197 protein-coding genes, 5 tRNA genes, 9 pseudogenes and 1 riboswitch (1 of these 212 running past the window's edge) are annotated in these 228,389 nt (G+C 70.4%); of the genes and pseudogenes, 102 read left to right on the top strand and 109 right to left on the bottom strand.

The features are described 5' to 3' along the window. On the top strand, positions 1-19 hold the 3' end of the coding sequence (locus FDO69_RS12525) for a heavy-metal-associated domain-containing protein (RefSeq protein WP_104779853.1). The gene continues 221 nt to the left of window position 1, outside the view; only the last 19 of its 240 coding nucleotides appear in the window; its start codon lies beyond the left edge, outside the window; the stop codon is at positions 17-19. A 209-nt stretch (positions 20-228) separates the two neighbouring features. Next, complete coding sequence (locus FDO69_RS12520; RefSeq protein ID WP_104779852.1) at positions 229-2,466, top strand: heavy metal translocating P-type ATPase; 2,238 nt, start codon at positions 229-231, stop codon at positions 2,464-2,466. A 737-nt stretch (positions 2,467-3,203) separates the two neighbouring features. Here FDO69_RS12520 and FDO69_RS12515 read toward each other — a convergent pair. Together FDO69_RS12515 and recD2 are read right to left on the bottom strand one after the other, a co-directional pair. Beyond that, entirely contained in the window at positions 3,204-4,493 is a 1,290-nt protein-coding gene (locus tag FDO69_RS12515; RefSeq protein ID WP_104779851.1) for a citrate synthase, read from the bottom strand. A 179-nt stretch (positions 4,494-4,672) separates the two neighbouring features. Next, entirely contained in the window at positions 4,673-6,952 is a 2,280-nt protein-coding gene (gene recD2 / locus FDO69_RS12510) for an SF1B family DNA helicase RecD2 (protein WP_104779850.1), read from the bottom strand. Between the two features lie 545 nt (positions 6,953-7,497). On the opposite strand from recD2, the gene FDO69_RS41135 reads away from it, so the two are divergent. Further along, the gene (locus tag FDO69_RS41135) at positions 7,498-7,668 is read left to right on the top strand and encodes a hypothetical protein (protein WP_159030604.1); all 171 of its coding nucleotides are present in this window, start codon (positions 7,498-7,500) and stop codon (positions 7,666-7,668) included. 231 nt (positions 7,669-7,899) lie between these two features. Here the strand turns inward: FDO69_RS41135 and FDO69_RS12505 are convergent, their stop codons facing one another. The 7 genes from FDO69_RS12505 to FDO69_RS12470 form a co-directional block, all read right to left on the bottom strand. After that, complete coding sequence (locus FDO69_RS12505; protein ID WP_234387914.1) at positions 7,900-8,217, bottom strand: hypothetical protein; 318 nt, start codon at positions 8,215-8,217, stop codon at positions 7,900-7,902. Between the two features lie 201 nt (positions 8,218-8,418). Next, on the bottom strand, positions 8,419-10,602 hold the full coding sequence (locus tag FDO69_RS12500; protein WP_104779848.1) for a bifunctional polysaccharide deacetylase/glycosyltransferase family 2 protein: 2,184 nt from the start codon (positions 10,600-10,602) through the stop codon (positions 8,419-8,421). Between the two features lie 970 nt (positions 10,603-11,572). Then, on the bottom strand, positions 11,573-11,962 hold the full coding sequence (gene rbsD / locus FDO69_RS12490) for a D-ribose pyranase (RefSeq protein WP_104779847.1): 390 nt from the start codon (positions 11,960-11,962) through the stop codon (positions 11,573-11,575). Beyond that, entirely contained in the window at positions 11,959-12,861 is a 903-nt protein-coding gene (locus tag FDO69_RS12485; RefSeq protein ID WP_104779846.1) for a ribokinase, read from the bottom strand. Before FDO69_RS12485 ends, rbsD begins: the two co-directional genes overlap by 4 nt. Before the next feature lie 76 nt (positions 12,862-12,937). Then, complete coding sequence (locus tag FDO69_RS12480) at positions 12,938-14,887, bottom strand: ABC transporter permease/substrate-binding protein (protein WP_104779845.1); 1,950 nt, start codon at positions 14,885-14,887, stop codon at positions 12,938-12,940. Next, positions 14,877-16,436, bottom strand: coding sequence for a sugar ABC transporter ATP-binding protein (locus FDO69_RS12475; protein WP_104779844.1), 1,560 nt, complete (start codon positions 16,434-16,436; stop codon positions 14,877-14,879). The genes FDO69_RS12480 and FDO69_RS12475 overlap by 11 nt, the downstream gene beginning before the upstream one ends. Then, a complete protein-coding gene (locus tag FDO69_RS12470) occupies positions 16,433-17,452 on the bottom strand; it encodes a LacI family DNA-binding transcriptional regulator (protein WP_104779843.1) in 1,020 nt (339 codons plus the stop codon). The genes FDO69_RS12475 and FDO69_RS12470 overlap by 4 nt, the downstream gene beginning before the upstream one ends. Positions 17,453-17,682: 230 nt before the next feature. On the opposite strand from FDO69_RS12470, the gene FDO69_RS12465 reads away from it, so the two are divergent. Together FDO69_RS12465 and FDO69_RS12460 are read left to right on the top strand one after the other, a co-directional pair. Continuing rightward, positions 17,683-18,048, top strand: a complete 366-nt coding sequence (locus FDO69_RS12465; RefSeq protein ID WP_104779842.1) for a cupin domain-containing protein — start codon at positions 17,683-17,685, stop codon at positions 18,046-18,048. A gap of 248 nt (positions 18,049-18,296) precedes the next feature. After that, a complete protein-coding gene (locus FDO69_RS12460; protein WP_104779841.1) occupies positions 18,297-18,944 on the top strand; it encodes a dihydrofolate reductase family protein in 648 nt (215 codons plus the stop codon). 36 nt (positions 18,945-18,980) lie between these two features. Here FDO69_RS12460 and FDO69_RS12455 read toward each other — a convergent pair whose 3' ends face one another. Next, positions 18,981-19,781: an MBL fold metallo-hydrolase gene (locus tag FDO69_RS12455; RefSeq protein ID WP_104779840.1), complete on the bottom strand. Its 801-nt coding sequence runs from the start codon at positions 19,779-19,781 to the stop codon at positions 18,981-18,983. Between the two features lie 86 nt (positions 19,782-19,867). Between FDO69_RS12455 and FDO69_RS12450 the strand changes: the two genes are divergently transcribed. Next, positions 19,868-20,461: an ABATE domain-containing protein gene (locus tag FDO69_RS12450; protein WP_104779839.1), complete on the top strand. Its 594-nt coding sequence runs from the start codon at positions 19,868-19,870 to the stop codon at positions 20,459-20,461. 11 nt (positions 20,462-20,472) lie between these two features. Here the strand turns inward: FDO69_RS12450 and FDO69_RS12445 are convergent, their stop codons facing one another. Next, positions 20,473-20,784, bottom strand: coding sequence for a hypothetical protein (locus FDO69_RS12445; protein WP_104779838.1), 312 nt, complete (start codon positions 20,782-20,784; stop codon positions 20,473-20,475). A gap of 329 nt (positions 20,785-21,113) precedes the next feature. Between FDO69_RS12445 and FDO69_RS12440 the strand changes: the two genes are divergently transcribed. Continuing rightward, positions 21,114-21,938, top strand: coding sequence for a helix-turn-helix domain-containing protein (locus tag FDO69_RS12440; RefSeq protein ID WP_104780016.1), 825 nt, complete (start codon positions 21,114-21,116; stop codon positions 21,936-21,938). Further along, complete coding sequence (locus tag FDO69_RS12435; protein ID WP_104779837.1) at positions 21,925-22,134, top strand: DUF397 domain-containing protein; 210 nt, start codon at positions 21,925-21,927, stop codon at positions 22,132-22,134. Before FDO69_RS12440 ends, FDO69_RS12435 begins: the two co-directional genes overlap by 14 nt. On the opposite strand, the gene FDO69_RS12430 is transcribed toward FDO69_RS12435, so the two are convergent. Beyond that, complete coding sequence (locus tag FDO69_RS12430) at positions 22,131-22,526, bottom strand: MerR family transcriptional regulator (protein ID WP_104779836.1); 396 nt, start codon at positions 22,524-22,526, stop codon at positions 22,131-22,133. The genes FDO69_RS12435 and FDO69_RS12430 overlap by 4 nt on opposite strands. A 50-nt stretch (positions 22,527-22,576) precedes the next feature. On the opposite strand from FDO69_RS12430, the pseudogene FDO69_RS43025 reads away from it, so the two are divergent. The 3 genes and pseudogenes from FDO69_RS43025 to FDO69_RS12420 all read left to right on the top strand — a co-directional run. Continuing rightward, positions 22,577-22,756 (top strand): annotated as a pseudogene (locus tag FDO69_RS43025) (NAD(P)-binding domain-containing protein); the annotation flags it as partial. Positions 22,757-22,856: 100 nt separating this feature from the next. After that, complete coding sequence (locus FDO69_RS43020; protein WP_234387924.1) at positions 22,857-23,042, top strand: imine reductase family protein; 186 nt, start codon at positions 22,857-22,859, stop codon at positions 23,040-23,042. 144 nt (positions 23,043-23,186) lie between these two features. Beyond that, positions 23,187-24,383, top strand: coding sequence for an MFS transporter (locus FDO69_RS12420; protein ID WP_104779835.1), 1,197 nt, complete (start codon positions 23,187-23,189; stop codon positions 24,381-24,383). A 3-nt stretch (positions 24,384-24,386) separates the two neighbouring features. Here the strand turns inward: FDO69_RS12420 and FDO69_RS12415 are convergent, their stop codons facing one another. The 5 genes and pseudogenes from FDO69_RS12415 to FDO69_RS12395 form a co-directional block, all read right to left on the bottom strand. Further along, positions 24,387-25,190 carry a sugar phosphate isomerase/epimerase family protein gene (locus FDO69_RS12415; protein ID WP_104779834.1) on the bottom strand — a complete coding sequence of 268 codons (804 nt, stop codon included), beginning with the start codon at positions 25,188-25,190 and terminating at the stop codon, positions 24,387-24,389. Between the two features lie 44 nt (positions 25,191-25,234). Beyond that, positions 25,235-25,531: pseudogene (locus FDO69_RS12410) on the bottom strand (GNAT family N-acetyltransferase); the annotation flags it as partial. A gap of 6 nt (positions 25,532-25,537) precedes the next feature. Further along, positions 25,538-27,166, bottom strand: a complete 1,629-nt coding sequence (locus FDO69_RS12405) for an IS200/IS605 family element transposase accessory protein TnpB (protein ID WP_104779833.1) — start codon at positions 27,164-27,166, stop codon at positions 25,538-25,540. Between the two features lie 256 nt (positions 27,167-27,422). Beyond that, entirely contained in the window at positions 27,423-28,016 is a 594-nt protein-coding gene (locus FDO69_RS12400) for a dihydrofolate reductase family protein (protein ID WP_104779832.1), read from the bottom strand. A 518-nt stretch (positions 28,017-28,534) separates the two neighbouring features. Further along, positions 28,535-29,581 (bottom strand): LacI family DNA-binding transcriptional regulator, encoded by a 1,047-nt coding sequence (locus tag FDO69_RS12395; protein ID WP_104779831.1) that lies wholly within the window; start codon positions 29,579-29,581, stop codon positions 28,535-28,537. Between the two features lie 333 nt (positions 29,582-29,914). Between FDO69_RS12395 and FDO69_RS12390 the strand changes: the two genes are divergently transcribed. From FDO69_RS12390 to FDO69_RS12375, 4 genes are all read left to right on the top strand, one after another. Then, positions 29,915-31,066, top strand: coding sequence for a Gfo/Idh/MocA family protein (locus FDO69_RS12390; protein WP_104779830.1), 1,152 nt, complete (start codon positions 29,915-29,917; stop codon positions 31,064-31,066). Continuing rightward, complete coding sequence (locus tag FDO69_RS12385) at positions 31,063-32,214, top strand: dihydrodipicolinate synthase family protein (protein WP_104779829.1); 1,152 nt, start codon at positions 31,063-31,065, stop codon at positions 32,212-32,214. Before FDO69_RS12390 ends, FDO69_RS12385 begins: the two co-directional genes overlap by 4 nt. A 32-nt stretch (positions 32,215-32,246) precedes the next feature. After that, positions 32,247-33,044 (top strand): sugar phosphate isomerase/epimerase family protein, encoded by a 798-nt coding sequence (locus FDO69_RS12380; protein WP_104780015.1) that lies wholly within the window; start codon positions 32,247-32,249, stop codon positions 33,042-33,044. Between the two features lie 353 nt (positions 33,045-33,397). Then, complete coding sequence (locus FDO69_RS12375) at positions 33,398-34,582, top strand: hypothetical protein (RefSeq protein WP_104779828.1); 1,185 nt, start codon at positions 33,398-33,400, stop codon at positions 34,580-34,582. Here FDO69_RS12375 and FDO69_RS41895 read toward each other — a convergent pair. Then, a pseudogene (locus FDO69_RS41895) lies at positions 34,548-34,787 on the bottom strand (EamA family transporter); the annotation flags it as partial. The gene FDO69_RS12375 and the pseudogene FDO69_RS41895 sit on opposite strands and share 35 nt — an antisense overlap. Here FDO69_RS41895 and FDO69_RS12365 point away from each other — a divergent pair. The 3 genes and pseudogenes from FDO69_RS12365 to FDO69_RS12355 form a co-directional block, all read left to right on the top strand. After that, positions 34,775-35,274: pseudogene (locus tag FDO69_RS12365) on the top strand (LysR substrate-binding domain-containing protein); the annotation flags it as partial. The pseudogenes FDO69_RS41895 and FDO69_RS12365 overlap by 13 nt on opposite strands. A 333-nt stretch (positions 35,275-35,607) precedes the next feature. Next, a complete protein-coding gene (locus tag FDO69_RS12360) occupies positions 35,608-37,440 on the top strand; it encodes a glycoside hydrolase family 3 protein (protein WP_104779827.1) in 1,833 nt (610 codons plus the stop codon). Positions 37,441-37,553: 113 nt separating this feature from the next. Further along, positions 37,554-38,216 (top strand): hypothetical protein, encoded by a 663-nt coding sequence (locus tag FDO69_RS12355; RefSeq protein ID WP_104779826.1) that lies wholly within the window; start codon positions 37,554-37,556, stop codon positions 38,214-38,216. Between the two features lie 29 nt (positions 38,217-38,245). Here FDO69_RS12355 and FDO69_RS12350 read toward each other — a convergent pair whose 3' ends face one another. From FDO69_RS12350 to FDO69_RS12330, 5 genes are all read right to left on the bottom strand, one after another. Beyond that, positions 38,246-38,791, bottom strand: a complete 546-nt coding sequence (locus FDO69_RS12350) for a DUF4760 domain-containing protein (protein ID WP_104779825.1) — start codon at positions 38,789-38,791, stop codon at positions 38,246-38,248. Between the two features lie 97 nt (positions 38,792-38,888). Further along, complete coding sequence (locus FDO69_RS12345) at positions 38,889-40,325, bottom strand: S28 family serine protease (RefSeq protein WP_104779824.1); 1,437 nt, start codon at positions 40,323-40,325, stop codon at positions 38,889-38,891. Positions 40,326-40,436: 111 nt separating this feature from the next. After that, complete coding sequence (locus FDO69_RS12340; RefSeq protein ID WP_104779823.1) at positions 40,437-40,829, bottom strand: hypothetical protein; 393 nt, start codon at positions 40,827-40,829, stop codon at positions 40,437-40,439. A 109-nt stretch (positions 40,830-40,938) separates the two neighbouring features. Next, on the bottom strand, positions 40,939-44,658 hold the full coding sequence (locus tag FDO69_RS12335; protein ID WP_104779822.1) for an ABC transporter ATP-binding protein: 3,720 nt from the start codon (positions 44,656-44,658) through the stop codon (positions 40,939-40,941). Between the two features lie 134 nt (positions 44,659-44,792). Next, positions 44,793-45,644, bottom strand: a complete 852-nt coding sequence (locus FDO69_RS12330) for a serine hydrolase (RefSeq protein ID WP_104779821.1) — start codon at positions 45,642-45,644, stop codon at positions 44,793-44,795. Positions 45,645-45,786: 142 nt separating this feature from the next. On the opposite strand from FDO69_RS12330, the gene FDO69_RS12325 reads away from it, so the two are divergent. From FDO69_RS12325 to FDO69_RS12315, 3 genes are all read left to right on the top strand, one after another. Further along, positions 45,787-48,072 (top strand): mannosyltransferase YkcB-related protein, encoded by a 2,286-nt coding sequence (locus FDO69_RS12325; protein ID WP_104779820.1) that lies wholly within the window; start codon positions 45,787-45,789, stop codon positions 48,070-48,072. Between the two features lie 80 nt (positions 48,073-48,152). Next, positions 48,153-48,806 carry a DUF7691 family protein gene (locus FDO69_RS12320; RefSeq protein WP_234387913.1) on the top strand — a complete coding sequence of 218 codons (654 nt, stop codon included), beginning with the start codon at positions 48,153-48,155 and terminating at the stop codon, positions 48,804-48,806. Between the two features lie 180 nt (positions 48,807-48,986). After that, on the top strand, positions 48,987-49,631 hold the full coding sequence (locus FDO69_RS12315) for a hypothetical protein (protein ID WP_104779819.1): 645 nt from the start codon (positions 48,987-48,989) through the stop codon (positions 49,629-49,631). Between the two features lie 25 nt (positions 49,632-49,656). Here the strand turns inward: FDO69_RS12315 and FDO69_RS12310 are convergent. Next, positions 49,657-49,830 (bottom strand): annotated as a pseudogene (locus FDO69_RS12310) (thiamine pyrophosphate-dependent enzyme); the annotation flags it as partial. A 196-nt stretch (positions 49,831-50,026) separates the two neighbouring features. On the opposite strand from FDO69_RS12310, the gene FDO69_RS12305 reads away from it, so the two are divergent. Beyond that, positions 50,027-50,833, top strand: coding sequence for an endonuclease I family protein (locus tag FDO69_RS12305; protein ID WP_478131775.1), 807 nt, complete (start codon positions 50,027-50,029; stop codon positions 50,831-50,833). A 43-nt stretch (positions 50,834-50,876) separates the two neighbouring features. Here FDO69_RS12305 and FDO69_RS12300 read toward each other — a convergent pair whose 3' ends face one another. From FDO69_RS12300 to FDO69_RS12290, 3 genes are all read right to left on the bottom strand, one after another. Further along, positions 50,877-52,568: a thiamine pyrophosphate-binding protein gene (locus FDO69_RS12300; RefSeq protein WP_104779817.1), complete on the bottom strand. Its 1,692-nt coding sequence runs from the start codon at positions 52,566-52,568 to the stop codon at positions 50,877-50,879. Next, positions 52,565-53,545, bottom strand: coding sequence for an agmatinase (speB, locus tag FDO69_RS12295; protein ID WP_030838119.1), 981 nt, complete (start codon positions 53,543-53,545; stop codon positions 52,565-52,567). Before speB ends, FDO69_RS12300 begins: the two co-directional genes overlap by 4 nt. A gap of 66 nt (positions 53,546-53,611) precedes the next feature. Continuing rightward, the gene (locus FDO69_RS12290) at positions 53,612-55,075 is read right to left on the bottom strand and encodes a sodium:solute symporter family protein (protein ID WP_104779816.1); all 1,464 of its coding nucleotides are present in this window, start codon (positions 55,073-55,075) and stop codon (positions 53,612-53,614) included. A 123-nt stretch (positions 55,076-55,198) separates the two neighbouring features. Between FDO69_RS12290 and FDO69_RS12285 the strand changes: the two genes are divergently transcribed. Together FDO69_RS12285 and FDO69_RS12280 are read left to right on the top strand one after the other, a co-directional pair. Continuing rightward, complete coding sequence (locus FDO69_RS12285) at positions 55,199-56,686, top strand: helix-turn-helix domain-containing protein (protein WP_170320870.1); 1,488 nt, start codon at positions 55,199-55,201, stop codon at positions 56,684-56,686. 160 nt (positions 56,687-56,846) lie between these two features. Next, positions 56,847-57,635 carry a phosphatase gene (locus FDO69_RS12280; RefSeq protein ID WP_104779814.1) on the top strand — a complete coding sequence of 263 codons (789 nt, stop codon included), beginning with the start codon at positions 56,847-56,849 and terminating at the stop codon, positions 57,633-57,635. On the opposite strand, the gene FDO69_RS12275 is transcribed toward FDO69_RS12280, so the two are convergent. The 3 genes from FDO69_RS12275 to FDO69_RS12265 all read right to left on the bottom strand — a co-directional run bounded on the left by FDO69_RS12275 (position 57,628) and on the right by FDO69_RS12265 (position 60,660). Then, positions 57,628-58,509 (bottom strand): acyl-CoA thioesterase, encoded by an 882-nt coding sequence (locus tag FDO69_RS12275; RefSeq protein ID WP_104779813.1) that lies wholly within the window; start codon positions 58,507-58,509, stop codon positions 57,628-57,630. The genes FDO69_RS12280 and FDO69_RS12275 overlap by 8 nt on opposite strands. Positions 58,510-58,544: 35 nt before the next feature. After that, positions 58,545-59,702, bottom strand: coding sequence for an acyl-CoA dehydrogenase family protein (locus FDO69_RS12270; protein ID WP_104779812.1), 1,158 nt, complete (start codon positions 59,700-59,702; stop codon positions 58,545-58,547). Positions 59,703-60,057: 355 nt separating this feature from the next. Beyond that, positions 60,058-60,660: an SACE_7040 family transcriptional regulator gene (locus tag FDO69_RS12265; protein WP_104779811.1), complete on the bottom strand. Its 603-nt coding sequence runs from the start codon at positions 60,658-60,660 to the stop codon at positions 60,058-60,060. 87 nt (positions 60,661-60,747) lie between these two features. On the opposite strand from FDO69_RS12265, the gene FDO69_RS12260 reads away from it, so the two are divergent. The 4 genes from FDO69_RS12260 to FDO69_RS12245 are packed head-to-tail and all read left to right on the top strand — an operon-like array spanning position 60,748 to position 66,408. Next, entirely contained in the window at positions 60,748-62,364 is a 1,617-nt protein-coding gene (locus tag FDO69_RS12260) for a carboxyl transferase domain-containing protein (RefSeq protein ID WP_104779810.1), read from the top strand. 14 nt (positions 62,365-62,378) lie between these two features. Next, positions 62,379-64,295: an acetyl/propionyl/methylcrotonyl-CoA carboxylase subunit alpha gene (locus FDO69_RS12255; protein WP_104779809.1), complete on the top strand. Its 1,917-nt coding sequence runs from the start codon at positions 62,379-62,381 to the stop codon at positions 64,293-64,295. Beyond that, positions 64,292-65,242 (top strand): hydroxymethylglutaryl-CoA lyase, encoded by a 951-nt coding sequence (locus FDO69_RS12250; RefSeq protein WP_104779808.1) that lies wholly within the window; start codon positions 64,292-64,294, stop codon positions 65,240-65,242. The genes FDO69_RS12255 and FDO69_RS12250 overlap by 4 nt, the downstream gene beginning before the upstream one ends. Before the next feature lie 5 nt (positions 65,243-65,247). Then, positions 65,248-66,408 carry an acyl-CoA dehydrogenase family protein gene (locus FDO69_RS12245; protein WP_104779807.1) on the top strand — a complete coding sequence of 387 codons (1,161 nt, stop codon included), beginning with the start codon at positions 65,248-65,250 and terminating at the stop codon, positions 66,406-66,408. 77 nt (positions 66,409-66,485) lie between these two features. On the opposite strand, the gene FDO69_RS12240 is transcribed toward FDO69_RS12245, so the two are convergent. The 3 genes from FDO69_RS12240 to FDO69_RS12230 form a co-directional block, all read right to left on the bottom strand. Next, a complete protein-coding gene (locus FDO69_RS12240; RefSeq protein ID WP_104779806.1) occupies positions 66,486-66,950 on the bottom strand; it encodes a DUF6234 family protein in 465 nt (154 codons plus the stop codon). A gap of 72 nt (positions 66,951-67,022) precedes the next feature. Further along, positions 67,023-67,544 carry a hypothetical protein gene (locus FDO69_RS12235; RefSeq protein ID WP_104779805.1) on the bottom strand — a complete coding sequence of 174 codons (522 nt, stop codon included), beginning with the start codon at positions 67,542-67,544 and terminating at the stop codon, positions 67,023-67,025. Between the two features lie 70 nt (positions 67,545-67,614). Continuing rightward, positions 67,615-71,736 (bottom strand): SGNH/GDSL hydrolase family protein, encoded by a 4,122-nt coding sequence (locus FDO69_RS12230; protein ID WP_324826428.1) that lies wholly within the window; start codon positions 71,734-71,736, stop codon positions 67,615-67,617. Positions 71,737-72,350: 614 nt separating this feature from the next. On the opposite strand from FDO69_RS12230, the gene FDO69_RS12225 reads away from it, so the two are divergent. The 8 genes and pseudogenes from FDO69_RS12225 (at position 72,351) to FDO69_RS41130 (ending at position 80,177) form a co-directional block, all read left to right on the top strand. Beyond that, on the top strand, positions 72,351-73,394 hold the full coding sequence (locus FDO69_RS12225) for an ABC transporter substrate-binding protein (RefSeq protein ID WP_104779803.1): 1,044 nt from the start codon (positions 72,351-72,353) through the stop codon (positions 73,392-73,394). A gap of 144 nt (positions 73,395-73,538) precedes the next feature. Further along, positions 73,539-74,393 (top strand): siderophore-interacting protein, encoded by an 855-nt coding sequence (locus FDO69_RS12220; protein WP_104779802.1) that lies wholly within the window; start codon positions 73,539-73,541, stop codon positions 74,391-74,393. 158 nt (positions 74,394-74,551) lie between these two features. Further along, positions 74,552-75,994, top strand: coding sequence for a lysine decarboxylase DesA (gene desA / locus FDO69_RS12215; protein ID WP_104779801.1), 1,443 nt, complete (start codon positions 74,552-74,554; stop codon positions 75,992-75,994). Continuing rightward, a complete protein-coding gene (locus FDO69_RS12210) occupies positions 75,978-77,255 on the top strand; it encodes a lysine N(6)-hydroxylase/L-ornithine N(5)-oxygenase family protein (RefSeq protein WP_104779800.1) in 1,278 nt (425 codons plus the stop codon). Before desA ends, FDO69_RS12210 begins: the two co-directional genes overlap by 17 nt. Next, a complete protein-coding gene (locus FDO69_RS12205; protein WP_104779799.1) occupies positions 77,252-77,803 on the top strand; it encodes a GNAT family N-acetyltransferase in 552 nt (183 codons plus the stop codon). Before FDO69_RS12210 ends, FDO69_RS12205 begins: the two co-directional genes overlap by 4 nt. Beyond that, entirely contained in the window at positions 77,800-79,569 is a 1,770-nt protein-coding gene (locus FDO69_RS12200; RefSeq protein WP_104779798.1) for an IucA/IucC family protein, read from the top strand. The genes FDO69_RS12205 and FDO69_RS12200 overlap by 4 nt, the downstream gene beginning before the upstream one ends. A 152-nt stretch (positions 79,570-79,721) precedes the next feature. Further along, positions 79,722-79,835 (top strand): annotated as a pseudogene (locus tag FDO69_RS42680) (helix-turn-helix domain-containing protein); the annotation flags it as partial. Positions 79,836-80,027: 192 nt separating this feature from the next. Continuing rightward, positions 80,028-80,177: a hypothetical protein gene (locus FDO69_RS41130; RefSeq protein ID WP_167526572.1), complete on the top strand. Its 150-nt coding sequence runs from the start codon at positions 80,028-80,030 to the stop codon at positions 80,175-80,177. Here the strand turns inward: FDO69_RS41130 and FDO69_RS12190 are convergent. After that, entirely contained in the window at positions 80,174-81,475 is a 1,302-nt protein-coding gene (locus FDO69_RS12190) for an IS701 family transposase (protein ID WP_420878502.1), read from the bottom strand. The genes FDO69_RS41130 and FDO69_RS12190 overlap by 4 nt on opposite strands. 172 nt (positions 81,476-81,647) lie before the next feature. On the opposite strand from FDO69_RS12190, the gene FDO69_RS41885 reads away from it, so the two are divergent. The 4 genes from FDO69_RS41885 to FDO69_RS12170 all read left to right on the top strand — a co-directional run bounded on the left by FDO69_RS41885 (position 81,648) and on the right by FDO69_RS12170 (position 85,370). Next, the gene (locus FDO69_RS41885) at positions 81,648-82,103 is read left to right on the top strand and encodes a DUF5946 family protein (RefSeq protein ID WP_104779797.1); all 456 of its coding nucleotides are present in this window, start codon (positions 81,648-81,650) and stop codon (positions 82,101-82,103) included. 887 nt (positions 82,104-82,990) lie between these two features. Beyond that, positions 82,991-83,893 carry a hypothetical protein gene (locus FDO69_RS12180; protein ID WP_138430089.1) on the top strand — a complete coding sequence of 301 codons (903 nt, stop codon included), beginning with the start codon at positions 82,991-82,993 and terminating at the stop codon, positions 83,891-83,893. A gap of 136 nt (positions 83,894-84,029) precedes the next feature. Continuing rightward, a complete protein-coding gene (locus FDO69_RS12175; RefSeq protein ID WP_234387911.1) occupies positions 84,030-84,401 on the top strand; it encodes a transposase in 372 nt (123 codons plus the stop codon). An 87-nt stretch (positions 84,402-84,488) separates the two neighbouring features. After that, positions 84,489-85,370: a DUF4429 domain-containing protein gene (locus FDO69_RS12170; RefSeq protein WP_104779794.1), complete on the top strand. Its 882-nt coding sequence runs from the start codon at positions 84,489-84,491 to the stop codon at positions 85,368-85,370. Between the two features lie 9 nt (positions 85,371-85,379). Here FDO69_RS12170 and FDO69_RS12165 read toward each other — a convergent pair whose 3' ends face one another. Then, positions 85,380-86,945 (bottom strand): purple acid phosphatase family protein, encoded by a 1,566-nt coding sequence (locus FDO69_RS12165; protein ID WP_104779793.1) that lies wholly within the window; start codon positions 86,943-86,945, stop codon positions 85,380-85,382. A gap of 186 nt (positions 86,946-87,131) precedes the next feature. Here FDO69_RS12165 and FDO69_RS12160 point away from each other — a divergent pair, with 186 nt between their 5' ends. Next, positions 87,132-87,389 (top strand): hypothetical protein, encoded by a 258-nt coding sequence (locus FDO69_RS12160; RefSeq protein WP_104779792.1) that lies wholly within the window; start codon positions 87,132-87,134, stop codon positions 87,387-87,389. A 12-nt stretch (positions 87,390-87,401) separates the two neighbouring features. Next, positions 87,402-89,219 (top strand): glutamine--fructose-6-phosphate transaminase (isomerizing), encoded by a 1,818-nt coding sequence (gene glmS, locus FDO69_RS12155; RefSeq protein ID WP_104779791.1) that lies wholly within the window; start codon positions 87,402-87,404, stop codon positions 89,217-89,219. A 177-nt stretch (positions 89,220-89,396) separates the two neighbouring features. On the opposite strand, the gene FDO69_RS12150 is transcribed toward glmS, so the two are convergent. Together FDO69_RS12150 and FDO69_RS12145 are read right to left on the bottom strand one after the other, a co-directional pair. Then, positions 89,397-89,957 (bottom strand): GPR1/FUN34/YaaH family transporter, encoded by a 561-nt coding sequence (locus tag FDO69_RS12150; protein ID WP_104779790.1) that lies wholly within the window; start codon positions 89,955-89,957, stop codon positions 89,397-89,399. A 112-nt stretch (positions 89,958-90,069) separates the two neighbouring features. Then, positions 90,070-90,597, bottom strand: coding sequence for a universal stress protein (locus FDO69_RS12145; protein WP_104779789.1), 528 nt, complete (start codon positions 90,595-90,597; stop codon positions 90,070-90,072). 313 nt (positions 90,598-90,910) lie between these two features. Between FDO69_RS12145 and FDO69_RS12140 the strand changes: the two genes are divergently transcribed. From FDO69_RS12140 to FDO69_RS12115, 6 genes are all read left to right on the top strand, one after another. Then, positions 90,911-91,243, top strand: coding sequence for a hypothetical protein (locus FDO69_RS12140; protein WP_104779788.1), 333 nt, complete (start codon positions 90,911-90,913; stop codon positions 91,241-91,243). Positions 91,244-91,620: 377 nt separating this feature from the next. Next, positions 91,621-92,865: a helix-turn-helix domain-containing protein gene (locus FDO69_RS12135; protein ID WP_104779787.1), complete on the top strand. Its 1,245-nt coding sequence runs from the start codon at positions 91,621-91,623 to the stop codon at positions 92,863-92,865. A 103-nt stretch (positions 92,866-92,968) separates the two neighbouring features. Then, the gene (orn, locus tag FDO69_RS12130; protein WP_104779786.1) at positions 92,969-93,571 is read left to right on the top strand and encodes an oligoribonuclease; all 603 of its coding nucleotides are present in this window, start codon (positions 92,969-92,971) and stop codon (positions 93,569-93,571) included. 139 nt (positions 93,572-93,710) lie between these two features. Next, a tRNA-His gene (locus tag FDO69_RS12125) sits at positions 93,711-93,783 on the top strand. Between the two features lie 96 nt (positions 93,784-93,879). After that, positions 93,880-95,070, top strand: coding sequence for an MFS transporter (locus tag FDO69_RS12120; RefSeq protein WP_104779785.1), 1,191 nt, complete (start codon positions 93,880-93,882; stop codon positions 95,068-95,070). Positions 95,071-95,091: 21 nt separating this feature from the next. Continuing rightward, positions 95,092-95,619 carry an NUDIX hydrolase gene (locus FDO69_RS12115; RefSeq protein ID WP_104779784.1) on the top strand — a complete coding sequence of 176 codons (528 nt, stop codon included), beginning with the start codon at positions 95,092-95,094 and terminating at the stop codon, positions 95,617-95,619. Here FDO69_RS12115 and FDO69_RS12110 read toward each other — a convergent pair. Both FDO69_RS12110 and FDO69_RS12105 read right to left on the bottom strand, forming a co-directional pair. Continuing rightward, positions 95,576-96,388, bottom strand: a pseudogene (locus FDO69_RS12110) (serine/threonine protein kinase); the annotation flags it as partial. The gene FDO69_RS12115 and the pseudogene FDO69_RS12110 overlap by 44 nt on opposite strands. Next, positions 96,385-97,440: a LacI family DNA-binding transcriptional regulator gene (locus FDO69_RS12105; protein ID WP_104779783.1), complete on the bottom strand. Its 1,056-nt coding sequence runs from the start codon at positions 97,438-97,440 to the stop codon at positions 96,385-96,387. The pseudogene FDO69_RS12110 and the gene FDO69_RS12105, both read right to left, overlap by 4 nt. 407 nt (positions 97,441-97,847) lie before the next feature. Here FDO69_RS12105 and FDO69_RS12100 point away from each other — a divergent pair, with 407 nt between their 5' ends. From FDO69_RS12100 to FDO69_RS12085, 4 genes are all read left to right on the top strand, one after another. Continuing rightward, positions 97,848-99,176, top strand: a complete 1,329-nt coding sequence (locus FDO69_RS12100) for an ABC transporter substrate-binding protein (RefSeq protein ID WP_104779782.1) — start codon at positions 97,848-97,850, stop codon at positions 99,174-99,176. A 5-nt stretch (positions 99,177-99,181) separates the two neighbouring features. Beyond that, positions 99,182-100,192: a carbohydrate ABC transporter permease gene (locus tag FDO69_RS12095; RefSeq protein ID WP_104779781.1), complete on the top strand. Its 1,011-nt coding sequence runs from the start codon at positions 99,182-99,184 to the stop codon at positions 100,190-100,192. An 11-nt stretch (positions 100,193-100,203) separates the two neighbouring features. Continuing rightward, complete coding sequence (locus tag FDO69_RS12090) at positions 100,204-101,109, top strand: carbohydrate ABC transporter permease (protein ID WP_104779780.1); 906 nt, start codon at positions 100,204-100,206, stop codon at positions 101,107-101,109. A 96-nt stretch (positions 101,110-101,205) separates the two neighbouring features. Then, the gene (locus FDO69_RS12085; RefSeq protein ID WP_104779779.1) at positions 101,206-102,642 is read left to right on the top strand and encodes a GH1 family beta-glucosidase; all 1,437 of its coding nucleotides are present in this window, start codon (positions 101,206-101,208) and stop codon (positions 102,640-102,642) included. 108 nt (positions 102,643-102,750) lie between these two features. On the opposite strand, the gene FDO69_RS12080 is transcribed toward FDO69_RS12085, so the two are convergent. The 5 genes from FDO69_RS12080 to FDO69_RS12060 all read right to left on the bottom strand — a co-directional run bounded on the left by FDO69_RS12080 (position 102,751) and on the right by FDO69_RS12060 (position 108,243). Next, positions 102,751-103,638, bottom strand: coding sequence for a carbohydrate ABC transporter permease (locus tag FDO69_RS12080; RefSeq protein WP_104779778.1), 888 nt, complete (start codon positions 103,636-103,638; stop codon positions 102,751-102,753). Then, entirely contained in the window at positions 103,635-104,618 is a 984-nt protein-coding gene (locus FDO69_RS12075) for a carbohydrate ABC transporter permease (RefSeq protein ID WP_104779777.1), read from the bottom strand. Before FDO69_RS12075 ends, FDO69_RS12080 begins: the two co-directional genes overlap by 4 nt. A gap of 32 nt (positions 104,619-104,650) precedes the next feature. Then, entirely contained in the window at positions 104,651-105,964 is a 1,314-nt protein-coding gene (locus FDO69_RS12070; protein WP_104780012.1) for an ABC transporter substrate-binding protein, read from the bottom strand. Between the two features lie 186 nt (positions 105,965-106,150). Next, entirely contained in the window at positions 106,151-107,548 is a 1,398-nt protein-coding gene (locus tag FDO69_RS12065; RefSeq protein ID WP_104779776.1) for a sensor histidine kinase, read from the bottom strand. Continuing rightward, entirely contained in the window at positions 107,545-108,243 is a 699-nt protein-coding gene (locus FDO69_RS12060; RefSeq protein ID WP_104779775.1) for a response regulator transcription factor, read from the bottom strand. The genes FDO69_RS12065 and FDO69_RS12060 overlap by 4 nt, the downstream gene beginning before the upstream one ends. Positions 108,244-108,374: 131 nt before the next feature. Between FDO69_RS12060 and FDO69_RS41595 the strand changes: the two genes are divergently transcribed. Beyond that, on the top strand, positions 108,375-108,890 hold the full coding sequence (locus tag FDO69_RS41595; RefSeq protein WP_104779774.1) for a hypothetical protein: 516 nt from the start codon (positions 108,375-108,377) through the stop codon (positions 108,888-108,890). A gap of 57 nt (positions 108,891-108,947) precedes the next feature. Here the strand turns inward: FDO69_RS41595 and FDO69_RS12050 are convergent, their stop codons facing one another. Then, positions 108,948-109,817, bottom strand: coding sequence for a spermidine synthase (locus FDO69_RS12050; RefSeq protein ID WP_104779773.1), 870 nt, complete (start codon positions 109,815-109,817; stop codon positions 108,948-108,950). Between the two features lie 166 nt (positions 109,818-109,983). After that, positions 109,984-110,379: a hypothetical protein gene (locus tag FDO69_RS12045; protein WP_104779772.1), complete on the bottom strand. Its 396-nt coding sequence runs from the start codon at positions 110,377-110,379 to the stop codon at positions 109,984-109,986. A 297-nt stretch (positions 110,380-110,676) separates the two neighbouring features. Between FDO69_RS12045 and FDO69_RS12040 the strand changes: the two genes are divergently transcribed. Continuing rightward, entirely contained in the window at positions 110,677-112,152 is a 1,476-nt protein-coding gene (locus FDO69_RS12040; protein ID WP_104779771.1) for an NsdA family TPR-like regulatory protein, read from the top strand. A 183-nt stretch (positions 112,153-112,335) separates the two neighbouring features. Here the strand turns inward: FDO69_RS12040 and FDO69_RS12035 are convergent, their stop codons facing one another. Further along, positions 112,336-112,929: a histidine phosphatase family protein gene (locus FDO69_RS12035; RefSeq protein ID WP_104779770.1), complete on the bottom strand. Its 594-nt coding sequence runs from the start codon at positions 112,927-112,929 to the stop codon at positions 112,336-112,338. Positions 112,930-113,116: 187 nt separating this feature from the next. Between FDO69_RS12035 and FDO69_RS12030 the strand changes: the two genes are divergently transcribed. The 7 genes from FDO69_RS12030 (at position 113,117) to FDO69_RS12000 (ending at position 119,862) form a co-directional block, all read left to right on the top strand. After that, the gene (locus FDO69_RS12030; RefSeq protein WP_104779769.1) at positions 113,117-114,154 is read left to right on the top strand and encodes a phosphatase PAP2 family protein; all 1,038 of its coding nucleotides are present in this window, start codon (positions 113,117-113,119) and stop codon (positions 114,152-114,154) included. Then, positions 114,105-115,460 (top strand): hypothetical protein, encoded by a 1,356-nt coding sequence (locus FDO69_RS12025; RefSeq protein ID WP_104779768.1) that lies wholly within the window; start codon positions 114,105-114,107, stop codon positions 115,458-115,460. The genes FDO69_RS12030 and FDO69_RS12025 overlap by 50 nt, the downstream gene beginning before the upstream one ends. Further along, entirely contained in the window at positions 115,451-117,043 is a 1,593-nt protein-coding gene (locus tag FDO69_RS12020) for a hypothetical protein (RefSeq protein ID WP_104779767.1), read from the top strand. Before FDO69_RS12025 ends, FDO69_RS12020 begins: the two co-directional genes overlap by 10 nt. Continuing rightward, positions 117,040-118,374, top strand: a complete 1,335-nt coding sequence (locus FDO69_RS12015; RefSeq protein ID WP_104779766.1) for an AAA domain-containing protein — start codon at positions 117,040-117,042, stop codon at positions 118,372-118,374. The genes FDO69_RS12020 and FDO69_RS12015 overlap by 4 nt, the downstream gene beginning before the upstream one ends. A gap of 157 nt (positions 118,375-118,531) precedes the next feature. Further along, positions 118,532-118,900, top strand: a complete 369-nt coding sequence (locus FDO69_RS12010) for a hypothetical protein (RefSeq protein WP_104779765.1) — start codon at positions 118,532-118,534, stop codon at positions 118,898-118,900. 133 nt (positions 118,901-119,033) lie between these two features. Then, complete coding sequence (locus tag FDO69_RS12005) at positions 119,034-119,798, top strand: bifunctional DNA primase/polymerase (RefSeq protein WP_104779764.1); 765 nt, start codon at positions 119,034-119,036, stop codon at positions 119,796-119,798. After that, positions 119,789-119,862 (top strand) — tRNA-Lys (locus FDO69_RS12000). Before FDO69_RS12005 ends, FDO69_RS12000 begins: the two co-directional genes overlap by 10 nt. A 59-nt stretch (positions 119,863-119,921) precedes the next feature. On the opposite strand, the gene FDO69_RS11995 is transcribed toward FDO69_RS12000, so the two are convergent. Further along, positions 119,922-121,217 carry a M6 family metalloprotease domain-containing protein gene (locus FDO69_RS11995; RefSeq protein ID WP_234387909.1) on the bottom strand — a complete coding sequence of 432 codons (1,296 nt, stop codon included), beginning with the start codon at positions 121,215-121,217 and terminating at the stop codon, positions 119,922-119,924. 277 nt (positions 121,218-121,494) lie between these two features. On the opposite strand from FDO69_RS11995, the gene FDO69_RS11990 reads away from it, so the two are divergent. Beyond that, on the top strand, positions 121,495-123,360 hold the full coding sequence (locus FDO69_RS11990) for a putative bifunctional diguanylate cyclase/phosphodiesterase (RefSeq protein ID WP_104779763.1): 1,866 nt from the start codon (positions 121,495-121,497) through the stop codon (positions 123,358-123,360). Here FDO69_RS11990 and FDO69_RS11985 read toward each other — a convergent pair. From FDO69_RS11985 to FDO69_RS11970, 4 genes are all read right to left on the bottom strand, one after another. Further along, positions 123,330-124,448, bottom strand: coding sequence for an LLM class flavin-dependent oxidoreductase (locus tag FDO69_RS11985; protein WP_104779762.1), 1,119 nt, complete (start codon positions 124,446-124,448; stop codon positions 123,330-123,332). The genes FDO69_RS11990 and FDO69_RS11985 overlap by 31 nt on opposite strands. A gap of 91 nt (positions 124,449-124,539) precedes the next feature. Continuing rightward, positions 124,540-124,809, bottom strand: coding sequence for a hypothetical protein (locus FDO69_RS11980; RefSeq protein ID WP_104779761.1), 270 nt, complete (start codon positions 124,807-124,809; stop codon positions 124,540-124,542). Between the two features lie 478 nt (positions 124,810-125,287). After that, the gene (locus tag FDO69_RS11975) at positions 125,288-126,019 is read right to left on the bottom strand and encodes a maleate cis-trans isomerase family protein (protein WP_104779760.1); all 732 of its coding nucleotides are present in this window, start codon (positions 126,017-126,019) and stop codon (positions 125,288-125,290) included. Then, the gene (locus FDO69_RS11970; RefSeq protein ID WP_104779759.1) at positions 126,016-126,831 is read right to left on the bottom strand and encodes a maleate cis-trans isomerase family protein; all 816 of its coding nucleotides are present in this window, start codon (positions 126,829-126,831) and stop codon (positions 126,016-126,018) included. Before FDO69_RS11970 ends, FDO69_RS11975 begins: the two co-directional genes overlap by 4 nt. Positions 126,832-127,028: 197 nt before the next feature. On the opposite strand from FDO69_RS11970, the gene FDO69_RS11965 reads away from it, so the two are divergent. Together FDO69_RS11965 and FDO69_RS11960 are read left to right on the top strand one after the other, a co-directional pair. Next, positions 127,029-127,976 (top strand): D-2-hydroxyacid dehydrogenase, encoded by a 948-nt coding sequence (locus FDO69_RS11965; RefSeq protein WP_104779758.1) that lies wholly within the window; start codon positions 127,029-127,031, stop codon positions 127,974-127,976. Between the two features lie 17 nt (positions 127,977-127,993). Next, positions 127,994-129,409, top strand: coding sequence for an amidase (locus tag FDO69_RS11960; protein ID WP_104779757.1), 1,416 nt, complete (start codon positions 127,994-127,996; stop codon positions 129,407-129,409). Here FDO69_RS11960 and FDO69_RS11955 read toward each other — a convergent pair. Continuing rightward, entirely contained in the window at positions 129,390-129,884 is a 495-nt protein-coding gene (locus FDO69_RS11955) for a DUF3830 family protein (protein WP_167526573.1), read from the bottom strand. The two genes, FDO69_RS11960 and FDO69_RS11955, sit on opposite strands and share 20 nt — an antisense overlap. 107 nt (positions 129,885-129,991) lie before the next feature. Between FDO69_RS11955 and ehuB the strand changes: the two genes are divergently transcribed. The 6 genes from ehuB to FDO69_RS11925 all read left to right on the top strand — a co-directional run bounded on the left by ehuB (position 129,992) and on the right by FDO69_RS11925 (position 134,337). Beyond that, a complete protein-coding gene (gene ehuB / locus FDO69_RS11950) occupies positions 129,992-130,933 on the top strand; it encodes an ectoine/hydroxyectoine ABC transporter substrate-binding protein EhuB (RefSeq protein WP_420878501.1) in 942 nt (313 codons plus the stop codon). Beyond that, a complete protein-coding gene (gene ehuC, locus FDO69_RS11945; protein ID WP_031105691.1) occupies positions 130,930-131,646 on the top strand; it encodes an ectoine/hydroxyectoine ABC transporter permease subunit EhuC in 717 nt (238 codons plus the stop codon). Before ehuB ends, ehuC begins: the two co-directional genes overlap by 4 nt. Further along, a complete protein-coding gene (ehuD, locus tag FDO69_RS11940; RefSeq protein WP_104779755.1) occupies positions 131,643-132,293 on the top strand; it encodes an ectoine/hydroxyectoine ABC transporter permease subunit EhuD in 651 nt (216 codons plus the stop codon). Before ehuC ends, ehuD begins: the two co-directional genes overlap by 4 nt. Beyond that, positions 132,283-133,083 carry an ectoine/hydroxyectoine ABC transporter ATP-binding protein EhuA gene (gene ehuA / locus FDO69_RS11935; protein ID WP_104779754.1) on the top strand — a complete coding sequence of 267 codons (801 nt, stop codon included), beginning with the start codon at positions 132,283-132,285 and terminating at the stop codon, positions 133,081-133,083. Before ehuD ends, ehuA begins: the two co-directional genes overlap by 11 nt. Before the next feature lie 208 nt (positions 133,084-133,291). Continuing rightward, entirely contained in the window at positions 133,292-134,050 is a 759-nt protein-coding gene (locus FDO69_RS11930; protein WP_104779753.1) for an IclR family transcriptional regulator, read from the top strand. Positions 134,051-134,263: 213 nt separating this feature from the next. Beyond that, positions 134,264-134,337 (top strand) — tRNA-Lys (locus FDO69_RS11925). Here the strand turns inward: FDO69_RS11925 and FDO69_RS11920 are convergent. The 5 genes and pseudogenes from FDO69_RS11920 to FDO69_RS11900 form a co-directional block, all read right to left on the bottom strand. After that, positions 134,303-136,002: pseudogene (locus FDO69_RS11920) on the bottom strand (long-chain-fatty-acid--CoA ligase). The gene FDO69_RS11925 and the pseudogene FDO69_RS11920 overlap by 35 nt on opposite strands. 40 nt (positions 136,003-136,042) lie before the next feature. Then, complete coding sequence (locus FDO69_RS11915; protein ID WP_104779752.1) at positions 136,043-136,507, bottom strand: DUF3592 domain-containing protein; 465 nt, start codon at positions 136,505-136,507, stop codon at positions 136,043-136,045. Positions 136,508-136,613: 106 nt separating this feature from the next. After that, positions 136,614-137,219, bottom strand: a complete 606-nt coding sequence (locus tag FDO69_RS11910; protein ID WP_104779751.1) for a lytic polysaccharide monooxygenase auxiliary activity family 9 protein — start codon at positions 137,217-137,219, stop codon at positions 136,614-136,616. A gap of 101 nt (positions 137,220-137,320) precedes the next feature. Continuing rightward, positions 137,321-138,442, bottom strand: a complete 1,122-nt coding sequence (locus FDO69_RS11905; protein WP_104779750.1) for an SPFH domain-containing protein — start codon at positions 138,440-138,442, stop codon at positions 137,321-137,323. A gap of 120 nt (positions 138,443-138,562) precedes the next feature. Continuing rightward, positions 138,563-139,876 (bottom strand): peptidoglycan-binding protein, encoded by a 1,314-nt coding sequence (locus FDO69_RS11900; protein WP_104779749.1) that lies wholly within the window; start codon positions 139,874-139,876, stop codon positions 138,563-138,565. A gap of 196 nt (positions 139,877-140,072) precedes the next feature. Between FDO69_RS11900 and FDO69_RS11895 the strand changes: the two genes are divergently transcribed. From FDO69_RS11895 to glxA, 4 genes are all read left to right on the top strand, one after another. Further along, positions 140,073-140,146: transfer RNA gene (locus FDO69_RS11895), tRNA-Lys, on the top strand. 99 nt (positions 140,147-140,245) lie between these two features. Next, the gene (locus tag FDO69_RS11890) at positions 140,246-140,959 is read left to right on the top strand and encodes a FadR/GntR family transcriptional regulator (protein ID WP_104779748.1); all 714 of its coding nucleotides are present in this window, start codon (positions 140,246-140,248) and stop codon (positions 140,957-140,959) included. A 326-nt stretch (positions 140,960-141,285) separates the two neighbouring features. Further along, the gene (locus tag FDO69_RS11885) at positions 141,286-143,286 is read left to right on the top strand and encodes a glycosyltransferase family 2 protein (RefSeq protein WP_104779747.1); all 2,001 of its coding nucleotides are present in this window, start codon (positions 141,286-141,288) and stop codon (positions 143,284-143,286) included. Further along, complete coding sequence (gene glxA, locus FDO69_RS11880; RefSeq protein ID WP_104779746.1) at positions 143,283-145,223, top strand: radical copper oxidase GlxA; 1,941 nt, start codon at positions 143,283-143,285, stop codon at positions 145,221-145,223. The genes FDO69_RS11885 and glxA overlap by 4 nt, the downstream gene beginning before the upstream one ends. An 84-nt stretch (positions 145,224-145,307) precedes the next feature. Here glxA and FDO69_RS11875 read toward each other — a convergent pair whose 3' ends face one another. The 6 genes from FDO69_RS11875 to FDO69_RS11850 all read right to left on the bottom strand — a co-directional run bounded on the left by FDO69_RS11875 (position 145,308) and on the right by FDO69_RS11850 (position 151,660). Beyond that, the gene (locus tag FDO69_RS11875) at positions 145,308-146,345 is read right to left on the bottom strand and encodes a glycoside hydrolase family 6 protein (RefSeq protein ID WP_104779745.1); all 1,038 of its coding nucleotides are present in this window, start codon (positions 146,343-146,345) and stop codon (positions 145,308-145,310) included. A 406-nt stretch (positions 146,346-146,751) separates the two neighbouring features. Next, positions 146,752-147,429 (bottom strand): class F sortase, encoded by a 678-nt coding sequence (locus FDO69_RS11870; RefSeq protein ID WP_104779744.1) that lies wholly within the window; start codon positions 147,427-147,429, stop codon positions 146,752-146,754. Positions 147,430-147,435: 6 nt separating this feature from the next. Next, complete coding sequence (locus FDO69_RS11865) at positions 147,436-148,149, bottom strand: hypothetical protein (protein WP_104779743.1); 714 nt, start codon at positions 148,147-148,149, stop codon at positions 147,436-147,438. A 121-nt stretch (positions 148,150-148,270) separates the two neighbouring features. Next, the gene (locus tag FDO69_RS11860; RefSeq protein ID WP_104779742.1) at positions 148,271-149,050 is read right to left on the bottom strand and encodes an HAD-IIA family hydrolase; all 780 of its coding nucleotides are present in this window, start codon (positions 149,048-149,050) and stop codon (positions 148,271-148,273) included. 144 nt (positions 149,051-149,194) lie between these two features. Then, positions 149,195-150,031: a hypothetical protein gene (locus FDO69_RS11855; RefSeq protein WP_104779741.1), complete on the bottom strand. Its 837-nt coding sequence runs from the start codon at positions 150,029-150,031 to the stop codon at positions 149,195-149,197. A 444-nt stretch (positions 150,032-150,475) separates the two neighbouring features. Then, the gene (locus tag FDO69_RS11850) at positions 150,476-151,660 is read right to left on the bottom strand and encodes an ROK family transcriptional regulator (RefSeq protein ID WP_104779740.1); all 1,185 of its coding nucleotides are present in this window, start codon (positions 151,658-151,660) and stop codon (positions 150,476-150,478) included. A 95-nt stretch (positions 151,661-151,755) separates the two neighbouring features. Between FDO69_RS11850 and FDO69_RS11845 the strand changes: the two genes are divergently transcribed. The 4 genes from FDO69_RS11845 to FDO69_RS11830 all read left to right on the top strand — a co-directional run bounded on the left by FDO69_RS11845 (position 151,756) and on the right by FDO69_RS11830 (position 154,878). Continuing rightward, positions 151,756-152,847 carry a Gfo/Idh/MocA family protein gene (locus tag FDO69_RS11845; RefSeq protein WP_104779739.1) on the top strand — a complete coding sequence of 364 codons (1,092 nt, stop codon included), beginning with the start codon at positions 151,756-151,758 and terminating at the stop codon, positions 152,845-152,847. After that, on the top strand, positions 152,844-153,365 hold the full coding sequence (locus FDO69_RS11840; protein WP_104779738.1) for a heme-degrading domain-containing protein: 522 nt from the start codon (positions 152,844-152,846) through the stop codon (positions 153,363-153,365). Before FDO69_RS11845 ends, FDO69_RS11840 begins: the two co-directional genes overlap by 4 nt. A gap of 137 nt (positions 153,366-153,502) precedes the next feature. Further along, entirely contained in the window at positions 153,503-153,703 is a 201-nt protein-coding gene (locus tag FDO69_RS11835) for a hypothetical protein (RefSeq protein ID WP_104779737.1), read from the top strand. A 308-nt stretch (positions 153,704-154,011) separates the two neighbouring features. After that, complete coding sequence (locus FDO69_RS11830) at positions 154,012-154,878, top strand: LLM class F420-dependent oxidoreductase (RefSeq protein WP_104779736.1); 867 nt, start codon at positions 154,012-154,014, stop codon at positions 154,876-154,878. A 98-nt stretch (positions 154,879-154,976) separates the two neighbouring features. On the opposite strand, the gene FDO69_RS11825 is transcribed toward FDO69_RS11830, so the two are convergent. From FDO69_RS11825 to FDO69_RS11815, 3 genes are all read right to left on the bottom strand, one after another. Then, on the bottom strand, positions 154,977-155,834 hold the full coding sequence (locus tag FDO69_RS11825) for a fumarylacetoacetate hydrolase family protein (RefSeq protein ID WP_104779735.1): 858 nt from the start codon (positions 155,832-155,834) through the stop codon (positions 154,977-154,979). Between the two features lie 145 nt (positions 155,835-155,979). Continuing rightward, positions 155,980-156,690: a YidC/Oxa1 family membrane protein insertase gene (locus FDO69_RS11820; protein ID WP_104779734.1), complete on the bottom strand. Its 711-nt coding sequence runs from the start codon at positions 156,688-156,690 to the stop codon at positions 155,980-155,982. 88 nt (positions 156,691-156,778) lie between these two features. Next, positions 156,779-157,090 (bottom strand): DUF6412 domain-containing protein, encoded by a 312-nt coding sequence (locus FDO69_RS11815; RefSeq protein ID WP_104779733.1) that lies wholly within the window; start codon positions 157,088-157,090, stop codon positions 156,779-156,781. 234 nt (positions 157,091-157,324) lie between these two features. Between FDO69_RS11815 and FDO69_RS11810 the strand changes: the two genes are divergently transcribed. From FDO69_RS11810 to FDO69_RS11790, 5 genes are all read left to right on the top strand, one after another. Continuing rightward, a complete protein-coding gene (locus FDO69_RS11810; RefSeq protein WP_104779732.1) occupies positions 157,325-158,800 on the top strand; it encodes a glycoside hydrolase in 1,476 nt (491 codons plus the stop codon). Between the two features lie 147 nt (positions 158,801-158,947). Further along, complete coding sequence (locus FDO69_RS11805; RefSeq protein WP_104779731.1) at positions 158,948-159,967, top strand: SEC-C domain-containing protein; 1,020 nt, start codon at positions 158,948-158,950, stop codon at positions 159,965-159,967. A 471-nt stretch (positions 159,968-160,438) separates the two neighbouring features. Then, the gene (locus FDO69_RS11800) at positions 160,439-160,840 is read left to right on the top strand and encodes a very short patch repair endonuclease (RefSeq protein ID WP_104779730.1); all 402 of its coding nucleotides are present in this window, start codon (positions 160,439-160,441) and stop codon (positions 160,838-160,840) included. Then, on the top strand, positions 160,837-161,832 hold the full coding sequence (locus tag FDO69_RS11795; protein WP_104779729.1) for a DNA cytosine methyltransferase: 996 nt from the start codon (positions 160,837-160,839) through the stop codon (positions 161,830-161,832). Before FDO69_RS11800 ends, FDO69_RS11795 begins: the two co-directional genes overlap by 4 nt. 11 nt (positions 161,833-161,843) lie before the next feature. Next, complete coding sequence (locus FDO69_RS11790; RefSeq protein ID WP_104779728.1) at positions 161,844-163,205, top strand: DNA cytosine methyltransferase; 1,362 nt, start codon at positions 161,844-161,846, stop codon at positions 163,203-163,205. A 33-nt stretch (positions 163,206-163,238) separates the two neighbouring features. Here the strand turns inward: FDO69_RS11790 and FDO69_RS11785 are convergent, their stop codons facing one another. From FDO69_RS11785 to FDO69_RS11775, 3 genes are read right to left on the bottom strand one after another with little or no spacing between them, the layout of a single operon-like run. Further along, the gene (locus tag FDO69_RS11785) at positions 163,239-164,114 is read right to left on the bottom strand and encodes a DUF6339 family protein (protein ID WP_104779727.1); all 876 of its coding nucleotides are present in this window, start codon (positions 164,112-164,114) and stop codon (positions 163,239-163,241) included. Then, positions 164,111-165,106, bottom strand: coding sequence for a hypothetical protein (locus FDO69_RS11780; protein ID WP_104779726.1), 996 nt, complete (start codon positions 165,104-165,106; stop codon positions 164,111-164,113). Before FDO69_RS11780 ends, FDO69_RS11785 begins: the two co-directional genes overlap by 4 nt. A 2-nt stretch (positions 165,107-165,108) precedes the next feature. Next, complete coding sequence (locus tag FDO69_RS11775; protein WP_234387907.1) at positions 165,109-167,250, bottom strand: helix-turn-helix domain-containing protein; 2,142 nt, start codon at positions 167,248-167,250, stop codon at positions 165,109-165,111. A 529-nt stretch (positions 167,251-167,779) separates the two neighbouring features. On the opposite strand from FDO69_RS11775, the gene FDO69_RS11770 reads away from it, so the two are divergent. The 5 genes from FDO69_RS11770 to drmB all read left to right on the top strand — a co-directional run bounded on the left by FDO69_RS11770 (position 167,780) and on the right by drmB (position 179,862). After that, the gene (locus FDO69_RS11770; protein ID WP_030837923.1) at positions 167,780-167,986 is read left to right on the top strand and encodes a hypothetical protein; all 207 of its coding nucleotides are present in this window, start codon (positions 167,780-167,782) and stop codon (positions 167,984-167,986) included. A gap of 107 nt (positions 167,987-168,093) precedes the next feature. Continuing rightward, positions 168,094-172,857, top strand: a complete 4,764-nt coding sequence (locus FDO69_RS11765; protein ID WP_104779724.1) for a DEAD/DEAH box helicase — start codon at positions 168,094-168,096, stop codon at positions 172,855-172,857. After that, positions 172,854-174,749 (top strand): UvrD-helicase domain-containing protein, encoded by a 1,896-nt coding sequence (locus tag FDO69_RS11760; protein ID WP_170320868.1) that lies wholly within the window; start codon positions 172,854-172,856, stop codon positions 174,747-174,749. The genes FDO69_RS11765 and FDO69_RS11760 overlap by 4 nt, the downstream gene beginning before the upstream one ends. Then, positions 174,746-178,003 (top strand): helicase-related protein, encoded by a 3,258-nt coding sequence (locus tag FDO69_RS11755; RefSeq protein ID WP_104779722.1) that lies wholly within the window; start codon positions 174,746-174,748, stop codon positions 178,001-178,003. The genes FDO69_RS11760 and FDO69_RS11755 overlap by 4 nt, the downstream gene beginning before the upstream one ends. Then, positions 178,000-179,862 carry a DUF1998 domain-containing protein gene (drmB, locus tag FDO69_RS11750; RefSeq protein ID WP_104779721.1) on the top strand — a complete coding sequence of 621 codons (1,863 nt, stop codon included), beginning with the start codon at positions 178,000-178,002 and terminating at the stop codon, positions 179,860-179,862. The genes FDO69_RS11755 and drmB overlap by 4 nt, the downstream gene beginning before the upstream one ends. Positions 179,863-179,881: 19 nt before the next feature. Here drmB and FDO69_RS11745 read toward each other — a convergent pair whose 3' ends face one another. After that, positions 179,882-180,529, bottom strand: a complete 648-nt coding sequence (locus FDO69_RS11745) for an ATP-binding protein (RefSeq protein WP_104779720.1) — start codon at positions 180,527-180,529, stop codon at positions 179,882-179,884. A 216-nt stretch (positions 180,530-180,745) separates the two neighbouring features. On the opposite strand from FDO69_RS11745, the gene FDO69_RS11740 reads away from it, so the two are divergent. Both FDO69_RS11740 and FDO69_RS11735 read left to right on the top strand, forming a co-directional pair. Then, positions 180,746-181,591 (top strand): helix-turn-helix domain-containing protein, encoded by an 846-nt coding sequence (locus FDO69_RS11740; protein WP_104779719.1) that lies wholly within the window; start codon positions 180,746-180,748, stop codon positions 181,589-181,591. After that, positions 181,591-181,821, top strand: a complete 231-nt coding sequence (locus FDO69_RS11735; RefSeq protein ID WP_324826427.1) for a DUF397 domain-containing protein — start codon at positions 181,591-181,593, stop codon at positions 181,819-181,821. Before FDO69_RS11740 ends, FDO69_RS11735 begins: the two co-directional genes overlap by 1 nt. Here the strand turns inward: FDO69_RS11735 and FDO69_RS11730 are convergent. The 9 genes from FDO69_RS11730 to FDO69_RS11690 form a co-directional block, all read right to left on the bottom strand. Continuing rightward, positions 181,818-182,162, bottom strand: coding sequence for a hypothetical protein (locus FDO69_RS11730; protein WP_138430087.1), 345 nt, complete (start codon positions 182,160-182,162; stop codon positions 181,818-181,820). The two genes, FDO69_RS11735 and FDO69_RS11730, sit on opposite strands and share 4 nt — an antisense overlap. Before the next feature lie 49 nt (positions 182,163-182,211). After that, on the bottom strand, positions 182,212-182,604 hold the full coding sequence (locus FDO69_RS11725) for a VOC family protein (RefSeq protein WP_104779717.1): 393 nt from the start codon (positions 182,602-182,604) through the stop codon (positions 182,212-182,214). A gap of 94 nt (positions 182,605-182,698) precedes the next feature. Further along, positions 182,699-185,428 (bottom strand): beta-galactosidase, encoded by a 2,730-nt coding sequence (locus FDO69_RS11720; protein WP_234387906.1) that lies wholly within the window; start codon positions 185,426-185,428, stop codon positions 182,699-182,701. Next, positions 185,425-186,342: a carbohydrate ABC transporter permease gene (locus FDO69_RS11715; RefSeq protein ID WP_104779716.1), complete on the bottom strand. Its 918-nt coding sequence runs from the start codon at positions 186,340-186,342 to the stop codon at positions 185,425-185,427. Before FDO69_RS11715 ends, FDO69_RS11720 begins: the two co-directional genes overlap by 4 nt. Beyond that, on the bottom strand, positions 186,342-187,313 hold the full coding sequence (locus tag FDO69_RS11710) for a carbohydrate ABC transporter permease (protein ID WP_104779715.1): 972 nt from the start codon (positions 187,311-187,313) through the stop codon (positions 186,342-186,344). The genes FDO69_RS11715 and FDO69_RS11710 overlap by 1 nt, the downstream gene beginning before the upstream one ends. A gap of 6 nt (positions 187,314-187,319) precedes the next feature. After that, positions 187,320-188,606, bottom strand: coding sequence for an ABC transporter substrate-binding protein (locus FDO69_RS11705; protein ID WP_104779714.1), 1,287 nt, complete (start codon positions 188,604-188,606; stop codon positions 187,320-187,322). Positions 188,607-188,873: 267 nt separating this feature from the next. Further along, the gene (locus FDO69_RS11700) at positions 188,874-189,680 is read right to left on the bottom strand and encodes an alpha/beta fold hydrolase (RefSeq protein WP_234387905.1); all 807 of its coding nucleotides are present in this window, start codon (positions 189,678-189,680) and stop codon (positions 188,874-188,876) included. Positions 189,681-189,778: 98 nt separating this feature from the next. Next, positions 189,779-190,240, bottom strand: a complete 462-nt coding sequence (locus FDO69_RS11695) for a DUF2267 domain-containing protein (RefSeq protein WP_104779712.1) — start codon at positions 190,238-190,240, stop codon at positions 189,779-189,781. A 172-nt stretch (positions 190,241-190,412) separates the two neighbouring features. Continuing rightward, on the bottom strand, positions 190,413-190,841 hold the full coding sequence (locus tag FDO69_RS11690; RefSeq protein ID WP_104779711.1) for an Hsp20/alpha crystallin family protein: 429 nt from the start codon (positions 190,839-190,841) through the stop codon (positions 190,413-190,415). A 171-nt stretch (positions 190,842-191,012) separates the two neighbouring features. Here FDO69_RS11690 and FDO69_RS11685 point away from each other — a divergent pair, with 171 nt between their 5' ends. Further along, a complete protein-coding gene (locus FDO69_RS11685) occupies positions 191,013-191,315 on the top strand; it encodes a hypothetical protein (RefSeq protein ID WP_104779710.1) in 303 nt (100 codons plus the stop codon). Between the two features lie 367 nt (positions 191,316-191,682). Continuing rightward, positions 191,683-192,702 (top strand): annotated as a pseudogene (locus tag FDO69_RS11680) (alginate lyase family protein); the annotation flags it as partial. A gap of 66 nt (positions 192,703-192,768) precedes the next feature. Here FDO69_RS11680 and FDO69_RS43015 read toward each other — a convergent pair. From FDO69_RS43015 to FDO69_RS11650, 6 genes are all read right to left on the bottom strand, one after another. Next, a complete protein-coding gene (locus FDO69_RS43015) occupies positions 192,769-193,080 on the bottom strand; it encodes a DUF2752 domain-containing protein (RefSeq protein WP_199838283.1) in 312 nt (103 codons plus the stop codon). Positions 193,081-193,193: 113 nt separating this feature from the next. Then, a complete protein-coding gene (locus FDO69_RS11670) occupies positions 193,194-193,619 on the bottom strand; it encodes a CD225/dispanin family protein (protein ID WP_104779709.1) in 426 nt (141 codons plus the stop codon). Between the two features lie 29 nt (positions 193,620-193,648). Further along, on the bottom strand, positions 193,649-194,080 hold the full coding sequence (locus FDO69_RS11665; protein ID WP_104779708.1) for a hypothetical protein: 432 nt from the start codon (positions 194,078-194,080) through the stop codon (positions 193,649-193,651). Beyond that, positions 194,077-196,179, bottom strand: coding sequence for a CHAT domain-containing protein (locus FDO69_RS11660; protein WP_104779707.1), 2,103 nt, complete (start codon positions 196,177-196,179; stop codon positions 194,077-194,079). Before FDO69_RS11660 ends, FDO69_RS11665 begins: the two co-directional genes overlap by 4 nt. Positions 196,180-196,449: 270 nt before the next feature. Continuing rightward, positions 196,450-197,958 carry an MFS transporter gene (locus FDO69_RS11655; protein WP_104779706.1) on the bottom strand — a complete coding sequence of 503 codons (1,509 nt, stop codon included), beginning with the start codon at positions 197,956-197,958 and terminating at the stop codon, positions 196,450-196,452. 70 nt (positions 197,959-198,028) lie between these two features. Continuing rightward, the gene (locus tag FDO69_RS11650) at positions 198,029-199,402 is read right to left on the bottom strand and encodes a DUF445 domain-containing protein (protein WP_104779705.1); all 1,374 of its coding nucleotides are present in this window, start codon (positions 199,400-199,402) and stop codon (positions 198,029-198,031) included. Positions 199,403-199,567: 165 nt separating this feature from the next. Here FDO69_RS11650 and FDO69_RS11645 point away from each other — a divergent pair, with 165 nt between their 5' ends. Beyond that, entirely contained in the window at positions 199,568-200,902 is a 1,335-nt protein-coding gene (locus FDO69_RS11645; protein WP_104779704.1) for an SGNH/GDSL hydrolase family protein, read from the top strand. Positions 200,903-201,020: 118 nt separating this feature from the next. On the opposite strand, the gene FDO69_RS11640 is transcribed toward FDO69_RS11645, so the two are convergent. From FDO69_RS11640 to FDO69_RS11625, 4 genes are read right to left on the bottom strand one after another with little or no spacing between them, the layout of a single operon-like run. Then, the gene (locus tag FDO69_RS11640) at positions 201,021-201,746 is read right to left on the bottom strand and encodes a DUF1707 SHOCT-like domain-containing protein (RefSeq protein ID WP_104779703.1); all 726 of its coding nucleotides are present in this window, start codon (positions 201,744-201,746) and stop codon (positions 201,021-201,023) included. A 33-nt stretch (positions 201,747-201,779) separates the two neighbouring features. Continuing rightward, positions 201,780-202,763, bottom strand: coding sequence for an ABC transporter ATP-binding protein (locus FDO69_RS11635; protein WP_104780006.1), 984 nt, complete (start codon positions 202,761-202,763; stop codon positions 201,780-201,782). A gap of 46 nt (positions 202,764-202,809) precedes the next feature. Continuing rightward, on the bottom strand, positions 202,810-203,631 hold the full coding sequence (locus tag FDO69_RS11630; RefSeq protein ID WP_104779702.1) for an ABC transporter permease: 822 nt from the start codon (positions 203,629-203,631) through the stop codon (positions 202,810-202,812). Next, positions 203,624-204,424: an ABC transporter permease gene (locus FDO69_RS11625; RefSeq protein ID WP_104779701.1), complete on the bottom strand. Its 801-nt coding sequence runs from the start codon at positions 204,422-204,424 to the stop codon at positions 203,624-203,626. Before FDO69_RS11625 ends, FDO69_RS11630 begins: the two co-directional genes overlap by 8 nt. A 478-nt stretch (positions 204,425-204,902) precedes the next feature. Between FDO69_RS11625 and FDO69_RS11620 the strand changes: the two genes are divergently transcribed. Beyond that, a complete protein-coding gene (locus FDO69_RS11620; RefSeq protein WP_104779700.1) occupies positions 204,903-207,326 on the top strand; it encodes a transglycosylase domain-containing protein in 2,424 nt (807 codons plus the stop codon). 12 nt (positions 207,327-207,338) lie between these two features. Here FDO69_RS11620 and FDO69_RS11615 read toward each other — a convergent pair whose 3' ends face one another. The 3 genes from FDO69_RS11615 to FDO69_RS11605 form a co-directional block, all read right to left on the bottom strand. Next, positions 207,339-207,659 (bottom strand): DMT family transporter, encoded by a 321-nt coding sequence (locus FDO69_RS11615; RefSeq protein ID WP_053669887.1) that lies wholly within the window; start codon positions 207,657-207,659, stop codon positions 207,339-207,341. A gap of 34 nt (positions 207,660-207,693) precedes the next feature. Next, a riboswitch (guanidine-III (ykkC-III) riboswitch) is annotated at positions 207,694-207,761 on the bottom strand. 99 nt (positions 207,762-207,860) lie between these two features. Further along, positions 207,861-208,217 (bottom strand): GroES family chaperonin, encoded by a 357-nt coding sequence (locus FDO69_RS11610; protein ID WP_104779699.1) that lies wholly within the window; start codon positions 208,215-208,217, stop codon positions 207,861-207,863. Positions 208,218-208,261: 44 nt separating this feature from the next. Then, positions 208,262-208,591, bottom strand: coding sequence for a DUF3618 domain-containing protein (locus tag FDO69_RS11605; protein ID WP_104779698.1), 330 nt, complete (start codon positions 208,589-208,591; stop codon positions 208,262-208,264). A gap of 95 nt (positions 208,592-208,686) precedes the next feature. Between FDO69_RS11605 and bcp the strand changes: the two genes are divergently transcribed. From bcp to FDO69_RS11590, 3 genes are all read left to right on the top strand, one after another. Then, on the top strand, positions 208,687-209,154 hold the full coding sequence (bcp, locus tag FDO69_RS11600) for a thioredoxin-dependent thiol peroxidase (RefSeq protein WP_104779697.1): 468 nt from the start codon (positions 208,687-208,689) through the stop codon (positions 209,152-209,154). Positions 209,155-209,313: 159 nt separating this feature from the next. Then, entirely contained in the window at positions 209,314-210,321 is a 1,008-nt protein-coding gene (locus FDO69_RS11595) for an HNH endonuclease signature motif containing protein (RefSeq protein WP_234387904.1), read from the top strand. 54 nt (positions 210,322-210,375) lie between these two features. Next, positions 210,376-210,460, top strand: a tRNA-Leu gene (locus FDO69_RS11590). 46 nt (positions 210,461-210,506) lie between these two features. On the opposite strand, the gene rdgB is transcribed toward FDO69_RS11590, so the two are convergent. From rdgB to FDO69_RS11570, 4 genes are all read right to left on the bottom strand, one after another. After that, entirely contained in the window at positions 210,507-211,109 is a 603-nt protein-coding gene (gene rdgB, locus FDO69_RS11585; protein WP_104779696.1) for an RdgB/HAM1 family non-canonical purine NTP pyrophosphatase, read from the bottom strand. Between the two features lie 121 nt (positions 211,110-211,230). Further along, positions 211,231-211,629, bottom strand: coding sequence for a hypothetical protein (locus tag FDO69_RS11580; RefSeq protein ID WP_104779695.1), 399 nt, complete (start codon positions 211,627-211,629; stop codon positions 211,231-211,233). Positions 211,630-211,805: 176 nt separating this feature from the next. Beyond that, positions 211,806-212,543 carry a ribonuclease PH gene (rph, locus tag FDO69_RS11575; protein WP_104779694.1) on the bottom strand — a complete coding sequence of 246 codons (738 nt, stop codon included), beginning with the start codon at positions 212,541-212,543 and terminating at the stop codon, positions 211,806-211,808. A 105-nt stretch (positions 212,544-212,648) separates the two neighbouring features. After that, on the bottom strand, positions 212,649-212,882 hold the full coding sequence (locus tag FDO69_RS11570; RefSeq protein WP_086602225.1) for a PTS sugar transporter subunit IIB: 234 nt from the start codon (positions 212,880-212,882) through the stop codon (positions 212,649-212,651). Positions 212,883-213,245: 363 nt separating this feature from the next. Between FDO69_RS11570 and FDO69_RS11565 the strand changes: the two genes are divergently transcribed. Next, positions 213,246-214,508, top strand: a complete 1,263-nt coding sequence (locus FDO69_RS11565) for a PTS transporter subunit EIIC (RefSeq protein WP_104779693.1) — start codon at positions 213,246-213,248, stop codon at positions 214,506-214,508. Between the two features lie 68 nt (positions 214,509-214,576). On the opposite strand, the gene FDO69_RS11560 is transcribed toward FDO69_RS11565, so the two are convergent. Then, positions 214,577-215,329 carry an MBL fold metallo-hydrolase gene (locus tag FDO69_RS11560; RefSeq protein WP_104779692.1) on the bottom strand — a complete coding sequence of 251 codons (753 nt, stop codon included), beginning with the start codon at positions 215,327-215,329 and terminating at the stop codon, positions 214,577-214,579. 214 nt (positions 215,330-215,543) lie between these two features. Here FDO69_RS11560 and FDO69_RS11555 point away from each other — a divergent pair, with 214 nt between their 5' ends. Continuing rightward, positions 215,544-215,990, top strand: coding sequence for a type II toxin-antitoxin system PemK/MazF family toxin (locus FDO69_RS11555; RefSeq protein ID WP_104779691.1), 447 nt, complete (start codon positions 215,544-215,546; stop codon positions 215,988-215,990). A 126-nt stretch (positions 215,991-216,116) separates the two neighbouring features. On the opposite strand, the gene FDO69_RS11550 is transcribed toward FDO69_RS11555, so the two are convergent. The 7 genes from FDO69_RS11550 to clpS form a co-directional block, all read right to left on the bottom strand. Continuing rightward, on the bottom strand, positions 216,117-217,067 hold the full coding sequence (locus FDO69_RS11550) for a PLP-dependent cysteine synthase family protein (RefSeq protein ID WP_104779690.1): 951 nt from the start codon (positions 217,065-217,067) through the stop codon (positions 216,117-216,119). Positions 217,068-217,073: 6 nt separating this feature from the next. Next, the gene (locus FDO69_RS11545; protein WP_104779689.1) at positions 217,074-217,352 is read right to left on the bottom strand and encodes a MoaD/ThiS family protein; all 279 of its coding nucleotides are present in this window, start codon (positions 217,350-217,352) and stop codon (positions 217,074-217,076) included. A 115-nt stretch (positions 217,353-217,467) separates the two neighbouring features. Next, positions 217,468-217,563, bottom strand: a complete 96-nt coding sequence (locus FDO69_RS42875; protein WP_311688247.1) for a putative leader peptide — start codon at positions 217,561-217,563, stop codon at positions 217,468-217,470. A 98-nt stretch (positions 217,564-217,661) separates the two neighbouring features. Further along, complete coding sequence (locus FDO69_RS11535; RefSeq protein WP_031140077.1) at positions 217,662-218,084, bottom strand: M67 family metallopeptidase; 423 nt, start codon at positions 218,082-218,084, stop codon at positions 217,662-217,664. Between the two features lie 133 nt (positions 218,085-218,217). After that, positions 218,218-219,645, bottom strand: coding sequence for an amino acid permease (locus FDO69_RS11530; protein WP_104779687.1), 1,428 nt, complete (start codon positions 219,643-219,645; stop codon positions 218,218-218,220). 364 nt (positions 219,646-220,009) lie between these two features. Beyond that, positions 220,010-220,618, bottom strand: coding sequence for a DUF2017 domain-containing protein (locus FDO69_RS11525; protein WP_104779686.1), 609 nt, complete (start codon positions 220,616-220,618; stop codon positions 220,010-220,012). A 32-nt stretch (positions 220,619-220,650) separates the two neighbouring features. Continuing rightward, entirely contained in the window at positions 220,651-220,968 is a 318-nt protein-coding gene (clpS, locus tag FDO69_RS11520) for an ATP-dependent Clp protease adapter ClpS (RefSeq protein ID WP_104779685.1), read from the bottom strand. 183 nt (positions 220,969-221,151) lie between these two features. Between clpS and FDO69_RS11515 the strand changes: the two genes are divergently transcribed. Next, positions 221,152-222,498, top strand: a complete 1,347-nt coding sequence (locus FDO69_RS11515) for a nicotinate phosphoribosyltransferase (RefSeq protein WP_104779684.1) — start codon at positions 221,152-221,154, stop codon at positions 222,496-222,498. Between the two features lie 124 nt (positions 222,499-222,622). Beyond that, positions 222,623-223,213 carry a nicotinamidase gene (locus FDO69_RS11510; RefSeq protein WP_104779683.1) on the top strand — a complete coding sequence of 197 codons (591 nt, stop codon included), beginning with the start codon at positions 222,623-222,625 and terminating at the stop codon, positions 223,211-223,213. A gap of 28 nt (positions 223,214-223,241) precedes the next feature. Here FDO69_RS11510 and FDO69_RS11505 read toward each other — a convergent pair whose 3' ends face one another. Continuing rightward, positions 223,242-223,586 (bottom strand): hypothetical protein, encoded by a 345-nt coding sequence (locus FDO69_RS11505; protein ID WP_104779682.1) that lies wholly within the window; start codon positions 223,584-223,586, stop codon positions 223,242-223,244. 122 nt (positions 223,587-223,708) lie between these two features. Beyond that, the gene (locus FDO69_RS11500) at positions 223,709-226,057 is read right to left on the bottom strand and encodes an immune inhibitor A domain-containing protein (protein ID WP_104779681.1); all 2,349 of its coding nucleotides are present in this window, start codon (positions 226,055-226,057) and stop codon (positions 223,709-223,711) included. Positions 226,058-226,470: 413 nt separating this feature from the next. Here FDO69_RS11500 and FDO69_RS11495 point away from each other — a divergent pair, with 413 nt between their 5' ends. Continuing rightward, complete coding sequence (locus tag FDO69_RS11495) at positions 226,471-226,749, top strand: hypothetical protein (RefSeq protein ID WP_104780004.1); 279 nt, start codon at positions 226,471-226,473, stop codon at positions 226,747-226,749. A gap of 44 nt (positions 226,750-226,793) precedes the next feature. Here the strand turns inward: FDO69_RS11495 and FDO69_RS11490 are convergent, their stop codons facing one another. Together FDO69_RS11490 and FDO69_RS11485 are read right to left on the bottom strand one after the other, a co-directional pair. After that, a complete protein-coding gene (locus FDO69_RS11490; RefSeq protein ID WP_104779680.1) occupies positions 226,794-227,522 on the bottom strand; it encodes an RDD family protein in 729 nt (242 codons plus the stop codon). A 60-nt stretch (positions 227,523-227,582) separates the two neighbouring features. Further along, positions 227,583-228,389: RDD family protein (locus FDO69_RS11485; protein WP_138430085.1), on the bottom strand; the 807-nt coding region annotated here is incomplete at its 5' end.

Genomic DNA, 228,389 nt, shown 5'->3' with positions numbered 1-228,389 from the left:
ACTGGCCGGCCGGGCCTGAGCCACCCCGGGTCCGGCGGCCGGCAGCTCTGAGACGCCCCGACCCCGGCACCGGCCGGCAGGTCTCAGACGCGCCGACCAGGCACCGGGCGGCAGGTCTGAGGCGTGCCGGCCCTGGCACTCGTACCCGTGTACGGGCCGTACGCCGCCCCCCCGGCCCGTACGGCCCATTCCGCTTTCCGGGCGCCCCGCATCTCCAGGAGTGAGGACATGACCAGCACCACCGCCAAGGCGCCGACCGGCCGGGAGCCCGCGCTCGCCGAGGTCGAGCTGCTCATCGGCGGGATGACCTGCGCCTCCTGCGCGGCCCGCGTCGAGAAGAAGCTCAACCGCATGGACGGCGTCACGGCCACGGTCAACTACGCGACGGAGAAGGCACGGGTCGCCTATCCCGAGGGCACCGAGGTCGCCGATCTGATCGCCACCGTGGTGAAGACCGGCTACACCGCCGAGGAGCCCGCGCCCCCGCGGGAGGAGACCTCTGACGCCGAGGAGGACCCCGAGCTCTCGGCCCTCCGCCGGCGCCTCACCATCTCCGCCGCCCTCGCCCTGCCCGTCATCCTGCTGGCGATGGTCCCGGCCCTGCAGTTCGACAACTGGCAGTGGCTCTCGCTCACCCTCGCCGCGCCGGTCGTCGTCTGGGGCGGACTCCCCTTCCACCGGGCCGCCTGGACCAACGCCCGGCACGGCGCCGCCACCATGGACACGCTGGTCTGCCTGGGCACGCTCGCCGCGTTCGGCTGGTCCCTGTGGGCGCTGTTCCTCGGTGATGCGGGCATGCCGGGCATGCGGCACCCGTTCGAGTTCACGGTCTCGCGCGGGGACGGCGCCTCCTCGATCTACCTGGAGGTCGCCTCCGGCGTCACCGCCTTCATCCTGCTGGGCCGCTGGCTGGAGGCCCGTTCCAAGCGCCGCGCGGGAGCCGCGCTCAGGGCGCTGATGGAACTGGGCGCCAGGGACGTGGCCGTGCTGCGGGACGGCCGCGAGGTGCGGATCCCGGCGCAGCGGCTGGCCGTCGGCGACCGGTTCGTCGTACGGCCCGGGGAGAAGATCGCCACCGACGGCACGGTCGTCGAGGGGACCTCCGCGGTCGACGCCTCGATGCTGACCGGCGAGTCCGTGCCGGTGGACGTGACGGCCGGGGACACGGTCACCGGCGCGACGGTCAACGCGGGCGGCCGGCTGGTCGTCGAGGCCACCCGGGTCGGCGCCGACACCCGGCTCGCGCGGATGGCGAAGCTGGTGGAGGACGCCCAGAACGGCAAGGCCGAGGTGCAGCGGCTCGCCGACCGGGTCTCCGGGATCTTCGTGCCGGTGGTCCTGCTGATCGCCGTCGCGACGGCCGGGGCCTGGCTGGGGCTGACCGGCGACGGCGTCGCCGCGTTCACGGCCGCCGTCGCGGTCCTGATCATCGCCTGTCCGTGCGCGCTGGGCCTGGCGACCCCGACCGCGCTGATGGTCGGCACGGGCCGGGGCGCGCAGCTCGGCGTCCTCATCAAGGGCCCGGAGGTCCTGGAGTCCACGCGCCGGGTGGACACCGTCGTGCTGGACAAGACCGGCACGGTCACCACCGGCCGGATGACCCTGCAGGAGGTGCACGTCGCCGAGGACACCGACGAGAAGGAGGTGCTGCGGCTCGCGGGCGCCGTCGAGCACGCCTCCGAGCACCCGGTGGCCGGGGCGATCGCGCGGGGTGCCGAGGAGAGCGCCGGGCCGCTCCCGGGCGTCGAGGGGTTCGAGAACGTCCCCGGGCGGGGCGCGCGCGGGCGCGTGGAGGGCCGTGACGTCGCCGTCGGGCGGCTCTTCGACGACGTCCCGCCGGAGCTGGCCCGCGCGCGGGACGAGGCCGAGCGGGCCGGGCGTACGGCCGTCCTGGCCGGCTGGGACGGGACGGCACGGGCCGTGCTGGCCGTGGCGGACGCGATCAAGGAGACCAGCGCCGAAGCCGTGCGGGACCTGCGCGCGCTGGGGCTCACCCCGGTGCTGCTGACCGGGGACAACCGGACGGTGGCCGCGACGGTGGCAACGGCCGTGGGGATCGAGCAGGTGGTGGCCGAGGTCCTGCCCGAGGACAAGGTCGCCGCGGTACGGCGGCTGCAGGCCGAGGGGCGGGTCGTCGCCATGGTGGGCGACGGCGTCAACGACGCGGCCGCGCTCGCCGCCGCCGATCTGGGGCTGGCGATGGGCACCGGCACGGACGCGGCGATCGAGGCGGGCGATCTGACGCTGGTCCGCGGCGATCTGCGGGTGGCGGCGGACGCGATCCGGCTGGCCCGCCGCACCCTGGCCACGATCAAGGGCAACCTGGTGTGGGCCTTCGGCTACAACGTGGCCGCGCTGCCGTTGGCCGCCGCGGGGCTGCTGAACCCGATGATCGCGGGGGCCGCAATGGCCTTCTCGTCGGTCTTCGTCGTCACGAACAGCCTGCGACTGCGGACATTTCGGTGAAGTCGCCCGAATTCCACCTAAGTTCACGGCGAACGTGATTTGAGCCCCTCTGGAGTCCCGGGCCCGGCTCACATAAGCTCTTCACAAGGCTCGCGCATCATCCTTACGCTTGGGTCTCGGACGGGACATCCGGGCTCTTGCGTATCTAACGGACATATGCAAGAGACGCAGATCACAGTGATGTGAACGTAACCATCTGAGGGGTTCGAAGGTCTAAGTTGACGATGTCGGGGAGCGTCTTGGGGGGCGCCACCTGGCAACTGGGGATGTCTTGGGGGACTTCCTCAGGTGGGGGTACCTCCCTGCTCGAACGGAGTTGAGAGCTCGGGGGAGCGTTGCCGGGGCACGTACACCGGGAAGCTTTGAGCGGCCCTCCCGGGCGTGCGCTGTCCCGGCAGATCGCACCTCACAGAAGTACGGCGAGTTCTGCTCGTTCTGCTCAACAGCGATTCAGGCGCTGTCCTCACAGACGCCCGGCCGGATCCCGTGGGGGGAATCCGTACCGGGACTGGGAAGGCGCCCTGGTCGTCGGCCCGTGGGGGGACCGACGCCGGGGCGCCTTCTTCATTGCGTAAGAAATCCCGTGAGAGATCACGCGAGAACCCTCATCACCTCACCGCCCGCGCCCGCGCCAGCTACCCGCACCCGCACCCGCACCCGCACCCGCACCCGGCAACGCAAAAGCCCCCGCACCCGGCAAGCGGATACGGGGACCTGACGCGCTACTGCTCCTGCGCTCAGCGCTCCTCGACGGGAACGAAGTCGCGCTCGACCACGCCCGTGTAGATCTGGCGCGGGCGGCCGATGCGGGAGCCCGGCTCCTTGATCATCTCGTGCCACTGGGCGATCCAGCCCGGCAGCCGACCGAGGGCGAACAGGACCGTGAACATCTCGGTCGGGAAGCCCATGGCCCGGTAGATCAGACCCGTGTAGAAGTCGACGTTCGGGTAGAGGCTGCGCGAGACGAAGTAGTCGTCGGAGAGCGCGTGCTCCTCCAGCTTCAGCGCGATGTCCAGCAGCTCGTCGGACTTGCCGAGAGCGGACAGCACGTCGTGCGCGGCGGCCTTGATGATCTTGGCGCGCGGGTCGAAGTTCTTGTAGACCCGGTGGCCGAAGCCCATCAGGCGGACGCCGTCCTCCTTGTTCTTCACCTTGCGGATGAAGGTGTCGACGTCGCCGCCGGAGTCGCGGATGCCCTCCAGCATCTCCAGCACGGACTGGTTGGCGCCGCCGTGCAGCGGGCCCCACAGCGCGTTGATGCCGGCGGAGATCGAGGCGAACATGTTCGCCTGCGAGGAGCCGACGAGGCGGACCGTGGAGGTCGAACAGTTCTGCTCGTGGTCCGCGTGCAGGATCAGCAGCTTGTCGAGCGCGGAGACCACGGTCGGGTCGAGCTCGTACTCCTGCGCCGGGACCGAGAAGGTCATGCGGAGGAAGTTCTCGACGTACCCGAGGTCGTTGCGCGGGTAGACGAACGGGTGACCGATCGACTTCTTGTACGCGTACGCGGCGATCGTCGGGAGCTTGGCGAGCAGGCGGATCGTGGAGAGGTTGCGCTGGCGCTCGTCGAACGGGTTGTGGCTGTCCTGGTAGAACGTGGACAGCGCCGAGACGACCGAGGAGAGCATCGCCATCGGGTGGGCGTCGCGCGGGAAGCCCTTGTAGAAGTTCTTGACGTCCTCGTGCAGCAGGGTGTGCTGCGTGATGTCGTTCTGGAACACCGAGAGTTCGTCGACGGTCGGCAGCTCGCCGTTGATCAGCAGGTAGGCGACCTCCAGGAAGGTGGAGCGCTCGGCCAGCTGCTCGATCGGGTAGCCGCGGTACCGCAGGATGCCCGCTTCACCGTCCAGGTACGTGACGGCGGATTTATACGCGGCCGTGTTGCCGTAACCGCTGTCCAGCGTCACCAGACCGGTCTGGGCGCGGAGCTTTCCGATGTCGAAGCCCTTGTCACCGACGGTGCTGTCGATCACCGGGTAGGTGTACTCGCCGTCGCCGTACCGCAGTACTACAGAGTTGTCGCTCACGTCTTCCCTCACCGACGTTGTGCCTCATCTTCGAGGTTGCCCTGACTGTCTCTACCATCCCCCACTTGGCTCAGGAGAGTGCACTCGGGGTCGACCATCGGGCCTATTGACGGCACTGAGTGCCGTCAACTTGCTCATCCTGCCCCCTGTGTTCCCCTTCCGGAAGTGTCTTGTGACCTTCACGACTCATTTGATCGATCATTTTTTGCTGGACCGAGCCGGAAGTCGAGTGCCGTGCACCGCCGGCCTGCCGAAACGGTGCGCACCGCCTGGCCGATCGCCTTGCGCGAACCGACGAGGACGACCAGCTGCCTGGCCCGGGTGACCGCCGTGTAGAGCAGATTGCGCTGGAGCATCATCCAGGCGCCCGTGGTGACCGGGATGACGACCGCCGGGTACTCACTGCCCTGGGAGCGGTGGATCGTCACGGCGTACGCGTGGGTCAGCTCGTCGAGCTCGTCGAACTCGTACGGCACCTCCTCGTCCTCGTCGGTGAGCACCGTCAGGCGCTGCTCGACCGGGTCGAGCGAGGTGACCACTCCGACGGTGCCGTTGAAGACGCCGTTCTTGCCCTTCTCGTAATTGTTGCGAATCTGGGTGACCTTGTCGCCGACGCGGAACACCCGTCCGCCGAATCTCTTCTCGGGCAGGTCGGGGCGGCCCGGGGTGACGGCCTGCTGGAGCAGGCCGTTGAGGGTGCCGGCGCCGGCCGGGCCGCGGTGCATGGGGGCGAGGACCTGGACGTCGCGGCGCGGGTCCAGGCCGAACTTGGCCGGGATGCGGCGGGCGGCCACGTCGACGGTGAGCCGGCCGGCCTCCTCGGTGTCGTCCTCGACGAAGAGGAAAAAGTCCTTCATGCCGTCCGTGACCGGGTGTTGGCCGGCGTTGATCCGGTGCGCGTTGGTCACCACACCGGACTGCTGGGCCTGCCGGAACACGCGGGTGAGCCGGACCGCGGGGATCGGGCCGCCGTCGGCCAGGAGGTCCCTCAGGACCTCGCCCGCGCCGACGCTGGGCAGCTGGTCGACGTCACCGACGAACAGCAGATGCGCCCCCGGCGGGACGGCCTTGACGAGCTTGTTGGCCAGGAGCAGGTCCAGCATGGACGCCTCGTCGACCACCACCAGGTCGGCGTCCAGCGGGCGGTCCCGGTCGTAGGCCGCGTCACCGCCGGGCTTGAGCTCCAGCAGGCGGTGGACGGTGGAGGCCTCGGCGCCGGTGAGCTCGGACAGGCGTTTGGCGGCCCGGCCCGTGGGGGCGGCCAGCACGACCTTCGCCTTCCGGGCGCGGGCCAGCTCCACGATCGAGCGGACCGTGAAGGACTTGCCGCAGCCGGGGCCGCCGGTGAGGACGGCGACCTTCTCGGTCAGCGCCAGCCTGACGGCGGCCTCCTGCTCGGGCGCGAGCTCGGTGCCCGTGCGCCCCTTCAGCCAGCCCAGCGCCTTGTCCCACGCCACGGTCCGGAAGCCCGGCATGCGGTCCTCGTCGGTGCGCAGGAGGCGCAGCAGCTGGGCGGAGAGGGAGAGTTCGGCGCGGTGGAACGGGACGAGGTAGATCGCGGTGACGGGCTCGCCGCCGTCCGGGCCCGGCACCTTCTCCCGTACGACGCCCGGGTCCTCGCCGTCCTCCTGCGGCTCGGCCAGCTCGGCCAGGCACTCGATGACCAGGCCCGTGTCGACCTGGAGGAGCTTCACGGCGTCCTTGATCAGCTGCTCCTCCGGGAGGAAGCAGTGGCCCTGGTCGGTGGACTGGGACAGCGCGTACTGCAGGCCCGCCTTGACGCGCTCCGGGCTGTCGTGCGGGATGCCGACCGACTGGGCGATCCTGTCGGCGGTGAGGAAGCCGATGCCCCACACGTCGGAGGCGAGCCGGTACGGCTGGTTCTTCACGACGGAGATGGAGGCGTCGCCGTACTTCTTGTAGATGCGCACCGCGATGGAGGTGGACACCTCGACGGTCTGGAGGAAGAGCATGACCTCCTTGATGGCCTTCTGCTCCTCCCAGGCGTCGGCGATCTTCTTCGTCCGCTTGGGGCCGAGGCCGGGGACCTCGATGAGGCGCTTGGGCTCCTCCTCGATGATCTGGAGGGTGTCCATGCCGAAGTGCTGGGTGATGCGGTCGGCGAAGACCGGGCCGATGCCCTTGACCAGGCCGGAGCCGAGGTAGCGGCGGATGCCCTGGACGGTGGCGGGCAGGACGGTCGTGTAGTTCTCCACGTGGAACTGCTTGCCGTACTGCGGATGGGAGCCCCAGCGGCCCTCCATGCGCAGGGATTCTCCGACCTGCGCGCCGAGCAGGGCACCGACGACCGTGAGCAGGTCCCCGGCGCCTCTTCCGGTGTCGACCCGGGCGACCGTGTAGCCGTTGTCCTCGTTGGCGTACGTGATGCGTTCGAGTACGCCCTCCAGCGTGGCCAGTCGCCGCTCGCCCGCCTGGGCGGCCCCCGCCTGATCGGTCATGATCCGACCGTACCGCCCGGGTACGACACTGTGGCGGGGCCGGACCTCCGGAGCGACCCTTCGCATCAAAGCGACCGATCAGTATGCGGCCGGAGGCTCACCTTTCACGCTGAATCCACAAGAGAGCCGGAAGCTTTACAGTTCAAGCATCCAGGCTGCCCTTTTTGTGATTCCGTCACATGGAAGAATTCAGGGGTCCGTGAAAAAGGGGGCGGACTCGATCCCGGAGCGACCGTGATGCCGATGCGTCCCCCAGGCCCGAGCGCCCCCGGGCGCGCGTACAAGGCGGGCACCCTGCTCGTCGGCCTGTGCGCCGTCAGCACGTTGACCCTGCTCGTGACGGCTCCGATGTCCGGGCACCGCGCGATCGTGGCCCCGGGGGCTTCCGCATCGAACGGGAGCACACCCGGCCCTCCCCCGTCGAATGTGGCGCCGCTGCGGCAATTCCCGCCCCTCCCCGATCCGGGACCGGATTGATTCCGCCTCGGCCGCCCCCTTTTCTCCGGCCCCGAATGACGACGAACGACGAACGACGACGAGGAACGATGTCACCTCAGGCCCAGAGCGTCGCTCTGTGGATCATGTCCCTGGCCATCAACATCACGGCGGCGTGCGCGGGGATCGTCTGGGGCTGGGAAGCCTTCGCGCAGTTCCTGCTGCCCGCGTTCGGGTCGGCGGTGGGGGCGTCGATGGTGAGCTACAGCCTGCGGCGGTGACGACGCTCCCGGCGCGCTTCGGTCGCGTGCGGGTACGGCGTCGCCCGGCGGCTCTCCGCGTTCTACCGCGCCTTCGGCGCCGACCGCGTTCCTCCGCAACTTTCCGCATCGAGAAGGCGGATGCGGAGGCCGGTACAGGAGGGAGCCCAGGGCTCCCTCGCCGTACCCTGAACCGCCGGGGAGGGGCGCCGGGGCGCCCGCACCGCTTCAGCTGCACAGCGCGCCAGCAGGTCAGGGGGCCAAGATGGGCCGCAGAGGGTCTTTGGTCTCTTCCTGCTTGCCCTCCCCCGCACTCTCGTCGCACCGGGTCTCCTGCGTCTGCAGGCCCTGGGGCCCGAACAACACGGTCCAGACGATGCTTTCGAAGCCCTGGCTCTGCACGCGGGTGGTCTGGCACGAAATGATCTGGATTTCGCCGCGCTCGGGCGACGCTGCGGCGTGGGCCGCGACGGGGGCGGCGGAGGTCAGGACCGCCGCGAGGAGGACGACGGTCGCGCCGGCCGTGTGGGCGAGCGAACGGTGCACGGAGTGCAGTCGGGAAGTTTTCATGATCACACCATGAGCGCAAAAACAGCCTGGAGAAAGGCTGACGGCCCCGAGGGCGGGCAACTCAACCCGATCGTGCGATGCGCTGAGGGAGATTGAGCGAGCGGCTGCAAGGAATGGCCTGGTCAGAGCGTGTCGGTGCCCTCGGCGGACCGGGTGAGCCATCCGGCGTAGGGGTCCGGCACCACCCGCCCCGATGCCGGATCACATCCGGCGGGTGGAGGGCTGAGGCGGCAGCATCACGTCGCCGCTGCGGCTGAGCCGCTGCCAGGGCAGTCGGTAGCCGTTGATCGCGGTCAGGCAGGCCTGGACGAGGACCAGGTACATCACCTGGCGGTAGACGATCTGCTGGAGCGGGAGCGCCCAGAGGGGCCGGAGCGGTTCGCCGTCGAGGTGGAAGGCGTACGCGGCGCAGACGGCCTGCACGGCCAGCACGCCGCTCCAGGCCAGCACCGTGGTGAGCGGGTTCCCGAACACCAGGCCGTACAGGGCCAGTATGTCGATCAGCGGGGCGAGCAGCGGGGTGAAGATCTGGAAGACGGCGAGCAAGGGCAGACCGAGACGGCCGAAGCGGCCCGCGGGGCCACGCTCGACCAGTGCGTGCCGGTGCTTCCACGCCGCCTGCATCGTGCCGTAGCTCCACCGGTAGCGCTGGCGCCACAGTTGCCGCAGCGAGATCGGCGCCTCGGTCCAGGCGAGGGCGTCCGGCACGTAGCGGATCTCCCACCCGGCCCGGTGCAGGGCCATGGTGATGTCGGTGTCCTCGGCGAGGGTGTCCGCACTCACCATCCCGGCGTCCCGCAGGGCCTCGACGCGAAACGCGCCCACGGCACCGGGAATGGTGGGCAGGCAGTGCAGCAGGTCGTACATGCGGCGGTCGAGGTTGAAGCCCATGACGTACTCGATGTGCTGCCACCGGCCGAGCAGGCGCCGACGGTTGCCGACCTTGGCGTTGCCCGCCACGGCGCCGACGCGCGGGTCGGCGAACGGCTGGACGAGGCGGCCGACGGTCGAGGGGGCGAAGACGGTGTCGGCGTCCAGCATGACGACGAGATCGTGCGAGGCCCGCAGGACGCCGTTGTTGAGGGCGGACGGTTTGCCGCCGTTGGGCTGCCGGACGACGGTGACGTTCTCCAGGGCGAGGGACTCCGCGAGGTCGGCGGTGCCGTCGTGGGACCCGTCGTCCACGACGATGATCTCGACGGGGTGGTCGCTCGCGGCGAGCGACCGGAGTGTCTTGGTGATGCACAGCTCCTCGTCGTAGGCGGGTACGACGACACTGACAGGCCGGGTGACGGGCCGGTGGGCGCCGGTGTGCCGGCGCCGGTACCGACGGGCGTGGTGGCGGGCCAGCACGAGCAGGAGCAGGCACCGTGCGAGGACGAGCGAGCCGACGACCAGCAGCAGCACGCTGACGGCCGACACCGCCGTCCCCGACACGGTGACAGCGGCCACGAAGATGCGGCCCTGCCACAACTCCACCGTGCCGACGGGGCTGGTGAAACTGTCGGTGCCGACGAGGTCGGCGAGGGTGGTGAAGCGATAGCCCTGGGCCTTCAGCCGGGGGATCAGACGGTCGAGGGCTTCGACGGTCTGTGACCTGTCTCCTCCCGCGTCGTGCAGGAGGACGACCCCGCCGGCCGGCGCGTCGGGCAGGGCCGCGTCGACGATGGCCCGGGCGCCCGGCCGCCGCCAGTCGTCGGTGTCATGGTCGATGAACGCCAGGACGTAACCCTTCTCGCCCAGACGCCGGGAGACGGTCCACGCCCGGTTGTCGAGGGCCGAGGTGGTGGAGGAGTAGGGCATCCGCATCAGCGACGTGTTGACGCCCGCGGCCCCGGCGAGGGCGAGTTGGGTCAGCGCGAGCTCACGGTCGACGCTGCTCGCGGACTGGGTGGCCAGGTCCGGGTGGGAGAAGGTGTGCACCCCGACCTCGTTGCCGGAACGGATCACGCGACGCAGGACTTGCGGGTGCCGGACGGTCTGTTGCCCGGTGACGAAGAAGGTGCCGGGCGTGCCGTAGTGGTCGAGCACCGCCAGTACGCGGGGCGTCCAGGTGGGGTCGGGGCCGTCGTCGAAGGTCAGCACGACGGTCTTGGCCGGTGGGTGGTAGGTCCGCAGGTGGTCGTGGGTGGTGTCGACGACCGGGCCGCCGCCGGCGATCACGCGGGGGACGCCGGTGGTGGGGCGCCCGGCGCGGGCCTCCTGGTCCCCGGTGAAGCCCCGCGTGGTGTACCCCTCGATCAGGAGGACCGAGACGACGAAGGCCAGCAGGACGACGGGAACGGCGATGCGGAACCGGTGCCGCGGCGACAGGGGCGCTCGCGTCCGCCGCGGGCCGGGCGACCTCGGTGGGCGGCCGGGTGACCGGTGAGGGCGCCGTCGCATCAGGAGGCCTCGGCCACCGAGGGCTCGGAGGGCAGGAGGGTGGCCGTGGAACCGGACGGCGCCACGGGGCTGGGGGCCGGCGCCGGCGGCTGGGAGCCGGACGGCGGCGTCTGCGCCGGGGGCTGGGGGGCCGGTGGGGCGGTGGTCGGCGGAGCGGGCGGGGGCGATGCGGGGGTGGTGCCCGTGCCGGGCGCGGGGGTGGTTCCTGTGCCGGGCGCGGGGGCGGTGCCCGTGCCGGGCGTGGGAGTGGGAGCAGCGGGATCACCGGGGGCCGCGGGCTGCCCCGGTGTGGTTGTCGGTGCTTGCGGTTCTGATGTGTCAGGGCGGGCCGGTGAGCCGGTCGATGGGTCCCCGGGCACCCGGGGCGGAGCGACGGGAGCGCCGGATCGGGCGGCTTGCGGAATGAGCAGGGTGCTCGGGGAGCCGGGGCCCACGGGGCCGGACGCGGGAAGCTCTCCGGGTGCCTGGGGCGTCCCGCCGGGTGTGTGGGGGGCCGGTGCGGCGGGCCCGGCGATGTCGCCGGGCAGGATGGCCCCCGGGGCGAAGGGAGTTGCTCCCATCAGGCTCAGGCCGAGAACCGCCATGTACGTGGCCGCGGCGGTGGCCAGTCCGTAGCCGGTGCGCCGCAGATACCGAGCACGCCTGCCTGTGGAGTCGACGAACACAGGGGTGCTCCGCTCGCCCGACGACCCCTGTCCTGTATGCCCCCTATTGGCCCGAAGAAGCACCATGAATTCAGCGTACGCCGCTGCGGCGCGGGAGAGTTGTCCGGGAAACCGGCAAGAATTTCTTACTCCGCCGTGCAACCCTTCCCGCCTCCTGGGGGTCGTACTTGGTGTCAGGACCCTTGGGGGTGGGATCTGGGGGGATCGTGGGGGTTCCTGGCGGGAGGGGAAAAGCCGAGGGGGCCCGGTCGACGGACCGGGCCTCCTCGAAACCGTTCAGAGCCTGCTGCGCCCCTTCGCGGGCGTCAGAAGAAGACCCCGCACCTCAGCAGGACGTTCGCGTATGGCCGTGCCTCGCCCGTGCGGACGACCAGCCGGGCCTCCGCCGACAGCTCCTTGAGCCGTTCGTGCGACACGAGGGCGAGCCCCGGGAAGTGCCCTTCCAGCAGCGACGACGCCTCCGGGTTGGCGTCCCGCAGCTCCTGCGCCGCCGTCGCCCCCTCGACCACCAGCTCGGCCAGCAGCCCGTCCAGCACCTCGGCGAACGACGGCACGCCCGCCCGGAAGGCCAGGTCCACCACCCTCGGGCCGTCGGGGATCGGCATGCCCACGTCGCACACCAGCACCCCGTCGCCGTGGCCGAGCTCGGCCAGCGCTCCGGCGAGGTGACGGTTCAGTATCCCGGCCTTCTTCATGACCCGGCGACCTCCGCCGCCGTCGGGAAGGACGCCTGCGCGCCCTCCTTCGTCACGGTCGCGGCACCCACCCGCACCGCGTACGACGCCGCCTGAGCCAGCGACTCGCCCGCGCCCAGCCGGTAGGCCAGCGCCGCGGTGAAGGAATCGCCCGCCCCTGTCGTGTCCACCGCGTCCACCTTCAGGGCCGGTACCCGCGAGACCCCCTCCGACGACGCCACCAGCGCGCCCTGCCCGCCCAGCGTCACCACCACCGACCTCGGGCCCTTGGCGAGCAGGATCCGCGCCCAGTCCTCGGGGGTGTCCCCCACGGCGGAGTCGCCCAGGATCACCTTGGCCTCGTGCTCGTTCACGATCAGCGGGTCGCAGGCCGCCAGCACCTCCGGAGGAAGGGGGCGCGGCGGCGAGGGGTTCAGCACGAAACGGCTCTCGGGAGCCAGGTTCCGTACGGCCTCCACCACCGTCTCCAGGGGGATCTCCAGCTGCACCGACACCACCTTGGAACCCTGGAAGAGGCACCCGGCGGCCCTGACGTCCTCAGGTGTGAGACGGCCGTTGGCGCCGGGTGAGACGACGATGCTGTTGTCCCCGGACGGGTCGACCGTGATCAGGGCGACGCCGGTCGGCGCGCCGCCCACCAGGACGCCCACCGTGTCGACGCCCGCCTCGCGCTGCGAGTCCAGCAGCAGCCGGCCGTGCGCGTCGTCGCCGACCCGGGCCAGCAGGGCCGTGCGGGCGCCGAGCCGGGCGGCGGCGACGGCCTGGTTCGCGCCCTTGCCGCCCGGGTGGACGGCCAGGTCGGAGCCGAGCACGGTCTCGCCGGCATCGGGCCGGCGCTCCACTCCGATCACCAGGTCGGCGTTGGCCGATCCCACGACCAGGAGGTCGTAGTCGTACATGAGTTGCTCCCCACGTGAGTGACATGGCCGGGTGGTCGCCACACGCTGTGGACCACCGCCCGGCCGTTCCCCGATGTCAGCCGCTGAAGCCGGCCACGTTCTCCTTCGTGACCACCTTCACCGGCACCTTGACCGTCTCCTCGACGTCCTTGCCCTGGAGTGCCTTCAAGGCGTTGTCCACGGCGATCTTCCCCAGGTGGGACGGCTGCTGCGCCACGGACGCGTACAGCGTGCCGCCCTCGACGGCCTTCAGTCCGTCCGGCGTGCCGTCGAAGCCGACGACCGAGACCGACGTGCCGGCCTTGGAGCCCAGGGCCTTGATCGCGCCGAGCGCCATCTCGTCGTTGGCGGCGATGACGCCCTGGACGTCCGGGTGGGCCTGGAGCAGGTTCGACATCACGTCGAGGCCCTTGGTGCGGTCGAAGTCGGCGGGCTGCTGGGCGACGACCTGGATGCCCGGGTAGGCCTTGAGGCCGTTCGCGAAGCCCTGCGCGCGCTCCCGGGCCGCGGAGGTGCCCGCCTGACCCTGGAGGATCACGATCTTGCCCTTGCCGCCCAGCTTGTCGGCGATGGTCTTGGCGGCGAGTTCACCGCCGGCGACGTTGTCGGAGGCGACCAGGGTGTCCACCGCGGCCTTGTTGACGGTCCGGTCGACGGCGATGACCGGGATGTCGGCCTTGTCCGCGGCCTTCACGGAGTTGCTCGCCGCGTCGGAGTCCACCGGGTTGACGATGATCGCGCCCAGGTTCGAACTCGTGAAGTTCTGCAACTGGTTGGCCTGCTGGGAGGCGTCGTTCTGGGCGTCCGTGACGGTCAGGTCGATGCCCAGCTTCTTCGCCTCGGCCTGGGCGCCCGCCCGGATCTGCACGAAGAACGGGTTGTTGAGGGTCGACAGCGACAGGCCCATGGTCGGCTTGTCCGCGGAGGCGGAGCCGTTGTGCAGGAAGGAGGTGGCGCCGACGATCGCGACGGTGACCACGGCCGCGAGTCCGTACGTCGCCGCCTGCTTGCCCTTGCCCCCTTGGGAGGCACCGGCCACCGGGGTCGCCCCCGCCTTGCGCCGCAGCGTGTCGAACAGCACCGCGAGCGCGATGACGACGCCGATGACGACCTGCTGCCAGAACGCCGAGACGTTCAGCAGGTTCAGCCCGTTGCGCAGCACGGCCAGGATCAGGGCGCCGATGAGCGTGCCGGAGGCCTTGCCCGTGCCGCCCGCGAGGGAGGCGCCGCCGATGACGACGGCGGCGATCGCGTCCAGCTCGTAGCCGTCGGCGGCCTGGGGCTGCGCGGAGGAGAGCCGGGCCGCGAGGACGACACCGGCGACGGCGGCGAACACGCCGGAGAAGGCGTAGATGGCGAGCTTCTGCTTCTTCACGCGCAGGCCGGACAGCCGCGCGGCCTCCTCGTTGCCGCCGATCGCGTACATGGAGCGCCCGATGTAGGTCCGGCCGAGTACGAAGGCCGCGATCAGGCCCATGACGATCATCACCAGGACCGGCACCGGCAGCCAGCCGCCGAGGGTGTCGCCGAGGTGGGAGACCGAGTCGGGGAGGGCGATCGGGGAGCCCTCGGAGATGACGAGGGACAGGCCGCGGGCCACGGACAGCATGGCCAGCGTGGCGATGAACGGCGGCAGCTTGCCGTAGGAGATCAGGATGCCGTTGACCAGGCCGCAGACGATGCCCGTCGCTATGGCCAGGAGAACGGCGAGGAAGACCGGGACGCCCGCCGAGGTGGCGCTCCAGGCGAGGACCGTGGCGGACAGCGCGGCGACCGAGCCGACCGACAGGTCGATGCCCGCGGAGACGATCACGAACGTCACACCGAAGGCGAGGATGGCCGTCACGGCCGCCTGCACGCCGACGTTGAGGAGGTTGTCCGTCGTCAGGAAGTCGCCGGACAGCGCCGACATCGCGATGACGAGGACGATGAGCGCGGTCAGTGCCCCGTTGTCGAGCAGGAGGCGGCGCAGGCCCCCCGAGGCGCCACCCGCGCCCGTCGTGCTCTTGAGCGTGTCAGTGGCCACGGGAGGCCTCCGTTCCGGTCGTGATCGTGTTCGTGGTCGTGCTCGTTGTGGTGCTCGTCGTCGGGGTGCTGACGGCGAGGGCCATCACGGCGTCCTGGGTCGCCTCGTCGGCGGAGAGTTCACCGGCGATCCGGCCCTGGGCCATCACCAGCACCCGGTCGCTCATGCCGAGCACTTCGGGAAGGTCGCTGGAGATCATCAGGACGGCCGCACCGGCTGCGGTGAGTTCGTTGATCAGCTGGTAGATCTCGACCTTGGCGCCGACGTCGATGCCACGCGTCGGCTCGTCGAGGATCAGCACCTTGGTGTCGGCGAGCAGCCACTTGCCGATGACGACCTTCTGCTGGTTGCCGCCGGAGAGCGTGCGCACGTGCTGGCCGAGTCCGGCCATCCGCACGCCGAGCTGCTTCGCGATCCGCTCGGCGGCCGCACGCTGCCCCTTGAGGTCGACGAGCCCGCCGCGGGTGGCCGACCGCAGCGTCACCAGGCCCAGGTTCTCCTCGACGGAGGCGTCCAGCACCAGGCCCTGACCCTTGCGGTCCTCGGGGACGAGTCCGATGCCGGCGGTCATGGCCGCGTTGACGTCGTACTTGGCGATCGGAGCGCCGGAGACCTTCACGGTGCCGCGGTCGTACGCGTCGGCCCCGAAGACCGCCCGCACGACCTCGGTACGGCCCGCACCGACCAGCCCCGCGATGCCGACGACCTCACCGGCGTGCACCTCGAAGCCGACGTCGTGGAAGACGCCGTCCCGGGTGAGTCCCTCGACGGACAGCAGCGCGGCACCCCGGTCGGCCCGCTCGCGCGGGTACTGCTGCTCGATGGAGCGCCCGACCATGAGCCGCACGAGCTCGTCCTCGGGCGTCGACGCGGGCACCTGCCCGACGCTCTTCCCGTCCCGGATGACCGTCACCCGGTCACCGAGCGCGGCGATCTCCTCCAGGTGGTGCGTGATGAAGACGATCCCGACGCCGTCCTCGCGCAGCGCGCGCACGATTCCGAAGAGCTTGTCGACCTCCTCGGAGGTGAGCACGGCGGTCGGCTCGTCCATGATGAGCACGCGCGCGTCCAGGCTGAGCGCCTTGGCGATCTCGACCATCTGCAGGCGCGCGATGCCGAGTTCACGGACCCGCGCGCGGGGCGACACGTCCACGCCGACCCGCTTCAGCAGGCCCTCGGCGTCGGCCTCCATCCTCTTCCGGTCGATCATCCCGAACCGGCGCGGCTGGCGGCCCAGGAAGATGTTCTCGGCGACCGTCAGATCCGGGACCAGGTTGAACTCCTGGTAGATGGTGGCGATCCCGAGCCGCTCGGAGTCCTGCGCACCCTGGATGCGCCTCTCCTCACCGCCGACCAGGATCCGCCCGGCGTCGGGCGTGTAGGCGCCGGAGAGCATCTTGATGAGGGTGCTCTTGCCGGCACCGTTCTCACCGAGCAGGACGTGCACCTCGCCCCGGCGCAGATCGAAGTCGACGCCGTCCAGCGCGACCACGCCCGGGAAGGTCTTCCGTATGCCCTCGATGCGCAGCAACTCGTCCGCGTTGCTCACGTCGTGCTCCTTTGCACTGGGGTGGGGTTCTCGCCGCACGAGCGGCGTACGACGAGCCGGGCGGGGAGGGTCACGGACTCGCCGGGACGTCCCTCGATCCGGTCGACCAGGGCCCGTACGGCGGCCCGGCCCAGCTCGCCCGTGGGCTGGGCGATCGCGGTGATCGGCGGATCGGTGTGCACGAACCACCGGACGTCGTCGAACGCGGCCAGCGCGAGGTCGTCCGGTACGCGCAGGCCACGCGCCCGTACGGCGTCCAGCGCGCCGAGCGCCATCAGGTTGTCGGCCGCGAAGACGACCTGGGGCGGTTCGGCCAGGTCGAGGAAGCCCTCGGTGACCAGCCGGCCGCTCTCGGCCTGGAAGTCGCCCTGCCCTATGTAGGCGTCGGGCAGTTCGAGCCCGTACGCGCCGAGCGCCTCCCGGAAGGCCTCGACGCGCTCCTGGCCGGTCGTGGTCGCCGCCGGTCCCGCGATGATCGCCAGTCGCCGGTGCCCGAGCCCGTGCAGATGCGCCACGAGGTCCCGCACGGCGGCCCGGCCGTCCGCCCGCACCACCGGCACGTCCACGCCCGGGATCCACCGGTCCACGAAGACCATGGGCGTCCCGGCCCGTACGGCGTCCAGCATCAGCGGCGAGCCGCCGTCCGTGGGGGAGACGAGCAGTCCGTCGATGCGGCGGTCCAGGAGGTTCCGCACGTGGTGGTCCTGGAGGTCCGGCCGCTCGTCGGCGTTGCCGATGATGACGCTGTAGCCGAGCGCGCGGGCCTCCTCCTCGACGGAGCGGGCCAGCTCGGTGAAGTAGGGGTTCATCACGTCGCTGATGACCAGGCCCAGGGTGTGGGTCTGGTCGGTGCGCAGAGAGCGGGCGACGGCGTTCGGGCGGTAGCCCAGGGTCTCGACGGCGGCCAGCACGCGGGCGCGTGCCTCGGCGCTGACCGACGGGTGGTCGTTCAGGACGCGCGAGACCGTGGCGACGGATACGCCGGCCTCGGCAGCGACGTCCTTGATGCTGGCCACCGCCGCTCCACCTCCTTGTGGATCAGTCGTGGAGCACCCGCGACGTAGGGCGCGTGTGCTCGTGGAATCGATTACACCGACGGAGGGATGGAATCGATTACACGGCGGTAAATCAAGCCCCCGCCGGCACCTCTTGACCGGATCGTGATGTCGCGGGAGGCTCCCCGGCGGTTCAGGGTGGAGGGAGGAGGTCCGTTTCCACGGCGGATTCCACGGCGAGCGGAGGAGCCATGACGGCAGCGACTCGCGACGACGTGCCCGTCGCGCTCGGAGGCGAAGGCGTAGAGGTGCGCAACATGCCGATCGGGGGTGGTATGTCGATCAGCTACATCACCCTGCCCCAGGGCACGGACATGGGCCCGGCCCTCAAGGGGCTGCCCGACGACGCGTGCCAGTGCCCGCACTGGGGTTATCTGCTGAAGGGCCGGATCCGGATGCGGACGGCCACCGGCGAGGAGGAGTACGAGGCGGGGCAGGCGTACTACTGGGGCCCCGGCCATGTGCCGCTCGCCCTGGCGGACACCGAGCTGGTGGAGTTCTCCCCGGACGCGGACTTCAAGCAGGTGATCGACCACGTGGTGGCGCAGGCCGGGTGAGCCGGGGCTTGTGCCGCGCCGGTCCCGCGCTCACGGGCATCGCCTGTCCGGTGGTCCGCCCGGCGGACGCCGATGAGCTTCGCCGGTCCGGTGATTCTCCGGTCCCGCACACGATGGGTCTCGCCGGTCCGCTGATTCTCCGGTCCCGCACACGATGGGTCTCGCCGGTCCGGTGATTCGCCGGTCCCGCGCCGATGAGTTTTGCCGGTCCGGGCGGTCTCACTTGCATCGACCACAGGAGGAGCCTCGTGTCCCAGCTGCTGCGCGTACAGAACTTCAACGTCTCGAGTGACGGATTCGGTGCCGGTGAGGGCCAGAGCCTGGAGCGGCCCTTCGGCCACGCCGATCCCGGCACGATGTTCGCCTGGGCCGGGGCGACCGCGAGCTGGCCGAACCGCACCGACCCGGGCGGGAGCCGCGGCCTCGACGACTACTTGGTACGCGACTTCCACCACGACATCGGCGCCGAGATCATGGGCCGCAACAAGTTCAGTCCGCAGCGCGGTCCTTGGGAGAACCACGAGTGGCAGGGCTGGTGGGGCGACGAACCCCCCTTCCACACGCCCGTGTTCGTGATGACCCACCACGACCGCCCCTCCTTCACCCTCTCCGACACGACGTTCCACTTCGTCGGCGGGGATCTCGCCGAGGCCCTCGCCCAGGCGCGCAAGGCGGCCGGGGGCAAGGACGTCCGGCTCGGCGGCGGGGCGACGGTCATCCGGCAGTTCCTGGAGGCCGACCTGGTCGACACGCTGCACGTGGCGGTCTCGCCCGATGTGGTGCTCGGGTCCGGCTCACGGCTGTGGGAGTCCCCCGAGGAACTGCTCGACCGCTTCCACTGCGATGTGGTGCCGAGCCCGAGCGGGGTCGTTCATCACCTGTTCTGGCGGAAGTGACGGAAGATCAGACGCCTTGGCTGAAGTGGAGGCAGGTCAGGCGCCCTTGCCCCAGTCCAGGCGGTCGGCGAGTCCGGCGGCGGCGAAGGCGGCCGCCAGCTCGTCGCCCCCTTCAGTGAAGTGGGCCCAGCTGTCGTAGTGGACGGGGACCACGCGGCGGGCGCCGAGGACCTGTGCGGCCTCGGCGGCCATGGCGCTGTCCAGGACGAGGACTCGGTTGTCGAAGAGGACGGGGAAGCGGGGGGCGCCGGCGAAGAGGACGGCGGTGTCGACAGGTCCGAAGCGGCCGGCGATCTCGCGGACGGCGTCGAGTGAGGCGTTGTCGCCGCTGACGTAGACGGTGGGCAGGCCCTCGCCGGTCAGGACGAAGCCGACGACCTGGCCGGTGAACGCCTCGACCTGCTCACGGGGACCGGGGCCGTGCAGGGCAGGGACGCCGGTCACGGTGACCGTGCCGCCGCCGGGGCGCTCCAGCTCGACGGACTCCCAGTCGGCCAGGCCCCTGACCCTGTCCCCCAGGCTCTCGCGCAGACGCTCGCCGCCGCCGGGCGTGGTCAAGGTCAGGGGTATGCCGGCGAGCAGGGCCCGGCCCGAGGTGTCGAGGTTGTCGGCGTGCTCGTCGTGAGAGAGCAGCACCACGTCGACGCTGCCGAGGTCGGCGGGCGTGGCGGCGGCGGGCGCGGTCTTGGTCAGGAGCGGGCCCCCGGGCCGGGCGTAGTCACCGGGGGCGTCGAACGTCGGGTCGGTCAGGAAGCGCAGGCCGCCGTATTCGAAGTGGGCGGTCGGGCCGCCGAGGACGCGGACGGGGAAGTCGGCCGTCACGGGAACAGAAGACATGCAGCACCTCACGGATAGACGCGATCGAACCGTGAGATGACCGTAGCCGCTTCTCACGGATACGGGCAACCCTTAACATGAGAAACATGGAGGAGCCCGTGACCGAACAGCCCGCCCCGCCGCCCGCCCAGGGCGAGGAGGAGCACCCCTCGCTGGCCCTCGCCAACACCGCGATCGCACTGCCCGGCGGGCGCACGCTCGATCTCCTGGGCACCCCCGCGCAGGCGAACCACTGGCTGACCCAGCGCGGCCTCGCACCCGTCGACGCCGGCATGCGGGAGATGTGCGCGGCCCAGCTGCGGTCGCTGCGTGAACAGATCAGGTCGCTGTTCGCCGCCCGCACCGACGGCGTGCCGGCCCTGCCCGCCGCGGTGGCGGCCGTCAACGACGCGATGACCAGGGTCCCGACGGCCCCGCTGCTGCGGTGGGACGACACGACCGGCCCCTACCGCACGGCCCCCCATCCCACCACCGCCATCGTCGACCTCGCCCTGGCGACCCTCGCCGCGGACGCCGCCGACCTGCTCACCTCCCCCGCGGCCGCGCGCCTGACCGCCTGCGGCTCCCCTCCCTGCAACCGCTACCTGCTCCGCCACGGCCGCCGCCACTGGTGCTCCACCCGCTGCGGCGACCGCGCCCGCGCGGCCCGCGCGTACGCCCGGCGCAGCGATCCGCGCTGACCTCGCCCCGGTCATGGCCGGGACCTGTGGGCGAGCCGCGCCCCTCTGCTCTCCGCGACCCTCGTGACGTCCCGCAGCGACTCGCTGAGCCGCAGGGCCAGGTAGTGCAGCTCCGCGCCGGTCACTCGGCGCTCCCTGAGGAGTTCGGCGGCATGCCCGAGCAGATGGTCCGCCATGTCGATCTGCACGTCCTCGATCTCGTCGGCGAGCCGTGAGACGTAGCCGGTTCCGTCGCCCACGAGGTAGCACGGCCTGCCGTCGGCGCCGGTCCACGGCAACAGCCGCCGCCCGGCCACCGCGCGGTCGCGTTCTCCGCCGGTCATGCGCCTGCCTCCGCCATCAGGTAGGGGCGCACCAGTCGGTTGTCCTCTCCCCGGAGCGGACGCGCGTCGGGACGGCAGCAGGCCACCGGGCATGTGTACGGACTCGGGGATGGTGCCGCCGATCGCCGTCGCCTCCCCCGGGGAGGGAAAAGAATGCGGAGGAACGGTTCCAGGAGCCGGGCGATGAGGTCTACCACGTCTGTCTGCCTGCCCTCTCACCTGCGGTGACTGCGTTCTGTTCTGGATCACTCACAGAGTGGGGTCGGCGCTCGCTACGCTGCCAGGGGGTGGAGCTTGACATCGGGCTTGTCAAGAAGAGGGGTTGGCCGATGGAGGAACGCCGCATGCTTCGGACGCCGCGTCAGAAGTACGGGGAGGAGATGCGGCTGAGGCGGACCGCCGCCCGCCTCACCCAGGAGGAGCTGGGCGAACAGGTGGTGTGCTCACCCACGCTGATCAGTCACTTCGAGGCAGGCAGACGCCTCCCCAAGCCGGATGACGCTCAGCGCATCGACCGGGCGCTGGGGACGGACGGGTTCTTCGCGCGGTGGTTGGAGGACCTGGAGTCGCGCTACACCGACCATTTCGCGGCGGTGGCCGAGCTGGAGCAACTGGCAGCCCAGATCCAGCAGTTCGCACTCTCTCTGGTTCCCGGAGTGCTTCAGACCGACGACTACGCACGCGCCCTGTTCGGGGCCTACCGTCCCAACCACACGCCCGAGGAACTTGACGAGCTCGTTGTCATTCGAACGCAACGCCGCCGAATCCTTGACGGGCCAGCTCAGCCCGTCGTCTGGACGCTGCTCGACGAGGCGGTCCTCCGCCGTCGCGTCGGCGGACCGCAGGTCATGGCAGAGCAGTTGCACAAGGTCGCTGACATGGCCGAGTCAGGGCGGCTGCGCCTGCACGTCCTTTCCTACGGCGTGGGGGCGCACGCACTCATGCAGAGTCTGCTCACACTCATGACCTTCGAGGACTCGGCCCCGGTGGCCTACGTCGAAGGCTTCCAGACCGGCAACTTGATGGACGATCCGGCTCTGGTGAGTGCCTGTCAGACCGCCTACGCTCTGGCGCTGAGCGACGCGTTGTCGCAGCAGGAGTCACTGGCCCTCGTCAGGGCGGCAGCGGAGGAACATACGCATGATCGACAGTGAGCACATCGCTCTCACCGGCTGGTACAAGTCCAGCTACAGCGGCGGCGATCAAGGCGAGTGCCTCGAAGTCGCCCCCGGCCGCCCCGACCTCCCGGTACGAGACAGCAAGACCGCCCACGGGCCCGCCCTGGTCTTCTCGCATCGTGGCTGGACCGCGTTCGTCGCCGCCGTCAAGGACGGGCACATAGAGGCCTAGGAAGACCGCGCGAGGCCGAGCGGCGGGTAGCTCTTGCCGCCGCCGCGTTCGGCCGCCTCGATGTAGTCGGCGAGGGCGTCACGGGACTGCGCGAGGCTCGCCAGCTGGTCGTCCAGCCGCCGCAGTCGTGCCCGCATCGCGGCCAGCAACTCGGGACACCCGACCAGCGTCGGTGCCTCCCCCGCCGCGCAGGGCAGCAGATAGGCGATGTCCTCCGAGGACAGGCCGGCCCCGAGCAGGTGGCGGATCTGTTTCACGCGCAGCAGGGCGCTCTCGTCGTACTCGCGGTAGCCGTTCGCTCCGCGGGCCGGTTCCAGCAGGCCCTGGGACTCGTAGTAGCGCAGCTGGTGGGTGTTGACGCCCGTCCGTCGGCTCAGTTCCCCGATCCGCATCGACAACCTCGCTTGACCTTCACACCGGTATCAACGTCGACGATGCCGCCATGGACGACAACACCACAACACCCGTGACTGTCCTCGGACTTGGCCTGATGGGTCGGGCACTCGCCGGGGCGTTCCTGAAGGCAGGGCACCCCACGACCGTGTGGAACCGTACTGCAGGCAAGGCCGACCGGCTGGTGGCCGAGGGCGCGCGGTCGGCGCCGACCGTCGGCGATGCAGTCGAGCCCGGTCGCGCCGTTCGCGCAGCAGATCGCCGCCGGGGTGGCCACCTGGCTGCCGGGGTACGCCGAGCAGATCGACCGGGGCTCGTTCCCGGCCTAGGTGTCGTCGCTGGAGACCGACGTGCGGGCGATGGCGCATCTGATCGAGGAGAGCGAGGCGGCGGGGGTCGGCACCGAGCTGCCGAGGCTGATCAAGGCGATGGCCGATCGTGCGATCGCGGCCGGGCACGGCAAGGAGCAGTACCCGGTGCTGATCGAGGAGTTCGGCAAGCCCGGCGCCCGCTGACCGGCCCCGGGCGCCGGTTCCTGACCGGCAGGTCTACGACAACACCCCTGACCGGCACGGGTGCTGTCGCAGACCTGCCAGCCGACCCCCAGGGACGCCTGCTGGAGTGAGCGGAACGCGCTGCCTCCCACAGGACGGATCGCCATGCCCACACCCACCGCCGCCTCGGTCCGCGACCGGCCCTCGTCCCCCCGGCCCTCGCGAGGAGGGTGGGCGGCCGTGGTGTCCGTGACCCTCGGGATCTTCGCCATCGTCACCACCGAGATCCTGCCGATCGGCCTGCTGACCTCCATCGGAGCCGACTTCACCGTCTCGGACGGGATGGCCGGGCTGATGATGACCATGCCCGGCTTCCTGGCGGCGATCGCCGCTCCGCTGGTCACCACGGCCACGGCACGCCTCGACCGCCGCCTGATGCTGTGCGTGTTCACGCTCCTGCTGGCCCTGGCGAACTTCCTCGCCGCGGCGGCCCCCGACTACTGGCTCGTACTGGTCTCCCGGGTCATGGTCGGCATCACGATCGGCGGCTTCTGGTCGATCGGAGCCGGGTTGGCGGAGCGTCTGGTGCCGCCGCGATCGGCCGACAGGGCGACGGCCGTGATCTTCTCCGCGGTGCCCCTGGGATCGGTACTGGGCGTCCCGGCGGGCACCCTCGTCGGCAACCTCGCCGGATGGCGGACGGCCTTCACCGTCATGGGGGTCCTCACGCTCGGCGTGCTGGTCATGCTGCTCCGGCTCGTGCCACCGCTCCCCCCGGTCCGGGCCACCCGCCCGAGCGTCCTCGGCGGCCTCCTGCGGACCACCGGCATCCGCCTCGCGCTCCTGCTGACGTTCCTCGTGGTGCTGGCCCACTTCGGCGCCTACACCTACGTGACCCCGTTTCTGGAGCGGGTCACCCACGCCGACGGCGGCACGGTCACCGCTCTCCTGCTGCTCTACGGGGCCGCGGGCATCCTCGGCAACGGACTGGGCGGAGCCTGGGTGGCCCGGCGCCCGCGCACCGTCTTCGGCATCGCCGCGGCCCTGATCGCCGCGGCGACCTTCCTGCTTCCGGTCCTCGGCCGCTGGGACGCGGGCGCGGTGGCGCTGCTGCTCGTGTGGGGCGCCGCGTACGGCGCCGTGCCGGTCGCCTCGCAGACCTGGTTCTCCAGGGCGGCCCCGGACGCCCCGGAGGCGGCTTCGGTCCTGTTCACGGCCTCCTTCCAGGCGACCATCTCGACCGGCGCGCTCCTCGGGGGCGTCGTCCTGGACCGCACCTCACCGGCCACGCTCATGCTGCTGTGCGGTGGCACCGCGTCGCTCATGGTCCTGGCCGTGGCGGTCCGGCCCGTCGGCGACTGACCCTCACGCCGAGTCGTTCAGCAACCTGCTCAGGTGCTCACGCCCGGCCTCCAGGAGGTCGGGCAACGGCGGCGCCGCCTCGTACCAGCGCTTCTCGTACTCCCAGCAGAGCCAGCCGTCCCAGTTGTGGCGGGAGAGGACCTCGACGCATTCGGCCAGGGGCAGCACGCCCGCGCCGAGCGGCAGGGGGGTGGTGTCCTCGACGGAGGCGATGTCCTTGACCTGGACGTAGCCGAGGTGGGGGGAGAGCGCCGCGTAGGTCTCGGAGGGCTGTTCGCCGCCGAGCCAGGTGTGCATCACGTCCCAGAGGGCGCCGACCTGGCGGTGGCCCACGAGGCCGAGGATCCGCATGGCGTCGGCGGCGGTGCGGTGGGAGTCGTGGGTTTCGAGGAGGATGCGCACGCCCAGGTCGCCCGCGTACTCGGCGGCCGTGCCCAGCCGCCGGGCGGCCGTCGCGTCGGCCTCCTCGGGGGTCTGGACGTCCAGGTCGCCGCCGGGGAACACCCGGACGTACGGGGCACCGAGGTCGCGGGCCAGGTCGAGGAGGGCGCGGATCTCGGCCAGGACGGGCTCGTCGTCGCCCGGCGCGGCGACCCGTGCGTAGCCCGCCAGGCCCAAAAGCTCTACGCCCGCTCCCTTGAACTCGGCCGCGACGTCCGCCCGTTCGGCGGGGCCGAGGCCGGTGTGGACCGGTTCCTCGGGATGGGTGCGCAGCTCCACGCCGTGATAGCCGTGGGCGGTCGCGAGCCGCAGGACGTCGGGCAGGGGCAGGCCGGGGACACCGAGGGTGGAGAACGCCAGCTTCATGTGGACGGACCCTACCCGGCACCCCCGCCCACGACTCCTCTCCGTCACTCCTGTGTTGCGTCAAGATCCAGCCGCCAGTCCTGGCCGGTCAGGTCCTGGCCGAAGGAGTGGTGCGGTTTCTCCGCCACCAGCACGAAACCGTGGCGCCGGTAGATGCGGCGGGCCGCGGTGAGGATGTCGTTGGTCCACAGCACGACCTCGCGGTAGCCGGCCTCGCGGGCGAAGTCCACGAGCGCACCGACCAGGCGGTCGCCGATGCCGAGTCCGCGCGCGTCCGGCTCGACGAGCAGCAGCCGCAGGCGGGCGGCGCCGGGTGCGTCGTCCCGTACGCACATCGCGCACCGTTCCTAAAGACTGAGCGGGAGTGAGTCCTGTTGCCAGGGCTCATGCTCAGCCGGACATCCCGAACGGTGTTGGGTGTCCTGGTTGCCCGCTTTCGCTCCGCGTCCGGCGTGCACGGATCGTGTCCGTGGTCCGGGAATGCGGGGGCGGGGTTCCTCACGCCCCGGGGCCACCGAGCCGGCCTGGACGGTCCGATGCCCCTGCTCATCACTCCGGTGAGCAGGGGGCGGTGCCGTCCGTCGCCGGACCGGGTGCCCCAGGGCGCGCCTGCCGATCGCCACGGCGGCCGCATCGTGGCGAGTGGTTTTACGCTTCTTGGTGGTGAGGGGTTTCTGCCAGTGCTGGGCGCCCCAGCGGCTGGTGTAGGCCGGGTCGACGGAGATGATGGTGATGCCGAGTTCGGCCGCCATCGACACCAGCCGTGCCCGCAGCCTGGAGGTGGGCATACCGGAGATCAGCTTGCGGAACGTCTTGCGGCGGCCGTGCTTCTCGCGCGTCTTCTCCGCGGTGAAGTCGAGATCCTCGACCGCGATCGCAAGGCCATGCCGCCTGGCGAAGTACAGCAGGCGGATCAGGGCGTGGCGGATCTGGGCGTCGCGATGGGCGGCGGTGCCGGACAGGTCGTAGCCGAAGCGGACAGGTCGGCCGATGGGGTTGCCGTGGGTGTCCAGGCGCCAGGCGGACAGGTGGTCGGCGTTGGTGTCGACACCGACCAGCCCGCCCGTGTGGGCCGTGGCCAGCGGCACGGTCTTGACCGGGGGGATCGTCCAGGACGCGGTCAGGTACCAGCGCCCACGTGTGGTGTCTTCATGGATGCGGTAGGCGACGGCCCGGTTGGTCTGGATGCGGTCGGCCCACTGCTCACCCCGGTGCGCGAACGCCACCGTCGCGGCGAGCACATACCGGCCGTGCGGGGCGTTCGCCAGATGCGCCAACGGCGCGGGGAGCTTGAGTGAGACCTCGCCGTCGGGCGTGACGCGGATCGTCTCGTTGCCGAACCGCTTGCCTGACTCGCCGTCCGCGGCAAGGAACCGGCGCCCGGCCCGCCACCGTGCGCGCCACTGTTCCTCGGTGAGACCGGCGGCCCGCAGATGGTGGCGGGTGTTCGACAGCCGCTTCCCGCCGCGCACCACGCCCACGCGTCCGGCTTCCCAGTCCGCCCGCGCCGCGTCGAGCCGGCCGGTCAGCACGTGCAGGCGACGCGTCTTGGAAAACCACTCCCGCTTGCTGCGGTAGCCGCCCGCAGCCCGCCTGCTGCCCGCCTCGCCGACCGGCAGGGACAGCCGATGCTCAATCGTGCGCACACTCGCCTGAAGATTCTGAATGTGCGCGAGCTGACCACGCCGGGCCAGCGCCCACTGATCATGAGAGGCCTTCGTGATGCTGCCCGCCCAACGGGAGGACGACTCCATCGTCAGGGCCCGCTTGCGCTCGGCCCACAGCTCGGCGTCGTGCTCCAAGCCGGCCACGCACCGCGCCTTCAGGTCCCGGGAGGCCAGCGTGCCCAGATGGTCACCTACCAGGCGCAGCAGGCGTTCGTCCTCGGCGGTCAGGTACTTGAGCCGGTCACGAACCGCGACCCCGGAAGGGCCGGGCACCACGAACGGCGCTCCGATCTTCCGCAGGCCGCTCAATCCCCTCACCCCCGCCCCGCGCCAGCTGCCCCATCCCTACAGCGCGCTCAACGACCCCCACGCGCAAAGGTCACACATTCGACAGGAGAACCTACGTTCACGCGCATGAGGCCGCACCTTCCACAGCCCGACCACTCACTCATATGCACCTCAACACGCCTATGCACAGTCAGCCGCCAGCAGCTCACAGCCCCCGGGTCTTTGACTCAGTCAGAGATACCGACGGGTCGAGCCTGGGCCGCCCAGGACCGCTGTACTAGGCCTCGGCGGCGCGGTACACGCACACCTGGGCGCCGGTCTTGGCGGTGGTGGTGGAGATCAGCTCCATCGGGCGCTTGGTGCCGTCCGTCGGGAAGATCGACTTGCCGCCGCCGAGGATCACCGGCATCACGACGAGCTGGAGTTCGTCGACCAGGCCCTCCGACAGCAGCGTCCGCACCAGGGTCGGGCTGCCCATCATGGCGATCTCGCCGCCCTCGGCCTCGTGCAGCTCCCGGATGCGGGCGACGGCCCGGTCGCCGGGGATGAGGGCGGAGTTGTTCCAGGTCAGGTCGCTCTCGCTGAGGGTGCTGGAGACGACGTACTTCTTCAGGGAGTTCATCCGGTCGGCGAAGGGGTCCCCGGCGCGCTCGGGCCAAGCCCCCGCCATCGTCTGGTACGTCCGCCGCCCGAACAGCAGCGCGTCGGCTCTGGCCAGCCCGGCGTCGAAGGCGCCGCCCAGCACCTCCTCGTCGAAGTAGGGGTGGGACCAGCCGCCGTGCGCGAAGCCGCCGTCCATGTCCTCCTGGGGCCCGCCCGGGGCCTGTACGACGCCGTCCAGGCTGATGAACTCGGTGATGACGATGCGCATGGGACTCACTCCGCTTTCTCGTTCGGGAGAGGTGGCCTCGGTGACGGCACTACAGACCGGTGTACGGCACGGAACTCATCGCAAAAGGCGAATAAGGCAAACAGTACGGCGGGTTGGTGTCGCCGACGGGTGGCTGTGAGTCGGTTTCTCCGCTGGATGGCGGCGACTGCATGTGCCGCGTCCACGCCACCCTCGGTGGCCTGCTGGGAACACCCGAGTGGCGAGCGGGACTGATGTCAGGGAGCCGAGTCGGATCCGCCGCCCCCGCCGACGGCACCGCCGGCCGACCGGATCAGTGCTCGGGCCTCGTCCTCCAGGCCGTCGGGGGACTCCCGCGGTGCGGCCGACAGCTTCGAGAGCCTCGGCGAGGACTGCAAGCGCTACTTCGGTCCGAACGACCGCCGGGCCCTGGACGCCTTCGACGCCATGGCCCGGTGGATCGCATCACCCTCTTGACCTACGGCTCGCTTCGTCCTCCCCGGCAGGAGAGACCTGGGCAGCCGCAGGCCAAGAGAACCTCAGGCCCGCGGCACCCCGGAGGACCCGCGCACCATCAACTCCCCCCGCACCGAGGCGATGCCCCCGGGCGGAGCCTCCTCTCGGCCCATCGCGATGCGCCCGGCTCGGGCCCCGGCTTCGGCCAGCGGCAGCCGCACGGTCGTCAGCGAAGGCACCGCGTCCATGCTGAACGGCAGGTCGTCGAAGCCCGCCACCGACACGTCCTCCGGGATCCGCAGCCCCGAGTCCCGCAGCGCGGCGCACGCGCCCAGCGCGACGGAGTCGTTCGCCGCGACGACCGCCGTCAGCGACGGGTCACGCCGCATCAGCTCCAGCGTCGCCTCGTAGCCGGACCGCCGGTCGTAGCGCCCGTGCACCGTCCATCGCGGGTCCTCCTCGATGCCGTGCGCGGCCAGCGCGTCCCGGTGGCCCTCCAGCCGGTGCCGGGTGGTCGTCCGCTCCTCCGGGCCCGCGATGTACCCGAGCCGCCGGTGCCCCAGCCCGATGAGGTGCTCGGTCAGCTCCTGCCCGCCGCCGCGGTTGTCGAAGGTCAGCGCGATCGCCCCGGTGTCCGGCGCCTGCGGCCGTCCGCACAGCACGACCCGCGTCCCGGCCTCGATCAGCTTCCGCACCTTCATGTCCATGGCCGCCTTGTGCGGCGCGTCCTCGATCGCCCCGCCGGTCAGCACCACGGCCGCCGCCCGCTGCCGCTGCAGCAGCGTGAGGTACGTCAGCTCCCGTTCGGGAGAGCCGCCGGTGTTGCAGACCACCGCGAGTCTCTCCCCGCCCGCGCGTCCGCCCGGCCCGCCGATCTCGCCCTGGATCGCGCTCGCCATGATCCCGAAGAACGGGTCGGCGATGTCGTTCACCAGGATTCCGACCAGGTCGGAGGTGGCGGCGGCCAGGGCGCTCGCGGGCCCGTTGAGCACATAGTCCAGCTCGTCCACGGCCTTCAGCACCCGCTCGCGGGTGGAGGCCGCCACGGGGTAGTTCCCGTTCAGCACGCGCGACACCGTCGCGGGTGAGACCTGTGCGCGGGCCGCCACATCCGCCAGGGTCACCGTCATCTCGTCGTCCTCCGGTCGCGCATCTCGTCTCCGCCCTCGTACACACTCAGACCACAGGCCATGGTTCCGAGCGGAACAGCAGGTAGACCGCCGCTGCCCTGACGAACCCATGGCCATGGTTCCGAGCAGACCTTAAGCCCCCGACCCCCTGTTGTTCGCCCCCTCGAACAACTCGTCCTGGTCACGGTCTTGTCCGGACCAGGGTTCAGAGGCTAGCTTCTTCGTATATAGAAAGCGCTTGCTGCAACGCTCACCAGTCCCACGGCCGGCCCACGGGCCGCCTGTGAGAGGTGGGGCGTACGCGGCGCGACGACCGCGTACGAAGGGAACGACGTGACACGCAAGACGGTGCGTATCGCCATGAACGGCGTGACCGGGCGCATGGGCTACCGCCAGCACCTGGTCCGCTCCATCCTCGCCCTCCGCGAGCAGGGCGGCCTCGACCTCGGCGACGGCACCGTGCTGTGGCCCGAGCCGATCCTGGTCGGCCGCCGCGAGCACGCGCTGAAGGCGCTGGCCGAGCAGCACGGGCTGGAGCACGTCTCGACGGACGTGGACGCGGTCCTCGCCGACGAGACGGTGGACATCTACTTCGACGCGCAGGTCACCTCCGCCCGCGAGGAGGCCCTGAAGAAGGCCATCGCGGCCGGCAAGCACATCTACACCGAGAAGCCCACCGCCACCGGTCTCGACGGCGCCCTGGAGCTCGCCCGGCTGGCCAACGAGGCCGGCATCAAGCACGGCGTCGTCCAGGACAAGCTCTTCCTCCCGGGCCTGCTGAAGCTGAAGCGCCTCATCGACGGCGGCTTCTTCGGACGGATCCTCTCGATCCGCGGCGAGTTCGGCTACTGGGTCTTCGAGGGCGACTGGCAGCAGGCCCAGCGCCCCTCCTGGAACTACCGGTCCGAGGACGGCGGCGGCATCGTCGTCGACATGTTCCCGCACTGGGAGTACGTGCTGCACGAGCTGTTCGGCCGGGTGAAGTCCGTCCAGGCGCTCACCGCCACGCACATCCCGCAGCGCTGGGACGAGAACGACAAGCCGTACGACGCGACCGCCGACGACGCCGCCTACGGCGTCTTCGAGCTGGAGGGCGGCGCGATCGCCCAGATCAACTCCTCCTGGGCCGTCCGCGTCAACCGCGACGAGCTGGTGGAGTTCCAGGTCGACGGCACCGAGGGCTCCGCGGTCGCGGGCCTGCGCAACTGCCGTGTCCAGCACCGCAGCGCCACCCCCAAGCCGGTCTGGAACCCGGACATCCCCGCCACGGAGGTCTTCCGCGACCAGTGGCAGGAGGTCCCGGACAACACCGAGTTCGACAACGGCTTCAAGGCCCAGTGGGAGCTGTTCCTCAAGCACGTCTACGCCGACGCCCCCTACCACTGGGACCTGCTGGCCGGTGCCCGCGGTGTGCAGCTGGCCGAGCTGGGCCTGAAGTCCTCGGCCGAGGGCCGCCGTCTCGACGTGCCGGAGATCGCGCTGTGACGATCCGACTCCCCGGCGCCGGCGGGGCGTTGCGGACCTACGAGCCCCGCACCGAGCCCCTGGCCGTGACCCCCGGCACGCCCTTCACCTCCCGCACGGTCTTCTCGGCGGCGCACGTCGTCGCCGACCCGTTCGCGGACGTCTCCCCCGACTCGCCCGCAGCGGTCGACTGGGACGCCACCCTCGCCTTCCGCCGCCACCTGTGGTCCCACGGGCTGGGCGTCGCCGAGGCCATGGACACCGCCCAGCGCGGCATGGGCCTGGACTGGGCGGGCGCGGCCGAACTGATCCGCCGGTCGGCGGCCGAGGCCAAGTCGGTCGGCGGCCGGATCGCCTGCGGCGTGGGCACCGACCAGATCACCTCCGGTTCGCTCGCGGAGGTCCGCGCGGCCTACGAGGAGCAGCTCGCGGTCGTCGAGGAGTCCGGCGCGCAGGCCATCCTGATGGCGTCCCGGGCACTCGCGGCGGCGGCCTCAGGCCCCGAGGACTACCTGGAGGTCTACGGCCATCTGCTGCGCCAGTCGGCCGAGCCGGTGGTCCTGCACTGGCTGGGCCCGATGTTCGACCCGGCCCTGGAGGGCTACTGGGGGTCGGCCGACCTGGACGCGGCGACGGACACCTTCCTGGAGGTCATCGCCGCCCACCCCGACAAGGTCGACGGCATCAAGGTCTCCCTGCTGGACGCCCAGCGCGAGATCGACATCCGCCGTCGGCTCCCCAAGGGCGTGCGCTGCTACACGGGCGACGACTTCAACTACCCCGAGCTGATCGCGGGCGACGAGCAGGGCTTCAGCCACGCGCTGCTCGGTATCTTCGACCCGCTGGGTCCGTTGGCGGCTCAGGCGGTCCGCGCCCTGGACACCGGCGATGTGCAGGGCTTCCGCGATCTGCTGGACCCCACGGTCGGGCTCTCCCGGCACCTGTTCCAGACCCCGACCCGCTTCTACAAGACGGGTGTGGTCTTCCTGGCCTGGCTGGCGGGCCACCAGTCGCACTTCACGATGGTCGGCGGCCTGCAGTCGGCCCGCTCGCTGCCGCACTTCGCGACGGCGTACGAACTGGCCGACGGGCTGGGGCTGTTCCCCGACCCGAAGCTGGCGGAGGAGCGGATGAAGACGCTGCTGAGCATGTACGGGGTGCACCAGTGAGCGAGTCGCTGGAGCGCTTCTCCATCAACCAGATGACGGTGAAGCAGCTCTCTTTGCCGGAACTGGCGGACGGCTGCGCCCGGTTGGGCATCCGCAACGTGGGGCTCTGGCGCGAGCCGGTGCAGGCGCACGGCCTGGAGGCCACCGCCAAGCTGGTCCGGGACGCCGGACTGACGGTGACGACGTTGTGCCGGGGCGGCTTCTTCACGGCGATCGACCCGGCGGAGCGCGCCGAGGCACTGGCGGACAACCGCCGTGCGATCGACGAGGCGGCCATCCTGGGCACGGACACGCTGGTCCTGGTCTCGGGCGGGCTGCCCGCGGGCTCCAAGGACCTGCACGGCGCCCGGGAGCGCATCGCTGACGCCCTCGCGGAACTCGGCCCCTACGCGGAGCGGCACGGCGTCCGCCTCGCCATCGAGCCGCTGCACCCCATGTACGCCTCGGACCGCTGTGTGGTGTCGACCCTGGCCCAGGCCCTGGACCTCGCCGAACGCTTCCCGGCGCAGCAGGTCGGCGTCACGGTCGACACGTACCACATCTGGTGGGACGACACCGCGCCCGCGCAGATCGCCCGGGCCGGTGCGGGCGGCCGCATCCACACCTTCCAGCTCGCCGACTGGACGACTCCCCTCCCGGAGGGCGTCCTCACCGGCCGCGGTCAGATCGGCGACGGGTCGATCGACATGCGCGAGTGGCAGGACCACGTGGAGGCGGCCGGTTACACCGGTGCCATCGAGGTGGAGCTGTTCAACGACGTCCTGTGGGCCCGGGACGGCCAGGAGGTCCTGGCGGAGACGGCGCAGAGGTTCACCGAACACACCCGTTGACCGGCCCCACACCGGGCCGCTGCCCCGCCCCGTCGACCAGGGGGGCGGGGCAGCGGCGTGTCGGGCCCGCGCCGAGGGGAACCGAGCGGCGGGTGACGAGGCACGCGCACCCGCGGAGCAAGGACAGACGCAGGGGCACGCGCACCGGAGAAGCAGAGCCAGACGCAGGAGCACGCGCACCGGAGGAGCAAGGACAGACGCAGGGGCACGCGCACCCGGAAGGCAGGCCGGCGTGTCCGGGCGGTCCGTGTCGCTCCGGATGCAGCCACCCCCCGGGCGTGACACGCTTTTCCCAAGGACTCGGCCGGTCGCAGTGCTCTCTCTTCACCTCGCCCCGATTCGAAAGAGCAGCCATGGCTGACTTCCTCGTCAACACCACCAAGTCCGGCGACCAGCTCCAGCCCGCCGTCGACGCCCTGTTCGGCACGCAGTTCCTGGAGCTGTGGTCGGACGAGAGCGACTTCGTCATCAAGGGCCGGTTCCTGGGGGACGACGGCGACAAGCTGGGGGACGAGTTCGCGGTCAGTACGCAGCCGGCGGACGGGCCGGGGGTGCGGCCGCTGTGGCCGTCCGTGCTGTCCGCCGGGATCAGCGGCCAGTTCGCCGTGTGGCTGGAGACCCCGTTCGACACGCCGGGCCCCAGCCCGTGCGTGAAGCTCCAACGGTTCACCGAGGGCCGGAAGTCCGGGCCCGGGACGCTGGTCACGGAGGATGCGGATCCGCAGGTCAGGCCGTGCCTCGCGTTCATGATCGACGGTGGCGTGCTGGTCACCTGGGCGAGCCGGCACCCCGACCGGCGCATCCGCGCGCGGCGCTTCCACGCGGACGGCGGCCCCGCGACACCGGAGTTCACGGTCAGCACCACCGAGGGCTTCCACGAGAAGCCCGCCGCATCCATCCTCACCAACGGCAACGTCGTCGTCGCGTGGTCGACGGACCCCTCGTCGATCGGCGGCGGCCGACTCACCCTGCGGTTCTTCGACTTCGAGGGCAACCCGCTGGGCGGGGAGATCCAGCCCGACGTCGGCGGCTTCACCGGGGTCAACGCGATCACCCTGCTCGACAGCGGACGCTTCGTCGTCGCGCACATCGAGGGCATCCAGCCCAGCGACCTGGGCAAACCGCAGACGACGGTGGCCGCGAGCATCTTCCAGCCGGACGGCACGGAGACCTTCGACATCACGGCCGGGAACCCCAGGGGCGTCACCCGGAGCTCCCCGGCCCTGTCCCGGCTGCCGAACGGACGCTTCCTGATGGCGTGGGTCGAGGAGAGCGCGGACACGCACGACACCGTGCCGACGGTGATGGCCAAGGTCTGCTCGGAGAGCCAGGGTTCACTCGGCGACCCGGTGCGGGTCAGCACGGCGGACCCCGGGCACCGGTCCCACACCTGCGCCGCGACGGCCTTCGGCAACGGCCCGGAGAGCGTGCTGATCACCTGGGACGACGACAGCCACCTGGACGGCGACACGGGCTTCGGCGTACGGGCCCGCACCTTCCACGTCAGCCCGCCGGGGATGCTGGTCGAGGCGTCCTGACAGCGGCCGTCGGGCCCTGGGACACCGCGGGTGCGGTGCCGCGCGGTGCGAGGGACGCCAGTCCCACCCCGCCCACCGGCAGCGCCGCCGCGCACCACCGCAGGGGGCTCACCGGTGCACCCAGGAACAGGAACGCCGACGGCATGCCGAAGACCGGGACCAGGAGGGAGAACGGGGCCACGGTGGAGGCGGAAGGGTGCCGCCGACCTCGCCGTCGCGCACGACTGGGACATCGCGCCGCTGCCCGCCCCGCCGGGCCTGGAGCAGGCGGTCATCGGCGACGACCTGTGCGACCTGCTCGTCCCCGAGGGGCACGCTTCGCCGGGCGGGCCGCCGTACGGCGGGAGGAGCTGGGCGGGGAGCGGTGGATCTGCCAGCCGCCGGGGCGCGTCTGCCACGACTGGCTGCTGCGGACGCTGCGCACGGCCGGGCACGAGCCGGACATCGTCCACCAGGCCGACGAGAATCCCACCCTCGTGGCCCTGGTCGCGGCCGGGCCGGGTGTCGCGCTCATCCCCCGGCTGGGGCGCGGGCCGCTGCCCGCCGGGGTGGTGGAGGTGCCGGACCCGATGCCGGTGCGGCGGCTGTACGCGCTGTGGCGGGCGGGGGCGGCCCGGCGTCCGGCCATCGTGGAAACCGTACGGGTGCTCGGCGAGCAGTGGCCGGAAGTGACGGCTCATCCGCCCCGTTGACCTCCTGGTGTCCCCTGCGTCCCGACTTGCGGAAATCCGGGCCGAGTCGGGAACCCGGGGCGGACCGGCCCCGTCCAATCGCAGGCCGTCGGAGAGTCACCACGGTGCGGTGTCGGCCCTCGCCACTGGCTGCGATCGCTGACCACCCTCTCCGCCGTACCGCGGCCGGCGGCACCCGCCGCCATCGGCGCGCCCCCCCTTCCATCGCGCCGGTGGCGGCCCCTTCGCGGTTGCTGCGCGTTCCCTTGACTGGCAGAAACTTCCCGGATATTCGTGACGTCTTGGAAGTTTCCTTCAGTGGATCCGAGCGGATCACCTCCGGAAGGAGCGCACGTGCAGGACACCGGCACGGGAAGCACGGGAAACACCGCACAGCCCTCCAGACGTACCGTCCTCGCCGCCACGGCCGGCGTCACCGCCGCCCTCGCGGCCGCCGGGCCCGCGCACGCCACCGCCCAGGACGACAGCCGGCTGCGCGCCCTCGTCTCCCGCATGACGCTTCAGGAGAAGGTCGGCCAGCTCTTCGTCATGCGGGTCTACGGCCACTCCGCCACCGCCCCCGACCAGGCCGACATCGACGCCAACCTCAAGGAGATCGGGGTCCGCACGGCCGCCGAGCTGGTGGCGAAGTACCGGGTCGGCGGCATCATCTACTTCACCTGGGCGCACAACACCCGCGAGCCGCACCAGATCGCCGAGCTGTCCAACGGCATCCAGAAGGCCTCCCTCGAACTGCCGCGCGGGCTGCCGGTGCTCATCTCCACCGACCAGGAGCACGGGATCGTCGCCCGGGTGGGCGAGCCCGCCACGCTGTTCCCCGGGGCCATGGCCGTCGGCGCGGGCGGGTCCCGGTCCGACGCGCGCACCCTCGGCCGGATCGCGGGCGCCGAGCTGCGGGCGATGGGCATCCGGCAGGACTACTCCCCCGTGGCCGACGTGAACGTCAACCCGGCCAACCCGGTCATCGGCGTACGGTCCTTCGGCGCCGACCCGCGGGCGGCGGCCGGGCTGGTGGCGGCCGAGGTCGCCGGGTACCAGGGGTCCGGGGTCGCCGCGACCGCCAAGCACTTCCCCGGCCACGGGGACACCAACGTGGACAGCCACACCGGCTTCCCCACCGTCACGCACAGCCGGGAGCTGTGGGAGAAGCTGGACGCACCGCCGTTCCGGGCGGCCATCGCCGCGGGCATCGACTCGATCATGACCGCGCACCTGATGGTCCCGGCCCTCGACGACTCCGGCGACCCGGCCACCCTCTCCCGCCCGATCGTCACCGGCATCCTGCGCGAACGCCTCGGCTACGACGGGGTCGTGGTCACCGACTCCCTCGGCATGGAGGGCGTACGGACCAAGTACGGCGACGCCCGGGTGCCGGTGCTCGCGCTGAAGGCGGGTGTGGACCAGCTCCTCAACCCGCCCGACCTGGACCTCGCGTGGAACGCCGTCCTGACGGCGGTGCGCGAGGGCGAGCTCACGCAGGCCCGGCTCGACGCGTCGATCCTGCGGGTGCTGCGGCTGAAGTCCAAGCTGGGGCTGTTCCGTTCGCCGTACGTCAGTCACGGCGGTGTGGACCGGGCCGTCGGGACCCGGGCGCACCGGGCGGCGGCGGGCCGGATCGCCGAGCGGACCACCACGCTGCTCGTCAACGAGGGGCGGCTGCTGCCCCTGTCGCGGCGCCGGCACCCCAGGGTGCTGGTGGTCGGCGCGGATCCGGCCTCGCCGTCGGGCACGACCGGCCCGCCCACGGGCGTACTCGCCGGCGCGCTGGGCGAACTGGGCTTCACCGCCACGGCCCTGTCGACCGGTACGGCCCCGTCCGCCGCGACCGTCGCCCAGGCGGTCGCGGCGGCGCGGGAGGCGGACGCGGTGGTCGCCGCCACGTACAACGTGACCGCGAACAGCGGCCAGAAGACGCTGGTGGAGCAGCTCGTGGCGACCGGCAGGCCGGTCGTGGCGGTGGCGATCCGCAATCCGTACGACGTGGCCCGGCTGCCGTCCGTGCGGGCCTGCCTGGCCGCCTACTCCTGGACCGACGTCGAACTGCGGGCCGTCGCACGGGTGATCGCCGGGCGGGTGAGGCCGCGCGGGAAGCTGCCTGTGCCGGTGCAACGGGCGGATGATCCGGAACAGGTGTTGTACCCCATCGGCTACGGGCTGTCGTACTAGACGTACGCCAAAGACCGTGCGCACCACCCCCAACGTGCGCAAACCGCCCTGTGTGCCTGGCGTGCGCCCGCTACGGCGGGTCACGCTGGGCGAGCACACTCGGGGGGTCGGCGATGCGTGAGCGAAGTCTTGTGGGGGTGGTCTGCGGGCTCCTGGTTCTGATCGGCGCGCTGCTGACCGGCTGCCAGAGTCCGTCGGGAGGCGTGGCGAAGGACGGCAGGCTGGGCGAGTCGGCGACCGGCAGGACCGGGACCGCCACGGTGTCGCCGGTGCCGACCCGGCCCTCCGGGTACGGGGCGGTGTTCCTCGCGGTCGGCGAGTGCTCCTCGTTCGGTACGACGAGCTTCACCGAGGTGCCGTGCACCGGTGAACGGGCGGCGGCCCGGGTCGCGGCGCGGCACGACGGCACGGTGCGGGACGGGCCGCGCTGCCCCTCGGCCACCGACTTCGTGCTGCACATCAGCGAGCAGCGGCCCGCGTTGGACGAGGACGGCGACGGGACGGTCCCGCAGGGCTATGCCTGTATGCGCAACCTCCAGCCGCCGCATCCCGGTGACCCGGGCGGCGGGGGCGGGCCCCGCACGATCGTCGGCGACTGCGTCTACGACTCCGGCGACGGGAAGGTCCACGAGACGGCCTGCGACGGCACGGGCGAGCGGCAGCCGCAGTACGAGGTGGTCCGGGCGGTCGCCGAGCGGTCCGACTGCCCCGGCCCGACCGCCCTGTACGTCCGGCTGGGCGGGAAGCGGCCCGTGGGGTGCGCCCGGCCGCTGTGAGCGGGGGCGGGCGTCCGCGATCGACCGCCTCAACCCATCAGCCCCCTGCGCGACAGCCGTCGCCGGGCCTCGGCCATCTGGTCGCGGACGTGCTCCGGGGGCAGGTCTGCCGCCAGCCGGGCCAGTTCCTCGAAGCTCGACAGATAGGTTCCGCCGCTGTCCTCGCCCCGCAACTCCCGCTCCCGCTCCACGAACGGCCGGACGGCCTTCCAGACCGAGACGATCCGGGTGCGCAGGACCGTGACCAGCAGTGTCTGGTCGAGCAGTCCGAAGACGGCGAGGTTGGCGAATGACTGGTAGTAGTACACGACGCTGCAGAAGGCCGCCTTGGCCTCGGCCGGTAACCCGCGTACTCCGTCCTGCGGGTCGTGCTCGGCTGCCAGGCGGGTGCAGACGTAGTCGTGCTGCTCGTGGAACTCCGCGGACCGGAACTCCCTGAGCAGGTCGATCAGCACCGATATGTGGTTGGCGTGCTTCGCGGTGCGGGCCTGCCGTGCGCTGAACACGATGGAGGTCACCACTGCGACGACGGCGATGGCCGTGGTCACGACGTTGAAGACGACAGAGCTGTCCATCCGGTCACCGTACGGAGCATTCACCGCGAGCGCAGGGACATGCGAACCGCCCCTCGGTCCGCAGGCCGAGGGGCGGTCGTGTGCGGGCAGCGGGCGGTTACGGGCGCAGCGTCATCTCACGCTGCACGTCCCGCTTGTCGAGCTTGGCGTCGAACTTCGCCAGCGGCTTCGCCGCCTGCGGGTCGGCCTGCACCGCACCGGGGGCGACGCCGGCCCAGTCGAGGATGCGGGCGGTGGCGAGGGCCTTCTGCGCCGGCACGAGGCCCGCGACGTTGGCGCCGTGGTTCATGCCGGGGGCGGTGAAGACGTAGGAGTCCTTCGCCCCCTTGCCGACGCGGAACGGCTCCGCGCCCCACGGGTCGTTCTGGCCGTAGACGAACAGCATGTGGCGGGCGTTGTGCCGGACCCAGGTGTCCACATCACGCATCGCCGACGGCTGGAACTTCATCGGGATGTCCCGGGGGACGAAGTTCCGGGGCGGCTGGTAGCCGTAGCGGATGTACCGCTTCTCGACGTGCGGGAACTGGATGGTCGGCGCGCCGAGCTGGGTGCCGGCCTGGTAGTAGTACGGCGTGTAGGTGGTGAGGCCCTGGTCGGCGTAGGCGGAGAAGCCGGAGATCGTGTCGACGGAGTCCCAGATCGCGTCGTCGGTGGCGTTCTTCGCGTCGGCCGGGATCTTGTCGCAGTCGGACAGCAGGCTGTACTGCCAAAAGCCCCACACGTAGTCGAGGACGGTGGCCTCGTAGGCCTTGTCCAGGCTGCCGATGGTGGTGAAGGTGAGGCCGTTCTCCTCGGCGTAGGCGGCGTACTTCTTCTCCAGCGGCTCGCGGCGCACCAGCGCCTCGCGCTGCACGGCGTTCAGCCGGTCGCGGCACTCCTCGGTGCCGACCCGGGCGAAGAAGCGGTCGTAGGCCGAGTCCTCCTTGTTCACCACGTCGTTGGGGGCGACGTAGGCGACGACGCCGTCCATGTCCCGGGGGTAGAAGCGCTCGTAGTAGGTGGCGGTCATGCCGCCCTTGGAGCCGCCCGTGGAGATCCACTTCTTGCCGTAGATGCCCTTCAGCGCCTTGAAGACGCGGTGCTGGTCGCTGGCGGCCTGCCAGATGTCCAGCTTGGACCAGTCGGCCGGGGCGGGCCGGGACGGGGTGAAGAAGCGGTACTCCAGGGAGACCTGGTTGCCGTCCACGATCTGGGTGGGCTCGCTGCGGCGGGGTGTCGTGGAGACGTTGTAGCCGCTGGTGAAGAACACCGTCGGGCGCGAGACGTCCTTGTGCAGCACGGTGATGCGCTGCTGGAACGTGCCCTTGGAGGGCTTGTGGTGGTCGACCGGCTGCGTGTAGTTCAGGACGAAGAAGCGGTAGCCGGTGTACGGCTTCTCCTCCACCAGGCTCATGCCCGGTATGGAGAGCAGTCTCTCCTTGATGTCGGTGGTGCTGTCGGTGCCGGCGGCGTCGGCGGCGGTGGCCGCTCCCGCCGTGCCCAGTGTGCCTATGAGCACCGTGAGCGCCAGCAGCCATCTGAGCGCCTTGCGCATGCGCACTCCCCTGTGAGACTGATGTGCGCCGGAAGCTAGCGGACCAACTCACCGGAGCACCAGGGGACATAGGGAAAACCCTGTGCGCGGGGGCGTGTCACCGGGCGGGTGTCAGCACATGATCCAGCCGGAGCTGAACTTCCCCCTGCCGACCTGGCCCTTGAGCCAGACGCAGCGGCGCCCGGCGTGCACGGTCACCGGGCCCGCGTGGTGGGCGTACTTGCCCTGGTCCACGACCGGTCGGTTGCCGCGCGCCTGCACGCTCACCGACATCGTGCGCTTGGCGCCGGGCTTCTTGGTGAGGGTGACGGCACAGACGTAACCGCCGCGCTTGTAGACGAGCACGGTCCCCGTGGAGAACGGCAGGGTGCGGACCTTGCGCCCGGGACAGAGCGCGAAGGTCGCGGCCTGCGCCTCGCCCGGGGCCGCGACGGCGAGCAGCCCGGAGGCGGTCAGCACGGCCAGCCCGAGCGCGAGCCGCCGGCGTATGGCTCCACTGTGCACTGTCGTCCTCCCGTACCGCGTCCTCCGCGACCATCGGCGTACGCATGTACGGACGCATGACGTATGTCGGATGGTTGCACGGGCGTTACGGAAGCGGTGTCGGGGGTGCTCAGCGGGACGCGCCGACCGGCTCCTCCGGCTCTGCGGCGCCGATGAAGGTCCGCCACAGCTCCGCGTACCGCCCGCCGCGCGCGAGGAGCTCCTCGTGCGTGCCGTCCTCGGCGACCCGGCCGTGATCCATGACGACGACCCGGTCGGCGCGGGCGGCGGTGGTGAGACGGTGGGCGACGACCAGGGTCGTGCGGCGGCCGGCGAGGCGGTCGGTGGCCTGGTTGACCTGAGCCTCCGTGGCCAGGTCCAGAGCGGCCGTGGCCTCGTCGAGCAGCAGCACGTCCGGGTCGACCAGCTCGGCGCGGGCCAGGGCGATCAGCTGGCGCTGCCCGGCGGACAGGTTGCGGCCGCGCTCGGCGACCTCGTGGAGGTAGCCGCCCTCCAGGGTGGCGATCATGTCGTGCGCGCCGACCGCGCGGGCCGCCGCCTCGACCTCGGCATCCGTGGCGTCGGGACGGCCGTAGGCGATGGCGTCGCGGACGGTGCCCTGGAAGAGGTACGCCTCCTGCGGGACGACCCCCAGACGGTGCCGGTACGAGGTGAGATCCAGGGCCCGCAGATCGGTGCCGTCGACGGCGACCCGGCCGCCGGTGGGGTCGTAGAAGCGGGCCACGAGCTTGACGAGGGTCGACTTGCCCGCGCCGGTCTCGCCGACGAAGGCGACGGTCTGCCCGGCCGGGATGCGCAGGTCGACCCCGCCGAGGGCCTCTTCGTCGGTCCCGTAGGCGAAGTGCACGTCCTCGAAGGCGATGTCGCCGCGCAGCGACAGGACCTCCAGGGGTTCGTCGGCGGACTTCGTCGACGTCGGCTCCCGGAGCAGCTCCTGGATGCGGCCCAGCGAGACGGTCGCCTGCTGGTAGCCGTCGAAGACCTGGGAGAGCTGCTGCACGGGCGCGAAGAACAGATCGATGTAGAGCAGGTACGCCACCAGCGAGCCGATCGCGAGGGTCCCGTCGTCGACCCGGGCCCCTCCCACCATCAACACGGCGGCGGCCGCCACCGACGACAGGAACTGCACGAACGGGAAGTACACCGAGATCAGCCACTGGCCCCGGATGCGGGCCTGACGGTAGCTGTGGCTGCGCTCGGCGAACCGCCGCCCGCCGTCCCCCTCGCGCCGGAACGCCTGGACGATCCGCAGCCCGGACACCGACTCCTGGAGGTCGGCGTTGACGACCGACACGCGTTCGCGGGCCAGCTCGTACGCCTTCACGCTCGCCCGGCGGAAGAAGAACGTGGCGATGATCAGCGGCGGCAGCGTCGCGAAGACGACCAGCGCGAGCTGCACGTCGATCACCAGCAGCGCGACCATGATCCCGAAGAAGGTGACGACCGAGACGAAGGCCGTGACCAGGCCCGTCTGCAGGAACGTCGACAGCGCGTCGACGTCGGTCGTCATCCGGGTCATGATCCGCCCGGTCAGCTCACGCTCGTAGTAGTCGAGGCCGAGGCGCTGCAGCTGGGAGAAGATCTTCAGCCGGAGCGAGTACAGGACCCGCTCGCCGGTACGCCCCGTCATCCGCATCTCGCCGATCTGGGCCGCCCACTGCACGACCACCGTCAGCAGCCCCAGCAGGGCCGCCGCCCACACGGCGCCGAGCGCGGCCTCGGTGACGCCCGAGTCGATGCCGTGCCGGATCAGCACCGGCAGCAGCAGGCCCATGCCCGCGTCGGTGGCGACCAGGGCGAGGCTGATCAGCAGCGGCGGTCCGAAGCCGCGCAGCAGCCGGCGCAGGCCGTAGGACTCCTCCGGCTGGACGGCCCTCGCCTCGTCGACGTCCGGGACGTCGGTGGCCGGGGGCAGCGCCTCGACCTGGGCCAGCAGCTCGGGGGTGGCGGGGCTCTCCGCGAGGGCGGTGTCCTTGCGCTCGCGGTCGCCGGTCCACAGCCTGGGGGTGACCCCGCGCTCGGCGTCGAACTCGGCGTCCAGCTCCTCCCGTACCGAGGTGTCCTCCTGGGGGCACGCCGGCGGGGTGTGCCCCGGGGAGACCGCGCCCAGCTCGTCGGGGTCGGTGAGCAGGCGCCGGTAGAGGGGGGACCGCTCCTGGAGCTCCTCGTGGGTGCCGATGTCGGCGAGACGGCCGCCGTCCAGGACGGCGATGCGGTCGGCGAGGTTCAAGGTGGAGCGGCGGTGGGCGATGAGCAGGGTGGTGCGGCCCCGCATGACGCCCTTCAGGGCCTCGTGGATCTCGTGCTCGACCCTCGCGTCCACGGCGGAGGTGGCGTCGTCCAGGACCAGCAGGCGCGGATCGCTGAGGATCGCCCGGGCGAGAGCGACGCGCTGGCGCTGACCGCCGGAGAGGGTGAGGCCGTGCTCGCCGACGGTGGTGTCGTAGCCCTCGGGCAGCTCGGTGATGAAACGGTCCGCCTGGGCGGCGCGGGCGGCCTTCTCGATCTCCTCGAGGGTCGCGTCCGGGCGGCCGTAGGCGATGTTGTTGCGGACCGTGTCGGAGAAGAGGAACGAGTCCTCCGGGACCAGTCCGATCGCCGCCCGCAGGGACGCCAGGGACAGCTCGCGCACGTCGTGGCCGCCGACCAGGACGGCTCCGCGGCTGACGTCGTAGAAGCGCGGCAGCAGGAGGGAGACCGTGGACTTGCCGGAGCCGGAGGAACCGACCACGGCGAGGGTCTCGCCCGGGCGGATCTCGAGGCTCAGCCCGTCGAGGACGGGGCGGTCGGCGTCGTAGCCGAAGGAGACGTCGTCGAACTCGACCGTCGCGGGGGCGTCGGCGGGCAGGTCCTTGTGGCCGTCCTCGATCGACGGCTCGGTGTCGATCAGCTCCAGGACGCGCTCGGTACCGGCCCGGGCCTGCTGGCCGACGGTGAGCACCACCGCGAGCATGCGGACCGGGCCGACCAGCTGGGCGAGGTAGCTGGAGAACGCGACGAACGTGCCGAGCGTGATGTGCCCGCGCACCGCCAGCCAGCCGCCGAGGGCCAGCATCGCGACCTGGCCGAGCGCGGGGACTGCCTGCAGGGCCGGGGTGTAGACGGAGTTCAGGCGGATGGTGCGCAGCCGCCCCGCGAACAGCCGGCGGCCGACCTCACGGAGCTTGCCGGTCTCCTGCTCCTCCTGCCCGAAGCCCTTCACCACGCGTACGCCGCTGACGGCGCCGTCGACCACGCCCGCGACGGCGGCGGCCTGGGCCTGGGCGTACCAGGTGGAGGGGTGCAGCCGGGTACGGCTGCGCTTGGCGATCCACCACAGGGCGGGCGCGACGGCCAGGGCGACCAGGGTGAGCGGCACGGACAGCCACCCCATGATCGCCAGGGAGATCAGGAAGAGCATGAAGTTCCCGATGGTCATCGGGAGCATGAAGAGCAGGCCCTGGATCAGCTGGAGGTCGCTGGTGGCGCGGCCGACGACCTGGCCGGTGGACAGCTCGTCCTGGCGGCGGCCGTCGAGCCGGGTGATCGTGCCGTACATCTCCGTCCGCAGGTCGTGCTGGACGTCGAGGGCGAGGCGGCCGCCGTAGTAGCGGCGGATGTAGGTGAGGACGTAGACGACCAGGGCGGCGGCGATCAGGAGGCCGGCCCAGGTGGTCATGTCCCTGGTGTGGTCGCTGATGACGTCGTCGATGATCACCTTGGTGATCAGGGGGACGAGGGCCATGACGGCCATGCCGACCAGTGAGGAGCCGAGGGCGAGTACGACGTCCTTCGGGTGGCGCCACGCGTAGGCCCACAGTCGTCGTGCCCATCCCCGTTTCGGTGTCACGCCGGTACCTTCCAGTCGTCCTGCTCTGCCGGAAGGCACCAACGCGATCGAAGGCCGTTTTCATCCCGCCGCAACAGTTTCGATTCCTGTTCGAGCGCGAGGGGGCGGCAGGGTGAGGGCCGGGCCGGACCCGGTCAGCTCGCCGCCAGGTCCTTGTGGATGACCTTGGCCACGGCCTGGATGGTGGCGATGCCGTAGTTCATCGTGCTGTTGCCGTGGGTCAGCACCGTCATCACGTAGTCGTGGCCGCCGCCCTTGAACGCGCCGACGCTGTGCACCCGCCACCCGTTGGAGGAGCGCTGCAGCCAGCCGTTCTTGACGGCCACGGTGACGCCCGAGGGCACTCCGTACGGGGTGCCCCAGCGCTGGGACGACACGACCTGGCCCATCAGCTTCACGATGTAGGCCCGGCTGTTGTCGCTGAGCACCGCGTTCTTGGCGGTGAGGAGCTTCAGCAGTTTCTGCTCGTCGGTGACGGTGATCTGGGTCAGGCCCCAGTAGCCGTCCGTTCCGGGCTTGGTCTGCGTCATGCCGGCGGCCGCGAGGAAGTTCTTGATCTTCGTCATGCCGAGCTGCTTCCACAGGGTGGAGGTCGCCGCGTTGTCGGACTTGGTGATCATCGCCTTGGCGAGGGTGTTCTCGCGGTCGGTGAGGTACCGGTTCGATTTCTTCGCGTCCCACAGCAGCGTGGCGAGGACGGTGACCTTGACGACGCTGGCCGAGTCGTAGGCCGAGCTCGCGCGCAGGGTGCAGGTGGTGTTGGTGCTGCGGTCGTAGAGGCCGACGGCGACCGTGCCCTTGCGGGTGGCCAGCGCGGCGGTGATGTCCTTCTTCAGCTTGGTGGCCAGCCCGGCCTTGGCCGACGTGCAGCTCACGGCCGGAGGGGCGGCGGAGGCGGGCGTGGCGGCGGCTACGAGCGGCACGAGCACGCCGGTACCCACGGCCGCTGCCAGCACTCGCGCGCGGCGGGATATCCCAGAAGTCATGCCCCCTTGACTCACGGACGTGGCCGAAAGGTTGCATCAACAACGAGAGCTTGTACGAGTCGTTATCGGGAGCCGCCCGATTCACAGGCGGCGGCCAGCTTCGGCACAGCGGCCTCCCACCGGAGCTCCCCACCATGCTGGGGTGACATCTGCCACCGAACCCCAGCTCCGGACCGCCGAGTCCCCGCCGCCCCCGCCGAAGGACGCCGCCCCCGCGCCGCGTTGGTCCCTCCCCGCGCTGCCGGCGATCCTCGCCCTGGCAGCGGTGCTCTATTCCTGGAACCTGTCCGGCGCCGGCCTCAACAGCTTCTACAGCGCCGCCGTACTCAGCGGCACCGAGAGCTGGAAGGCCTGGTTCTTCGGCTCGTTGGACGCCGGGAACTTCCTCACCGTCGACAAGCCGCCGCTCGCGCTGATGGTCATGGGCCTGTCCTGCCGGGTCTTCGGTTACGGCACCTGGCAGATGATGGCGCCGATGATCTCGGCCGCGCTGGCCACCGTCTGGATCCTGCACTCCAGTGTGAAGCGGGTGTTCGGGCACGCGGCGGCGGCAGTGGCGGCACTCGTCCTTGCCCTGACCCCGATCACGGTCGCCATCAACCGGGACAACAACCCCGACACCCTGCTGGTGTTCCTGATGGTGGCCGGCGCGGCCCTCGCGCTGCGTGCGACGCGCGACGGCCGGCTGCTGCCGCTGCTCGGCTCGGCGGCCTGCTTCGGGCTCGCCTTCAACACCAAGATGCTGCAGGGGTACATCGCGCTGCCCGCCGTGTTCGCGGTCTATCTGTACGCGGCGAGGCCGGCGGTGGTGAAGCGGGTCGTGAACCTGTGTCTCGCCACGGTGGTGCTGGCCGTCTCCAGCTTCTGGTGGGCCGCGGCCGTGTCGCTGGTCCCGGCCTCGGAGCGGCCGTACATCGGTGGCTCGACGGACGGCACCGCCTGGAACCTGATCATGGGCTACAACGGCCTCGGCCGGATCCTCGGCGGCGAGGGCAACGGCGGTGGCGGCGGGGGCGGAGGCGGCGGCGGGTTCTCCGGAACCGCGGGCCTCGGCAGGATGTTCAACGACATTCTCGGCGGTCAGATCTCCTGGCTGATCCCCTTCGCGGGCATCGCGCTCGTCGGCGGCATGGCGCTGTGCGGCCGCGCCCCGCGCACGGACCCCACCCGGGCCGCGCTCCTGCTCTGGGGCGGCTGGACCCTGCTGCACTACCTGACCTTCGCCCTGGCCGAGGGCACCATGCACCCGTACTACACGACCGCACTCGCGCCGGGCATCGCGGCGCTGTGCGGAGGCGGCGGGGCGCTGCTGCTGCGGGCGTTCCGGTCCGACCGGCGGTGGGTGTGGGTGCTGCCGCTCGCGCTGGGCGTCACGGCCGCCTGGGCGGCGGTGCTGCTGCGGCGGGCCTCCGGCTGGAACACCTGGCTGTGGCCGGCCGTCCTGGTCGTCATGGCGCTGGCCGTGGTGGGCCTGTTCGTGTTCCGCTCCGGCGCCTCGGTGCTGCGGCTGCGGCTGCTGACGGTGTCGGTGGCGGCCGCGGTCGTCGCGGCGGTGGCGGGCCCGGCCGCGTACGCCTGGTCGGTTCCCTCGTCGGGGGCGGGCGGCGGCATGGGCGGTACGAACCCCACGGCGGGGCCGACCACGGGCAGCGGCTTCGGCGGGCCCGGGGGCGGGGGCGGTGGTGGCCGGGGGATCCCGGGCGGGGGCTCGAGCGGTCCCGGTGAGGGCAGTCGGCAGGGCGGCAACGCTCAGGCCGGGGGCGGTTTCCCCGGGGGCGGGATGCCGTCCGGCGGGCAGAGCGGGCAGCGCGGGCAGGCTCCGGAAGGCACGCAGGGCGGGCAGGCTCCCGGCGGCACGCAGGGCGGCCCGGGCGGTGGTGGCATGGGCGGCGGTGGCGCGAGCAGCGAGCTGATCGCGTACCTGAAGAAGCACCAGGACGGCGCCAAGTGGCTGCTGGCCGTGTCGAGTTCGCAAGGTGCCGCCCAGCTCATCGTGAGCAGCGGGGAGCCCGTCATCTCGATGTGGGGCTGGTCCGGCAGCGACAAGGCGATGACGCTCGCCAAGCTCAAAGAACTGGTGAAGAAGGGCGAACTGCATTACATCCAGCTCGGCGGCGGCATGGGCGGCGGCCCGGGCGGCGGCTCCTCCGTCAGCTCCGAGGTCACGGCGTGGGTGCAGAAGCACGGCACGGCGGTGAAGGAGAGCGACTACAGCGACAGCACGAGCGGGGACTCGGGCTCCGGCTCCGACTCGGGGTCCACCTCCGGCTCCGGCTCCGGCTCAGCCGCGGGCGCAGGCTCCGACCCCAGCTCAGCCGCCGGCTCCGGCTCCGGCTCCGGCTCCGGCCCCAGCTCAGCCGCCGGCTCCGGCTCCTCGTCAGGGTCCGGTTCGGCCGTCTACCGTCTCGACCCGTCCGACGTCGGCTGATCCGCCATAACCCAGCATGATCGAACGGCCCCCGACTTCTCGGTCCGGGGCCGTTCCCGCGTCCCCGATCATGGACACCGGTGTCCGGCGAACGGGTGAAGGGAAACGCAGCGGTGGGCTACTGCCTGGAGATGAGCACCGGCGACATGAGAACGGTGGTGCGGCTGCTCACGGCGGTGGAGCGGACCGAGCAGCAGGAGCGCACGCTCGCCCGGGTGCGCACGGAGTGCGAGCGGACCGACGCCCGCTTCCGGGAACAGGGCATCGCCCTGGACGTCTCCATCAGCCGGGCCCTCGACGAGCTGATCGACGGCACCCCGAGTACCGACCGCTGTCCGGCGTACAGCTACGCCTTCTACCAGGTCGTCGCGGCGCACTTCTCCGATCCGGCCGACCTCGGCACCTGGCGCCGTCCGGCCTGGTTCCACGCCATGGACGACGAACTGGCCCGGCACGGCGTACCGTCCGACCTGCTCCCGGGCACGTTCCTGTTCAGCGGCCCGCCGCTGCGGCTGCCGCATCCCGGCGACGCGGTGCCCGCCATCGGCACCCTGCCGGCCCGGCGGGCCGCGGCCCTGGCCGATGCCTACGCGCGCGTGCTCGACCGCCTCGACCCCGAATTCCGTGGCCCGGCGCGCCGGTTCGCCGACGCTCTGCGCTTCGAGGCGGAGGAGTGGGAGGGGGCGCGGCGGCCCGGGACGAACCCCGACACCCTGCTCTTCTGGTTCCACTGACCTCTGCCGGAACTCTTGACGCCGTCTTTCCCGCCGGGATACTTGCGGTCGACAGCGCGCCAACTGCCGTGTCGTTCAAGGGCTTTGAGTGAAACGGCGGCGCCGCTTGTCCGAGATCCCGAACGTCGTGCGAAGTTTCGCAAGCTTCGTGACGGCCACCCCCCACAGGAGGATCCGCACATGAGACCACGCAAGGCAGCCGTGAGCCCGCACAAGGCGCTCGTGAGCCCGCGCAAGGCACTCGTCGCCGCCCTCACCGCGGCACTGCTGGCCGGCCCCGGTGTCGCCCGGGCCGCCACTCCCCAGGCTCCCCCCGCCCCCGCCCGGGATCGCGCCGCGGCGGCCACCATCACCTGGTCCCTCGTCCGCGCGAGCAACCCCACCGCGGACCAGCGCTCGGCCTACGACCTCATCACGAAGGCCATGAACGCGGCGGTGGCCCGCTACAACAACCTCAGCGACCTGGGCAAGACCCTCACCGTCCGCTACGAACCGGGCGTTCCCACCGCCGACGGCAACATCAACGGCACGATCCGCTTCGGCAGCAACCGCAGCTACATGAGCGAGCGGACGGCCCTGCACGAGATCGCCCACACCATCGGCGTGGGCACCAGCTCGGGCTGGTCCCGGCTCGGCGGCAGCGGCACCTGGACCGGCGGTCAGGCCACCGCGCTGGTCAAGCAGTACGACGGCTCGGGCGCCAAGATCTCCACCGGCGGCGGCCACTTCTGGCCCTACGGCCTGAACTTCGACAACGAGTGGTCGGGCACGGCGGCCGACCGCCACGTTCACATCGTCGCCGCGATGGTCCGCGACGGCCTGTAGACGACAAGGCGGGGCCGGCCGGCGCTCAGTCCAGGTGCGTCGGCACGAACATCCGCAGCACGGCCGGGAGCAGGACCACCGAGGGCCCGGGCGCCTGAAGCGCCTTCGCGAGGTCCTGCTCCAGCCTCTCCGGCGTCGTCCGCACCCCGGGGACACCGAAGAACTCCGCCAGGGCGACGCAGTCCGGCCGGGCCAGTTCCCCGCCACCAGGAGCGAACGGCCCCCCGGCAGGCCCGTCGGGGGCCATGCCGCTGCGTCAACTCGCGTAGAAGACGACCGACTTGCCGGTTTCCGTCACCTGATTGCCATGTCAGATTCATTTACACAGCCGCATGTCCATGTCACTCTCCCGTTTGCCGCCTCCGATCAACCCGCGTAGATGGGACCCCCACATGCTGGCGACAACACGGATACGCCGATGGAAGCCGGTGGCGCTGGCCACCTCCGCCGCCCTGGCCGGCCTCACCGCGTCCACCCTGACCGCTACCCCGGCCGCGGCCACGACGACCGCGTACGACACGACGTACTACAAGAACGCGGTCGGCAAGACGGGGACGAGCCTGAAGTCCTCCCTGCACACGATCATCAGCGCCAACGCCTCGAAGATCTCGTACTCCGCGGTCTGGAACGCCCTCAAGGTCACCGACCAGGACCCGAACAACACCAACAACGTGATCCTGCTGTACAGCGGTGTCTCGCGCAGCAAGTCCCTCAACGGCGGCGACCTCGGCGACTGGAACCGCGAGCACACATGGGCCAAGTCCCACGGCGACTTCGGCGAGGTGACCGGCCCCGGCACCGACCTGCACCACCTGCGCCCGGCGGACGTACAGGTCAACAGCATCCGCGGCAACAAGGACTTCGACAACGGCGGCAGCACGGTCAGCGGCGGGGGCGGCAGCCTCACGGACTCCGACTCCTTCGCGCCGCGCGACGCCGACAAGGGCGACGTGGCCCGCATGATCCTTTACATGGCCGTGCGCTACGACGGCGGCGACGGCTTCGCCGACCTGGAGCCCAACGAGAAGGTCAACAACGGCTCCAACCCCTACATGGGCAAGCTCTCCGTCCTGAAGGCCTGGAACGAGGCGGACCCGCCGAGCGCCTTCGAGGAGCGCCGCAACCAGGTCATCTACGACACCTACCAGCACAACCGCAACCCGTTCATCGACCACCCGGAGTGGGTCGAGGCCATCTGGTAGTCGCTTCTGCGGCTGAAGTCCCTCGAGGTCCGCCCGCCGTTCTTCAGTCCGAGTCCAGGTGCGTCGGCGCGAACATCCGCAGCACGGCCGGGAGCAGGACCACCGAGGGCCCGGGCGCCCGAAGCGCCTTCGCGAGGTCCTGCTCCAGGTTCTCCGGGGTCGTCCGGACCCCGGGGACGCCGAAGGACTCCGCCAGGGCGACATAGTCCGGCCGGGTCAGTTCCGTCGCCGTCGCCTCACCGAACGCGTCGGTCATGTACTCGCGCAGGATGCCGTAGCCGCCGTCGTCGACGATCAGCCAGGTGACGTTCAGGTCGTACTGGCGGGCCGTGGCCAGCTCGGCGATGGAGTACAGGGCCCCGCCGTCGCCGGAGACGGCGAGGACCGGGCGGGTCGGGTCGGCCGCCGCCGCGCCCAGGGCGGCGGGGAAGGCGTAGCCGAGGCCGCCGGCGCCCTGGGCGGAGTGCATGTGGTTGGGGCCCTGGGCGTCGAAGGCCGACCAGGCCCAGTAGGCGAGGATCGTCATGTCCCAGAAGGACGGGGAGTCGCCGGGCAAAGCCCTGCGGACGGAGGCCAGCAGCTCCTGTTCCAGGGTGAGTTCCTGGCCGGCGATGCGCTCGGCGACCTTCGCGAGCACCCCTTGGACCCGGTCCGCCGCCGTCGCGTCCTGGCGTTCTGGCACCGTCTCCAGCAGCGCCTGCAAGGCGAGGCGGGCGTCCGCGTGGATGCCCAGCGCCGGATGGTTGGACTCCAGCTTGCCGAGGTCCGCCTCGATCTGGATGATCCGGCCACGCGGCTTGAACGTGTGGTAGTTCGAGGAGAGTTCACCGAGTCCCGAGCCGACGACCAACAGGACGTCGGCGTCCTCCAGGAAGTCGGTGGTCTGCCGGTCCTCGATCCAGGACTGGAGCGACAGCGGGTGCTTCCAGGGGAACGCGCCCTTGCCGCCGGGCGTGGTGACGACCGGGGCACGGAGCCGCTCCGCCAGCTGCTTGAGCTTGCCGGAGGCGTCCGCCCGGACCACTCCCCCGCCCGCGATGATCGCCGGTCGGGCGGCCCTCGACAGCAGATCGGCGGCCACGGCGGTCAGTTCGGGGCGCGGCGGCAGCTCCTCTGGGAAGGCGTCCCCACCCGTCACGACGGGGATCGCCGTCTCGGCGAGCAGCACGTCCTGCGGGATCTCCACCCACACCGGGCCGTGCGGGGCGCTCAGCGCCGACGTCCAGGCCGCCTCGATCGCGGAGGGGATCTGCGACTGGGTGCGGACGGTGTGCACGGACTTGACCACGCCCCGGAACGAGGCGGCCTGGTCCGGCAGTTCGTGCAGGTAGCCGTGCCGGCCGCCGCCGAGGCCGGCCGTCGGGATCTGGCTGCTGATCGCCAGCACGGGCGCGGAGGCCGCCGCCGCCTCCTGGAGAGCGGCCAGGGAGGTCAGGGCGCCCGGCCCGGTCGACAGCAGCAGGGGCGCGGCCTCACCGGTGATCCGGCCGTACGCGTCCGCCGCGAACCCGGCGTTGTTCTCCACCCGCAGGCCGATGTACCTCAGGTCCGAGCGGCGCAGGGCGTCGAACATGCCGAGCGCGTGCTGGCCCGGCAGCCCGAAGACGGTCGTCGCGCCGAGCCCGGCCAGCGTCTCCACGACCAGGTCTCCGCCGTTGCGGCCGGGAGGAGGGTTGAGGGCGGCCTCCGTCTGGGCGGGCGTGGGGCGGAGCACCAGGTCGTGGTCGTGTGTCACTTGGCTTCCGAGTCCTTCCGGGCCGCGGCGATCTGGCGGGACATGATCGTGGTCAGTTCGTACGCCGTGTGGGACGCGGCCACCGACGTGATCTCCGCGTGATCGTACGCGGGGGCCACCTCGACCACGTCCGCGGAGACCAGGTTGCAGGAGGCCAGCCCGCGCAGGATCTCCAGCAGTTCGCGGGAGGTCATGCCGCCGGCCTCGGGGGTGCCGGTGCCGGGGGCGTGGGCCGGGTCGAGGCAGTCGATGTCGATGGAGATGTACAGCGGCCGGTCGCCGATGCGCTGGCGCAGCTGGTCGGCCACCTCGTCGGCGCCGCGCCGGTAGACGTCGGCCGAGGTGACGATGCCGAAGCCCATCTTCTCGTCGTCGGTGAGGTCCTGCTTGCCGTAGAGGGGGCCGCGGGTGCCGACGTGGGACAGCGCGGAGGTGTCGAGGATGCCCTCCTCGACCGCGCGGCGGAACGGGGTGCCGTGCGTGTACTCGGCGCCGAAGTAGGTGTCCCAGGTGTCGAGATGGGCGTCGAAGTGCAGCAGGGCGACCGGGCCGTGCTTCTTCGCGACCGAGCGCAGCAGGGGCAGCGCGATGGTGTGGTCACCGCCGAGGGTCATCAGTCGGGCGCCCGTGCCGAGCAGGTCGTCCGCGGCGGCCTCGACGGTCTCGACGGCCTCGTTGATGTTGAACGGGTTGACGGCGATGTCACCGCCGTCCGCGACCTGCGCGAGGGCGAACGGGGAGGCGTCCTGCGCCGGGTTGTACGGACGCAGCAGCCGGGACGCCTCGCGGATCGCGTTGCCGCCGAAGCGGGCGCCCGGCCGGTACGAGACGCCCGAGTCGAACGGCACGCCCACGACCGCGACATCGGCCCGGCCGACCTCGTCGAGCCGGGGCAGCCGGGCGAAGGTCGCCGGGCCCGCGTACCGGGGAACGCGGGAGGAGTCGACGGGCCCGCGCGGAGTCTCGTTGCTGCTCATGGAGAAATGCCTTCTTTCCTACGCTTCATCGCGTGTGTACTGCTATGCGCTGCTTGTACTACGACTCTACTGGGGAGCCGCGACCGGTTCGGACGCGAGTTCGGGTGACCGCCCGGCCAGCCGCTCGCGCCAGGCGGCCAGGACGGCGGCGTCGGTGGCGGGGGTGGCCAGGGAGACGGCCAGATAGGCGGCGAGGGAGGCGAGCAGGCCGTAGTAGACGGGCTCGTTGGCGAGGACGCCGTAGGTCGCCATCAGCACGATGACCGCCAGTCCGCCGGCCACGACCGAGGCGAGGGCGCCGTGGACCGTGCCGCGCCTCCACACCAGGCCGCCGAGGATCGGCACGAGCAGCCCTCCGACGAGGAGGTTGTAGGCGACGGTCAGGGCCTCCACGACGTCGTCGATCGCGATGGCCGTTGCGATGACGGCGAGACCCATGAGCAGGATGAAGGCGCGGTTGCCCTTCACCTCGTCGTGGTCCCCGGCCGGGGCCTCGCCGAGGCCCCGCAGCCGGGACCAGATGTCGTTGTTGGCGACGGTCGCGCAGGCGATCAGCGCGCCGGAGGACGTCGACATCACCGCGGCGAGGGCGGCGGCCAGCACCAGTCCGCGCACCCCGACGGGCAGTTCGTCCTTGACGATGGTCGCGAAGGCGTCGTCCGGGCTGCCGAGCTTCGGGTACAGCACCTTGGCCGCGGTGCCGATCACGGCACCGGCGAGGGCGTAGGCGAGGCAGTAGGTGCCGGCGACGGTCCCGCCCCACTTGGCGGTCCGGTCGCTGCGGGCGGTGAAGACGCGCTGCCAGATGTCCTGCCCGATGAGCATGCCGAAGGTGTAGATCAGCACGTAGGTGAAGATCGTCTCGCCGCCGATGCCCAGCGGGTCGAAGTACGCGGTGGGCAGCTGCGCCTTCATCTCGCCGAACCCGCCCGCCTTCACGACGGCGATGGGCAGCAGCAGGAGGAGCACGCCGATGGTCTTCACGACGAACTGCACCATGTCGGTGAGGGTGATCGACCACATGCCGCCGAGGGTGGAGTACGCGACGACGATCGAGCCGCCGAGGACGATCGCGACCGTGCGGTTCATGTCGAACAGGACGTCGAAGATCGTGGCGTACGCGATGGTCGAGGTGACCGCGAGCATCAGCGTGTACGCCCACATGACGACACCGGAGATGACCCCGGCGCGTCCGCCGCCGTAGCGCAGGTCGAGCATCTCGGAGACGGTGTAGACCTTCAGCCGGGCGATGCGGGCGGAGAAGAAGACGGACAGGGCGAGCAGGCCGAGGCCGATGGTGAAGACCATCCAGGCGCCGGACAGACCGTACTGGTAGCCGAGGCCCACTCCGCCGATGGTGGAGGCGCCGCCGAGGACGATGGCCGCCATGGTGCCGGAGTACAGGGACGGGCCGAGGCGGCGGCCCGCCACGAGGAACTCGCTCTTGGAGCGGGCGCGGCGCATGCCCCACCAGCCCATGGCCAGCATGCCGGCCAGGTACACGACGATGACGGCGTAGTCGACGGCCATGAGGGCCTCCTTCGATCGGTGTCGCCGGCGGGTGACGAGGACTGACCTTAGGTGGCCGGAAAGCGACTGCGAAGTGTACGTTTCATCCATTCGAGCCGGTGCCGGATGGAGGGAACGCACACCATGCCGGATCCGGCGGTTCCGCCCAGCCCGCCCGTCCCGCTGACCGCGCTGCTGGCCCGCGAGGACCTGGGCCTGCGGCAACTCGCGGGGCCGCCGGCCGAGGACGTCGTCGTCCACTGGGTGCACACCTCGGAGATGGCGGACCCGTACCCCTATCTGCTGGGCGGGGAGCTGCTGCTCAGCGCCGGGGTGCACATCCCGGACGGGGCGGCGGGACCGGGGACCTCCTACTTCGACGACTACGTCTCCCGGATCGTGGCGGCGGGCGGCGCGGCCCTCGGCTTCGGGGTGGCGCCCGTGCACGACACGGTGCCGGAGGGGCTGGTCGCGGCCTGCACCTCGCACGGACTGCCGCTGCTGGAGGTGCCGCCCCGGACCACCTTCTCGGGCGTGGCCCGCGCGGTCTGGCAGCTGATGGCACGGGCCCGCCTGGCCGAGCTCCGCCATGTCACCGAGGCCCAGCAGAGCCTCGCCGCCGCCGCGTCCCGCCCCGACCCGGTCCCGTCGGTGCTCCGGCAACTGGCCCAGCGACTGGGCGGGTGGGCGGTGCTGTACGGGCCGGAGGGGACGGAGATCGCGGGAGCCGGGCGGGAGCCGGGGGACGAGGCGCGGGGGGCGCTGACACGGCTGGGGGAGGTGGTGCGGCCCGCCGACGGCCCGGGGGAGCGCCCCGCCCCGGCCTCCGCCACCGACTCGGTCTCCGGGCTCCAGCTCGCCGCCTACAGCCTGGGGGCCGGGCACGGGTTCGTGCTCGGCGTCGCCACACCGCACCGGACCCCCGGCGACCACACCGTCGCCTCCGTCGCGGCCGTGCTGCTGTCGCTGCTCACCGGGGAGCAGCAGAGCGGCACCGGGGCCGCCCGGTCCTCCGCGCTGGTGCGGATGCTGCTGGGCGCGCCGCGCGAGGAGGTCGTGGCGTTGCTGGGCGACGGGCCGTGGCTCGTGGTGCACGCCCGGCCGGACGGGGACGGCACCCCCGACCCCGTCGCGGCCTCCGCCCTGGGCGCCGCGCTCGGGTCCGCCCTGGTCGACCCGGCAGGTGACGTCGTACGGATCCTGGTCCCGGCCGACCGGGCACCGGATCGCCCGCTGCCCGGCTGGACCCTGGGCGTCAGCGCCGCCGTCGCCCCGCGCGACTGGCCCACCGCGGACACGCAGGCCGCCCGCGCCCTGGCCCGGGCTCGCGCCACCCGCTGCCCGCTGCAGAGACACAGCGCGCGCCCCGCCCTCGCCGACCTGGTCCCGACCGGGGAGGCGGCGGTCCACGCCCGCGCCGTCCTCGCCCCCGTCACGGCCCACCCCGCGCTCACCGAGACCCTGCGCACCTGGCTGTCCCTGCACGGCAGCTGGGACCGCACGGCCGTCGCCCTGTCCGTGCACCGCAACACCGTGCGGCAGCGCGTCGCCCGCTGCGCGGCCCTGCTGGAGACGGACCTCGACGACCCGGACGTACGGATGGAACTCTGGTTCGCGCTGCGGCACGTGTGAGCGGCCACGGCGACAGCAGCAGCATCTGAACCGCTACGGCAGGTGCGAGTAGCCACGGCGTGTCTGAGTACGTGAGCGGGGTCCCGCTGAGTACGTGACGCACGTCCCAGCGCTCGATACGCCAGGGACGCCCCCGGTCGGCTGCCTCACAATGGATGCCATGCCGATATCCGGGACACCCAGCCGCGCCGAACTCGTCGAACACCTCGTCAGGACGCGCATCGCGGGCGACGTCGCCACCCCCCGCGAGAACAACCTCTCCCACTACCGCAAGCTGGCGAACAGCGACCGCCACTACTGGCTCGGACTGGAACTCGGCGACCGCTGGAACGACGAGCAGGACGTCCTCGCGGTGATGGCGGAGCGGGTCGGCGTGAACGACGACCCCGAATACCGGTACGGCCAGGACACCATCGACCCGGAGCTGACCGTCGACGGCCTGGAGCGGATGGCCGGACGGCTGCGCAAGGCCGCGGACGGGCAGCAGCGCGTCCTCTTCGCCACCGGCCACCCCGGCGGCCTCCTCGACGTGCACCGCGCGACGGCGTCGGCGCTGCGCGCGGCCGGCTGCGAGATCGTCGTCATCCCGGACGGGCTGACGACCGAGGAGGGCTACGTCATGCAGTTCGCGGACGTGGCGGTGCTGGAGCACGGCGCCACCCTGTGGCACACCCACTCGGGCGAACCGATGAAGGCGATCCTGACGGCCCTGGAGCGCGCGGGCCGCCCGCTGCCCGACCTGGTCGTGGCGGACCACGGCTGGGCCGGCTACGCGGGACAGCACGGCGTGGACTCCGTCGGCTACGCCGACTGCAACGACCCGGCCCTCTTCATCGCCGAGGCCGAGGGCACCGTGCAGGTGACGGTTCCCCTCGACGACCACGTGATCAGCCCCCGCCACTACGACCCGATGACGGCGTACCTGCTCGCGGAGGCGGGCCTCAGCTAGTGCCCCGCTCACGCGGGACGCGGACCACGCCCTCCTGGATCACGGTGATGGCGAGCCGCCCGTCCTGCGTGTAGATCCGGGCCTGCCCCAGTCCCCGGCCGCCGTGCGCGGACGGGGACTCCTGGTCGTACAGCAGCCACTCGTCGGCGCGGAACGGCCGGTGGAACCACATCGCGTGGTCGAGCGAGGCGCCGACGACATCCCCGACGGCCCAGCCACCGCGCCCGTGCGCGAGCAGCACGGAGTCGAGCAGCGTCATGTCGGAGACGTAGGTGGCGAGGACGACGTGCAGCAGCGGATCGTCCGCGAGCTTGCCGTTGGTGCGGAACCACACCTGCGAGTGCGGCTCGCGCGGCTCGCCGAACCGGCCGTAGGGCGGCTCGTCGACGTAGCGGAGATCGACCGCGGCCCGGGCCTCGATGAACTTCTCCACCACGACGGGGTCGAGATGCCCGTACCCGCGCAGCCGCTCTTCTCCGGTCGGGAGGGTCACGGGATCGGGCGAGGCCGGCATCGGCTCCTGGTGATCCAGCCCGTCCTCGTGCACCTGGAACGATGCCGAGAGGTGGAAGATCGGCTTGCCGTGCTGGACGGCGACCACCCGGCGGGTGGTGAAGGAGCGGCCGTCGCGGATCCGGTCGACCGTGTAGACGATGGGCGCGCCGGGGTCGCCGGGGCGCAGGAAGTACGCGTGCAGCGAGTGCGCGGGCCGGTCCTCGGGGACCGTGCGCCCGGCGGCGACGAGCGCCTGGGCCGCGACCTGCCCGCCGAAGACCCGGGGTACGACGGCGGACCGGGACCGGCCGCGGAAGATGTCCTCCTCGATCTGCTCGAGGTCGAGCAGATCGAGGAGGCTCTGGAGTGCATTGCTCATGGCAACTGTTGTACCGGCCACTGACTACGGTCGGCTTACAGGCCCATGTTCTTCGCGATGATCGACTTCATGATCTCGCTGGTGCCGCCGTAGATGCGGTTGACGCGGTTGTCCGCGTACAGGCGGGCGATGGGGTACTCGTTCATGAAGCCGTAGCCGCCGTGCAGCTGGAGGCAGCGGTCGATGACGCGGTGGGCGACCTCGGTGCAGAACAGCTTGGCGGAGGCGGCCTCGGCGGGGGTGAGCTCGCCGGCGTCGAGGGCCTCGGTCGCACGGTCGGCGACGGCCTCGGCGGCGTCCACCTCGGCCTGGCAGGCGGCCAGCTCGAACTTGGTGTTCTGGAAGGACGCGACCGTCTTGCCGAAGACGGTGCGGTCCTGGACGTACTGCTTGGCGAACCGCACGGCGGCCTTGGCCTGGGCGTAGGCGCCGAAGGCGATGCCCCAGCGCTCGGAGGCCAGGTTGTGGCCGAGGTAGTAGAAGCCCTTGTTCTCCTCGCCGAGGAGGTCCTCGACGGGAACCTTGACGTCGACGAAGGCCAGCTCGGCGGTGTCGGAGGTCTTCAGGCCGAGCTTGTCGAGCTTGCGGCCGACGGAGTAGCCCTCGGACTTGGTGTCCACGGCGAAGAGGGAGATGCCGTGGCGGCGGTCCTCGGCGGTCGGGGCGGCGGTGCGGGCGCAGACGATCATGCGGTCGGCGTGGACGCCGCCGGTGATGAAGGTCTTGGCGCCGTTGAGGACGTAGTGGGTGCCGTCCTCGCTCAGCTTGGCGGTGGACTTCATGCCCGCGAGGTCGGAACCGGTGCCCGGCTCCGTCATCGCGATGGCCCACATCTCCTCGCCGCTGACGAACTTAGGGAGGAAGCGCTTCTTCTGCTCGTCGGTGGCGAGCATCTTGATGTAGGGCAGGGCGAGCAGCACGTGCACGCCGGAGCCGCCGAACGCGACGCCCGCGCGAGCGGTCTCCTCGTACAGCACGGCCTCGAACTTGTGGCTTTCCAGGCCCGCGCCGCCGAACTCCTCGGGCACGTTGATGCCGAAGATGCCCAGCTCACCGAGCTTGTAGTAGAAGTCGCGGGGCGCCTGGCCCGCCGCGAACCACTCGTCGTACACGGGTACGACCTCGGCCTCGATGAAGGCGCGAAGGGTCTCCCGGAACGCCTCGTGATCCTCGTTGAACACCGTACGGCGCACGCCGCCACCTCCAGGACTTCGCATGTCTAAGCGCTTGCTCAGCCCAAGATACCGGCGAGTATCGACGAGCGTCCAGGGAGGGGGTGGGGAGACGCTCGTCACGCCGATGGGGTGGGGGCGAAGCCAAGGGGGCGTAGGGGGCGAAGCCAAGGGGGCGCAGGGGGCGAAGCCCCCGCCGGGGCATGGGCGGAGCCCCGAGGCGAGGTCGGCCTCCCGCCCGACAGTTACGGGTGGGCGAGTGGGGCACCCCCGGAGGTGCAGGGGGCGAAGCCCCCGCCGGGGTCCGGGGCGGAGCCCCGGGGGGGGGTCCGGTCTCCTGGCCGACAGCTCCGGGCGGGCGGGTGGGCAGAGGCCGCTAAACCCCCGCCGCGGCAAACGCCCCCCGAGCCATCCGATGCAACAACTCCGCCGTAGCCCCCCGCCCGGGCAACGACCCACCCCTCCCCAGATGCGGAGTCGAGTTCAGCAACCCGAACACCGAGTGCACGGCCGACCGAGCCGCCGGCTCCCCCAACCCCGGGTACACCTCCCGCACGACCCCCACCCACAACTCCACGTACTGCCGTTGCAGCTGCCGCACCATCTTCCGGTCGCTGTCCCGGAGGCGATCCAGCTCCCGGTCGTGCAGGGTGATCAGAGGCCGGTCGTCGAGCGCGAAGTCGATATGCCCCTCGATCAGCGAGTCGAGGACAGCCTCCGCCTTCGCACCCCCGTCCGCCTCCACCTCCGCCAGCCTCCGCTTCGCCCCCGTCAGCAACTGCCCACTGATCCCCACCAGCAGCTCCGCGAGCATCGCGTCCTTGCCCGCGAAGTGCCGGTACAGCCCGGGCCCGCTGATCCCGACCGCGGCACCTATCTCGTCGACTCCGACCCCGTGGAAGCCCCGCTCGGCGAACAGCCGCGCGGCCTCCTTGAGGATCTGCTCACGGCGGGTGGGGGCGTCGGTTCTGGTGGCCATGAAAACAATTCTAGACAGGGAGGTTAGCGGTCGTTAACCTGAAGGAAATGCGTTAACGCTCATTAACAAGGTGAGGGGACCCGCAGGATGCACGAGGCACCGGAGCTCACGAGCGCGGCAGACCCCGCGTCGGAGGCCTTTCGGGCCAACGAGGAGGCGCACCACGCCCTCGTCGAGGAGCTGCGCACCAAGCTCGCCGCCGCCGCACAGGGCGGTGGCGAGAAGGCCCGCGCGCGCCACACCGCGCGCGGCAAGCTGCTCCCCCGCGACCGCGTCGACACCCTCCTCGACCCGGGCTCGCCGTTCCTGGAGCTGGCCCCCCTCGCGGCCGACGGCATGTACGAGGGCCAGGCCCCGGCCGCCGGCGTCATCGCCGGCATCGGCAGGGTCAGCGGCCGCGAGACGGTGGTCATCGCCAACGACGCCACGGTCAAGGGCGGCACCTACTACCCGATGACCGTGAAGAAGCACCTCCGCGCCCAGGAGGTCGCCCTCGACAACCGCCTCCCCTGCGTCTACCTGGTGGACTCCGGCGGCGCCTTCCTCCCCATGCAGGACGAGGTCTTCCCCGACCGGGACCACTTCGGCCGCATCTTCTACAACCAGGCCCGCATGTCCGGCGCCGGCATCCCCCAGATCGCCGCCGTCCTCGGCTCGTGCACGGCCGGCGGGGCGTACGTCCCGGCGATGAGCGACGAGGCGGTGATCGTCCGTAACCAGGGCACGATCTTCCTGGGCGGCCCGCCCCTGGTGAAGGCCGCCACCGGCGAGGTCGTCACGGCGGAGGAGCTGGGCGGCGGCGAGGTCCACTCCCGGGTGTCGGGCGTCACGGACCACCTCGCGGAGAACGACGCGCACGCCCTGCGCATCGTCCGCACGATCGTCTCCACCCTCCCCGCGCGCGGAGCACTCCCCTGGGAGGTCACTGAGGCGACGGAGCCGAAGGTCGACCCGCACGGCCTCTACGGCGCGGTCCCGGTCGACTCCCGCACCCCCTACGACGTGCGCGAGATCATCGCCCGGGTCGTCGACGGTTCCCGCTTCGCCGAGTTCAAGTCCGAGTTCGGCCAGACCCTGGTCACGGGCTTCGCCCGGATCCACGGCCACCCGGTGGGCGTCATCGCCAACAACGGCATCCTGTTCTCCGAGTCCGCCCAGAAGGGCGCGCACTTCATCGAGCTGTGCGACCAGCGCGGCATCCCGCTGGTGTTCCTGCAGAACATCTCGGGCTTCATGGTGGGCAAGGACTACGAGGCGGGCGGCATCGCCAAGCACGGCGCCAAGATGGTCACGGCGGTGGCCTGCACGCGCGTGCCGAAGCTGACGGTCGTGGTCGGCGGCTCGTACGGCGCGGGCAACTACTCGATGTGCGGCAGGGCCTACTCCCCCCGCTTCCTGTGGATGTGGCCGAACGCCAAGATCTCGGTGATGGGAGGCGAGCAGGCCGCCTCGGTCCTCGCGACCGTCAAGCGGGACCAGCTGGAGGGCCGCGGCGAATCCTGGCCGGCAAAGGACGAGGACGCCTTCAAGGCCCCGATCCGCGCCCAGTACGAGCGCCAGGGCAACGCCTACTACGCGTCGGCCCGCCTCTGGGACGACGGTGTCATCGACCCGATGGACACCCGTCAGGTCCTGGGCCTGGCCCTGACCGCCTGCGCCAACGCGCCCCTGGGTGACCCCCAGTTCGGCGTCTTCCGGATGTGAGGGGACGGACGACGATGTTCGAGACAGTGCTGGTGGCCAACCGGGGCGAGATCGCCGTACGCGTCATCCGGACGCTGCGGTCGATGGGCGTGCGCTCGGTGGCCGTCTTCTCCGACGCGGACGCCGACGCGCGGCACGTCCGCGAGGCGGACACGGCGGTCCGGATCGGCCCGGCCCCCGCGTCCGAGAGCTACCTCTCGGTGGAGCGCCTCCTGGAAGCCGCCGCCCGCACGGGCGCCCAGGCCGTCCACCCCGGCTACGGCTTCCTCGCCGAGAACGCCGCCTTCGCGCGCGCCTGCGCCGAGGCCGGCCTGGTCTTCATCGGCCCTCCGGCCGACGCGATCGCCCTGATGGGCGACAAGATCCGCGCCAAGGAGACGGTCCAGGAGGCCGGGGTGCCGGTGGTGCCCGGCGGCCGAGACCCGGACCTGGCCGACGCGGCCCGCGAGCTGGGCGCGCCCGTCCTGCTGAAGCCCAGCGCGGGCGGCGGCGGCAAGGGCATGCGCCTGGTGCGGGACCTGACGCGGCTGGAGGACGAGATCGCCTCCGCCCGCCGCGAGGCCCGCGCCTCCTTCGGCGACGACACCCTCCTCGTGGAGCGCTGGATCGACCGACCCCGCCACATCGAGATCCAGGTCCTGGCGGACGGCCACGGGAACGTGGTCCACCTCGGGGAGCGCGAGTGCTCCCTCCAGCGCCGCCACCAGAAGATCATCGAGGAGGCGCCGAGCGTCCTCCTCGACGAGGAGACGCGCGCCGCGATGGGTGAGGCGGCGGTCCAGGCGGCCCGCTCCTGCGGTTACCGGGGCGCGGGCACGGTGGAGTTCATCGTCCCCGGCACCGACCCGTCGTCGTACTACTTCATGGAGATGAACACCCGCCTCCAGGTGGAACACCCGGTCACGGAGCTGATCACCGGCCTGGACCTGGTCGAGTGGCAGCTGCGCGTGGCGGCCGGCGAGCCCCTCGGCTTCACCCAGACGGACGTACGGCTGACCGGTCACGCGGTGGAGGCCCGCATCTGCGCCGAGGACCCGGCCCGCGGCTTCCTCCCCTCCGGCGGCACGGTGCTGCGGCTGCGTGAGCCACAGGGTGACGGCGTCCGCACCGACTCGGGCCTCACCGAGGGCACGGAGGTCGGCAGCCTCTACGACCCGATGCTCTCCAAGGTCATCGCGTACGGCCCGGACCGGGCGACGGCCCTGCGCAAGCTCCGCGCGGCCCTGGCCGAGACGGTCACGCTCGGCGTGCAGACCAACGCCGGTTTCCTGCGCCGCCTGCTGGCCCACCCGGCGGTGGTCTCCGGCGACATGGACACGGGTCTGGTCGAACGCGAGGTGGAGGACCTGGTCCCGGCGGACGTGCCGGAGGAGGTGTACGAGGCGGCGGCCGCCGTACGCCTGGAGGCCCTGAAGCCGCAGCCGGGCGGCTGGACGGACCCCTTCTCGGTGCCCAGCGGCTGGCGTCTGGGCGGCGCGCCGAAACCGCCGGTCTTCCCCTTGCGGGTGCAGGAGCCTCTGGAGCACACCCCGCGCGGCACGGCCACGGTCACCGCCGACCGGGTCTTCGTCACCCTGGACGGCGTCCGGCACACCTTCCACCGCGCCGCCGACTGGCTCGGCCGCGACGGCGACGCCTGGCACGTACGCGACCACGACCCGGTCGCCGCGTCCCTCACCCGCGCCGCCCACGGGGGCGCCGACTCGCTGACCGCGCCGATGCCCGGCACGGTGACGGTGGTGAAGGTCGCCGTCGGCGACGAGGTGAGCGCGGGGCAGAGCCTGCTGGTGGTGGAGGCGATGAAGATGGAGCACGTCATCTCCGCGCCGCACGCCGGCAAGGTCACCGAGCTGGACGTGGCCCCCGGCACCACGGTCGCCATGGACCAGGTGCTGGCGGTCATCGCACCACACGAGGAGGCGGCGCAATGACGGTCCCCGGACTTCCGATGGTCGTCCCGAGCAGGGACCTGCCCACCCGGGTCCGCATCCACGAGGTCGGCGCCCGGGACGGCCTGCAGAACGAGAAGGCGACGGTCCCCACGGAGGTCAAGGCCCGGTTCATCCACCGCCTGGCCGACGCCGGCCTGACGACGATCGAGGCGACCAGCTTCGTCCACCCCAAGTGGGTGCCCCAGCTGGCGGACGCGGAGCAGCTGTTCCCGATGGTCGCCGACCTGCCCGTCGCGCTCCCGGTCCTGGTCCCGAACGAGCGCGGCCTGGACCGCGCGCTGGCGCTGGGCGCCCGCCGGGTGGCGGTCTTCGCCAGCGCCACGGAGTCCTTCGCCAAGGCCAACCTCAACCGCACGGTGGACGAGGCGCTGGCGATGTTCGAGCCGGTGGTGGCCCGCGCGAAGACCGATGCGGTCCACGTCCGCGGCTACCTCTCGATGTGCTTCGGCGACCCCTGGGAGGGCGGGGTCCCGATCGCCCAGGTGGTGCGGGTCTGCCGCGCCCTGCTGGACATGGGCTGCGACGAGCTGAGCCTGGGCGACACGATCGGCGTGGCCACCCCTGGCCACGTGGTCGCACTCCTCGCAGCCCTGGACGAAGCGGGCGTCCCACCCGCCACTCTCGCGGTCCACTTCCACGACACCTACGGCCAGGCCCTCGCCAACACCCTCGCGGCGCTCCAGCAGGGCGTCACGACGATCGACGCCTCCGCGGGCGGCCTGGGCGGCTGCCCGTACGCGAAGTCGGCGACCGGCAACCTGGCCACCGAAGACCTCGTGTGGATGCTGCGGGGCCTCGGCATCGACACCGGTATCGACCTCGGCCGCCTCGTCGCCACGAGCGCGTGGATGGCCGCCCACCTGGGCCGACCCAGCCCGTCCCGCACCGTCCGAGCCCTGTCCCACGAGGACACCGAGGAGCACTGATCACCATGGACTACCGTCTCTCCCCCGAGCTGGAGGAACTCCGCCGCACCGTCGAGAAGTTCGCGCACGAGGTGGTGGCGCCGAAGATCGGCGACTTCTACGAGCGGCACGAGTTCCCGTACGAGATGGTCCGCGAGATGGGCCGCATGGGCCTGTTCGGCCTGCCGTTCCCCGAGGAGTACGGCGGCATGGGCGGTGACTACCTGGCCCTCGGCGTGGCCCTGGAGGAGCTGGCGCGGGTCGACTCCTCGATCGCCATCACCCTGGAGGCCGGTGTCTCGCTCGGCGCGATGCCGATCCACCGCTACGGCACCGAGGCGCAGAAGCGGGAGTGGCTCCCCCGCCTCTGCTCGGGCGAAGTCCTGGGCGCGTTCGGCCTGACGGAGCCGGACGGTGGCAGCGACGCGGGCGCGACCCGTACGACGGCCCGTCTGGACTCCTCCACGAACGAGTGGGTCATCAACGGCACGAAGTGCTTCATCACCAACTCGGGCACGGACATCACGGGCCTGGTGACGGTCACGGCGGTCACGGGCCGCAAGCCCGACGGCAAGCCGCAGATCTCCTCGATCATCGTCCCGTCCGGCACGCCGGGCTTCACGGTCGCGGCCCCGTACTCCAAGGTCGGCTGGAACGCCTCGGACACCCGCGAGTTGTCCTTCACGGACGTCCGGGTCCCGGCGGCGAACCTCCTGGGCGAGGAGGGCCGCGGCTACGCCCAGTTCCTGCGCATCCTCGACGAGGGCCGCATCGCCATCGCGGCCCTGGCGACGGGTCTGGCACAGGGCTGCGTCGACGAGTCGGTCAAGTACGCCAAGGAACGCCACGCCTTCGGCAAGCCGATCGCCGCCAACCAGGCCATTCAGTTCAAGATCGCCGAGATGGAGATGAAGGCCCACACGTCCCGCCTCGCCTGGCGCGACGCGGCGGCCCGCCTGGTCGCCGGCGAGCCCTTCAAGAAGGAAGCGGCCCTCGCCAAGCTCCACTCCTCCACGGTCGCGGTGGACAACGCCCGGGAGGCCACCCAGATCCACGGCGGCTACGGCTTCATGAACGAGTACCCGGTGGCCCGCATGTGGCGGGACTCCAAGATCCTCGAAATCGGCGAGGGCACGAGCGAGGTCCAGCGCATGCTGATCGCGCGGGAGTTGGGGCTGGTGGGCTGAGCGGCGCCGAAGGGCCGGTGCCGGCCGCGGCGCATGCCCTCCGGCTGGACGCGGGAGACAGTGGAGCCCGCCCCCGGTCACCTGGCCGTCGTCGAGACCGTCTCCCCGTGGGCGGACAGACCGGGCCCACTCGTCGCGGCCCGGGTACCGCGGTGTTCGTCGAACTGCGCGCCGCCCACTGCGGCGACCAGTACGGCGATGCCGACGAGCACCTGCAGGCAGGTGCTGACGATGGCGCGGAGCCGGTACAGCAGGGCTGCGGTCAACAGCATCACACCGCCGGCGATGCCCACGTACAGCCAGTTGGGGGTGAGGGCGATGTCGGAGTTGTCCGCACCCGGATCGAACGGCTTCCAGCCGCTGTAGTCGATGCCGAGCAGGAATGCAGCCACGGCCCCGATGCCGTCCAGGACGAGCAGCCCGACGGCCAGGGCGATGTCACCGGCGAGGGGCAGCCACCGGCGTCGGCCGCGCGGGGGCGGCACGTTGTCACCACGGAACTGCGGCAGGCCGGGAGACCTCGGAGAGGCGGGGTCGGTCATGGGCACGAGTCTCTCTCGAAGGCCGGGCCGGGCCCTGAGTACAGGTACTCAGGGCCCGGCGGTGTGCGGTGGTCAGCCGTGGATCAGAGGCGAACCGAGGAGTTCCTGGGTGATGGCACCCTTGCCGTCGCCCTCGATGTCGTAGACGATCGTCGCGTCGGTCGACCACCACAGCTCGCCGTCGTACACGGCGGAGGGCGCGACGCAGGTGTTCGCGGGCTCGATCTGGAACCACGAGTAGTTGTCGTTGACGAGCTTGGTCAGGTCGCACGTCTTCGACGTGTAGACGTGGTCCTCGCTGGTCTTGCTCAGACGCTCCTCGATCCGCGTCGTGATCTTGAAGCTGGTGAACCGCTTGGAGTTGTCGACGACCTGGTCGTCGATGATCTGCCAGCTCATGACCGACTTGCCGGTCAGGCTGCCGGACAGGGTCGCGGTGTTCTGGACGTAGTACGTGGTCTGCGGCTTGCTGCCGGGGAAGACCACGTCGAACTGCGAGTCGGCCGTGCCGGCCGCGGCCGGCGCCGCGGCCAGGGCGACGAGGGCAAGGGCGGCCGCGCCGCCCGCGACAGCGGTCGAAAGGTGCTTCCTCATACTGGTGTCCCTTCCGGGGTGAGATCGGTGGGGCCCCGCCCGTGCGGGGCCCCGGGGGACGGCGATGGGCTTACAGGCCCATGCCGGTGAGGGTGCGCTCCAGGGAGTCGGCGTACAGGCGGGCGCCGCCGATCTTCGGGTGGAACGACTGGGCCGACAGGCCGTAGCCGCTGATGATGGGGTAGTCCACGGCCGGCTGGTCGGAATCCACCAGCGTCTTGACGATGCCGTGGACGCTCTCGGGGTTACCGCAGACGGCCTTGCCCGCGAAGTTCTGCTTCGGGTCCGAGAACCAGGCCTTGATGCCCTTGGCCTTGGCATCGTTCACGGCCCCCTGCATCGAGGCCGCGAGCGAGTCGGCCACGCTGTTGAGCCAGTCCGTGGACGAGGCGGACAGACCGATCTGGCCGAGGCCCGGGACCGTGACGCTCAGGCACGCGCCCCTGTCCTCGATCAGCGGCGGGTAGCCCATCAGCACGATCTTGGCGTTGGGCGCCTTCTGGCTGATCTCCGTCAGAACCTTGGTGATGTCCGGCCGGACGACTTCGTTGATCACGCCGACCGCGGCCTTCTCCAGCGACTGCCCGATGAACTTGCGGTCGCGACCGCCGACGGACTGGTCGACGTCACCGTCCTCGAAGGTCTTGTCCTTGCAGTTGCCGCCGTTGAACGCGACCAGGCACTTCTGGATGACGGCGGCGAAGCGCGCGTCGTTGCCGCCGATGGAGATGGTGACCAGGGTGGTGTTCTGGTCCAGGTAGCCCTTGTCGATCTGCGTCACCTCACCACCGTTGGACTGCACGATCCCGTTGTGCACCACGTTGTAGGTGCGGGCGCCCGAGCAGGCGATCAGGTGGTAGTCCATGGAGGTGCCGTAGCTGTCGGCCAGGGCGCCGACGGACTGCGAACGGCCCGGGATCTTCGCCTGGCGCGACCACGCCTGGGTGGAGCGGTGGCAGGCGTTGCGGGTCTTCTTGTTCTGCTCGTCGAGGTAGTTGGTCTCCGGGTAGTAGTCCCGGTTGCCCTCGGACGCGCCCTCACCGGAGGAGTACGAGTCGCCCATGCCGACGACGAAGTCCTTCGGCTTGGCCGACAGCGGCTGGAAGGCCACCGAATCCCAGGCGATGTCCTCGTCTCCGGTGCCGTCCTCGGTGTCGGAGTCCAGGGTGACGGTCGGCGTGCCGGTGAAGTTGAACACGCCCAGGTCGACCCACTTGTTGGAGCCGATCCGCTGCGGGTGCACCCGGACCGGCGACGTGGAGTCGGTGCCGCCGACCCGGTAGGCGGCCTGCCGGGTGTGGGCGCCGTGGTCCGGCATGTGCACGAAGACACGCATCCAGCCGCGCTGGGTGCCGCCCAGCGTCCACTTGCCGGAGACGTTCAGCCGCTTTCCGTCCGCGGTCGCGAGCCAGCGGGTGTGTCCCATCCAGAAGTGGTTGTTGTTGCCCGCGCCGATCTGGTGCAGGTCCATCTTCGACGGGTACTTGCCGCCCTCGCCGGCGAAGGTGAACTGGAACGTGCCCCTCGACGCCACGGTGCAGGTACGCCCCGAGGAGCCCGCTGGGATGCTGCCGCTGGGCAGGTCGTCCACGACCAGCGCCCCGGCCGGCAGGCCGGTGTTGCAGCGGGGCGGGTAGGAGTTCTCGTCGGGCTGCTCGGGATAGGTGTCGTCGAACCGGTGGACCGGGTTGCCGCACCGGGCCTCGGTCGTGCAGCTCTTCCAGGAGACCCGCTCGTTCCACCAGCACTTCAGGTACATCGGGTTGTCGTCGTACGGGTCACCGGGCAGCGCGCACGGGCCCTTGCCGTCGTCGTTGGAGGCACCCTCGGTGATCTTCGTGGGCACGCACTGGTTCTGCGTGCCGCAGAAGCTGAAGATGGGCGGCTTGGCCGAGGTGCGGGCGTCGTTGGCGTTCCACCAGGCGGCGCGGTAGCCCGCCTGCATGTCACCCGGCTTGAACATGGCGGCGATCGGACGGGCGGCCCAGCCGATCACCTTCTCCTCGTACGGCCAGTCCTGCGGGTGCGAGGCGTGGCTGTAGTCGTCCTTGCCCGCGGAGTTCTCCAGGAACGGGGTCCGGTTCTCCTTCCACAGCGGGTTGGCCGGGTTGTTCGTCCAGCCCACGCCCCACTTGCCGTTCTCCGGCGAGGACTTCGGGTAGTACCCGGAGTTGTACGCCCACAGCGCGTAGAACCAGTTCTCGATGTACTTCGGATGGCCGTCGTTGATCTCCAGGCCGTCCTTGCGCGTGGTGTTCCACTTCTCGATGAGGATGTTGACACCCGACGCGATGTTCGCCGCGTAGTCCAGCGCGACGGCTTCCTGCTGCGCCGTCGTCTTGGGCGTCTCGTCCTTCTTCTCCTTGCCGTGCACCCGCATGCCGTCGGTGACCTGCGTGATGCCGTAACCGCAGTCGGCCTCGGCGAAGTCGATGGCCCACGGGTCCTGCTGCGTGCCGCTGGCCGCGTACTTGACGCCGTAGAAGTTGCCGATCAGCGAGTTGGCCGTGACACCGGGCACCGCGAGGCGAGTGGCCTGCCACATGTTGGACTCCTGCGCCGTGATGCCGAGCATCACCTGCGCGGGCACGTGCCAGTCCTCACCGGAGCCGCCTGTCAGCGGCGTCAGCGGGAAGAGCGTCTGCGGCGCGTAGGCCGCCATGCCGGTGTTCTTCCAGTTCGCCGGGCGGGTGGCGCCCTTGTTGAGCTTGCCGACCACGGTCTGGTCAACGGCCCACTCGACCTGGCGAGGGGTGGGCTGGAAGGCCTGCTTCTTGGGGTCGTTGCGCGGGACCGAGCAGTACCGGTCGGCTTCGACCGTGTCGTTGCCCGCGGCTCGTGCGCCGAACGACGTCTTCTTGCCCTGGACCTTCGCGCCCTGCGCGAGCAGGACCGGGCTCGTCTGGGTTCCCTGCGCGATCTCGCGCTGCCCGCCGACGGGCTCGGAGCCGGGGGGTGCGTCCAGGACGACGGTCTTGCGGGTGTCCAGGGTCTCCACCGTGGTGCGGACGGTGCGGGCTTCGAGGGCTTCCTGCGGGCGGATCCGGGAGTCCTTGCCGTCCGCCCAGCGGGCGGCGACCACGGCCTGGCCCCGGCTGGAGACACGGGCGTCCTTGACGAGGCCGCCGGGGTTGTTCAGCGCGCCGGACGCGGCGCGCGCGGTGGAGGCGGCCTTGCCGGTCACGTACACCCGGCCCGAGGGGGTGGCGGTGAGGTCGAACTCGTCGAGCTTGCCCTGCGCGAGCCCGGCGGCCCTGCTCCGGCCGTCGGCCTTCTTGATCTGCCCGGAGCTGACCCGGGAGACCGTGGCGGTGCTCTGGGCGGCCGCGGCGCTGCGCGCGTTCGACGGCTTGGGGGCCGGGTCGATGAAGGTCACACCGCCGTCGGCGTCGGCCTTGAGCTGGAACGGCCAGGCCTTCGTGGTGGCGACGTCGCGGGCCTGGCCGCCCTCGACCTTCACGATGTGGTTTCCGGCGGCTGCGACGATGCCCTGGTCGGTCGGCACGGCCGAGGTGACCTGCCCGGTGACCGTCTGTTTGGTGCCGACCTTCCCCGTGCGGGCGTCGACCGTGACCAGGCGGCTCTGGTTCTTCGCCGACCGGTCGTCGGTCAGTGCCGTGAACACCGCCTCCTCGCCCTGGCCGCAGCCCGGCGAGAAGTAGCCCAGCGTGGCCTGGAACGGCAGCTTGGTGACATGACCGTCGGTCAGGTCGACGACGGCGGTGAACGCTCCGCGCGTCATCAGCTCGGGCTTGTTGGTGAAGGTGCGGGGCGCGTAGGCGACGGCCGCGTACTTCCCGGACTCGGTCAGGCAGGCGTTGCCGATCCAGGAGTCGGTGTCGAAGCCGGGCTCGGACAGGGTGGCCGCCGTCTTCCAGGCGTACCCCTGCTTCTCGTCCGCGATGAGGACGTGGAAGCCGGTTCCGTCACCGGAGGTGGTGAAGGCCTGGTCGGACGACTTCTTGTAGTCCTCGCCCAGGACCTCCGGGCGCCGGTCGGTCGGGACGGCGGCGGGCTGGTCGCCGGGTTTGGTCCCCGGGTCGTGGGCGGCCGGTGTCGACCAGCCCTTGGCTTCCCCCTGCGGGTCGGCCGCAGCGTATGCCTGCGTCGTGGCGACACCGGCGGACAGAGCCAGGGTGAGGGCTGCCGTCAGCGGTATCTGCGCACGCCTCAGCATGGCGTTGCGTCTCAAGTGGGTCTCTTTCTACGGATGTGCTTTCCGTCTGCGACGGAACGCACGGCACCGTCAGCGAAGGAGGAGTTGCTGTCACGCAGAGCGAGAGATCACGTGGTCACCGGCCGCGGTGGTCAGGACGCGGCCGCGCCGGGCACATGAGTGCGACGGGCGGCAGGGTGACACGCAAGGCATCGCGAGACATAGCGCAGCATTCCCCCGTGAAAGCGCGCATTGGGAACCGATGTTCGGTTCTGTGGTCACCGGGAAAGTACCAGCCCGCCACGCTGGGTGTCACTCACAATTTTCACAGCGGCATCACATGTGACTCGAGCCACGCACCCCATACCCCCCCAACGACCCTCCGTCGGCCGCAGATTGAGCGACCACCCATCACCCTTGTGCAACTGCACACGATCCGGCGGGACTTCGCGCCCTCCGGGGAAGCCCCCCTGCCCTTGCGCCTCGTGATCCGGATCACCGCCCCGCCGGGCATTACCCCCACGCGCCCCGGGGCACGAATGAGGGGGCCTGGACACAAATGCAGGTTAGGCTAACCTAAGCTTGTTTCCAGCCAAGCGGCTGTCGGCCGTGCCCGCAGTGGCTCCGTACGCACGAAAGCAGACCCAGTCATGTCGAACGCCAGAACCGCCCGTTTCTCCCGCCGCGGCCTGCTCGCCGCCGGTGGTGCTCTCGGGCTCGGCGCCCTCGTGACCGCGTGTGGCAGTGAGGACTCCAAGGACGGCGGCTCGGACGCGAAGGGTGTCGCGAAGTCCGGCTCTTGGTCCTTCAAGGACGACCGTGGCAAGACCGTGAGCCTGGACCACGTCCCCACGAAGATCGTCGCCTTCACCGGCGTCGCCGCCGCCCTGTACGACTACGGCATCGAGGTCAAGGGCGTTTTCGGCCCGACCAAGACCAAGGACGGCAAGGCCGACGTCCAGGCCGGCGACATGGACGTCAGCAAGCTGACCGTCTTCGGCAACCGGTTCGACCAGTTCAACGTCGAGCAGTACGCGGCCTTCCAGCCCGAGGTGCTCATCACCACCACCTTCGACGCCGCCGGCTCCCTCTGGTACGTCCCGCTGGCCTCCAAGGACAAGATCGCCAAGCTCGCCCCGAGCGTGGCCGTCTCGGTCTTCGACCGGCAGATGCCGAAGCCGCTGCAGCGTATGGCCGAGCTCGCCGGGTCGCTCGGCGCCGACCTGAAGGCCGCGAAGGTCGTCGAGGCGAAGAAGCGTTTCGAGGCCGCCTCCGAGCGACTGCGCAAGGCCGCCAAGTCCCGCCCCGAGATCAAGGTGCTGGCCGGCTCCGCCTCGGACGCCATCTTCTACGTCTCGGGCTCCAACTTCTCCATCGACCTGGAGTACTTCAAGGCCCTCGGCGTGAACCTCGTCGAGCCCCCGGAGAAGGCCAAGAAGGCCAACGGCGGCTGGTTCGAGAACCTCAGCTGGGAGAACGTCGACAAGTACCCGGCCGACATCATCATGATGGACGACCGCGCCTCGACCATCCAACCGGCCGACATCACCGAGGCGACCTGGAAGAAGCTGCCCGCGGTCAAGGCCGGTCAGGTCATCTCGCGTTCGCCCGAGCCGATCCTGTCGTACGACAAGTGCACGCCTCTGGTCGAGAACCTCGCGAAGGCGATCGAGAGCGCGAAGAAGGTCTCCTGACGCGCCACCCGTGGGGCGCTCGAGGGGTGTCGCGGGCACGGGCCGGACGCGGCCGGTCGCGCCCGCGCGGCGGAGCCGCATGTCGACACCGTCCCGCGCCTCCGGGTGCCTCCACTCACCCCTGACGATCAATCAGGAGTCACCATGACCACCGCCGTAGCCGCCCCGTTCCGGTTCTTCTCCCTCCAGGTCCTGCGGACGAGGCGGCTCGGTCCGTCCCTGGTCCGTGTCACCTTCGGCGGGCCCGATCTGCACGCCTTCCACTCCGACGGACGCGACCAGTCCCTCTCGCTGTTCCTGCCGCACCCCGGGCAGCCCGAGCCGGTCGTCCCGCTCGAACTCGGGGACGGCTGGTGGCAGGGCTGGCGTGAACTCCCGGACGACGTACGAGCCGTGATGCGCTCCTACTCCCTGCGCGACCTGCGCCGGGACCCGGACGAGATCGACATCGACTTCGCCCTGCACGGCATCGGACCGGGCGCCTCCGTCCAGGCCGGCCCGGCCTCCCGCTGGGCCGCCCGCGCCCGCGCCGGGGACCGGGTCCTGCTGCTCGGCCCGGCCGTCGCCGACAACCGGGCGATCCGCTTCCGGCCGCCCGAGGACACCGACCTCGTCGTCGTCTGGGGCGACGAGACCGCCGTGCCGGCCGCCTCCGCCGTCGTCGAGTCGCTGCCGGCCGGCACCCGCGCCCGGGTCTGGCTGGAGGTCCCGCACGCCGGCGACATCCAGGACCTGGTGACCGAGGCCGACGCCGAGATCACCTGGCTGGTCAGGGAGGAGGGGAGCGCCGAGGGGTCCCCCATGGCCCTCGACGCCCTCCGCGAGGGCGGACTGCCGTCGGCCGAGCGGCCGTACGTCTGGATCGCCGGCGAGTCCGGGTGTGTGAAGGAGCTGCGCCGGCACGTCGTGCGCGAGCTCGGGATCGACCGCCGCAGGGTGACGTTCGTCGGCTACTGGCGGCGTGGCGTGAGCGAGGAGCAACTGCGGGCGGAGGCGTAGCCGCAGCTCATCGGCCTGAAGTGACACGAGTGACCACAGTCACGGCAGGGCCCGCCCACCCCTCTCGATCAAGCTAGGTTAGGCTTACCTAAGTTCTGGACGCCGGAGATCAGCCCGTCCCGTCCCACACCGGACTGTCCCCACCGGAGGACCCCCACATGCGCTCGCACCTGCTCAACGACACCACCGCGGAGCAGTACCGCCGCTCCGTGACCGACGGAGTCGAGCGGGTGGCCGCCAAACTCGCCGCCACCGACCGGCCGTTCACCGGCATCAGCGTCGACGCCCTCTCCCCCCGCATCGACGAGATCGACCTCGACCAGCCGCTGCACGACACCACGGCGGTGCTCGACGAACTGGAGGACGTCTACCTCCGGGACGCGATCTACTTCCACCACCCCCGCTACCTGGCCCACCTGAACTGCCCGGTCGTCATCCCGGCCGTGCTCGGTGAGGCCGTCCTGTCCGCCGTGAACTCCTCACTGGACACCTGGGACCAGTCGGCCGGCGGCACGCTCATCGAGCGGAAACTGATCGACTGGACGACCGAGCGGATCGGCCTCGGCCCGGCCGCCGACGGCGTGTTCACCTCCGGCGGCACCCAGTCCAACCTCCAGGCCCTGCTGCTGGCCCGCGAGGAGGCCAAGAGCAACGACCTTGCCGAACTGCGCATCTTCGCCTCCGAGGTCAGTCACTTCAGCGTGAAGAAGTCCGCGAAGCTGCTCGGGCTCGGCCCGGACGCCGTGGTCTCCATACCCGTCGACCACGACAAGCGCATGCAGACCGTCGCGCTCGCCCGTGAGCTGGAGCGCTGCGCGAAGGACGGCCTCGTCCCCATGGCCGTCGTCGCCACCGCCGGCTCCACCGACTTCGGCTCCATCGACCCGCTGCCCGAGATCGCCGAGCTGTGCGAGCAGTTCGGCACCTGGATGCACGTCGACGCCGCCTACGGCTGCGGTCTGCTGGCCTCCCTGAAGCACCGGGACCGCATCAACGGCATCGAGCGTGCCGACTCGGTCACCGTCGACTACCACAAGTCCTTCTTCCAGCCGGTGAGTTCCTCGGCCGTGCTCGTGCGGGACGCCGCCACGCTCCGCCACGCCACCTACCACGCCGAGTACCTCAACCCGCGGCGCATGGTGGAGGAGCGCATCCCCAACCAGGTCGACAAGTCCCTGCAGACCACCCGGCGCTTCGACGCCCTGAAGCTGTGGATGACCCTGCGGACCATGGGCGCCGACGGCATCGGCCAGCTCTTCGACGAGGTGTGCGAACTGGCCCGGGATGGCTGGCGCCTGCTCGCCGCCGACCCGCGCTTCGACGTCGTCGTGGAGCCGAGCCTGTCCACGCTGGTCTTCCGCTACATCCCGGCGGCCGTCACCGACCCCGCCGAGATCGACCGCGCCAACCTCTACGCCCGCAAGGCCCTGTTCGCCTCCGGTGACGCCATCGTCGCGGGCACCAAGGTCGGCGGCCGCCACTACCTGAAGTTCACCCTGCTCAACCCCGAGACGCAGGCGTCCGACATCGCCGCCGTCCTCGATCTGATCGCCGGCCACGCCGAGCAGTACCTGGGAGAGTCCCTTGACCGCGCGTCCTGAAAACCCGACCGGAACCCATGACTTCGTGGGCATCGGGCTCGGCCCCTTCAACCTCGGCCTGGCCTGCCTGACCGAGCCGATCGACGCACTCGACGGCGTCTTCCTGGAGTCGAAGCCCGACTTCGAGTGGCACGCCGGGATGTTCCTGGACGGCGCCCACCTCCAGACCCCGTTCATGTCGGACCTGGTCACCCTCGCCGACCCGACGTCCCCGTACTCCTTCCTGAACTACCTGAAGGAGAAGGGCCGGCTGTACTCGTTCTACATCCGCGAGAACTTCTACCCGCTGCGCGTCGAGTACGACGACTACTGCCGCTGGGCCGCGAACAGACTGCGCAGCATCCGCTTCGGCACCACGGTCGCCGAGGTGACGTACGAGAACGAGCTGTACGTCGTGAAGACCACCGCCGGGGACACCTACCGGGCCCGTCACCTGGTCCTCGGCACCGGCACCCCGCCCTACATACCCGAGGCCTGCCAGGGCCTGGGCGGCGACTTCCTGCACAACTCCCGCTACCTGGAGAGCAAGGCGGAGCTGCAGAAGAAGGACTCGATCACCCTGGTCGGCTCGGGCCAGTCGGCCGCCGAGATCTACTACGACCTGCTCAGCGAGATCGACGTCCACGGCTACCGGCTGAACTGGGTCACCCGCTCCCCGCGCTTCTTCCCGCTGGAGTACACCAAGCTCACGCTGGAGATGACGTCCCCGGAGTACGTCGACTACTTCCGCGAGCTGCCCGAGGCGACCCGCTACCGCCTCACGGCCGAGCAGAAGGGCCTGTTCAAGGGCATCGACGGCGACCTCATCAACGAGATCTTCGACCTGCTCTACCAGAAGAACCTCGGCGGGCCCGTCCCCACCCGGCTGCTCACCAACTCCGCGCTGCACAGCGCGCGGTACGAGAACGGCACGTACACCCTCGGCTTCCGTCAGGAGGAGCAGGGCAAGGACTTCGAGCTGGACTCACAGGGCCTGGTCCTGGCGACCGGCTACAAGTACGCCGAGCCCGAGTTCCTGGCCCCCGTCAAGGACCGGCTGGTCTACGACTCGCAGGGCAACTTCGACGTCGCCCGCAACTACGCGATCGACGTCACCGGCCGGGGGATCTTCCTGCAGAACGCCGGGGTCCACACGCACAGCATCACCAGCCCCGACCTCGGCATGGGCCCGTACCGGAACGCGTACATCATCCGCGAGCTGCTCGGCAGCGAGTACTACCCGGTGGAGAAGACGATCGCGTTCCAGGAGTTCGCCGTATGAGCGCCACCACCGGCATCGGAACGCTCACCGTCCGCCCGCTCGACCCCCTGAGGGACGCCGAGCTGCTGCACTCCTGGGTCACCCACCCCAAGGCGGCCTACTGGATGATGCAGGACGCCGCGCTCCAGGACGTCGAGCGCGAGTACATGCGCATCGCCGCGCACGAGCACCACGACGCCTACCTCGGTCTGCACGAGGGCCGGCCCGCGTTCCTGATGGAGAAGTACGACCCCCGATACGTCGAGCTGGTGGGGCTGTACGACCCGGAGCCCGGCGACGTCGGCATGCACTTCCTGGTCGCGCCGACCGACCGGCCGATCCACGGCTTCACCAGGGCCGTCATCACCACCGTGATGGACGAGCTGTTCGCCGACCCGCGTACCCGCCGGGTCGTGGTGGAGCCCGACGTGAGCAACAAGGCAGTCCACGCGCTCAACGAGGCCGTCGGCTTCGTGGCCGAGCGCGAGATCGACAAGCCGGAGAAGCGCGCGCTGCTCAGCTTCTGCACCCGCGCACAGTTCCTGGCCGCCCGAGGAGTAGCCGTATGACCCTGTCCGACGCCGTAGCGCACCTGTCCCCCCACCGCTGGGCGCGGGCCAACCGCCTCCTGATCCGCAAAGCGCTCGCCGAGTTCGCGCACGAGCGGCTGATCACCCCCGAACAGGACGGGGAGAGTTACGTCGTCCGCAGCGACGACGGCCTGACGAGCTACCGCTTCACCGCCACCCGCCGGGCCCTGGACCACTGGCAGGTCGACGCCGAGTCGATCACCCGCCACCGGGACGGCACCGAAGCCCCGCTCGCCGCGCTGGACTTCTTCATCGAACTGCAGAAGTCCCTGGGCCTGAGCGACGACATCCTGCCGGTCTATCTGGAGGAGATCTCCTCCACCCTCTCCGGCACCTGCTACAAGCTCACCAAGCCGAAAACCACGGCGGCCGAGCTGGCGCGCGGCGACTTCCAGGCCATCGAGACCGGTATGACCGAGGGCCACCCCTGCTTCGTCGCCAACAACGGCCGGCTCGGCTTCGGCATCCACGAGTACCTGTCCTACGCACCGGAGACGGCGAGCCCGGTCCGCCTGGTGTGGCTGGCCGCGCACAGGTCCCGTGCCGCGTTCACGGCCGGTGTCGGCATCGAGTACGAGTCGTTCCTGCGCGAGGAACTGGGCGCGGAGACCGTCGAGCGCTTCCACGGCGTCCTGCGCGACCAGGACCTGGACCCCGCCGACTATGTGCTGATCCCGGTCCACCCCTGGCAGTGGTGGAACAAGCTCAGCGTCACCTTCGCGGCCGAGGTGGCCCGCCGGCACCTGGTGTGCCTGGGCGAGGGCGACGACGAGTACCTGGCGCAGCAGTCCATCCGGACCTTCTTCAACCGGACCAGCCCCGAGAAGCACTACGTCAAAACAGCCTTGTCGGTCATCAACATGGGCTTCATGCGGGGCCTGTCGGCGGCCTACATGGAGGCCACGCCGGCGATCAACGACTGGCTGGCCCAGCTCATCGAGGGCGACCCGGTGCTCAGGTCCACCGGCCTGTCGATCATCCGGGAGCGGGCGGCCGTCGGCTACCGGCACCTGGAGTACGAGCAGGCGACGGACCGCTACTCGCCGTACCGCAAGATGCTCGCCGCGCTGTGGCGGGAGAGCCCGGTGCCGTCGCTGAACGAGGGCGAGTCCCTCGCCACCATGGCGTCCCTCGTCCACGTCGACCACGAGGGCGCGTCGGTCGCGGGCGCGCTGATCGAGCAGTCGGGTTTCGCCCCGAAGGAGTGGCTGCGCCGCTACCTCCAGGCCTACTTCACGCCCCTCCTGCACAGCTTCTACGCCTACGACCTGGTGTTCATGCCGCACGGCGAGAACGTCATCCTGGTGCTGAAGGACGGGGTCGTGCAGCGCGCGATCTACAAGGACATCGCCGAGGAGATCGCGGTCATGGACCCGGACGCGGTGCTGCCGCCGACGGTCGAGCGGCTGCGCGTGGAGGTCCCGGAGGACAAGAAACTCCTGTCGATCTTCACGGACGTCTTCGACTGCTTCTTCCGCTTCCTCGCGGCGAACCTCGCCTCGGAGGGGATCCTGGAGGAGGACGACTTCTGGCGCACGGTCGCCGAGGTCACCCGGGAGTACCAGGCCTCGGCACCCGAGCTGGCCGACAAGTTCCGCCAGTACGACATGTTCGCGCCCGAGTTCGCCCTGTCCTGCCTGAACCGCCTCCAACTCCGCAACAACGAACAGATGGTGGACCTGTCGGACCCGTCCGGTGCCCTCCAGCTGGTGGGCACCCTGGCGAACCCGATCGCGGAGTTCTGACCGACCCCCAAAGGGACGAGCACCCCGGAGGACCGTACTCCGGGGTGCTCGTCCCTTTGGGGGCGCAGGGCAACCGCTCCACCGGCCACCTCGAAGGGCGATGATGATCGAAGTCACGCGCGGGAGGGGAACGGAGTGGCTGGGTTCGTGACATGCCACGCTTCCGGATGTACCCGTCGCCCGTGCAGGCCGAGCGGATGCTCACGCACTGCGCGCACACCCGGTACGTCTGGAATCTTGCCGTTGAGCAGCACTCGCACCGGCGGCGGCGTAGGGGTCCCAGTAGTACTCGGCGAGAAAACAACGGAGTAGCCCGTGACCTGCCGGCACTCCCCTTCAGATGTCGCTGCGAGGGTGTCGACGCGGTTTGCGTACTCGCGGCGGGCCTTGCGCTGGGCTGGGACGGCCGGGGTGCTCTGGGTACCGTCGAGGGGCTGGCAGCGGGTGAGGAGTTGGCGGTGGACCGCGGAGGTGGTGCTGACCAGCAGGGTGTAGCCCTGGCCGCGTCGTACGGTGAGGAACCTCGGGCGCTGGAGGGGGTGGAGGCGGCTGGAGGTGCCCGGGCCCTCCTCGAAGACGACCGGGTCCTCGATGCCGGCCTCGGCTAGTACTCCAGCCGGAGATGTGATTTTCGTGGTTGCTGGGCGGCTTGTCTGCGGTAGTGGCTGCGGCAGGCTCGGGCCTGGTGGCGTCGGCGCCAGAGGGACCAGCGCAGTCGGTGCGCAAGGTCGTGGGCGAGCTGTGGGATCACGGCGGTGAACAGGCGCTGGATCTCGTTGCAGGTGAGCGGAGCCAGTTCGTCGGGACTGGTGCCGTCGTCGGTCAGGGCCTGGCCTCGGCGTTCGAGGGCGGCGGTGACGGCGAGGAAGGCGTGGGCGAGCAGGGACAGGGTGACCCATCGGTGCCAGGAGTTCCAGCGGCGGACTTGGTGCTCGTCCAGCCAGGCCAGGGTCTTTGAGCTCTGGAACGTTTCCTCCACGGTCCAGCGGCTTCCGGCGATCTTGACCAGGGTGGACAGCGGAACCGGTCGGGGTGCGTAGCACCGGTAGTAGGCGAGCTCTCCGGTGCGGCGGTTGCGGCGGATCAGCAAGTACTGATGGCCTGCCAGGCCGGGTGTGGCCAGGGCCAGGTGTGCCCAGTCGTACCAGCGGTGGCCCTTGGCGCCCTTTCCGGCGGACAGCTTGTGCCAGGCCCGCCGTGGGATGCGCCTGGCCAGGTGGTCGGCGCGCTGCGGCCCGGCCTGGGTGGGCAGGCGGTGGGTGCTGGAGACGGCCAGTACGTAGCCGAGCTGCCGTCGTTCCAGGGTGGCGCGCAGGTGGGGGTTGTCGCCGTAGACCTCGTCGCCGGCCGCCCACGCCGCGGGCGCTCCGGCGTCCAGTGCGCGTTCGATCATCTGCGCGGCGAGCTGTGGCTTGGTGGCGAAGCCGATGTCCTCGGGCACGCCGGCCTGGCGGCATCGCTGCGGATCGGATGTCCAGGACTTCGGCAGGTACAGCGCACGGTCGATGCCCGCGTGGCCGTGCCGGGAGGTGTAGGTGAGGTAGACGGCGACCTGGGCGTTCTCGATCCGCCCGGCGGTGCCGGTGTACTGGCGCTGCACGCCGACGGTGTGGGTGCCTTTCTTCAGGTCACCGGTCTCATCGACCACGAGCACGGCCTGATCGTCGCCAAGGTGGTCCAGCACGAACGCGCGCAGGTCGTCGCGCACCAGATCAGCGTCCCACTTCGCCCGGCCGAGTAGGTGCTGCAGCCCGTCCGGGCTGGTGTCCCCGGCGTGCTCGGCAATTGTCCAGCAGTTCTTGCGCGGCAGGTCAGCCAGCAGTCCCAGCATCAACTGCCGTACCCGCAGCCGGGGTTCGATGCGCCCGAAGCGGTCCGCCATCCGGCCCAGCAAGCCCTCGAACATCGCCTGCCAGCGGGCAGGCACTACGCTGTGGCCCGCGGCCACCGCTTCATCATCAGTCCACACACCTGACGATGATCACGGGTGGCCATACCCGTCTCCGCACCGGCCCCACCAGCAAGATCACGTCTCCGGCTAGAGTACTAGGCTGTGCTTCGAGGACCGAGGAGAAGGTATGGAACCTTGCGCGGAGTGCGGTGCGTCGATGAACCCGCGGTCCTGTGACGAGCTGTTCCACGCCTTGCTCGCATTGGACCATTCGCGGCAGGCACCGTGGGGGCCGCTGCACGGTGTCTCAGTCGCTTGCTTCCTGCTCCAACACCCCAGTCGGCTACCCACCGACGACGGCGCGATGGCTTGGACGCTCCTGCGCGCATACATCGATGGCGGCCTCGACGAAGTGAACCAGCTCGTTGGTCAAGCTCGTCGTGGCAACTCCCACCGTGTGAAGGGCAGGCCTTCCCGAGTCGCCCCGGACGCGGCGCCACCGCACTGGGACGCGCCACGATCTCATTTCTCCGTCACGATCGAAGACGTCGCCGTCGACGGGACATTCCCCTCCGCGGAGTTCACAGAACGCGTCGAGGCTTGGGCCGCCACAACGGTCGCCGCGTGGAGTGGCGGCACGTGATCGAAAAGGCTTCCTTGGGCCTGCCGAAGAGTGGCCTTCCTATCCGTTCGGCCTGTCCACGACGCCCGCGTAGACGACGCTGATCCGCCTGGCGCCAACGTCACCAAGCCCACGCTCGCCGCAGCCATAGCCATGAAGATCACATCTACGGCTGGAGTACTAGGACGAGGTTCTGCCGGGCGGTCTGTTGCTGGTCGTTCGAGACCCGCTTGCAGACCAGGTTCGCCACGGAGGGCCCCTTCCGTACGGAGGGTCGGACCCTATCTGTCGTCAAACCCTGTCAGCAATCACCATCGGATCTGATTGGATTCGAGCTACCGAGAACCCCTGGAATGCAGGGGTTCATTGGACGCGTCGGCCGCCTGTCGTCAAACGAACGTTTGACGAGACACCAAGGGCTCGTTGCTGTGTCAGGCTCCGCGGGCCATGATGACCACATGGGCCACACTCGGTTACCCGATCCCGACGCCGCACGCCAGGAGCTCAGGGACGCAGTCTCGGAACTTGGACCACAAATCGCCAAGCAGGCGCGCGCACACGCAGACGACGTATCCCAGCTCCTGGAACGGGGAAGACTGCGGAGCTCGACGGCGGAAGCGGCAGACCTCATATCCAGCCTTGCTCCACGCCACACCCTTGGCGGTTGGAGCCTAGACGCAGAGCGCATACTTCTAGGGTTCTTCCCCCTCAGTGGCCCTAGGAACTCTGTCGGCATTCTCAAGGCACTCCGACCCGCGATTGAGGCGCGAGAACGGTTCGAGGCGGCGAACGCGGGGAAAGGGAAGGGCTATACCGCTCTTGGGAGCCGGCGCACGAATAGGACATTGTGGGACGCATCTGAGCGCGAGTTAAGGCCAATTCTCAGTGAGATCCACAAAGATCTCCTCGTGCTGGCGGATCGTCTGACGACGTCAGTTCCACGCCCGGACCTGCTCCCCACTCAACATCCGCCCACGTTCGCCCGGATCCGCGATGATGTGGCGGCGGAGACCGTTGCCGAGCGGCTCACCACACTCATAGAGGAGGGCGTCAAGCAATACGAGGCCGCCCAGAACAACGGTGGCTGGCCCGGCTCGGTTCCGTTCCGTGGTGCTGGTCATTTCCCACGTGAGTGCGCGTTGAGTGACTCCTTCGCGGATTCCCTCAGCGGATTCTTGACAACCGACGTTCTCGCCCGATACAAAGCCACACTTTCAGGGCAAGGAGAGTCTGGGATCACGCATGCGGAATACTTGACCGGTGGAAAGGTCACCAACGCCTATGCTGGCAGTCCAGCGATGTATCGGGAGATTGCCGTCGGGATTCATCCGCGGATCTATGCGGCCTATATTGCGATCGCGGTCAACTACCTTGCGGAGGTGCTGGAGCTCATGCCCAAGTACGCGGAGGACTCCGGACAAGGGAAGCGACGCGACCCGATCACCATCAACGCACGCAACATCGGCGCGATCGGAGAGGTGAACAACAGCCACGTCTCCGTAGCCGACACGGTCAACAGCATCGGCGCGACCGTTCAGGCCGTCGCCGACCGCGGGCAGACCGACACCGCGGACGCCATCCGTGCCCTGGCTGAGGCCATCGAGCGGGATCCGGGGCTCGCTGAGGACCTGCGCGCCCAGCTCCTTGACAACGTCGCTGACGTCGCCGACGCGGCGGCCGCACCAGACGGGCCCCGCGCGCTCAGCCGCGGCAGAGCGGCCATGGCCGCGATCACGAGTGCCGCCGGCGCGTCGTCCCAACTCGCTCAGGCCGTCAGTACCTGGCAGGGGGTCCTCGGCCAGCTCTTTTAGCTGACCGGCCCGCGCGGTCCTGCGGGCTCGCTTTCGCTCTCCGACGTGCTCGCCGCCCAGAAGGCGGAGCCTACGAGTAGCCGAGCCATGAGCCACGGCAGGCGGTCCGGAGTCGTTTGCGGCTGACTCCGGTCCCTTGAATCCGGTTCGAGAAGCTGAATATCAAGAACATGACCCGCTCCGCGAAGGGAACCGTGGAACAGCCCGGCAGAACATCGCCCAGAAGTCCGGCCTGAACCGCGTGATCCTCGCCCAGGACTGGGGCCGGTTCCGCAAGCGCACCGAAGACAAAGCCCCCGACCGGGTCGAAGACGTGCCCGCCCTCTGTACCAGCCTGCGATGCAGTACCTGCGGATGGATTGACAAGAACTCGCGCAAGAGCCAAGCCGAGTTCGTCTGTTCCGCCTGCGGCTCCACCTGCGACGCGGACACCAACGCCGGTATCACGTCGCGGCAGGACAGGGCGGGATCCCCCGCCCCCGGCTCTCACCCGGTGCCGGAGGGGTGACAGCGGCCACCAGCCGTTCGAGCGCCCGTGAGCCTCAACCCGAATAGGTTGGAATCTCGCTCATTCAGAGGGGGAGGATGTCAACCCATGGCGGAAATCATCCAGAAGGACGGCACGTGGGCCTTCGACTCGGACGCGCTGCGGCTGACTCCCGGACGGGACAAGAACGTCAGTCTGTTGCGCAGGGAATTGGGTGAACTGGTCGTGCCGTTAGGGGCGTTGGCCGGTATCTCCCTGGAGCAGGGCAAGAAGTCGGGGCGGCTCAGGCTCCGGCTGCGGGACGGCGCCGACCCGCTGCTGCACGCCACCGGCGGCCGGCTCACCGAGCCCCACGACCCCTACCAGCTGATCGTGGAGCCCGACCGCTACGGCGTCGCCGAGTACTTCGTGGACGAGGTGCGCAGCGCCCTGCTCCTCGACCAGGTCCCCGCCGGGCCGGTCGACACCTATCTGCTGCCGGGGCCCTCCGTCCCGCTGTCGGTCTCCGCCGGGGACGGCACCGCCGGCTTCGACGGCGAGCGCATACGCCTGGAGTGGAACTGGAAGACGGAGGACGCCAAGGCCGCCGCCGGCGCCCGTACGCTCGCGCTCACCGACATCACGGGCGTGGAGTGGCACCCGGCGGCCGGTCTGGAGAACGGGCACCTGCGCTTCACCGTGCGGCACGCGCCCACCAAGACCCCGCCCAAGTACGACCCCAACGCCGTGGAGCTGTGGGGCTTCAAGAAGGACCCGCTGATGGCGTTGGTCGCCGCGGCGGTCCAGGCCAGGCTTCCGCACCCGGCCCGGGCCGCCGCGGACCCGGTGGACGCGCGACCGGAGCCGCCTTCTGCTCCGGTCGCGTCCGCCGAGGCCGACCACGACGCCCTGCTGCGCCGCCTGCGCGAGCTCGGGGAGCTGCACCGCGCGGGCGTGCTGACGGACGAGGAGTTCACCCTGGCCAAGCAGGCGATCCTCAAGCGGATGTAGCGCTCGCGGTCACTTCGCCCGGCGCGCCACGGTGAAGTGGTCGACCTGGTCACCGCTCTCGGCGATGCCGCGCACCGTCAGCGTGGCCAGGCGGCCCTTCGGCGCGGGGGTGACGTCCACGCGCAGGAACGAGTAGTCGAGGTAGCGCACCCGGGACCAGGCGACGGTCTCGTTCTGCTTGCCGCCCTTGACGTTGACGAACGAGGCCACGGAGTCCACGTCGTGCTCGTTGCCCTCGTACGACAGCGGGGCGCTGAACGCGTAGAGGCTGCGTCCGGCCGCACCGGCCGTCACGTAGACCACGCCGTCGGTCTCGGGGTAGGCCGTGCCGCCGATGGGGAGCTTCTTGGCGACCTTGTTGCCCTTGATCACGTCGGTGCGCTCGTACTGGTGGTTGTGGCCGTTGATGACCAGGTCCACGGTGTACTTCTCGAACAGCGGCACCCACTCCTGCCGCACCCCGCCCTCGGAGGCGTGGGAGGTGGAGGTGCAGTAGGCGCAGTGGTGGAAGAACACGACGATGAAGTCGACGTCGTGGGAGGCCCGGTACTTCTTCAGCTGGGCCTCCAGCCACGTCGTCTGGGTGCCGCCGGAGATGCCGAGGTTGGCCGGGATCTCGAAGGAGATGTCGTTGGCGTCGAGGGAGATGACGGCCGTGTTGCCGTGGACGAAGGAGTAGACGCCCGGCAGGTTCTTCTTGTCGGGGCCGTTGTCGGGCAGTGTCCAGCGGGCCTCCTCGCCGCCGTAGCCGTTGGGCGAGTACCAGGCCTCCATGTCGTGGTTGCCGTAGGCGGGCATCCAGGGGACGGACTTGGCGACGGATTCGGTCTGGGCGAGGAACTGGTCCCAGATCCGGGAGTCGAAGCCGGTGTCGGAGGTCTGGCCGGAGCCGGACGGGTCGGCGTAGGCGATGTCGCCGGCGTGCAGGTGGAAGGCCGGGTTCTGGCCGAGCAGCAGGCTGTTGTTGGCGAGGCCGTGGTAGCTGACGCCCTCGTCACCGAAGGCCGTGAAGGTGAACGGGGCCTTGTGCGCGGGGGCGGTGGTGAAGGTGCCGAGGGTGCCCAGGAGGTGGGCCTCGGCCGGGTCGAAGCCCTGGTGGCCGACGCCGTAGTAGTACGTCCGGCCCGGCTTCAGACGGCTCAGCTTGGCGTGGACGTAGTACTGGGTGTGGTTGCCGCTCGCGCCGACTCCGGCGGGCGTGAAGAGGGTGCGGACCTCGGCGTCGATCTTGCGGGAGAGGTCCGTGGGGTGGGCGCCGATGCGGATGAAGGGCTTCTTGACGGCGACCGGGACCTGCCAGGAGACGGTCATCTCCGTGCGCGGGTCGGTGCCGTAGGCGAGGTGGCGGCCGAAGGGGGCGACGAGAGCGCCGTCGACGGACGCGGTGGCCGGGGCGGTGCGGGCGGCCGGCACGGCGGCCTGTGCGGTGGCGCCGGGCACGAACGCGCCACCCGCGACGGCGCCGAGCGTGACGGCTCCGCCTCTGATCATCGTGCGCCGGGAGAATTTCGCGCGCAGGTACTCGTGCTGCTCGGCCATGCTCATGCGCTCGGCGAGCCGCTCGGGTACGCCCATACGAGGAGTGTCCATGGCGTCCAAAAATCGACGCCTCGGGCAACGGGACACCGGACGTCCGGTGGACGGGTCACGAACAGGCACTCATGACACGTTCAACGTTCCCCCAAAAGCTCCCCACAAGGGTCTGCCCGAAATCGGGCAGAATTCTTGCGAAAGTATCGCCGGTGCCGCAAGATCTAGCGAGTGCACGACGAACTCGTTGATCATCTGACGCGGTCCACCGCCCTCGGCCGGGGCGAGGCGCTGCGTGTGATCCAGGACGTGCTCGCCTACTTCGACGAGACGACCGAGGAGTACGTCCGTCGCCGCCACCGCGAGCTCCAGGCCCAGGGCCTGGTCAACGCGGAGATCTTCGAACGGATCGAGGCGGACCTCAAATACCGCGCGGTGGCCCCGCCGGAGCTCTCGCTCCGGCAGCTGCGGCGCATCGTCTACGGCTAGGAATACGTATACATGTGCGGAATCGTCGGTTACATCGGGAAGCGTGACGTCGCGCCCCTCCTCCTGGAGGGTCTGCAGCGCCTGGAGTACCGCGGCTACGACTCCGCGGGCATCGTCGTCACCACCCCGTCGAGCGGCCGCCTGAAGATGGTCAAGGCCAAGGGTCGGGTCCGCGACCTGGAGGCGAAGGTCCCGGCCCGCTTCAAGGGCACGACCGGCATCGCCCACACCCGCTGGGCCACCCACGGTGCCCCGTCCGACGTCAACGCCCACCCGCACCTGGACGCCGAGGGCAAGGTCGCCGTCGTCCACAACGGCATCATCGACAACGCCTCCGACCTGCGCCGCAAGCTGGAGGCGGACGGCGTCGAGTTCCTCTCCGAGACCGACACCGAGGTCCTGGTCCACCTCATCGCCCGCTCGCAGGCGACCAAGCTGGAGGACAAGGTCCGCGAGACCCTCCGGCTCATCGAGGGCACGTACGGCATCGCCGTCATGCACGCCGACTTCCCCGACCGGATCGTCGTCGCCCGCAACGGCTCCCCGGTCGTCCTCGGCATCGGCGAGAAGGAGATGTTCGTCGCCTCCGACATCGCCGCGCTGGTCTCCCACACCCGCCAGATCGTCACCCTCGACGACGGCGAGATGGCCACCCTCAAGGCCGACGACTTCCGCACCTACACCACCGAGGGCACCCGCACCACGGCGGAGCCCACCACCGTGGAGTGGGAGGCCGCCTCCTACGACATGGGCGGCCACGACACGTACATGCACAAGGAGATCCACGAGCAGGCCGACGCCGTGGACCGCGTGCTGCGCGGCCGCATCGACGACCGCTTCTCCACCGTGCACCTGGGCGGCCTGAACCTGGACGCCCGCGAGGCCCGCCGCATCCGCCGCGTGAAGATCCTCGGCTGCGGCACCTCGTACCACGCGGGCATGATCGGCGCCCAGATGATCGAGCAGCTGGCCCGTATCCCCGCCGACGCCGAGCCGGCCTCGGAGTTCCGCTACCGCAACGCGGTGGTCGACCCCGACACCCTCTACGTCGCCGTCTCCCAGTCCGGTGAGACCTACGACGTGCTGGCCGCCGTGCAGGAGCTCAAGCGCAAGGGCGCGCGCGTCCTGGGCGTGGTGAACGTGGTCGGCTCGGCCATCGCCCGTGAGGCGGACGGCGGCATCTACGTGCACGCCGGCCCCGAGGTCTGCGTCGTCTCCACCAAGTGCTTCACCAACACCACGGTGGCCTTCGCCCTCCTCGCCCTCCACCTCGGCCGCACCCGCGACCTGTCGGTCCGGGACGGCAAGCGGATCATCGAGGGCCTGCGCAAGCTGCCCGCGCAGATCGCCGAGATCATGGAGCTGGAGGAGGAGGTCAAGAAGCTGGCCCTGCAGTTCGCCGAGGCCCGCTCGATGCTCTTCATCGGCCGTGTCCGGGGTTACCCCGTGGCCCGCGAGGCCTCCCTGAAGCTCAAGGAGATCTCCTACATCCACGCCGAGGCCTACCCTGCCTCGGAGCTCAAGCACGGCCCGCTGGCCCTGATCGAGCCGGCCCTGCCGACGGTCGCGATCGTCCCCGACGACGACCTCCTGGAGAAGAACCGCGCCGCCATGGAGGAGATCAAGGCCCGCAGCGGCAAGATCCTCGCCGTGGCCCACCAGCCCCAGGAGAAGGCCGACGAGACGATCGTCGTCCCCAAGAACGAGGACGAGCTGGACCCGATCCTGATGGGCATCCCGCTCCAGCTCCTGGCGTACCACACGGCTTTGGTGCTCGGCCGCGACATCGACAAGCCGAGGAACCTGGCGAAGTCGGTGACGGTGGAGTAGAGGCCTTCCTTCAGGGGTGCGGGGCTGTATCGATGTGCGGCTCCGCCGCGTGGGCGCGACAAGCCCCCGCGCACCCGCACAGGCCAACGAGCGAAAACGGACCCCCACGTGCTGCCACCATGCACGGGGGGTCCGTTCTCATCGCCGGGAAGCCGCCCAACTCCCCAGCCGGCGCAGCTAACCGGTGGCCGTCACGCCCCGGCCCGCAGCGCGTCGCGGAAGAACAGTCGGCCAGTGCGCCAACGCGGCGGTCGCCGCATACCAGGCCACCGCCCCCGCGGCCACGGCGAACCACCCGCCCACCTCGGTGAGCCCGTCGCTGCCGGCGAACTTCGCGACCGCCATGAGCAACAGGGCGACGAAGAACAGCCCGTACACGCCCTGCCCGAGCTGATCCCCACCCGCGAGCGTCAAGGACAGCGCCACCAGGGCGAACAACAGCAGGAACAGCCCTGCCCCGTTGCCGGAGCCGCTCTCGGACACGGCCCACGTGAACCACAGCGCCCCGAGCACCGAGAACGCCGTACCACCGGCGGCGTCACCCTCGCGCAGGGCCACGAGCCCCGCGACGAAGAGCGCGATCCCGCCCACGTACTGGGCGATTGACGCGGCGTCAGCGGCTGACACACCGTCGATCACATCGGTATGCCCCAGCCCGAAGGCCAACAGGGTGATTCCCAGGGCGAGTCGACCGGCCACGGTCGTGATTCCGCTTCCCGCGGAGACGTCTTTGTCCACGGCGGGCTCCCTTCGTGCATGTGCAGTTGTGCGGTGTTCCGTATATGCCCTTCACAAAGGCACAAACACCTCTACGCGCGAATGGATTCGCGCGTGGCAAGGGAGTTGGAGCTCAGGGGATGACGATGACGGGCCGCTGCGCCCGCTTGGCGAGCCGCCCGGCGACGGAGCCGAAGATGCGCCCCACGAGACCGTGGGTGGAGCCGACGACGATCGCGTCGGCCTCGTACTCCCGGCCGACCTCTTCGAGTTCGTGGCAGATGTCACCGCCGCGCTCGACCAGGATCCAGGGCACCTCGGCGAGGTAGTCCGCACAGGCCAGCTCGAGCCCGAGCACCTCGGTGCGGTGGTCCGGCACGTCCACGAACACCGGCGGCTCGCAACCGGCCCACACCGTGGTCGGCAGCCGGTTGGCGACGTGGACGATGATCAGGCCCGACCCGGAACGATGGGCCATGCCGATGGCGTAGGCCAGGGCGCGCTCGCTGGAGGTGGAGCCGTCGAAGCCGACGACGACCCCGTGCTTGAAGGCGGGATCGCAGGAATGGCGTGGCTCTTTCGCCGCCAGGGGCTCGGCCGCCGTGGGATCGGCGACGGGCCGCTTGCGGTCCGCGGGTTCGAAGAATTCGTGACCGGCCATGGCTGTCTCGGCGTTGTGATCCTTGTATGGGAGGGACAACAGTGTGCGGCGGAGCTGTGTCCGGGAATGGTCTTCCCAACCCCATACCCTCAAGGGTACGGCGCCACGCCTCCTTAGCCCAGATCCCGCTCACGGTGCGTGCGGGTTCCAGGGAGCATGCACGAGGCACCGCCCGTAACGCAATGGTTGCTGCGCTGTACAGGCGGTTTGCGCGGGATTCACTTGCCCGTGGGCCCGTCGGGCGATCGGGGCAGCCAGTGACCGACGCCCCGGTCGCGCGTTGAACCCCGTGAGTCACGCCACAGGGAGCACCATGTCCGCACCACGCCCCGCCGCCGAGGCGGACCGCGCGGCCCCGCCGCCGCGGGACACCGCGACGGATGTGGTTCGCTGGGCTGCCTTCAGCTGCCTGCTCGTCCCGGTGGTGCTCCTCGGCTGCGGCGCCACTCTCGCCGGCGCCGTCGGGACGGCCCTCGGGCTCGCGGCCGTCACGGGCGCCTGCCGGGTCCTGCTGCGCCAGTCCGAGCGCGGCGCGGCCCGGCTCGCGGCCGAGGACCGGGCACCCCACCGGGGCCGGCGGCACCGCACCGGAACGGGGTCGCACCGTGGCGGACGGCACACCGGCGGAGATACACCGGTCAGCTGACCGGTTTCCGCGCACGCACACGGCGCTTTTCAGCCAAGTTCCGGTACCTGCACATCACCCCGCCCAACCACCCCCCAACCCCCGTTCGACCTGCACGGAAAGGGTCTCGGGGGGTCCGTGCACCCTACGTGGATTGGCCACTGCGACGAGGCGCACTTCCCTGCACGCCCCACGAGTGCAACGCTTCGTGATCGAATGCTTTACGCCAAGTTGCCAAGTCGACAATGTGCCGAGTGGTGAACCGGCCACTTCGGCACAACGACACACAGTAGATTCGATCTTGACTGTCTACGGCGGGGGACTCGTGCAGGACCGAGGGGAAACGTGCAGGAGCGACACAACCGAGGAGCCGCGACCACCGAGGGGGGCTTAGCAGTATGAGCCACGACTCCACTGCCGCGCCGGAAGCCGCGGCCCGGAAGCTTTCCGGGCGTCGCCGCAAGGAGATCGTCGCGGTGCTGCTGTTCAGCGGCGGCCCCATCTTCGAGAGTTCCATACCACTGTCGGTGTTCGGGGTTGACCGCCAGGACGCCGGCGTACCGCGCTACCGACTGTTGGTATGCGGGGGCGAGGAAGGTCCGCTACGGACCACGGGAGGACTCGAACTCACCGCACCACATGGCCTGGAAGCGATCTCGCGCGCGGGCACGGTCGTCGTACCGGCCTGGCGTTCGATCACCTCTCCGCCACCGGAGGAGGCGCTCGACGCGCTGCGCCGCGCCCACGAGGAGGGTGCCCGCATCGTCGGGCTGTGCACCGGCGCCTTCGTGCTCGCGGCGGCCGGCCTGCTGGACGGCCGTCCCGCGACGACGCACTGGATGTACGCACCGACGCTGGCCAAGCGCTATCCGTCGGTGCACGTGGACCCGCGTGAGCTGTTCGTCGACGACGGCGACGTGCTCACGTCGGCGGGCACCGCGGCGGGCATCGACCTGTGCCTGCACATCGTGCGCACGGACCACGGGAACGAGGCGGCCGGGGCCCTGGCCAGGCGGCTCGTCGTGCCGCCGCGCCGCAGCGGCGGGCAGGAGCGCTACCTCGACAGGTCTTTACCCGAGGAGATCGGCGCCGACCCGCTCGCCGAGGTCGTCGCCTGGGCGCTGGAGCACCTCCACGAACAGTTCGACGTGGAGACACTGGCGGCACGCGCGTACATGAGCCGGCGTACGTTCGACCGCCGCTTCCGCTCGCTGACCGGGAGCGCTCCACTGCAGTGGCTGATCACGCAGCGGGTCCTCCAGGCGCAGCGCCTGCTGGAGACGTCGGACTACTCGGTGGACGAGGTGGCGGGGCGCTGCGGCTTCCGGTCGCCGGTCGCCCTGCGCGGGCACTTCCGCCGCCAACTGGGTTCGTCCCCGGCCGCCTACCGGGCGGCGTACCGCGCCCGGCGTCCGCAGGGCGAGCGGCCCCAGGAGACCGAGAGCACACCGGGCGGCCCCGGGTCCGGCATGCCGGGCCATCCGGGCCACGCGGGGCACCCTGGCCAGCCCGGCCAGGCACCGGCCGCGCTGCACCCGGAGCACCCGGTGCCGCTGCAGTCCCGCCGTACGGCGGCGGCGAGCGCGGCCGGCCAGTCCCCGGCCCTGTCGGGGAGCCTGCCCGGGCAGCGCAGCGCGCCGTGAACCGGTGACCGCAGGGCCCGCGAGGAGCATGCCTCCCGCGGGCCCTGCGGCTTTCCCGGTACGGGCGGCCCGGCCGGGGGCGGCGGGCCGTAAGGTTAGACACATGAACGATCGCATGGTGTGGATCGACTGCGAGATGACCGGCCTCTCGCTGTCGGACGACGCGCTCATCGAGGTGGCCGCCCTCGTGACCGACTCCGAGCTGAACGTCCTCGGGGAAGGCGTGGACATCGTCATCCGGCCGCCGGACCAGGCGCTGGAGACGATGCCGGACGTGGTGCGCCAGATGCACACCGCCTCCGGGCTGCTCGAGGAGCTCGCCGCCGGGACCACCCTCAAGGACGCCGAGGACCAGGTCCTGACGTACGTGAGGAAGTTCGTCAAGGAGCCCGGCAAGGCCCCGCTGTGCGGGAACTCCGTCGGCACGGACCGCGGTTTCCTGCTGCGCGACATGCCGACGCTGGAGAGCTACCTCCACTACCGGATCGTCGACGTGTCGTCGGTCAAGGAGCTGGCGCGTCGCTGGTACCCGCGGGCGTACTTCAACAGCCCGCAGAAGAACGGCAACCACCGTGCGCTCGCCGACATCCGCGAGTCGATCGCGGAGCTGCGGTACTACCGCGAGGCCGTGTTCGTCCCGCAGCCCGGGCCCGACTCGGACACCGCGAAGACGATCGCGGCGAAGCACGTTCTGCCCGCTCAGTAGGCGGGGCGGGGGCCCGTCGGGGACGGCGCGGGGGCCCCGTCGGGGCGGCGCGGCGAAAGCCGTACGCGAGCACCCCTTCGGATCCTGTACACTTTTTCTCGGCCGGTCAGGGAAGTCACTGACCTCCAAGCCGGTCATGGTGGGTGTAGCTCAGCTGGTAGAGCACCTGGTTGTGGTCCAGGATGCCGCGGGTTCAAGTCCCGTCACTCACCCTGAGTAATCAGCCGGTGGCTTCGGAAGAAGCCACCGGCTGAAGCTTTTTGCGCGCCTCTCCGGAGTGCCGGGGCGGGCTGGCTACCGTCGGCGGCATGGACGGTCGACGCCCGGGATGGCGCGCGTGTGTGCTCAGCGGGGCGGTGTTCGCCGTCTGCATGGCCGGCACCACGCTGCCGACTCCCCTCTATCCCCTCTACCAGGACGAGTTCGGCTTCTCCGAGCTGACGGTCACGGTGGTGTACGCCCTGTACGCCTTCGCGGTGATCGGTGTGCTGCTGCTGGTCGGCAACGCCTCGGACGCCGTGGGCAGGCGGCCGGTGCTGCTGTGCGGCCTGGGGTTCGCGGCGTTGAGCGCCGTCTGTTTCCTGAGTGCCACCGGCCTCGGCTGGCTCTACGTGGGGCGGCTGCTGTCGGGGCTGTCCGCCGGGCTGTTCACCGGGGCCGCCACGGCGTACGTGATGGAGCTGGCGCCCGAGGGCGGTGCCTCCCGGGCCACGTTCGTGGCGACCGCCGCCAACATGGGCGGGCTGGGCTGCGGCCCCCTGCTCTCCGGGGTTCTCGCCGAGTACGCACCCTGGCCGCTGTATCTGCCGTTCGTCAGCCACCTCGCCCTGGTGGCCGCCTCGGCCGCCGTGCTGCTGTGGCTCACGGAGACGGTACGGGAACGGCAGCCGCTGCGCGCCGTACGCCCGCAGCGGCCCGCGCTGCCCCCGCAGGTGCGGGCGGTGTTCGGTCCCGCCGCCACCGCCTCCTTCGTCGGCTTCGCCCTGTTCGGGGTGTTCACCTCGGTCAGCCCGGCCTTCCTCGTGGAGTCCCTGGACGTGGACGACCACGCCGTGAGCGGGCTGATCGTCGCGCTGGCCTTCTTCTCGTCGACGGCCGGGCAACTCGCGGTCGGCCGGGTCGGCGTACGGCGCTCCCTGCCACTGGGGTGCGCCGGGCTCCTCGCCGGGCTGGCGCTGCTCGCCGGTGCGCTGCGGTGGGACCAGATGGTTCTGCTGATCGCCAGCGCGCTCATCGGCGGGATCGGCCAGGGCCTGGCGTTCCGCGGTGCCCTGTCCGACGTGGCCGAGGCCTCTCCCGCACACCAGCGCGCGGCGGTGATCTCGACCCTGTTCGTGGTGGCCTACGCGGGTATCTCCCTCCCGGTGATCGGCGTCGGCCTGCTGACCGGTCCGATCGGCCTGGAGGGGGCGGGGCTGGTGTTCATCGCGTGCATGGCGGTGCTGGTCGTGACCGCGGCGGTGTACCTGGTACGCCGACCGGCACCGGCCCGGGTGTGAGCGCGTGCGATCGTGAGGCCCATGGGCGAGCTGGTGGAACGGGTCGACGAGCAGGACCGGGTCGTCGGGGTGGTCGACCGGGACGAGGCGATCCGCAACGGTTGGCCGCACCGGGTCGCGACGACGGTCTGCCGGGACGCGCGGGGGCGTGTGCTGGTGCACCGCAGGCCGGAGCACGTGTCCCGCTTCCCGGGCCACCACGACTGGCTGATCGGCGGTGGCGTCGCGGTCGGCGAGTCGTACGAGGAGGCGGCGGCCCGGGAGCTGGCGGAGGAGCTGGGTGTCCGGGCGCGGGTGCGGTTCGTGTTCTCGTTCCTCTGCCGTGGGGCGATCAGCCCGTACTGGCTGGGGGTGCACGAGGCCGTGGTCCCGGAGCGCCTCGCCCCCGACCCGTCCGAGATCGCCTGGCACGGCTGGTTCAGCGAGGCGGAGTTTCGGCAGGTGATCCGGGAGCGGCTGTTCGTGCCCGACGGCCTGGACGCCCTGCGGCGCCACCCCGGCCTCGGCTCACCGCCTGCCACGCCGCCACCAACTCCGCGACCGTGGTGAACCGTTCACATGGGTCGAACCGCACGGCCCGTTCGACGACCGCCAGTTGCTCCGCCGTGCCACGCCAGGCGCACTCCTCGTCGCCCGCGTCCAGCAGCAGTCGGACGGCGCGCCCCAGGGCGTGGACCGTCGTGCGGGTGTCGATGCGGGAGCCGCGCCGCAACTCCTCCGGGGCCATGAAACGGCGCGAGCCCGGCAGCCGGTCGGCCTCCAGGGTGAACGGGCCCGGGCGGTACTCGTCGAGGTCGATCAGACGGAGCGCGCCGGTCTCGAAGTCGTACAGGAACGCCCCGTCGTAGAGGTCCACGGCGACGAAGCCGGCGGCCTCCACCGCCAGGTGGGCGTCGAGGAGGCGGTCGACGGCGTGCAGGACCGTCGCGACGGGCTGGGCGCGGAAGCGGGCCAGGGGATGGTCCGGGTGGGCGCGGCCGCCCCGGTGGCGGAGGGTGGGGTGGTAGAGGACCTCGCCGCAGTGCCAGGGCATCACCACGGCCGGACCGCCGGAGCCGACCCGGAAGCGGTGCAGCTGGGGGACGATCACCGGGTGGCGTACCGCGCGATGGAAGGCCCAGGCCCGGTCGAGCGAGTGCCGGGCCGCGGACGTCGTCGCCTCCTTCACGAACCAGCGCTCGCCGTCCGCCAGCCGGACCCCGTACGACACGCAGCCCGAGTCCTGGTCGCGGAAGGCGCGGAACACCTCCCCCACCGCCCGCAGGTACGGCTCGGTCCGGGCGGTCTCGGTGACAGCCAGGAGTGGATGGCCGGTCACGACGACGAGCGGGACACCAGTTCCGTGGCCAGGACCATCTGCCGGCGGTCCAGGCCCCGGGACGCGAGCGGGCGGCGGTCGGCGACCTCGGTGAGCAGGAGGTCTATCATCCGGCGGCCCATCTCCTCGATGGGCTGGCGGACGCTGGTCAGGGGCGGCTCCATGTGGCGGGCGATGGCGGAGTCGTCGTAGCCGACGAGCGCCACGTCCTCCGGGATGCGGCGGCCCGCCTCGCGCAGCGCCCGGCGGGCGCCGGCCGCGGTGACGTCGGAGGCGGCGAAGACCGCGTCGATGTCGGGGTGGCGCTCCAGCAGGACCTCCATGGCCCGGTGGCCGCCCTCCTCCGTGAAGTCCCCCGCCTCGATCAGCCCCTCGTCCACCCCGAGGCCGGCGTCGCTCATGGCCTCGCGGTAGCCGTCGACACGGCGCTGGGCACCGTAGACGTCGAGGCGGCCGGTGATGTGGGCCACCCGGCTGCGGCCCCGGGACAGCAGGTGCTCGACGGCCTGGCGGGCACCGCCGTAGTTGTCCGAGTCGACCGAGGGCAGGGTCTCCGCCGCCGAGCGCGGGCCGCTGATCACCGCCGGGATCTCCAGCTGGGCCAGCAGGTCGGGCAGGGGGTCGTCGGCGTGCACCGAGACCAGCAGGACGCCGTCCACGCGGTGGGCCGCCAGGTACTGGGCGAGCCGGGCGCGTTCACGGTCGCTGCCGGCGAAGATCAGCAGCAGCTGCATCTCCGTGTCGGACAGCGCCGCCCCGACACCTTTCAGCATGTCCGAGAAGTACGGCTCCGCGAAGAACCGGGTCTCCGGCTCGGGCACGACCAGCGCGATCGCGTCCGTACGGTTGGCGGCCAGGGCACGGGCAGCGGTGTTGGGGACGTAACCGAGCTCCGCGACCGCCGCCTCGACGGCAGCGCGCGTCGCGTCGCTGACCCGGGGCGAGCCGTTGATCACCCGCGAGACGGTGCCGCGGCCGACACCGGCGCGCGCCGCCACCTCTTCGAGGGTGGGCCGGCCACCACTTCGGCCCCGCGCTCCGTGGGTTGCCATGGGCTCCGCCTTCCCGTTCACACCCGCACTCTGCGACTGGCCTGGAATTTAACAGGCCCGCCCGCCGTGACGACCTTCGCCGAGGGCTCGCCGCCCCGGCCTTCCGCTTCTGCCGGACGAGCCGTGCGACCGGTGGCCGACTGGCTCGATTCAACCGGCCCGGCTCCCAACCGATGCCGCTCAGGGTCCAGTTAACGGGCCGATAACTGAACGCATCTCTCCCTGTCCGGTCCCTTGACACCCCCGCCGCGACCGGGGACTCTTCAACACATCACTGGTGGGAGCGCTCCCACGGTACCTGACACATACACAACCCGCACGTTCCCCGCCCGAGCCTTAAGCGCGTAAAACGGTCCGACACAGCAGTTGGCCGGGGGGTCGGCACGTCAGGGCAACAGGAGGACGACATGCGAGCACGCATCCGAACCGCCCGCAAGGCGATGGTCGTCGCGGCCGTCGCATCGCTGGGCGCCGGGCTGCTGGCCGGCTGTGCCGACGACGGCAAGGACGACGGCTCCGGTTCCTCGTCGGACGGCGACGGCGGCGGCAAGACCACGATCTCGGTGGGCCTCTTCGGCACCATGGGCTTCAAGGAAGCCGGTCTCTACGCCGAGTACGAGAAGCTCAACCCGAAGATCAAGATCGAGCAGAACGTCGTCGAGCGCAACGAGAACTACTACCCGGCGCTGCTGAACCACCTGACCACCAACAGCGGCCTGCTGGACGTCCAGGCCGTCGAAGTCGCCAACATCGCCGAGGTGACGGCCACCCAGGCCGACAAGCTCGAGGACATGTCCAAGGTGTCGGGCGTGGACAAGAGCAAGTGGCTGCCCTGGAAGTGGCAGCAGGCCACCACCAAGGACGGCAAGACGATCGGCCTCGGCACCGACGTCGGCCCGATGGCGATCTGCTACCGCACGGACCTCTTCAAGCAGGCCGGTCTGCCCACCGACCCGGCCGAGGTCGGCAAGCTGTGGTCCGGCGACTGGGCCAAGCTCGTCCAGGTGGGCGAGCGTTACAAGGCGAAGGCCCCCAAGGGCACCTTCTTCATGGACTCCCCCGGCGGCCTGATCAACGCGATTCTCGGCAGCGAGAAGGAGAAGTTCTACGACTCCTCCGGCGAGGTCATCTACAAGACGAACCCGGCCGTCAAGGCTGCCTTCGACCTGACCGCGGAGGCCGCCGAGAAGGGCCTCGTCCAGTCGCAGACCCAGTTCCAGCCGTCTTGGAACTCCACGATCGCCAACAACAAGTTCGCCGCGATCGCCTGCCCGCCGTGGATGCTGGGCACGATCAAGGGCAACGCCAAGCCCGACGCCGCCGGCAAGTGGGCCGTGGCCGTCGCGCCCAAGGGCGGCAACTGGGGCGGCACCTTCCTCACCGTGCCGAAGAGCGGCAAGCACGTGAAGGAGGCCCAGAAGTTCGTGACCTGGCTGACCGCGCCGGAGCAGCAGGCGAAGCTGTTCAAGGTGCAGGCCAGCTTCCCGAGCGCCCCGTCCGCCTACACCATGCCCGAAGTGACGGGCGCGACGAACGAGATGACCGGTGACCAGAAGATCGGTCCGATCTTCGCCGAGGCCGCCAAGGCCGCCCCGGTCCAGGTGATCGGCCCGAAGGACCAGATCATCATGCAGGGCCTGTCGGACAACGGCGTGATCCTGGTGACGAAGGGCAAGTCGGCCAAGGACGCCTGGGAGTCCGCGATCAAGACCATCGACAACAAGCTGGACCAGTGACCCGTATGGCCACCCGCAACGACACAGCCGCGCCCCCCATGGAGGGGGGCGCGGCCCCGGGCCGCCCGCCCGAGGACGCCGCCGTGGAGAAGGAGCGGCGGCGCCGGGACCGGCTGTCCCGGCGCTGGCAGCGGGACATCCGCTGGAGCCCGTACGCGTTCGTGTCCCCGTTCTTCCTGCTGTTCATCGCGTTCGGCCTGTTTCCGCTGATCTACACGGGCTGGGCCTCGCTGCACCAGGTGGAGCTGACCGCGCCGACCGACATGAACTGGGTCGGGCTGCGCAACTACACCCGGATCTTCGACGACGACTTCTTCTGGAACGCGGCGAAGAACACCCTGACCATCGGCATCATCTCCACCGTTCCGCAGTTGCTGATGGCGATGGGCATCGCCCACATCCTCAACTACAAGCTGCGCGCCTCGACGTTCTTCCGGGTCGCGATGCTCGCGCCGTACGCGACGTCGATCGCCGCCGCCTCGCTGGTGTTCGTGCTGCTCTTCGGCCGCGACTACGGCATGATCAACTGGGCCCTCGACGCGGTCGGCATCAACCCGGTCGACTGGCAGAACGACAAGTGGCCCTCGCAGATCGCCGTCTCGTCGATCATCATCTGGCGCTGGACCGGCTACAACGCGCTGATCTACCTGGCCGCGATGCAGGCCATCCCGCACGACCTGTACGAGTCGGCGGCCCTGGACGGGGCCAACCGCTGGCAGCAGTTCATCCATGTGACGCTGCCCGCGCTGCGCCCGACGATCCTGTTCACCTGTGTCGTCTCGACGATCGGGGCGAGCCAGGTCTTCGGCGAGCCGCTGCTGTTCGACGCCAACAAGGGCACGTCCGGTGGCGCGGAGCACCAGTTCCAGACGCTCGGTCTGTATCTGTACGAGCAGGGCTGGGTGGCCCAGCACCTGGGCCGTGCCTCGGCGATCGCCTGGACGATGTTCCTGATCCTGATCGTCATCGCCATCGTCAACTACGTCCTCTCGCGCCGGCTGCGCGCCAGTAGTTAAGGAGTGTGGCCGTGACGACGACTGTGACGCCCCCGGACACCAAGCCCGTCGAGACGCCCAAGCGCCCCCGGCTGCCGAAGTCCGCGCGGGCCGGCGGGCAGCTGCACGGCGGTCCGATCGCGTACGCGATCCTGATCGTGTTCACGCTGGTTTCGCTGTTCCCGCTGGTGTGGACGGCGATCGCCGCCTCGCGTGACAACCAGCGGCTGGCGCAGACGCCGCCGCCCTTCTGGTTCGGTTCGGGCCTGTTCGACAAGCTGGAGATCGCCTGGAAGGACGCCAACCTGGGTGAGGCGTTCTTCAACACCACGATCGTGGCGGGCACGTCGGCACTGACCATCGTCTTCCTGTCGACGATCGCCGGTTTCGCCTTCGCCAAGCTGCGGTTCAGGGGCCGCGGCGCGCTGATGCTGATCGTGATCGGCACGATGATGGTGCCGCCGCAGCTGAGTGTGATCCCGCTGTACATGATGGTCGCCAAGCTCGACTGGACGGACCAGCTGCAGGCGGTGATCCTGCCGTCGCTGGTGAGCGCGTTCGGTGTGTTCTTCATGCGGCAGTACCTGATCCAGGCGCTGCCGGACGAGATCATCGAGGCGGCCCGGGTGGACGGCGCGAGCAGCTGGCGTGTGGTGTGGCACGTGGTGTTCCCGGCGGCGCGGCCGGCGATGGCCGTGCTCGGGATGCTGACGTTCGTGCAGACCTGGAACGACTTCATGTGGCCCTTCCTGGTGCTGACCCAGATGGGCAACCCGACCGTGCAGGTCGCGGTCGCGGGTCTGGGCCGCGGCTACACCCCCGACCAGTCCCTGATCATGGCGGGCGCGCTGCTGGGCACGCTGCCGTTGCTGCTGGTCTTCGCGATCTTCGGCAAGCAGATCGTGGGCGGCATCATGCAGGGCGCCGTCAAGGGCTGAGTCCTGCTTCCCCCCGGGGGGCCGAGCCATTGCCGCCTCGGCCCCTTTCCCCCCATCCGCCCGTCGGTCCACACGACCCCTTTTGGGAGCGCTTCCATGCCTGACTCCGAGAACCCGGCCACCCCGGTGACCTTCCCGCCCGCCTTCCTGTGGGGCGCGGCGACGTCCGCGTACCAGATCGAGGGTGCGGTGCGGGAGGACGGCCGGACGCCGTCGATCTGGGACACCTTCAGCCACACGCCGGGCAAGACCGCCGGCGGCGACCACGGTGACATCGCTGTCGACCACTACCACCGCTACCGCGACGACGTGGCGCTGATGGCGGAGCTGGGCCTGGGCGCCTACCGCTTCTCCATGTCGTGGTCGCGGGTGCAGCCGACCGGCCGGGGCCCTGCCGTGCAGAAGGGTCTGGACTTCTACCGGCGGCTGGTGGACGAGCTGCTGGCCAAGAACATCAAGCCGGCCATCACGCTCTACCACTGGGATCTGCCGCAGGAACTGGAGGACGCGGGCGGCTGGCCGGAGCGCGACACGGCGTACCGGTTCGCGGAGTACGCGCAGATCGCCGGCGAGGCACTGGGCGACCGGGTGGAGCAGTGGATCACGATCAACGAGCCGTGGTGCAGCGCGTTCCTGGGCTACGCCTCCGGGGTGCACGCCCCGGGCCGTACGGACCCGGCGGCCTCGCTGCGTGCCGCGCACCATCTGAATCTGGCGCACGGACTGGGCGCGTCCGCGCTGCGCTCGGTGATGCCGGCTCGCAACACGGTCGCGGTGAGTCTCAACTCCTCGGTGGTCAGGCCGCTTTCGCAGGACCCGGCGGATCTGGACGCGGTCCGCAGGATCGACGACCTGGCCAACGGCGTGTTCCACGGACCGATGCTGCACGGCGCCTACCCGGAGTCGCTGTACGTGGCGACGGCGGGCCTGACGGACTGGGACCACGTCCTGGACGGCGACCTGGAGCTGATCAACCAGCCGCTGGACGCGCTGGGCCTCAACTACTACACGCCCGCGCTGGTCTCGGCGGCGGACGTGTCGGCGAAGGCCCCCCGTGCCGACGGTCACGGGGCGAGCGACCACTCGCCGTGGCCGGCCGCGGACGACGTCGCCTTCCACCAGACGCCGGGCGACCGCACGGAGATGGGCTGGACGATCGATCCGACCGGCCTGCACGAGCTGATCATGCGCTACACCCGGGAGGCGCCGGGCCTGCCGCTGTACATCACGGAGAACGGCGCGGCCTACGACGACAAGATCGACTCGGACGGCCGGGTGCACGACCCGGAGCGGGTCGCCTACCTGCACGGCCATCTCTCGGCGGTCCGCCGCGCGATCGCCGACGGCGCGGACGTCCGGGGCTACTACCTGTGGTCCCTGATGGACAACTTCGAGTGGGCGTACGGCTACGGCAAGCGCTTCGGCGCGGTGTACGTGGACTACGCGACGCTGGAACGCACGCCGAAGACGAGCGCCCGGTGGTACGGGCGGGCGGCACGGACGGGAACGCTGCCGGAGGTCGAGGCGGTCTGACCGACGGGGGGCGGGGCGCGGCACGATGAGGGGAGTGCCGCGCCCCGGCCGTGCCTCAGCGGTGGATGCTGAAGCGGTGGCGTACGGGCGTTCCCTTTGCGAGGGGCGTCAGCCCTTGTTGGCGCCCAGGGTCAGGCCGCTGACGAACTGGCGCTGGAGCGCGAAGTACACGATCAGGGTCGGGATCGCGGTGAGCAGGGCGCCCGCGGCGACCAGGTTGGGGTCGGTGAAGTACTGGCCGGAGAGGTTGTTCAGCGCCGAGGTGATCGGCATGTTCTCGCCGGTGGAGATCAGGACGATGGCCCAGAAGAAGTCGTTGTAGATCCAGATGGAGAGCAGGGTGGCGAGGGCGGCCATCGCGGGCTTGCACAGCGGCAGCACGATCTGCCAGTACAGCCGCCAGACGGAGGCGCCGTCGACCAGGGCGGCCTCGGTGAGCTCGTGCGGAAGCGAGCGCATGTAGTTGCTCAGCACGAACGCGCAGAAGCCGGACTGGAACGCCACGTGGATCAGTACCAGGCCGAGCGCGGAGTCGTACAGCTTGCCGCTCATGGTGATGCCGGGCAGGTCGATCAGCAGGTACAGCCGGTACAGCGGCGTGATGATGACCTGCTGGGGCAGCAGGTTGCCGGCGGTGAACACCAGCAGCAGGAACAGGTTGACCCGGAAGTCGAAGCGGCTGACGTAGAAGGCGACCATCGACGACAGCAGCAGCGTCAGCAGCACGGCCGGGACCGCGATCAGCAGCGTGTTGCCGAAGTAGTGCAGCATGTCCGACTGCTGGAAGGCGTTGGTGAAGTTGTCGAGGGTGAGCTTGTCGGGCCAGGAGACATAGCCCTTGGTGCTGGTCTCCGCGTACGGCCGCATCGCCGCGAGCAGGGCCCACAGCAGGGGCGCGAGCCAGGCCAGCGCCGTGACGACGAGGAAGGTGTGCAGCAGGATCCGGGCGGGGCGGATCGGGGTGCGCTGCTTGACCGGTGCGCTCAGGGTGCTCATGCGCGCCGCTCCTTCCGGAAGGTCGCGATCAGGTAGGGGATGATCACCGCGAGCGAGATCACCAGCAGGACGACGGCGATCGCGGAGCCGTATCCGATGCGGCTGGACTCTCCGATGATGTTGTTGGTCACCAGGATCGACAGCAGCTCGGTGCCCTGGGCGCCCTTGTTGAAGACGAAGACCAGGTCGAAGGCGCGCAGCGCCTCGATGATCGTGACGACCAGGACGACGGTGTTGGTCGGGCGCAGGGTCGGGAAGATGACGTTCTTGAACGTCTGCCACTCACTGGCGCCGTCCAGGGCGGAGGCCTCCCGCAGGGCCGGGTCGACGCTCTTCAGGCCGGCCAGGTAGAGGATCATCATGTAGCCGGCGTGCCGCCAGGACGCGGCGACGAGGATCGCCCAGAGGTTGAGGTCCGGGTCGCCGATCCAGTCGATGTAGTGGCCTGGCTTGTTGGCGCCGATGATGCTGTTGATCAGGCCCGTGTCCGGGTTGTAGATCAGCTGCCAGACGAAGCCGATGACGGCCAGCGACATCACGACCGGCAGGAAGAACGCGGTCTGGTAGACGCGGCTGAAGCGGATCTTCTTGTCCAGCTGCACGGCGAGGAACAGGCCGAAGGGCGTGGGCAGCAGGATGAGCACCACGAACCAGATGATGTTGTGCTCGACGGCCGGCCAGAACTGCGGGTTGCTGGTGAACAGCTCCTTGAAGTTCTGCAGGCCGACCCACTTGATGGAGCCGAAGCCGATGCCGTCCCAGGTGGTGAAGGCCAGCGCGATCGAGGCGAGGGCCGTCAGCCACACCAGGGCGACGTGCAGGACCGTGGGCACACCGGCCATCAGGCCGAGCGTGAGGCGGTCGCGGCGGGTGAGCAGACGCCGGTGTCCGTGGGGCGTCTTGGCGGGCGGGGACGTGGGGGCGGGCCCCGGAGCCGGCGGGGCGGCCGGCTCCGGAGCCTTCGCGGGGGTGGCAGTCATGTCTTGATCCGAGTCGTCGAGTCTCCGTTCGATCAGGAGGAGGCGAAGATCGTCTTCTTCTGGCGTTCGATCGACGAGAGGATGCTGTCGACGTTCTTGGGGTTGCGGATGAAGTTCTGCAGCGCCGGCTGCATCACCGTGGACGTGAAGTCCGGGCGGGAGTCGCGGTCCATGAACTGGGTGAGGCTCTTCGCGCCGGAGATCATCTCGAAGCTCTTCTTCTGCAGCGCGGTGTAGGAGGAGGTGTCGGCCTTGGTGGAGGCGGCCACCACGCTGGAGTCGGCCTTGAGGTAGATCTGCTCGGCCTCGGGCGTGCCCAGGTACTCCAGGAGCTTGGCGGCCCCGTCGCGGTTCTTCGGGGCCTTGGAGAGCATGAAGCCGTCGGTGGGCGCCTCGACGGTGTCCTGCCCGAACTGCGGGTCGATCTCCGGGAAGGCGAAGAAGTCCAGGTCGTCGAGGTCGGCCTTGTTGGTGAACTGCTGGCCCACGAAGGTGCCCAGCAGGTACATGCCGGCCTTCTTGGCCACCAGCGTCTGCGCCGCGTCCTGCCAGGTGCGGCCGACCGCGCCCTCCTGGTGGTAGGGCAGGAGCTCCGTCCAGTGGTCGAAGACCTTACGCACCTTGGGGTCGGTCCAGGAGGCCTTGCCGGCCATCAGCTCGACGTGGAAGTCGTAGCCGTTGGTGCGGAAGTTGATCTGGTCGAAGGTGCCCATCGCGGGCCAGGCGTCCTTGTCGCCGAAGGCGATCGGGACCAGCCCGTCCTTCTTCATCCGCTTGCACAGGGCGACGAAGTCGTCCCAGGTGGTGGGCACCTTGTAGCCGTGCTGCGCGAACACGCTCTTGCGGTAGAAGACCGCCCAGGGGTACGTGTACAGCGGCACGAAGTAGTACTTGCCGTCATCGCCCTTGCTGAGCTTCTGCATCGCCGCGGGGAAGTTGCCGCCGATCTTCTGCCACACGTCGTCGATCGGGGACGCGAGCTTCTTCGACGCGAAGAACTGCATGCGGTAGCCGGCGAACCAGGTGAACACGTCGTCGGGCGTGCCCTGCAGGTAGGAGTTGATCTGCTCCTGGAACGTGTTGTGGTCCTTGGTGTTCACGTCGACCTTGATGCCGGACTTCTTGGTGAAGGCGGCGTAGATCTCGGCGAACGCCTTCTTCGGCACGGCGTCGGACGAGTTGGAGCCGAGACTGACCGTCTTCGGGTCGGCGGCCGAGCCGCTGCCGCCGCAGGCGCTCAGCAGGGGTATCCCGGCGCCGAGCAGGGCCGCGCCGCCCATTCCGCGCAGCAGGGTGCGGCGGCTGGGAGCGGAGAGGGAGAGACCGGAGGGAGAGAGGTCGTGCATGAACTGCTCCTGAAGGCAGGGTTCGGCCATGAGGGTGTGGCGTGAAATCCAGTCGCAATCGACCAGAAACCAACTTGACCGAACACGGTGGCGCAATGACAGCCGTATGTCCGGTATCTCGTCAAGAGCCGTTGCCTCCATTTGTCGAAACGTGACCGTCCCGTGAAGACGCGGTGCCGGGAGTGCTCAGCGGGACCGGGAGCGGTTGTACACGGCAGCGAACCTGCCGGGGCGGCGCCGCCGCATCTGCCGGTGCCCGCCGCCGGCCGGGGCGCGGCCGGCCGGCTGGATCCAGATCCGCACCTCGGCCCCGCCGAGCACCGAGGAGCCGATCCGTACGTCCCCGCCGGTGGACTCCGCGAGCCGGCGCACGATGTCCAGGCCGAGCCCCGTCGAGCCGTCGCTCCCCGAGCCACGGCCCCGCGCCATCGCCGTCTCGGGGTCGGGTATGCCCGGGCCCGCGTCGGAGACGAGGACGATCACCGCGTCCTCGCCGTTGTGCACGTCGACCGCGAAGGCGGTGCCCTCCGCGGTGTGCCGGAAGACGTTCCCGAGCAGCGCGTCGAGCGCGGCGGCCAGGTCGGCGCGGGCCACGGGTATGCGCACCGGCCGGTCGGCCCCGGCCACCCGCCACTTACGGCCCTCGTCCTCCGCGAGCGCCGACCAGAACGCCATCCGCTCCCGGACCACCTCGGCGGCGTCGCATCCCGCGCCCGGACCGGCCGCGACCGTCTGCGGCTTGGCCTCCCGGGCCGTCCGGATGATGGTGTCGACCTCGCGCTCCAGCTGCTCGACCGCGGTCCGGGTCTGGTCGGCGGCCGGTCCCTCGCCGAGCGAGGCGGTGTTGAGCCGCAGCACGGTCAGGGGCGTGCGCAGCCGGTGGGACAGGTCGGCCGCCAGCTCCCGCTCGTTCGCCAGGAGCTGGACGACCTGGTCGGCCATCGAGTTGAACGCGACCGCCGCGAGCCGCAGCTCGCTCGGGCCCTCCTCGGGCACGCGGGCGCCGAGCCGGCCTTCTCCCAGGTCGTGCGCCCCCTCGACCAGGCGCTGCGCGGGCCGGACCATGCGCACGCCCAGCCGGTCGGCGACCGCGACCGAGCCGAGGATCAGCGCCACCCCGACCGCGGCGAGCACGGCCCAGGCCGTGCCCACGCCGTTGGTGACGTCGGACTCCGGCACGTACACCTCGACGACCGCGATCTTGCCGGTGCTGAGCGCGACGGGCTGGAGCAGCGTCGAGCCGCCGGGGACGCCGGTGGTGGAGGCTCGGCCCAGCTCGCGCACGGCCGCGATGTCCTCGTCGGCGGCGCGTCGCCGCCCCAGTTCGAGGGCCGCCTTGCCGTCGCCCGCCGGGAGGTGCACGGCCATCCCGGCGTCGGAACCGGCGGCGGCGACGACCCGTTCGAGCTGGTCACGGTCGGTGGTGATGGACAGGGCCGGGGCGACGGCGGCGGCCTCCCGCTCGGCGTTGGAGAACGCGCGGTCGCGGGCCATCTCGCGGATGACGAGTCCGAGCGGCACCGCGAAGGCGACCACGACCATGGTCGTCACGGCCAGCGACACCTTGACCAGGGCCCACCTCATCGCGGCGCCCCGGGTGGTTCGAGCTTCACTCCGACGCCCCGAAGGGTGTGCAGATAGCGCGGGTTGGCCGCCGTCTCGCCCAACTTCCTGCGCAGCCAGGACAGGTGGACGTCGATGGTCTGGTCGTCGCCGTAGGACTGCTGCCACACCTCGGCGAGCAGTTCCCTGCGGGGGACGACGACGCCGGGCCGGCGGGCCAGGAAGGCGAGCAGGTCGAACTCGCGGCGGGTGAGGTCGAGTCGCGCACCGTCCAGCTCGGCCTGGCGGCGCAGCGGGTCGACGGTCAGGCCGCCGACCCGGATCGCGGGGGACGGCTCCCCTTCCGCGGCGCCGGAGCGGGCACGGCGCAGCACGGCCGCCATGCGGGCCGAGAGGTGCTCGACCGAGAAGGGCTTGGTCAGGTAGTCGTCCGCCCCGGCGTTGAGCAGCCGGACGATCTCCGTCTCGTCGTCCCGGGCGGTGGCGACGATCACCGGTACGTCCGTGATCCCGCGCAGCATCTTCAGGGCCTCGGAACCGTCGAGGTCGGGCAGTCCGAGGTCCAGGATCACCACGTCGAAGCGGACGTGGGCGACCTCGCGCAGCGCCTCCAGTGCCGTCCCGACACTGCGCACGGTGTGCGAGGCGTCGGTCAGGTGCCGGATCAGCGCCGAGCGTACGAACTGGTCGTCCTCGACCACGAGCACACTTGCCATGCGCCGCACCGTACGCCATCTCGAACAGCCGGGTGCGGGGCTGTGGACAACTCCCCGGCTGGGGACAACGGGCCTCCGCAGGGCGCCGTTTGCGGGCCACACGTGGGGCGCGTGAGGCAGTATGGCCCGCGATGCGCAGAGGACTCGTACACGTGCTGGCCTGGCTGCTCGCCACGGGCGCGGCGGTCACGCTGTCGTGGTGGGGTGTCCACACGGTGATGGCGGGCACGGCCTACGACCCGCCGCGCGCCCTGCCCATCAAGGCCGCCGACGCGTCGTCCACGCGGGAGCCGAAGGCGTCGGCCACGCCGCCGGAGCGGACGCCCGCACCCGAGCGACGGCGGTCGAGCACGCCTCCCGCGGCCGCCGGCCCGAGCCCCTCCCCCACGCCGTCGGCCGGCACCGCCGCCCCCGCCGCCGCCTCCGGCCGGGTCAGGAGCTACGACACCGACGGCGGCCGGGCGGTCTTCGACCTCGGGAGGACGTCCGCCTCGCTGGTCTCGGCGACGCCCGGGGCGGGCTGGTCGATGCAGGTGTGGAAGACGGAGTCGTGGATCCGCGTGGAGTTCTCCTCGGGCGCGGACCGGGTGTCGGTGTTCTGCACCTGGCACGACGGGCCGCCGCGGGTGGAGATCGGGACCTACTGAGTCGGTACCCGATGACCGTCGCAGCCGGTCATCGGGTCTGCCGCGCGCCGAAGCCGGTCATCCGAACACCGACGGGGGCGGCGCCGGTGACGCCACCGCCGCGAGGTCCGTGACGGGCGCGGCCCCACCGGTGAAGTCGGTGAGGGTCCTGCCGTGTTCGACCCGGGCGGGCTGCGGGTCGGAGGCGGCGAGGCGGGTCAGCTCGGCGACGGGCAGCGGGTGGTCGGAGGCGACCAGGACGGCGTTGCCGAAGCGCTTGCCGCGCAGCACCGCCGGTTCCGCGACCAGCGCGAGCTGCTCGAAGCGGGCGGCGGCGGTGGCGATCTGGCCGCGCAGGTGGGCGAGCGGCGGTCCGTCGGCGAGGTTGGCGGCGTAGACACCGCCGGGCCTGAGCGCCCTGCGCACGTCGTCGAGGAACTCGGTCGAGGTCAGGTGGGCCGGTGTCCGGGCCCCGCTGAACACGTCGGTGATGACGAGGTCGGCCCAGCCGTCCGGCACCTTGGCGAGGCCCGCGCGGGCGTCGGCGGAGCGCACCCGTATGCGCGCGTTCGGGTCCAAGGGCAGCTCGCGGCGGACCAGTTGGACGAGGGGGCCGTCGCGTTCGACGACCTGCTGGGTGGAACGTGGCCGGGTGGCGGCGACGTAGCGGGCGAGGGTGAGGGCGCCGCCGCCGAGGTGCACGGCGTGCAGGGGCCGTCCGGGCGGGGCGACCAGGTCGATCACATGGCCGAGGCGGCGCTGGTACTCGAAGGACAGGTACGCCGGGTCGTCCAGGTCGACGTGCGACTGCGGGGCCCCGTCGATCACCAGCGTCCACGCCCGGGCCCGCTCGCGGTCCGGGATGAGCTCGGCGAGCCCGCCGTCGACGCTCTCGACGACGGCCTCCGCACCGGCCTGCCTGCGCCGGCCGCCCTTGGACTTTCCCATGGGGTCATTATCGGGGTGAGCTGTAGGGGGGCGTACGGTCCGGCGGGGCTGCTGAGCGGGGGTACGATCCACCGCCCGGGGCCGAAGGGGCCTCAACGGCAGCCGTCCGCCGCCCGGGACCGAGGTGCCTCAACGGCAGCCGTCCGCCGCCCGGGACCGAGGTGCCTCAACGGCAGCTGTCCGCCGCCCTGATCATCCGGGCGGCCTCCCCCAGGGCTTCGCGCAGCACCGCGGGGTCGGTCGCGAGGTCCGCCTCGCCGGGCGGCAGCAGCCAGTCCGAGCCCTCGACGGGAGACTCGGGCGCCAGGGCCGGTCCGCGTCCGCCGGTCCTGGTGCAGGTGCTCCCCGGCACGTCCCACGCGGCGGCCGTCCCCGGCGGCACGAGGAAGCCCAGGGTGTCACCGCCGTCGTCGTGCAGGACGGGGCCCACCGCGTCCGCCGGTCCCCGGCGCAGGATGTCGACCGCCTCCAGCCCCTGCCGGGCCGGCACCGTCACCACATCGCAGCCGGCCGCCGGTGTACCCGGCGGCGTACGAGGATCGCTGATCCGGCTGGTCTCCATCCGGCCTCCACCACGAAAACCCCTGCTTGGACGAGCGGTCGGGAGTCGGGGGCCTCCCGGTCCGCGAGGTTCAACGCGGCGGGGCGTCAACGGCTACGGCGGAAGTCAGCCGCAAAGGATGGCACTTCATGGCAGATCACGGATGAGATATCCGGTTTGTAGCTAAACCCAGCGTGGCGACTCCATCACAGCAGGTACGTTCTTGCTCGCCGGACACGGGGCAGACCGTGCGGACAACTCACCACAAGTCGCCCCGCATCCGGCATGGTTCGACGGTTCGCACGGGAGGACCCGGCCATGGCGTCGTCAACGGTGACCTCATCTCAACCCAACCGGCCGCCACGGCCGAATCTCGCCTTCCGGCGGCTGCGCGGACAGCGCTCGCCGGCCGAGTTCGCCGCGGCGATCCGCCGGGCCGGGCTCGAGATCGGCGAGCAGGTCAGCTGTGACGCGCGGTACATCGGCCGGGTCGAGGCGGGCGAGATCCGCTGCCCCAACTACGCGTACGAACGGGTGTTCCTGCACATGTTCCCAGGCCGCACACTCACCGACCTCGGGTTCGCGCCCCGCTCGTCGGTACGCGGACGCCGGGCGCGCGACACCGAGGACGCGCCTCTGCCGCACACCACGAACCGGGCGAACGCCACGAGTGAGACCAGCAGGGCGTGCGAACCGTATGCAACGCGGAACCCGTACGACCCGTACCACCCGCACGACACCTACGAGGAGAGCGACGTGCTACGTCGCGCGTTCATGACCGGCGGAGGCGCCACGGTGGCCGCCGCCTCACTGGGGCCTGTCGGCCTCGCCCGCGAGGCCGCGGCGGCACAGCGCCCGGTGCACCGCCCAGCGCCCCGCCCCGTGCACCGCGCCGGGGCGAGCGAGGCGGGTGCCCTGGAAGAAGCCGTCCGCCGGATCCGGCTGCTCGACGACCGGCACGGGGCCGACGGCCTCTACCGTCGCGCCGCCGCCCCGCTGCGTGCCGCCTACGCCCTCCTGGACGCCGGCGCGACCCGGCAGACCACGGCGGACCGGCTGTACTCGGGCGCCGGTGAACTGGCCATCTCCGTGGGCTGGCTGGCCCACGACTCGGGGCGCTTCGACGACGCCCGCTCGCACTACGCGGAGGCCCTGGCGACCGCCCGGATGACCGGGGATCCCGGACTGGAGGCGCACGCCTTCTGCAATACGGCGTTCCTCGCACGCGACGCCGGCCGGCCGCGCGAGGCGGTCCGGGCGGCCCAGGCCGCGCAGCGCGTCGCCCGGCCCGTGGGCTCGGCCCGGTTGATGTCGCTGCTCGCGCTGCGCGAGGCGGGTGGCTGGGCCGGACTCGCCGACCGCGTCGGCTGCGAGCAGGCACTGGCCAGGGCGCAGGCCTTCTTCGAACGGGGCCCCTCGGACGCCGACCCGGAGTGGATGAGCTTCTACGGGGAGGCCGAACTGGAGGGCCTGGAGGCGCAGTGCTGGTCCACGCTGGGCGACTGGCCCCGGGCGGCCCGGCACGCGCGCCGGGCGGCCGAGCTGCAGGATCCCCACTTCACCCGGAACATCGCCCTGTACACGGCGGAGCTTGCCGACGACCTCGCGCGCGGCGGCCGGCCGGACGAGGCTGCGGTGGCGGGGATGCGGGTGCTGGATCTGCTGGAGGAGGTCCAGTCGTCCCGCGTCCAGACCATGCTGGCGGCGACGGCCCGGGTACTTCGGCCGCATCGTCGCGCCACCGGGGTGACGGCGTTCCTGGAGAGGCACGCCTCGGCGCCGCGCATGGCATGAGGGTCGGCCGCGCATGGCATGAGAACCGGCCGCGCATGGCCGGGGAGCCGACCGCGCGGGCCTGGGGGCCAGTCGCGCGTGACCTGGGGACCCGTCGCGCGTGACCTGGGGACCAGCCGCGCGTGACCTGGAAGCCGGCCGCGCATGGCATGAGAGCCGACGGCCGCGCGCAGGGCGTGAGAGCTACGCGAGGTGTCCCACGTCGTTCCAGCTCTCGATCGCCGGTTCCCCGTAGGCCCAGCCCAGCACCGACAGCGACGTCGGGTTCAGCCGTATCCGGGCCGCGAAGTCGATCGGGAGACCGAGCCATCGCGCCCCGATGGAGCGCAGGATGTGCCCGTGGGCGAAGACCAGGACGTCGCGGTCCTCGGAGCGGGCCCAGGAGACCACCTCGTCGGCCCGGGCCGTGACCTCGGTCAGCGACTCCCCGCCCGGCACACCGTCGCGCCAGATCAGCCATCCGGGCCGGACGGCCTGGATGTCCGCGGGGGTCATGCCCTCGTAGGCTCCGTAGTCCCACTCCAGCAACGCGTCCCAGGTGCGCGCGCGGTCGCCGAAACCGGCCAGTTCGCAGGTCTCACGCGCGCGTGCCAGCGGGCTGGTGCGCACCTCGACGCCGGCCAGGCCCTCGAACGGCGCCCGGTGCAGGCGCTCGCCGAGCAGCTTGGCGCCGCGCCGGCCCTCCTCCAGAAGCGGCACGTCCGTCCTGCCCGTGTGCTTGCCGGACAGGGACCACTCGGTCTGTCCGTGGCGGGCCAACAGGATGCGCGCGGCCATGGGGCACCTTTCCGGGAGAACAACGCAAGGGGAACTCCACCATCATCGCGCACGTCCGCCGGGGGCAACCCGGGGGGCGATCTCTGCGTCTTCGAAGGCCGGAGGCGCACCCCGGGGCGTGCGCCCACGCCGTACAGTGGCACGGCCGAACGGGTTACGCGTGATGACGAAGGGGGAGGACGATCGGATGCCGCACACCGAGACACCGGGCACCGAGGCGGCCCCCGCGCCCAGGCTGCGCTGGTGGACCGAGCTGCCGCTGATCCTTCTGGTGTACGCGTGCTACTCGGCCGGCCGGCTCCTCGCCCGCGGCGACGTCTCCGGCGCCGTCGACAACGGTCTGACGATCCTGCGCTTCGAGAAGGCGCTGTACCTCAACTTCGAGCACCCGCTGAACCGTCTCTTCACGCGCGAGGCCTGGATAGGGGTACCCGCCGACTTCTGGTACGCGTCGCTGCACTACCTGGTCACACCGGCCGTCCTGGTGTGGCTCTTCCGCTCCCGGGCCGTGCGCTATCGCGCCGCACGCACCTGGCTGATGACGTCCACCCTCATCGGTCTGATCGGCTTCACGCTGCTGCCGACCTGCCCGCCCCGGCTCCTCGACGCCGGCCACGGCTTCGTCGACACGATGGCCCAGTACAGCTCGTACGGCTGGTGGGGAGGCGCGGCGAGCGCACCGCGCGGCATGGGGAACATGACCAACCAGTACGCGGCGATGCCGAGTCTGCACGTGGGCTGGGCCCTGTGGTGCGGAGTGATGCTGTGGCGCTACGGCGGCACGCGCGCGACGAAGGCGGCCGCTGTCGCCTACCCCCTGATCACGACGATCGTGGTCATGGGCACCGCCAACCACTACTTCCTCGACGCGGTCGCGGGCGCGGCCGTCATGGGCGCCGGGCTGCTGCTGGCACCGCTGGTGATGCGCACCGCGGACCGAGTCAAGGCGCGGTTCACGCGGCCGCTGGCACCGGTCGCGACGACCTCTCCGACCCGCTCCCCCGCCGCTTCTCCCACCGGGTCCCCAGCCGCCTCTCCCGCCGCGTCTCCCATCGGCTCCCCAGCCGCCTCTCCCGCCGCAGGTTCCTCGATTGTCAGTGGCGGATGCCAGACTTCCGCGGGTGAGCGAATTCCACGGCAGCGCGAGTCGCGGCTCGGAGCGGGAGCCGAGCCGGGTGCCTCCCCCAAGGACGCGGGGGACGGCGCTCCGGCACCGGCTCGCTGAGCTGCGCGGCCCCGACGTACCCGCGAAGGCACTGGACGCGCGCGCTCTGGCGGCGCTGGCCGCCAACCCCGGTTGTGCGCGGCGCGCGATCCTCGACGGCGCCGGGGTGAACAAGGCGGCGCTGGCGAGTGCGCTGGGCTCGCCGTCGGCCTTCGGGCAGTCGCAGTTCGCGCTCACCAGAGGCAACGCCTTCGAGGCGAAGGTCAAGGCCGACGGCGGCGCGGAGCTGCTGCGACTGGTGCACGAGAAGCTCGACCGGTCCGCCGAGCCGCCCGTCGAGGCGCGCGTGCCCGACCTGACGGCGACCGGTCCCCGGGGGCGTACGGCCCGTACGGAGCTGGAGCTGCGGGAGGCCACCGCGCACCCCGGCGCCTGGACGCTGCTCGACCATCCGATGCTCGCGCTGGACGTGGCGGGCTCCCCGGCGTTCCTGGAGCCGGACGCGGTGGTGGTGCACCCGGACGGCAGCTGGACGGTCGTGGAGATCAAGTCCTTCCCGCTGCTGGACGGTTCGGCGGACCCGGCGAAGGTCGGTGCGGCGGCCCGCCAGGCGGCGGTGTACGTGCTGGCACTGGAGGAGCTCGCCGCGCGGCTCGGCGCGGAGCCGGAGGGAGGTACCGCGCGGCTCGGCGCGGAGCCGGAAGGAGACGCCGCACCGCTCGGCGCGGAGCCGGAAGGAGGCACCGCGCGGCTCGGCGCGGAGCCGGAAGGAGGCGCCGCGCGGCTCGGCGTGGAGCCGGAAGGAGGCGCCGCGCGGCTCGGCGCGGAGCCGGAGGGAGGTACCGCACCGCTCGGCGAGGAGGGGGACGCCCGAGCCGATGGGACGGGCGTGCCCGTGCCGCGGGTGCGGCACCGGGTCCTGCTGGTCTGTCCCCGGGACTTCTCCAATCTGCCGGCCGCGTCCGCCGTCGACATCCGCAAGCAGCGGGCGGTGACGGCCCGCCAGCTGGCCCGGCTGACCCGCATCGAGGACGTCGCCGACGCGCTGCCCGAAGGCACCTGCTTCTCGCCCGAGCTGCCCGCCGAGGCGCTGGCGGCGGCCGTGGAGTCGGTCCCGGCGACCTACGCGCCCGAGTGTCTGTCCGCGTGCGAGCTGGCCTTCCACTGCCGGACCCGCTCCCGCCAGGAGGGCGCGGTGACCTCGCTCGGGCGGCCGGTACGGGCGGAGCTGGGCGGCCTCACCACCGTCGAGGACGTCCTCGCGGCCGCGCGCGGCGAGGCGGGCGATCCCGACGACCCGGCCGTGGCGGCCCTGCGGCGCGCGGCCGCCCTGCGTGCCGAGGCCCTGGAGGCGGCGTGTCGCTGATCTCCACCCTGGCCCGGCTCGAAGCCGTCAGCACGGGCCGTGCCCAGCCGGCCGCCACCGTCCGGCACCGGCATCTCGGCGACCGCCCGCTGGTGTTCGTGCCGCTGACCACAGCCGGTGAGGCCGGTGCCCCGCTCGGCGCGCTGGTCGGCACCGACCGGGACGCTCCGCGTCTGCTGGCCGTCCCACAGCCCCGCGACCGCGACCTGAGGTTCGCGTTCCTGGCCGAACTGGCCGACGTCGTGCTGCCGTACGTCGACTCCTACGCCGACGCCGTGGAGGCCGCCGAGCGCACCGAGACCGACCCGGAGACCGGCAAGCGCGTCAAGGTCGAGGTCGATCTGTGCGCGGACGCGCCCCAGCTGATCGTGCCGAGCCGGGCGGGCATCGACCTGGTGCGGCTGCTCGGGCGCTCGATGCGGTTCCGGCGGACCGCGGAGCAGGACCCGGAGGCTCCCTATCCGGCGCCGCCGCGGGTGCCGCTGCTCGGGCGGTGGCTGACGCACTTCGGGGAGCGGGCCCGGGTGCCCGGCTCCTCTCTGCTGCTGGCGATGACCGACGTCCTGGGCCGGCACTGGGTGACCGGGCAGTCCACCCTGGAGGACCAGCATCTGGGGGCGCTGCTCGCCTGGATCGACCCGCCGCAGGGCGTCACCGGTGCCGAGGCCGCGCTGCGCGCCGAGCTGGAGCGGGACGCGCAGGGGCAGCTGACCTGCCCGCCGGCCGGTCCGGCCACGGACCCGGCGTTCGACAACAAGCTGCTCGCCCCGGCCATCGAGCGCTACGACCGGGCCCGTACCGCCCTCTCCGCCGCCGAGGACGGACTGGAGGCCGACGACCGGCTGGGTGCGCTGAGCGCCGCCGAGCGGGAGATCCGCGACCTGGTGCTCAGCCGCACCCGGCCCACCTGGGACGCGGTCTGGCGGGGCCTCGACCTGCTGCGGGAGCTGCCCGAAGGGGCGCGGGTCGAGGAGCGGTGGACCCGCGACCGCTGGTCGTTCACCGGCCACCGCGACCGCGTCCTGGCCGGTGAGCCCCCGCAGCCGCGCCGCGACGACGCGGTCACCGCGGCCAACAAGCTCGCCACCCGCGAGCGCGAACAGGCTCGCCTTGAGGCGCAGGAGGCCCTCGACGACCCGCTGGTGATGGCGGGCCGGCGGCTGTCCGGGGAGGCGTTCGCAGGTGAGGTCACCGACGTCGTGATGGCGTACAGCGAGGGCAAGCGGCCGAGCCCCCGCCCCCTGGTCACGGTGCGCACGGACGACCGGCCCTACCTCGGCGAGCGCACGAAGGTGTACCGGTCGCTGGGCGGGAAGCCGCAGTCGGCCGAGTTCGTCGCGGACGAGGAGGACGGCGCGCTCGTCGTCCTGCGGATCCTCGACAAGATGGGCCGCGGCAAGGAGCCCGAACCGGGATCGGTGCCGGAGAAGGGCGACCGGATCTGCTTCACGCTCTTCGAGCACGAGCAGCGGGGCGGTGCGAAGCTGCCCGACCCGGAGGAGACGCCGTGGACGCACGGCGGGCCGCCCGGCGAGGCGGCCCTGGAAGCGGCCGACCCGGTGACCGAGGAGGATGTGCTGTGACCACGGTGTTCGACCCCTCGGCCGCCGCGGCCCGGGCCACCGACGCGATCCTGCACGACACGCTGCACGGCACCGCGCGCGGTGTCGTCGTGGACTCCCCGCCGGGCGCGGGCAAGTCCACGCTGGTGGTCCGCGCGGCCCTGGAACTGGCCGAGGCCGGTCACCCGCTGATGGTGGTCGCGCAGACCAACGCCCAGGTCGACGACCTCGTCCTGCGGCTCGCCGAGAAGAACCCCGACCTGCCGGTGGGCCGGCTGCACAGCAGCGACTCGGACCCGTACGACAAGGCGCTCGACGATCTGCCGAGCGTGCGCACATCGGCCAAGGCGGGTGACCTGGCCGGGCAGGCCGTGGTGCTCTCGACGGCGGCGAAGTGGGCGCACGTCAAGGTGGACGAGCCGTGGCGGCACGCGATCGTCGACGAGGCGTACCAGATGCGCTCGGACGCGCTGCTCGCCGTGGCCGGGCTGTTCGAGCGGGCGCTGTTCGTGGGTGACCCGGGGCAGCTGGACCCGTTCGCGATCGTGGGCAGCGAGCAGTGGGCGGGCTTGGCGTACGACCCGTCGGCCTCGGCGGTGACGACCCTGCTCGCGCACAACCCGGACCTGCCCCAGCACCGGCTGCCGGTGTCCTGGCGGCTCCCGGCCTCCGCGGCGCCCCTGGTCTCGGACGCGTTCTACCCGTACACGCCGTTCCGCAGCGGCACCGGCCCCGGCGACCGGACCCTGGCCTTCGGTGTGCCGTCGGACGGCTCGGGTCCCGACCGGGTGATCGACGAGGCGGCCGAGTCGGGCTGGGGCCTGCTGGAGCTGCCCGCCCGGCACACGCCGCGCACGGACCCGGAGGCGGTCCGGGCGGTGGCCACGGTCGTACGGCGCCTGCTGGACCGGGCGGGCGCTGCGACCTCGGAGCGCTCCGCGGCCTCCTCCCCCCTCACCGCGGACCGGATCGCCGTCGGCACGGCCCACCGGGACCAGGCGGCCGCGATCCGCTCGGCCCTGGCCGACCAGGGCGTCCCCGATGTGGTCGTGGACACGGCGAACCGGCTGCAGGGCCGCGAGTACGACGTGACGGTGGTCCTCCACCCCCTCTCCGGCCGCCCCGACGCGACCGCCTTCCACCTGGAGACGGGCCGCCTCTGCGTCCTGGCCTCCCGCCACCGCCACGCCTGCATCGTGGTCTGCCGGGCGGGCGTGACCGACCTCCTGGACGACTATCCGTCGACGGAGCCGGTCCAGCTGGGGACGGTGGTGAAGTTCCCGGACGGGTGGGAGGCGAACCACGCGGTGCTGGCGCACCTGGCGGAACACCGAGTCGTGTGGCAACCGTGATCTGACCGGAAAACGGCGCGCCTCCCAAGCCCTGGCGAACACCGGGTGGCGTGGCAGCCGTACCCACTACCGCGATGCCCACTTGCGCGCCCGCGAGACAATGGACGGTGGCCCACTCCACCGAGAGGGTCAGCGCGACGTACGAGGAGGAGAAGACATGGCGGAGCCCACGCCGCGTCGGAACGAACCGCGGCTACGCCCCGCGCCCCTGCTCTTCGAGCCCGCGGAGGCGGCCTCCGACCCTGAGCACTTCTTCGACCTCGAGTCGATCGACGACCCCCGGGCCCTGCTGTCCCGGGCGACGGAGCTGACGCTGGCGTTCCGGGCCGCGGCGGACCGGGCGGTGGAGTTCCAGGCGATGGCGGCGGCGCAGCTGGCCGATCCGCGCAGGTTCGACCGGCTGACGACGGCCGACATCGCCGAGCGGGCCGAGTGGACCGAGGACTACGCCAAGAAGATGGTCGAGTTCGGGCGGGATCTGATGCGGGGCGGCGTCGAGGGCCGAGGGCCCGGCGGCACCGTCTGACACGGCTCCGCAGCCGTCTTCCTGATCACCTGGCATATGCCAGGCGGGCAAGATACTCCCTCCCACCCCCTCCTGTCCCGATTTCCCACAACCCTGGGGAGCCGCACGCTCACGCCGGGTAGACCTGGGCACCATGAGCAGCGCATGGAACGCCTCCGATGTCACCCCCGACGGGGCCGCCTGGCTCGCCTCGGCAGGAACGTATCCGCGAAGCACGCTCGCCCTCTGGGAGGAGCGGCCGCACGCGCCGGTCGTGCTGCCCTGCGGCTCGGTCTTCGACGTGGTCAGCGCGCCGGCGATGTTCGGCCGGCGCATGCTCGACCGACTGTGGGACGACGGCCCGGGCTCGGGGCCGGTCGCGGAGTTCCGTGGGCGGATGCTGCTGTTCGCCGCCCCGGGCACGGCGCACCGGCTCCCCGTGCTGCTGGAGTGGGAGGAGTGGGGCACCCGCGACCGGGGCCGGGACGCCCCGGAGGCCCGCCGCACGAACGCCGTACCGCCACTGCTGTGCCACGGCACCGGCGACGCGGTGACCGTCCCGGCCCCGTCGGAGCGCACAGCCGACCCGGCGCCGTCGGAGCGCACCATCCCCACCGACGCGGCCCGCTCGGAGCGCACCACCCCCACCGACCCGGCCCGCTCGGAGCGCACCACCCCCGCCGACCCTGCCCCCTCGGAGGGCCCCGCTCGCACCGGTCCGGCACCCACCGGAACCACCGCCCCCGCCCGCTCCGCTTCCCGCTGGCTCGTCGCCCCCGACACCCGTCAGCCCTGGCTCCCCGGCCCCGAGGTACTGCTCTGGGCGGCCGTCCGGGCGGCCCGCTCAGCAGTGCGGATTTCGATTTTTCCTCCCGCCGACCAGGATGCTAAGGTCTACGACGTCAGCAGGCGCCGCTAGCTCAGTTGGTTAGAGCAGCTGACTCTTAATCAGCGGGTCCGGGGTTCGAGTCCCTGGCGGCGCACAGACAGTGAAAGGCCCCTCGTGAGAACGAGGGGCCTTCTCCATGCCCCGAAAGCATCCTCAGCGACCCACCCCGATCTTCACCGTCCACGCCCCCGAAGCCGTGCGCCCCTCCACCTTCACCCGCACCTCTTCCCCCGGCACCGTGAAGCTCTCCCCGACACCGATCGGGGCGTCCGCGAGCGGTGGATAGACGGAGTCCTCCCAGCACGCTTCGGTGTGCGGATGGGCGTCGATCACCTGGATGGGCCCACCCCCGGACTGCGCACCGCCCCGCACCCGGTACACCAGCACCCCCTGCCGGCACGCGGCCGCGTCGTTGCCCACCGGCCCCCGCGCCTCGAAGGCGAGCACGCTGTCGAGCCCCGTCCGCACCACCGCGAGCTTGGTGCCCCGCCCGAGTCCGAAGGCCTGCGCCCCCGCGGCCCCCGCCTCCGGCGCCCCCGGCCCCGCCGTCAGCGGCTCCAGGGTCAGCCGGGCGGACCCGGCGTCCTGCACGCACCGCACCTGCCGTGAGTCCAGCCAGCCCAGCTTCCACTTGTGCCAGGCGAAGAGGTCGGGCGCGAGTCCGAACTGGCTGCCCATCAGGTCCCAGTCGCCGACGTGCGTGTCCCAGTCGCCCTTGCCGTCGGCGGGACGGTGATACAGGTCGGGCAGGTCGAACACGTGCCCGGTCTCGTGGGCGAGGACGAGCCGGTCCGGCGGATGCTGCTCGAACACCGTGACGATCCGGCGCAGGTCGGTGCCGTCGGCCCGCAGCGGGCTCGTCAGGTTCACCACCTTGGTCGCGTCCGAGTCCACGCCGGGTGCGTCCGGGTCGGCGACGAAGTACACGACGTCGTAGCGCGAGAAGTCGACCCGGGGGTCGGCGGCGGAAAGGGCGTCGCGCAGGTAGGCGGCCCGGTGCGCGGGGCTCCAGTCGCGCTTTATGTCGTAGGCGGTGGAGGGCTTCGGCATCCGGATCCAGTGCCGCAGCGCGTGCGGGCGCAGGGTGAAGCGACCGTAGGAAGCCTGTTCGAAGAAGCGGGTGGTGGCCGGGAAGTGGTCGGCGGTCAGCTCCTGCGGGGTGGTCAGCGGGTGGGAGTCCGGGAAGGACAGGAAGACCATGACCGCGTCCAGGGACCGGGCCGGGCGAGGATAGGCGGCGTTCCAGGTGTCCAGGCCCTCCGAGTGGTGGGCGTCGGTCCGGGTCAGGGCGCAGGGCGCGGCCGAGTCGGGCCCGGCGGCCGAGGGGCCGGCGCCGAGGGAGGTGGCCGCGAGCGCCGACATGGTGGTGAACACGGCCGCGGTGCTGCGCAGTCGGGCGCGCGGAAACGGACGCGGCACGGGTACCTCCGGGTACGGTTCGCGGGACACCGCACCCAGCCTGTGATGATTTGTAGTACTGCGTCCTGTTTGCCTGCACCGGTCGGGTGAAGGGGCCGAAAAATCACGGAAGCCGACACCCCCGAAGCACTCACAGAACGTCACAACTGGTCGGGGGCCTGAAGAAGCCGTCCAGGTGTGCGCAGAAACGATCTGGCAGAAGGGCCGGTTGGCCGAGGAGACTGGACACCGGCTGGAAGGCCCTGGGGCCAGCCTCTATGATCGGCACACTTTCCTGACCTTTCCTGCACGGACAGAGATCGAATACATGCGGGAGCGAGCGGTGAGCGGAACCCCCGAAGGGCCGGCGCCCGCGGCAGACCTGGACCGGCCGGTCGTCACAGAGAGTGAGATCGATACGTCTCCCCGTACCGAGCCGCCGTCCCGGCAGCCCTACCGCTCGGTCTTCACGTCCGCCCCGCTCGCCATGGCGGTCGTGGACCGCGAGGGCACGGTCGTCAGCGCCAACGACGCGCTCGCCGCGCTGCTCGGCACCGGCCCGGACGGGCTCGCCGGGTCCGTCGCCGCCGACCTGGTCGACCTCACCTCCGACGCCCGCACCTGGCACGCGTACCGCGAGGTGCTGCGCGGTCGGCAGTCCCGCTTGCGCTGCACGCGCCGGCTCAAGCACCCCGACGGGCACTCGCTGTGGGTGCAGGTGACGGTCACCCCGCTGCCCGCCGAGGACAGCGGCGTACTGCTGTCCGTCGCCGACATCGGCGCCCGCCGGGAACTCCAGGCCCGGCTGCGGCACTTGCAGATGCACGACCCGGTGACCCGGCTGCCCAATCGCACGCTGTTCTTCGAACGGCTGTCGGCCGCACTGGAGGCGGAGTCCTACGAGCAGAGCGGCACGGGCCGGATCGGGCTGTGCTACCTGGACCTGGACGGCTTCAAGGCCATCAACGACACCCTCGGGCACCGCATCGGCGACCGGCTGCTGGCCGCCGTCGCCGAGCGCCTCATGCGCTGCGCGGACGAGGCGGGGCACTCACGGACCAGCATCCCGCTGGTGGCCCGGCTCGGCGGTGACGAGTTCGCGCTGCTCGTCGAGGACTCCACGGGCACCGAACAGCTGGCCGAACTGGCCGAGTCGGCGCTGCGCGCGGTTCAGGACCCGTTCGACATCGCCGGGCAGCGGCTGTCGGTATCGGCGTCGATCGGGGTCGTGGAGCGGCACGCCGCGGGCACCACCCCCACCGCGCTGATGCAAGCGGCCGACACCACGCTCTACTGGGCGAAGGCGGACGGCAAGGCCCGCTGGACGCTGTTCGACCCGGAGCGCAACGCCCACCGCATGACCCGCCAGGCCCTGGCCTCCACCCTCCGGCCGGCCATCGACCGGGGCGAGTTCCAGCTGGAGTACCAGCCGCTGGTGGGCATGGAGGACGACCGGCTGCACGGGGTCGAGGCGCTGATCCGCTGGAATCATCCTCAGTTCGGCATACTGACGCCGAATCGGTTCATCGGACTGGCGGAGGAGGACGGTTCGATCGTCCCGCTGGGCCGCTGGGTGCTGCGTACGGCCTGCCGGCAGGCCCGGCGGTGGCAGCTGGACCATCCGGACGAGCCGCCGATCTTCGTCAGCGTGAACGTGGCGGTGCGGCAGGTCTGGGACTCCGACCTGGTGGCCGACGTGGCGGAGACGCTGGCCGATACGGGCCTCGCCCCGCACCTGCTCCAGCTGGAGCTGACGGAGTCGGCGGTGATGGGCTCGGCGGGACGCCCGCTGCAGACCCTGAAGGCGCTCAGCGATATGGGGGTGCGGATCGCCATCGACGACTTCGGCACCGGCTACTCGAACCTCGCGTACCTGAGCCGGCTTCCGGTGTCGGTGCTGAAGCTGGACGGATCGTTCGTGCGCGGCTTCCAGTACGACGACCGGGAGGCGGCCGCCCGCGCGAACCCGGCCGACGCGGTCGTCGTCGAGGCGATGATCCAGCTCGCGCACCGGCTCGGGCTGACCGTCACGGCCGAGTGCGTGGAGACCTCGGCGCAGGCGACCCGGCTGCGCAGCATCGGCTGCGACACCGGGCAGGGCTGGCTCTACTCCCGCCCGGTGCCCCCGGACCGCATCTCCGAACTGCTGGGCACGCCGGACGTTCAGGCCGAGGCGGGCGTCGGCAACCCGTAGGCGTCGGCGATGAGTTCGTAGGAGCGGACGCGGACGGCGCCGCCGTGCGCGTTGGCCGTGATCATCAGCTCGTCGGCGCCGGTGCGCTTGGCGAGGTCGTCCAGGCCGGAGCGGACCTCGTCCGGGGTGCCGTGGATGACGTTGGCGTTCCAGGAGTCGACGAACTCGCGCTCCATGGGGCTGAACTCATAGGCCTCCGCCTCCTCCGGGGTGGGCACGAGGCCGGGGCGGCCGGTGCGCAGCCGGACCATGCTGAGGGCGGCGGACAGCACCTGCCGGCGGGCCTCCCGCTCCTCGTCGGCGGCGAACGCGGAGACACTGATGAGGGCGTACGGCTCGTCGAGCACGGCGGACGGCTGGAAGGACTCCCGGTACAGGTCCAGGGCCGGGATGGTGTTCTGCGCCGAGAAGTGGTGTGCGAAGGCGAACGGCAGGCCGAGCGCACCGGCCAGACGGGCGCTGAAGCCGGAGGAGCCGAGCAGCCAGAGCGGCGGGCGGTGCGGGGACTGGACGCCGCCGGGGGACGTGGCCTGGACCGGGCCGGGGACCGCGTGGATGCGGCGGTACGGATGGCCGTCGGGGAAGTCGTCGTCGAGGAAGCGGGTCAGCTCGGCGAGCTGCTGGGGGAAGTCGTCGGCGCCCTCGTTCAGCCGTTCCGTGCGGCGCAGGGCGGCGGCGGTGGAGCCGTCCGTGCCGGGGGCGCGGCCGAGGCCGAGGTCGATCCGGCCCGGGGCCATGGCCTCCAGCGTCCCGAACTGCTCGGCGATCACGAGCGGGGCGTGGTTGGGCAGCATCACGCCACCCGAGCCGAGCCGGATGCGGTCGGTGTGGGCGGCGAGGTGGGCCAGGATCACGGCCGGGGAGGAGGAGGCCACGCCCGGCATGGAGTGGTGCTCGGCGACCCAGTAGCGGTGGAAGCCGCGGTTCTCCGCGAGACGGACCAGGTCGACGCTGGTGCGCAGGGCGTCGGAGGCGGTGCGGCCGGCTCCCACGGTGACCAGGTCCAGTACGGACAGGGGGACGGGGGCGCTGCCCTGTACCGCGCCGCGTATGTCGTCTGCCGCGCCGCGTGTCTCGTCTGCCGCCACGGTGGGGTGCCTCCTGCTGTGGGCCGTGTGCTGTCGTTTCGGCTCTAACAGGGGACTGTCTCCGGTTATTCCCCGGTGGCGCGACCAGGGGTCAGGCGGCCCGCTCCCAATCGCTGCGCACGCTGTCCTGCGGAGGTGGGCGGTCGGCCTTCTCGCGGGCTCGCAGGACGGTCCACGCGAGAGCTGACGCGCAGACGAGCCACCAGGGCAGCGGCCACACGGCACCCCACCAGCGCAGAGGGGGATGGAGGGAGGCGTCCACGGCGGCGGAGGCCATGGCCGCGGCCAGGCTCCAGCACAGCAGGCGCCCTGCCAGCTGGACAGCGCTTGCAGAGGATCTGAACGGACCCGATTCGGCCATCGGAGAGTCCTTCACGGCACGACTGGCTGCGGACGTGGTCAGTGTGCCCGGAATGGACGGCAGAAAGGGAATGCGCTTTCGGTCAACCGAAGTTTCGTGCGATGTGACGGAATTGGGTGTTCCTCAGCAGCGGGTGGGGAGTTGGAGCGCTTCTGCCCCACTTCGCACCGAAGAAGGGGTGGGGCCGATTCCGGCCTGTGTGGAGGGCGTCTTCGCGGGCACGGCGCCCGCTTTCAGCCGCACCGGGGCACTCGGACTTCATGACGACCGATGCCTACCGGGTGGCGCGAGCGGCCACCCGGCTCAAGGCGGCGTTCGCGGTGGCCGTCGGCATGAATCTGGCCGAGGCCGCACGGGACCGGGCGGTATCGCCCACCGGAACAGCGGGAGTGAGCCGTGCCGGAAGCGGTCGCTCGGGCCGGGGCCTCCTCGCGGCCCGCGGCGATTGCCGCGGGCCGCGAGGAGGACGCCTGCGGTCTCACACCTGGACGATCGGCTCCCGTGCGAAGAGCGCTCCCAGCTCCGGCGCGTTCACCCGGCGGTCCGCCAGACGCAGGCCCTCCCAGACCGTGACCTGGTTGGCCGTGAGGATCGGCTTGCCGAGCTCCTTCTCCAGGGCCTGGATGTGGGCGGCCGTGTGGAGGGCCGTGTCGGGCAGGAGGAGCACCTCGGCGTCGGGGTGGTCGGAGTTGCGGGCCAGGGCGAGGAGTTCGGCCTCGCCCCATGTGCCGACCTCGGCGGCCGTGATGATGCCGGAGCTGTTGACCGACACCACCTCCACACCGGCCGCGCGCAGGAACTCCTCGAAGAGTCGCGCCACGTCCTCCGGGTACGTCGCCCCGATCGCGACCCGGCGCGCCCCCAGCTCCCGCACGGCGTGCGCGAACGCGAAGGACGTGGACGAGGCGGGCATGCCCGCCGTCTGGGCCAGGGCGCGGACCTGCTCCTGCGCGCCGTCCCAGCCGTAGACGAAGCTGCCGCTCGTACAGGCCCACACCACCGCGTCCGCACCGGCGTGCCGCAGTTCCTGGACACCCGCCGCGAGCCGCCCGGCGGAGCCCATCTCGAGCAGCGCGTCCACCCGGTGCGCGTCCTCACCGATGTCGGTGTGCACCAGGTCCACCCGGATGTCGCTGCCCAGCAACTGCTCGATGCGCGGATAGTCGTCCTCGGCGGAGTGGCCCGGGTAGAGAAATCCCAGTGCTGTCATGTCCAGCCTTCCTGCTGCTGCTCTTCTTCCGGCAGTACGGGACCGGGGTCCGCCCCCGGCGCTGCGGGACCGGAACGCGCCGCCGGATTGATCAGCGCTTGGTACGGCCCCACCGCACGGGTACCCAGTCGGCGCAGTGCCGCCCACATCGTCACTTGGTTGGCCGAGATCACGGGGATGCGCAGCTCGGCCTCCAACTGCGGGATCACGTCGTACGTGGGCAGGTTGGTGCAGCTGATGAACAGCGCGTCGGCGTCGCCGCGGACGGCCTGCCGCGCCATGTCGACCACCTCCCGGTAGGGGACCTTCCAGATGTGCCGGGTCAGCCCCATGAAGGCGCAGCCGGAGATCGTGACGCCGGCCTGGGCGACGTAGGCCTCCAGCGACTGCGTCACCGAGACCGTGTACGGCGTCACCAGCGCCACCCGGCGTACGTCCAGCTCCACCAGGGCCTCCAGCAGCGCGCCGGAGGTGGTGATCGCCGGTACGGCACCGGCCCGGCTCATCGCCTCGCACATCGCCCGCTCGCCCATCATGCCGCCGACGAAGCTGCCCGACGTGCAGGCGTAGGCCACGACCTCGGGGCCGATGGCGTTGAGCGTGCGGACCGCCTCGCCCAGCGTCTCGTGCTCACTGACCAGCCGTGCCAGATCGAGACTGACCTCGACCGGCACGAACGGTGTTCGGGTCATATGGAGCGAGACCTCACCCGGCACCCAGCGCCACAGTTCACGGTCGAGTGCGAAGTCGAAGGGGGCGACGACGCCGACCCCGCGCTGCGGGCTGGGCCCGCCGAGAAATGAGACGTCCATGGCAGGCACCGGCCTCACGCTGGGCAACTAGTGTGCAACGGATCGTGGGAACGCCCGTGTTGACGACGGTAGGTTCGGGTGCGAGCGTGGTCAATCCGCCCGGATCACTCCATGGTCAACACCGGGTTAACTCGTCGTCACCGGCGGCCGCACCAAGGTCGGCCGGCCCCGCCGCACGGCTGGAGAAACGGCTGCTCATGCCCACCCCCACGCTCCTCGTCCTGGACGCCGAACCCCTCCCCCGTCTCGGCCGCCTCACCGGCCGCGCCCGTATCGAACACACCGACGCGGCGCATCTGGCCGAGCGCCTCCCGCGTGCGGATGTACTTCTGGTGTGGGACTTCGCCTCGCACGCCGTGCGGGACGTGTGGCCGGGCGAGGGTCCACGGCCACGCTGGGTGCATACGGCGAGCGCCGGTGTGGACCATCTGATGTGTCCGGAACTCGCCGCTTCGGACACGGTGGTGACGAACGCGCGCGGCATCTTCGACCAGCCGATCGCGGAGTACGTCGCCGCGCTCGTCCTGGCGATGGCCAAGGATCTGCCCCGGACGCTGAACCTCCAGCGGGAGCGGACCTGGCGGCACCGCGAGTCGCACAGGATCGCCGGGAGCCGGGCCGTGGTGGTCGGCTCGGGGCCGATCGGCCGGGCGATCGCGCGCACGCTGGGGGCGCTGGACATCACCACCGCGCTCGTGGGCCGCGCCGCGCGCTCCGGCGTGCACGGCCCGGAGGACCTGGACCGGCTGCTGGCCCGCGCCGACTGGGTGATCGCGGCGGCACCGCTCACCGACGAGACGCACGGGATGTTCGACGCCCGCCGCTTCGGCCTGATGCAGCCCTCCACCCGGTTCGTCAACATCGGCCGCGGTCAGCTGGTCGTCGAGGACGCACTCGCCGAGGCCCTGACCAAGCGCTGGATCGCGGGCGCCGCCCTGGACGTCTTCGAGACCGAACCCCTGCCCGACGAGAGCCCGTTGTGGCAGGCACCGGACCTGATCGTGTCCCCGCACATGAGTGGCGACACCATCGGCTGGCGCGACGAACTCAGCGCCCAGTTCGTGGACCTGTACGAACAGTGGGCGTCCGGGGAGCCGTTGAAGAACGTGGTCGACAAGCAGCGTGGGTACGTACCTGGTCACTGACGTTCCTTGGAGGGTGAATGTCCGAGCTCACCGAGCTGACCGCCGTACGGCTTCTCGACGGGTACCGCAAGGGCGAGTGGAGTCCTGTGGAGGTGACGCGGGCGGTGCTGGAGCGGGCCGAGGCGATCCAGCCGGAGGTGAACGCCTTCGTCCGGCTGACCGCCGAGGACGCGCTGGAGCGGGCCGCGCAGTCGGAGGAGCGATGGCGGCGCGGTGAGCCACGCGGGCTGCTGGACGGGGTGCCGGTCACCGTCAAGGACATCCTGCTCCAGCGCGGGGCGCCGACCCTGCGCGGGTCGAGGGCCGTGGATCCGGCGGGGCGGTGGGACGAGGACGCCCCCTCCGTGGCCCGGCTGCGGGAGCACGGGGCGGTCTTCATCGGCAAGACGACGACCCCCGAGTTCGGCTGGAAGGGCGTGACGGACTCGCCGCTCAGCGGGATCACCCGCAATCCGTGCGACCCCTCGCGCACCGCGGGCGGGTCGAGCGGCGGCAGCGCTGCGGCGGTGGCGCTCGGCGCGGGACCGCTGTCGCTGGGCACGGACGGCGGCGGCAGTGTGCGCATCCCGGCGTCGTTCTGCGGGATCTTCGCGCTGAAGCCGACGTACGGGCGGGTGCCGCTCTACCCGGCGAGCGCGTTCGGCACGCTGGCGCACGTCGGGCCGATGACCCGGGACGCGGCGGACGCGGCGCTGCTGATGGACGTCATCGGCCATCCGGACTCGCGCGACTGGTCGGCGCTGTCCGCCCCGGCCGGTCCGTACACCGACGGTCTGGCGGGCGGGGCCGGGGTGCGCGGGCTGCGGGTGGCGTACTCGCCGTCGCTGGGCGGGCAGGTGTCGGTGCGGCCTGCGGTCGCGAGGGCGGTGCGACAGGCGGTGGAGCGGCTGGCGGAACTCGGCGCGTACGTCACGGAGACCGACCCGGACCTCACCGACCCGGTGGAGGCCTTCCACACCCTGTGGTTCAGCGGGGCGGCCCGGGTGACGCAGCATCTGGGCCCGCACCAGCGGGAGTTGCTGGACTCGGGGCTGCGGGAGATCTGCGCGCGGGGTGCCCGGTACTCGGCGCTGGACTATCTGGCCGCGGTGGACGTCCGGATGGACCTGGGCCGCCGGATGGGCCGCTTCCACGACACCTACGACCTGCTCGTCACGCCGACCATGCCGATCACGGCCTTCGAGGCGGGCCTCGAGGTACCGAAAGGATCCGGCCACCGGCGGTGGACGGGCTGGACCCCGTTCACCTACCCGTTCAACATGACCCAGCAGCCCGCGGCGAGCGTGCCGGTCGGCTCAGACGCGGACGGTCTGCCGGTCGGTCTGCAGCTCGTGGCCGCCCGGCACCGGGACGATCTGGTGCTGCGGGCGGCCCACGCGCTGTTCGAGGCGGGGGTGGTCTCCGGCGGCCGGCCTACGCCCTCCGGAAGCTGAGCGACTCCCCTGCCGCTCCGGACCTCCACAGGTCGTTGCACGCCTCGGCCATGGCCTCCAGGCCGTCGACGACCTGGCCCCAGACGATGCCGGGGACCCAGCCGACATCGCCGTTCAGCAGCAGGTTGTTGCGCTCGTAGAACAGGGCCAGGTCGACGAGCGTGGCTGCGCCGCGTACCTCACGGTCGTAGCCGTAGGCCTTGGTCCCCAACTCCGCCCCGGCGAAGGTGAAATAGCACAGATCGCCGGGGATGGGGGTGATGGTCGGGTTTTCCAGGGGTGGTTCGGATTCGGCGAAGGGTGGGAAAAGGGCGTAGATCTCGTTGCGTGCGTACTTCGCGTGGTAGACGTCGCCGGCCAGCGGAAGGGAATCCCAGACGGCCGCGCACGTGATCGGCGCGCGGTCGTCCAGCAGCCTGGCCGTGCAGGTCACGTCGCGCTTGACCAGCGAGACTTCGATGTAGCGATCAGCCATGCCCTCCATGGGAGTGCCCACCGCCGCTGCGGTCAAGGGCGCACCGGGAGAGTGCGGGGCTTGAAAAGATCGGCATAACCCGAGAGCGGTCGGGTAGCCGCGCGCCCATGGCTCCACCACAGAGAAGCCCACACAGAAGCACACTGCGAAGTCCCGCATCCATATCCGGGCCCGTCTTTGGGCCCACGCGCCGGTCGCTGCTCGCGGGGGTGGCGGCGCTCGGCGCGCTGGGCGCTGCCGGATGCAGCAGGGTCGCCACGGCGTCGGACGCCAAGGGCGGTGACCTGCTCGGCCGGCTCCGGGCGGCGGGCGTCGTCCGGCTCGGCATCGCCGGCGAGATCCCGTTCGGCTTCATCGACAAGAACGGCGAGCTGACCGGTGAGGCACCGGAACTGGCCAAGGTGATCTTCAAGCGGCTCGGCGTCGACCGGGTGCAGCCCGTGCCGACCGAGTTCGGCTCGCTCATCCCGGGCCTGAACTCCCAGCAGTTCGATGTCGTGGCCGCCGGGATGTACGTGAACCCCGAGCGCTGCGAGCAGGTCATCTTCGCCGACCCCGACTACCAGATGCTCGACGCGTTCATCGTGCGCAAGGGCAACCCGAAGGGGCTGCACAGCTACAAGGACGTCGTCGGGAAGAAGGCGAAGTTCGCCACCGGCACCGGCTACGCCGAGATCCAGTACGCCGTGGACGCCGGGTACAAGGAGAGCGACATCCTCATCGTCCCGGACCAGGTGGCGGGACTGAACGCCGTCGAGGCGGGGCGCGTGGACGTGTTCGCCGGTACGGCGCTCACCGTGCGCGAGGTGGTCAAGAAGTCCGCCAAGGCGGAGGCCACCGATCCGTTCAAGCCGATCGTCGACGGCAAGCCGCACGTCGACGGAGGCGCCTTCGCGTTCCGGCCGACCGAGACGAAGCTGCGGGACGCCTTCAACGTGGAGCTGCGGAGGCTCAAGAAGAGCGGCGAACTGCTCCGCATCCTCAAGCCGTTCGGTTTCACCGAGGCCGAGATGACGGATCTGACCGCGAAGGAGCTCTGCGGCGGATGACCTCGGGACTCTGGGAACTCGTGCTCAAGGGCGTCTGGGTCACGATCCAGCTGCTCGTCTGCAGTGCCCTGCTGGGCGCCGCGGTGTCCTTCGTCGTCGGCGTGGCGCGCACCCACCGGCTGTGGATCGTCCGCTTCCTGGCGGGCGTCTACACCGAGGTGTTCCGTGGCACGTCGGCGCTGGTGATGATCTTCTGGGTGTACTTCGTGCTGCCCATCGCCTTCGGCTGGCAGCTGGTGCCGCTGTGGGCGGGCACCCTGGCGCTCGGCCTGACCTACGGGGCGTACGGCTCCGAGATCGTGCGCGGCGCGCTGAACGCGGTCGACCCGGCGCAGAAAGAGGGCGGGATCGCGCTCAGCTTCACGCCCTGGCAGCGACTGCGGCTGATCCTGCTGCCGCAGGCCGTACCGGAGATGATCCCGCCGTTCTCCAACCTGCTGGTCGAACTGCTCAAGGGCACCGCCCTGGTGTCCATCATGGGCATGGGTGACCTGGCGTTCAGCGGCAACCTGGTGCGCCTCGCGCTCCAGGAGAGCGCGGAGATCTACACCATCGTGCTGCTGATCTACTTCGTGATCGCCTTCGTACTGACCCGCGGCATGCGCGGCCTGGAGCGCAAGCTCAAGGCCGGCACGGGCAAGCCGGTCGGGAGCACGCCCGACCAGGAGCTGGACCGTCCGCAGACCACCGGTGTGGGAGGTGCCGTCGCATGAAGTGGGACTGGAGCGCTGTCAGCGGCTTCATGCCGCACCTGTGGGACGGTCTGCTGGTCACCGTGCAGATCCTGGCCCTCGGTTCGCTGATCTCGTTCGCGCTGGGTCTGGTGTGGGCGCTGCTGATGCGGGTGCCCTCGCGCTGGGTGACCTGGCCGGTCGGCGTGGTCACGGAGTTCGTCCGCAACACCCCGCTGCTGGTGCAGCTGTTCTTCCTCTTCTACGTGCTGCCCGAGTGGGGCCTGACCTTCTCGGCACTGACCACCGGCGTCTTCGCGATCGGGCTGCACTACTCGACGTACACGATGCAGGTCTACCGGGCCGGTATCGAGGCCGTGCCGGTCGGCCAGTGGGAGGCGGCGACGGCACTGAACCTGCCGTTGCACCGGACGTGGACCGCGGTGATCCTGCCGCAGGCCGTGCGCCGGGTCGTCCCCGCGCTCGGAAACTACGTCATCTCCATGCTCAAGGACACGCCGATGGTCATGGCGATCACCGTGCTGGAGATGCTCGGCCAGGCGCGCCTGTACTCGCAGGAGCACTTCCAGTTCACCGAGCCGCTGACGGTGATCGGCGTGGCCTTCATCGTCATGTCCTACCTGGCCTCCCTTGCCCTGCGAGCCCTGGAGCGACGCCTTGCCCACTGACACTCTCCCCAATCCCGGGACCAACCCCGAGAAGAACCCCGCCGGCCACAGCACCGGCGAGCTGATCCGGCTGGAGCAGGTCACCAAGCGGTTCGGGGACAACACCGTCCTGGACCACCTGGACTTCTCGGTCGACGCCGGCAAGCACGTCACCCTGATCGGGCCGTCCGGATCGGGCAAGACGACGATCCTGCGGCTGCTGATGACCCTGCTCAAGCCCGACGAGGGCACGATCACGGTCGACGGGCAGCAGCTGTTCCCGGCCTCCGACAAACAGGTCCGCGAGGTCCGTAAGAAGATCGGGATGGTCTTCCAGCAGTTCAACCTGTTTCCGAACATGACGGTGCTGCGGAACATCACCGAGGCGCCGGTCACGGTCCTCGGCCTGTCGAAGGACGAGGCGGTGGAGCGGGCCAAGGGCCTGCTGGACATGGTGGGCCTGGCCGACAAGTGCGACGCGCACCCGGCCCAGCTCTCCGGCGGCCAGCAGCAGCGGGTGGCGATCGCCCGGGCCCTGGCGATGCGCCCGCAGGTGCTGCTGCTGGACGAGGTGACCTCCGCGCTCGACCCCGAGCTGGTCGCAGGCGTGCTCGACGTCCTCAGGGACATCGCCCGCTCCACGGACATCACGATGCTCTGTGTGACGCACGAGATGAATTTCGCCCGGGACATCTCCGACCAGGTACTGATGTTCGACCAGGGCCGGATCATCGAGTCGGGCACACCGGAAAAGATCTTCAGTGACCCGGAGCTGGACCGGACACGGGAGTTCCTCAGCGCAGTGCTGTGACTACAGCCGGTGAACAGGCAGAACACCCCGCCCTTCGACCGGGACCCGACTGGGGCATGCTTCTGGCACATGCCAGAGTGCCATTGCCCCAGTCCGGGGCCCCGGGAATCTTGTCAACCCCCGCTCCCCGCAAGCCCATTGCCGGTTAACCTGGAAAAGGTTCACTGACCGGATTACGGCCCTACAGCAAGCGCAGGGGGAGACCACCGTGGCGCTGAAGCACGAGCCGACCACCCCGTACCACTCGGCCCAGGAAGCCCTGCGCGTCCTGGAGACGGTGGCGCGCGGTACCAGCGGTGTCACCGACACCGAGATAGCGCTGCACACCGGTATCGCACCGCAGCGGCTGACCGCGCTCCTGCGCATGCTGCGCCGCGAGGGCTACGTCGAGCAGATCACCGACGGCTCGTACGTCACGGGCGAGACCCTGGCCCGCCTCGGCTCCGCCCACCACCGCGAGCAGGCCCTGCGCGACAAGCTCCAGCGCACCCTGGACCGGCTGCGGGACTCGGTCGGCGCCGCCGTCTACATGAGCCGGTACGTCGACGGCGAGATCAGCATCACCCAGTACGCCGACAGCCCGTCGGCGCCCGCGGTCAACGAGTGGGTCGACTTCCGCTCCTCGGCCCACGCCACCGCCATCGGCAAGAGCCTGCTCACCCAGCTCGACCACGCCGGCCGCCGCGACCACCTCGCCCGGCACAAGATGGCCCGCCTCACCTCGCGCACCATCACCAGCGACCGGCTCCTGCTCTCCCGCCTGGAGGCGCAACCGCCCACCGTGCCCGTCCTGGACCTCCAGGAGTACGCGATCGGCACGGTCTGCGCGGCCGTCCCGATCACGGCCGGCTCCTCCGTCGGCTGCCTGGCCCTGTCCCTCCCGATCGAGCACGCCCACCGTCTGCGCCAGGCCGCTGACACCCTCAACCGCCACGCGGCACCGGTGCTGCTCTCCATGGCGATCTGAGGCCACTCGTCCGGATCATGTCGGCACGGGGCGCCTGCCCCGTGCCGGGTGGTCAGGAGGCCGGGTGGCGAGGAGGCCGGGCGGTCCGAAGGCCGGGCGGTCCGAAGGCCGGGCGGTCCGGAGGCCGGGTGGTCCGGAGCACCCCCCGGCATTGGGTAGTATTTTCCCCGTCGCCCGCCGCGGAACACGATTCCGGTGGCAGGCGGGAGTCATGCGCCGCTAGCTCAGTTGGTTAGAGCAGCTGACTCTTAATCAGCGGGTCCGGGGTTCGAGTCCCTGGCGGCGCACGGATGAGGGGCCTCTCGTGGGAGCGAGGGCCCCTCAACGCGTCTTCGGTCCCCGTCGGTCAGCCGGCGGTACGCCCGCTCCCCGGGCGGCCGCCACCACACCGGGCCGGCGCACCGCACACCCTCCTTGCGCAGCTCCGCCCGGCGGATCTTGTTCGTCGCCGTCACCGGCATCCGCTCCACCACCCGTACGAACCGGGGCGCCATCTTCGTCCCGAGGTCGGGCTGAGCGGCGAGGAACGTCGCGAAGCCCTCCGGATCGAACGAACCGGCGATCGTGGCCATCACCTGGTCCCCGGTCACCGGGTCCGGCACGGCGTACACACAGACCGCCTCCGCCCCCTCGTACCGCGCGAGGATGTTCTCGATCACCGCCGCGGCCAGGTTCTCCCCGTCCACGCGGAGGCGGTCGTCGGTGCGCCCCGCGAAGTAGAGGTAGCCGTCGGTGTCTCGGTAGAAGAGGTCGCCCGTCCAGTACCAGCCTCCCCCACTCTCGGCTTCGCTCGAGCGGGGGGACGCCCACTTGCGGCGTTCCGCCTCCGCCGGAGGGTTGCGCCAGTACCCCTCGAAGGGGCTGGGCCCCTGGTTGACGAGTTCGCCGATCGCCTCGTCCCCGTTGAGCAGCCGCCCCGCCCCGTCGAAGACGGCCGCCTCGCACTCCGCACGGGTCTCCCGGTCGAGGACGACGAGCCCGGGTGCCGCCCGCCCCACCGCGCCCGGCGGTGTCCCCGGTGTCCAGGCGATCGCCGCCCCGCCCTCCGACGAGCCGTAGCCCTCCACCAGCCGCACCCCGAACCGCCGCTCGAAGGCGGCCGCGTCCACCGCCCCTGCCTCCGTGCCGAAGCCCAGGCGCAGGGAGTTGTCGCGGTCGTCCGGGCGCGGCCCGGTGGCCAGCACGTACTGGATCGCCCGGCCTACGTACGTGAAGTACGTCGCCCCGTACCGGCGTACGTCCGGCAGGAACCCGGACGCCGAGAAGCGGCGGCGCAGCGCCACCGCCGCGCCGGTCACCAGCGCGGGTGCCCAGTCGGCGATCACCGCGTTGCCGTGGAACAGGGGCATGCAGACGTAGTGGACGTCGTCCGGGGACAGGGAGAACTGGTCCGCCAGGGACCGGCCGGCGGCTGCCAGGCGGCCCTGGGAGCAGAGCGCGGCCTTGGGGGCGCCGGTCGAGCCGGAGGTGAAGTAGAGCAGGAAACGGTCACCCGGGGTGGCCCTGCGGGGGTCCGGGCGGGCGTCCGCGTACGGGGTGAGGAGCTCGGCGTACTCCGGGGTGTCCGTCACCAGCAGGCGGACTCCCGGCAGGTCCAGGCCTGCGAGCAGCGGCAGGTGGGCCCGCTCGGTGATCAGGACGCGGCACTCGGTGTGGAGGATGTCGCGGGCGAGTTCGGCGCCCCGCCGGGTGGGGTTGACCCCGGCGACGGCCGCCCCCGCCAGGGCCGCGGCACCCAGCCACAGCGGGAACTCGGGGGTGTTGTCGAGCAGCACCCCGAGGTGGGGTTCGGCGGCCGGCGGCAGGAGGTCCGCGAGGAGTGCCGCCCGGGCCGCGGCGCCCGCCGCCACCTCGTGGTGCGTCAGGGTCCGGTCCTCGCAGCGCAGACCGGGGCGGTGGTCGCCCCACCGGGCGGCGATGAGTTCCGCGACCGTGCTCGCCCTGGAGTCCATGGACGCGCACGGTAGTTGACATGGCGTCAGATGTGGAGCGCTACGGCTGCAGGAAGTCGCCCACTGCGGAGAACATCGCGTACGTCACCACCATGAAGCCGATGGCGAAGAGGATGAACGTGCCGAGGAAGGCGAGCAGACATCCCGTGCCCGCGGCGAGCTTCCCCCGCGCCGGGGGCCTGGCCGTGGCGTGCTCCGGGCGGTCCGCCGGGTAGTGCACGGTGACGATGTCGCCCTCGAGGGTCGTCCCCGGCCCGCCGTGCTCCTCGAAGCGGACGCCGCGGCCGTCGTACGTGGTGAACTCGTACACGTGGTGCAGAGTGGTGCGCACCGAGGTGTCGCCACCCCCACTCGTCGTGGTGTACGTCCGCAGACAGCGGGCCTCGGCGGTCAGTCCGCTGTTCCAGGCGCGGCTGACCCGCACGGAGCGCCGGATCACCACGACCACGGCACAGGAAGCGACCGCGATCATGAGCGTGGGCACGATGTAGAACAAGATCTCCATGAGCTCCCCCGAGGCCCTGGGCGGCCTTCGAGCGGCCGGTGTGGCAGGAACTTACCCACACCGGCCGCAGCCGTGACTCAAGAGAAGCTCAGAGGTTCGGAAGGGCTCAGAAGGTCACGTCCGAGCAGGCGTAGAACGCGTTGGCCGTGTCGGCGATCGTCCACACGGCGACGATGACGTGCCGGCCGCTGAGCCCGGTCGGCAGCCTGCCGCTGTGGGAGAGCGTGGACGGCGGGCGCTGCCCGTTGTACGGCACCGTGAGGAACGGGGTGAGGTTGAGGTCGGACCGGGCCAGGTTGTGGTTCTGGTTCCAGCCCGGCTTGGTGACGTAGTACGTGAAGTCGGTCGTGGCGTGCATGGCCGTGAACTGCCAGCGGAACGTGTAGTTCTGGCCGCCCGTCACCTTGGTGGCGGGCCAGGCGCCGCCGGACGGGGTCCGCGGTGCGCTGAGCTGGCCGAACTGGCCGAGGCCGGCGTTGCAGATCTGCCCGTCGGCGGGGCCGGAGGCCGGGAAGCCCTTCGGGCCCTCGACACTCTGCGGCTCCCACTGGATGGATCCGCAGTTGGTCACGGTGCCGTTCTGGCAGAGCTTCTGCCGGCTGATGGGGAGGTCGGTGTAGCCGTGGCCGCTGGCACCGCCGGAGGAGAGCACGAGAGCTCCGGTCGTGGCCAGTCCCACCGCGACTGCGGACAACTTGGTCCTGGTACGCATGCTGCCGCTCCTGGAGAACGTGGGGGATGTTCAGTGAGCCGTGCATGTAGGTCTAGACCAAGTTCGAGATTATGGGCGTGGGTTGAACATGTCCATACCAGTCACGGAGCTGCTTCTCCCCGGCCGGCGCAGAACGCCACCGTCAGGTCCTTCACCAGCACCTTCCGCTCGTAGTCGTCGAGTTCGACCAGCCCCCGCATGGTCAGCCGGGTCACCGTGTCCTCCACCGAGTCGACGACCGAGGTGAGCACGCTCGCCCGGTGCCGGGCATCCAGCTGCGCGATCCGGCGGCGGTGCATCGCCGCGGCGATCTCGGGGGCGTACTCCACGCGCACCGGCTGCACGGAGAACACCTCCAGGCCGACCGGGGCCGTGTCCGCCGCCACCAGCCGGGTCAGCGCCTCGGCCGCCGCGTCCGACGCGCCCCGCGGCCCGCCCGGCATCTCCACCGGCACCCGGGCCAGCGCCGCCTCGACGCACTCGCGCAGATACGTCTCGTGGTCCTCGACGCCCAGCATGGCCCGGGCGGTGTCACGCACCCGCCACACCACCAGCACGACCACCCGCAGGGCGGCCCCGCCCCCGTCGGCCGCGGGCACGGGCTCGCTGCGCCAGTGCCGCAGCCGTACGTCCACCCGGCGGCGCAGCAACAGCGGGTTGACCCACAGCAGGCCGGAGCGCCGGACGGTCCCCCGGTAGCGGCCGAACAGGTCCAGCACCCAGGCGCGCCCGGTGCGGCCCCGGGCCAGCCCGCCGAGCCCGAACAGTCCGAGCGCCCCGGCCCCGGCGTACGCGGCCCACTGCGCGGGGCCGAGCCCGGTCCCGGCGTACGCGGGCAGCCGCAGCGCCTCCAGCGCGAGCGGCGGCAGCACCCCGGCCCACCAGGAGGTGGCCACGCACCCGGCCGCACCACAGGCCCCGGCCAGGACGCCCGCCGTGCCGGGCAGCACCCGTGCGGGCCGCTCCACCAGGTCGGGTTCGACCTCCGGCACCGGGCGCTTCGGGGCGTCCGCCGGGCGCCTGAGCCGCGGCTGCTCCCCCGTGCCCTGCCTGCGGCCGACGACCGCCGGCTTCACCGGCACCGGCGCGGGGTCGGGATCGTCGCGGAACAGCAGGTGGACGGGGATCTCGGTGGTGGCCTCGTTCTGGATGAGCCGGGCGGGCCGGGCCGGTCCGTCGGCCGGCCCGTCGAACTCGGACGTGTGGGAAGTGGTCGTACTCATGCGTGCCTCCAGCCTCCGCGCCAGATGCGTCACAACGGTGGTCCCGGATGCGGGACCCTCGCGGGCCCGACCGGGATTCGGGGCCCACCCGCGGGGGGCCTGGGGACCATGGGGTCCGTCCTATGAGAAGAGGCGCCGCCAGGTTTCCGGGCCCGGGTAGCCGTCGGCCGCGCCGCCCCGCCAGCCCTGGGTGCGCTGGAAGGCCTCGACACCGCGCCGGTCCGCCTCGCCCCAGACCGGCCCCGGTCCGATCCGGTAGAACCTGCCGAACCCCTTCCGTACGAGCTGCTCACCCAGCCGGGTGACGTAGGTGTTGTTCGCTCCGGGGCGGAACATCGCCCGCCCCGGGTAGCCGGGGACCCCGTGGGAGGCGGGCGGCGGGCCGACCGCCCCGTCTTTCACATCCTCGCCCTGGGCCGTGACCAGCAGCTCCCAGGTGCGCGGATCGGGCAGCCCCTCGGCTTCCGTACCGGTCCAGCCCTGGGCCAGCTGGAACGCCCGGGTCGCCCGCCGGTCGGCATCGGTCCAGCGCGGCCCCGGGCCCGACGCGTACGCGCCGCCGGCCCCGCGTGCGACGAGCATGCGGCCGAGCTGCGTGACGTACTCGTTGTTCGCGCCGGGGCCGAAGTACACCGCTCCCGGGTACGGCGTGGCGGCCGGGGCGCCCGCCTGGCCGCCGTCCTTCCCGGGGACCGGCTCCTGCGCGGTGACGCCCTTGTAGCGGTAGGGCACGTACCGGTCGGAGTTGGTTCGATAGGCGTACGGGGTGGACTGCCGACGGGTGTGCGGGGGGGTCTGCTCGTACGCGGTGTAGGAGGTGTGGGTGCTGTCCGTCCAGCCGCCGAAAATGGTGACATGCGAGCCTTTCTCGGGGTCGGACGCATTGTGGAACAGCAGAATGTCGCCCGGCTGGAGTTCCTCCTTGGAAATCTTCTCCCCGTATGCCGCGAGGCTGCCCGTCCATTCGTTTCGGGGCAGCCGCCAGGCCATTGATACATAGCCGGAGCAGTCCTGCCGGTAACCGTCGGACCAGTAGGCGCTCATGCTGTACGGCACCTTCGCGGTGACCCAGGTCCTGGCCCTTTTGATGATCTCCGAGCGAGTGATGGCGGTGACCTCGGGGGCGACGGAGGACTCCGTCTGACGGCCTGGCGAACCGTGCAGCGGGGACGTGACACCCTGAGGGGTGTCGGGCTCGTCACCTGCGGGAATGCCCGGGCGGTGCGGGGCGTGCGACACCGCTGCGGCCGGTACGGTGTGGCCCGCGCCGAGGGCGGCGGAGGCCACGGCGGCCAGGGCGAGAGCCCGGTGCGCCGCCGGGTGGGCTCCGGCCCGGCCGGTCCAGGAATACGGGAGAGCGCGGCGCCAGTGGACGCAGCCCGGGCAGTCGCAGTCGCTCGCGGGGTCGATTTCCTCGAATACCGGCGACTCCATGCGATTCCCCTCACACTTCCGGCGGAAAATGCGGCGCCCGGGCACCGGAGGGCGCGCGTGGCCAGTCTCGCAACTGTCTTCCGTACGCGCCTGCTGACGGTCCGAATGATGTACGCGGCCGCCTTGCCGGGGCCCCCGCCCCCGGGCCGTGGTCAGGAGCACCTCTCGACGTCCTGTAGGGTTATGACGTCAGCAGGCGCCGCTAGCTCAGTTGGTTAGAGCAGCTGACTCTTAATCAGCGGGTCCGGGGTTCGAGTCCCTGGCGGCGCACCGACCGAAAGGCCTCTCGCGGAAGCGAGGGGCCTTTTGTATGCCCCGGTATGTCCTTTCGAGGGTCCCCGTCCGGGCCTGGCCGGATACCCTCTGGCCATGGCAGCGCGTGACCTTCAGGAGCGGATCAAGAAACTCATCATCGACCGCCGGCTGGCCTCCGGGGCCCCGCTGCCGACCGAGCCCGAGCTGATGGAGCACCTCGGTGCGAGCCGGAACTCGGTGCGGGAGGCCCTGAAGGCGCTCCAGGCGATGGGCATCGTGGAGATCCGGCACGGCTTCGGCACCTACGTCGGCCCGATGTCCCTGGCCCCGATGATCGAGGGTCTCGCCTTCCGCACGGTCGCCGGGCACTACCGGGGCGAGGACTCCCTGCTCCAGCTGCTGGAGCTGAGGGAGGCGGTGGAGACGGGGCTCGTGTCCCGCCTCGCCGGGCGGATGCCGGAAGCGGATCTCCTTGAACTGGACGCGCTCGTCGACCGTATGGATGAGCAGGCCGCGCGCGGAGCCGGCCTTGCCGAGACCGACCGGGCCTTTCACGCCACCCTCTACCGGGGGCTGGACAACGTGCTGCTGTGCGAGGTCCTGGAGGCGTTCTGGGACGCCTTCCACCGGGTCCGCACGGACCTGGGGGGCGAGCCGCAGGACCCGAAGGTGACCTGCCGGCAGCACCGGGAGATCCTCGACGCGGTGCGGTCCGGCGACTCGATGCGGGCGGAGGAGGCCATAAGAGAGCACTTCGGCAACATCCGCGCCCGCCTTTCGACAACACCTCCACAGGACCCCCACGCCCGCCACAATGAACGTGTATGACCGGTAACCACCGTGTTTCGCAGCTTGCGATCATGATGAGCGCCGTAGAACCTTGGTTTTCTGGTTTTTCAGGAGGCTGCGATTTCGCGGCAGTTGGGGGGGATTCGGAGCCGGTTGCGGGCTGGGCGGGGATAGGGGCCCCGTTCATGAACCGATGCCGTGGGGGGCATCATGCAACCGGAAGGTCGCGTTGCCGTGTCTATAGGGTGTGGATGACGTGGTGACTGCGACCCACCACTGATACGTCTGTGAAGGTCGAGGGGGACCAGCAGCAGGCGGTACGAAGCTACGAAACACGCGGCTTTCCGCGTGTGGGGGGATGACTCATGACGTCGAGGCCCACGGGTGCCCGGCAGGAAAACGACCCGTCCCAGACCACCCGGCTCAGAGTGCCGGCGCACCGGATGAGCACCACGGGGACGTTCCGGCGAATCAAGAAAACGCTGCCGAGATACGACTACGAGCACTACAGCCGGCTCGCCGGTCCCCTCACCCAACCGGATCCGAACAAGCCGTACAAGGTGCAGTACCGCTCGCTCATCTCGCAGGAGCCGCACCGCATCCGCGTCGCCCTGATGCTGGCCGCGGCCCCGGTGCTGTCCCTGGTGCTGCTGTTCTGGCTGCTCCAGCCCGAGCACTGGACCGAGCGCGATTACCCCGCCTTCGACTGGCTGCCCGCGCTCGACATGGTCATGCTCGTCTCGATCGGTCTGATCGAGTTCTTCCGCTGCATGAACGTGCTGTCGAACGCGCACGCCACGCTGGTGGCTCGCGATCCGATCCCGGTGGTGCCCGAGACCGGCACGAGAGTGGCCTTCCTCACCTCCTTCGTGCCCGGCAAGGAGCCGCTGGAGATGGTGACGAAGACCCTGGAGGCGGCCGTCAGGATCCGCCACCGCGGACTGATGCACGTGTGGCTGCTCGACGAGGGTGACGACCCCGACGTGAAGGCGGTCTGCGAGCGCCTCGGTGTGCACCACTTCTCCCGCAAGGGCGTCGCGAAGTGGAACCAGGCCAAGGGCCCGCACCGCGCCAAGACCAAGCACGGCAACTACAACGCCTGGCTCGAGGCGCACGGCGACGACTACGACTTCTTCGCCTCGGTCGACACCGACCACGTGCCGCTGCCCAACTACCTGGAGCGGATGCTCGGCTTCTTCCGCGACCCGGACGTCGGCTTCGTCATCGGCCCGCAGGTCTACGGCAACTACGACAACCCCATCACCAAGGCCGCCGAGTCGCAGCAGTTCCTCTTCCACGCGCTGATCCAGCGCGCCGGCAACCGCTACGGCTCCCCGATGTTCGTCGGCACGTCCAACGCGGTGCGCATCAGGGCCCTGAAGCAGATCGGCGGCCTGTACGACTCGATCACCGAGGACATGGCGACCGGCTTCGAGATGCACCGCCACAAGAACCCGGCCACGGGCCGCAAGTGGCGCTCGGTGTACACCCCGGACGTGCTCGCGGTCGGTGAGGGCCCGAGCGCCTGGACTGACTTCTTCACCCAGCAGATGCGCTGGTCGCGAGGGACGTACGAGACGATCATCGGGCAGTACTGGAAGGGCTGGTACTCGCTGCCGCCGAGCAAGCTCTTCAACTACACGATGATGATCATCTTCTACCCGATGTCGGCCCTCAACTGGATCCTGGCGGCGCTGAGTTGCTGCCTGTTCCTGGGCCTGGGCGCCTCGGGTGTGAACATCGACCCGGCTGTGTGGCTGATGCTCTACGGCAACGCCTCGGCCCTGCAGATCGGGCTGTACGTCTGGAACCGCCGGCACAACGTCTCGCCGCACGAGCCGGAGGGCTCCGGCGGTGTGGCCGGCATGGTGATGTCCGCGCTGTCGGCGCCGCTGTACGCGAAGGCGCTGATCGACGCCGTGCTGCGGCGCAAGAGCAAGTTCGTGGTGACGCCCAAGGGCGACTCGGCCAGCCCCGACCGCTGGTTCGGCACGTTCCGCTACCACTGGTACTTCGTCGCGATCTTCGGCGGGTCGATCACGGCCGGCTTCGTCTTCGGGCACTCCCACCCCGCGATGATCATCTGGGCGACCTTCGCGCTGCTGATCACCGCTTCGCCGGTGTTCGCCTGGCGCTGGCAGCTGCGGCAGGACGCGAAGAAGCCCGCCGCCCCTGCCGCGGAACAGCCGCAGGACTCTGCGGGGCCGCACCGGACGCAGCCGGGGCCCATCCCGCAGCAGCCGTCGGGGCACACCCCGCAGCACAAGCCCTCGTGGGCCGCCACCCCGGGCGCACACGGGGAGGTCGGGGGATCCGACCAGACCATGCAGATCGCCCTTGGTGGACTTGGGGGACGTAAGGAATGAACGACCGTGCAGGCCGCCGCCGGGCTCGTCGACTCGCGATCGGCACGGCGGTGGTACTCGCGCTGGCCGGGATGAACGGGCCGTGGCTCTACCGCTTCAGCACCGAGAAATACCACCAGTACACAATCGACAAGCCGGAGTACAAGGCCGCCAACGGCAAGTGGGAGATAGTCGATTTCCCCGAGGAGTACCGGCAGAACACCATCCACGCGGCGCTGCTGCGCACCGGCAAGGTGCTGCTCGTCGCGGGGTCGGGCAACAACCAGGACAACTTCGACGCGAAGAAGTTCGACACCCGGATCTGGGACCCGGTCAAGGGCACCATCAAGAAGGTGCCCACGCCGGCCGACCTGTTCTGCACCGGCCACACCCAGCTCGCCAACGGCAATCTGCTGATCGCGGGCGGCACCAAGCGCTACGAGAAGCTCCAGGGTGACGTCACCAAGGCCGGCGGCCTGATGATCGTCCACAACGAGAACCCGGACGCGCCGATCACCCTGCCCGCGGGCACCACGTTCACCGGCAAGAAGAACGGCAAGACCTTCGTCTCCAAGGACCCGGTGCTCGTGCCGCGCGCCAAGAAGGTCTTCGACAAGGCGACCGGCAGGTTCCTGCGCAACGACCCCGGCCTCGGCCGGATCTACGTCGAGGCGCAGAAGCGGGGCAAGAAGTACGAGACGGGTACGCAGGACAACTACCGCGTGCACGGCCTGAAGGGTTCCGACGCCAAGAACACCTACGGCATCGCGCAGAAGCTCGCCCTGGACAAGAAGGACTTCCAAGGGATCCGGGACGCCTTCGAGTTCGACCCGGTGGCCGAGAAGTACATCAAGGTCGACCCGATGAAGGAGGCCCGCTGGTACCCGACGCTCACCACCCTGAGCGACGGGAAGGTCCTCAGCGTCTCCGGGCTCGACGACATCGGCCAGCTGGTCCCGGGCAAGAACGAGGTCTTCGACCCGAAGACGAAGAAATGGGCCTACACCGGCAAGGTCCGGCAGTTCCCGACCTACCCGGCGCTGTTCCTCCTGCAGAACGGCAAGGTCTTCTACTCGGGGTCCAACGCGGGCTACGGGCCGGACAACGTGGGCCGTGAGCCGGGCGTCTGGGACGTCGACACCAACAAGTTCTCGAAGATCCCCGGTCTGAGCGACCCCACCCTGATGGAGACGTCCGGCACGGTGCTGCTGCCGCCGGCGCAGGACGAGAAGTACATGGTGGTCGGCGGCGGCGGTGTCGGCGAGTCCGAGAAGTCCAGCGAGAAGACCCGGATCGTCGACCTGAAGAAGGCCGACCCGCGGTTCGTGGACGGCCCGTCCCTGGACAAGGGCACCCGCTACCCGAACGTCTCGGTGCTGCCCGACGACAGCGTGCTGATCTCCGGCGGCTCGGAGGACTACCGCGGCCGCGGCGACTCCAACATCTTCGAGGCGCGGCTCTACGACACGGAGAAGAACGAGCTCAGGCGCGTCGCCGACCCGCTCGTGGGCCGCAACTACCACTCCGGGTCGATCCTGCTGCCCGACGGGCGCGTGATGGTCTTCGGCTCCGACTCGCTGTACGCCGACGCGGCCAACACCAAGCCGGGCGAGTTCGAGCAGCGCATCGAGATCTACACCCCGCCCTACCTGTACGGCGACGCGGACCGGCCCTCGCTGTCGGGCGGTCCGCAGACCATCGAGCGCGGCTCCACGGGGACGTTCACCTCGTCGGACGCGGCGAAGGTCAAGAAGGTCCGGCTGATCCGGCCGAGCGCCGCCACGCACGTCACGGACATCGACCAGCGGTCGATCGCCCTGGACTTCAAGGCGTCCGGGAACAAGCTGACGGTGACCGTGCCGGAGAACCGGAACCTGGTCCAGGCGGGCTGGTACATGCTGTTCGTGACGGACGCGGACGGCACGCCGAGCAAGGCGCAGTGGGTCAAGGTGCCCTGAGAATCGACGGCAAGGGGGCGCTCTCCGCGAGGAGAGCGCCCCCTTTCGTATGGGCCGGTGCGTCAGCCGCCCGGGCCGGCCGGGTCAGGCGGTGGCCTTCGCCAGCTTCAGCGCGTAGTCCGCCCACCACTGGCCCGCCTTCGGGCCGCCCTTGCACTCGCCGTCCGACTCGCCGGGCCGCTTCACCCACAGGTACGCGTCGACCAGCGGGTCGTCCGTCTTCGTCGTCGGGGTCTCGCCCAGGGAGCGGCCCGGCGGGTTGCACCAGCGCTCGTCGGGCTTGCCGTCGTTGTAAGGGCCCTTGCCGTTGCGGCTGGTGTCGATGACGAAGTGCTTGCCGCCGACCTTGGCGGAGAGCTTCTTGCCGTAGGCGATGGAGTCCTCGGTGGAGTAGAAGTTGGAGACGTTGACCGAGAAGCCGTCGGCCTGGGCGATGCCCGCGCGGTTCAGGGACTCGAAGATCTGGTCGGGGTCCTGCCAGCCGGCGTTGCCCGCGTCCAGGTAGACCTTCGTGTTCTTCAGCGACGTCAGCTTGGCGACGGCGCCCTTGAGGAGGTCGTAGCGCTCCTCGTGGAACTGCTCCGGGGTGCAGCCGTCGACCAGGTGCAGCAGGGCGTCCGGCTCGAGGACGACCGTGGCGGGCCGGTCACCGATGCCCGCGGCGACGCCGTCGATCCAGTCGCGGTAGGCGTTGCCGTCGGCGGCGCCGCCCTGCGAGTACTGGCCGCAGTCGCGGTGCGGGACGTTGTAGAGGACGAGCAGCGCCGTACGGCCGGCCTTGTCGGCGGCCTCGGTGAAACCCCGGACCTGCTTCTCGGGGTCGTCCGGGACGACCCACTCGGCGACCGGCTGCTCGGCGATCTTGCGGATCTGCTCGGCGTCCTGCTTCTTGCCGGACTTCTCCAGGGCGGCGACCTGCCGGGCCGCCGTCCCGTCCGGGTTGACCCAGAAGGGGGCCTTTTCCTTGGGCTGTTGGGTGATCCCGGCGCCCGCGTCGCCACGCTCGTCCGTTCCGTCTCCTCCGTCGGAGGAGGAACACCCCGTCACCAGCAGTGCCGCCCCCAGCACCACTGCGGACATCCGCCTCCCTGCGAACGCCCCGGCCCCCCTGCTGCCGTACATCCAACTCCCCCTTGGGTGCACCGTTCCAAGTCTCAATCCTGACATACGTCCCGCGACGCCCACGAGACGAACCCCGCCGGTGCGATGACGCAGCGCCACCGTATCGGGACTCGGTGTCATCCAACCTCTGGGCCGGGGTGGCCCCTTGGTTCTGAGACCTTCACAGCACGTGCCCGGCCTTCGGCCGGAGATTCACCCACCGTGGCCCCTCGTGGTCTCCCCGCGGCTCGCCGGGTCACTCCCGCAGCCCGTGCGCGCGGTCGAGGACCGGCCCGGTCGGCGGCTTCAGGGGGAGCGGCTCGTCGACCGGCTCGGGTGGCCGCACCGGGTCGGTCACGCGGGGGCTCTACGACCGGCTCGGGTGGCCGCACCGGGCCGGTCACGCGGGGGCACCAGGTCGATACATCTAGGGGCCGGTTCCCGTCAGGTACGCCGAGACGACCACGTTCGCCGTGTAGCTGCGGGTCGTACGGTCGAAGCTGCCGCCGCAGGTGACCAGCCGCAGTTCGGCCCGGCCCGACTCGTGGGGCCCGTAGGCCTGGTGGGCGTCGAAGTGGTCGCGGGTGAGGACCTGGACGGACTCGACGGTGAACTCGGCGATCTTCGCGTCGGCCCGGACCACCCGGATCGTCTGGCCCGGCCGCATGGCACTGACCTTGTAGAAGACCGCGGGCCGGGACTCGGTGTCGACATGACCGACCATCAGCGCGGTACCGGGCGCCCCGGGCGCGACCCCGCCGGCGTACCAGCCGACCACGCCGGGCTGGTCGTACGGCGGCGGGTCGGGGGCCCCGCGTGCGTCGAGACCACGTGCCAGGACGGGGGCCTGGACGCCGAGCCCGGGGATGTCGACACGCTGCGGCAGCGCGTCGCCCAGCGGGCGGTGCTCCGGCGGCAGCTTGATGTCCGGGGGCCGTCCGGCCGCCGCCATGTCACCCGTGGTGGGCGCCGAGATGCCGTGCCGCATCTCGGTGACCTCACGGCCCCACAGCCACAGCCCGAGCAGCAGCACGACCCAGGCCATGCCGGTCAGCAGGCGGCCGGTGCCCGAGAAGCGTCTCTGAACGTGATCGTGATCGCGCATGGTCGGTCAGTCCGTTCCGCGGCCCCGGCGGACCCCGCGCAGCGCGACGACCACCGCCGCGGCCGCCCCCGCGAGCAGGAGTCCGGTCACCCCCTGCGCCGCACCGGGACCGGCGCCGCGCTCCTCGGCGGCGAGGTGATCGGCGGCACCGCCGCCACCCGCCTGGACGGGGGCGACGGGCGAGGCGGGCGCGCCGGGCCGGTGGGAGGGGAACGCCTCCTCGCCGACGCCGGGCGCGGACGGCTGCCCACCCTTGCCGGGCACGGGTGGCTGTCCGCCCCTGCCGGGGGCGGGTGGCCGGCCACCGGCCCCGGGCTCGGCGGCCGGCGGGGCCCCTGGCACGGCAGCCCGCGGGGCCCCGGACTGTCCCGTCCCATGCCCCGCCTCGCCGCCCTGGACGGTGAACGTGCCGGTCCGCCGCGTGGTACCGCAGGTGACCCGCACGGCGTACGAACCCGCCTTGAGTGTGGAGCGGACGCGACTGTCGCCGACGAGCTCGTCGGCGCCGACGACGGTGAGCCGCGCGTCCGCGACGAACGCCGACGAGGCGGCCACGGCCGTTCGCTGGGCGCAGCCGGTCACGCGGAGCGTGATGTCACTGCCGGGGGCGGGGCGCGCCGGGGTCACCGAGACGCTCCCCGCGTCCACCGCGTGGGCCGCCGGTGCGAGGGCGACGACGACCAGGACACTCGTACAGACAGTGACTCTCAGGGAACCCATCGTGAACCTCCAGATGCCTGGAGCCTCCCCCGCCCGGTGGGCCGCCGCATCCTCAGGGACGCGGCGGCTGCTCCGTACGGGTGACCGAGGGTTTGAGCCCAGCCCCCGCCGGGCCCGGGGTTCAGACCCGGTCGACGAGGTCCGCGATCGAGTCCACGACCTGGGAGGGCCGGTAGGGGAAGTCCTCGACCTGCTCGGGCCGGGTCAGGCCGGTGAGCACCAGGAACGTCCGCATCCCGGCCTCGATGCCGGCCAGGACGTCGGTGTCCATCCGGTCGCCGATCATCGCGCTGGTCTCGGAGTGCGCCCCGATGGCGTTCAGCCCGGTCCGCATCATCAGCGGGTTCGGCTTGCCCGCGAAGTACGGCTTCCTGCCGGTCGCCTGGGTGATCAGCGCGGCCACGGCACCGGTCGCGGGCAGCGGGCCCTCGGTGGAGGGGCCGGTCTCGTCGGGGTTGGTGGCGATGAACCGCGCGCCGCCGAGGATCAGCCGGACCGCCTTCGTCATGGCCTCGAAGGAGTAGGTGCGGGTCTCGCCGAGGACCACGTAGTCCGGCTCGTGGTCGGTCAGGATGTAGCCGATGTCGTGCAGCGCGGTGGTCAGCCCGGCCTCGCCGATGACGTACGCCGACCCACCCGGCCGCTGGTCGTCCAGGAACTGTGCGGTGGCCAGGGCCGAGGTCCAGATGGACTCGATCGGCACTTCGAGGCCCATGCGGCGCAGCCGGGCGTGCAGGTCGCGCGGGGTGTACATCGAGTTGTTGGTGAGGACCAGGAAGGGCTTCCCGGACTCGCGGAGCTTCTTCAGGAAGGCGTCGGCGCCGGGGATCGGGACGCCCTCGTGGATGAGCACACCGTCCATGTCGGTGAGCCACGATTCGATGGGCTTGCGGTCTGCCATGTGCGGGATCTCCTGCCGTACGCGGTCCAGCGTGCGACCCAGCCTAGACAGTGGCGGGATCTTGCGGAACGGTCCGCGTACTGCGTCCCGACTGGCGGGACGGCCCGCCGCGGCGCCAGGGCCCTTCCGATGTATCTTCCGGCGCTAACGCCCTTCCGATGAATCTCCGCGGCGGCGGCGTGTGACGAGCAGTGCCGCGCCGCCGGCGAGCAGCAGGACCGCGGTGGCCGCGGCGACCCGGGTGCCGGTGCCGGTCCGGGCCAGTTCCTCGGCGAACGGGAACCGGTCCTCGCGGGGCGGGACGGAGGCCTCGGAGTCGGGGCGGGACTCCGTACCCGTGTCCGTGTCCGTGTCCGTGTCCGCGTCCGTGTCCGCGTCCGTGTCCGCGTCGGTGTCGGTGCCTGACTCGCTGTCGTCGATCCGGAACCGGTAGTCGTTCGACTGCCCGACCCAGTCGCCGTCGTCGCCGTGCCGCTGCACCACCGCGGCGTTGGCCGTGACCTCGTTGGGCACCGCGTCCGAGGTGAGCGTGAGCCGCACCTTCACGGTGACGGTTTCCCCCGGTCCGACGGTGAACCCGGCGAAGCCGTCCTGCTCGTCGGCGAACGCCCCGACGAGTTCGTCCTCGCCGGTCTTCTCGAACCGCACGGGGTGGGCGTGCGCCCCCTCGAAGAATTCGAGGCGGGGCTGGGACGGTTCCAGGGCCCGTTTGCCGTCGACGAGCACGACGACGGGGTGAATGCCTGCGCAGGTCCGGTCGGTCGTGTTGGTCAGGTCGACGGAGAAGGTCCCGAACCCGCCACCGGCCGTGTAGGAGTCGGGGCCGCCGTGGAGGCGGGTGGTGAGCGGGAAGGTGTGGTCGTCGGGCGCGGCACAGGCGGGCGCCGGGGCGTCCGCGTGGGCGGGATGCGCACCGGGCAGCAGGACGGCAGCCGCCGCTGCCGCCGCCAGGCAGAAGTGAGCGGGCGTGCAGAGTCGCATGATGATGTGACATTCCGAGCGGAGCGGCCCGCGAGACGCCGCCGCCGCGAACCGGCCCCGAACGGCGGCGCGAATCCGCCCGGTCGGCGGACACCCCGGCGGCGTTCCAGGGCCTCGACGGCCGACACCCCTGGCGACGTTCCAGGGCCTTGACGGCGGCAGGCCTCGACGGACACCCCTGGCGACGTTCCAGGGCCTCGACGGCCGACACCCCTGGCGACGTTCCAGGGCCTTGACGGCGGCAGGCCTCGACGGACACCCCTGGCGGCGTTCCAGGGTCTTGACGGCCGACACCCCTGGCGGCGTTCCAGGGCCTGACGGCGCCCAGTGGCTCGGCGAAGCCGCAAGGCCTGCGCGCGAGGACCGTATCTCTGTCTCCACTCGTCGCGGAGCTGCCGGAACCGGCGCCGCGCCTGGCTGGAGCTGCCTCGCCCGCCCCCCGTCTCAGCCTCCTCCCCGCCCGAACACCGGCCCCAGCACCAGCTGAGCCGCCCCCACCGCCACTGCCCCGTCTCCCCCGGCCGTGACGCGTACCGGTACGGCGTCCTGGCCCGTTCGCCGGGCCCGGGCCTCCAGCACCGCGCCCACCCCGCCCACGAAGGCGTCCGGCGCCGCCGCCACCGTACGGCCGCCGAGCAGGACGACGTCGATGTCGAGCAGCCCGACGAGGTTCGCCGCGCCGGCCCCCAGCACCCGCGCCGCCTGGTCCAGATCGCCGCGCGCCACGGCACCGAGGCACAGGGCCTCGACGCAGCCCCGGTCCCCGCAGGTGCAGGGCGGGCCGTCGAGCTGGATCACCTGGTGGCCGAACTCCCCGGCCCCGGTCCTGGCCCCCCGGTGCACGCTGCCGCCGATGACCAGCCCGGCCCCCAGCCCCGTGCCGAGGTGCAGGTAAGCGAAGGAGCCGCGCTCACCACCGGCGGCGAGACCCAGCGCCGCCGCGTTGGTGTCCTTGTCGACGACGACCGGCACCCCCAGCCGCTCGGCCAGCGCCTCACGCAGCGGGAAGCCGTCCCACTCGGGGAATCCGGTCACCCGGTGCAGCACGCCCCGGCCATGATCGAGCGGCCCGGGCAAGGCGACACCGACCCCGAGCAGGGACGGGTCGAGCCCGGAGAGCCCCTGCCGGGGGACCTCGTCCCGCTGGACCGGCAACACCCGCGCCACCGCCTGCCGCACCGCGGCCAGTACGGCCTCCGACCCCGCCCCCAGATCCAGCGCGGCCCGCCGCTCCCCCCTCACGGCCCCCAGCAGGTCCACGCGCACGACCCGCAGCTCGTCCCGGTCCAGATGGACCCCGACCGCGTGCCCGGCCTCCGGCACCAGCCGCAGCACCGTGCGCGGCTTGCCCCCGGTCGACGCCCGGCGTCCGGCCTCCGCCGCGAGCCCGTCCTCCCGCAGCCGGGCAGTGATCTTGCTGACGGCCTGCGGAGTGAGCCCGGTCCGCTCGGCGAGTTCGAGGCGGCTGATGCCCTCGCCCCCGGCCGTCCGCAGCAGGTCGAGCACCAGCGCGGCGTTGTGGCTGCGCAGGGAGAGCAGGTTCACCCCGCCGCCCCCCGCCCCGGCAGCACGGGCAGTTCCCGCTGTTCCCGCTGCTCCCGCAGCTCCCGCAGCTCCCGCCCCGCGCATGCCGCCCACTCCGCCCGTACGGTCGTCCGCCCTGTCCACGCCCCCATTGTCCCCGGCGCTTGCACTTTGGCAACAGCGTTGCGAAAGTGGGTGGCATGACTGGCACACCTCTCGGCACAGCCCCCGGCTCGCCCCTCCGCGTCGGCCTCGTCGGCTACGGCCTCGCCGGCTCCGTCTTCCACGCCCCGCTGATCGCCGCCACCGAGGGGCTCACCCTCGACACGGTGGTCACCTCCAGCCCGGAACGGCAGCAGCAGGCCCGCGCCGAGTTCCCCGACGTCCGTCTCGCGGCCACACCGGACGAGCTGTTCGACCGGGCCGCCGAGCTGGACCTGCTCGTCATCGCGTCCCCGAACAAGACGCACGTGCCGCTCGCGAGGACCGCGCTGGAGGCAGGCCTGCCGGTCGTGGTCGACAAGCCCGTCGCGGGCACGGCGGCCGAGGCCCGCGAGCTCGCCACCCTCGCCGAGGAGCGCGGACTGCTCCTCTCCGTCTTCCAGAACCGCCGCTGGGACAACGACTTCCTGACCCTGCGCAAGCTGCTGGACGAGGGCGAGTTGGGCGACGTGTGGCGGTTCGAGTCCCGCTTCGAGCGCTGGCGCCCGAAGCCGAAGGGCGGCTGGCGGGAGTCCGGCGACCCCGCAGAGATCGGAGGTCTGCTCTACGACCTCGGCAGCCACGTCGTCGACCAGGCGCTGGTCCTGTTCGGCCCGGCGGCCTCCGTGTACGCGGAGACGGACATCCGCCGCCCGGGCGCCGAGACCGACGACGACACCTTCATCGCGATCACGCACACCGGTGGCGTCCGCTCCCACCTCCACGTGTCCGCGACGACCGCCCAACTCGGCCCCCGCTTCCGCGTCCTGGGCTCTACCGCCGGCTACGTCAAGTACGGCCTCGACCCCCAGGAGGCGGCGCTCCGGGACGGCCTGCGCCCCGGCCCCGGCTGGGGTGTGGAGCCCGAGTCCTTGTGGGGACGCGTCGGTTCCGGCGAGTCCCCGGTCACCGGCGGCGGCCGCGCCGAACCCACCCTCCCCGGCGACTACCCCGCTTACTATGCGACCGTGGCGAAGGCCTTGCTGGAGGGCGCCCCGAACCCGGTGACCGCGCGGGAGGCGGCCGCCGCCCTGGACGTCCTGGAGGCCGCTCGTCGTTCGGCCCTCGAGAAGGTGACGGTGACCCTGTGACCCACAAGAGCAACCCCTCCCACAGCCAGGGGCTCACCCCGAAGTTCCACCCGGAGCTCACCCCGAGCCTGGAAGAGCTGGAGAAGCAGGAACGCGTCCTGGTGTTCCCCCGGTTCACGAACGACGACGCCTGGACGCTCGGCTCGCTCCTCGTCGAGATGGCCCGGGAGCGGCAGGCCCCGGTCGCGATCGACATCCACCGCTCCGGTCAGCAGCTCTTCCACGCGGCACTGCCCGGCTCCACGCCGGACAACGACGCCTGGATCGCGCGCAAGCGCCGGGTCGTCGAGCGCTACGGCTCCGCCTCCTACCTGGTCGGCGCCCGCTTCCGCGCCAAGGGCAGCACGTTCGAGGAGTCCTCCCTGCTGGACCCCGGCACCTACGCGGCCCACGGCGGCTCCTTCCCGATCACCGTCGAGGGCGTGGGCGTGATCGGCGCGGTGACGGTCTCCGGACTGCCGCAACTCGACGACCACCGGATGGTGGTGGAGGCGCTGGAGCGGTTCCTGGACCGCTAGAGCGTGTCCCCGACGGCCACGCCCTTTCGTTGCGCGGACGAGGACGTCTTCGGCCGGGAACCGGGTCGTGCAGGCCCCCTATGCGCCGATCGGGCGCACCGCCCGTGCCCTGCACCCGCAGGGCTCGTTTGCAGATCATGAAGAAGATCATTTCGGCCGCCGCACTCACCGCCGCCGCCCTCACCCTGGCCACCCCGGCCGCCCACGCCGCACCCGTCTCCACCCAGCACAACCCCGCCAGCTCGGCCACTCGCGCCGACGGCCCCCTCGGGCCCGGCCTCAGCGAGCTCGTGGCAATCGCGGAAGGCGTCCTGAAGAAGTACGGAATCACGCGCTGACATCCCGGGAGCCGTCCGAAGTGGATTGCCTGGCTCCGTCGACGCCCCGCTGCCGGCACGCGGCACCGGGGCGTCGGGTGTTGATGCGTCAGGTCTCGGGCAGCACTCCCGATGATCAAGGCGTCACCCAGCGGCACCGTGTGAACCGCACCGCCCTGACCACCCAAGGGTCAAAACGAGCGGGCCTCAGTAGCCCCTCTCCGAGAGACAGCCCCCGGGCCCTCATGGAATGAGCGGAGACTCTCTCCGGTTGGCACCCGTGCACGCGTGATCAAGCACGGCGCCACCAACCGGAGGGACCCCCACCGATGACCACCCCCCTGAAGGAGACGCTCGGCCGGTACGGCATCTGGAGCGTGGGCCTGCGCTCCGAGGACCCGGACCGCCGCGGCGAACTCGCCGAGGCCGCCGCCGAACTGGAGGAACTCGGCTACGGCGCCCTCTGGCTGGGCGGCAACAGCTCCGCCGCCAACGCCGCTCCGCTCATCGAGGCGACCTCGAAGGTCAAGGTCGGCACCAGCATCCAGAGCATCTGGCAGCACGAGCCGGACGCCTCCGCCTCGGCCTTCGCCGACCTGGAGTCGTCCCACCCCGGGCGTTTCCTGCTGGGCCTCGGCGTGAGCCACGCCAAGCGGGTGGAGCAGTACGCCCGCCCCTACTCGGCCCTGGTCGACCACCTCGACGGCCTGGACGCCGCCGGAGTCCCGGAGGACCGCCGACTGCTGGCCGCCCTGGGCCCGAAGTCGCTGCGGCTGGCCCGCGACCGGGCGGCGGGCTCGATCCCGTACCTGGTCACCCCGGAGCACACGGCGCACGCCCGCGAGATCCTGGGCGAGGGGCCGCTGCTGGCCCCGGAGCTGGGCGTCGTCCCGGAAAGGGACCCGGCCCGCGCCCGCGCCCTGGCCCGCGAGTTCCTGGAGATCTACCTCCCCCTGCCGAACTACACCAACAACTTCCTCCGCCACGGCTTCACCGAGGACGATCTGAAGGACGGCGGCAGCGACCGCCTGGTCGACGCACTGTTCGCCTGGGGCGACGACACGGCGATCCGCGCGAAGATCGACGCCTTCTTCGAGGCGGGCGCGGACCACGTCGCCCTCCAGATCGTGGACGGCGAACCGCGCGACGCCCTTCCGAGGAAGGCCTGGCGCGACCTTGCTTCCGCACTGGCGTGAGGGGAGCGCCCTGAGGGGCGCGGGGAACTGCGCGACCAGCCACAGACTGCCCGCAGCCTGGAAACGGACCGCAGTTCCCGGCCCTCCCAGCGGAGCGCCTACGCGTCCTTGAACTCCTGCCGCTGCCGCCCGAGTCCCTCGATCTCCAGCTCCACGACATCCCCGGCCCGCAGGAACGGCTTCGGCTCGGGCGCCCCAAGAGCCACCCCCGCCGGCGTCCCGGTGTTGATCACGTCGCCCGGGTACAGCGTCATGAACCGGCTGAGGTACCGCACGACCTCCCCGACCGGGAAGATCTGCTCAGCAGTCGTCCCGTCCTGCTTCAACTCCCCGTTGACCCACAGCTTGAGGGACAGATTCTGCGGATCCGGCACCTCGTCCGCCGTCACCAGCCACGGCCCGAGCGGATTGAACGTCTCGCAGTTCTTCCCCTTGTCCCAGGTCCCGCCCCGCTCGATCTGGAACTCCCGCTCGGACACGTCGTGCGCCACGGCGTACCCGGCGACATGCGCGAGCGCCTCCTCCACGGACTCCAGATACCTGGCCGTACGCCCGATGACGACGGCCAGCTCGACCTCCCAGTCGGTCTTGAGGGCCCGGCGCGGCACGAGGACGGTGTCGTGCGGTCCGACCACGGTGTCCGGCGCCTTCATGAAGACGACCGGCTCGGCGGGCGGCTCGGCGCCGGTCTCGCGCGCGTGGTCGTGGTAGTTCAGCCCGATGCAGACGATCTTGCCGATCCGCCCCAGCGGCGGCCCGACCCGCAGCCCGGTGGCGTCCAGTACGGGCAGGTCACCGGCGTCGACGGCGGCCCGGACCCGGCCGAGCGCCTCCTCGTCGGCGAGCAGCGCGCCGTCGATGTCCGCGACGACGCCCGACAGGTCCCGCAGGGACCCGTCGGCGTCGAGCAGCGCGGGCCGCTCCGCCCCGGCCGTACCGACTCGCAGCAGCTTCATGATCAGTCTCCCTCGATCGCGGGCGCCCGGCCGATGGACGCGACCCGGATGCGGCGGGGCAGAGCCATCGGAGGACTGGTCGATCCTCTAAGCCCGCAGTGCACTCCGCAATACCCCGTTCACGTACTGGACCCGCCCCGCCCGGTCACCGGTACAGCACGGCCCGCTCGACGGCACTCCACGTCGTGCTGGTGACGACGTACAGCGCGGCGGCCAGCGGTACGACGGCCACGGTGACCAGCGTGAAGAACGACATGAACGGCATCACCCTGCTCACCGCCCCCAGCCCGGGCAGCTGCTCCCCGTCACCGGCCCGGGCGGCCGGGTTCGCGGCCATCATGCGCTTGCTGAGCCGGTAGCTGAACGCGGCGACGCACCCGACGACCACGAACAGCCCGGCGTAGACCAGCCCCGCGCCACTCAGGAGACCGCCGTCGAGCGCGTCCGTCCACCGCTCCCCGAGCGGCGCGGCGAACAGCTGGTGGCCGAGCAGCCCGTTGGCCTCGCCGCCGATCGTGTCGCTGGAGAACAGGTGGTAGAGCAGGAAGAACGCGGGGATCTGGAGCATCCCCGGCAGGCAGCCGGCCAGTGGTGACACCTTCTCCTCGGCGTGCAGCTCCAGCACGGCCTTCTGAAGCCTCTCGGGGTTCTTGCCGTGCTTCTTCCGCAGCTCGGCGATCTTCGGCTGGAGCGCGGTGCGGGCCTTCTGGCCGCGTGCGGCGGCCCGGGACAGGGGGTGGACGAGGAGGCGTACGAGCGCGGTGAACAGGACGATCGCCGCGGCGGCGGCCGAGGCGCCGCACAGCGGCTGGAGCAGGTCGGCAAGGTGCTCGACCAGGCTGGCGAAGACGGACATGGGTGAGCCCTCCGGGGGTCTCGTCGTGCCGGAACAGGTCATGGCGGCATGACGACCCGCGCGGGGTCACTTCGGGTGTGGAGGTGCCCTACGCGACGGTCGCCCGGAGGGCGTGACCGGGTGCCCGGGGCCGGGTGCGTCCCCGGGCGTCGGGATCGCGTTGTGGCAGGAACGCCGTACGCCGGTCCCGGTCGCGGATGGCCGTACGCACCCGTGTGCGCGGCACGGCGGGCGCGCAGCGCGAGGCGACGAGGGCGCAGAGCGCGAGGGCGGCCGAGGCCGCGGTGGTCGCGGCGAGCGCGACGGTGGCGGTGAGGCTGCCGGTGTCGAGCAGCACCACCTCGACGAACAGGAAGAGCAGCGCGAGGACGGGACGCAGCGTCGCCCAGCTTCGGTTCATCGGCCGCCCCTCCCCTCGTACATGTGCATGCCCTGTCGTTCGTTATACAGGATCACCCTCCGCAGCGGATCCGGAGCGGACCGGCGACTTCGTAAACGGGTTTGAAGAAGGTTCGTCAGAACTCTCGACAACCCACACGCCACACCCGATGCTTCTCGTCACCCGACAACGGGCCACCTTCGCGCCGCCGGGCCGGGGACCGGCGTGCGCCCTCATCTCCCTTACGGAGGAGCCGTGATCCGACGCAGAAGCCTGCTGGCCGCAGCAGGCGGAACGTTCCTCGGCAGCGCCCTGGCGACGGGCACCGCGCACGCGGACGCCACGATCGCCGTCAACCCGTCGACGACGTACGGCACCTGGGAGGGCTGGGGCACCTCCCTCGCCTGGTGGGCCAACGTCTTCGGCGCCCGGGACGACTTCGCCGACCTGTTCTTCACCACCAAGTCCGTCACGTACAACGGCCGTTCCCTGCCCGGCCTGGGCCTCAACATCGCCCGCTACAACCTCGGCGCGTGCAGCTCGAACAGCGTCGGCGGCGAGACGATGGTGAAGTCGCCCAACATCCCCGCCTTCAAGCAGATCGAGGGCTTCTGGCAGGACTGGAACAACGAGGACCCCACCTCCTCGGCGTGGAAGTGGACGGCGGACGCCAACCAGCGCGCGATGCTGGTGAAGGCGACGCAGCGGGGCGCGATCACCGAACTGTTCGCCAACTCCCCGATGTGGTGGATGTGCAGCAACCACAACCCCTCGGGCGCCTCGGGCGGCGGCAACAACCTCCAGACCTGGAACTACCGCCAGCACGCGAGCCACTTGGCGGCGACAGCCCTGTACGCGAAGAACAACTGGGGCGTGAACTTCGCGACGGTCGACCCCTTCAACGAGCCGGCCTCCACCTGGTGGACCGCGACCGGCACTCAGGAGGGCTGCCACATGGACCCGGCGGTCCAGGCGGCCGTCCTCCCGTACATGCGCAGCGAGCTGGACAAGCGCGGCCTCACCGGCCTGCGCATCGCGGCCTCGGACGAGACGAACTACGACACGGCCCGCTCCACGTGGTCGTCCTTCAACGCGACGACGAAGGGCCTGGTCTCGCAGGTCAACGTGCACGGCTACCAGGGCTCGGGCGGCCGCCGCGACCTCCTCTACACGGACGTCGTGACCACCTCCCGCAAGAAGCTGTGGAACTCCGAGACGGGCGACAGCGACGGCACGGGCCTGACGATGGCCTCCAACCTCTGCCTCGACTTCCGCTGGCTGCACCCGACGGCCTGGTGCTACTGGCAGGTCATGGACCCGTCGACGGGCTGGGCGATGATCGCCTACGACGCCAACACCCTCCAGCCCACCACCGTCCAGACCAAGCACTACGTGATGGCCCAGTTCAGCCGCCACATCCGCCCCGGCATGACGATCCTGGACACGGGCGTGGACTACGCGGTGGCGGCGTACGACGCGACGGCCCGCCGCCTGGTGATCGTCGCGGTGAACACCTCCACCTCCGCCCAGACCCTCACCTTCGACCTCTCCCGCTTCTCGACGGTGACGGGCGGCTCCGGGGGCCTGGTGCCGCGCTGGAACACGGTCACGACGGGCGGCGGCGACCTCTACACGGCGCGCTCGGACATCCGCCTGAACGGCAAGTCGGTAAGCGTCCCATTCTCGGCAAAGGCGGTCCAAACCCTCCACATAGACAACGTGACGCTGTAGTCCGGTTGCAGTTCGCCTGCGGTCCGGCGGCGGCGGTTCGGGAAGAACCGTGAAGCCCGGGTGGCGAGCGAGGGGAAGTAGGGAGGCCGAGTGGTCTGGCCTGCGCATCTCTCACGCTCGTCACCTCCCGGCAGTACGGTGTCCCCCATGCGCCCCGACACGCCTGCCGAAAACGTCGACCACACCGCCGAGGCGGCACGCCTGGAGCGGACCGCCGGCCTGTATCCCGAGGACGCCGAGGCCCTGCTGCTGCGGGCGGCGGCCCACCTGGAGCTCTCCGGCGACCGCCCTACCGCGACCACCCTCTACGACCGCCTGCTGTCCTCCCCCGACGGCCTGGAGAACCCCCACCTGGTGCGGGCGCTCAAGGCCTCGAACCTCTGGGAGTACGGCCACGAGGCCGAGGCCCGGGCGATCATCGAGGGTGTCCGGGGAGCGTCCCCCAAGGACCCGGCCCCCTGGGTGATCGTCGCGGAGTCCCTGGAATCCCACGACGAACTGGAAGCGGCCCACGAGACGTTCACGGAGGCAGTGCACCGCCTCCTGACGGACGTCGAGGAGCCCCCCTACGCCACGCACCCCCTCCTCTTCGGCCGCCACCGCGTACGGCGCATGCTCGGCAAGTCCCACGACGAGTGGGACGCCCTGGCGGACTCGGTCCACTCCCTCCCGATCACCCTGGACGAACTCCACGACCCCAAGCGCGTGTGGTCCCTGGGCTCGGAGAACCCGGCGGAACTGGAGGCGGAGATCCTGCGCCTCCGAGCGGAACTGGGCGCGTACCGGGAGGCCCTCTCCCGCCCCTTCCCCGTCGCGATCCTGCACTGGCCGGCGGACGAGCTCACGGAACTCCTGGAGGCGTATCCGTCGCTGTCGACGGAATACCCGACCCACGAGGAACACCTCTCGACCATAGAGACGGCCCTCCGCGAACTGTCCGCCTCCGGCACCCCGAACCTGGGCATCGTCACCGGCACGGTCCCGTCCTACGAGGCGTTCGCAGCATCGGAACTCTCGTCCCCGAACGACGCGACGCTGCTCCCGCAGTACGCGACGACACTAGCGGCGAGGGGACGGGCGGTGGCTTGGCCGCCGCAGTCGGGGGCGAGCTGCTGGTGCGGCTCGGGCCGGACGTACGGCCAGTGCCACGGCCTGACACGGGGATAAGCCACCGGCAGGCAGCCGCTGAACCAACCCGGCGTGCGCGACCCCGCTGACGTGCCCGCCACGCCGGGCACCCACCCAGCAAACGGCGCCACCACCCACCCAGGCCCCCACTCCCCCGGGCCGCCCGCTCGCTTCTCCCCCGTGCCGGAGCGCCCCGGGTCAGGGGTGGCCCGCAGGGCCATCGGCGCAGCCGACGCGGAACGCAGCGCAGCGGAGTGGGAGCGCCCTTGATGCGGGGTGCGGAGGCACGATACTGGCAAAGAAGCGGGCGGCCCGACCCTCTGAAACGATCAGCTTGCGGCAAAAGCCCGTTGCATGTCAGTGGCTACTGCTAGAACTGACCGGGCTGGCATAAATCATCAAATAAATGCTGGCTCAGACCATGCAGCAATGATCGACCATGACGACATACAGGTGTGAGGCCCGACGGTGAACGGCATGACGCCTTCGTCTCCCGGTGTCTCGGCCCGCATGAGCAGACAGGCGAGCAAGGACACCGCTGTCGAGTTGGCGGTGCGGCGGCTGCTGCACGCTGCCGGCCTGCGTTATCGCGTGGAATACCCCGTGCCGGGTCTGCCCCGACGCCGTATCGACGTGGCATTCCCACGAGCGAAGGTGGCCGTCCTCATTGACGGGTGCTTCTGGCACGGCTGCCCTCAGCACGCCACGCACCCGAAGGCGAACGCGGACTGGTGGCGGGCCAAGCTCGAACGGAACATGGCCCGGGACAGGGAAACGACGGAGCATCTGGTCGCAGCGGGATGGGCTGTGCTGCGGTTCTGGGAGCACGAGGCTCCCGAGGACGTGGCGGTACGGGTGGCGGCAGCGGTGCAAGAACGTCGATCGGGACTGATCAGGGGGAAAGAACAGTGAGCGGACTCACCTTCGTGGATGTGTGCTCCGGGGCGGGCGGGCTTGCCCTCGGTCTTGAGCGGGCGGGCTTCGAACCGCGTCTCTTGTTGGACGACGACGATTCTTCCGTCGCAACTCTGCGGACCAACCGGCCGCAGTGGAACGTGCTGCACACCGATCTGCTGGACTTCGACCCGGCCGAGCACCCGGTGAGCCACGACGTGGATCTCCTGGCGGCGGGCCTGCCGCGAGTGAAGTCGAGTGCGACCGTCGGACGGGCCGACTCGGACAGGGAGGAGCGGCTGTTGGAAGCCGCCGTCTATCTCGTCCATGCGATCAGGCCTCGGGCAGTGCTCATCGAGAACGTCCCGGGCCTCGCCCACGCGGACGAGTACCAGCCGTTCCGCGACTTCGCCCGGGCCGAACTCGCCCACTTAGGGTATGAATTCAGCTGGTTCGTCATGAATGCTGTCAATTTTGGGGTACCGCAGAGTCGTAAGCAGGGCGTGCTGGTCGCCGTGGAGCGGAACCGCGCCCAGGCGTTCCGGCCCCCGACGCCGACCGTGCTGGAGCCGACGACGGTCGGCGCCGCCCTCGGCCAGTCCATGGCCGCTCGCGGTTGGCAGGACGCCATCCGCTGGGCCGCACAGGCCGACCAACCGGCTCCCACACTGGTCGGAGGGTCGAAGAACCGGGGCGGTGCCGACCTGGGCCCGACCGGAGCCAAGAACAAGTGGGCGACCATGGGTGTCAACGCGCACTCGCTGGGTGACACGGTTCCCGGCCCGGAGTTCGTCTGGAACCCCGAGCTCGGCAGGGACAACATGGTGAAGATCACGGTCGAACAGGCGGCCCTGCTGCAGGCGTTTCCCGAGTCGTGGCAAATCACCGGGCTCAAGACCGCCCGCTACCGCCAGATCGGACATGCCACCCCGCCGCCCGTTGCAGAGGCGTTGGGACGGGCCTTCGCGGAAGCGCTCGAGGGCGAGCCGGCAGTCCCCTCGGCCGGCTAGACTTCCGCCACATGACCAGCACGGCGCCACACCAGTCCGTCCTCGACAAGCCATTTGTCCTGGATCTCTTCGCGGGTCCTGGAGGACTGGACGTCGCCGGGCACGCACTCGACATCCCGAGCCTCGGCATCGAGTGGGACAGGAGCGCGTGCCTGACGAGATACGCGGCCGGGCTGGACACTCTCCACGCGGACGTGAGCGCGGTACGCCGGGATGCCTTCGAGTCGCTGCCGCCGGAGATCAACGTGCTCGCCGGGGGCCCCCCGTGCCAGACGTACTCGGTGGCCGGTAAGGGCGCCGGCCGCAAGGCCTTGGAAGAGGTCAAGGAGTACATCGAGCGACTGATGGCGGGACAATCCGACGAGGCGATCGACAAGAGCTTGAAGAAGCTCAGCGATCCGCGCACAGCGATGGTCCTGGAACCTCTCAGGTACGCGATCCAGGCCACCAGGAGCCCCAACAGGCAGAAGCGCCCCTACGACGTCATAGTCCTGGAACAGGTCCCCGCAGTCGAGGCTCTGTGGAAGCACTACGCCAAGGTGCTGGAGCAGACCGGCCTCCCCGACGGCACCAAGTACAAGGTCGTCGTCGACGTCCTCGACACCGAGACCTACGGGGTACCGCAGACGCGATCCCGCGCAGTGTTGATCGCTCGCCGTGAAGGACTCGGTCAGCCGTCGCTTCCCGCGCCGACGCACCGCGCGTACGAGGCGAAGGAATGGAATCGCAGGGCCGAACTGTCGGCGAGCGGAATCCATCAACCCACCCTCGACGACAAGGACACCGAGGAAGAGGCCGAGAAGTCCCGGGCAACCGACGACAGTGCCCTGAAGCCTTGGAAGTCGATGGGTGAGGTGCTCGCCCGTCCGGTGGGCACGCACCCGGGTCGGCGCACCCCCTTCCTGGTCCGCTCGAACTACGGCAGCTCCGGCGTCCCGGGGCGACGCGGGGTACGGACCGACCTGCAGCCCGCCGCCACCGTGACCGGTCGCATCTCCCGCTTCGTGGTCTTCGAGCACCTAGACGAGCAGGTCGTGCGCGAGGGCGCGCGATTCAGCATGAACGAGGCGGGCATGCTGCAGAGTTTCCCGCCGGACTATCCTTGGTCCGGTACGGCACAGGCCCAGCAGGTGGGCAACGCCGTGCCGCCCGTGTTCGGCGCCCACCTGCTGAGCGCCGCGCTCGGTCTTCCCGTTCCGAACCCGGATGTCCTCAGAAAGCCGTGGGTGCCGGCCACGGAGGAACAGCGGGCCAAGCTGCGCAGCCACGGCTGCGGAGCCGCGGACACCTGTACCGCCAGGTGCCCGCGTCCCGAAGATCAGGCTCCGGCCCGCTCCGCCGCACGCCCCCGGACCGAAATGTCGAAGAAGTAGTCGGCGGAGCCGGCAGCAGGTCACCGCGACGGGTCAGTCGACGCCCTTCCTACCTCTGACCGGCGCTGTCTCGAACAGCTCGGTGAAGTACTCGGTGAGCGCGGCCACAGAGTCCTCCGGAACGGGGTCCTCGTCGGGCCCCTCCGGGAGGTTGTGCCGCCCCACCGGCAGCGCCGATCCCGCCTCGGCGATCCAGTCCCGTAGACGAGTCGGGTCCTTGGGCGCGTCCGGGGCCAGGACGTCGTAGATCAGCGTCGCTCCTGCCGCGTTGATCGCGACACTGAGTCCGTTGACCTCTCGCCCGCCGGTGACTTGTCCGTTCTGCAGGAGACGGACCAGGGCCTGAGCGGTGGGGCGATGATCGACCAGGCCGCCCCTCAGAACTGTGTGGATGAGGTCCTGGTTCCCGCAGGCGACCTCGACGGGCGCGTAGTCCGGCCCGTTCCGAAAGAGCTCGGCCGCCCACCAAAGACGGGAGAAGCACTGGCGGTCCGCGGGACCCCGGAAGCGCTCCGGGGCGATTCGCCTCTCGGGCCTTTTCGCTGTCGGCTCCGACAAGTGACGCCAGGCGACGTAGTCGGGAGCCACCGCCAGGGCGACGTGGTTCCACAGCCTCTTGTCCGCCGCCTCCCGCCGTGTCAGGCGCAACGTGGCGTGAAGCCGCGGAGCGAGCCACGCGTCAGCTCTGGTCCGGTCCTCCCGGAACTCGAACATGGCGTCTTCCACCAGGCTTCGGATCGGCTCGACCGACCATCTGGCGTCGTCGGGAAGCGACTCGACGACCTTGGCGAGATCGATACCGCCGTGCACCTGTTCGCCTTTGAGCAACTCCTCGGTGAGGAACGGATCGACGGCCGAGGCGGAGAGCAGCGCGAGCCGCTCCGGTACGTGGTTCGGTTGCGTGATCACGTCTCGCTCTCCCGGTTCATCTGTTCCAGACTGCGGATGGCGTAGGCGAGCGCCTTGCCGGCATCGGCACGACGGGCCGCCGCGTAATGGATACGGGTCTGCAGCTCCACCCAGCCCGAGTCGCCCGTTCGCCTGCGATGGACCTGCCGTAGAGCCTCTTCGACGTGCACGCCGGGAACGACGTCCGGGAGCATCTCCCGCAGTACCTCGCCCTGCCAGTCGTCCGGGAAGACCGGTCCACCACCCGCTTCCACCTCCAGCTCGCCGATGGCACCGTGGAAGACCGCGGTCCAGACATCGGTGGCCATCTGAGCGACCAGGAGGTCACGCACTTTGCCCTCCACGCCGGAGCCGCTGCTGTCCAACAGCGCGATGATCCCGTCCACGTCGGTGTTCACGAACACGGTCGGGACTCTGGCCGAGACGTCCACGATCCAGGGCACGTCGGCGTAGGGGTGCAACCACTCCCTGGAGCTCTTGCTGAACGAGGCTTTCTGCACATCCAGTTGGAGGCCGCGTACCGGCTCTTCGGAGACCGTGTCGACGACCCAGCTCCGATCGGTCTCGGCGATCGACCGGCCCTCCACCCCGTCAACCGTCCCGACGGCGTGGACGGCGAGGGAGGCTCGACCCAGGTGATCGTCACGGAGCACCTCCAGCGAACCCGACCAGTCCCGACCGTCCTCGGCGTCACGAGTGAGCGCGGTGGAGGTGCGCACATTCGTCTCGCCGTCCGTCAGCACGGCGAGAACGCACAGGTCCGACCAGGCCGCGTCCGGCGCGTTCGCACCGGGTGGCAGTGTCGCCGAGAGGCCGATCGTGGCGCTCACCCAGTCGGTGTGCCCCGCGATGCCCAGCGCCACGGCATGCTGCTGGGTCGAATAGGCGGTGGTCTCCAACTGGTCCCTGGTGCCGTCGGAGAGCTTGAGGGAAACGGAGGTCACCCTGAGTGCGACCGGTCGGTTGAGTCGCTTGTACGGGTAGATCTTCAACGTCACTCCCCCTTGCCGGCACGGAGTTCGACCACGAGGCGGGTGAGTGTGGTCCTGACGGGGTGGCTGGTGACGTCGGTGGAACCGCGGAATTTCGCGCGACGCACGCCTGGTGTGAAGCGCAAGGTTCCGTTCTCCACCTCGCATCCCTCGACGGCCACGAGTTCCGCCCAGTCCAGCTTCGGGCGGCCGCCGGAGCGTACGTCCATCTGGGCGACCGGAACCATCGGCACGATTTCGTCGCCACGCGGGATGCTCACTTCCGCGGTGATCTGCCACTCCCCACCGTCGCCGATGGACGCGTCGAGCCCGTCCAGGACCGGGACCACGGGCCCGGAGGGCGCCTTGGCCTTGGGCCTCGACTTCACGGTCAATGCCTTGCGCAGCGCCTCACCACCTTCGCGGCTGCCGCGCTTGGGCCGTGCGACGAGTTCCCTCACCGCTGTGTTGACCTCGGTGGTCAACGCGTTGATCCGTCTGTACGCGGAGGGTGACCAGCGCAGGGTCAACTCCTCCGTCTGTCCCCAGCGGTCGTGCTCGGGCGGTTCCGCCGCCCGCAGGAACTCCTCCGCCTCCTTGGCGAAGGGGGCCGATTCTCCGGCAGCCTCCCCCACCAGAAGTACGGCCTGGAAAGGGTTGGTCCCGATCGGCAGGTTCGGAACACCCGCCCTTTTCACGGTCATGCGGTTGCCACGCAGCGAGTGCACCTGGTTCTTGGGGGTGTCCTTGTCGTTATCGGCGTCCGTCACCAACAGGACGGCCTGGTGCGTGCCGAGAGACCCGTGCGCTCCTCCGGAGAGCGGCAGCTTCAGCGGCACGCTCCGCGCGGCCACCTGCCCGGCCTCGGTGAGCCGATCCACGGTGGCTCCCTCGTAGTGCGCCCGCAACGCACGGGTTCGAGACGGTTGCTCGGCAGACGGGTCCACCTGCTCCTCCGCCACGACGACATCACCGTTGCGCAGGGTACGGACCGACACCTCCAGGAGCGGAAGCTTGTTGCCTCCTCCGGTCATCGCCGCCCAGAAGTCACGTCCCAGCGCCGTGACCAGACGACGGTGCATCTTGCGGATGTCGCGAGTGTCCCCGCCGTCCTCGTCCAGGTTCTCTTCGTCGGCGTCGGACGAATCGTCCTCGAGGCTGGCCACGTCGTGCGCGCCGACGATGAGGAAGGACGTACCGGGTTCGTCGCTGTCCCGGGTCAGGTGCAGACGAGCCACGGTCTCCTCGTCCGCCCACCAGGAGCGGGCGACCATGGCGCCGGGCGAGTCGGGATCCGGGCGCCCGAACCAGGCGGGTCCCGCGTAGGGCTCGCCGTCGACCTCACGCCACGGCAGTTCGAGACGGCCGATGACCCGTCGCTCGGTACGCCCTTCGTGGGGCTCGGACAGAGTGGAGTTGATGAGTACGAGGCCGAGCGCGCTGGTGGCCCACAACGTGGCCTTTCCCAGGCCGTACGAACCGCCCGCGCCATGACCGGACTTGAGGCTCTCCAACTGGCGCCTGACCACGGCCGCGAACTTGCCGTCCGCGTAGTCGTCTCCGATCAGCCCCGAAGCGTTGTAGTCGTCGACCCGGAGCAGGACCAAGCGGCCCTTCTCGTACATGTCACGGACTCCGGCGTCCACGACCCGGCCGACCTTCTGGTTCCCGGCGATCTCCGAGACGGCGGAGTAGTGCGGGAAGAGGTCGTTCCAGAGAATCGCCTCGCGGAAGGCCTCCAGTGCCTCACCGGTCAGCTCGTGCAGGGTGTAACGGACGCGGACCGGGCGACCGTTCTCCGTCTGTCGCTCGTCGAGGCTGTTCTGGCAGGTCTCGCGTGCGAGCACCTGAACGTCGGCATCGAACGCGAAGGCCGCGGCATTGCCCAGGTCACGGCCACCGTCGGGATAGCCGGGTCGGTGGTACCAGGTGACCGGCAGGCCGGCTTGGGTGTCGGTGGTGCGGGTGTGCACTGTGCCGAGGTCCGTGCCGAGCGCCTTGGCGATGTCCGACATGACCGTCGGGCGCGGAGTCGATCTGCCGGTGATCCATGCGGAGACGGCAGCTCTTGTCAGCTTCAACTCCTCGGCCAGTTCGGCCTGTGTCTTGCCCGCGAGTTTGAGCTGACGAGCCAGCCACGGCCCGAACTCCTCACCTGTCTCCACGCGCCACCTGCTCTTCCTCGAGTGTCGTAAGGAGAGGCTAATTTGACGAGACGGAGCCCGTCAACCAAAAGTTAACTACCCTGGATCACCTCAGGGTCATCAGATCAATGCCCGAACTGTCCGAATAGACCCATATTGCCCGGGTGTGCCTGCCCCCAGAGAACGGAACGACCAACTCCCCTTGAGGGAACGGAAGTTCGGGGTTGCACATTCGAGTGACCCTCGATAACTTCGGTGACGGTGGAGAATCCACCTCGCTCGAAGGACTGAAACGGGGTTTCGGGCGGCCGTGGAACCCGTATGCCAAGAACCAGCGTCACAAGGGGATCGAAAGCCTCCACAAAGGGGCCATCCCCTCGCCCGGAAGCAGTTTCTCCAAAAGTGCTGGCGAGGGGAAACGTTCAACCGCTAGCGTCATTCTCGGGGGGAGAAGCTATCCCTCGAGATGCAACTCGTTCCACGGGGACGTGTACCCAAATACACCCCTGTAGGACCATCAGGACACGACCTATCAGGGGTGTAGCACTCAATGGACGAGCAGGATTGTGGCGACTTCCTGGTTTCGAGCCGGGAATTAGCCTCGTTCGAGGCGACGATCAAGACGGCAAGAAGCAAGGTCGAGGTGGCGAGGGTTCTCCAGGCGCACGACCTGTCCGAGGACGACTTCACCCGCAGCTTCCCCTACCTGGCCAAGGCGGTTCGAGACCTGCCGGACATCGACGCTCCAGAGGCCTGACCACAGCACACCGTATGAATCACGGGCCGGCCACTTCGTCGAATCCGGAAGCCGGCCCGTCATTCACGATCCAGCCCGGCCATCGCTACCTCAGGAGCGCAGAAGCAATGCCGTCTTCGACCTCTCCCGTGATCCAAACAGTTCTCGAACAGTCCTCCCGCGTCCTGCAGACCTACGCCGTGGACCCCGGACTTGTGGCCGAACATGCCAACGGCGAGCGCCGCATCACCAAGGGCGGATATGGCGACCGTCAGCTTTTCGAACTCGTCCAGAATGCCGCCGACGAAATCGCCGACCAGCCCGGCGGTCGCATCCATGTCGTCCTCACGGAAAATCACCTGTACTGCGCGAACGAGGGGAATCCGGTCACCGCAGAAGGTGCCGAGACGATCCTCCGAATGAGCATGTCGAAGAAGCGCGGAGGCCAGATCGGTCGGTTCGGTGTCGGCGTCAAATCGGTGCTCGTGGTGACGGACGCTCCTGAATTCTTCAGCAGTACGGGAAGCTTCGGATTCGACCGCGCCTGGTCGTACGAGCAGATCAAGGCCGTTCCCGGCGTGGCGGCACGCTACGGCCCGGAGTTCGACGCCCCTGTGCTGCGCATGGCCCGTCCTCTCGACCTTCAGGCCGAGCGCGCGTCCGACCCCGTCCTGAACGAGTTGCTGACCTGGGCGACCACTGTCGTTCGACTCCCCTTGCTTCCGAAGGCCGATGACCGGCTGGGCCGGGACATGCACGGAGGCCGCGCCAAGGACCATGGCGAGCCCCGTGAAGAGTTCCCGTTGGGCTTTCAGCTCTTCTCCCCGCATGTCGCGAAGGTCGTGCTGGAGGACCGCCGGCCCCGGCCCGTGGCCCGACGCATACTCAGCGCCCAGCAGTCCGGCGACCTGCACACGGTGGCCGAGGAACGGACCGGAAGGGCCGTCGCCACCGAGCGGTGGCGGGTGTTCACGACCTCCCACGAACCCGGCCCCGCAGCCCGCGACGACGCCGGAGAACTGCACGACCGCGTCTCTCTCGAACTCGCCTGGGGCGTGCCCGCTCTGGAGAAGGACGCGGAGAGCGGTCTGCACATCAGCCCTCGGTCCCGTGGTCGTGGCAAGTTCTGGTCCTTCTTCCCCACCAAGTACGAGATGTCCCTGAGCGGCATCCTCAACGGCGCTTGGAAGACCAATGAGGACCGTCAGAACCTGCTCGATTCATCCCCGTTCAACCAGGAGATGATCAGGGTCTCGGCGCAGTTGGTGGTCAGCGCCCTGCCGGCCCTGTCCCCCGCCGAGGATCCGGCCGCCTACCTCCCCCTGCTTCCCGGACGCGTCAAGGAAGCGATCAGTTGGGCCGACGAGTACCTGACCCGAGAGATCTGGTCTCGCACCGTGGAGAGCCCCTCCCTGCCCGACCAGGACGGCGTCCTGCGCGTCCCGACGGAGCTGCGGATCCATCCTCGCCTCGACCGAGACCTGAAGAGGCTCTCCGGTTGGCTCCGCATGTGGCACGAATGCCCTGGTCGTCCCACCGACTGGCTGCACCCGAGCGTCGAGGCCGACTCCCTGCGCTCGGGAAAGGTCGAGCACGTTCTCGCGGCGGCCGGGCACGGACGGACCGATGTCCGTGAATGGCTGGAGGCGCTGGTCGAGAGCGGCAGCCCCGAGGCGTCGGCCGTGGCCATCCGCATCCTTGCGGACATGATCGAGGTCCGCTCCCCGTACGCCGACGAGGCGCGCAGGGCCCGTGTCGTACTGACGGAGGAGCACGGCCTCGTCGCCCCGGTCCACGGCAAGGTGTTCCGCCGGGCCGACCAGGGCGGACTGCGCGAGTCGCTGGTGTACGTCGTCGACCGGCTCGCCCAGGACCCGTCGCTGATGCACGCGCTCAACGTCCTGGGCATCCGGGAGGCCGATGTCGAGGGCCGGTTCTTCAGCGTTCTTGACCAGGGCTTCGACCACTACAGCGAGTCGGACTGGCAGCGGTTCTGGGAACTGTTCCGTCAGGCCGGGGCACATCGCGTGGCCCACAAGCTCTTGGAGCGGGTGCCCACGCCACGCTCGACGCTCCGCGTGCGGACCGCGGACGGACGGTTCCGGCCCATCGAGGACTGCATGCTGCCGGGTGTCGTGGTCGACGCGAAGCGTGATCCGAGCGTCGCCGTCGACATGGCGTTCCACTCCGACGACACTCCCTTCTTCTCACAGATCGGGCTGCGGGAACGACCGTCCGGCGGGGTGCAGCCCAGGGCGGACGAGGCCTGGTTCGAGGAGTACCGCGAAGCCGTTCATGCCGCCTACTTGCGCAGTCTGGACACCCGCGCCCCGCGCCCGGCACTGAACCGGATGAAGGTCGAGGGTGCCGCGATCGGTGGCCCGCTCCATCTCTTCCGCGCCCTGTCCGAGGAGTCGCGCGCGGCCTTTCTGAAAGTGCTGCCCGACGACGCCGTGGTGGACAACTGGACGCGCCAGATCGGCGCGCAGACCAGCACACGCCAGGCCGTGGCCTCGCCGATCCGGTGGATGGTGCGAAAGTACGGCACGGTCTCCACCTCCCAGGGGATCAAGCCCCTCAGGGAGGCCGTCGGCCCACAACTCGCCGCCTACCGCGACGTGCTGCCGGTCGCCGACATCACCCCCGAGAAGGCCCGCAAGCTACGCCTTCCGACCACCGTCGACGAGGTTCCCGCCGACCGCTGGGACGCGCTCCTCGACGAGGTGTCGCGCAGCGAGGACGACTCGTTCGTCGGCGCGACCTACGTGATGCTGACCCGCTTCGGTGCCGACTTCCCGGAGGACTCCCTGACCCGCTGCCGGGTCGGCGACACCTGGGACACCCGTCCCGACGACGAGATCACCCTCGCTGTCGGTGCGGCCGAGTACCGGGCCCTTCGCGCGGAGCAACTGCCTGCGCTGCTCGTCCAGACCGTCGACGATGCGGAACTGATGGTCGAGAAGTGGGGCATGCTCCGCTACGCCGACGTGATCAGCCGAGAGACCCGTGAAGTGCCGGAGGGCGATCCCGTTCCTCTGGTCGAGCTCTTTCCCGCTCTGCGCCAGCGTCTGAACAGCGGGAACCGGAACGCCATGGTGCAACGGTGCACCGAGCTGGAGGAGGTCGTTCGCAGCCCCAAGGGCACGAAGCCCTCAGTTCTGGACGCCGTTCGTCAGGACGGCATCGTCAAGGTCCGGGTGCCCTTGGAGCGGGAACCGATGCTGCGGTTGATCGACCGCGAACTCGGCCTCGGCCTGGGTGCCGCCGGTTGCCGTGCGGTGCTGGAGCACCAGGACCGCATGGCTCGGGACAGTGAACTGAAGGCGGCGCAGAAGGCGGTCCGCGAGGCCGAGGACGTCGTGTCCAAGATCGAGCTGCTGATCGGTGCGGACGCGCTCCGGAGCGGTCTGCCCGAAGGGCTGATGGAGGCCGAGTTGCAGGCGGCCGACGGCACGGAGCCCTCCGGGCGGCGCATCGCGCAGATGGCGTTCAACGCGCACGGGGACGGGGTGCTCCAGCAGCATGCTCGGGACATCCAGGCCCGCTTCCCCAACGCGCCTGTCTCCTACGGTGGGTCGGCGGCGGCCATCGCGTTCGTCTCGGAACTGAAGCTGCCTGTCGCGTTCGCCGGTTCGAGGACTCCGTCGCCGCCTCCGTTCGAGACCGTGGAGGGCCCTCAGGACTTTCCGAGCCTCCACGACTACCAGGAAGACCTGGTCCGGAACATCTCCACCATGCTCGACCGGCTGGCTCCGCAGCGCGGCATGCTCTCCCTGCCCACCGGCGCCGGCAAGACCCGCGTCACCGCCGAGGCGGTCATCCGCTGGGTGAAACGGGTCGAAGACCTCAAGGGCCCCCTCCTGTGGATCGCGCAGACCGAGGAGCTGTGCGAACAGGCGGTGCAGAGCTGGAAGTTCGTGTGGTCCAAGGTCGGCGCCGAGCGCCCGCTCACCATCAGCCGGCTGTGGAGCAGCAACGAGGTGGGGGACGTCGTCGATCACCCCCACCTGGTGGTCGCCACCGACGCCAAGCTGGAGCGCTGCCTAAGCACCGACCAGTACGCCTGGCTGCGACAGTCCGCGTTGGTGATCGTGGACGAGGCGCACACCGCGATCTCCAAGCGGTACACCGAGATCCTGGGGCAGTTGCAACTCACCCAGTACGAGACCGGTCGCCATCTGCTCGGCCTGACGGCGACTCCGTTCCGCAACACCAACGAGGAGGAGACCCGTCGCTTGGTCAACCGCTTCGGCAACCGCCGACTCGACGAGGGAGTGTTCCCGTCCGGGGACCCCTACCGGGACCTCCAGGAGTGGGGGATGCTCGCTCAGGTCGAGCATCGCACCCTCAGGGGCGGCAGGATCGAGCTGACCAGGGACGAGAGAACGCATGCGGACCGCATGTCGATGCTCTCCCGCTCCGCCGAGCAACGGCTCGCTGACGACCACGAGCGCAGCCGCCGGATCGTCGACGAGGTCGCCGGCCTGGCGGACGAAGGGCCGACGCTGCTCTTCGCCACCTCCGTGGACCACGCCAAGTATCTGGCGGCCATGCTCAACGATCGCGGCATCCGCTCGGCCGCGGTCGACTCGACCACCAGCACGCAGGACCGTCGCACCCGTATCGAGAACTTCCGAAACGGTCGCATTCGTGTGCTCACCAACTACGGTGTTCTCACCCAGGGCTTCGACGCTCCTGCCACCCGCGCCGTGGTCGTGGCCAGGCCGGTCTACAGCACCAACGTGTACCAGCAGATGATCGGTCGCGGCCTGCGCGGACCTCGGAACGGCGGCAAGGACTGCTGCCTGATCCTCAACGTCAGCGACAACATCGAGAACTTCGACACTCAGCTCGCCTTCACCCAGTTCGAGCACCTCTGGAGCCGTTCGTGACCGACGCCTACCTCGACAGTCCGCCGCTCACCGAGGAGCAGCGGACCGTCGTGGAACAGCCTTGGGACGCCCGCGTCCTGGTGACCGCCGGTGCGGGGGCCGGTAAGACCCACACCCTGGTGCGCCGACTGGACGCGCTGTGCGGGAACTCGGACTCAGAGGAGGCGCTGGAAGCCTCCGAGATTCTGGTGCTGACCTTCTCTCGGGCGGCCGCCCGGGAGCTGCGGGAGCGGATCAGCAGACATGGCGAGCGAGCCCGCCGGGTGCGGGCTCAGACCTTCGACGCCTGGGCGCTCGGGGTGCTGCGGCAGGCGTACCCGGACGAGGACTGGAGCGCGACCCCCTTCCTGGAACGGATCGAGGCGGCTGCCCGCGCGGTCGAGAAGGGGGCCATGGAAGCCGGGGACTCCGTGCCCCCGGCACACGTGGTCATCGACGAGGTCCAGGACCTGATGGGCGACCGCCGGGATCTCGTGGAAACCCTGCTCGACCGCTATCAGGACAGCTGCGGCTTCACCGTGGTGGGTGATGCCGCACAGTCCGTCTACGGCTTCCAGATCACGAACCCCACCGAGCGGGCCGACGAGACCGGCCGCTTCTTCGACTGGCTGCGAGCCTCGTACCCGGACGACCTCGTCGAACTCCGACTGACCGAGAACTTCCGGGCGACCACGCGGGAGGCCGAGTTGGCGCTGGCGCACGGGGAGCGCCTGCAGAACCTCACGGACGCGGACGAGGCCGAGGTTCTTTACGAAGAGATGCGCGAACTGCTCCTCGATCCGAGGAACGGCATGGGAGCCCTGACGGACTCGTTCACCCTCGAAGGGCTGCGGGACTTCCCCGACACCTGCGCGATCCTCACCCGCGACAACCACCAGGCCCTGGTGGTCTCGGAGCTGCTGCACGAGCATGGTGTGGAGCATCGGCTGAGGCGGCCTCTGGAGGACCGCCCGACCCCGTACTGGGTGGCCGAGTTGTTGCGTCGCACGGAGTCCGCGACGCTTTCCGAAGAGCGGTTCCGGTCGTTGCTGGCGGAGATGACCCTGCCGTACGAGCCGTCCCCCGAAACGATGTGGCCCGTGCTGCGCCGGGCGGCGCGCGGCCCGGGGCGAGGCGTACTCGACCTGGACCGGCTGCGTCGCCTGGTCGCCGACGGTCGCTTCCCGGACGAACTGGCCGATCCGGACACTGCGCGCGTCGTGATCTCGACGGTGCACCGGGCCAAGGGCCTGGAGTTCGACCGGGTGATCGTCCTGACTCCGCCGACCGTGGCGGAGTTGCGCCGGCGATACAAGGAAGAGCTGGACCTTCCGGCCGAAGCACGTGCCCTGTACGTGGCCCTGACCCGCGCCCGTCAGGACCTGTACCACCTGGACCCGCCGAAGCTGCCGATCATCAGGCGCGCCGGTGGCGGGAAGAACGGCCGCAGGTTCCTGGGGGGTTGGAAGGCGTACGACCGGTACGGGATCGTCGCCGAGCCCGGAGACGTGTGCGCGGACACCCCTCCCGGCCACGAGGCCGGCGCGACCCAGGCCTACCTCCTGGAGCACGTCGCCCCGGGCGACGAGGTCCTGCTTCGCAGGCTTCACTTCCTGCCGCCTGGTGAGTGGCAGAGCCCTCCGTACGTTCTGTTGCACGACGGGCGGGAGATCGGTGAGGTCTCGGAGCGGTTCCGACTCGATCTGTTCCAGGTGCAGAAGGTCAACCGTACGTGGGACCCCTGGTGGCCCGACGAGATTCACGGGCTGCGTGTGGACACCCTGGAGACGATGGCGGGCAGCACCGCCGCCGGTGCCAACGCCGGCCTCGGCGACCGGGGTGTGTGGATCGCGCCCCGGATCACCGGAATCGGAAGGTACCGACGGTCGGACGACAAGGAGCAGCGCGCATGAGCGACACGGACCACCGGCACGCCGAGCACTACCGGGTCCGGGACGAGGAACTGCTGGTGGGTCTCCGCCGCGAGCTTCTCGGGCCCGCCCCGGACGACGCTCCGACGGACCGAGAGGAAGTCCTGGCCCAGGACGCCCCGATCGACCGCTATCTCACCGGTGTGCTGTACCCGCGGTCGGCGGATGCGGAAGCCAAGCAGCGGATGCTCGAAGACGAGGCGGAACACGAAGGGCTGGACGACTCGCCCCTGCGGACCCGCGACAACCTGGAGGAGTCCGGGACGGCGCAGGAGGTCGGTGCCGCCGGCTCCCGCCGCCCCTCCTCCATGGGGCTCACCTTCGCGATCGACCCGGCCATAAGCGGCTCCGTCGTGGTCCGTGCGCGAGCCGCCGCGTACCGGCCCACGGACGCGGACGGCAGGCCTGTTCCCGCCCGCCGTGCCGAGGCACGCACCATCGCCGATCAGCACGAACAGTGGCGACGCGAGGAACTCGCGCTGCCCGACACCACGGTGGATGTCACCACACCCGCCCCAGACCTGAAGTTCGATCTGGCCGAAGGTGTCCGACTGCGCGTCAACGTCCGGCGTCCCGACCGGGCCATGGGCACGGTGACCGTCACCGTGACCCTGGTCAACACACACAAGGTCGGCGAGCGTGAACTGCAGGACGCGTTCTCCCTGTTCCAGTGCGGCCTCGTGATCCGCGCGACCGACGGGTCCAGCGCCTTCGTCGAGCGTCCCGCCCCCGACCTCGCGCACGACCCGGAGATCGCCACCAGCCGTCTGCTGCACCGCCATGCCCCGACCTTCGCCGTCGGGCACGGCTGCGCCGCCGAATGGGACTGGTCACCGCCACCGATCGGCATGACCGATTCGAGGCGGGCGGGTGTACCCGAGGTGCGCAGCGAGTTCGTGCCGAGCGTCGAGGTGTTGCTCACCGACTCCAATCCGGAGATCGACAGCTCCGCCCTGTCCATGCTCGGTCTCGCCTCGAACCCGGACGCAGAGGTTCTCTCCGCCCTCGAAGAGCTGGCCACGGGCTACGCACGATGGATCGACCGCAAGCAGGCCGAGGCCGATGCCCTGATCGGCAGCCCGCACGAGCAGGCCGCGCAGAAGCAGGTCGACGCGTGCCGCGAGGCACTGGGCCGGATCCGGGAGGGCATCGACCTCCTGCGCGACAAGCCCGACCTCATGACGGCGTTCAGGCTCGCCAACCAGGCCATGGCCGACCAGCGGGCCCGCAGCGCCTGGGTGCAGAACGGCCGCCAGGGCTCCCCGGAGCCCGGGAAGGGCCGTTGGCGGCCGTTTCAGATCGCCTTCGTCCTGCTCTGCATGGCCGGCATCGACGATCCCGAGCATGGGGACCGCGAGATCTCCGACCTCCTGTGGTTCCCCACCGGCGGTGGCAAGACAGAGGCGTACCTGGGCCTGATCGCGCTCACCTCCTTCCTGCGCCGGATCCGGCTCGGGGCGAACGGCGGTGGAGTCACCGTGCTCATGCGATACACCCTGCGCCTGCTGACCCTTCAGCAGTTCGAGCGCGCCACGATCCTGCTCTGCGCCATGGAGCGGATGCGTCGCGACAAGGTGTCCGAGCTGGGCGGCGAACCGTTCTCCCTCGGTATGTGGGTCGGCGAGTCGGCCACTCCCAACAGGCTCAAGGACGCGAGCGACCAACTGGCGCAGCTCCGCAAGGACCTCGACAAGCGACTGGCGACCAAGAACCCCGTCCAGCTGCACGCCTGCCCCTGGTGCGGCACGCGCCTGGACGCCCGCGCGTACGAGGTCGTCGAGGACGCCAAGCGCATGCACGTCCGCTGTCCCGGCGTGGACTGCGACTTCGCGGACGGTCTGCCCGTCCACCTGATCGACGAGGCGGTGTACGACGCCCGACCCACACTGGTCATCGCCACTGTCGACAAGTTCGCGTCGATGCCTTGGCGTCCGGCCACCGCGGCCCTCTTCAACCGGGACGACCCGAGCGACCGGACCCCGCCGCCCGAGCTGATCGTCCAGGACGAGCTGCACCTCATCTCGGGACCGTTGGGCACACTCACCGGCCTCTACGAGACAGCCGTCGACGAACTCGCCGGACGCCCCAAGGTGATCGCCTCGACGGCTACGATCCGCCGCGCCGCCGATCAGGGCCGCAGTCTCTTCGACCGCGAGGTCCGCCAGTTCCCGCCCGCGGGCCTGGACTCCCGGGACTCCTGGTTCGCCGTGGAGACGCCGCGCGAGGACAAGGCGAGCCGACGCTACGTCGGTCTCCTGGCACCCGGCACCAGCCAGTCGACCCTCCTCATCCGCACGTACGCGACCTTGCTGCACAGGGCGAAGCAGGCGCAGACCTCGGACCAGGTGCGCGACGCCTACTGGAGCCTGGTCGGCTACTTCAACAGCCTCCGGCTGCTGTCAGCGGCAGAACTCCAGGTCCACGACGACGTGGTGGCGTATCTGGAGCTGCTGGCCGCGCGTGAGGAATCCACCGTGCGTACCGTCGAGAACTATTCGGAGCTGACCAGCCGCGTCGACGCGAGCGAGATCCCGGCCCGCCTCAAGGGCATCGAGCGTGAGTACCCCGACCGGGATGTCGTGGACGTCCTCCTGGCCACCAACATGATCGCTGTCGGCGTCGACGTGAACCGGCTGGGTCTGATGGCGGTGATGGGTCAGCCGCAGACCACCGCCGAGTACATCCAGGCCACCAGCCGCGTCGGCCGCGCCCACCCCGGCCTGGTCACGGTGATGCTCAACGCGACCAGGTCGCGCGACCGCTCCCACTACGAGAACTTCCTGCACTTCCACTCCGCGCTGTATCGCGAGGTCGAGTCCACCTCCGTCACCCCCTTCTCGGCCCGCGCCCGCGAGCGGGGACTGCACGCCGTCATCGTCGCCCTGACCCGGATCCTGCTCCCGGAGGCTCGCCCCAACGAGGCTGCGGGCAAGGTGGATTCGTACGCCCACCGCATCCGCGACGAGATCAAGCCCGTCCTCCTGGACCGTGTTCGTGCCGTGACGCCTGCGGAAGCCGAAGCCGTCTCCCGGGCCTTCGACGAGTTCCTCGACTGGTGGTGCGACGAGGCCGACGTCCATGGCGGCCTGCTCTTCGAACCGAAGAAGGGTAGGCACACCCCCTCGCTTCTGCAGCCCTACGACGACGAGGCGGAGAACGCCGAGGCCTGGCCCACCCTCTGGAGCCTGCGTGACGTCGATGCCGAGTCCGCTCTGTTCATGGAGGCCACCCGATGACACCGCCCCCCGCCCGCAGGCGTCGTTCCGGCGCCGACGGTTCGTCGCCTGCCCACAACCTGCCTCGTCGCGGTGCCATCCGTCGCGCCCAAGCGATCACCACGTACGGCGTCGGCTCACTGATCGCGGTCGACCACGAGTCCTTCGTCGTGTCGGGCCTGGACGGGGCCGATGAGCAGTGGCGCATCGACGAGGCGCCACGCATCTATGAACGTCGACTCGCGCGCATCCTGGGGGTGGAGCACTTCCGGCTGCCACCGGCGTCCGACGAGAGCAGCAAGGACGGCCTCCGGGTCCGTCGCTTCCCGCTCATGCATTCCTGCCCCGACTGCAATGAGCTGCGCCGCCATCGGGACTTCAACCCGCCGCCCGGCAGGAGCGTCTGCGGTACCTGTGAGGCCGATCTGGTCCCCTCCCGCTTCGTGATCGCCTGTGAGGCGGGCCATCTCGACGAGTTCCCGTACTGGCAATGGGTCCATCGAGCCGCCGGCCGCGCCACGACGACCGCGGGTCAATGCGGCGGCACTCTCATGCTGCGCACCTCCGGACACAGCGCCTCGCTCCGTTCGATTCGCGTCTCGTGCAGCTGTGGAGTGCCCGAGGTGTCGATGGAAGGCTCCTTCCGCAAGCACGCGTTGAAGGATCTCGGTCTGCGCTGCCGGGGCACCCGACCGTGGCTCGGCACCTCGGTCCCGGCGGAGGGCTGCAGCCTCACGCCGCGAACCCTCCAGCGTGGTTCCTCAGCCGTGTGGCAGCCGGTGCTGAAGTCCGCGCTCTCCATCCCGCCGTGGAGCGACGGACGCGCGGATCCGTTGGCCCCGTACTGGGATCGACTGCGCGAACTCGAGAGCCGAGCAGAAGTGGAGGATCGCCTCAAGTTCGTCTTCGGAGACGACCTCCCCGTCCCCGTCGACGAGGTGATGGCGCTCCTCGCCGCGGAACGCGAGGAGGACCTCACGGGGGATGAGGCACCCTCCTTCGATCACCGCTACCGTGCCCTGCGCAACAAGGAGTACGAGCGCCTGCGCGCCGGCAACGACGAGCGTGAGCGCTCCCGCGAGGAACAGTTCATCTGCGAGACTCCGCTCGGCGACACGACCGTTCTCGACGGCATCGGAATCACCGGCCCCATGCTGGTCAAGAAGCTCCGCGAGGTCCGCGCGCTCAAGGCCTTCACCAGGGTCGCCGATCCCGACTCCGTCTCCGAGGCCAACGAAGCCGAGCTCTCCTCGACCGCCCTGAGTTGGCTGCCCGCCATGGAGGTTCGAGGCGAGGGCGTCTTCCTCCGGCTGGCCGAGGGCCGGCTCGCCGACTGGGAGAGCGTCACCGAGGTGGCCGAGCGGGCCAAGCGCATCCGTGCCGCACACCGCCGCGTGATGGAGCACAGGGCCTCCGATCCCACCCAGGTCCAGCCTTCTCCGGCCACCCCTCGCATGGTGTTGTTGCACACCCTGGCTCACGTACTGATCAACGAGTGGAGCCTGGATGCCGGCTATCCGGCAGCCGCCCTCCGCGAACGCCTGTACGCCGATGAGGAAATGGCGGGGCTGCTCGTCTACACCGCAACCACGGACTCCGCGGGCAGCCTCGGCGGGTTGGTCGCCCAGGGCGAGCCCGATCGGCTGGCGAGCACGATCCGCTCCGCGATCCGACGGGCCTCCTGGTGCTCCGCCGATCCCCTGTGCATCGAGGCCGAGGCGTCCGGCACCGGCGGCTCGAACATGGCCGCCTGCCACGCGTGCGTGATGCTCCCGGAGACCAGCTGCGAGCACAACAACACCCTGCTCGACCGCGCGCTGCTGGTCGGCACCCCGGAGAATCCCGAGCTCGGCTACTTCGCCGACATCCTGCGGCAATGACCGTCCGGCCGGTGAAGCTTCATCCCTGCCGGCCCAGGACACCGTTCTCGGCTTCGAAGCGCATCTGTGCTCGGTCGAGCATGTCGTCCGCGTCTCGGCCATGGGCTCGGAACCAGTGGAGGAAGTCGGTGATCGCCGCGATCACCGTCTCTTCCGCCACGGTCGAGGCCACTCTGTTCGCCCCCACCTTGTGCCGGGGCTGTGCAGCGGCAGCGTAGTGACGCAGCAAGGCCTCGGCGCGCATCACGCTGTTGGCTTGGACGTGCCCGTCGGCCGTGGCGAGCCGTGTCGCCAGCTCGCACCATGTGATCTTGCGATCTGGGCGTAGCAGCACGCCCCAGCGGTCGGCGACTGCGTCCACGAGAGCCATCCCGCGCCCCTCCTCGGCGTCCGTGTCCGCGTCGCGAAGAGTGGGAAGGGCACGCGTGTCGGGGTCGTGCACCTCGATGCGCAGGTGCTTGCTCTTCATGGAAACGGCCAGTGTTGCGGGGGTGCCGGGCCCCACGTGGGTGATGACGTTGGAGACCAGCTCGCTGACGCACAGTTGGGCTTCGTCGACCAGGTGCTGCAACCCCCAGACACCCAGGTGCAGCCGCATGATCCGGCGCAGGGCCGCCACTTCCGCGGGTTCGGCCGTGAAGGCGATGTCCCATGATTTGCGTGGCATGCAGGCTTCCTGACTCACGCGGACCCCTTTCATCGCGGTTGACACCGCATCGACAGCGCAACGTCACGGACGCTCACGATGAGTTGCGTCGGTGACCAGAGTGCGGGGAACGCATCCCGTTCTGCAATGTGCAGCAAGGGATTCCCACTTCCGAGTGATTGGCAGGCACACCCCTTGGCGCGAGACTGAACGCTCGCTATTTGAAAGAGGGTTGAGATGGCCGGATCACCCACGGCACGCCGACGGCGCCTCTCGATCGAACTGAAGAAGCTTCGAGAGAAGAGCGCCCTGACCTGCGCTCAGGTCGGCGAGGCCCTGGATTGGAGCGGCTCCAAGGTCAACCGGATGGAGACGGGCAGCGGACGCGTCCAGCCCTCGGACATCGACGCTCTGTGCCGCTTCTACGACACGAGCGACGAACTGCGCGAGTTCCTCAAGTCACTGGCTCGGCAGGCGAAAGTGCGCGGTTGGTGGCAGGTCCACGGCGCCGGCGTGCCCGAGTGGTTCAACATCTACATCGGCCTGGAACAGGAGGCTTCGACCTTCCGTCAGTACCAGTGCGAGGTGGTGCCCGGTCTCATGCAGACCGAGGTGTACGCGTCCGAGCTTCACAAGGCCGGGGCACATATGTCGGTCGAGGACATCGCGAAGGCGGTACGTGTGCGCATGGAACGCCAAGCCATGCTGCGACAGGCGGAAGCTCCGGACGCCTGGTTCATCGTGAACGAGGGCGCGCTGCGCCACGTCATCGGTGATCGTGCCTTGATGCGGGAACAGTTGGAACGAGTTCTGGAGACGGCGGAACTGCCGACCGTGACGTTGCAGGTGCTCCCCTTCGACTCAGGGACCCGTCCGACCACCGGTTCGTTCACCATGCTGGGCTTTCCGGCCCCCGAGGATCCGGACATCGTGTACCGGGACGGCATTACGGATGCTGTGTACCTGGAAGGCGAGCATCATGTACGTGAGTACACGAGGGCGTTCGACGGCCTGCGAGCGGCAGCCCTGAGTCCTCAGCGTTCGCCCCTGTTGATCGAGTCGATCTTGAAGGATTACACGTAGTGATATCGCCTGAGTCCGACGCCAGCAGCCGTCTCGTGTGGTTCCGGTCGTCCTACAGCAACGGTGCCGGAGGCGAGTGCGTGGAGTGCGCGCTCACGAGTCATGGCGCTCTTGTTCGAGACTCTAAGAGGGGGGAGGCGGATGTGATCGCTGTCAGTGACGACGCGTGGCGCTCCTTCATCCAGCCCATGAAGTACGTCAGCACGAGGCCCTGCATCGGCGAGATCTAGCCCATCCCCTTCTCCACCCGATACTGCTCGACCAGTTCCTCCCACTCACCGTCCTCGCCCTCGCTCACACCGACGGTCCGTGACGTTCCCACGAGCGTGCGCACCCGGTCCGCCACCTGTGTGGCCCGGCCGCTGGACGTATACACGCCCAGGACGAGGGCAGTGGAGGCGTCGTCGTCCCCGCCGGCGAGGGTGAAGCTCCAGGGGATCTCGCAGGGCGGGGCGTGGTCGGGGTCCGGGCACAGGAGGCGTTCGATCGGGGCCTGGAGTGCGAGAGCCTCTTGTGAGGTCGGGCAGCCTTGGATCCGGATCTCGTACACCCTTGGTTCGTCATCGTCCATCGGCATTCGCCCTTCCCGATTCCAGATTCCAGCTCAGCCGCGCTGCCGGTCAGCCCAGTTCCCCCCGCTCGATACAGAACTCGTTGCCCTCCGGGTCCGCCATCACGACCCAGCCTCGGCCGTTCGGGAGGGTGCGGTCGGTGAGGACGTGGGCGCCCAGGGACACGGCACGTTCGACCTCCTCGGCGCGGGTGCGGCCGGTGGGGCCCAAGTCGAAGTGGATGCGGTTCTTCGTCGTCTTGGCCTCCTCGACTCTGACGAAGAGGAGGCCGGGCGCGCCGTCCGGGAGTTCCACCAGGACCTCGTCATCCCCGGGCTTGTCGATGTCGGAGATGGGGTGGTCCATGAACTCGGCCCCGAAGTGGGCCAGTTCGTAGGGCTCACCCGTGCAGTCGAAGGTGATGTGGCGGATGGTGGGGCTGGGCTTGGGGTTTGGGTGCAACGGTGTCTCCCTCGCGTGGGCCGGCGCGCCGGTGGGCTTCGCAGGATGCGTGGGGAAACCGGGGCCTGTCGAACCATTTGGCGTTCTCGGGTGGTCAGTCGGAGGACTCCAGCCGCAGCACGCGAACCTCCGAATCCTTCGGCCCCGCGGCGCCCCGCACCAGCAGCGTCAGCCCGGACCAGCCCGGTGGGATCCACAGGACATCCGCGTCGCCGCCCGAGAAGTCCGGCCGGTCGCCGACCCACACCCTGCCCACGCACTCCCCGCCTGCCCATCCGGTCACCCGGATCTGTGTGCCGTCCGGGCGCAGGAGGAGGCCGTCGTGGGATGGGGGCAGGTCGACGTCGAGCCACGCCTCCTCCCCCGGTGTGAGGACCAGCGGCAGCTGGACCTCCTGCCCGGGTGCGGCTTCGGTGGCGAAGGCGGTCAGCAGGTCGTCGTCCTGCGCGGCGCACGTCCAGTCCGTCACCGGGTCCAAGGCGAGCAGTTCGGCGCGGAGACCGCCGCCGCTGGGGTGGTGCGGCAGCGTGACCGAGATGCGGTGCGTGCCCGCGGGCAACAGGACCCACGGATCCTCGGCGTGGACGGTTTGGACGCTATGGACGCTATGGACGGCATGCGGCTCGGGGGCGGTGTCGACGGTGTGCGTCTCACCGTCGGTCACAGTGACCCGCACCGGCTCGACCACCCCCTTGAGGTGCAGAGCCGCCGCGGTGGCCGTCCGGATCTCGCGGGTGTAGGTGACGGGGAGGCCGACGCGGGTGCTGCTCCAGCCGCCGAGCTCGCGCAGGGGTGCCGGGCGGCCCGCCCAGTGGCCGTGCACCTCCCACAGCGCCGACACGTCCGTCGTCTCCCCGAGCTTCCAGAGTGTGCCGAGGCCGCGCAGCGCGCCGAGGCGGAGGGCCGGCAGGCGTGCGTCGTCGAAGTTCGCGTGGCCCCAGATCTCCACGACGGCCTCGACGTCGACGGAACCGGTCGCTTCGCGGACGTCGATCCGTCGGGTGGCCCCGAAGTCGGCGATCGTCGGGCGCGCCCGGCCGGCCACCGACAGGTCGACGATGTCCGCCGCCCCGACGAGCAGCAGCTCGTCGACGTCCGTGAGATGTGTCGTGGTCCGGTAGGTGCCGCGCCCCCGGTACACGCCGAGCGACTCCAGCGTCGGCGGCAGCTCGTGCCGGCCCGCCGCCCGCTCGGGGACGGTGGTGTCCACTCGTCGGCGCGCGCGCCGCACCGCGACGGGTGCCGATGCGGGCCGTGCGGGTGCCGGTGTGTCGAGACGTACCGTGCCGTCGCGGTCCGTGGCGCGCAGGCGTACGGCGTCTGCCGGGGCCAGCGCTACGAGGGTCAGCCCTGCGGCCGTCGCCCGCTGCGGCGTTCCGGCCTCCGGCGCCGGTATCTCGACTCGGGTGTCCCCGACGACGACGGTGACCGGCACCTCTGAGGCGAACACCAGGACGCCCTCCCCCGCTGCCACCAGGTCCGCGGATGCCAGAGTGAGCGCCCCTTCGTGGCCCCACGGCCCCAGGGGCACGTCCACCAGCATCAACGGGCACGAGTCCGCCGCGACGGCGACCGGCACCCCGTTCACGAGCGCCGTTCCCGCCCCGGCCTCCGTCCCCGTTCCCGCCCGAGTCGCGAGATGCGGTACGGCGAGGAGCAGCCCGCCTCCGTCGAGTCGCAGGGCCGACGGTGACGAGCTGGTCGGGAAGTCGGTGGTGACCGGCGTGGGCGGGACGGTCGGGGTGGCCAGCGCCAGGCGCGGGCCCAGGGTGTCGATGACACGGGCGAGGATCTGGGCCTCGGCGTACTCGGGGCGTTCGGTGCCGGTGGAGGAGACGTAGCCGCCGAAGTCGTAGCCGTGGCTCATGAGGTTGCCGGGCCTGCCCCAGTTTCCCGCGGACGGGGTGTATCCGAAGTTCCAGCCGGAGGACTGGAGGTAGGGGGCGATCAGCGAGGCGCCGCTGGCCAGGAGCCGGCGCAGGGTGCGGTGGCGGCGGTTGGTCTCGGTGATCAGCAGGGGCAGGCCGCGCTCCGCCAGCAGCTGGGCGTAGCGCCGTACTTCGGGTTCGATGTGCGGGGAGTCGTCGTCCGGGTAGAAGTTGCACGCCGGTACGACACCGGGGACGTCGCCGGTGGCACCTGTGAGGTCGCCCTGTCCGGAGCAGGCGATCAGCGGCACGGTGATGCCGTGCCGGACGGCCTGGTCGCGCAGGGCGGTGAGGTAACCGGTCCGGTCCTCGCAGTCGAAGAAGTCGAGCTCGTTCTCCAACTGCACCATGATGACGGGGCCGCCTGCCGGGTACTGGCGCTCGGCGAGGAGCGGGAGCGCCTGGTCGAACCAGGCGGTGACCCGGTCGAGGAAGCGCGGCTCGTGCTGGCGGACCCTCAGCTGGGGATCCAGGCCCAGCCAGGCGGGCAGCGCGCCGCCGTCCCACTCGGAGCAGATGTAGGGGCCGGGCCGCGCGATGACGTACAGGCCCTCCTCCTGGGCGAGGTCGAGGAAGGCGGCGACGTCCCGCCGGCCCTCGAAAGACCAGCGGCCGGGGGCCGTCTCGTGGAAGTTCCACGGCAGGTAGACGTCCACACAGGTGTAGCCGGAGGCCCTGACCTGGGCGAGCCGGGCGCGCCACTGTTCCCGGGGCAGGCGGAAGTAGAACAGGGACGCGCACAGCACGAGTTGCGGTCCGCCCTCGAAGCGGATGCCGCGGGCGTCGAGCGCGATGCCCTGGTGCGGTGTGGTGGAGCGATCGACTGTGGTGGTGTGGCCGAGTGTGGTGGAGCGACCGGCTGTGGTGGTGTGGCCGTGTGTGGTGGGGTGGCTCACTTGACTCCCGCGCTTCCGCCGCTGATGTCCATTTCGTACAGGTACTTCTGGCCGAGGTAGTAGACGAGGATCATCGGCAGGGCGAGCAGGATCGAGCCGACCATCACCAGGTTCCAGGGCGGTGCCTGGCCCGCCTGCGAGGTGGCGGTGATGTACTGCACGCCCAGGGCGAGCGGCATCTTCGACTCGTCGTTGAGGTAGATCAGGGGGCCCATGAAGTCGCCCCAGGTGTGGGTGAGCGTGAAGATGCCGATGGCGATCAGGACGGGCCTGAGCATGGGGAACATGATCCGCCGGTAGATGCCGAAGAAGCTCAGGCCGTCCATCATGGCGGCCTCGTCGAGCTCGCTGGGCAGCCGGGAGACGAACTGCCGTACCAGGAAGACGTTGAAGGCGTTGGAGAAGAAGTTCGGCACGATCAGCGGCAGGAAGGTGTTCACCCAGCCCAGGTCCCGGAACAGGATGAACTGGGGGATCATCGTGATCTGCGTCGGGATCATCATCGTGGCGATGACGATGAGGAACATCGTGTTCTTGCCCGGCGCCCGCAGGCGGGCGAACGCGTAGCCGACCAGGCCGCTGGAGAGGACCTGCCCCGCCACCGAGAACAGCGAGATGAGCACCGAGTTGAGCAGGAAGGTGCCCACCGGCAGTTCGGTGCTGAAGACCCGGGCGAAATTGTCCCAGTGGAACTCGCGCGGGATGATCGTGAACGCGCCGTTGTTCACGGTGGCGTCGCTGGACAGGGCGATCGAACCGACGAAGACCAGCGGGGTGGTCAGGATCGCCGCGACGATCAGCAGGGTGCCGTAGGTGAACGGCGTCGCGCGGAACGCCCGTACGGCGGGGGCCTGCTCCTTCGCGGGCCGGTCCTCGTGTCCGCGCTTGCGGACAGGGGTCGCCAGGGTCGCCATCACTTCACCTCGGTCTCGTAGAACACCCAGCGCCGGGTGGTGCGGAAGGCGATCACCGTGAACACCAGGATCACCAGGAACAGCAGCCAGGAGATCGCCGAGGCGTAGCCCATGCGGTAGTAGCTGAACGCCTGGTCGAACAGGAGCGGCACCATGGTCTGGGCCGCGTCGTAGCCGGCGGGGTTCTTGCCCTTGGGGATGAGGATGTAGACCTGCGAGAAGATCTGGAACGCGTTGATCAGGCCCATGATCAGGTTGAAGAAGATGATGGGCGTCAGATGCGGCAGCGTGATGCTCCAGAACTGCCGCGTCGCGCTCGCGCCGTCGACCTCGGCCGCCTCGTACAGCTCACGCGGGATGCCCTTCATCGCGGCGAGCAGCAGCACGGTCGCGGCACCCGCGCCCCACGCCGACATCAGGATCAGGGCGGGCTTGACCCAGGGGCCGTCGAGCAGCCAGTTGGGGCCCGAGAGTCCGAACAGGCCGAGGAAGTCGTTGATCGGGCCGTTCGGCGCGAGCACCATCCGGAAGATCATCGCCGTGGCGACCAGCGGAATCAGCGTCGGCAGGTAGATCAGGGTGCGGAACAACTTGCGGGCCCTGACCTGCTTGTTGAGCAGGTTGGCCAGCCAGAGCCCGAGCACCAGGCCCAGCGGGACCGAGATCGCCGCGTAGTAGAAGGTGTTCCCCAGGGCCTTCCAGAACACCGGGTCGTCGGTGAGGGCCGTGACGTAGTTCTGGAAGCCGACCCACTTCGGCGGGTTGAAGGAGTCCCAGTCGGTCAGGGAGTAGTAGACCGACGCGATCATCGGCCCGAGCAGGAAGACCAGGAAGCCGATCACCCACGGCGAGATGAACAGGTAGAAGGAGAGCGCCTCACGGCGCCGGCGCTTGGAGAGCTTGGGCTTCCTGGGTGAGGGGGGCGTCTCCGCGGCCGTGGGGACGGCCTTCGGGGCGGTCGAGGTTGCCACAGCCGGTCATGCCCCGGACTTGATGAGGGACTCGAGGTCCTTCTGCACGGCGGTCAGCGCCTTCTTGGCGCTGCGCTCCTTGCCGAGCCAGAAGTCGGCGAGGCCGTTGGAGATCGTGTCGATCATCTGGTTCCACTCGGGGATGAACGGCGCCCGGAAGACGAACGCGCTCGACTCGGCGAACACGCCCATGTCGACGTCCGTCTTCATCCACGACGGCTTGAGGAAGGCCTGGCTCTTCTGCACCTCCAGGTCGGCCGGCACGTCCTGGCCGGAGGCGATGATCACCTTCTGGGCCTCGGCGGAGGTGAGGAAGTCGATCGCCTTGAAGGCGTTGTCGCGCTGCTTGGAGGTGCGGGAGATGGCCAGTCCGCTGCCGAACGCCGACACGGCCTGCTTCTTGCCGCGCCACATGGGCGCGATGTCCCAGCCGAACTTCACCTTCGTCAGGCCGGACATGACCCAGAAGCCGTTGGCGTGGGTGGCGACCTTCTGGTTGGGGAACGCCTGGTCGCCGCCGATGTCGGGGCCCATGTCGGCGTAGTCCGCCTTGCTCGGCACCACCTTGTGCTTGAAGACCAGGTCGCCCGCCCACTGGAGCGCCTCGACCACCTCGTCGCTGTCGACCGCGGGCCGGCCCTGGGCGTCGATGATGGTGCCGCCGTTCTGGTAGGCGAGACTCCACCACTGCGGAAACCATTCGGCACCGCTGTATCCCCACACCTTGCCGGGGACCGTCAGCTCCTTGAACGCGTCGAGGGCGTCGTCCCAGGTCCAGTCCGCCGTGGGGGCCTTGATGCCCTTCTTGTCGAACATGTCCTTGTTGTAGAACACGGTGACCGCGCCGGAGCGGTCCGGGATCGCATACAGCTTGTCCTGGTACGTGTAGAGCGAGCCCGCCGGACCGAACCGCTGCTCGGGGTCGAGCTTCGCCTGCTTGGCGAGGTCGTCGAGGGGCAGCAACTGGCCCTTGCTGGAGTACGTGTTGACGCTCTCGGCGACCTGCATGATGTCCGGCCCGGTGCCGCCGGCGATCATCGTCTGCACCTTCTGCGGGTAGGCGTCGCCCGGGATCAGCTGCAGCTTGACCTTCAGGTCCGGGTGCTTCTTGACCAGCAGGTCGATGCGGGCCTGATACGTCTTGCGGTCGGGGTCGCCGCCCCACACCGTCATCACCAGCGGGGCGTCGCTCGCACCGGCACCGGACCCGCACGCCGTCAGCGTGATGACCCCCGCCGCGACTCCCAGACCCAGAAAACCCCGACGAGAAAACCGCGCACTGTCAAGCGTCATGGCACTGCCCTTCCTTGAGACATGCACACGCCTTGAGGTCGCCCGGATGATCAGGCCGGACTTCGAATGGCGGTTAAAATAACCATCGTTTTAAGTCAGCGACAAGACCTTGTTTCGTGTGGGTTCAGTTGTGACCCGGAGCTCGATGCAGCACAAAAGCGGGCATCGGCGAGGTTGTTGCAGGTGAACCGGCAGGGCACGGAGCGGCCGGTTCCGCCGCGGGCGGGACATCGGCCGAGGTGCCGGCCGCAGAGGTGAGCGCGTCCTTCAGCCGAGCAGGAAGGCGGCGATCGCCTCGTGGAGGCGCGTCGGCTGGTCCAAGTGGACGTCGTGGGCCGCCCCGGGGATGCGCACCGTCACCGTGTCCGGGCGGTGGGCGAGCATCGTGGACGGTTCGTCGGGGCGCATCGTGCCCTGTTCGCCCTGAATGAGGAGCGTGGGACAGGTGATGCGGGACCACTCGTCCCAGTAGGCGGTGGTGGCCAGTTCGGCGATCGTGTCGATGATCGTGGTGCGGTCCCATGTGGGGTGCCAGCCGTCGGCTCGCTGCTCCAGCGTCCTCGTCCATGCCTCGTGGCCGAGGAAGGATTCCGCCTCCTCCAGGGACTTGAACGGGGTCGGCCAGCCGTCCAGCCAGGTCGCGATCTGAGCCGGGAGTTCGGGGGCCGGGCCCGCGGGACCCGCTTCGATCAGGATCAGGGACTTCACCAGGTGGGGGTGGGACGCCGCCGGCAGCATCGCCGTGTGGCCGCCGAGGGATTGGCCGAGGAGGGTTACGGGGGCCAGGTCCAGTCGCCGGACGAGGGCTGTGGCGTCCTGGACGTGGGCCTCGCGGGTCGTGGTCGCCGGTGTGCGGGTGCTGGCCCCGTGACCTCGTGCGTCGTACGTCACCACGCGGTGGCCGTCGGCGGACAGGTGCGCGGCGAGGGTGTCCCACTCGCCCTGGTGGCCCGCCAGGCCGTGCAGGAGCAGGAACCGAGTCGTCGGCGTGGGCTCGACGGCCGGGTGGTGGTCCCTGTGGGCGATGCGGGTGCCGTCGGGGGTGGTGAGGGTTCCCGTCGTCGTGCGGGTCAATGAGCCCCCCTTGTCGTCGGCTGGACCGGCATCCGCGTCGACGGCCACCCCTGTGTGTGCAGTGGTGGCCGTCGTACGTCTCGTCTCCCGTCAGGAGCCTACGACACCGGTGTCAGGTCCGCTCGGCCGAACAGGAGGGCGTAGCCCGTGGGGAGTTGGGCCAGGATGCGGGTGACCAGGTCGTCGCCGATGAAGGGCGGCAGAGCGCCCAGGACCGAGCTGACGTCCCAGCGGGCCGTGGCGGGCGTCGCTCCCGGAGTGCGTGAGGCGACCTCGTCGACGAACCGTGCGGCCGTGAGGCGGTGTGTGGCCGGGATCTGGGAAGCGATCAGCCTGGCGGCCTCCGCGGGCAGGGCCCGAGCCAGGTCGACCCGTTCGTCGCCGGTGACGTGGGTGCCGAGGGCGGCCAGGACCGTACGGGTGACCTGTTCCGCCTTCGCCCGGGTGGGGTACAGGCCCGACTCGCGGACCGCTTCGGCCAGCTGGGACCAGCCGTCGTCGGCGGCGGCGGCCTGAGGGGCGCGTCTCGTCGTCACACGGGGCACCGTCGTCGTGCTCATGTGTGGGGTTTTCCTCCGGGTGTGTGCGGGGGTGCGTGCGGGTGTCGCGCCGCCGGGCTCGGGCCGGCGTGCGTGCGGGTGTCGCGCCGCCGGGCTCGGGCCGGCGTGCGTGCGGGTGTCGCGCCGCCGGCTCGGGCCGACGGCGCGACCTGCCTGTGGGCGTGCGGTGAGGTCAGCTGCTGAGCTGCCTGCGTGTGTCGTCGCCGCCCGAGATCTGGATGCGGCGCGGCTTGGCCTGCTCGGCCACCGGGATGCGCAGGGTCAGGACGCCGGCCTCGTACGAGGCGTCGATGCGCTCCGTGTCGAGTGTGTCGCCGAGGAACAGCTGGCGCGTGAAGGTGCCGGTGGGGCGCTCGGCGACGAGCGGTTCCGCGCCGTCGGGGGCGGGGGACCTGCGCTCGGCTCGGACGTTCAGGACGTTGCGCTCGACGTCCAGCTCGATCGTCTCGGGGTCGATGCCGGGGAGGTCGAAGTGGACGAAGAAGTCGTCCCCGGAGCGGTAGGCGTCCATCGCCATCGCCGTCGGGCGGGCGGCGGCGGGGCCGAAGACCTGCTGGGTCAGTCGGTCGAGTTCACGGAAGGGGTCCGTGCGCATGAGCATCACTGGTCACTCCTCTCTTCAGGTGCAGTGGGTGCGATGCCCTACGAGTTCTGCGTCTTCTTATATAGCTCGGAGGAGGAAACTTGACAAGCCCAGGCTCAGGTTCGGGTTTCCGGAGCCTGAGGGCTAGCCTCAAGATCCCGATCAGGGTGTATGACGCAGGAGGCAGGTATGGCGAAGGTTCCCAGTGCGGTGGTCGCCGCGAGCGGGCTCGTGGGCGGGTACGGCGTGGCCCGCTGGACCCGGCAGCGGCCGCTCGGCGGGGTCGTGCTCGCCGTGGCCGGCGTGGCGGCCGCCCGGCAGTGGCGGCAGCAGGCCGGTGGGGTGGCCGCGGGGGCGTTGTCGGCCGCGTATGTCGCCGCCTTCGCGGGGTCTCATCCGCTGGCGAAGAAGGTGGGTGCCTGGCCTGCCGTGTTCGGCGTGGCGGGGGCCGTGGGGCTGGCGTCGTGGGCGGTCGCGGACCGGCGCGGCTGACTGGCCGATCTCGGGAAGCGATCCCGGGGAGCCGGCTTGGCTGACCGGCCGGCCTCGCTGAGTCGGTTCGGCCGACCGGCTCACCTCATCCGACGCGGCGAGCCGACACAGCGACCCCACGCGGCGATCCGACGCGGCGAAGCGACACAGCAAAGAACCCGGCCCTGAATCCCAGGGCCGGGTTCTCGTTGGAGCGCCGGGCAGGCCTTGCACCTGCATTTCCCCACAGGAAGTGGGGCGTCTTTCCTTGGACCACCAACGCATCGTCCGGTGACCGGAGTTCCGGCGACTGGACGCAGATCAACTATAGCGCAGTTTCTGTTATCGCCTCACCGCCCGGCCGTCTCCTCACCGTCCCCCGCAGATACGCGACCTGGCGGCGGGGTTGTACGGCTACCAGTTCGCGAACGCCGCCGAACTGGTGCGGGACCACGGGGACTTCGACCTCGGGCGGGCGCGGGAGCTGATGCTGCACGTCTTCCATCCACTCAGCGACGACTTCCTGAACCGTCACAACAACGCCGTCCTCACCAACTACTGGCCCAACTGGGACCTGACGGCCATCGCGTGCGTCCTCGCGACCGGGATCTTCTGCGACGAACGGGCCGTGGTGGAGCGGGCCGTGGAGTACTTCAAGCACGGGGACGGCATGGGGTCGGTCAGGCACGCGATCCCCGTCGTCCACGCGGACGGGCTCGGCGAGTGGGTCGAGGCCGGGCGGGACCAGGGGCATGCGCTGCTCGGGGTCGGGCTGATGGGCACGGTGTGCGAGATGGCGTGGAACCAGGGGATCGATCTGTACGGGTACGACGACAGCCGGTTCCTCAAGGGCGCGCAGTACGTGGCCAAGTGGAGCCTGGGCGGGAATGTGCCGTACACGGCGAACACGCGGCAGGAGGGGGCGATCGGCGGCTGGTCGGGAGCGGAGACCGCGGCGCGCGCCGCCCGTGCGGATCCGGGGATGACGCGGCCCATCTGGGCGATGATCGCCAACCACTACACCAAGCGGCGGGGGTTGCCGGCGTCGTACGTCACGCGGGCGGCCGCCAAGGCCGCGCCCGAGGGCGGGGGTGGGGACTACGGGCCCAACAGCGGTGGGTTCGACCAGCTGGGGTTCGGGACGCTCGCGTTCACCCGGGACAAGGTGACGGGCCCGGTGACCCCGGCGCCTGCGCCTGCGCCTGACTCGTCCGCCTCGGAGTCCGGTGCCCGGCCTCATACAGGTTTCACCGCCCCGGCTTCTCCCTCGCCGGCGTCGGGGCGGGACCTTGCTGCCACGGGTTCTGAAGAGGTCGTCGGGTGGGCCGCCGCTGCGGGAGTCACCGCCCTTGCGGGTGGGGTGCTCCTGCTACGGCGGCGGCATCGGGGGCGCCGCGAGGCCGGGTAGCACCGGAACGCATGCGGGGAGCGCTGGTGGGTGCTTGCGCGGGCCGGCTCACGCGCGCGGTGCTGTTCAAGCGCCCAGCACTCCTCCGAGCACGGGCAGATTGCGGATGACGGCCCAGACGACGAGCATGATGACCGTCACCGGTGCACTCCACTTGGGAAGAACCCTCGGTCGGGCTCTGCCCGTGACGGCGCGGAGCCACACCGCCGCAGCGCAGGGCAGGAATGCGACCAGGAGCAAGTTGTAGTCCGCTGCGGCTGCCAGGTGGCCGTGAACGAGCTCGTGAAGTGCGCGCAGGCTGCCGCACCCTGGACAGTCGAAGCCCGTGGTGGCCCGGAAGGGACAGGCGGGGAATCGACCGGGACGCGTGGGGTCCACGAGGGCTGTGACGACGCACAAGGTCGCAAAGAGCCCGGCACCTGCCCAGGCGTCGCGCACGGGACGCGGCGCCGGAGCCCACCCCGCCGGACGAGCCCGGGGACTCAGTGGATTCACGGTGTCGGCATCAGGGCCGTGGTGCTGGACGTGGACAGCGAGACAACCATCAAGATGATCCAGGCGAGCACGCCGGCCGCCAGGCTGACGATGATCCAGAGCCGGGCTTTCCGTGAGGCTTCAGCAGCTCCTGCAATGTCACCCGCAGTGGTCTTGGCTGAGACCTGCGAGGAGAAGACTATGGCGGCGATCCCGGTCGGGAAGAAGCAGAAGAGCGTGACGAGGATGGCCCCCACCATGTAGGTGGGCGGAGTCGTTCTCTGTCCTGGATACGAGCCTTGCCACGGCTGCTCGCCGAACGACTGGTGCCCTTCCGGCATTTGTGATTGCTGACCTTGCGCCGACGTGGACGACTCCTGCCAAGGACTCTCTGGTCCCCATGAACCGTCGTCGGATGACTGCGATGCGCGATTGTCTGCCATGGCCCGTTGTCTCCCTCCAGATTATTCGTTCAGACGGGGACCCACATGACGCGTTGCGCGTCCCAGGCCCACCGTCCGTCGCGGGCATCCAGGTCGACGGCCTGCTGATATGCCTGGTCCGGAAGATTCGTCGTGAACGTGATGCGACCGCCTTCGGACGCTTGAATGACCAGTTCTTCCGGCGCCTTTTGGCTTTTCGACGATCGTGCCAGCAGTCGGTCGACAAACGTCCTCAACCCTCTGTGAGCCTCCTCCGCCAGCCCCTGGAACAGAGTGCGGAGAAACGGTTCAAGGACAGCTGTGGTGACCAGCACGAGCACGACGTCGGCCGCCCCTCGCCGTGTCGGGCGCAACATGCAGGTGGTGTGGATTCCAGCCTCGTCCAGCAGGCCCTGCGCCTCCGTGGCCGGATCGGACGGGAGGGACGAAGGCCAGAAGATCTCAACCTCCGGGTCTGTCATGATGCGCCTCCCAAGTCCACGATCCAGTCGGGCAGCGCCCAGCGCTCGATCACACCGGTGCGTGTGCCGGTCACGAAACCCGTGCCGTTTGCGAGAAACGCCACTCCTGCGGGCTGACCCATCAGCTTCGCCGCAACGGACGATCTCCCACCGTTCACATCGCGGAAGGTGACGGTGCCTTCTTCATCGGCGACGGCGAGCACCGGGAAGTCGGTGGAGAACGCCAGATGCCGGGCGGGTTTTCCATATCCTGTTCGGCGGACGAGCCGGCCCTGCCAGGACCAGAAACGCACCTGCCCGTCCAAGCAGCCGGTAGCCACGAGGTCTTCCGTACAAGCAAGGGAGAGCACGGGTTGGTGGTGCGGCCAGGTCATGACGGATTGCCCGTGCCCGTTCAGCTGTCGCACCGAGTTGTCACCGCAGGCTGCGAGTACGTACCGGTCACCCGGTGTGAAAGTCACGGGCCCCGGTGTCGCTTTCTCGCCCGTGCGCAGCATTCCGCCCTTCTTCTCCGGCCAGGCTTGGAGGTCGCGGACTCGCGCTCCACGCGCGTCGTAGACATGCAGATGATTACCCACAGTCAGCGCCAGCCAGCGGCCGTCCGCACTGAAAGCGAGGGTGTCGCTCTGCCCTCCAGGGCTGATGACACATACCGCAGATTCGGTTTGCAGGTCCCAGACCACGACCGTGCCGTCCTCATGCCGACTGGCCACGTGCCGTCGCCAGGGACTCCAAGCCAGGGAAACGGGATTTTCGCGCTGCACGGGCTGGCATTGGGCAACCAGTTCCCCGTCCGTGGCCGTGAAGACCCGGATCAGGCCGTCCTCGCAGGCCGCTGCAAGCAGATTCGCAGGCCCGAGCGCCAGGCGAGAACACGGCCCGGCCTCTGCGAGTACACCGATCCTCTCGGGCGACTGCTCCTCGAGTTTCGGCTTGATCAGGGTGATCGGATCTGTCGTGATGCCCTGCCGTGAGGGCGGGGTGGTGGGGCGCTGCGGCGGCTCGTCGACCGAGGCGAACACCCGGGTCTGATCGGACGCGAGGAAAAGGACGGGGGTGGCCCACTCCAGACTGCCCTGGCGCATCTTGACTTCTTCGCGGGCACGCGTGACCGCCCGGTCGACTGGAAGCCCGTCAGCAATCCCCTCGTAGAACGAAGAAGCGAAGACGAGAGCGGCCTCGTCGGTGATTTCGTACTGCATCGCGACCACGGCCGGCACTCCGGCGAGCAAGAGGCTGGCAGCGGTACTCGTGAAGACGTCCTCGTCTCCGCTCACAGCGGAGTCGCAAGCGTTCAGAACAACGAGACGCAGATGCGGACTGTGGGCGATGAGCCGCTCGAAGTCGCCGGCGTGGAGACGCATTGCAGAACCGTCGTCACCCGAAAGCTGTATGTATCCCGCATTGAGATCCTCGTCGAAGCCGCCATGGCAGACGCAGTGGAGGACGTGCCACGTGCCGGATCTCAAAGCCTGCGCGAGATCCTGCCAGCGATCCCCGGGGAGCCAGTGAACGTCCACGTTGTCGGAACTGTTCCGCTGCAGAGCATGCGCTATCCGGTCACGTTCCCGTTTCTCTTCCAGAGGGGGGAGGTCGCTCGGACGCGCCGATATTCCTAGCACTCGGAGGGGAAGCGTGAGCGTCAGGGGCGGAACGGGGTCCATCAGGCGCAGGTCGCGCACGACGGGCACGCGAAGGGCCAGATAGTCCTTACGGGAGGGGTCGACGAGATATTCCCAAGGAATACGTCCCACATGCGGTCCGTCCGTGCGCACCAATATGCGCAACGGCCTCTCCTGCGTTTTGGCGCGATTTATGCACCGATCCAGCTGGAGGGATATAGCATCCCGGATGACCACCTCAGTGAGGCGTTTTCCGAATTCCCGAACCGACCTCTCGGGTGTAGCTGTACCGCGAGTTACCACCGGGCTGTACGACCTGGTCAGCGCTGTTTCCACGCGCGCCAGCGTAGTTTTGAGTTCACTCTCGGAATAAGGAGGGGCTACACGTATGCTCGCTTCGCCGCACTCGGATGAACACCGAACGATCCATTCGGTAGCGCCTTCAATTATTTCGAGTCGAAACGGTAGCCCTTTCATCCTTTTTCCACCTCCACCCCAGATATCCAGTCCACACCCGTTACCTGGTGACGTCCACTCGGAATCCTTGAAGTGGTGAGGTGGACCGGAAGGGGAAGAGGACCGGCCCGGGAGACGCCGTTCGGCGCCGCGGCCGGGGCGGTCGGGACGAAATTCAGTGGCAGGCAGCAGCTCCGGCAGCGCCCGGTCGATGCGGTGCCGGGCCGATGGCCGTCCAGGCTGTGGCAGGCGAACCCACGGCGGGCCCGGACGGCTTCGGCCGAGGCATCCTCAGCCCGTCGCCCGCCTCGGTTCCGAGCCGACGGAGGCGTCACCCTCAGCGCCGCCGTCCGCCGCCGTCAGCGGCTTGGCGATGTCCTCCAGGGAGCGGCGTTCCGCCTTCACCGCGAGGAGGGCTGCCACCAGGCCGGCCAGGCACATCAGGGTCGCGCCGATCGAGAAGGCGAGGACCGTGTCGCCGACGACGCCGGTTTCCGTGAGCTTGGAGAAGAGGAGCGGGCCGCTGATGCCGCCGGCCGCGGTGCCGAGGGCGTAGAAGAACGCGATCGACATCGCCCGGGTCTCCATGGGGAAGACCTCGGAGACCGTCAGGTAGGCGCTGGACGCGCCGGCCGAGGCGAAGAACAGGACCGCGCACCAGCAGGCCGTCATCGTGGTCGCGCTCAGGGAGCCCCGGTCGAAGAGCCAGGCCGTGCCGAAGAGGAGCAGGCCGGACAGGATGTACGTGCCGGAGATCATGATGCGGCGGCCGACCGTGTCGAAGAGCTTGCCCAGGAGCAGCGGGCCGACGAAGTTGCCGATGGCGATGACGGCGAAGTAGTAGCCGGTGTGGCCGCTCGGGACGTCGAAGAACTTGGTGAGGATCGCGCCGAAGCCGAAGGTGATCGCGTTGTAGAGGAAGGCCTGGCCGATGAACAGGGAGAAGCCGAGGACGGCCCGCTTGCGGTAGTCGGAGAAGACCGTGCGGGCGATCTCCACGAAGGAGACGCTGCGGCGCTGGTGGATGGTGATCTCGCCCTCGGCGCGGGGCAGCGGCTCGCCCCTCTCCTCCTCGATCTTTCGTTCGATGGAGGAGACGATGCGTTCCGCTTCGTCGTCGCGGCCGTGGATCAGCAGCCAGCGCGGGCTTTCGGGGACGTGCCGGCGGACCAGGAGGATGACCAGGGCGAGGACCGCACCGAGCGCGAAGGTGAGGCGCCAGCCGACGTTCGCCGCGAAGATGTCCGTGTCCAGCGCGACGATCGACAGCAGCGAGCCGAAGACCGCACCCAGCCAGAAGCTGCCGTTGATCATCAGGTCGGTGCGGCCGCGGTACTCCTTGGGGATCAGTTCGTCGATCGCGGAGTTGATGGCCGCGTACTCGCCGCCGATGCCGAAGCCGGTCAGGAACCGGAAGAGGAAGAACCACCAGGTGTCGAAGGAGATCGCGGTGAGGGCCGTGGCGGCCAGGTACACCGCCAGGGTGATCATGAAGAGCTTTTTACGCCCCCATTTGTCGGTCAGGCGGCCCCAGAACAACGCGCCCAGGCAGGCGCCCGCCACGTACAGGGCGGCTGCCATGCCGGTGACCTCGCCGGAGGTGATGGGCAGGCCGCTGCCCGGCTCCGACAGACGGCTGGCGATGTTGCCCACGACGGTGACTTCGAGTCCGTCGAGGATCCACACGGTGCCGAGACCGATGACGATCGTCCAGTGCCAGCGCGACCACGGGAGACGGTCGAGGCGGGCGGGGATGTCGGTGGTCACGGTGTGGCCGGTGTCGGCCTGGGCGGTGGTCATGGGCCCCCTCCTCCTCTTCGAGCGGAACCCGGATCGAGTGCCCTGACAGGCTTCTCTTACGCCCTAAGCCTCACGCGCCCAGTGCGTGCGACACCGTGTAGATGAGCAGGCCGGCCAGGGAGCCGACGACCGTGCCGTTGATGCGGATGAACTGCAGGTCGCGACCGATGTTCGCCTCGATCTTCTTCGTGGTGTGCTCGGCGTCCCAGCTCGCCACGGTGTCGGTGATCAGAGAGGTGATCTCCGTGCGGTAGGTGGTGACGACGTAGACGGCCGCGTCCTCCACCCACTGGTCGACCTTGTCCTGCACCTTGCGCTCGCCCGCCATCCGCGAACCCAGCGACAGCAGGGACGCCCGTACGCGCAGCCGCAACTCGCTGCGCTCGTCCTCGGCCGCCGAGACGATCATGGATCGTACGGCCGTCCAGGCGCTGGCGATGAGGTCCTGGACCTCGCCACGGCCCAGCACCTCGCCCTTGAGCCGCTCGACGCGGGCGCGGGTGTCGGTGTCGGACTGGAGGTCGGTCGCGAAGTCCGTGAGGAAGCGGTCCAGGGCGCTGCGCGCCGGGTGGCCGGGCATGTCGCGCATCTCGGTGGCGAAGCGCAGCAGTTCCCGGTAGACACGCTCGCCGACCTTGCGGTCGACGAACTTCGGCGTCCAGCCCGGGGCGCCGCCCTCCACGGCGTCCATCACCTCGTCGCGATGCAGCACCAGCCAGTCGTGCGCACGGGTGACGACGAGGTCGACGACCCGTTTGTGGCCGCCGTCGGCGACGACCTTGTCCAGCATCTTGCCGATGCCGGGCCCGATCTCCTGGGCGTTCGCACGGCGCGTGATGGCCTCGCCGACGACTGCCTGGACGTCGGAGTCGCGCAGGACCGTCAGGGCGCCGCGCAGGGCGGTGGACAGCTCGGCGGTGACCCGGTCGGCATGTTCGGGGACGGCGAGCCAGGCGCCGAGGCGGCTGCCGATGCCGACGGCGCGCAGCCGCTGCCGTACGACGTCCTCGGAGAGGAAGTTCTCACCGACGAACTCGCCCAGGGAGACGCCCAGCTGGTCCTTCTTGGTGGGGATGATCGCGGTGTGCGGGATGGGGATGCCGAGGGGGTGCCGGAAGAGGGCGGTGACGGCGAACCAGTCCGCGAGCGCGCCGACCATGCCCGCCTCGGAGGCGGCGGCGACATAGGCCGCCCAGGTCCCCGCGCCGGAGTTGTGCCCCCAGGTCGACAGGACGTAGACCAGCGCCACGAACACCAGGAGCCCGGTGGCGGTGAGCTTCATACGGCGTACGCCGCGCTGTTTCTCCTCGTCCGCAGGGCTGAACGTCGCCATCGCACGGTTCACCGCGACGCCGGGGCGGGCATGCTGCCCTCCGACACCGGCACCCTTTTCTGCTGCTTTCGTCCGTTCCATCCGCTCCACCCGCTCGGTGATCCCGCACACATTGTCCCTTCCTGACCGACTCCTGGAACGGAACAGGAGTTCCCGGCGTCTGTCGGAAGGGGGTAATTGCCACGGGGTGCTGTGAGCTTCCCCCGGCCCATGCCGCATCATGGGCACATCAGATCGGAGCCTTGGGCTCCCATCGCCCGAGGAGAACTGAACAGCATGACCCGAGGACGTGGTTACGCCCTCCTGGCCCTGGTCGTCGCAGCGATCGTGGCCCTTTCCACCGCCATATACGTCGGCGTGGGGTCCGACGACGGCACGCGCAACCGGAACGCCATCGGCGACGGCCGCGTCAATCACAACTCCGCCGCACCCGCCTCCACCGGCACCTGGGTCGGCACCTGGTCCGCGTCCCCCTCCGCCGCCGAACCCGGCACGGAGGCCACGGGCATGGCGGACCGTTCGGTCCGCAACGTCGTCCACACCAGTGTCGGCGGTACGAGTGCCCGCGTGACGCTGTCCAATCTCTACGGCCAGTCGCCGCTGAGCATCACGCGGGCGACGATCGCCGTCTCCGCCGGCAGCGGTACGGCGGCGGCACTCGCGGACACCATGCGCCAGCTGACCTTCGGCGGCGGCCCCGCGGTCGTCATCCCGCCCGGCCGGCAGGTCATGAGCGACGCCGTACGGGTGGTCGTCCCGCACGACTCCGACGTCCTGATCACCACCTACACGCCCACCAGCTCCGGCCCGGTGACCTACCACCGGCACGCCCGGCAGATCTCCTACGTCGCCCAGGGCGACCACGCGCAGGACGCCACGGGCACGCCGTACACCGAGCGGATCGGGTCCTGGCGGTATCTGACGGCGCTGGACGTGCTGAGCAACGAGTCCGACGGCACGATCGTCGTCCTCGGCGACTCCCTCACGGACGGCATCACCTCCACGCCGGACACCAACAGCCGCTGGACCGACGCGCTCTCCGACCGGCTACGCGCGGAGATCGCGGCCGGCCGGGACCTGCCCCGCTACAGCGTCGTCAACCAGGGCATCAGCGGCAACCAGGTCCTCGCCGACGGCCTGGGCCGCCCCGCGGACAACCCCAGCGGCCTCAACCGCTTCGGGCGGGACGTGCTGGAGCGGACGAACGTCAAGGTCGTCGTCATCGACCTCGGCGTCAACGACATCCTGCGCAACCCGCGCCTGGCCGACCCGAACGCGATCCTGACCGGGCTGCGCACGATGGTGGGACAGGCCCACGCGCGCGGCGTGAAGGTGATCGGGGCGACGCTGATGCCGTTCCAAGGACACCGCGGGTACACCGAGGCGCGTGAGCAGGTCCGCCAGACGATCAACGCGCAGATCCGCGCCGGGCGGGTGTACGACGCCGTGGCCGACTTCGACCAGGCGCTGCGTGACCCGTACGACCCGCGGCGGCTGCGGCCCGACTACGACTCGGGCGACCATCTGCACCCCAGCGACAAGGGGTACGCGCGGATGGCGGAGTCCTTCGACCTGCAGACGCTGAAGGGGTCGGCACCGGCGGAGCTGTGATCCGGCCCCGCACCGTCCCGTCCCGTCCCGTGCCCGTCGTCTGCCACAGACGGCGGGCACACCGCTGCCGGGGCAGCACTCACGCGCCCGCCGGCGGCGGCCATCCGGCCGCCGGGGCTCAGTGTCCGCCGTGACGGTGGTGACGGGGCGGCTCGTCCAGCTCCCGCCGCCCCGCCCTGCGCTCCAGCTTCTCCTGGCGGCGCTCCTCGCGGATCCGCAGCTTCTCCGCGCGGGTCGGTTTGCGCTGGACCCCGACGCCGCCCCACAGCGCGAACCCGCTCACGATCACCCTCGGTGCGCCCGGCTCGCCCGGCACGCCCTCCTCGCGGTGGTCGAAGCCGCCCATGACGCCGATGCCGCGGACGACGACCTCGACCCCGGGCGGCACGATCACATCCACCCCGCCCATGATCGCGATCGCGTTGATCTCGACCTCGCGGTCCGCGAAGTGCGCCTCGCGCAGGTCGATCTCCCCGCCGCCCCAGAAGGCGAGGCAGGTGAACCGGCGGGGCATCGTCCAGCGCCCCTTGCGCTGGAAGCCGGACATCACGGCGACGGCCCAGGAGGAGGACCCCTCGCCGCCGACGATCCGGCCGGACCAGTCCGGCCCGGCGGCCGGTCCTTTCGTCAGGGACACCGACGGCACCGCGACACCCGCGGCCGGCAGGTCCCGGGTGATCGGCGCCAACTCCCCGTAGGTGCGCGCCCTGTACGTCGCGTCCAGCCGCTCCTCGAACTCCTCCATGTCGAGGCGCCCCTCCGCGAGGGCGTCCCGCAAAATCTCGGCGACCTGTTCACGGTCGGCGTCGGAGGCGCGAAGGTCCGGGACGGCGTCGTCGGTCATACACAGCAGACTACGAGTCCACCCCGCCGGGGGCTATGAGATCGCCCGCTCGGTCTGCTCCGCGTACATCTTCGCGATCACCGCCTCGATGTCCGGCTCCCGCACCGACAGGTCCACCAGCGGGTACTCGGCAGCGATCCGCGCCACGAGCGGCGCCGCCGACTCCCCCGCCGGGAACGCCAGCCACTGCCGCGGACCGTCCACGCGCACGACCCGAGCCGGCGCAGGCGCCTCGATCGGCGGAAGTTCCCGCTCCAGGTCCACCACCAGGACCCGCTCGCTCTCCCCCGCCTCGTGCAACCCGGCAAGCGGACCGTCGTACATCAGGCGCCCGTGGTCGATGACCATCACCCGCTTGCACAACTGCTCGATGTCCTGCAGGTCGTGCGTGGTCAGCAGCACCGTCGTACCGCGCTCGGCGTTCACCTCCCGCAGGAACTCCCGCACCTTCGACTTGGAGACGACGTCAAGACCGATGGTCGGCTCGTCCAGGTACAGCACCTCCGGGTCGTGCAGCAGCGCCGCCGCGATGTCGCCGCGCATCCGCTGCCCGAGGGAGAGTTGACGCACCGGCACATCCAGCAGGTCGCCCAGGTCGAGGAGTTCGACCAGACGGTCGAGGTTCGCCCGGTAACGGGCGTCCGGGATCCGGTACATGCGGTGCATCAGCCGGTAGGAGTCCAGCAGCGGCAGGTCCCACCACAGCGTCGTACGCTGCCCGAACACCACGCCGATACGGTGCGCGAGGCGCCTCCGCTCCCGGGAGGGGTCGATGCCGGCCACCCGCAGCCGGCCCGCGCTGGGCGTGAGGATACCGGTCAGCATCTTGATCGTGGTGGACTTGCCGGCACCGTTCGGGCCGATGTAACCGACCATCTCGCCGCGTTCCACACGGAAGGAGATCGAGTCGACGGCCCGCACCTGCCGCCGCTCCCGCTTCATGAAGCCGGTCTTCTTGCGCACCTCGAAGACCTTCTCGACACCGTCGAGTTCGATGAACCCGCTCTCCGGTTCCATCAACCCGCTCTCCGGTTCGACGAACCCGCTTTCCGACCCGGTCAACTCAACTCCCTGTACTCCGGTACGAACGAAGCCCCGTCCGCCACGCCAGCCCGGCCAGCACACAGCACGCCACCGCCACCGGCGGCGAGGCGAACGCCGCCCACCCGGGCAGCCCGACCGGGTACGGCCGCCCCAGCACATAGACGGCGGGCACCCAGTTGACGAAGGCCAGCGGCAGCATGAAGGTCACGCCCCGCACCAGGTCCTTGCCGAACACCGACGGCGGGTACTGCAACAGCGTCGTCCCGCCGTAGGTGAAGGCGTTCTGCACCTCGGCGGCGTCCTGCGCGTAGATCTGGAAGGCCGCGCCCGCCACGAACACCGCCGAGAAGATCGCCGCGCCGCTGACCACCATCACCGGCACCAGAAGCACCTTCAACACGCTCCAGTCGACGTCCACCGACACCAGCGCCCAGCCCAGCACCACCGTGCCCTGGGTGATCCGGCCCAGCCGCCGCAGCGCGAACCGGTCGGCGCCGACCTGGGCCAGCACCGGCACCGGACGCACCAACAGCGTGTCGAACGAGCCGTCGCGCATCCGGGCACCCAGGACGTCCATCGAACCGAGCACCAGATCGGCGATCCCGAACGACGTCGCCGACAGCCCGTAGAGGAGGGCCACCTCGGGCAGCGACCAGCCGCCCAGCGAGTCGACCTGCGAGAACATCAGCAGGATCCCGACGAAGTCCAGGGCGGTCACCGTCAGGTTGCCGAACACCGTGACGACGAAGGAGGTCCGGTAGGCCATGCTGGAGCGCACCCACATCCCGGCGATCAGCCGGTAGGCCCGCACACCCTCCAGCAGGACACCGCGCTCAGCCACCCTGCACCACCACCCGCCGCGTCGCGGCCGACTGCAGCAGCCGCCCCGCCGCCAGCAGCGCCACGGCCCACGCCGCCTGGAAGGCGAACGCCCGCAGCGGGTCCGTCTCCCCCATCAGCACGTCCGCCGGCATCTGGATCTGCGCCGCCCACGGCAGCACCCGCACCACCTCGCCGAACACACCCGGGAAGGCGTTCAGCGGCAGCACCATGCCCGAGAAGAAGATCCCCGTGATCACCAGCACCTGGTTGACACCCATGCCGTCCAGCAGCCAGAACACGCTCAGCGCCGCCAGATAGCGGATCGCGAAGCTCACGACCGTCGCCAGCAGCAGCGTGACCACGAAGGCCGCCCAGGGGGTGAGCGTCGTCGGCAGCGCCATCGGGAAGAAGAGCGCACCGAACAGGAACGGGACCACGCCCCGCCCCAGCATCTGGAACATCGCCCGCCCCATGTCCCCCGCCAGCCACCACAGTTGAAGATCGGCCGGCCGGTACAGGTCGACGGCGATCTCACCGGTGCGAATGCGATCCATCAGGTCCTTCTCGGCACCCCCGCCCTGGATCGCCAGCGTCGCGTAGAGGCACTGCCCCAGCCAGACATAGGTCACGGCCTGCGCCTGGTCGTACCCCCCGAGGTGCGGCTTCTCGTCCCACAGCGCCAGATACGTGTAGACGAGGATGACGCCGAAGACCGTGTTGGTGAACACCCCGGCCACCGTCGCCGCCCGATACGTCGCGTACCGCCTGAAACCCCCCGCCGCGACGGCCGCGTACAACCGTCCCGAGCCCACATCCACAGCCCTCCTCGCCGCCCGGCACCGAAGCGCAGGAGCCTAGTCCTCCCGCGAACGGGCGTGCCACGCATTTTCGGGGAGCGACGGGAGCGCCGCGGGGCGAGTGCGCACCGGCCCAGACGGTACGATCCGTTGCGTCCGCGCGGGCCGAGGCGCCCGTGGCCAGGGCGAGCAGCGTGACGGCGGTGCCGGCCGGGCGGAGCGCGGGAGCCGTCGCGATCCACGGTCGGGTCCCCCTTCGGGCGAACGTCGCGCAGGCGAGATCACGATTCGGGCAGGAGCGCGGAGCAGCGCGTTTCACCCTGTGCCCGCCCGCGCACCCGTCCGCACACGGCCCGCCTCACCACACGGCTCACAGCCCGGCCCTCGATCAGGGAACTGATCAACGGATGGGACAGTCTTCATCACAGGGGCACAAGAGCGAGCAGAGACGTACGGAACGACGTACGACGCGAAACAGGAGTCCGTGCACGACATGAGTGACGAGCCTCAGCCGCAGCAGCCGAATCCGGGCTGGGCACCGAGAGAGCCGCAGGCGCACGCCGACGGCGCCCCGGGCACGCCCGAGGCCACGGCGGCCGGGAAGCCGAAGCGGACCGGCTGGCGCCGGCTCATCCCGACCTGGCGCATGACGCTCGGCGGCTTCATCATCGTCGTGCTGCTGCTGATCGGCGGATTCTTCCTGGGCTACTCGCTGGTGCAGATCCCACCGGCCAACGCGCTCGCCACCAAGCAGGCCAACGTCTACCTCTACGCGGACGGCTCCGTGATCGCCCGCGACGGCGAGGTCAACCGGGAGAACGTCACCCTCCCCCAGATCTCCAAGGACGCCCAGCACGCCATCCTGGCCGCCGAGGACCGCGACTTCTACACCGAGTCCGCCGTCGACCCCAAGGCCATGGTCCGCGCCGCCTGGAACACCGCCCTCGGCAAGGGCAAGCAGTCCGGCTCCACGATCACCCAGCAGTACGTGAAGAACTACTACCTGCGCCAGGACCAGACCGTCACGCGCAAGGCCAAGGAGTTCTTCATCGCGATCAAGCTGGACCGCGAGGTGAGCAAGGACCACATCCTCGAGGGGTACCTCAACACCAGCTACTTCGGCCGCAACGCCTACGGCGTCCAGGCCGCCGCCCAGGCCTACTACGGCAAGGACGCCAAGGACCTCGACCCGGCCCGCGCCGCCTACCTCGCCGCGCTCGTCAACGCGCCCAGCCAGTACGACGTCGTCGCCCACCCCGAGAACCGGGGGGCCGCCGAGTCCCGCTGGAACTACGTCCTGGACGGCATGGTCAAGAAGGGCTGGCTCAGCGCGTCGGAACGGACCGGCATGAAGTTCCCCGTGCCGAAGGAGTCCACCCTCTCCACCGGCATGTCCGGCCAGCGCGGCTACATCGTCCGGATCGTCAAGGACTACCTGGTCCAGAACAAGATCATCGAAGAGAGCAAGCTGGACGCCGGCGGCTACCGGATCACGACGACCCTGCAGAAGGGCAAGCAGGACGCGTTCGTGAAGGCCGTCAACGACAAGCTGATGTCCAAGCTCGACAAGAAGAACAAGGTCGACACCTACGTCCGCGCCGGCGGCGCCTCCGTCGACCCCAAGACCGGCAAGGTCGTGGCGATGTACAACGGCATCGACTACGTCAAGCAGTACACCCCCAACGCCACCCGCAGGGACTTCCAGGTCGGCTCCACCTTCAAGCCCTTCGTGTTCACCTCGGCCGTCGAGAACCACTCCGAAACCCAGGACGGCCGCGTCATCACCCCGAACACCATCTACGACGGCACCAACAAGCGCCCCGTCCGCGGCTGGACCGGCGACCCCTACGCCCCCGAGAACGAGGACCAGCACTCCTACGGCGACATCACCGTCACCGAGGCCACCGACAGCTCCGTGAACTCGGTGTACGCGCAGATGGCCGCCGACGTCGGCCCCGCCAAGGTCAAGCAGACCGCGATCGACCTCGGCGTGCCCGAGACCACCCCCGACCTCGCCGACGGCCCCGCCATCGCGCTCGGCACCGCCACCGCCAGCGTGCTCGACATGGCCGAGGCCTACGCCACCCTCGCCAACCACGGCCGGCACGGCACGTACACGATCGTCGACAAGGTCACCAAGGAGGGCAGGCCGATCGACCTGCCCGAGCGGCGCACCCGGCAGGCCGTCAGCCGCGAGGCCGCCGACACCACCACCTCCATGCTGCAGAGCGTCGTCCAGAACGGCACCGCCTCCGCCGCGCAGGCCGCGGGCCGCCCCGTCGCCGGCAAGACCGGCACCGCCGAGGAGGACACGGCGGCCTGGTTCGCGGGCTACACCCCCGACCTCGCCACCGTCGTCTCCGTCATGGGCCAGGACCCGGTCACCGCCGCCCACAAGTCGCTGTACCGCGCCATGGGCCTGCCCCGCATCAACGGCGGCGGCGCCCCCGCCGAGATCTGGACGCAGTACACCCAGGACGCCCTCAAGGGCAAGCCCGCCAAGGAGTTCGACCTCAGGCTCCAGCCCGGCGCCGACGTCTCGCAGGCCCCCAGCAGCGAGGCCCCGGCCGACCCGAGCGCCGGCGCCACCACCGACGGCGGCACGACCACCGGCGGCGAGGAAACCGGCACCCAGGAGCCCGAGGAGAGCCCCAGCGCCCCCGAGGGGCAGACCGAGGGCCAGACCGACGGCGGCACCACCGACGGCGGCACCGGCGGCGAGTCCCCCACCGGCGGCGGCACGGCGGACGGCGGCACGACCGACGGAGGGACGACCGACGGCGGCACGACCGACGGCGGCACGACCGACGGCGGCACGACGGAGGGCGGTGGCGGCGACGCGACCGACGGCGGCGCGACGGGCGGCCCGACCGGGCCCGGCTGGGGCGTGGTCCCCCAGGGCGCACGCCGCGAGTAGCGGTCCGACGGCTCAGTGACCGCTGGTCGCCTTCAGCCCCACCACGGCGACCAGCAGCAGGCACACGAAGAAGATCCGGGCGGCGGTCGCCGGCTCACCCAGCACCGCCATCCCGAACACCGCCGCCCCGGCCGCACCGATCCCCACCCACACGCCGTAGGCGGTGCCGATGGGCAGGGTCCTGGCCGCCTGGGACAGCAGCAGCATGCTCGCGACGATGCCGGCGCCCGTGAGCACACTGGGCAGCGGACGCGTGAACCCGTCGGTGTACTTCATGCCGACGGACCACCCCACCTCGAGCAGACCGGCGACGACGAGCAGAACCCAGGCCATGACGGGCACCTCCGGGAAACGGGCTGACGATGTCGGTGCGTCGTCTTTGCCTTGATCCCGGTACGGCGCGTCTCGTCGGGGGTTCCTCCAACGTAGCAAAGCTCATGGCGAAGGGGGCCGGTGACGGTTGTCACCGGCCCCCTTCGCACCACCTGGGCCCTACCTACAGGTACACCTGGGCCCTACAGGGACACCTGGGCCCTACAGGTACAGGCCCGTCGAGTCCTCGGCGCCCTCGAACCGGTCCGCGGCCACCGCGTGCAGATCACGCTCGCGCATGAGCACGTACGCGATCCCCCGCACCTCGACCTCGGCCCGATCCTCCGGGTCGAACAGCACCCGGTCGCCCGCCTCCACGGTCCGCACGTTCTGCCCCACCGCGACGACCTCCGCCCACGCCAGCCGCCGGCCGACCGCCGCCGTGGCGGGGATCAGAATGCCGCCGCCGGAACGCCGCTCGCCCTCGCTGGTGTCCTGCCGCACGAGTACGCGGTCGTGCAGCATCCGGATGGGCAGCTTGTCCGGATGGGTGCTCTGCTCGTTTCTCTTGGCGCTCACGCCCTGAAACCTACCTGTCTTCCGCGCACACGTACGCAGTCGGGTCAGCCCTTGCGCCGCCGTGTGCCGACCGCGAGCAGCCCGACCACTCCCACCACGACGAGCGCGACCGGCACCACCCGCTCCAGCCGGGGCGCGCCCTCCTCGTCCACGAACCGGGCACGCACATCGGTGACGGCCCGGTTCACCCCCACGTAGGCCCGCCCGAGGGTGTGATCGATGTTGGAAGCGACCTTGGCCTTGGCATCCCCGACGATCGTCTTCGGGTGCACCCGCACCCCGATCTCGTCGAGGGTCTCGGCCAGGGTCGCGCGGCGGCGCCTGATGTCCGCCTCGATCTGCGCCGGGGTCCTGGTGTCCGCCGTGTCCGCCACCGTGTCGCCTCCGAAGTCGGTGTGAAGCCTGTGCAGGACAGTCTGTCAGCTCCACGGCTCATCACACTGTCAGCACCCCCGGTTACCCTGGCCCGATGAGCGAGCGACTCCAGCCGGGGGACGTGGCCCCCGCCTTCACCCTGCCCGACGCCGACGGCACCGAGGTGTCCCTGTCGGACCACAAGGGCCGCAAGGTCATCGTGTACTTCTACCCGGCCGCCCTCACGCCCGGCTGCACGAAGCAGGCCTGCGACTTCACGGACAACCTGGAGCTGCTGGCGGGCGCGGGCTACGACGTCATCGGCATCTCCCCCGACAAGCCGGAGAAGCTGGCCAAGTTCCGCGAGAAGGAGTCGCTGAAGGTCACCCTGCTGGCCGACCCGGACAAGCAGGTCCTGGAGTCCTACGGCGCATTCGGCGAGAAGAAGCTGTACGGCAAGACGGTCGTCGGCGTCATCCGCTCCACGATCGTCGTGGACGAGGAGGGCAAGGTCGAACGCGCCCTGTACAACGTCAAGGCGACGGGCCACGTCGCCAAGATCATCAAGGACCTGGGGGTCTGAGACCCCGCTGATCGTTTCCCGAGCGGCTCGTACCGGCGGCAAAACCCCGGTACGAGCCGCTCCGTATTCCGCACGCATTCCGGGCGTGACTGTCTGATAAACGGTTCGTTACTCCGTGCGAGACCACGAACGGGTGGTCGTAAAGGGGGGACGAGCGACATGCGGAACACACCGAGCCCTTATGGCGATGAGCGACTGGCGTCGGCCGTAGTGGAGGCTCGCAACTGGACCGATCTGATGCGACGGCTCGGCCTGAGAGCAAGCGGAGGCCAGAGGCGCGTGCTGCAAGAAAGAGTGGCGGAGCGCGGACTCGACACGAGCCACTTCGCCAAGCGCAGCCCGTGGCGCAAGTACCCGGACTCCGCCATCGCCGAAGCGGCCGCTTCGTCGTCGTCACTGCGCGAAGTAGCACTGAAACTTGGCGCCGACCCGGCCAGCGGCACCCTGTCGCACATCCGTCGCCGCATCCACGCAGCCGGCATCGACGTCCGCCACTTTCCCGGTATCGACAGGCCCGACTTGGACCTCCCCTTCACGGTCGAAGAGCTCCAGGCAGCAACAGCGACGGCGACGAGCGTGCGGAGCGTGGCTCGTTCCCTGGGCGTACCGGACGACAGCCGTTCGCGGGCGACTCTGGTCCGCATGCTGCGAGGACATGGGATCGACACCTCACATTTCACCCACCGACGTGTGTCGATCCCCGAGAACAGACTCCGTGAACTCGTAGAGCGCTGCACGAGCTACGCCGACGTGATGCGCGGCCTCGGCTTGGATGTGGACGACACCAATCACCGACGCGTGAGGCGCGCGGTCTCTCGGCTCGGACTGGACACCGGCCATTTCAAGCGCAGAACGTGGGCGCGGCCGGAGCGCCCGGCTCCCGAGCCCGTCTCTCAACGTGTACTGGTCGTCCTGCCCTCGACTGCGGGGCGAACCAACAGATCTCAGCTCCACCGCGCCCTGGTCGAGATCGGAGTGCCATACGCATGCCAGACATGCGGCAACAAGGGCGAGTGGCTGGGGCAGCCGATCACGTTGCAGATCGACCACATCAACGGCAACTGGCGCGACAACCGCCGGGAGAACCTGCGGTATCTCTGCCCCAATTGTCACGCGCTCACTGAGACGTGGTGCCGCCAGAAGGCGAGGACGTCTCTCGTCGCGTAACTCGCTCAGCCCGTACACTGAACGCTGCCGGTCGAGCGCGATGACCGTTTTTGAGCGGCCGTGATGGAATTTGGCAGTCATGCTGGGTTTAGGTCCCAGTGGGTTCACACCCGTGTGGGTTCGAGTCCCACCGGCCGCACGTGCGCAGAGGGACCGCCCGGGCTGGGCGGCCCCTCTCACGCATTTCAGCCCAACAGCTCCCGCACCACCGGCACCAGCGCCCGGAACGCCTTGCCCCGGTGGCTGATCGCGTTCTTCTCCTGGGGGGTCAACTCCGCGCAGGTGCGCGTCTCGCCCTCCGGCTGGAGGATCGGGTCGTAGCCGAACCCGCCCGTGCCCGTCGGCTCGTGGCGGAGGGTGCCGGGGAGTTGGCCCTCGACCACCCTTTCCGTGCCGTCGGGCAGGGCCAGGGCCGCCGCGCAGGCGAAGTGGGCGCCGCGGTGTTCCTCGGCGATGTCGGAGAGCTGGGCGAGCAGGAGGTCCAGGTTGGCCTTGTCGTCGCCGTGGCGGCCGGACCAGCGGGCGGAGAAGATGCCGGGTGCGCCGTTGAGGACGTCGACGCAGAGGCCCGAGTCGTCGGCTACGGCCGGGAGGCCCGTGGCCTGGGCCAGCGCGTGGGCTTTGAGGAGGGCGTTCTCGGCGAACGTCACGCCCGTTTCCTTGACGTCGGGGATGTCCGGATAGGCGTCGGCGCCGACGAGTTCGTGGGGCAGTCCGGCTTCGGCGAGGATCGCGCGAAGTTCGGTGATCTTCCCGGCGTTACGGGTGGCGAGGATCAGGCGACTCATGGGCCCCAGGGTATTGCGCCCCGTCAGGGGCGCGGGGAACTGCGCGGGCCACCACGGCGAACCCGCGGCCGGCCGCCGGAGGAACCCGGCAGACCGGACGCCGGGCCCGTGCAGCGCAGCGCTACGGCGTGCACACCTTCGTCAGTTCGCCCGCCGCGTCCGTGACCGGGCTGATGTCGGGCGTCTCGTCGCCGTTCTTGATCGACGTGCGGACGTTGTCGACGGCCTTGTTCAGGTCGTCCACGGCCTTGCCGACGTCCGCGTTGTCGGTCTTGTCGCCGATCTCGCCGAGGTTCTTGTCGATGGAGTCGAGGGACTCGTCGAGCTGCGTCGGGTCGTTCGACGCGCTGTCGACGGCCTGCTGGAGTTCCGTGACGCTGTCGGCGATGGCGTCGGCGGTCTGGACGCAGTCCAGCGCCTTGTCGACGGCGGCGCAGCCGGTGGTGAGTCCGGCGGTCAGCGCGACGGCCGCCAGAGTGGCGGCGACGGCTGCGGTGCGGCGTCGGCGGCTCGCGGCCATGGAGCGGTCCCTCTCGTTCGGTCGGGCCGGTCGGGCCCGCGCGGCTGGCCGGGCGCACAGGGGTGAGCCGTGCGCCCGTACTCCTTCAGACGCGAGTGCGCTCGGCGCGGTTGCCCGCGCCGAGCACCCGTCTTGGCGTGCCTTTTACTTTTCGGGGTGCGGTTCGGCTCTCGCGGTCACTTCTCGAGGAGGGCGTCGAGCGCTGTGCGCTGGTGGGCGGCGAGTTCGTCGCAGCCGGCGACGGCGAGGTCGAGGAGGGCGTTGAGTTCGTCTCGGGCGAAGGGCTCGGCTTCGGCGGTGCCCTGGACCTCGACGAAGCGGCCGTCGCCGGTGCAGACGACGTTCATGTCGGTGTCGGCCCTGACGTCCTCTTCGTAGCAGAGGTCGAGGAGGGGGACGCCTGCGACGATGCCGACGGAGACGGCGGAGACGGTGCCGGTGAGGGGCTTGCGGCCGGCCTTGATGAGTTTCCTGCCCTGGGCCCATGCGACGGCGTCGGCGAGTGCGACGTAGGCGCCGGTGATGGCTGCCGTGCGGGTGCCGCCGTCGGCCTGGAGGACGTCGCAGTCGAGGACGATGGTGTTCTCGCCGAGGGCCTTGTAGTCGATGACGGCGCGCAGGGAGCGGCCGATGAGACGGCTGATCTCGTGGGTGCGGCCGCCGATCTTGCCGCGGACGGATTCGCGGTCGCCGCGGGTGTTGGTGGCGCGGGGGAGCATGGAGTATTCGGCGGTGACCCAGCCTTCGCCGCTGCCCTTGCGCCAGCGGGGGACGCCTTCGGTGACGGAGGCGGTGCAGAAGACCTTGGTGTCGCCGAAGGAGACGAGGACGGAGCCCTCGGCGTGCTTGCTCCAGCCGCGCTCGATGGTGATGGGGCGGAGCTGTTGGGGGGTGCGGCCGTCGATTCGAGACATGCGGCTGAGCCTATCCGTACCGCGGAAGGGGCCCTTCCCGAGGTGGGAGGGGCCCCGGTGAGGTGAGGGGTCTCAGGGGGTGAAGCCCGGGACGATCCCCGCCCTTCACATCATGTCTTCGATCTCCGCCGCGATGGGGTCGGCGTCGGTGCCGATGACGACCTGGATGGCGGTGCCCATCTTGACGACGCCGTGGGCGCCGGCGGCCTTCAGGGCGGTCTCGTCGACCTTGGCGGGGTCCACGACCTCGGTGCGGAGGCGGGTGATGCAGCCTTCGACTTCCTCGATGTTGTCGATGCCGCCGAGCCCGGCAACGATCTTCTCAGCCTTGGTGGCCATGTTCGTTCTCCCTGATCCGAACCGCTTTGTCGCAGTAACCCACAGTTGGCCCGCCTTCGCGAGTGGCCCTGTCGTGCGCACTGAAGGATGGCGCCGCGTTCGTGCGACCGTCGAACGCCTGGTCTACACCACGAGCCCGTCTCTCGACAAAAGGCACGCGATGTGGAGGGCGGCGACGGGGCCGTGATCGTCCGCGGCGGGCGGAATTGGCGGGTTCCACTCGTTCGGCCTACCGTGCTACAACTGGTCTACACCACTCACCGGTGGAGGTCGCGCGGTGGATACCGCGTTCCCCTTTCTTTGAGACGCCGCCGTCCCCCGCTGATTCTTCCTGGGCGGCGCCGTGCCCCCTGGAGGAAGCTCATGTCCACAGCCACAGCCGCGCCCGCGAGCCCGAAGAGGGGGTCGGCGGTGATGGCGGTGATGCAGCGCATCGGCCGCAGCCTGATGCTGCCCGTCGCCGTCCTGCCCGCCGCCGCACTGCTGGTCCGGCTCGGCAACCCCGACATGCTCGGCCGCGAGTCGTTCCCCGCGTTCATCACCAAGATCGCGAGCTTCATGGCGGCCGGTGGCAACGCGATCCTCGACAACATGGCGCTGCTGTTCGCCGTGGGCATCGCGATCGGCTTCGCCAAGAAGTCGGACGGCTCGACCGCCCTGGCAGCCGTGGTCGGTTACCTCGTCTTCAAGAACGTGCTGGCCACGTTCACCGACAAGAATCTGCCGAAGGTCGCCACGGCCGTCGACGGCAAGGTCGTCATGGTCGACGCTCCGGTGGACGCCAAGGTTCTGGGCGGTGTGGTCATGGGCATCGTCGTGGCGCTGCTCTACCAGCGGTTCTACCGCACCAGGCTGCCGGACTGGGCGGGCTTCTTCGGCGGCCGCCGCCTGGTGCCGATCCTTTCGGCCTTCGCGGGCCTGGTCATCGGCATCGTCTTCGGTTACGTCTGGCCGGTCCTCGGCACGGCCCTGCACAACTTCGGCGAGTGGCTGGTCGGCTCCGGGGCGGTCGGCGCCGGCATCTTCGGTGTGGCCAACCGTGCGCTGATCCCGATCGGCATGCACCACCTGCTGAACTCCTTCCCCTGGTTCCAGGCCGGCACCTACGAGGGCAAGAGCGGCGACATCGCCCGGTTCCTCGCGGGCGACCCGACCGCCGGGCAGTTCATGACCGGTTTCTTCCCGATCATGATGTTCGCCCTGCCCGCCGCGTGCCTGGCGATCGTGCACTGCGCCCGGCCCGAGCGCCGCAAGGTGGTCGGCGGCATGATGCTGTCGCTCGCGCTGACCAGCTTCTTCACGGGCGTGACCGAGCCGATCGAGTTCACGTTCATGTTCATCGCGCCGGTGCTGTACGCGATCCACGCGGTGCTCACCGGTGTCTCCATGGCGCTGACCTGGGCGCTGGGGATGAAGGACGGCTTCGGCTTCTCGGCGGGCGCGATCGACTTCGGGCTGAACCTGGGCATCGCGACCAACCCGTGGGGCCTGGTGCTGGTCGGCCTGTGCTTCGCGGCGGTCTACTACGTGGTCTTCCGCTTCGCGATCACCAAGTTCAACCTGCCGACGCCGGGCCGGGAGTCCGACGAGGAACTCGCCGAGCTGCGGAAGGCGGAGGCGAAGTAACCCTCTGACCCGCGAATGGGGCCCCGGAACCGAGCGGTTCCGGGGCCCCTTTCGTATGCGCCGCGCTGTCAGATCTCGTACGTCTGCCGGGGTGCGGCGAGGCCCACCCGGCCGTCGTACACCTCGCGGGCGTGGACCAGGTTGACCTGAGGGTCCGTCCACGGCGGGATGTGGGTGAGGACCAGGCGGCGGGCGCCGGCCCGGGCCGCCGTCTCCCCCGCCTCGCGGCCGTTGAGATGCAGGTCGGGGATGTCTTCCTTGCCGTGCGTGAACGCCGCCTCGCACAGGAACAGGTCTGCGTCCCGGGCGAGTTCGTCCAGCGCGGGGCTCACTCCGGTGTCGCCGGAGTACGTCAGCACCTTGCCGCCGTGCTCGATCCGGATGCCGTAGGCCTCCACGGGGTGGGCCACCCGCTCGGTGTGGACCGTGAAGGGGCCGATCTCGAACGTCGACGGCTTGACCGTGTGGAAGTCGAAGACCTCGCTCATGGAGGAGGCGGAGGGGGTGTCCGCGTAGGCGGTGGTCAACCGGTGTTCCGTGCCTTCGGGTCCGTAGACCGGGAGCGGATCGCAGCGGCCGCCGTCGTGGCGGTAGTAGCGCGCGACGAAGTACGCGCACATGTCGATGCAGTGGTCGGCGTGCAGATGGCTGAGGAAGATCGCGTCGAGGTCGTAGAGACCGCAGTGGCGCTGCAGCTCGCCCAGGGCACCGTTGCCCATGTCGAGAAGCAGCCGGAAGCCGTCGGCCTCGACGAGGTAGCTCGAGCAGGCCGATTCCGCGGACGGGAACGACCCCGAGCAGCCGACGACGGTGAGCTTCATGAAGCAGAAACCTCCGCTGGCGGGATAAGTCTGAGAGGGGCGTCGGGGGTCGTGCGGTCCGTCGAGCGTAAGGCGCAAAACCTCCGGTAGCTCCTCCGCCAAGGCCTGTTGTGGGCGAACTCACCTGTGGTGTCACCGGTTCGGCTGGCAGAGCCGGGGGTGATCCCTGTGAGGGGGGCGCGTGGCAGGGGCGGCGCCGGTAACGTCTTTCAGTATGGACACGTCCTGGTGGCTGGCGCTCGCCGCGGTGGTGCTGCTCGCGCTCATCGCCACGCTCGTCGACGGCTGGGGTCGGGGCCGGCGGCCGGCGGCCCGGCGCGGCCGCAGTGCGGGCCCCGTCCTGGCGGAGGGCAGGCCGCAGCCGGCGGAGATCTGGTGGGCCGATGTGCCTTATGAGGACGAGGCCCGTACGAAGGACCGGCCCTGTCTGGTGCTGGCGGTGCGCGGGGAGCGGGCGACGGTCGCGAAGATCACCACCCGGTTCCGTGGAGAGCGCAGCGGGGTGATCCCGCTGCCGCCGGGCTCGGTCGGCGATGTCCAGGGCCGCGCGAGTTTCCTGGAGACGGACGAGTTGCGGGAGGTCCCGGTGTGGGGCTTCCGGCGGCGGGTCGGTGTGGTGGATCCGACGTTGTGGGACCAGGTGCGGTACCTGGCGGGCTGAGCACCGGACAGGGGGCGCCCGAGCACTCGGTGGGGAAAGCGGCACGGAAAAGGGCTGGAGTCGTGGACTCCAGCCCTTCGTGTCGGTGCCGGCGGCCGTGCCGGCCGTCGGGCCGCTCGCCGTCGGCTACGCCCAGAGCTGGCCCTGGAGGGTGTCGATGGCTTCCTCGGTGGTGGCCGCCGTGTAGACGCCGGTCGAGAGGTACTTCCAGCCGCCGTCGGCGACGACGAAGACGATGTCGGCCGGCTCTGAGGCCTTGACGGCCTTCTTGCCGACGCCGATCGCGGCGTGCAGCGCGGCGCCCGTGGAGACACCGGCGAAGATGCCCTCCTGCTGGAGGAGCTCCCGGGTGCGGGTGACCGCGTCCGCGGAGCCGACCGAGAAGCGGCTGGTGAGGACCGAGGCGTCGTACAGCTCGGGGACGAAGCCCTCGTCGAGGTTGCGCAGGCCGTAGACCAGGTCGTCGTAGCGCGGTTCGGCGGCGACGATCTGGACGTCCGGCTTGTGCTCGCGCAGGAAGCGGCCGACGCCCATGAGGGTGCCGGTGGTGCCGAGGCCGGCCACGAAGTGGGTGACGGACGGCAGGTCGGCGAGGATCTCGGGGCCGGTCGTGGCGTAGTGGGCGCCCGCGTTGTCGGGGTTGCCGTACTGGTAGAGCATCACCCAGTCCGGGTGCTCGGCCGAGAGCTCCTTGGCGACGCGCACGGCGGTGTTGGAGCCGCCCGCGGCCGGGGAGGGAATGATCTCCGCGCCCCACATGCCCAGCAGGTCCCGGCGTTCCTGCGAGGTGTTCTCCGGCATCACGCAGACGATGCGGTAGCCCTTGAGCTTCGCCGCCATCGCCAGGGAGATGCCGGTGTTGCCCGACGTCGGCTCGAGGATGGTGCAGCCCGGGGTCAGGCGGCCGTCCTTCTCCGCCTGCTCGATCATGTGCAGGGCGGGGCGGTCCTTGACCGACCCCGTCGGGTTGCGGTCCTCCAGCTTCGCCCAGATGCGGACGTCGGCGGACGGCGACAGCCGCGGCAGGCGCACCAGGGGGGTGTTGCCGACCGCGGCCAGGGGGGAGTCGTAGCGCATGGTTGATCAGACCATGCCGCCGGCCACGGCCGGCAGGATCGTGACGTTGTCGCCGTCCGACAGCTTGGTGTTGATGCCGTCGAGGAAGCGGACGTCCTCGTCGTTCAGGTACACGTTGACGAAGCGGCGCAGCTGGTCGCCGTCCACGATGCGGGCCTGGATGCCGGCGTGCCGGGTCTCGAGGTCGGTGAAGAGCTCGGCGAGGGTGTCTCCCTTGCCCTCCACTGCCTTCTGACCGTCGGTGTAGGTGCGGAGGATGGTCGGGATGCGGACCTCGATGGCCATGGCTTCAGGGCTCCTGTCGGGAGTAGTCGATCGGGGCGCGCGGCAGCGCAGGAACAGCAGGTGGTGCGTGTGTGCAGCGCCGCGGCTCACGGCCGTACGGCGGCAGGGACGGGCGTCAACAGATGGCGCTGGCGAGCCTGCACAGGTCGACGTGCAGCCGCGCCACGAGCAGATCGCCCGGCGTCTTTTCGCTCACGTCGTGGAAAACCATGGGCTCATCGTATCGATTCCCGGTCCGGGTACTGGAATGTGGTCCCACATGGCGGACGTTTTCGGGCCGGGGAGTGAGACCGCCCTGTTCAGGCGTCCTCAGTAGGCCTCGACGACCTGGACCTCTTCCTCTGTGACCTCGCCCTCGACGATGCGGAAGGAGCGGAACTGGAACTCGCCGGCCCCGTCGGTGTCGGCGGTGGAGACCAGGACGTAGTGCGCGCCGGGCTCGTTGGCGTAGGAGATGTCGGTGCGCGAGGGGTAGGCCTCGGTCGCGGTGTGGGAGTGGTAGATGACCACCGGCTCCTCGTCGCGGTCGTCCATCTCCCGGTAGAGCTTGAGCAGGTCGCCGGAGTCGAACTCGTAGAACGTGGGCGACATGGCCGCGTTCAGCATGGGGATGAAGCGCTCGGGGCGGTCCGAGCCCGCCGGGCCGGCGACGACGCCGCACGCCTCGTCGGGGTGGTCCTTGCGCGCGTGGGCGACGATCTGGTCGACGAGGGCCTGGGTGATGGTCAGCATGCTCGCCAGGATAAGCAGAAGGGCCGTTCCGTACCGAGGGTTGGTACGGAACGGCCCATATGCCGGACGCCCTGAGCGGCAGCGGCGGGGAGTGCCACGAGTACTCCCCGCCGCTGGGCGTCCCGCGGGTTGGTCAGCCGACCTTCTCGAACTCCGTGTCACCACGGCGCTCGGTGAGCTGCGGGTTGCGGCGCTTGAGGAACGCCCAGCCGACGCCGAGGGCGACGGCCCAGCCGGCGGCGACGTACAGGCAGACCCGGGCGTCCTTGTCGTACGCGATCATGCAGGTCACGCCGATGAGGAAGAGGAGCGCGACCCAGCTGAAGAGGGCTCCGCCGGGGGCGGGGAAGGACGAGGCGCGCAGCCGGCCCGCGTCGACGGCGGCGCGGTAGCGGATGTGGCTGACGAGGATCATCATCCAGGTCCAGATGCCGGCCGCGGTGGCGACGGAGGTGACGTAGAGGAACGCCTTCTCCGGGACGACGTAGTTCAGGACGACGCCGATGCCCATGAGCGCCACGGAGACGGTGATGCCGACGGCGGGCGTCTTGCGGGCGTTGAGCTTGCCGAACGCCTGCGGGGCCTCGCTGTTGGCGGCCAGGTCGCGCAGCATGCGACCGGTGGAGTACATGCCCGAGTTGCAGGACGACAGGGCAGCGGTGAGCACGACGAAGTTGACGATGCCCGCGGCGAGCGGAATGCCGATCTCGCCGAAGGCGTGGACGAACGGGCTCTCGCCCGCGGAGAAGTCGGTCCACTTGACGACGGAGAGGATCACCAGCAGGGCGCCGACGTAGAAGACGATGATGCGCCAGGGCAGGGTGTTGATGGCCTTGGGCAGGGTCTTCTCGGGGTTCTCGGACTCGCCGGCGGTGACGCCGACGAGCTCGACGGCGAGGTAGGCGAACATGACGCCCTGGAGGGTCATCAGGCTGGAGCCGATGCCGTTGGGGAAGAAGCCGTCGTGCGCCCAGAGGTTGGAGACGGAGGCGGTGTCACCGGCGTCGGAGAAGCCGAGGGTGAGCACGCCGAGGCCGATGACGATCATGCCGATGATGGCCGTGACCTTGACCATCGAGAACCAGAACTCGACCTCGCCGAAGATCTTGACGGAGATCAGGTTGACGCCGAAGAGCACCACCAGGAACACCAGGGCGCTGACCCACTGCGGGATCTCGGGGAACCAGAAGTGGATGTAGATCGCGGCGGCGGTGAGTTCGGCCATGCCGGTGACCACCCACATGAGCCAGTACGTCCAGCCCGTGACGAACCCGAAGAACGGGCCGAGGAACTCGCGGGCGTACTCGGCGAAGGAGCCGGAGACCGGACGGTAGAGCAGCAGCTCGCCCAGCGCTCGCATGATGAAGAAGATGATGACGCCCGCGAGGGCGTACATGAGGATGATGCTGGGGCCGGCCTTGGCAATGTTCGCCCCGGCGCCCATGAACAGACCGACGCCGATGGCGCCGCCGATCGCGATCATCTGGACCTGACGGCTGCCGAGTCCGCGCTCGTAGCCCTCTTCAGGTGCTTTCTCCGTGTCGACCTGCGCAGAGGTCATGTGTGGTGCGCCTTTCTCCATGCCGACCCGGGCCCTCGTCGGCCTCGGATCGGGTTTCGATCCCCCCGGAATGATGGAGCTGAGCGGGCCCGGAAGCCCGCTCGTGCCTGGCCGGCGGTTGCCGGCTCGGTGGCGCACCCGGCCGAACATTCGGGTGGTGTTCTGCCGGGCGGTCGTGAAGATTTATCACGCCGGAAACACTGATCACAGGGGCGCGATGTGGCGCACGACACAGGGAAAAGCAGACAGAACGCACCCGAAGAGGTCATAGGAGACGGGTGCGGTGACGGGATCGTTATCCGGATTTGAGTGTCCTCTGAGCGAACACCGTTCGGTCACTCAGTGGTCACAGAATCTGCACCGATCAGGGCATAAGGGTTGCGACCAGCGTCTCCTGGAGTCCGCCGAGCCACAGGTAGGCCATCACCATCGGCTTGCGCGGGTCGTCGTCCGGGAGGCGGTAGAGGAGGTCGGTGTCCTCGTCCTCGGTGATCTCCAGCCGGGAGCCGATCGCGAGCCGCAGGTCGTTCAGGGCCCCCAGCCACTGCTGGGACTCCGCCGGCGACAGCTTCAGCACGGCACCGCCCTCACCGGCGGAGGCCGAGGAGAGCGCGTCGAGGGAGCGGATCACCGCGAGGGCGCTGTCCCGCTTGCCGGCCCGCAGGTCGTTCTCCGTGTAGCGGCGGAACTCCGCGGAGTGCGCCCGCTGCTCCTCGGCGTCCCGCGGGGAGGCGGGCTGCTCGGGATCGCTGTAGGCGTCCGGGAAGAGCCGCCTGAGCACCGGGTCGCCGGGCGGCTCGCTCGGGCCCTCGGCGAACAGCTCGGCGAGCGGGTCGTCGGAGGCGTCCTCGGCGGGGCCGGGGCCGATGAGCTCCAGGAGCTGGACGGCCAGCGACCGGATGATGGAGATCTCGACGTCGTCGAGGGCGACGGCCGCGCCGCCGCCGGGGAGCGGTTCGAAGGTTCCGGGCATGAACGCCTTTTCGCTGCTGGGCGGGGAGCTGGCTACTTGCGGTCCTGCTGGAGGGTGGCCCACAGGCCGTAGCCGTGCATGGCCTGCACGTCGCGTTCCATCTCCTCGCGGCTGCCGCTGGAGACGACCGCCCGGCCCTTGTGGTGGACGTCCATCATGAGTTTGGTGGCCTTGTCCTTGGAGTAGCCGAAGTACGACTGGAAGACGTACGTCACGTAGCTCATGAGGTTGACCGGGTCGTTGTGGACGATCGTGACCCACGGGACGTCCGGCTCGGGTACGGCGAAGACCTCCTCCGCCGACTCGGTGCGTTCGATCTCCAGGGGTGCGGGTGACGTCACACTGCCCATGCTGCCACCCGAGGGGGGTAGTCGCACAAACGGGCCTGGCCGTAAGGGGATCGCGTCTGCCGGGACTGCAATCGTCAGATTGACGAAATGGGGGTACGCTCCTCACCATACCGAGGACGCCGGGGACGATCCCCGGACCGACGGCCGAGGGGCGATCCGGTGAGAACGGCGAGGAGAGCGGAAGTGGACGTAGCGGACCTTGGGCTGCCGGTGGACGTTCCCTCGACGGCTCTGTTCACGGACCAGTACGAGCTGACGATGCTGCGGGCCGCCCTCGCGTCGGGTACGGCCGAGCGGCGGAGCGTGTTCGAGGTCTTCACCCGGCGGCTGCCGGACGGGCGCCGCTACGGCGTCGTGGGCGGCACCGGCCGGGTGCTGGACGCGGTGGAGAACTTCCGTTTCGACGCGGCCGTGCTGAACTTCCTGCGCGAGCGGGAGATCGTGGACGAGGAGACCCTGCAGTGGCTGGCGGGCTACCGGTTCAGCGGCGACATCTGGGGCTACCCCGAGGGAGAGGTGTACTTCCCGGGCTCGCCGATCATGCGGGTCGAGGGCACCTTCGCCGAGTGCGTGCTGCTGGAGACCGTGATCCTTTCGATCCTCAACCACGACTCGGCGATCGCGGCGGCCGCCTCGCGGATGTCGGCGGCCGCGGGTGACCGGCCGCTGATCGAGATGGGCGCCCGGCGCACGCACGAGCTGGCGGCGGTCGCGGCCTCCCGGGCCGCGTACGTCGGCGGTTTCGCGAGCACCTCCGACCTGGCGGCCGGCTTCCGATACGGCATCCCGACCGTCGGCACCTCCGCGCACGCCTTCACCCTGCTGCACGACCGCGAGCGGGACGCCTTCCAGGCCCAGGTGCACACGCTGGGGCGCGGCACCACCCTGCTGGTGGACACCTACGACGTCGCCGAGGCGGTCCGCACGGCCGTCGAGGTCGCCGGGACCGAGCTGGGCGCGGTGCGGATCGACTCCGGCGACCTGCTGCTGGTCGCGCACCGGGTGCGCCAGCAGCTCGACGAGCTGGGCGCGAGGGACACGAAGATCGTCGTGACCTCCGACCTGGACGAATACGCGATCGCCTCGCTCGCGGCGGCTCCGGTGGACGCCTACGGCGTCGGGACGCAGCTGGTGACCGGCTCCGGCCACCCCACCTCCTCGATGGTCTACAAGCTGGTCGCCCGGGCCGAGTCCACCGACCCCAAGGCACCGCTGGTGCCCGTGGCGAAGAAGTCCAGCGGCGGCAAGACGTCGGTGGGCGGGCGCAAGTGGGCCGCGCGGCGGCTGGACTCCTACGGGGTCGCCGAGGCCGAGGTGATCGGCACCGGACCGGTGCCGGCCGAGCTCGCGGACCGGCAGCTGCTGGTGGAGCTGGTCAAGGGCGGCGAGGTGGTGGCGCGCGAGCCCCTGGACGCGGCGCGCGAGCGGCACACGAGGGCGCGCGCGGGTCTCCCGATGTCGGCCACGCAGCTCTCGCGCGGGGAGCCCGTCCTTCCCACGGAGTACCTGCACGAGAGCTCGGGTAGCTAGGTGGGGTGTGCCGTGATGCGCCGAGTCGCGACCCCTCCCGCCCGCTCCCCCTTGTGCCTACGCTCGGTGGTTCACCGGCCGGGCTTGCCGACCCCATAGACCTCATAGCCGAAGGACACCGACCATGCGCCGCGCCTTGATCGTCGTCGATGTGCAGAACGACTTCTGTGAGGGGGGCAGCCTCGCGGTGTCCGGCGGTGCCGATGTGGCCGCCGCGGTCACGGAGCTGATCGGGCAGGCGGCCGGGTCCGGCTACCAGCACGTCGTGGCCACCCGCGACCACCACATCGCCCCCGGCGGCCACTTCTCCACCAACCCGGACTACGCCCGCTCCTGGCCCGCACACTGCGTGGCCGGCACGGAGGGCGTCGGCTTCCACCCCAATTTCGCACCCGCGGTCGCCTCCGGTTCGATCGACGCGGTGTTCGACAAGGGGGCCTACTCGGCGGCGTACAGCGGTTTCGAGGGCGCCGACGAGAACGGCACGCCCCTGGCCGACTGGCTGCGCTCCCGCGAGGTCACCGAGGTCGACGTGGTCGGCATCGCCACGGACCACTGCGTACGGGCCACGGCCCTGGACGCCGCCCGGGAGGGCTTCCGTACGCACGTGCTGCTCGACCTGACGGCCGGGGTGGCCGAGGAGAGCACCGAGCGGGCCATCGAGGAGCTGCGCGAGGCGGGCGTGGAGCTGTCGGGCAAGCCGGTCGTGCAGTAGCCCCGAGCCCCGGCGGGCCCGGCGCGGGTCAGGTGTGGGCCGTCGGGCGCCGCAGGAGGGCCCTGATCGGGCGCCACAGCTCCTGGACCAGCTCCGGGCTCGACGCGACACCGTTGTCGGGGGCCGTGCGCCATATCAGGCCGTCCGGGTGGTGCAGGACCGCCGTGATCTCGTCGGGGGTCGGCGGGGCGGCGTTCCCGCGCAGGTAGACCGACCGCAGACCGAGGTTGCGGAGCCTGGTCAGGGCCCGGGCGCGGTTCACGGAGTGGACGAGGACGCGGACGGCGCCAGGGCCGTCGGCGGCGGGACTGGGCAGGTTCAGCGCCACCACCACCGTGCCGTTCGGCAGCTTGCAGAAGCCTCCTGCGGCCATGCGCTCATCCCCCCGTGTCGGTCGGTGTCAATAAGAGAGCCACAGGACGCACCTAAACACGGATCGGCGGTGACCCGCCAGTGGGTCACCGCCGATCATGTTCTGACCTGCAAGGATGCGGATTACCTACCCGCGGCGCCGACCTCCAGCTCGATCGTCGAGCCGTCCTTGGCTTCCTTGAGGATCTTGATCTTCGTGTTGGTGTCAGTGATCTTGACACCCGCGGTCGGGTTCGACTCGTCGTAGTAGTCGTTCTTCCGGTCGTTGAAGACCGAGACGCCCTTCGAGCCCGGGATGTACTTCGCCACGTCCGCCTTGTGCAGCGTCATGCCGTCGGTGCGGTAGAGGCTGAACGGCGAGTCGTAGGCCTGGACGCGGTTGCGCATCAGCGTGCCGTCGGCCCACTTCAGCTGGTCCGGGTGCGAGTCGATCGGCAGGACCAGACCGGTGCCCTGGTGCTGGCTGGTGTTGTTGTCCGCCTGGGAGGTGTCCCACTTCCAGATCAGCAGGCCGTTCTGGTACGCGTAGTGCTCCACCCAGTCCGGGCGCGCCGTGAAGCCGAAGTTGTACGGGCCGACCTTCAGCGTCTTGTCGTACGAGACGTACTGCCGGTTCTCGGCGATGTAGTACTGCGCGTAGTCCTTGGTGAAGGACGCGCCGATGCGGGAGAAGCCGGTGGCCTTCCACGCGTCGTCCGCGGTCTCGGCGTTGTCGGTGAAGACGGGGGCGCCGTCTGCGGTCACCGTGATCGAGTCGGCCGCGAAGCCCTTCTGGGCCACGCCGCCGTCGGTCTGGTAGCGGAAGCGCAGGTCGATCTTCTTGCCGGCGTAGGCGTCGAGCGGGAAGGCGAGCTTCTTGTAGCCGTCGACCGTGCCGGTCAGGACCGGCTTGTCGCTGCCGTCGCGCGGGATCGGCTGACCGTCCACCGTGCCGTCGAGAGCGGTCCAGTTGGCGCCGCCGTCGGTCGAGACCTCGGTGTAGAGGTAGTCGTAGTTGGCCTCGATGTCGTACCAGCCGTCGAGGGTCAGCTGCGCCTTCGACTTGCCGGTCAGGTCGACCGAACGCGCCAGGGTGTTCTTCAGGTTGTCACCGCTGCCGCTCCACCACTGGGACTTGCCCTCGGCGGGAGCGACGATCTCGGTGGTGACCGCCTTCTTGGGGAGGTCGACGACCAGGGCCTGCTTGTGCTTGGTGTTGTACTCGGCCACGCCCAGCTTGTGCCAGGAGTTGACGCCGGCCTTGGCCTTGTCGTAGTTCAGCCAGCCGAGCTGCAGCTTGTCCCAGGCGGTCATGTCGCCGGGCAGGTCGCCGATCTCGTTCTTGCCGGTGCCGAGCCAGGAGCCGGACGACATCAGCGTCCAGAAGCCGGTGGAGTTCTCGCCGCCCGAGGTGTCGTAGTGGTCCGGCAGACCGAGGTCGTGGCCGTACTCGTGGGCGTAGACACCGAGTCCGCCGTTCTCCGGCTGGACGGTGTAGTCGCCGACCCAGATGCCGGTGTCGCCGATCTTCGCGCCACCGAGCTTGTTGTCGGCCGGGCCGGTGGCGCCGGCGTCGGTGCCGAAGGCGTACCAGCGGTGGGCCCAGATCGCGTCGGTGCTCTGCGCGCCGCCGCCCGCGGACTCGTCCTCGCCGGCGTGCACGATCTGGAAGTGGTCGATGTAGCCGTCGGGCTCGTTGAAGTCGCCGTCGCCGTCGAAGTCGTAGCGGTCCCACTCGTCGAACCGGGCGACGTCCGCCTTGATCTGGGCGTCGGTGCGACCCGCGGCCTTCTGCTGCGCGACCCAGGCGTTCAGACCGTCGCTGACGACGTTCCACACGCTGGGGCAGTTGGTGTCACCGCAGGCGTTGTTGCCGTAACGGGCCTCGTTGTAGGGGACCTTGACCCAGTCGGAGACCTCGCCGTCGACCGAGTAGCGGCCCGAGGACTGCTTCTCGTAGTAGGTCTTGACCGAGTCGACGCCCTTGCCGTGGCCGAAGTACAGGTCCTGGAAGTAGTCCTGGTCGTAGTCGGCCCTCCACGCCGTGGAGTTGTCCTTCTTGCGGTCGGGCTTGGGTATCGCGTTGTGCAGCGGGCCCGCGGTGCCGCCGTAGCGGCTGTCGACCTTGTCCCCGAACTCGACCAGGATCGTGAAGATCTTGTCGGTCTTCTCGCGGCCGAGCTCGACGTACTTGTCGTCGCCCTTCTTGCCCTTGAGCTGGACGACCTTCGAGCCCTCGCGGTTCTTGACCTTGTTCTTGCCGGATATGACCTGCTTCAGGGCTTCCTGGCGCTGAGCGTCCTGCGTCTTGCTCAGCGGGCCTTCGAGGTCGTGCTCGTCATGGTGACGATCCGCCGGGTCGTGCCGGTCCACGGTGGTGGACCGGGGGGCCGAGGCGTCGTCGGCCACCGCATACGTCGAGGCGGTGGCGGTGGCCGCTGCGAGCGCCACGCTTATGGCGGCCGCTCTGAACGTCCAGGTTCTACTGGTCACTTGAGATCCTCCCCCGCGTTCGGGCGCGCGGCAGGCGGGGTCCCGGTCGTGGAAGTCCGCGCGCGCGTGATCAACGCGTGTAGTCAAGTGACGACATTTGACTAGAGGTTTAGAAGAAAAGACAGACCTTGACTTGGACAGGTCAAGTGCACTATGCGGAGGCAAGGTTCGTTTTACGGACAACCAAACGGTTGTCCCACGACCCTCCCCGTCGGCCCTGTGGGCGCGTGCACATGTCCACTAGATGGACGTCATGACTCCGTGCGCCCCCTGTGCACCGCCCTTGTTGATTAGGTCACGCTTACCGCCGGTTCCGGTCGGGCACCCTGCCCGAGAGAATGTCGTTCGGCGGAACGCCCTCAAGCCGGCGGAATGCCCGGCGACACCCCGTGGACCCCACATTCGAGGACATGATGGCCATGCCCCGTCCGACTGCCGCACAGCTCGCCTACGGTTCGTGCACCGTGATCTTCTCGACGCTCGCCATGCTGCTGCTGTCCCAGACGAGTTCGGGCGCGGGGATCGCGGTGATCGCCCTCGCGGCGCTCGCCCTCGGGTTGCTCGTCGCCATGACCGTGCCGCTGCCCGGCAAGCGCCCGGCAGCGGTGGAACAGCCCGCGCCCCCCGAACCGCTGCGGGCCTCGGTCCCGGCACCGGCCCCGGAGCCGGTGCGCGAACGGGCGGCTTCCTGACCGCCCACTGACCTTTCTTCACCGCCTGCTGTTCCCCGGCTGCCTCATCTGGTGCTGACCACGACCGTTTTGGCCGCCTTGTCGTGCAGGCCCTGCTTGTAGGGCCGGTCGAAGTAGCTCCAGCCGCCCGAGAGCGCGATCCAGAAGCAGAAGCAGCAGAAGGCGAACGGGAGCCACAGCACCGCGGCGCGCAGCAGCGCGATCTGCACCGAGGGCGTCGCGCCGTTGTCCAGGTTGGCCACGCGCATGCGCAGCAGCCTCTTGCCGAGGGTCTGGCCGGTCCTGGCGGTCAGGACGGTGTCGTAGGCGATGTAGAGGACGGCGGCGACCGCCGACTGCCACAGCGACCTGCCGAGTTCGATGCGGTCACTGTCCATGTCGTACTCGTCGACGTTGAAGCCCCAGGTGAGCAGCCAGACGACGGCACCCACCAGAACCATGTCGATGATGCGCGCGAGCGTGCGCTGGACGCTGTCGGCGAGCGGGGGCATGCCGGCGAGGGGGTCGGTGGGGTAGGAGCCGCCGCCGTACGGATCACCGCCATAGGGGCCGCCGCCGGGGGGACCACCACCGCCCGGCGGACCGCCTCCGAAGCCGCCGCCCGGGCCACCGCCAGGGCCGTCGGGGCCGCTCGGGCCGCCCCCGTACGGCGGGGGTTCGCTGCCCGGGGGCGTGCCGGTGCCGTCGCCGGGCTGCTCGTTCGGGGGGCGCTTCCTGAACGGGTCGTCATCCGGCGGTTGCTGACCGGAGCCGGGGGGCGGTTCACTGCTCATGGGCCGAGTCGACCGCGAACCCCCCGCCTTCGCATCCGGCGGACGGCTGTCCGAGGGAGCTCAGCCCGCCACGAACGTGTGCGCTGCCTTGTCGTGCCAGCACTGGCGCCAGGGCCGGTCGAAGAGACACCAGGCCATGCCGACGATCCCGACGACGAGGAGCCCGGGCACGCTGTAGACCAGCCAGCGGCGCAGAGCCGCGCCGAACTCCGGGGAGTCGTGCCCCTCGATGTCCCTCACTTCCAGGCCCATCAGCTTCTTGCCGAGGGTGCGGCCCCACTTGGCGGTGGGCAGCACCTCGCACAGGACACCGGCGAGCAGCAGGACGGCCAGGATGATGCCGAGGCAGACCGAGGTGGTGCCGTCGAGCAGCCAGACCGTCACGGTCTCACCGGAGAGCCTCGCCGCGTCGATCTTCTCCTCGACGTGGTCGATCGCCTTGGTGCCGAGCGGTACGGCGGCCGTGGCGGTGAGGGCGGCCAGGACGACGGTGTCCAGCAGCCGGGCGACGAGCCGCTTGCCCAGTCCGGCGGGGCGGGCCTCGGCCTGGCGCCGGGCGGCCGCCTGGAACACGTCCTCGACCGGTGGCTTCCAGGGCGCGACGGGCTGCTCGTCACCGCCGCCGGATCCGGCGAGCCGGTGCACCTGCTGCGCCCAGGAGGACTGGCCACCGCCGGGCCCGGGGCTGAGCGGGGCAGCGGAGGCGGCGGGCTGTGCGCTGCCGGGCGCGCCGGCCTGAGGAGGGATCGTGGGGGCGGCCTGGGGTCCGGACGGTGCCGTCGGGGCGGCCCCGGAGGCCTGGGCGGCGGGTGGCCCGGCGGCTGCCTGGGCGGCGGAGGCCCGGGCGGCGGCCGCTTTGCCGGCGCC

The organism is Streptomyces tibetensis, assembly GCF_007655005.1.
In the GTDB taxonomy this organism is placed as follows: domain Bacteria; phylum Actinomycetota; class Actinomycetes; order Streptomycetales; family Streptomycetaceae; genus Streptomyces; species Streptomyces tibetensis.
The sequence above is the reverse complement of the archived record's forward strand: the minus strand, read 5'-3'. Positions and strand labels throughout refer to the sequence as shown.

Excerpts from the sequence above, each read along its gene's own strand:
- FDO69_RS12085 (WP_104779779.1), top strand. The coding sequence starts at position 101,206 with ATGCCTGACTCCGAGAACCCGGCCACCCCGGTGACCTTCCCGCCCGCC.
- FDO69_RS11615 (WP_053669887.1), bottom strand. The coding sequence starts at position 207,659 with ATGGCCTGGGTTCTGCTCGTCGTCGCCGGTCTGCTCGAGGTGGGGTGG.
- FDO69_RS12010 (WP_104779765.1), top strand. The coding sequence starts at position 118,532 with ATGGCGGAGCCCACGCCGCGTCGGAACGAACCGCGGCTACGCCCCGCG.
- ehuD (WP_104779755.1), top strand. The coding sequence starts at position 131,643 with ATGAAGTGGGACTGGAGCGCTGTCAGCGGCTTCATGCCGCACCTGTGG.
- FDO69_RS12070 (WP_104780012.1), bottom strand. The coding sequence starts at position 105,964 with ATGCACGACCTCTCTCCCTCCGGTCTCTCCCTCTCCGCTCCCAGCCGC.
- FDO69_RS11535 (WP_031140077.1), bottom strand. The coding sequence starts at position 218,084 with ATGCTGACCATCACCCAGGCCCTCGTCGACCAGATCGTCGCCCACGCG.
- FDO69_RS12380 (WP_104780015.1), top strand. The coding sequence starts at position 32,247 with ATGACGGTGAAGCAGCTCTCTTTGCCGGAACTGGCGGACGGCTGCGCC.
- FDO69_RS11545 (WP_104779689.1), bottom strand. The coding sequence starts at position 217,352 with ATGGCCATCGAGGTCCGCATCCCGACCATCCTCCGCACCTACACCGAC.
- FDO69_RS11505 (WP_104779682.1), bottom strand. The coding sequence starts at position 223,586 with ATGGCCGCAGGAGGCTTCTGCAAGCTGCCGAACGGCACGGTGGTGGTG.
- FDO69_RS12245 (WP_104779807.1), top strand. The coding sequence starts at position 65,248 with ATGGACTACCGTCTCTCCCCCGAGCTGGAGGAACTCCGCCGCACCGTC.
- FDO69_RS12255 (WP_104779809.1), top strand. The coding sequence starts at position 62,379 with ATGTTCGAGACAGTGCTGGTGGCCAACCGGGGCGAGATCGCCGTACGC.
- clpS (WP_104779685.1), bottom strand. The coding sequence starts at position 220,968 with ATGGGCAGTGTGACGTCACCCGCACCCCTGGAGATCGAACGCACCGAG.
- FDO69_RS11970 (WP_104779759.1), bottom strand. The coding sequence starts at position 126,831 with ATGGACGTCTCATTTCTCGGCGGGCCCAGCCCGCAGCGCGGGGTCGGC.
- FDO69_RS11665 (WP_104779708.1), bottom strand. The coding sequence starts at position 194,080 with ATGACAGACCCGGAGGTTGAGATCTTCTGGCCTTCGTCCCTCCCGTCC.
- FDO69_RS11885 (WP_104779747.1), top strand. The coding sequence starts at position 141,286 with ATGACGTCGAGGCCCACGGGTGCCCGGCAGGAAAACGACCCGTCCCAG.
- FDO69_RS11770 (WP_030837923.1), top strand. The coding sequence starts at position 167,780 with ATGGACGAGCAGGATTGTGGCGACTTCCTGGTTTCGAGCCGGGAATTA.
- FDO69_RS11595 (WP_234387904.1), top strand. The coding sequence starts at position 209,314 with ATGCGGAACACACCGAGCCCTTATGGCGATGAGCGACTGGCGTCGGCC.
- FDO69_RS11635 (WP_104780006.1), bottom strand. The coding sequence starts at position 202,763 with ATGGAACCGGAGAGCGGGTTCATCGAACTCGACGGTGTCGAGAAGGTC.
- ehuC (WP_031105691.1), top strand. The coding sequence starts at position 130,930 with ATGACCTCGGGACTCTGGGAACTCGTGCTCAAGGGCGTCTGGGTCACG.
- FDO69_RS12005 (WP_104779764.1), top strand. The coding sequence starts at position 119,034 with ATGAGCAGCGCATGGAACGCCTCCGATGTCACCCCCGACGGGGCCGCC.
- FDO69_RS12100 (WP_104779782.1), top strand. The coding sequence starts at position 97,848 with ATGCGAGCACGCATCCGAACCGCCCGCAAGGCGATGGTCGTCGCGGCC.
- speB (WP_030838119.1), bottom strand. The coding sequence starts at position 53,545 with ATGAGCAGCAACGAGACTCCGCGCGGGCCCGTCGACTCCTCCCGCGTT.
- FDO69_RS41135 (WP_159030604.1), top strand. The coding sequence starts at position 7,498 with ATGTCACCTCAGGCCCAGAGCGTCGCTCTGTGGATCATGTCCCTGGCC.
- FDO69_RS11955 (WP_167526573.1), bottom strand. The coding sequence starts at position 129,884 with ATGGCTGATCGCTACATCGAAGTCTCGCTGGTCAAGCGCGACGTGACC.
- FDO69_RS12275 (WP_104779813.1), bottom strand. The coding sequence starts at position 58,509 with ATGAGCAATGCACTCCAGAGCCTCCTCGATCTGCTCGACCTCGAGCAG.
- FDO69_RS12250 (WP_104779808.1), top strand. The coding sequence starts at position 64,292 with ATGACGGTCCCCGGACTTCCGATGGTCGTCCCGAGCAGGGACCTGCCC.
- FDO69_RS11745 (WP_104779720.1), bottom strand. The coding sequence starts at position 180,529 with ATGCCACGCAAATCATGGGACATCGCCTTCACGGCCGAACCCGCGGAA.
- FDO69_RS11495 (WP_104780004.1), top strand. The coding sequence starts at position 226,471 with ATGGCCATGCCCCGTCCGACTGCCGCACAGCTCGCCTACGGTTCGTGC.
- FDO69_RS11980 (WP_104779761.1), bottom strand. The coding sequence starts at position 124,809 with ATGGCCGAATCGGGTCCGTTCAGATCCTCTGCAAGCGCTGTCCAGCTG.
- FDO69_RS11850 (WP_104779740.1), bottom strand. The coding sequence starts at position 151,660 with ATGCGCGGGGCGGGAGCTGCGGGAGCTGCGGGAGCAGCGGGAACAGCG.
- FDO69_RS11830 (WP_104779736.1), top strand. The coding sequence starts at position 154,012 with ATGACCACCCCCCTGAAGGAGACGCTCGGCCGGTACGGCATCTGGAGC.
- FDO69_RS11845 (WP_104779739.1), top strand. The coding sequence starts at position 151,756 with ATGACTGGCACACCTCTCGGCACAGCCCCCGGCTCGCCCCTCCGCGTC.
- FDO69_RS11640 (WP_104779703.1), bottom strand. The coding sequence starts at position 201,746 with ATGACCGACGACGCCGTCCCGGACCTTCGCGCCTCCGACGCCGACCGT.
- FDO69_RS11805 (WP_104779731.1), top strand. The coding sequence starts at position 158,948 with ATGCGCCCCGACACGCCTGCCGAAAACGTCGACCACACCGCCGAGGCG.
- FDO69_RS12440 (WP_104780016.1), top strand. The coding sequence starts at position 21,114 with ATGGAGGAACGCCGCATGCTTCGGACGCCGCGTCAGAAGTACGGGGAG.
- FDO69_RS11975 (WP_104779760.1), bottom strand. The coding sequence starts at position 126,019 with ATGACAGCACTGGGATTTCTCTACCCGGGCCACTCCGCCGAGGACGAC.
- FDO69_RS12240 (WP_104779806.1), bottom strand. The coding sequence starts at position 66,950 with ATGACCGACCCCGCCTCTCCGAGGTCTCCCGGCCTGCCGCAGTTCCGT.
- FDO69_RS12165 (WP_104779793.1), bottom strand. The coding sequence starts at position 86,945 with ATGGGCGTACCCGAGCGGCTCGCCGAGCGCATGAGCATGGCCGAGCAG.
- FDO69_RS11820 (WP_104779734.1), bottom strand. The coding sequence starts at position 156,690 with ATGTCCGTCTTCGCCAGCCTGGTCGAGCACCTTGCCGACCTGCTCCAG.
- FDO69_RS12375 (WP_104779828.1), top strand. The coding sequence starts at position 33,398 with ATGGCTGACTTCCTCGTCAACACCACCAAGTCCGGCGACCAGCTCCAG.
- FDO69_RS12345 (WP_104779824.1), bottom strand. The coding sequence starts at position 40,325 with ATGCGCAAGGCGCTCAGATGGCTGCTGGCGCTCACGGTGCTCATAGGC.
- FDO69_RS12420 (WP_104779835.1), top strand. The coding sequence starts at position 23,187 with ATGCCCACACCCACCGCCGCCTCGGTCCGCGACCGGCCCTCGTCCCCC.
- FDO69_RS11855 (WP_104779741.1), bottom strand. The coding sequence starts at position 150,031 with ATGCGACTCTGCACGCCCGCTCACTTCTGCCTGGCGGCGGCAGCGGCG.
- recD2 (WP_104779850.1), bottom strand. The coding sequence starts at position 6,952 with ATGACCGATCAGGCGGGGGCCGCCCAGGCGGGCGAGCGGCGACTGGCC.
- FDO69_RS11620 (WP_104779700.1), top strand. The coding sequence starts at position 204,903 with ATGAGTGACGAGCCTCAGCCGCAGCAGCCGAATCCGGGCTGGGCACCG.
- FDO69_RS11550 (WP_104779690.1), bottom strand. The coding sequence starts at position 217,067 with ATGCGCTACGACTCCCCCCTGGCCGCGGTCGGCAACACCCCCCTGGTG.
- FDO69_RS12145 (WP_104779789.1), bottom strand. The coding sequence starts at position 90,597 with ATGGCCGGTCACGAATTCTTCGAACCCGCGGACCGCAAGCGGCCCGTC.
- FDO69_RS11715 (WP_104779716.1), bottom strand. The coding sequence starts at position 186,342 with ATGGCGACCCTGGCGACCCCTGTCCGCAAGCGCGGACACGAGGACCGG.
- FDO69_RS11565 (WP_104779693.1), top strand. The coding sequence starts at position 213,246 with ATGTCCACAGCCACAGCCGCGCCCGCGAGCCCGAAGAGGGGGTCGGCG.
- FDO69_RS41595 (WP_104779774.1), top strand. The coding sequence starts at position 108,375 with ATGCGCAGAGGACTCGTACACGTGCTGGCCTGGCTGCTCGCCACGGGC.
- FDO69_RS11835 (WP_104779737.1), top strand. The coding sequence starts at position 153,503 with ATGAAGAAGATCATTTCGGCCGCCGCACTCACCGCCGCCGCCCTCACC.
- FDO69_RS12045 (WP_104779772.1), bottom strand. The coding sequence starts at position 110,379 with ATGGAGACCAGCCGGATCAGCGATCCTCGTACGCCGCCGGGTACACCG.
- FDO69_RS12355 (WP_104779826.1), top strand. The coding sequence starts at position 37,554 with ATGCGTGAGCGAAGTCTTGTGGGGGTGGTCTGCGGGCTCCTGGTTCTG.
- FDO69_RS11890 (WP_104779748.1), top strand. The coding sequence starts at position 140,246 with ATGGCAGCGCGTGACCTTCAGGAGCGGATCAAGAAACTCATCATCGAC.
- FDO69_RS11905 (WP_104779750.1), bottom strand. The coding sequence starts at position 138,442 with ATGAGTACGACCACTTCCCACACGTCCGAGTTCGACGGGCCGGCCGAC.
- FDO69_RS11860 (WP_104779742.1), bottom strand. The coding sequence starts at position 149,050 with ATGGCAGACCGCAAGCCCATCGAATCGTGGCTCACCGACATGGACGGT.
- FDO69_RS11765 (WP_104779724.1), top strand. The coding sequence starts at position 168,094 with ATGCCGTCTTCGACCTCTCCCGTGATCCAAACAGTTCTCGAACAGTCC.
- FDO69_RS12035 (WP_104779770.1), bottom strand. The coding sequence starts at position 112,929 with ATGGCCGCGCGCATCCTGTTGGCCCGCCACGGACAGACCGAGTGGTCC.
- FDO69_RS11560 (WP_104779692.1), bottom strand. The coding sequence starts at position 215,329 with ATGAAGCTCACCGTCGTCGGCTGCTCGGGGTCGTTCCCGTCCGCGGAA.
- FDO69_RS11655 (WP_104779706.1), bottom strand. The coding sequence starts at position 197,958 with ATGACCACCGCCCAGGCCGACACCGGCCACACCGTGACCACCGACATC.
- FDO69_RS12115 (WP_104779784.1), top strand. The coding sequence starts at position 95,092 with ATGGGCGAGCTGGTGGAACGGGTCGACGAGCAGGACCGGGTCGTCGGG.
- FDO69_RS11580 (WP_104779695.1), bottom strand. The coding sequence starts at position 211,629 with ATGGCCGCGAGCCGCCGACGCCGCACCGCAGCCGTCGCCGCCACTCTG.
- FDO69_RS12400 (WP_104779832.1), bottom strand. The coding sequence starts at position 28,016 with ATGCGCATCGTCATCACCGAGTTCATCAGCCTGGACGGCGTCGTACAG.
- FDO69_RS11815 (WP_104779733.1), bottom strand. The coding sequence starts at position 157,090 with ATGAACCGAAGCTGGGCGACGCTGCGTCCCGTCCTCGCGCTGCTCTTC.
- FDO69_RS11865 (WP_104779743.1), bottom strand. The coding sequence starts at position 148,149 with ATGGGTTCCCTGAGAGTCACTGTCTGTACGAGTGTCCTGGTCGTCGTC.
- FDO69_RS12140 (WP_104779788.1), top strand. The coding sequence starts at position 90,911 with ATGTCCGCACCACGCCCCGCCGCCGAGGCGGACCGCGCGGCCCCGCCG.
- FDO69_RS12330 (WP_104779821.1), bottom strand. The coding sequence starts at position 45,644 with ATGACTTCTGGGATATCCCGCCGCGCGCGAGTGCTGGCAGCGGCCGTG.
- FDO69_RS11965 (WP_104779758.1), top strand. The coding sequence starts at position 127,029 with ATGCCCACCCCCACGCTCCTCGTCCTGGACGCCGAACCCCTCCCCCGT.
- glmS (WP_104779791.1), top strand. The coding sequence starts at position 87,402 with ATGTGCGGAATCGTCGGTTACATCGGGAAGCGTGACGTCGCGCCCCTC.
- FDO69_RS42875 (WP_311688247.1), bottom strand. The coding sequence starts at position 217,563 with ATGGTTTTCCACGACGTGAGCGAAAAGACGCCGGGCGATCTGCTCGTG.
- FDO69_RS11705 (WP_104779714.1), bottom strand. The coding sequence starts at position 188,606 with ATGACGCTTGACAGTGCGCGGTTTTCTCGTCGGGGTTTTCTGGGTCTG.
- rbsD (WP_104779847.1), bottom strand. The coding sequence starts at position 11,962 with ATGAAGAAGGCCGGGATACTGAACCGTCACCTCGCCGGAGCGCTGGCC.
- FDO69_RS12285 (WP_170320870.1), top strand. The coding sequence starts at position 55,199 with ATGCCGGATCCGGCGGTTCCGCCCAGCCCGCCCGTCCCGCTGACCGCG.
- FDO69_RS12220 (WP_104779802.1), top strand. The coding sequence starts at position 73,539 with ATGACCACCGCCGTAGCCGCCCCGTTCCGGTTCTTCTCCCTCCAGGTC.
- FDO69_RS11825 (WP_104779735.1), bottom strand. The coding sequence starts at position 155,834 with ATGAAGCTGCTGCGAGTCGGTACGGCCGGGGCGGAGCGGCCCGCGCTG.
- FDO69_RS11570 (WP_086602225.1), bottom strand. The coding sequence starts at position 212,882 with ATGGCCACCAAGGCTGAGAAGATCGTTGCCGGGCTCGGCGGCATCGAC.
- FDO69_RS11755 (WP_104779722.1), top strand. The coding sequence starts at position 174,746 with ATGAGCGACACGGACCACCGGCACGCCGAGCACTACCGGGTCCGGGAC.
- FDO69_RS41885 (WP_104779797.1), top strand. The coding sequence starts at position 81,648 with ATGGAACCTTGCGCGGAGTGCGGTGCGTCGATGAACCCGCGGTCCTGT.
- FDO69_RS11915 (WP_104779752.1), bottom strand. The coding sequence starts at position 136,507 with ATGGAGATCTTGTTCTACATCGTGCCCACGCTCATGATCGCGGTCGCT.
- FDO69_RS11490 (WP_104779680.1), bottom strand. The coding sequence starts at position 227,522 with ATGAGCAGTGAACCGCCCCCCGGCTCCGGTCAGCAACCGCCGGATGAC.
- desA (WP_104779801.1), top strand. The coding sequence starts at position 74,552 with ATGCGCTCGCACCTGCTCAACGACACCACCGCGGAGCAGTACCGCCGC.
- FDO69_RS12170 (WP_104779794.1), top strand. The coding sequence starts at position 84,489 with ATGGCGGAAATCATCCAGAAGGACGGCACGTGGGCCTTCGACTCGGAC.
- FDO69_RS12280 (WP_104779814.1), top strand. The coding sequence starts at position 56,847 with ATGCCGATATCCGGGACACCCAGCCGCGCCGAACTCGTCGAACACCTC.
- FDO69_RS11525 (WP_104779686.1), bottom strand. The coding sequence starts at position 220,618 with ATGCCCGGAACCTTCGAACCGCTCCCCGGCGGCGGCGCGGCCGTCGCC.
- FDO69_RS11960 (WP_104779757.1), top strand. The coding sequence starts at position 127,994 with ATGTCCGAGCTCACCGAGCTGACCGCCGTACGGCTTCTCGACGGGTAC.
- FDO69_RS12065 (WP_104779776.1), bottom strand. The coding sequence starts at position 107,548 with ATGAGGTGGGCCCTGGTCAAGGTGTCGCTGGCCGTGACGACCATGGTC.
- FDO69_RS11910 (WP_104779751.1), bottom strand. The coding sequence starts at position 137,219 with ATGCGTACCAGGACCAAGTTGTCCGCAGTCGCGGTGGGACTGGCCACG.
- FDO69_RS12135 (WP_104779787.1), top strand. The coding sequence starts at position 91,621 with ATGAGCCACGACTCCACTGCCGCGCCGGAAGCCGCGGCCCGGAAGCTT.
- FDO69_RS11555 (WP_104779691.1), top strand. The coding sequence starts at position 215,544 with ATGGACACGTCCTGGTGGCTGGCGCTCGCCGCGGTGGTGCTGCTCGCG.
- rdgB (WP_104779696.1), bottom strand. The coding sequence starts at position 211,109 with ATGAGTCGCCTGATCCTCGCCACCCGTAACGCCGGGAAGATCACCGAA.
- FDO69_RS11660 (WP_104779707.1), bottom strand. The coding sequence starts at position 196,179 with ATGAAAGGGCTACCGTTTCGACTCGAAATAATTGAAGGCGCTACCGAA.
- FDO69_RS12030 (WP_104779769.1), top strand. The coding sequence starts at position 113,117 with ATGCCGCACACCGAGACACCGGGCACCGAGGCGGCCCCCGCGCCCAGG.
- bcp (WP_104779697.1), top strand. The coding sequence starts at position 208,687 with ATGAGCGAGCGACTCCAGCCGGGGGACGTGGCCCCCGCCTTCACCCTG.
- FDO69_RS12520 (WP_104779852.1), top strand. The coding sequence starts at position 229 with ATGACCAGCACCACCGCCAAGGCGCCGACCGGCCGGGAGCCCGCGCTC.
- FDO69_RS12050 (WP_104779773.1), bottom strand. The coding sequence starts at position 109,817 with ATGGGAAAGTCCAAGGGCGGCCGGCGCAGGCAGGCCGGTGCGGAGGCC.
- FDO69_RS12225 (WP_104779803.1), top strand. The coding sequence starts at position 72,351 with ATGTCGAACGCCAGAACCGCCCGTTTCTCCCGCCGCGGCCTGCTCGCC.
- FDO69_RS11730 (WP_138430087.1), bottom strand. The coding sequence starts at position 182,162 with ATGGACGATGACGAACCAAGGGTGTACGAGATCCGGATCCAAGGCTGC.
- FDO69_RS12200 (WP_104779798.1), top strand. The coding sequence starts at position 77,800 with ATGACCCTGTCCGACGCCGTAGCGCACCTGTCCCCCCACCGCTGGGCG.
- FDO69_RS11870 (WP_104779744.1), bottom strand. The coding sequence starts at position 147,429 with ATGCGCGATCACGATCACGTTCAGAGACGCTTCTCGGGCACCGGCCGC.
- FDO69_RS11685 (WP_104779710.1), top strand. The coding sequence starts at position 191,013 with ATGGCGAAGGTTCCCAGTGCGGTGGTCGCCGCGAGCGGGCTCGTGGGC.
- FDO69_RS12315 (WP_104779819.1), top strand. The coding sequence starts at position 48,987 with ATGAGACCACGCAAGGCAGCCGTGAGCCCGCACAAGGCGCTCGTGAGC.
- ehuB (WP_420878501.1), top strand. The coding sequence starts at position 129,992 with ATGGCTCCACCACAGAGAAGCCCACACAGAAGCACACTGCGAAGTCCC.
- FDO69_RS11790 (WP_104779728.1), top strand. The coding sequence starts at position 161,844 with ATGACCAGCACGGCGCCACACCAGTCCGTCCTCGACAAGCCATTTGTC.
- FDO69_RS11875 (WP_104779745.1), bottom strand. The coding sequence starts at position 146,345 with ATGTACGGCAGCAGGGGGGCCGGGGCGTTCGCAGGGAGGCGGATGTCC.
- FDO69_RS12080 (WP_104779778.1), bottom strand. The coding sequence starts at position 103,638 with ATGAGCACCCTGAGCGCACCGGTCAAGCAGCGCACCCCGATCCGCCCC.
- FDO69_RS12415 (WP_104779834.1), bottom strand. The coding sequence starts at position 25,190 with ATGAAGCTGGCGTTCTCCACCCTCGGTGTCCCCGGCCTGCCCCTGCCC.
- FDO69_RS11645 (WP_104779704.1), top strand. The coding sequence starts at position 199,568 with ATGACCCGAGGACGTGGTTACGCCCTCCTGGCCCTGGTCGTCGCAGCG.
- FDO69_RS12350 (WP_104779825.1), bottom strand. The coding sequence starts at position 38,791 with ATGGACAGCTCTGTCGTCTTCAACGTCGTGACCACGGCCATCGCCGTC.
- glxA (WP_104779746.1), top strand. The coding sequence starts at position 143,283 with ATGAACGACCGTGCAGGCCGCCGCCGGGCTCGTCGACTCGCGATCGGC.
- FDO69_RS12040 (WP_104779771.1), top strand. The coding sequence starts at position 110,677 with ATGGCGTCGTCAACGGTGACCTCATCTCAACCCAACCGGCCGCCACGG.
- FDO69_RS12505 (WP_234387914.1), bottom strand. The coding sequence starts at position 8,217 with ATGAAAACTTCCCGACTGCACTCCGTGCACCGTTCGCTCGCCCACACG.
- FDO69_RS12105 (WP_104779783.1), bottom strand. The coding sequence starts at position 97,440 with ATGGCAACCCACGGAGCGCGGGGCCGAAGTGGTGGCCGGCCCACCCTC.
- rph (WP_104779694.1), bottom strand. The coding sequence starts at position 212,543 with ATGTCTCGAATCGACGGCCGCACCCCCCAACAGCTCCGCCCCATCACC.
- FDO69_RS11740 (WP_104779719.1), top strand. The coding sequence starts at position 180,746 with ATGGCCGGATCACCCACGGCACGCCGACGGCGCCTCTCGATCGAACTG.
- FDO69_RS12060 (WP_104779775.1), bottom strand. The coding sequence starts at position 108,243 with ATGGCAAGTGTGCTCGTGGTCGAGGACGACCAGTTCGTACGCTCGGCG.
- FDO69_RS11530 (WP_104779687.1), bottom strand. The coding sequence starts at position 219,645 with ATGACCTCTGCGCAGGTCGACACGGAGAAAGCACCTGAAGAGGGCTAC.
- FDO69_RS12455 (WP_104779840.1), bottom strand. The coding sequence starts at position 19,781 with ATGTCTTCTGTTCCCGTGACGGCCGACTTCCCCGTCCGCGTCCTCGGC.
- FDO69_RS11695 (WP_104779712.1), bottom strand. The coding sequence starts at position 190,240 with ATGAGCACGACGACGGTGCCCCGTGTGACGACGAGACGCGCCCCTCAG.
- FDO69_RS12430 (WP_104779836.1), bottom strand. The coding sequence starts at position 22,526 with ATGCGGATCGGGGAACTGAGCCGACGGACGGGCGTCAACACCCACCAG.
- FDO69_RS12450 (WP_104779839.1), top strand. The coding sequence starts at position 19,868 with ATGGAGGAGCCCGTGACCGAACAGCCCGCCCCGCCGCCCGCCCAGGGC.
- FDO69_RS12260 (WP_104779810.1), top strand. The coding sequence starts at position 60,748 with ATGCACGAGGCACCGGAGCTCACGAGCGCGGCAGACCCCGCGTCGGAG.
- FDO69_RS11990 (WP_104779763.1), top strand. The coding sequence starts at position 121,495 with ATGCGGGAGCGAGCGGTGAGCGGAACCCCCGAAGGGCCGGCGCCCGCG.
- FDO69_RS12435 (WP_104779837.1), top strand. The coding sequence starts at position 21,925 with ATGATCGACAGTGAGCACATCGCTCTCACCGGCTGGTACAAGTCCAGC.
- FDO69_RS12485 (WP_104779846.1), bottom strand. The coding sequence starts at position 12,861 with ATGTACGACTACGACCTCCTGGTCGTGGGATCGGCCAACGCCGACCTG.
- FDO69_RS12290 (WP_104779816.1), bottom strand. The coding sequence starts at position 55,075 with ATGGCCGTCGACTACGCCGTCATCGTCGTGTACCTGGCCGGCATGCTG.
- FDO69_RS12235 (WP_104779805.1), bottom strand. The coding sequence starts at position 67,544 with ATGAGGAAGCACCTTTCGACCGCTGTCGCGGGCGGCGCGGCCGCCCTT.
- FDO69_RS12095 (WP_104779781.1), top strand. The coding sequence starts at position 99,182 with ATGGCCACCCGCAACGACACAGCCGCGCCCCCCATGGAGGGGGGCGCG.
- FDO69_RS12265 (WP_104779811.1), bottom strand. The coding sequence starts at position 60,660 with ATGGCCACCAGAACCGACGCCCCCACCCGCCGTGAGCAGATCCTCAAG.
- FDO69_RS12465 (WP_104779842.1), top strand. The coding sequence starts at position 17,683 with ATGACGGCAGCGACTCGCGACGACGTGCCCGTCGCGCTCGGAGGCGAA.
- FDO69_RS12205 (WP_104779799.1), top strand. The coding sequence starts at position 77,252 with ATGAGCGCCACCACCGGCATCGGAACGCTCACCGTCCGCCCGCTCGAC.
- FDO69_RS12445 (WP_104779838.1), bottom strand. The coding sequence starts at position 20,784 with ATGACCGGCGGAGAACGCGACCGCGCGGTGGCCGGGCGGCGGCTGTTG.
- FDO69_RS11510 (WP_104779683.1), top strand. The coding sequence starts at position 222,623 with ATGCGCCGCGCCTTGATCGTCGTCGATGTGCAGAACGACTTCTGTGAG.
- FDO69_RS12120 (WP_104779785.1), top strand. The coding sequence starts at position 93,880 with ATGGACGGTCGACGCCCGGGATGGCGCGCGTGTGTGCTCAGCGGGGCG.
- FDO69_RS11900 (WP_104779749.1), bottom strand. The coding sequence starts at position 139,876 with ATGGAGTCGCCGGTATTCGAGGAAATCGACCCCGCGAGCGACTGCGAC.
- orn (WP_104779786.1), top strand. The coding sequence starts at position 92,969 with ATGAACGATCGCATGGTGTGGATCGACTGCGAGATGACCGGCCTCTCG.
- FDO69_RS11690 (WP_104779711.1), bottom strand. The coding sequence starts at position 190,841 with ATGCTCATGCGCACGGACCCCTTCCGTGAACTCGACCGACTGACCCAG.
- FDO69_RS12075 (WP_104779777.1), bottom strand. The coding sequence starts at position 104,618 with ATGACTGCCACCCCCGCGAAGGCTCCGGAGCCGGCCGCCCCGCCGGCT.
- FDO69_RS12395 (WP_104779831.1), bottom strand. The coding sequence starts at position 29,581 with ATGACGGTGACCCTGGCGGATGTGGCGGCCCGCGCACAGGTCTCACCC.
- FDO69_RS11670 (WP_104779709.1), bottom strand. The coding sequence starts at position 193,619 with ATGGCAGACAATCGCGCATCGCAGTCATCCGACGACGGTTCATGGGGA.
- drmB (WP_104779721.1), top strand. The coding sequence starts at position 178,000 with ATGACACCGCCCCCCGCCCGCAGGCGTCGTTCCGGCGCCGACGGTTCG.
- FDO69_RS11800 (WP_104779730.1), top strand. The coding sequence starts at position 160,439 with ATGAGCAGACAGGCGAGCAAGGACACCGCTGTCGAGTTGGCGGTGCGG.
- FDO69_RS12500 (WP_104779848.1), bottom strand. The coding sequence starts at position 10,602 with ATGCGACGGCGCCCTCACCGGTCACCCGGCCGCCCACCGAGGTCGCCC.
- FDO69_RS12190 (WP_420878502.1), bottom strand. The coding sequence starts at position 81,475 with ATGTTCGAGGGCTTGCTGGGCCGGATGGCGGACCGCTTCGGGCGCATC.